Genomic DNA, 230686 nt, shown 5'->3' on the forward strand with positions numbered 1-230686 from the left:
TGAGGCAGGTTACCCACGCGTTACTCACCCGTCCGCCGCTCAGTCGCAACACTCTTCAATCCGAAGAAATCTTGAGTATTGTGCTTCGCTCGACTTGCATGTGTTAAGCACGCCGCCAGCGTTCATCCTGAGCCAGGATCAAACTCTCGTTAAAAGTGTTTGCATCCGTTCAAGAATCGCTACTAGCTAATTCTATCCCTCTTATTGAACAAGTTCAATAAGCATGTTTTACTGTTCTTACCACCAAGATAAATCTCAGTGATGGGTGCATCTTTATAAGATGCTGTTCTTAAAAATTTTCTCTATATAAGAAATTTTCAAGGGTTTGTTGTCTATTGTTTAATTATCAAGGTTCTTTTTGTTGTTCTGCTGTCGTTCTTTGTCGTCAGCGGCAACTTTTATAGATTACCATGTCTGCTGCTGTTTGTCAAGAACTTTTTTCATTTTCTTTTTCGTCATCGGTTCCGGTTTTTACCAATCCCTCAAGCGACAACCTGATTATGATACCATATCATACCAGTTTTTGTCAACATTTTTCGACACTTTTTTGTCAACTTTTTTGTCAACTTTTTTGTCAGCTTTTTTTGACAGTTTTTACAACCATCCGTCTACCGTACCGTCTTATCAGGCGATTGCTTCCGCATCCCTGATTCAGTCAGTCGCAGGTGTTTGTCAGCGACGAATGTTATAATACCATCCCCCGTCTTAATTGTCAATAATTTCTATATTTTTTATTTAATTCGTGCAATTTAGACAATTTATATCTTTAAACAACGACTAAAAGCGACACATTTGTTTTTTCTAATTGAGAAGTATGACGAGATACAGTATAATCAAACGGACAGTAGGTTTATAATACAAAATATGAGGTGACTAATATGCTGCATATAGCCATATGCGATGATGAACAAAAATTTACCGAGCAGTTGCACGAACTTCTGAAGCATTATGAACAAGAAGCCGGGGAACTGTTCAGGATAACAACATTCTGTGACGGCAGTGAACTGATTGACCACTATGACACTACAATTGACCTGATTTTTCTCGATATCAAAATGAATAAAATGAATGGTTTTAAGACAGCAGAACTGATCCGGCAGAAGGATTCCCAAGTCAGCATCATCTTTCTGACCACATTGACCCAGTACGGTCTTGAAGGTTATAAGTATCAGGCAACCAATTACATTATTAAACCTATGAAATACGCCCGTCTGAAGTCCGAGATGGACCGCTGGATCGAAACCCACCGGAAAAATGATGTTTCTTCTATAATAGTAACGAATGATACCGGAAAATATAAAATCCCGCTGAAGTCTCTTCGATATGTAGAAACATTTAACCGTAATCTGCTCCTGCACACGGAAGATGAAAATATTGTCTGCTATAAAAGTATGAAGGAAATGGAGCAGGAACTGTGTGATTACAGCTTTGCCCGCTGCCATACAAGTTATATTGTTAATTTATTCTATATAAAAGGCGTAAAAAAGCTGGAAGTGGAGCTGATTACAGGACAGAAGCTTCCGATCAGCCAGCCGAAGCGAAAAAGTTTTATGGATCAGCTGACGCAATACTGGGGGGATATGTTATGATACTTGCTTTAGATATCCTGGCCGAAATATTTACATGGCTTTATGGATTTGTCTTCTATTGGATCATTGGAACTTTTTTACCGACACGCAGGCATACAGTTATAAAAATTGCCGCCTTTTTTGTCTGCTCCTACATTGCTAAAACAGTTATCTACGCTAATGACCTTATAAACCTTTTCGGTGCTTTAATTGCTTTATTTCTTTATCTCCTGGTCTTTCACACAGGCAGCTTTGTGGAAAAGTTCTCCGTCCTGCTTGTATTTTATCCTGCGATGATCGCAGTCAACTACTTAACGCTTAATATGGGTACGCGGCTGTTTTTCGGAATCACAAATGCAAAGTCCGATACTGCATTTTCTCCGGAGGTGCTTTTAATCAGCACTCTTATCCATGTAGTAGAGGTACTTTTACGGTTGCTCTTCTGGACAGGGGCATGGATGATTACAAAGAAGTTACTAAGAGGTATTACTCTGGATCTGGGAACACGTATGTGGCTGTTTGTAGACATACTGCTTTCTGCCCCTTTTGTCGCTGTTTTTACAACTATTCTTTTTATGCCGGAACAGGTCATCAGCATTTATCCCATCTGTGGTGCCTCGATTTTCACCAGCTTCGGCTGTATTTACCTTACATCGTACATCTGCCGGACTATGAAATTGGAATTCCATGCACACGAACTGGAACTGAAACACTCTTATTATGAAGATAAACTCAAGGAAGAAGAACGTATCCGCCGGATTTACCACGACCTGAAAAACCATCTGCTGGTTCTGCAGTCAGCCTCGTCCTGTACTCCGGAAACACAGCAGTCTATTCAGGAACTCCGCTCCCAGATAGAGGGCTACGAAAATTACTATCACACCGGTAATCCTTATCTGGATATCCTGCTCCGTGACAAAGCAAGGTCAGCCCAGGAAAACCAGATTGATTTCAGTGCACTCGTACATTTCAAAGACGGAACCTTTATCGAACCGCTGGACATCAGCACCATTTTCGGAAACGCTCTGGACAACGCAATCGAGGCCAGTATCCTGCTTCCGCCTGAAAAACGTCTCATAACACTGAAAGCCGACCGCATCCGTGATATGCTTTCCATCCATGTGGAAAACAACATTACCGCGGATATGAAGATGCCCGAAAGGACAAGTAAAACTGACAGCCTCGTGCATGGCTTTGGTCTTACAAACATCAAAACCGCCGTGGAAAAGTACGAGGGACAGTGCATCACCCAGATCATGAACGAGACCTTCCACCTGAAAATTGTAATTCCGGTTTCATAAAATCAATCAAATACCGGCATCTAAGAGAGGATCCCAAAAGTCTAAAACCGACTTGCGGGGCCCTCTTCTCTTTCCATCATCTTAGTTTTTTCCTCCTGAATATTAGTTTTTTCATTCCCCATTGCCTTTTTCCCCTGCAGAAATATAATAAGCTCAAGTACAGAAAACATTCGCAGAAATGAGGGAGAAAAGTTATGAGTATTTTAAAAACAAAAAATCTGAAAAAGTATTATGGAACAGAACCAAATATCGTAAAGGCACTGGACGACGTCAGCATCTCTATTGAACAGGGAGAATTTACGGCCATTATCGGAACATCCGGAAGTGGGAAATCCACGTTGTTAAATATGTTGGGAGGGCTGGACCACCCGACCTCCGGCAGTGTTAAAGTAGACAATTTTGAGCTGGGCAAGTTAAACGATGAGGACCTGACTGTATTCCGCCGCCAGCGCATCGGCTTCATCTTCCAGAACTATAATCTTGTTCCCGTTTTAAATGTATATGAAAACATTATAATGCCAATCCAGCTGGACCAGAAGAAACCGGACAGAAAATTTATCCGGGAAATCGTCGAATTACTTGGCCTCGAAAAGAAACTCGATAACATGCCGAATAATCTTTCCGGCGGCCAGCAGCAGCGCGTGGCAATCGCAAGGGCCCTTGCAAGCAAACCAGCCATCATCCTTGCAGATGAACCTACCGGTAATCTGGACAGCAAGACGAGTGACGAGGTAATTGATCTCTTAAAGAGAACAAGCCGCACATTCGGACAGACCATTGTAATGATTACCCACAATCCTGAAATTGCAGCTTTGGCTGACCGGACCATCCGCATCGAAGATGGCAGAATCCACGAATAGGGCGGTGACAATATGAAAAATAGAAATTCTATCCTAAGCACGATTACGGCGCGCAGCTTTAAGGCAAACCGTACCAGAAACAGGGTTGCGGTTCTTGCAATCGCACTGACAACGCTGATGTTTACCTCACTTTTTGTATTATCACAGAGCATGACTAAAAATCTGATTGAAATGACATTCCGGCAATCTGGGTATGATGCACAGGTTTCATTTAAATCTGTTACAGAAGAACAGGCAGAAAAAATCAGTTCCCACCCCGATGTGGAAGAATTGGGAAATAGTATCGTTATGGGGCTCGCCGAAAACCAAAAACTTTCAGGCCGCCAGCTGGAAATACGCTGGGGCGATAACAGCTATGCTTCACACTCCTTTGCATTTCCGACGACCGGCACCATGCCCGGAGCCGCGGATGAAGTGGCTCTGGATACGCTTGTACTGGACCGGCTGGGCATCCCGCATACGCTGGGGGAAGCAGTGACTCTGGAATGGCGCAAAGATCCGGCTTCTGATGAAATAACCTCCTCCACCTTTACACTCTGTGGTTACTGGGATGGCAACCAGTCAGCCTATGCAAGCATGGCATGGGTCAGCCGCACCTTTGCCGATGAGATGACGGCCGGTCTGGATTCCTCCGGCGAGAGCCAGATTCTGGGACTTCATATGGCACAGGTTTCTCTGAAAAGCGACAGCCATATCGAAGAAACAATGGATGATATCCTTAAGGATTTAGACCTGTCCGGCCTTCGCTATTCAATGAATCTTGCATACTCTCCGGAAATGAACGCTTCAGCGGCTCAGGAAACCATACCAATGTACCTTGGAATGGTACTTGTTTTCATAGCAGGCTATCTAATTATTTATAACATTTTCCAGATTTCCGTGACCGCTGATATTCAGTTTTACGGACAGTTGAAAACACTTGGTACGACGACAAAACAGATTAAGAAGATCATATACGGACAGGCTGACAGACTGTGTCTGATCGGTATTCCGGCCGGGCTTGTGCTCGGATACCTGTTGGGCATGGTGCTTGTCCCCGTCATGCTCGGTATGATGGACGGACAGATTTCCGTCTCTGCCAATCCTTTGATTTTTATCGGCTCCACGCTCTTTGCATGGCTTACAGTGCTTATTTCCTGCCTGCGTCCGGCACGTCTTGCGGGGAAGGTTTCCCCGATTGAAGCTCTTCGTTACAATGACAGTGGTACCTCTTCCAAAAAGAAAACAAAAAAAAGCAGGAAGGGGGCCTCACTTCCCGGCATGGCCTTTGCCAATCTTGGAAGAAACAAAAAGCGCACCGTACTGGTCATAAGCTCTCTTTCTCTTGGCCTTGTACTGCTGAGCTGTTTTTATGCCAAAAATGCTTCCTTTGACATGGAAAAATATCTGTCCGGCCTGACGATTTCGGATTTTGAGCTGTCAGATTCCACACACGAAGACCGGACTGCCGGCTATAATCCCAACGGCACCACCCTGAATCAGGAGCTGTCGGCACGCGTAGAAGCACTGAATGGATTAGAAGGTATAGGGCACATGTATTCCAGCCAGCTGTCCTTAGAGATAGATCATCAGACCCTGCAAAATTTAAAAACCTATTATACAGAGGATGTCCTAAAAGAATGGGCCAGCTATGACAAACAGGGGGCCCAGGCCGCAGCACAGGCAATGGAGGATAAGAAGGCCGCGGCAGTGGTATATGGACTCGATGGGATTCCATTGGATACCATTGTACAGGAGCAGTATCTCCTGAAGGGTGATTTTGATGCCGAAAAATTCAGTACCGGGAAATATGTACTGGCACTTGCACCTGCTATAGAAAAAGATTCCATTGATCAGAATACTGTACTTCCGACCGCTTCTATCGGAAGTGAAGTCATAATCGGTGATAATACTTACACCGTTATGGCAAATGTTTTTCCTGTAAATTCCATTGCTAACGGTGCAGTGGAAGACACACAAAAGCGTCAGTTCCATATGAGTTTTATCATTCCGTCCGAACACTTCAAAGAACTCTGGCCCGATCACACACTTCGTAAACTATTCTTCAATGTGGATGATCAGGAAATTGCTGCCGCACAAAAAATGCTGGATGACTACACCCGGAATGTAGATACAACCCTTCCTGTCACATCCAGAAAAACAATGGAGGAACAGTATAAAGAAGAGACCCGTGCCTCCACCGTCATCGGCAATGCCATAAGTATCGTCATTGCACTGGTTGGAATCCTGAATTTTGTAAACAGCATGGTGACCGCGATCGTATCCAGAAAAAAAGAATTCGCAATGATCCAGAGTATCGGAATGACCAAAAGGCAGCTTTGCAGAATGCTCGTTTTTGAAGGGCTTTTCTATGCCGGATTTACCCTTCTTGTTTCCTACACCCTCAGTTCCCTGACCGTGGGAACCATAATCAGGGCTATGGCCGCAGACGGATACGCAACCTTCCGCTTCACACTGTTCCCACTCTTCGTCTGCACACCGGTTATCCTTGCCCTTGCAGTACTTATACCGTACGCCTGCTTTAAGAACCTTGAGAAGCAAAGCATTGTCGAACGGTTAAGAATGGAATAGCCTTTCCTTTACATTCTGCGTATTCTATGCTAAGGTATTATTCATAAAGGTGGCAGGACAATGGACATACATTTTATCAGAATACAGTTGGAATCAATCAGGAAAATTAAAGAATCAAAAAGCAGATGGCGAAAGTCATCTGCTTTTTTCACTTTATTCAGGTAAATTGCTACTCTGCTGCCGGATTATAGGATAAAGGGGGAAAATTATGAATACTTCTCATTTGAAAAACTTATTTTTAGTTCTGCTTGGCAATACAATCTACGCACTTGGCATTACTATGTTCATTCTGCCCGGCAAAATGATCACCGGAGGTACAACCGGACTCGCGCTTACCTTCAACCACTACTTTCAGGTTCCGATTTCTGTATTTGTATTCGGCTTTAACTTCATCATGTTTATTCTGGGTGCCGCCGTTCTCGGAAAACATTTTGCGCTGACCACATTAGTCAGTACATTTTACTATCCGGTTATCCTGGGTGTCTTCCAGAAGATTCCTGCCCTTGGGCAGGTCACTGACGACAGAATGCTCTCCACAATCTGCGGGGGAATCATGATCGGCTTTTCCATCGGACTTGTCATCCGTGCCGGGGCATCCACGGGAGGCATGGATATTCCGCCCCTTGTGCTGAATAAGAAACTGGGCCTTTCGGTTTCTGCAATGCTGTATGTATTCGACTGTTCCATCCTGATTCTGCAGATGACATTTTCTAACGCAGAACAGACTATTTATGGAATTGTACTCGTTATGATCTATTCTGTCATACTGGATAAATTCCTGATTATGGGTACTTCACAGACAGAGGTAAAGATTATCAGCACGCAGTATGATGCGATCAACCACTTGATCCAGAAACAGCTTGACCGGGGAACGACCTTTCTTCAGGCGGAAACAGGTTATTTAAATATAAACCAGCCGATTGTGCTCACTGTTATCTCTAACCGCGAGCTGGTCAAGCTGAATAAGCTGGTCATGGATCTTGACCCGAAGGCATTTATTATTATCAGTCATGTGAATGAGGTAAAAGGGCGAGGATTCTCCAGCCAGAAAATATATAAATGATAGCATGCTATATGTTTTAGAAAGAGCCGCCCGGCAGATATTATTGTTCTTAATACCTGCCGGGCGGCTCTTATGCATTGTTACTGCTTCACCCCTTCTGGCATGCACAGCAACAACATCTTCTTTACAATAGATTCATAGCATCGTTGATCGTCCTGACCCCGACTACTTTAATTCCTTTTATTTCCTTCACCATTTCCCTGCATACCTCCGGGATGATACAGGTCTCAAATCCCAGCTTCTTCGCCTCCCCGACTCTCTGTTCCGGCATGTTGACCGCCCGCACTTCACCGCTTAATCCAACTTCGCCGAACACGATCATCTTCTCATCAATCGGGCGGTTTTTATAGCTGGATACAAGCGCCATGACGATTCCAAGGTCAATCGCAGGTTCATTCATCTTAATCCCGCCTGCAATATTTACATATGCATCATAATTGGAAAGGGGCAGCCCGATACGTTTTTCCAGAACCGCCATGAGCAGATTCACCCTGTTATAATCTGTACCGGCCGCAGTCCGCCTCGGCAGTCCGAAGTTGCTCTGGCAGACCAGCGCCTGTATTTCTATCAGGATCGGCCTGGTTCCTTCCATCGAACACGCCACTACTGAGCCGGAGGCATTTTCAGGTTTGCCGCTCAGCATATACTCGGACGGGTTTTCCACCTCCACAAGGCCGTTCTGCCTCATCTCGAACACCCCGATTTCATTCGTAGAACCAAATCTGTTCTTCACGCCCCGCAGGATACGGTAGGAGGCATGTCTGTCCCCCTCGAAATAAAGCACCGTGTCTACCATGTGCTCCAGTACTCTCGGTCCTGCAACGGTCCCCTCCTTTGTAACGTGCCCGACGATGAAGATTGATATTCCGAGCCCTTTCGCAAGCTGCATAAAAACATTTGTAGACTCCCTGACCTGCGACACACTCCCCGGTGCGGATGCAACTTCCTCACTGTACATTGTCTGGATGGAATCAATGATGACCATCTCCGGACGCTGGTTCTCAATCACAGTCCGGATCGTCTCCAGATTCGTTTCACAGAGGAGCTTCAGATTCTCCTTAAATTCCCCCATCCGGTTTGCACGCAGTTTGATCTGCGCAAGAGATTCCTCTCCGGAGATATACAGTGTATGTTTCGTCTGCGACAGGTTCTGGCATACCTGCAGCAGAAGCGTCGACTTACCGATACCCGGATCACCGCCGACCAGTACAAGCGATCCCGGCACAATGCCTCCCCCCAGCACCCGGTCCAGTTCCCGGATTCCTGTCAAAACCCTTGTATGATCGTCCGCACTGACTTCTGAAAGAGAGACTACCTGGGTCTCTCTCGCTGTCTTCACCGTACTGCTCTTTGTAACACTAACCTTTTCTTCCACAAAAGAATTCCATTCTTTACATGCCGGACACTGCCCCAGCCATTTCGTTTCCTCATGACCACAGTTCTGGCAGAAAAATACGCTCTTCTTAGCCTTTGCCATGCTGCTCCTCTCCGTCAAAAAAGGGACAGATCTCCTGCCCCCTTTTATTCCTTATCCTTTTATCATCCTGTCATAAAGTCGTTACTGTTCACAGGCAAGCCTGTAAACAGTAACATAAAGTCCCACCACGCCTTAAAACCGGTGCTTCTTAGCACTTTACAACTTCTACAACAACACCGTCATCGGATGTAAATTCCACACTTACGCTTAACTTTCCGCTTAAGTTCGTCATCATCTTACCTGCGGACACTTCATCAATGAACACTTCATATTCACTCTCCGGCTCGAGCTCCAGTGTAAACTGTACATCTTCCGGTGCAGATACTTTAAATGCTACGGATGTATCTGCCGCGCTGAAGTTCTCTACTGTGCTTCCCGGTACGGATTCGTATACGAACATGCCATTCTTCTCCAGCTTCGTGATCTCCTTGAATGTCTTTACTTTATAAATATCGCCTTCAAATTCGAAATTATCCAGTTTTGTCTTCTTATCGAGTGTATAATCTCCAAAGCTGAGTGTTCCGTCCTCTTCTGCGCGTAATAATTCTTTTACTGTTGCCATCTTTCCTTGTCCTCCTAGGTATTTCAGATTGTTGGTTATCCTATTTGTATCCTGTCTGGTATCTATTATATAATAATTCGATTTTATTTTCTACTCATTTGTGGACTTTGGGTAAAATTTAATTTCTTTTTTAGATAATCCAACTTCGACATGGTCGCCTTCTTTAACTTCACCGTTTAGAATCGCCTCTGCCAGCTTATCCTCCAGTTCTGTCTGCATGGCCCTTTTGAGCGGCCGCGCGCCATATTTCGCATCGGTCCCTTTCTCGACAATATGCTTCTTCGCAGAATCACGCATAGTCAGGGTTATATTCATCTGGCCTTTGACACGCTTCGTAAATGCCCTGCACAGCAGTGTTACAATCTGCTTCATATGTGTGCTGTTCAGTGCATGGAATACGATGATTTCATCGATCCTGTTCAGGAATTCCGGCCGGAAGATTGTCTTAACTTCATCCATGACATTCTGCTTCATACGCTTGTAATCATCTGCCGGGTTCTCTTTTGTGGCAAAGCCGAGTTTCTTTGGCTCCACAATTGCCTTTGCACCCGCATTGGATGTCATAATAATGACCGTGTTGCAGAAATCTACCTTCCGTCCCTGTGAATCGGTAATGTGCCCGTCATCCAGTACCTGAAGGAGGATATTGAACACATCCGGATGTGCCTTCTCCACTTCGTCAAAAAGAATTACCGAATATGGATGCGTGCGCACCTGGTCACTCAGCTGTCCGCCTTCCTCATGTCCGACATATCCCGGAGGTGAACCGATCATCTTGGACACGGAATGCTTCTCCATATACTCGGACATGTCAACCCTTATCATGGACTCTTCATTGCCGAATAGTGCCTCGGCCAATGCCTTTGACAGCTCTGTCTTTCCGACACCTGTCGGTCCCAGGAATAAGAAGGAACCAATCGGGCGCTTTGGATCTTTCAGGCCCACGCGTCCCCTCTTGACAGCTCTGGCAACCGCGCTGACAGCTTCATCCTGCCCAATCACTCTTTTATGCAGGACCTGTTCCAGCTTCTTCAGACGGTCTGTATCACTCTCCGCCAGCTTCTGTACCGGCACCTTGGTCCATGCAGATACAACTTCTGCGATATCATCCTCTTTCACCTCCGGATGGTGTGCAGCCGTCTTCTTCTGGAAACGCTTTCTTAAACCTTCCAGCTTATCCTCCACGTCCTTCTGTTCTTTATGAAGTCTGGAGGCCTTGTCAAAATTACCTGCTTTTATACTATCTTCCTTCTGCTTAATCAGGCTTTTAAGTGTCTCTTCCAGAGTCTTCAAATTCTCCGGAACCTTATATCCGCGCATACTCACCTTGGAACACGCCTCATCCAGCACGTCGATTGCTTTATCCGGAAGATTCCTGTCTGTAATATAGCGCTCAGATAAATGAACAGACGCCTCCAGCGCTTCCTCTGTAATGACTACTTTATGATGTATCTCGTACTTATCCGACAGTCCTTTCAGAATCTCCAGACACTGTTCTTTAGACGGTTCCTCTACGGTAATGGGCTGGAAACGGCGCTCCAGCGCTGCATCTTTTTCAATGTACTTGCGATATTCAGCGATCGTAGTTGCTCCAATCAGCTGCATCTCCCCGCGGGCAAGTGCCGGCTTCAGAATACTGGATGCATCTATCGCACCTTCCGCCCCGCCTGCACCGATAATGGTATGCAGCTCATCAAGGAACAGGATAATATTGCCGCTTGATTTCACTTCCGAAATCAGGCCTTTCATTCTCTCTTCAAATTCACCGCGGTATTTTGATCCCGCGATCAGTCCGGGAAGGTCCAGAGTATAGATTCTCTTCCCTTTCATATTCTCTGGCACAACGCCTGTCGCAATCCTTGCCGCAAGCCCCTCAATGATAGCAGTCTTGCCGACACCCGGCTCCCCTACCAGACACGGGTTATTCTTTGTCCGCCTGCTTAACACCTGCATGAGGCGGTAAATCTCATCCTCTCTTCCAATCACCGGGTCCAGACGGCCTTCCTCCGCCTCCCCTGTCAGGTCCGTACAGAACTGCTCGACTGAACTGCTTTTCCCTCTGGAATCGTCCTGCATCTCTTCCTGATATTCCTTCGGGTCCATGCCGACGGCATTCAGCACATCCTGCAGAATCTTCTGGAGACTGATATTTAATGTAATCAGGACCCTCGTTGCCACGCAGTCCACATCATGGATCATAGCCAGCAGAAGGTGCTCCGTCCCCACACTCCTTGTGTGCAGGTGCTGTGCCTCCTTCGCACTGTTATCCAGCAGATATAGAAGCCTCGGGCTTTCCTTTGGATTCTCCTTTTCCAGTTCCTCCGAAGCCGGCACAATCAGTTCATCCATCAGACGGAGTATCTTCTCCTCATCCACATCATTCATTGCCAGTATCTGTCCGGCAACCCCTGTAAACTCTTTCCTTAACCCGAGAAGCAAATGTTCCGTCCCAATATACGGATGCTTCAGCTTCTTTGCCATCGTCCCCGCATACTTGATCGCGCGCTCGGCCTGTTTTGTATAATTATTCAGCATGTCTTCCTCCTGTCACTTTTCCTAATTCAGCGGTCTGCTTTCTTAATTTGTAACTGTTCAGGACCATGAACAGTTACCTTAATTTTCATATTCATCAAATATCTCATCCACCAGATTATGCACTTCTTCCCTGGAAATATTCTTGCAGCATCCTTTTGCAAGTAAAATGATAAGCTGCGTCTTCATCTCTTCCATCGCCTTTATCTTGTCGATATCGAGGGCGATCACTGCCCCGCGCCTCCTGTCCAGCTGGATAAATCCTTCCTGTTTTAAGACACTGTATGCCTTATTCACAGTATGCATGTTCACGCCTACCGTATCGGCCAGCTGCCTTACGGACGGCAGGGGGTCCCCCTCGTGAATAGTGGACGTCGCAATTCCTATAATAATCTGGTTGCGCAATTGAATATATATCGCTTCATCACTGTTAAAATCTATCTCAATCAGCATAACATCACCTGCCTTTTTGTTATACATATGTTAGCACACATGGACTTGTTTTAGCAAGCCCGGATTCTGCAGCGTAAATATTTCCAGACTGAGAAACGTTACTGGTCTGCCTGCTGCCTTTCAAGATCTTTTACGTAATTTTGTATTGGCAGGTTCTTCTCATAGACCCTGTATTGGTAATCCCAGTATTCTTCTTCTGTGCCAAACTGGTCTATAAGCGCCTGAACATCCTCTTTGTTGTCTGCCGAATCCATGAGGGTCTTTAATTCCTCCAGATAAGCCCGGATATCTTCATCCGTCACCCCATAGCCAGACTGAACCGCTTTTTGGTATAACACTTCTCGTTCAGCCATGTATTCTTCTGCCTCTGCTTCTGCCATCTCTTCATCCATTCCGCTTAGCATATAAAATTCCTTTGCCTGATTTATCTCTTCCTGAGCGGAAGTCTCCGTTTTTCTACTGGCATATTCATTCAGCCGGGCTCCCCATCTGGACATGAGAGACGCAGAAGAGTCGTCTGCGCGGGAGTAGAATGTAACCGTTCCAATTAGCAATACAGCCGCTAAAAATAATACTAATGCGCTTATTTTTCTTCTCTTCATAACCGTTCCTCCCCTATAGCAATTTTGCTGATTGTGGTTTTCGTTGTTTATGAATTACGTTTATTTAGAAATTATAATATCATATAACCATATAAACTTCTAGCTAACAGTCTTTATAATTACCCGCAGACGAAAGATGACAGGCACGGCACATGCAGGCACTTCCATTCTTGTATTTTGCCTGATTCTACATTAAAATAAAGAAGGAAAATCAATCCCAGATATTGCATCTGAACTTGATTTTCCCCAGTCTTATATACATGATATTTTATTGTGTGCACAGTCGCTGGCAGAAGAAGATTATGTCGCCATCGCCATGCTTATGCTTGAGAATTAATCCCGGATATCCGGCCTGATCCTACAGGGCCCTCAGTTTTTCCACAAATTCATTACTCAGGCAGATCTTAGCCACATAGAATACTTCCCCAGTCATATACACATCCCAGTTTTCATCGATCTCCACCTGCAGTTCACCACCTGGCATGTGCACGATTACCTTGTTCCCGGTCAGCCCCAGTTTGTAAGCAACTCCGGCTGCGGCGCATGCCCCTGTTCCTGTAGCCATCGTGTAGCCTGCCCCACGTTCAAAAGTTTCAATCGAGATGTTGTTATTATCAATCACTTTCATGATCTCTGTGTTGATGCGCTCCGGGAAATATCTTGCTACTTCTGAATAATTACCGATCTTGCATACAAGCGGTTTGGAAATCTCACGCATCGGAATAACGCAGTGCGGGTTTCCTACTGACACGCATGTTACAGGATACAGGGTCCTTCCGAATACCATATCCTCATTGATTACTTCTCTGCGCTCTCCCGTCACCGGAACCTCATCGCTCCAGAAAGACATCTTTCCCATTGATATACGAAGCCGGCTTCCGTCCTCATTGAGATATGTGATCTCAACCAGTCCGCCGTCCGTGACCAGCTTATAGTTTTTCTTCTGCACATATCCGGCATCCTTTAAATATTTTGCAAAAATGCGGACGCCGTTCCCACTCTTCTCAGCGATACTTCCGTCCGGGTTCCAGATTTTTAAAGACATATGCTTCTCACCGATAAAAGGGCCTTCCAGAATACCGTCAGATCCAAGTCCCATATTTCTGTTGCAAAGCATCTCAACATTCTCTTTATTCAATTTCAGTTCATTCTTATTCGGGTCAAATACCAGATAATCATTTCCAAGTCCATGATAACGTTCCAATGTAATTTTCATACTCACGCACCTCCTGTTTCTAACATTATATCAGGCATTTTCTTCATATAATACGGAGTAAATGCTTTTCATATTGCAAATAATGCTCTATAATAAAAAAAGGAATTTAGGACAGAAAGGAGCAATTATGCAGCAATATAATAAACGCGGGTACTTAAACAGCGATTTCCGTATCTTCCATATAAAAGATACTGTTTCCAGAGAGTTCGAATTTCATTACCACGATTTTCACAAAATCACGATTTTTATAAAAGGGAAGGTGCAGTATATTATAGAAGGAAAGTCCTATGCACTGGAGCCTTACGATATCGTCCTTGTGAACCGCAATGATATACACCGGGTACAGGCAGACAGTTCCCAGCCTTATGAACGGATCATCGTCTATATATCACCGGGGTTCATGGAGGACTACAAGACATCCGAGTATGATCTGAACTACTGCTTCGAAAAAGCAAGAAAAGAACACTCTAACGTGCTTCGCATCCATTCCCTCGAGAAAAGTTCTCTGTTCCGGGTGACGAACCGCCTTGAGCGTTCCTTTCTTGATGAGGAGTATGCCAGCAGTTTATACCGGCAGATCTTGTTCCTTGAGTTTATGATCCAGCTGAACCGTGCAGCAATCAAGAATCATGTGGAGTTCCTTGACACAGAACTGTATAACACGAAAATCGTTGACATTATGCAGTATATCAATACCCATCTCACGGAAAACCTCGATATCGACACTCTTGCAAAGACATTTTACATCAGCAGGTATTATATGATGCGCCTGTTTAAAGCAGAAACAGGTTACACAATCGGCAATTATATCACTTACCGGCGCCTCCTGCATGCAAGAGACCTGATTTTTGACGGTATGCCTATCACACAGGCATGCTTCGCCAGTGGGTTCCATGACTACTCCACATTTTCCCGCGCCTATAAATCGGAATTTTCCGAGGCTCCCCGGAACCTGCTCCGCCAATAATTTACCTGAAACCACTGCTTCGGTATGGATACAACAAACACAATGCCAAGAACAATCGCAAATGCCACCTTTATAGCGCCGATCCCGCGGCCGGCGGCCTCGGCCAGATTTCCCTGTACGACGTTGTATACGGTATAGTAGACCCCGGCTCCCGGTATCAGCGGGAATATCCCGGATACAAGGAATACGGTAATGGGGCACTTTTTCCACACGGCCAGTATCCGGGACATTAAAACGACCAGTACGGTCCCGAAAAACGTGGAAGTGGATACCGAAGCGCCGTTGATACAGATCAGATAACACAGCCAGCCTGCCATTCCGGTAAACCCACAGCAGATGTAGAATCTTTTCGGCACGTTAAATAGGACAGAGAATGCGATTGTCCCGAGAAAGGAACAAAACATATTAATAATAATATCCCCGATCAAATCCATCCACCTCCTGTAATCTTGTTATAGCACCCGAGCACAAATCCAACCCCGATGGCAATGTAAACAAATACCAGAAGCGCATCTACGATCCTTACAATCCCGGAAATAAAGTCACTGTTGGCAATATCACGAATCGAGTTTACAAATGCAACCCCGGGTACAAGCGGCAGAATGGACCCGATGATCAGCTTATCCATCCTGACAGGAAACGGCCACGGTATCGAAAGCGCCAGTAAAGCCATAACCGTTATGAATCCGCCTCCCACAATATTCGTAATAATCTTCGTCAGTCTGTGGTTCTCCGCAAAGATCACAAAGACATAGAGGAGGCACCCGATCAGCACTGCAATCATACTCTCCCAGAAATTCGCCTGCAAAAGGTAACAGAAACACCCGCTCCCGATTCCTGCGGCTAAAATACGGAACCGCCCCCGCTTCGGAGGCATCTTCTCTATCTCTTCCAGCCGCATGCGTGCTTCCTTCAATCCGATCTTCCCTGCCGAAATCTCTCTCGATAGGTCATTCACCTCAGTCACGATCCCCAGATGGAAGCCGGAAATCGGAATGTGCTTCACCTTCGCATAGATATCCTCTGTCTCATCCCGGGCCGTAATAAAGATCCCGTTGCTCATAACGAACGACTCCACGTCTCCGATCTTATACCGTCCGCATACATGGTCGATCGTCTCCTCCACCCGGAATATCTCGGCTCCGTTTTTCAGGAGCACCCTCCCCATATTCATGGCCAGATCCAAAACATCCCTCATGTCGACACTTTCATCCTGCGCCTTCTTATCCGTCGTGCAATCTATTCTGTCATCCATACAAAATCCCCCAAAACACCTGCATTTACACAGTTTTATTCACATTCTGCTTTCAAGTAATCTATTGTAGCACGCTTTTGTAAGAAAGTCATCGGCCATATGTTAAGTTATTTATTTAACAACAGTTCACAGACATTGTTTTCTCTCTACGGGTATCCGCGGTCATAAAAAGCGGCTGTAATCCGATGTACATATCAGATTACAGCCGCTTTTTCTTTATGCCTTAGCCTTTTTGTTCTGTCCTGTCAGTGTCTTGACTCCGTCTACTGCCAGCACTGCCGCCAGTACGATAAGCAGTACGCTGATAATCAGGCGGATATAGCACCATACGATCCCGTCTGCCCCTGCCATAATTCCGGCAAAGTTTGTTTTAATTGTCAGGCAGAGTGATGTCAGTGTCACAATCAGCATGAATGCCATCGGCAACAGGAACATCTTGTTGTTCTTTCCGACTTTTCCGAGCCATGTTGCAACAGCCAGCAGGCCGAGTGCAGCAAGAAGCTGGTTCGCAGCACCGAACAGCGGCCATACATTTGCATAGCCTGTCATACCGAGTGCTATACCGAGCACAACAGTTATGATAGTCGCTACATATGGATTTGTCAGGACTTTCTTATACCCGGTTGCTGTCTTCACATCCTCGCCCGGCTCCAGCCAGAATTCCTGGAACATATAGCGTGCGAGACGTGTCGCTGTATCCAGTGATGTCAGGCAGAATGCAGAAACTGCAAGCACCAGCATGGAGAAGATTACACTCTCGGCACCTTTCAGGAAAGGAATGGTAGATGTCATCTTTGAAATACCGGTTGCAAATACGTTTGTCGGAACAACAAGCTCTCCTGCAGAGTAGTTTTTCCATACGTATCCAACTGCACAAAGAGAAATAATTGCCAGAGCACATTCAATCAGCATACCGCCGTATGCGATTGGACGTGCATCTTTTTCACTGTTCAGCTGTTTTGCCGTCGTTCCGGAACCAACCAGTGAATGGAAACCAGAGATCGCCCCGCAGGCAATTGTAATAAACAATGCAGGGAACATATATCCCAGAGAGGTCCCTGTCGGCATCAGAGTATCCTTAAATCCTGTAAATGCAGGAATATCAAGGCCCGCATTTCCTGTGAGTCCGGCTCCGATTACACCAACGATAGCCACAGCCATCATAAAGTAAAGCAAAAAGGAACTCAGGTAATCACGCGGCTGGAGCAGAATCCATACAGGTGTTACAGATGCTATCAGGATGTAGATTCCAACAATAATCATCCATGTCTTATTGCTCAGGTACAGCGGATGCCAGTTCAGCCCGATTACCATGCAGGCAATAATTGCAATAACACCAACGATTGTAGATACACCAAGGGATGCATTCTTTCTATAAACCAGAAAACCAAAAACGATGGAAATCACAATAAATAAAATAGAAATCATGGCTGTTGACGCATTTGCGGAGGATGCTGCATAGTCTACTGCACCTGTCTCTGTAAATGTAGCCATAAATGTATTTGCAACAATAGATGCAAATGCTGCAACAACGAGGAGCAATGTCAGATATGAGAATATAATGAAAATCTTCTTGGACTTTGTTCCCATTGTGTCAGCGATAACCTCACCGATAGACTGTCCTTTATGGCGGATGGATGCAAATAATGCACCAAAGTCATGAACAGCACCGAAGAAAATACCTCCGATCAGGATCCATAATAATACCGGAACCCAGCCAAATACTGCTGCCTGGATCGGTCCGTTGATCGGGCCCGCACCTGCAATGGATGAGAAATGATGTCCCATCAGTACCGGTGCCTTTGCCGGGCAATAATCCATCCCGTCTTCGAGTTCGTGTGCCGGAGTTTTTCTGGACGGGTCTACTCCCCACTGTCCTGCCAGCCACTTGCCGTATGTAACATACGCAATGACAAGAATCAGGATTCCTACTAATAAAATTACTACTGCATTCATAGTTCACACTCCTTTTTTGTTGTTTAGTAGTAGCTTTTCTATATAAAAAGGTTCATAACCTTTTCATACCCTTACTTTTTCATATCCTTTGACCAGGTCCTTCGCTGCCCGGTTGCCTAACACTTTATGGTTCTCCCTGTCAAAGACAAGAAGCCTTGCCTCTGCATAGCCCCGGAATCCAAGCCGGTAGTTCTTGAAATATTTAAACTGCTTTACCTGCTTTTTAACTTCCCCCGGAATGCCATTCTCGCAGATGAATATTCCCGTTATATATGTATACATATGATGCTCAGCCGTACAGGCTTCTCCGCCCCTTACAATCTGAGGCTCTATGAAGGTAACGATATCCTCACGGAACCTTGCCAGATCCTCCGTTGTCAGCGCAGGCCTGCACGCAAAAAACGTATGCTCAAAGCAATTTGCCCGCCATAGTTCTGCCTTCTTTACGAGGACATACTTGGCACTGGTTACATTGAAAGCCGCATACGCATCAAATTTGTCCCCATTGACATCATACGGACGGGTTATATCAAAAGCTGACTGGTAAGACTGCAGAAGCTTCTCTAAAAATTCCTGTCCTGTCATATTCCTATTCTCCTTTAAGGCTCTATCACTTTACTACATGAATGTAATAAAACCGCTTTTTATAGTTTACACTATAAAAAACGGTTTTACAATGATAAATTTTATACTTTTTTAATAGTTGACATAGAAATTTTATTATTTAAAACTTAATCTCAATTCTGGTCCCTTTTCCCGGTTCACTGTCCACTGTCACTCTGGCGCCGTGAAGCAGGGCACCATGTTTCACAATGGAAAGCCCCAGGCCTGTTCCTCCGCGTTCTTTGGAATGGCTCTTATCCACCCTGTAAAACCGCTCAAATATACGTTCCTGATGTTCTTTCGGGATACCGATCCCGGTATCGGAAACGCTCACTTTCGGCCCCTCCAGTGTATTTCCCGCCCATACGCTCACCTGCCCGCCTGATACATTATATTTGACTGCATTTTCACAGACATTATAGATCATCTCATCAAGAATCTGGCGGATCCCGTGATAGGTTACGGATTCCCCCTCGATCATGATCTGTACATTTTTAGCCCCCGCCTGCGGAGACAGCCTGCTGACCACCTCCCTGCTCAGGGCATAGAGATCTACATCTTCTTTTTCTAACTCCACAGATTCTTCATCCAGTCTGGACAGCTTGATAATATCTTCCACCAGTGTGATCAGCCTTCTGGCCTCTTTATAGATACGTTCTGAAAAATTAGGGATATCCTGGGGTCTGACCATTCCGTTTTTCATGATTTCGGCATATCCGGATATAGAAGTCAGCGGGGTCTTCAGTTCATGGGACACATTCGCTGAAAACTCCTTCCGCATATTCGCTACTGCATCCTTTGCCTTGTTCTGCTCATCCATCGCCTGAAGGAGTGGGGACAGCTCCGGATAAATCTCATTATCCAGAGGATGTTCAAGGTCCAGTTCATTGATCGGCTTGATCAGCCTGGCCGTTTGCCATTTTGCCATCAGCCATGCAAGAAACAGCACACCTGCAGCAAGGATGCACATGACCGGAAGGACATTTAAGGCAGTGCTCACGAGATTATCCATCGTCTTCGATACACGCAGCACCGTCCCATCCTCCAGAAGAATCGCATAGTAATACATCTCTTTTCCGACAGTTCCGGACATTCTGATATCCTCACCTGCCCCCTGTTTCAGGGCTTGTAATACCTCGCTCCTTGACCCGTGATTATCGAGTGCCGCCTCATCACGGCGGGAATCATACAGCACGGTACCCGCCGTATCGATCCGGGTCACCCGTGTCCCGGTATCCACATCGTCCATCTGTTCCAAGTAGGCTGGACCTGATATATTGATAGCCGTCCTGATATAACGTGCCTCCTGCCTGACTTCGCTTTTCAGCAGTCCAAGGTTCTGGCTGTACACCACGATTGTCATGACGGCATAAGATATCAGCAGTGTAATCGTAAGTACAAGCACCATGCTTTTCTGGATTCTAGCTCTCATCTGCATCCCCCACCCGGTAGCCGACGCCTCTCACAGTCTCAATGATCTCTCCTTTATCCCCCAGTTTCTGCCGCAGTGTACGGACATGCACATCAACGGTCCTCGTTTCTCCGTCAAAATCATATCCCCATATATCCTCCAGAAGCTGGTCTCTGGTGAGGACAATATTCCGGTTCCTTACCAGTCTCTCAAGCAGTTCAAATTCTTTCAGTGTGAGTGTCACCGGTCTGCCGTCAACCGTCACTTCATGCTTTCTTACATTCACACTGACGCCTGATGCACTTAGTTCGTCCTTGTCCGGAACCCGGCCCGAACGCCGTAAAACAGCTTTCACTCTGGATACCAGCTCCATCATGCCAAACGGCTTTGTCACATAGTCGTCCGCACCGGAATCCAGCCCGATCACCTTATCATACTCTGCCCCTTTGGCCGTTACCATAATGACAGGAATATCTTTTGTTCTGGCAGAGTTTTTTAATTTTTTCAACAGCGCAAGCCCGTCTTCACCGGGGAGCATGATATCAAGCAAAATAAGCTCTGGCGTATCAAACGCCAGAGCCTCCATAAAAGCGCCTCCTTCGGCAAATCCCTGCGCTTTCAGCCCTGTAGTTTCCAGTGTATATATCACAAGCTCCCGGATGTTATCATCGTCTTCCACACAATATATCATCTTGTCACTCCTTCGCAACTGTCCGGTACAGAACTGTACATTTGATGCACGGCCCGTACAAAATGTGGAACAGTCATACTTCTTTTTTATCTCCCGGCCAGTGAGATGCCGTTTTTATGAACGCCCGTGATAGAGAATTCTACCCATTCTGCAATATTCGTTGCATGGTCGCCGATACGTTCCAGATATTTTGTTACCATGATCAGATCGAATATCCGCTTTCCATTCTCACCCTTTGCTGAGCGGATGTACTCCACGAGTTCATCACGGATCGTATTGAACAGATGATCCACATAATCATCCGCCTCCATGACATTCTTCGCCAGCTCCAGATCCTTTGTTACATAAGCAGTCACGCTTTCGCGTACCATCTTGCTGGCCGCGGCCGCCATCGTGCCGATTTCCTTAATGTCCGTGGCTGTATTATGTTTGGATGACAGCACAATCTCTGCTATATCGGCCGTCTGGTCGCCAATGCGCTCCATGTCCGTGATCATCTTCAGTGCGGCCGAAATCCTTCTCAGGTCTTTTGCCACCGGCTGCTGCTGGAGAAGCAGCTTCAGGCACAGCCTCTCGATGTCTTTCTCCATCTGGTCGATCTCTTCATCTGCATCCATAATCGCTTTTGCCTGCTCGAGATTGCCTTCCTGGAGCGCCTTTGTAGCATTTGAAATTGCAATCTCACACAGCTCCCCCATATGGGTAAGCTGCTCATCCAATAACTGTAACTGTTTGTCAAATCTATTCCGCATTTTAGCCAAACCTCCCTGTGATATAATCCTCTGTCCGTTTATCTGCCGGTATGGAGAATAATTTTTCTGTATCGTTGTATTCCACTACCTCACCGAGAAGGAAAAATGCCGTATTGTCTGAGACACGAACTGCCTGCTGCATGTTATGTGTCACCATGACAATAGTATAATCTTTTTTCAGCTCCATCGCAAGGTCTTCTATCTTCGACGTTGAGATCGGGTCCAGGGCGGACGTCGGCTCATCCATCAGCAGTACTTCCGGCTCTACCGCAAGCGCCCTTGCAATGCACAGGCGCTGCTGCTGTCCTCCTGACATTCCAAGAGCACTCTTTTTCAGCCTGTCTTTACATTCCTCCCAAATAGCCGCACTGCGCAGTGACCTCTCCACAATATCATCCAGTTTTGATTTCGAATGAATGCCGTGTGTCCGTGGTCCGAAGGCAATGTTGTCATAGATGCTCATCGGAAACGGATTTGGTTTCTGAAATACCATTCCCACACGTTTTCTGAGCAGGTTCACGTCCATTCCCCCGAAAATACTCTGGCCGTCCAGCATGATTTCTCCTTCAATGCGGCATCCCTGCACCAGATCATTCATGCGGTTGATGGACTTAAGCAGGGTAGACTTTCCACACCCGCTGGGACCGATAAATGCCGTGATCTTATTTGCTTCTATTTCCAGATTTACTTTTTTCAGGGCTTTAAAATCTTCGTAATATAAATCCAGATTTTTGATGCTTATTTTTCCCATCTTTCGATTCCTTTCTACGCTTTCGTTAATTTTCTTGCGATCACGCCGGACAATGCATTGATTCCCACTACCAGCACGAGCAGGATGACTGCTGTCGCATAGGCCTGATCCATATACAGGCCTTCATTTGACAAATTGTACATATGCAGGGCCAGGGTTCTTCCCGATCCCATCACACTGGTGGGAACTTTTGCTACTGTCCCGGCCGTATACATCAGGGCAGCCGTCTCACCGACAATCCTTCCGACAGAAAGAATAATCCCCGCCAGAATCCCCGGAACCGCTGAAGGGAGAACAATTCGAAAAACCGTCCTGAGTTTTCCCGCACCCAGACCGAAGCTGCCTTCCCGAAAAGTATCAGGTACGGCTTTCAGAGCTTCCTCAGTCGTTCTCATAATCAGCGGCAGAATCATGATCGAAAGCGTAAATGCGCCTGCCAGAAGGGAAAATCCCCACCCCAGAGTGTTTACAAAGAACAGCATTCCAAAAAGGCCATAAACGATGGAGGGAATTCCGGAAAGTGTTTCAGTCGTCAGACGGATCACGCCCATGAATTTATTTCCTCTTTTTGCATACTCTACAAGAAAAATAGCTGCAAAAATTCCAAATGGAACTGCGATCAAAAGTGACAGCAGAGTCATAGTCACCGTGTTGATCAGCGCAGGCATCAATGACGCATTCTCTGATGTATAAGTTAATGAAAACAGAGAAGGTTTGATATATGGTACTCCATGAACAAGTATATAAACGATTAAGAAAATCAAAACCGTAAACGTAAGGACTGCCCCCAGCATGACAAACAGCATCGTGATGAAAGAGCCGGGATGTTTCAAGTAATTTTTTAATTTCTGGCTGAATGTTGTTTGATTATTCACGTTCCGTCCTCCTGTTTAATAAGGCTACACTGAAGTTGATGATCAGAATAAATACAAACAGGACAACACCGGTCGCAATCAGCGCTTCTCTGTGCAGATCTGTCGCATATCCCATCTCCATAACGATGTTGGCAGTCAGTGTACGGATTCCTTTGAGAATTCCTGCCGGCATTCTTGCCTGATTTCCTGCTACCATGATAACTGCCATAGTCTCGCCGATCGCGCGCCCGATCCCAAGAACAATACCTGCAATGACGCCAGACTTTGCGGCCGGTATGATGACCCGGAAAATACTTCTCTCATGTGTTGCGCCAAGTGCCAGGGCCCCCTCATAATATTGTGGCGGAACTGAGCGGATAGCCGACTCCGTTACACCGATTATAGTAGGCAGAATCATCATTCCCAGAAGGATCGATGCGGTCAGCATACTGTTTCCGTCTCCGCTTGTCCTTGTGATTCCCAGCTGCTTTAATGTAATCCCCAGTTCTCTGACCCAGGGCACGAGCACTACTAACCCGAAGAATCCATATACAACAGAAGGGATACCTGCCAGAAGCTCCGTAGCTGCTTTCAATGGCTTGTATATCCTTTTTGGACAATACATTGCCATGAACACAGAGGTCAGGATTCCGATTGGCACACCGATGATGATTGCTCCCGCGGTCACATATATGCTGCCCACAATCATCGGGAGTACGCCGTATATGTCGTTATTCGGTCTCCACTTCTCACCCGAAATAAATTTCAAAAAACCTATCTCCTTCATCGCAGGGATACCATTTGCAAATAAAAATATGCAAATAAGAGCTACCGCCAGTACCGAAGCACAGGCGGCAATGAAGAACACTCCCTGCATGAATTTCTCACTCCATGCTTTTGATTTCATTTATTCGATTACCTCATCCCATGTAAGAGCTTCACCTGTATAGATGGATTTCACCTGCTCGCTGCTCAGATTATCTACAGAACTGTTCTTGTTCATGATTACGGCAATACCGTCTGTTGCAATAACAGTTGCCTGTAATCCTTCTGAAAGTTCTGTGTCTTTCAATTCTCTGGACGCCATACCGATGTCGTAGCTTCCGTCAACTGCAGATGTCATTCCTGTTGTAGAATCTGTTGTCTGGAGCTCAAGCTCAGCACCTGGATTCAGCTTGTTGTATGCCTCGATCAGTTTTTCCATTACCGGTGATACAGAGGATGAGCCGCCGATTACAGCTTTACCGGAAGGAGATGTTCCCTCAAACGGCTTCACATCATCAATTGCAATATAGTGGTTCTCTTCCACAACGGACTGCCCTTCTTCACTCATGATGAAGTTAATAAAATCTTTAGCTACCTCATTATCAAGACCTTCCTTTACCGCGATATTAAACGGTCTGGATACTTTGTATGTACCTGATTTAACATTTTCAGCCGTTGCCTCGGCGCCGTCAATCTTAACAGCTTTTACACTGTCATCGAGTGAACCCAGTGATACATAGCCGATTGCATACTCGTTATCTGCAACGGTTGTCAGCATAACAGAAGTGCTATTTGTAATCTGTGCTTCCTCTGTTGTCATATCAATCTTTTCGTCACCGTTCTTTTCCTCAATCCCGAAAAGCTCAATGAAAGCACCTCTCGTACCTGATCCGTCCTCACGGGATACGATTGTGATATCATTGGAGCTGTCCCATTCGGAACCGCTTTGCTCTGTCTTTGTATCTGCATTTGCATCTGAAGAAGCATCTGCCGATGTATCTTTGCTGCTGCCGCATCCAGTCACTGCGACTGCAAGCATGCTGACCATAGATAACGCTGCTATTAACTTTTTCATTTTCATAATTTACATTTCTCCTTTACCCTACATTGATACGCAGGTCAAATACCTGCCTGTTTTCTTTGAATATCTTCTTCACAGTTGTAATCATAAAGGGGGAATGTAAAATATAGAATTGGCGGAATGTTAAATTTGTGTTAAATACCGGAATATCTTTTTCGTTACCGTAAAAGCGGCATGCTTCCCGTCAGTTTGTTCACTTTCTTTTTGGCCCCGCAGATTGCCACACCGAAATATTTCAGCGTTTCTTCCGGTACCTGCCCGATTTTTTCGATAAATTCATCGTACACATTGCAGCTCTGTGCCACGTCAGAAAAATCTACAACGGTCAGTTCTTCGAATTCGGGTTCGAAGAGGCGTTCTCTGATCTTCCTGATTCCATCTGCCGTACTTTTCAGTATCGGAACCGGCAGCGCAATGATCCCCAAATGCTCGTGCCCCGTCTGGTCTTTCACATCCGGGCCGACATACTCCGGTATCATTTTCCCAAGGGTAATCCCCATAATTGCAGCCGTATTTGTGATAATCCCCAGCGGCAGTTCCTCATCAATCACCATGACACATTTTTTTCCTTCAAAATTCATAACTTATACCTCTCCTATTCTTTCATATTTGCCTTGACACTTTGCTTCCAAGACAACAAAAAATCGCGATCAAGCTTATTCGGCTTTCACGCGATTTATTTTATCATCCGTTATGAATGAAAATCTTGTATGATATCTTCAATTTTCTTAGACTGCAACAGTCAGGACTTCTTCTGCAATGTTACGTGAATGGTCAGAGATACGCTCCAGACAAACCAGAGCATCAAGATATACGATACCGGCATCTGTGTTGCACTGGTTGCTTGCCAGCCTCTTCATGTGTTCTGCACGAAGTCTGATTTCCAGATCATCTGCCTGGCTCTCCTTCTCAATAACTTTCATTGCCTTTTCTTTACTATTCTCTGCGAATGCTTCTATTGCATAGATGTAGCTGTCTGTACAGACATCGATCATTTCCCGCATCTCGGCAGTTCCCGTCTCTGAAAATTCCGCCTTTCTGATCTGGAGTGTCTCCGCAAACTCGGAAATATTTTCACAGTAATCACTGATACGCTCTATGTCCGAGATAATCTGCAGGAGGCTTGCCACATGCTGATGCTCCTTTTCGTTGATAGACAGTGAACTGATCTTGATCACATAATCTGTAATACCGCTGCACAGTCTGTCAACAGTGCTTTCTTCTTCTTTGATATCAAGAATCTCCTGATAGTCTTTCGTAAACATGACTCTCTTAGATTTATCAAGGGTAGCCCTTACGATATTACCCATGCGGACTACTTCACTGACCGTTGACTGCAGTGCGATACCAGGGGTTTCCAGCATTCTGTCGTCCAGAAGTACTTTGCTTTCATCCACTTCTCTTTCATCTTCCTTCTCCAGCTTCTTGGCCAGTTTGATGATCAGGTCAGATACCGGGAAGAGAAGAACTGTTGTTCCAATGTTGAAGATCGTATGCACCGTACTGATCTCTGTCTGTGTGATAACTCCGCCGCCCGCATTTGGATAGATGACCTTGAAAAATACGATTGCCACAATACTAAACAGGACGGTACCGATAATGTTAAATAAAAGGTGCATAACTGCAGCTGTCTTTGCAGTCTTCTTCGCCCCAATACTGGACATGATCGCGGTCACACAGGTACCGATATTCTGTCCCATAATGATGTACACTGCCGCATTGAACGGAACCAGTCCCGCCGCGGCAAGACTCTGCAGGATACCTACCGAGGCTGAAGAACTCTGGATAACCGCTGTAACCACGGCTCCGGCTATGATGCCAAGGAACGGATTATGTCCCAGGGTTACAAAAATATTGCGGAATCCTTCTGAATCCTGAAGCGGTGATACCGCTGATGACATAGTCGTGATACCTACAAACAAAAGACCGAACCCAATGATAATGCTGGAAACGTCTTTTGTAGAACGCCTTGTCCCTGTCAGCATGACAATCACACCGAGCATAATCGCGATCGGGGCAAGATTACCCGGGCTTAAGAACTTCGCCCACTCCACACTGGAAACGAGCCATCCGGTAACCGTTGTACCTATATTGGCCCCCATGATAACGCCCATCGCCTGAGTCAGGTTCATAATCCCCGCATTAACAAAACCAACCACCATGACCGTTGTCGCGGAAGAACTCTGGATAACTGCCGTAATAAAAGCACCGAGCAGAACACCAAAAAACTTATTCTTCGTCAGTGCCTCCAATAATGTCTTCATCTTGCTGCCGGCCGCATTCTCCAGCCCCTGGGCCATGATCTGCATGCCGTATATGAACATACCAAGACCCCCGACAAAAGGGATAATAATGCTTACGTAATTCATACGCCTCCTCCTATAATATACAGCTGATTCAGGTATCCCGAGGCTTCTTAGGTAATCTGCCGCCTCCCATACCTGCTGCCCGCTCTCACTCCATCAGGAAAGAGCTTACTCTCTGCTTTCAGGATAAAAATCCCGTACTATTACGATAACATTTACATTTACAAAAAACAACATAATTTTTGCTCATATTTTACTTATTCTATACACAGGAAACTGTTCAGAACAACGAAATTATCCACATCCCCTGTCCTGAACAGCCAAGTAATCCACTTTTCCTTTTTATTTTTTCATCCTGGGCTCAAAAATGAAAGATGCAAGATAACCAAATATCAGCGCTGCCGAAATCCCGACCGCACTCGCCGTAAATCCCCCCATAAAAATCCCCAGGAATCCGTTGGCGTCAACAGCTTCTTTTACGCCCTGCCATAACACATTTCCAAAACCGAGCAGAGGCACACTCGCCCCCGCACCAGCAAACTTTTGAAACGGCTCATAAATATTACAAAAACCCAGCACCGCGCCAGTACAGACAAGAAGAACCATAATCCTCCCCGGCATCAGCTTCGTACGGTCTAAGAGAATCTGCACGGCAGCACAGATAAGACCTCCTATCCAGAATGCATTCAAATAGTCCATAAAACCCTCCTTTGAGGACGTAATATTTCTCAGGTTTACTACGTCCCTAATTAACGTAAGTGGTGTACCTTTTTGACTTTAGTGGTGTACCTTTTTGCTGTTTATCAGCAGTGTTCTAACACGATTGCGTGTGCGATCCCCGGCACGCTTGCGCCTTCGTTGAAGCTTACGGTCGACATGAGTGCGCCTGTGGGCACGAATAAGATGCGTTTCCACTCGCCTTTTTTGATTTTGGGCAGGATATAGGCGGCCAGTGTGACGGCAGCGCATCCGCATCCGCTGCCCCCGGCGTGGGTGTCCTGCTCTTTCTGGTCGTATATGGTCATTCCGCAGTCTATATGTTTTGTTCTGATATCGTAGCCTTTTCCCTGCATCAGGTCAAAGAGGATGTCCTGCCCTACGTATCCGAGATCGCCGGTTACTATGCGGTTATAGTCCTCTGCCGTGCGGCCGAAGTCTTTGAAGTTCTGTATGATGGTGTCGGCTGCGGCGGGTGCCATGCATGCCCCCATATTCTGGGAATCTTTCAGCCCGTAATCCACTATTTTACCTACGGTCACGCCGCTGATCCTGATATGGCTTTTTTCTGTCCCTACAAGGAATGCCCCGCTACCTGTCACGGTCCAGTGTGCAGACAGCGGCCGCTGGTTCGCATATCCGAGTGGAAAGCGGAATTCTTTTTCAGCGCTGCCGAAATGGCTGGAGGTTACTGCCAGCATATAGTCCCCATAACCTGCCGCCACACTCATTGCGCTGAGTGCCAGTGCCTCCCCCGAAGTGGAGCACGCCCCATACAGGCCGAACATCGGAATCTGCAGAGCCTCCACCCCCATAGAAGTGGCGATTCCCTGGCGTAGCAGGTCACCCCCAAAAAGGTACCGGACCTTTTCCGGTGGTACGTGTGCCTTTCCAAGCGCCAGAACGCATGCTTCTTTCTGCATGTTACTCTCCGCCTCTTCCCAGGTCTTTGCCCCGAAAAGATCATCATGATTCGCCATATCGAATAGTTTCGCGAGCGGACCTTCTGATTCTTTGCTGCCTACTACAGAACCGCTGCTGATAAGATAGGGAGATTCTCCAAAACCGATACTCTGGCTGCCTATTACCTGATTCATATCTTTCCCTCATTTCATAATATTATTTCAGACTTTTAATGCTTAGTATATCTTGCTTTTTTAAAACTATTCATCTTGACATTTACTTAATTTCTGTTATACTGTACTTATCAAACAAGTACAGTATATATACAGTAAGTACACCCATAAAAATACAGGTAGCTTGTTATTGAATACAGGTGTTTCTGTGAACAGTAACGGGGGATTGATATGAAAATATTCGTAAGGCAAAAGGCGGTGATATTTTGGAAATTATATTAAGCAATAGCAGCAGCAAACCAATCTACGAACAGATCACCACGCAGATCAAAGGCATGATCATGAGCAATGAACTGAAGACCGGCGATGCGCTCCCTTCCATGCGAAGCCTCGCCAAAAGCCTTCATATCAGCGTAATCACGGCACAGCATGCCTATGAAGATTTGCAGCGCGACGGATTTATAGAAACTATCGCCGGCAAAGGCACATTTGTTGCGGCGCAGAACAAAGATTTTATACGGGAAGAAGAACTGCGCAATGCCGAGGAAAAGCTACAGGAAGCTGCTGATATTGCCCGGCGCAGCGGCATTTCCCTTTCAGAGCTCGTTCAAATTCTAACACTGCTTTACAAGGAGGTCTAACACATGGAAAACACACTAACCGTCAGCCATCTGACAAAGACTTATAAGGACTTCACGCTAGACGATGTTTCTTTTCAGGTCCCACGAGGCTCCATCTGCGGCCTGATCGGCGAAAACGGCGCCGGCAAGACAACCGCCATTTCTGCGATGCTGAATATCATCACACCGGACAGTGGAGACATCCGGATTCTGGACATGGATTACAGAGAAGACGAGAAAAAAATCAAGCAGCGTGTCGGCGTCGTTCTGGATGAACTGAACCAGATTCCCCACCTTTACTGCAAAGATATCGATACTATCATGAAAAAAATATACTCCAGCTGGGACAGCAGGCTTTTCTTCCAGTACCTAGAAAAATTCAAGCTGCCTCAGAAGAAAAAAGTGAAAGAGCTGTCAAAAGGAATGAATGTAAAACTGAATTTTGCGGTTGCTCTTTCCCACAATGCAGAATTCCTCATACTGGATGAGGCAACTTCAGGACTTGACCCGGTCATGCGGGATGATATACTGCAGCTTCTCCAGGAATTTGTCCTGGATGAAAACCACTCTGTCCTCCTATCCACCCACATTACAAGTGACCTTGATAAGATTGCGGATTATATCATTTTTATGCATGAAGGGAATATTCAGTTTATCAAATCTAAAGAGGATATAGAAAATAATTACGGAGTCCTCCAGTGCAGAAACGACTTCTTTGAAGCACTCTCACCGGATGACTACTGTGCATACATAAAAGAAGAATATTCTGTAAAAGTTCTGGTCCACCACAAACAGGAGCTGCTCAGGCATTTTCAGGATCTGGTCATCGAGCGGGCTTCTATCGAAGATATCATGTTATTTTATATAAAGGGGGTTATCATATGACAGGATTAATACACCGGGATTTATTAATATCCTTTAGAAGGCTGGGCAAGATGTCCTATATTATGGAAGCAGTATACTTTTTCTTCTTCCTCTTATTTTTCAAAAATGCATACGGTGCGCTCACATTCTTTTTGCTCCTCGCCCCGATCAATATGTCAGGTCTTCCTAATACGATGAAGGAGATTGATTCCAATTATAAAGGGATGAGGGCGGCAAGGCTTCTGCCGTATAGTAAAAAAGACCTTGTGAAAGGAAGATTCCTGTCCGCCTTATTTAACCAGTTATTTTATGTTGCGGAGATGGTTTTGTTCGCAGTATGCCATCACTTTATAAAAGGTGGGATTTCCTGGGTTACTTATCTTCTTTTCATAGCAGGTGGCTGGCTGGTCGGGATTTTCATGACTGCTGTTAACCTGCTCGTCAGTTTTACAACAGGATTCAACGCCAGTGCAATTATATATTTAATTACAGTCATAGCGGTGGGTGCGGGATATGTGCTTTTTCTATTTACCGGTGTTAAGACAGGGATTCTTGCACAGATTTCTTCATTAAATACAGCATGGATATTCATAATTGCCTGTTGCTTTGATATCCTGATCCTGCTTGCCAGTTATATAATTTCCATAAAATGCTTTGACAAAACCTTATAAAATACTTTTCTGTGGTATATTTTTTCTTCTTTTCCAGATACTATCCGTAATCACGAATTTAAAGGAGATTTTGTTATGGATAAGGTTGAAAAGATGAAACAGGAAAAGCAGTATGAACAGTATGTGAAGCAGAAGACCCCTGTCCATAATGTTTATGTGGATATGGCAAAAGCCTTTATTACCGGGGGAATCATCTGTACGATAGGTCAGTTTATCTATAATTACTGTGAACTGCAGAACCTGTCTAAAGATGAATGCAGCGGCTGGACTTCTATGCTCCTCGTCCTGCTTAGTGTTATTCTGACCGGTATTAATCTCTATCCGAAGATTGCAAAATGGGGTGGTGCAGGCGCGCTGGTTCCTATCACGGGATTCGCGAATTCGGTTGCCTCTCCTGCTATAGAGTATAAAAAAGAAGGACAGGTTTTCGGAATCGGATGCAAAATTTTTACAATCGCCGGACCTGTTATCCTGTATGGAATATTTACGAGCTGGATTCTGGGATTCGTTTACTGGATTTATAAACTGCTCTGATATTTGAAACAATTAATCCCTATGAAATCAAGAGAACAGCTGCACCGGAAAATATCTGGCTGCAGCTGTTCTTTTTTATCACCTGTTTCTCCACACAGAAAGCCATTTCCCGATATAGGGAATGTGGAACACGACTTTTCCGCATATGTCCCCGTATGATACAGTATCCTCGTCCCACTCTACATTCTCCGTCCCTTTTGTCCTGAATCCCGGACCATATTCATCATAATCCGGAACCACTTCGACGATGACATGTGTGACTGAAATGTCTTCGCTGTTATGAAATGTAATCATATCCTTCACTTTCAAATTCTCTGCTTTTGTTTTATATACAAACAAGAAGCTGCCCTTTGGTATCACATGCTCCATGCTGGTTGATTCCATATAATAGTAAGTGATCCCAACTTTGTCCAGATTCAGCAGAACTACGACAACAAGAACGAGAATCAGCAGAAATCCTGCCGAAAAACGTCTTACGGCCCTGAAACGGGGAACCGGCTTCCTCTTTTTCTCAGGCACTATAATGTAGTCATCCTGCGATTCTGTATGAAATAACTCTTCCGGCGATGGAATTTCTTCTGGCACCGGGTCCAACCGTTCCTCTTTCATTCTTTGATCTTACTGCCTTTCTTTCCGCCGGCTTTTCTGAGCTGCTTCTTAATCAGCTTTTCGATCTTCTTGACATGTTCGCCACTGTCCTGAACCTTCAGACCTTCCACTTCCTGAAGCATCTTATTCATCCTGCTTTCCAGACGTTTCATGATGCCTTCCTGTGCAGTGATCTGCTCATCCCGGCTTTTTAAACTTTCTTCCTGTACTTTCATCTGTGCTTCCCAGTTTCTGATCGTCTCTTCCTGATTTCTAATCTGCGCCTCACAGTTGCTGATCGTCTCTTCCTGATTTCTAATCTGAGCCTCACAGTTACTGATCGTTTCTTTCTGGACCCTGACCTGTTCCTCCCAATTATTGATTGTCTCTTCCTGATTCTTTATCTGAGCCTCACAATTGCTGATCGTCTCTTTCTGGGCTTTCACCTGCGCTTCCCAGTTTCTGATCGTTCCCTCCTGGGTCTTAATCTGCGCTTCTCTGCGCTTGATATTCTCCTCCTGCTGGCGGATCGTCTTTTCCTGAGCCTTAATCACCTCATCCTGCCCCTTACTCCGTTCCCAGAGGTTCTTATAGCAGTTCTCTGCCTTCACAATCTTCTGGTTCAGCTTTTCCTTCTCAATCCGTTCTTCCTCCGCTTCCTTCTGGAGCTCCTCAATCATACCCTGAAGCTCCTGAATGTAAGCATCCATCTGTTTTTTATTATATCCGCCAATGATACTGCTTTTTACCTCAAACTCACTTATCTCCTGCATAATAATCTCCTAATAATCACATTATCTTGTGTATTGAAATACCTATCTAAATTTTACCACACTTCCGTTAAAAAGTCATTTGTATTCTCAAATCAATTACACCGGATATCTCTTCTGAGATACGTTCAGTAACGACTAGGGAGCTGCGAAAACCCCGCAGCTCCCTAATCAATTCTTTCTCTTTATGCAAATTTAATCATCCTGCTTCCTATCTCTCTTCACGGAAGTAGTTTAATCCGCAGCTCTTTGGCTGTGCATGCTCTTTACTCTGTCTCATGCTCGTTACGACAAGCACGATAATCGTTGCCACATAGGGGGCCATATCGTATATCTGTGCAGGAAGCCCCGGTATCTTAATATACATGCGCATAATTGTAAGTCCGCCGAATATCAGCGCGACAAGTATGCCTCTTGCAGGACTCCATGTTGCGAAGATAACCAGCGCAACCGCCAGCCAGCCGTATCCGCTTACGCATCCGTGCACCCATACACCTTTTGTTGTTACCATACTCATGTACATACCGCCGATCCCGCAGATTCCACCGCCCACGATCGTTGCAATATATTTATATTTCGTGATATTAATTCCTGCCGCATCCGCGGTTGCCGGGTCCTCCCCAATCGCACGCAGATTCAGACCTACCCGCGATTTATTAAAGAACCATGCCATTACAACAGCAAGAATGATCGCGAAATATACGAGCCAGTTATACTGGAACAATAATTTCCCTAAAACCGGAATATCCGATAAAACCGGAATATGGAGCTTTGAAAATGCATCCTTTGTAACGCCGCTAACCGTTACATATCCGCCTGCCTTTTGACCGATATATTCTCCGAAGAAGTTTCCAAAACCTGTACCAAAAATGGTCAGTGTCAGTCCGGTTACGTTCTGATTCGCCCTCAGCGAAATTGTGAGGAAGCTGTAAATCAATGCACCGAACGAACCCGCTATAAAAGATACGAGAAGGGCGAGGACCGCAGACACTGCCCCGTTTGGCGTACCTCCGGATTTCGTAACTGCCTGTTCATAATAGTAGGAACCGGCAAGTCCGGTAATGGCGCCCATGAACATCATACCTTCCACACCAAGGTTTAAGTTACCGGATTTCTCTGTAAGGATCTCTCCGAGTGCCCCTAGAAGCAGCGGGGTCCCGGCCAGCACGGCGGCAATAAACAAACTATTTAATGTACTAAGCATGATGTTCCTCCTTTCCTCTGAAAATCAGCCTGTAGGTTATGAAGAACTCACATCCCAGCATGAAAAACAGTATGATACCAATCAGCAGGTCAGATGCAGATGCAGGTATCTTGAAGTTTGTCTGGATGGTATTGGAGCCTCTCTCAAGCATCGCTATAAACACAGATACGATCAGCATTCCGTATGGATTCATTTTTGCAAGCCATGCAACAGTGATGGCTGTAAATCCGACACCGCCTGCTGTTCCCTCTGTTATCGTATAATCGGCGCCGGCAAACTGCAGCATTCCCACCAGTCCACAGAGCGCACCGGACAGGAACATCGTCCGTTTGAACACTCTGCTGACATTGATGCCGGCATAACGCGCGGTATTGTTACTTTCACCTACAACAGCAATCTCATATCCCTGTTTCGTCTTATTAAAGTAAATCCATGACACAACAACAAGGATCAGTGCCAGAATCCAGCCCCAGTGAACCCCCAGCACCTTACTGAGCCTTGCCCCCGGCACCAGCATGGCAATTTTCGGGAAACTGCTTCCCGGCGCCTTCCACGGTCCGTTCATCAGATATTTGATGAATGCCAGCGCAATATAATTGAGCATCAGGGTAAACAGTGTCTCATTCGTCCCCCATTTTGCCTTGCAGACTGCCGGAAGAAGCCCGTACAGGCCGCCCGCCACCATACCTGCAAGCATCATAAGGATAACCAGCGGCAGCTTCGGGAAGATATGTGCAGTAAACAATCCGAACGCGCCTGCTGCCACCGCACCTACAAGAATCTGTCCTTCAGCACCGATATTCCAGAATTTCATCTTAAAGGCAAATGAAATTCCAATCGCAGTAATCAAAAGCGGGACCGCTAATTTTACAGTCTCATGTATAACCGTCCTGGACCCCCATGACCCGACAACCATCGCCTTATAAACAGCGAGCGGATTGTGTCCAAGGACGAATATCAGGAGTCCCCCGGTAATCAGGGAAAGTATGAACGCAGCCGCCCGGATCCCCCACGCCTTCTGTTGGGAAATCGCGTCTCTTTTTACCATACGGATCAGAGGCTCTTTGGCCTGCATTGAATGTCTGCTCATACGTTCACCTCCTCTTTCTCTTCTGTATCTTTCTCATCTACATGGATCATCATAAGGCCAATATCCTCTTTCGTTACCTCCCGCGGATCTACAATTCCGCTCACTTTTCCGCCGCACAATACCATGATGCGGTCCGAAAGTTCGATCAGCACATCAAGGTCCTCCCCGATGAAAATAACCGCAACTCCTTTTTTCTTCTGTTCATTCAGAAGCTCATAAATACGGTAGGAAGAATTGATATCCAGTCCGCGGACCGGATACGCTACAATCAGGACAGACGGGCTTAATGCAATCTCCCGCCCGAGCAGTACTTTCTGGACATTTCCGCCGGAGAGTCTTCCCACCGGTGTTTCTACACCCGGAGTCACAATCTCAAGCTCCTCGATCAGCTGTTCTGCAAGGGCTTTTGGCGTCTTCCTGTCTGTGAAAATCCCCTTTTTGTTCTTATAGCTGCGCAGCATGACATTATCCGTCATATCCATTCCGGCAACAAGCCCCATACCAAGCCTGTCCTCCGGCACAAACGCCATTGAAATTCCCTTTTTTACGATTTCATCCGGTCTGAGTCCTAAGATTCTCTCTTTGATGGGCTCACCATCATGTTCTCCGGTATACAGGACAGAACCTCCGATTGTCGGATACAGGCCGGCAATTGCCTCACAGAGCTCCTTCTGCCCGCTTCCCGCGATTCCTGCCACGCCTAAGATTTCCCCTCCATATGCCGAAAACGAAACATTATCCAGCGCCTTCACCCCGTCACCGTTCAGGCAGGTCAGTCCGATCACCTGCAGTCTCTCGACCTTATCTTCCATTTCAGGACGTTCTATCTCCAGACTAATCGGCCTGCCGACCATCATCTCAGTAAGCTGTGCCTGATTGGTCTTTTCCGTATCCACTGCACCTATGTATTCCCCTTTCCGCAGGATAGCCACACGGTCAGAGATCGCAAGCACCTCATATAGTTTATGTGTGATGATAATAATCGACTTTCCGTCTTTCTTCATATTACGAAGCACGGCAAACAGTTTTTCCGTCTCCTGTGGGGTCAGAACCGCCGTCGGCTCATCCAGAATCAGAATATCCGCCCCCCGGTAAAGCACTTTCAGAATTTCAACCGTCTGTTTTTCAGATACCGCCATATTATAAACTTTTTTTGCAGGATCAATCTCGAATCCATATCTGGATGCCAGGTCTTTAACCTTCTTATTAATCTCTTTCCGGTTCACCGTAGCCTTTCCGTCCAGCCCTAATACGATATTCTCTGCTGCCGTCAGTACATCCACAAGTTTAAAATGCTGATGGATCATACCGATCCCCAGATCGAACGCATCCCTCGGGGAACGGATCGTCACCGTCCTGCCATGCACTTCAATTTCCCCATGATCCGGGAAATAGATTCCGGAAAGCATATTCATCAATGTTGTCTTCCCGCTCCCGTTCTCTCCGAGAAGTGCAAGAATCTCTCCGTCCTTTAATTCCAGGTTAATGTCCTTGTTGGCAACAACCTTACCGAATGTTTTAGTGACATGCTGCATACGAACCGCATATCCTGTAGTCTCACCCAAATCTTCACCCTCCTTCTTATGTCTTCCCCCTATTCAGGTACCCCGTAATATATGCCTTGATTTGCAGTACAGGCTGCAGAATAAGGTATACCCTAAAGGGCATGCCGTAACTCATGCCCTGCGGGCAGTAAGGTACATATTACGTGATGCCCGAAAAGGTTTTAGCCTGCTGCGGGCCCTGTAACTTTAAAAACAGAGCCGTCATACAACGGCTCTGTCAATGAACTGAACTTCTCTCAGTCTGAAGCTTTACTTATTCAACCACATTGCATCCTTCGATAATGTAGCTCCAGGATGGTGCGGATGCTTCTTCCTGCTCAGGGTAATGATCGCCATCTGCAACTTCAATTGTCTCGCCGTCAGGGCTTGTACCCTTCAGCGGTCCTGCAAATACATAGAGTTCTCCTGATTTCAGTGCGTCTGAAGCCTTATCAATCGCTTCCTGGGTTCCTTCTGCTGCAATGTCGGTATTCAGAGGTGACAGATAAACTGCGCCGTCTGCAAGACCCTTGCACCAGTCTACTGGAATCTCTTTTCCGTCGATCAAATTCTGTACGGCTTCTGTTACATAGATGCCCCAGTCGATACGTGCAGAAATCAGGGAAGCCTTCGGAGCAGCTTCAATCATGTCATTGTTATATCCAACCTGGAAAGCGCCGTTCTCTTCTGCTGTTGTTGCCGGAGCTGTAGAGTCGGAATGCTGGGAAATCACATCACATCCGCGCTCGATCAGTGCCTTTGCAACCTGTGACTCAACAGTTGGGTCATTCCATGAGTTTGTATACATGATATCCATAGTTACGTCAGGATTCACACTCTTTGCGCCAAGATAAAATGCAGTGTATCCGCTGATAACCTCTGCAAACGGGAATGCAGCTACATATCCGAGCTTGTTGGATTCTGTCTTCATACCTGCTGCGATACCTGCGAGATAACGTGCTTCATAAATAGATGCGAAATAGTTATGCATGTTGTCAAGTCCGGAATCTTTTGCCTGATATCCTGTTGCGTGGCAGAACTGAATGTCTGGATACTCTGCCGCTACTTCTTTTACATAATCCTCAAATCCAAAACTGGTTGCAAAGATGATATTGCAGCCTGCATCTACGAGTTCCCTTAAAGCAGTATCACACTCTGCTCCCTCTGGAACATTGAACTTATTGACGATCTGGTCATCACTTAAGCCAATTGCTTCCTGCATTTCCTTTGTCCCAAGGTCATGGTTGTATGTATATCCCATGTCACTCGCGTCGGATACATGCACAAATCCGACTTTAATGTCTTCCTTGGCGATGCCCTTTGTGCTCTCTGTCTTTGTGTCGTCACTTGTGGACTTGTCCGCTTCCGCTGCCGGTTTGGAACCACATCCGGCCAACATACCGATGACCATTGTCGCGCACAGTATTGCGCTCAAAATCTTCTTTTTCATATCTTCTCCTCCTACAAAAAAACTGGCTACCCTTTTAAGAAACATATTCCTTCATTGGATAGCCGATTACTATATTTAAATATTACACTGACCGCAAAAATAAGTCAAGATATCTGTAGTATTTTTTCAGAATATTTAACACGTTGTGCTTGCAATTCTACCAATTTCCTGCCTGATATCGGTTCCTACCATCCCTTGAAAAAGAACAGCAGGGAACCGAGCCCTTTCCCCAACGCCATACTAACTACAAAAACAGATATATACCTTACAATTTTAAGCCTCCTGACAAAGATTGGAAAAACATTCAGTATTTCCGCCAGCGCCATTGACCAGCATCCTACAAATATTCCTGCAAGCAGGCCAAACACGGGAAGCAGCCATGCCCCGTTCGGGATATGGATCTGAAAAACAGAAATCAAATTCCCTGCGATTCCACCGATGGCCACACAGTCTTCATAGAGCAGGATATGTTCCGCCGTATGGGTCCTGTCTGCAAAATCCGCGACCACCCCCAGCTCGATAATAAATGAAAACAAGCCTCCCGCAACGACAAGTCCGCCGCTAAGTCCGATGACTGCTAATATGATTTGATTTACCCACATCAAGTTCCTGCTCCCTTCTGGATGCATCTTCAATCAGAGTTGTCTGAATATCATTCTCATAAAGACGCATCTGTACTTCCATCGGCGTCGGTTCAACCGTAAAACGCTTTTTCCCGAAATGGTTGAAAAAGACAAGTATGCCGACAGTAATTCCGATCGAATATGTGACTTCCATAATTGTAAAGCCATTCGACTTCGTCCCTGTCACAAATTCGTAAATTTGTTTAAACAGTTTGGCTGACGAAACGTCATTATTGAATGCCATAATTGAAAAAGCCGCGCCACAGAACGTAATCAGCACGACAATGCCTGTTTTTAAGACATGGTAAAACATGCCGGGAGTTTTCTGTTCTTCATAAGTGATAATAATATCCTGCTCACCCAGATTCTGAACCTCAAGTCCCGGATATTTTTCGTGTATACAGGCAATAATCTTTAATATAGAAATGACAAAACGCTGTTTTCCATTATCCGGGATCTTTAGAATTTTCAGAGTCTTCAGTTTTGGAATGATATCCTTGTTGCTGCATTCCAGAGCTACGATATCCCCGAGAGTGATATCCTTTTTCTGGACCTCCACATCCCGGTCGCCTTTCAAATAAACAGTATCATGATTAACAGCCATAGTATTCCACCTCAGGCCCTTTGATTAAAGTCCCCTCACTGCTCCTGACCTGTCCGCTGCCGCTGAAATAATAGTAAAAGATTCCAACCACAACCGCCGCAAGCACGATTCCGAATAAACAAATACGAATCTTCCTCCTGCCGTTCTCCATAAAAACCACCTGACCTTTCCTGAAATAAAAATCGCTTAATGCTAGTATCTTAAATTTCGGAAAAACTATACATCTGATTCTGAAAAGACGATGGTGTGCTTTTTCAGGAAAAAGGAAAAGGACCGTCAGACGGTCCCCAGTTTCCTCATATTTTCTATAATCCGCTTCTCCATACGCGAGACTTGTACCTGTGAAATTCCAAGTTTTTTTCCAACCTGTGTCTGCGTTTCATCTGCAAAATACCGCAGATAGATCAACTGCCGTTCCTCCTTATCCAGACTCTCCAGCAATTGTTTCAGAAGCATATGGTCCAAGATCTTGTCTTCTTTCCGGTCTTTTTCTTCCAGTTTGTCCACGAGCCGGATCTCATTGCCCTCCTTCTGGTGGATCGGCTTGTACAGTGATTCAACTTCACCTCCGGCCTCCATTGCCTGTACAATCTCCTCTTTATCAACCTCCATCGTCTCTGCCAATTCTTCCAGCGTAGGCTCCCTGTCCAGTTTAGCTATGAGTGCCTCTCTTGTCTGGAAGATCTTGTAAGACAGTTCTTTTAAAGAACGGCTTACTTTTATCATACCGTCATCCCGCAGGAAACGTTTGATTTCTCCTGAAATCATGGGGACCGCGTAAGTGGAAAATTTCACGTCATAGGACAGGTCGAATTTATCGATTGCTTTCAATAAGCCTATGCTTCCGATCTGGAACAGGTCTTCCGCATCCGTACCCCTGCCGTAGAATCTTTTCACAACACACCAGATAAGTCCCACATTTTCTTCTACTAACTGTTCTCTCGCTTTTTTATCCCCATCGTGTGATTGTCTGATTAAAGCGATTGTGTGGTCCATAGCTCCCTTCCTTTACCGATGGTTTTCTTCATCCGCACCGTTGTGCCTTCACCCGGGGCGGACTCGACTTCTACTGAATCCATAAAGGCTTCCATGAACGCAAATCCCATTCCGGAACGTTCCAGCTCTGGCTTGCTTGTATATAAGGGAGTCATTGCCTGTTCCACATCTTCGATGCCGACCCCGTTATCTTTTACTTCCACCGTAATCTGCTGTCCCTCAATCCGGCAGCGGATGGAAACCTTATGTATCTCATTTTCGTAGCCGTGGATGACTGCATTCGTCACTGCCTCTGATATCGCGGTCTTTACATCTGCCACTTCTTCAACTGTAGGATTTAACTGGGTTAAAAATGCCGCCACTGATACTCTCGCAAACCCCTCATTTGACGAATGGCTGTCAAAAATGATCTCCATTTCATTTGTGTTTTTCATGCCTCGTCCTCCTCATATATCTGCATTATTTTTGTCACCCCCGACATGGTCAGGATCTTCTTAATTCTTGCATTTGCATGAACCGCCCAGACTTCCCCGCCGATCAGGCGGATAATCTTATATCTTCCCATTATGACGCCGATTCCCGAACTGTCCATGAAATCTGTCATCCCAAAGTCAAAAATGACATATTTGATATGGTTTTTCTCAATTAATGTGTCTGCGTTTTTACGCATTTCCTCCGCATTATGATGGTCTACCTCTTTGGGCAGGTAGATCGTCAGGCAGTTCTCCTGCACCTGATACTTCATAGTACTCCTCCTCTATTTTAAATCATATCGTTCCGGTCTTCAAGGTGCTCCCCACCAGTTACTGTGCACGCCCTTCGGACGTGCACAGTAACGGCATCTGCTTATTTCAAGTCGCCTTCGGCGAGAAGCAGATGCCCTGAGGCCATCACTTTATTGGCCCGATACCGTGCAGCGGGGTGCACGGCACGGTGCGAACAGTAACCCTCACCAGTCCCGTTTCAGGTATCAGAAAAAGGATATGTAATATCCTACATATCCTTATCCTGTGTAAATCAGACTGAAAAAACTTATTGCCCTGCTTTTCCTGTCTCTTATGTATGTTCCATATCTGTGCTGTATCTTAATCTTTCACTAATTGGGGCCCTGCTTTAATAACCGTCTTCTGCACCGGTATCCTGTACCGGAGCATCGGTATCCCCCGAATCGGTATTGCCTGCATCCGTACTGCCGGTATCAGAATTCTGGCCATCTGCATTCTGGGTGTCCGCACCGCCATCGGTAGTACCGCCCTGGGAAATGCTGCTCAGACCGTTCTGGGCCTCCTGCGCATTATCTGTATCCGGAAAGAGCTCAATTACACGCTTCAGATACTTTACTGCGTTGTCATTATCTCCGTTCCTCATATATGCCAGACCGAGATTCAGAAGCGCGCCTCCGCTGTCATAGTTTTCATCCATACGGATTACCTTGCCAAGAGAGGCGATGGCCGTGTCATAGTTGGCTACTTCCAGAGATGCGGTTCCACCTGAATATAAAGACTCGCTTGCCCCCGGGAATACATCTGCGGACATCTCGTCATAAAGTGCCTTTCCGCCGTCTCCCAGAGAATCTCTGTTTACATTCAAAAGGGAGTCTGCCATCACATCATCGGTATAACTCTGGGATGTCCACTGGTTATACGCCGTCAGCAGATTTTCATAGCTGTCAGCAGTACTTGCCGCGCTTTGGGCATTATTCTCAGTATCCGTATCGTTCTTACGGTATTCATCCAGTGTCCTTGTCTGGGCGCTGATCTGTGCCTCAAGGGCATTGATCCGCTCACTGTATTCGACAATCTGCTGGTTCACCTTCTCATTCTTTGTCTGGTCGACCGCCGGAACAATCAGAAACCAGATGATCGCGGCCCCTATAAACGCCCCTACAACAATATTCATCACTGTAAACTTACTCGCGAGCGCTTTTGCCACCGAGTGCTTCGGCTGAATGATCGTCTCATTTCCAAGATTATACTCAACCGCTTCCTCTTTCTTCGGTTTATCATCCTTGATCTTCTGGCCCCTTAAGTTTGTCAGCTCATGCATGTACCGCAGCGTCATCTCATTGGTCGTATCAAGCTTTCTTGCTGTCCTTAAGGCCTGCCTCGCCTTCGCGTACTGCTCCGTGTGCAGATACAGAAGTGCCAGCAGCTGATAGGCTTTCAAAAATGACGGGTGGGCTGCAATCACCTTTTTCAGCTGTATGATTGCCAGATCTTCCCCGTTCTGCTCACAGTAAACCAGACACTGGTTGTATCTTCTGATCGCCTGATTCACCACATCCAACTCACTTGCTGATGCCTGCACCCTGCTGATAAAGTAACTTGCTATATTATCTCTCGGCTTTAAATTCTTGCTGATGATCCACTCTACCAGTCCTTCTGCCACTTCTCCCCGTCCGTAATAAACTAGCCCCAAAAGATTCCTGGCTGCAATATTCTCTCTATTATATTGTAAACTCCGCCGAAGGGAGGTAACCGCGCCGGACATATCCCGTATCTGTGCTTTCCTCAGCCCATCATTATACCAGTAGTTCGACTGGTACAAGATCTTCTTCGTATAGTCCATCTATGCTCACCATAATCTTTCCTGTATCTGTTCAGAAGCATGAACAGATACTCTTACTTTTACTTCGTCTGATCCATGACTTCCCGAAGCAGGTCCGTCATGTCTGATAAATCTTCCTGATAAACTGCATCTTCTATGTCTTCCACTTCCAGACTCGGCTTAAACTTCTTAAGTTCCTCTTCATAATCAAGCATCATGCGGCCTCCTTTTCTTAATCAGTTCATTTATCGTTACTGTTCACCGGAGTTACAGTACCCTTTCATCATTCCTGCCAGATAAAGAGAACCCAGACAGTATATTTTCCTGCCATGCTGATGTTCGAGTGCAAAGTCAATTGCCTCTTCCAAAGATTCTCTCACAAAAACAGGCTTATCTGTGTATGTTTCAAAAATATGCTGCAGCTCCTTAGTATGTGCTGCTCTTTTGTCTTCAATCCGGGTAATGATATAAAAATCCGTATCCACATTCCTGCACAGGCAGGCGATCATTTCTTCGTAGTCTTTATCATTTACCGCAGAAAAAAGGATGATATTCGCCTCTTTCTCCGGAAGACTGCGCAAAAAACCTTCCACTGCACTGACATTATGCGCCCCGTCCACGTATACATCCTTAAGGACTTCTTCCATGCGCCCTTCCCACTTGAGTTCATGCAGGGCCTCTCTCCAGAGATCAGGACGTCCTTCCTCTCCAAAGACAAACCTCATGATTTCCAAAGCCAGTACGGCATTGCCCGGCTGGTAAATCCCTATATTATTCAGACTCCATGTGGTATTTCCATAATACGCATTTACGCAGGAAAATGCAATATGTTTGTCCCTGATTCCGAGAATTTCGTACGCGTCTTTCCCTATTTTTTTACAGGGTGTCCCAAGTTCTGCGGCCCTCTGTTCGATCACACGGTTGCTCTCTTCCGTGGTATCTGCATAGAAAACAGGCACACCCGGCTTTATGATCCCTGCTTTTTCAAATGCAATAGCTGCAAGGGTGTCACCGAGGATCGCCGTATGGTCCAGACCGATTGACGTGATAGCCGTAACAAGTGGATGCTGAACTGAATTTGTCGCATCCAGACGTCCGCCAAGGCCTGTCTCCAGCACGGCATATTCTACACCGGCCGATGCAAACGCCGTCACCGCCATGCCGAACAGAAACTCAAAGAAGGTCGGATGGGGCAGTCCTTCCGCCTCCATCTCCTTCACTTTTCCCAATACAAATTCAAAGATATCCAGAAAAGCATCATCGCTGATCTGATCTCTGTTTATTACGATTCTTTCATTAATTTTTACAAGGTGCGGCGAGGTAAACAGCCCTGCCGTCTTCCCCTGTGCAAGCAGCATGGCATGGAGGTATGCACAGACTGAACCTTTCCCGTTCGTTCCGGCTGCATGCAGAACTTTGACGCGCTCCTGCGGCTCTCCGAGAAAAGAAAGAAACGCACGGGTATGCTCCGGTTTATTTTTTGTCGTAAACTTCGGTATATTCAGGATATATTCTGCTGCTTCCGTGTATGTCACTTTTCCTCACCTGCATTCTGCGTCGTAAACGCATTTGTTCCCTGTGCAGGTGCATCCGGATCAGCCGGCAGTTCCGTCAGCTTCCCTTCCTTATACTCATACTCTGCGGAAGTCCTGAAGATCGTGCTGCTGGAGCCCACCTGGTTCACCTGTATGATATCGCCGTCTGACAGGGTGGCGTCCTTCAGGTCAATTCTTGTATTATTGAGGAAACTGCTGCTCTGTTTCTCGCCATTGATATATACTTTACTCTGCTTCGTAAAGTTCTCTCCATATATACTGTAAGTTCCATCAAGCTGTGACACCAGTTCTGTAATGACCGCATCCTTTACCCCCATCGCCATATGGCCTTCCGTGATCGGCTGCCCGCTGTCCTTATAGACGTATTGCTTGCCATACAGGATGTCATACTGAAGAAGTTCGAGGTCGGACAGGTAATTCTTCGTCTGCCTTCTCTGTTGGTGATAATTGAACACCGTACCTGAATGAATATCAAGCCGCTCAAAAACGTCTGCCATTATCTGATATGCCGGGATGTTCCTGTCTTCTTTCTTCAGTCCGATGTTGTCCCAGATAACATAATTTGTATTATAGAGATATCTGCTCTTCAAGTCCTTCGCTTCCAGTCCCATCGTCGGCAGATGGTCACCGTAAAATACAATGACTGTCGGCTCTCCTCGTTCTTCGATTGCCTTCACAAGATTGCCGGCAAATTTATCCATCTCGTGGACTTCATTGACATAATATTCCCATGAATTGCGTTTTCCTTCATCCTCTACGCCGCTGACAACAATCTCCGGGTTCTCTATCATTTTCTCCGTCGGATAATCGCCGTGTCCCTGGACACTGATCGTAAATACAAAATCCTGCTGTTCTGTCGTATCCATAGATTCCAGAATATTAGGGATCAGGATATCATCCGTTGCCCAGCCCTTCGGCGTGGTCTGCAGGATATTCATAAACTCCTTGCTTGTATAATGGTCAAATCCCATATGGTTGAACACCTGTGCACGGCTGTAGAAGTTACCGCCATTGTTATGAAGTGCTTCTGCCCCATATCCCAGACTGCCAAGAGCCGTCGCCGCACTCTCCAATACTTTCGTCTTTGCATAAGTCTTATACGGATATTCTCCCGGTCCAAAGAAACGCATGCTCATACCGGTCAGTACTTCAAATTCGGTATTCGCTGTTCCTGCGCCGACTGATGGCACCTTGAAATAGCCGGCCGAATGCTCACTGTACATTTTCCTCAGATTCGGGATCGGGTCCTCGGAAAACTGAAGCCAGTCTACTTCTGTCGGGTCAAAATAAGATTCCAGCTGCACAAAGATGATATTAGGAAGTTCATCTTCGGACCTGCTAGTCTCACTTTTGGTGATATCCCCGTTATTACTGATTTTATCCATCGCAGCCTCACTGTATCCGGCCGGTTCTGATATCCCGGTGTTAAAAATACTCGCTGTGAAGCAGTACGGGAAACCATAGTCTTCATATGCAAATGCGATGTTCCCGAAGTAGTTTGATACCACTCTCTTGTCAATTGCTATATTTGTCAGGACCACGTAGGCCCCCAGCCAGAACACAACACCGATCAGAGCGATAATACGGTGCATCTTCCCTGTAAACTGACCGCCCCTGCGCCACATGGAGATTACCCACAGTACAACTGCCACAATACCCACAATCAGAAGGATCAGCTCAAATGTATTGAAATAATTCCCCGTCAGTGCCAGTGCATCCGACAATACTTTCAGGTCCTGGGCATTAAAAGGCGTAACCCTCTTTAACAGCAGGTATCCGTTACATGTCCCAAGGAACAGCCAGAATACACTTAACAGGATTCTGGCAAACACTCTCCGCCTGACCATATATACAATGGAAAATGTGGCAAATATCAGGAATGCATTAAACAGGAACACTTTTGGAGTCCCAACCATATAATCCCATGCCTCGAACAGAGAATGTCTGGATATGATTTCGATGATAAAGTTCAGCACACAGGCAAGCAGATAGTGGAAAACAAGTGAAAATCTGTCCATGAACCTATAGACCGGCTGCATCTTCTTCGCAAACCTGCTGTTGCGGCGCTGTTCCAGTATCCGCTCGCGCCGCTTTTTTCTCTCCTCCCAGTGTGCTTTTATATCTTCCTTTTTCAAGTTCTTGATCTTGTGAAAAAATCCTTTAATATCAGGTTTCTTAATTTGAATGTGTTTCATTTAAGACCTCTCTATGCTTTCTTTAAGCCAGCCATTCTCTCCTGAACCTGGGCAAGCATTTGTGTATACTTCTCCAGTTTTTCCTTTTCTTCCTGAACCTTTGCCTCAGGAGCCTTGCTGACAAACTTTTCATTCGCGAGCATTCCTTTTGCCCTCGCAATTTCTTTGGTCAATTTTTCTTCTTCTTTTTTCAGACGTTCCATCTCCTGCTCGAAATCAACCAGATCTTCCAGTGGAAGATATACTGAAGCATCCGGAACAACGATGGAAACCGCATCCTCTGCAATCCCCTGCTTTTCCTTACTGATAAATATCTCTGAGGCATTCATCAGAGGCCTTACAGAATCAGTCAGCGTTTCGAACCCGCTGCATAATTCACTGCTCCCTGTTACAATATAAACCTTCGTTTTACGTCCGTTTTCTACATTCATCTCTGCCCTGATGTTACGGATTCCACGGATGACTTCCTTCATATGGTCCACAATATTCTCGGCTGATTCAAAACAGAATTCCTCCTGATATACCGGCCAGCTTGAAATCATCAGTGATTCCTCCTCCGGAACAAGGGCGCTGTAGATTTCTTCCGTTACAAAAGGCATAAATGGATGCAGCATCTTCAGTGCCTGACCCAGAACCGTCTTCAGGGTCCAGAGTGCACAGTTTGCGGCCTGTGGGTTTTCCTCTTTGTGATAGATACGGAATTTAGCCATCTCAATATACCAGTCGCAAAATTCATCCCATATGAAATCATAGACCTTCTGTACTGCTATACCGAGCTCGAATTTATCCATGTTCTCTGTCACATCTTTTGCCAGAGTGTTCACTTTCGATAAAATCCATTTATCAGCTTCTGCAAGATCAGATAACTCCGGCCGTGTCAGCTGTTCATTTTCAATGTTCATCAGAATAAATCTGGATGCATTCCATACCTTGTTTGCAAAGTTTCTGCTCGCCTCCACTCTTTCATGGTAGAAACGCATATCATTACCAGGAGCATTCCCTGTAACAAGAGTAAGACGCAGAGCGTCGGACCCGTACTGGTCTATAACCTCCAGAGGATCGATCCCGTTTCCGAGAGATTTACTCATCTTGCGTCCCTGTGAATCTCTGATAAGGCCGTGAATCAGAACTGTGTGGAATGGAGATTTCCCTGTATGCTCATAGCCGGAGAATACCATGCGGATTACCCAGAAGAAGATGATGTCATACCCCGTTACGAGTACGTCTGTCGGGTAAAAATAATCCAGATCTTCTGTTTTCTCAGGCCATCCCAGTGTGGAGAACGGCCACAGTGCTGAACTAAACCATGTATCCAGTGTATCCTCATCCTGTGTAAAATGGGTACAGCCGCAATGCGGGCATTTTCCCGGAACTTCTTTTGCTACAACAAATTCACCGCACTCATCGCAGTAATATGCCGGGATTCTGTGTCCCCACCATATCTGCCTGGATATACACCAGTCTTTGATGTTCTCAAGCCAGTGCAGATAGATCTTATCGAATCTCTCCGGTACGAATTTCAGTTCGCCGGTCTTTAAAGCGTTGATTGCAGGTTTTGCCAGTTCTTCCATCTTCACGAACCACTGCTGCTTGATGAGCGGCTCGACCGTTGTCTTACAGCGGTCATGTGTTCCTACATTATGAGAATGCGGCTCAATCTTAACAAGATATCCCTGTTCTTCTAAGTCGGCAACAATTGCCTTTCTCGCCTCATAGCGTTCCATTCCCGCATATCTGCCGCCCTTTTCATTGATGGTGGCATCATCATTCATGATGTTGATTTCCGGCAGGTCATGGCGTTTTCCCACCTCGAAGTCATTCGGGTCATGTGCTGGTGTGATCTTTACCGCACCTGTTCCAAACTCCTTATCTACATAATAATCGGCTACAATAGGAATTTCTCTGTTTACCAGCGGAAGCAGTGCTTTCTTTCCTACAATGTCTTTATAACGTTCGTCATCCGGGTGAACCGCAATCGCCGTATCCCCCAGCATAGTCTCCGGCCGTGTCGTAGCGATCTCAAGGAAACGGTCTGTTCCTACGATCGGATACTTGATATGCCAGAAATGTCCGTCCTGCTCCTCATGCTCAACCTCTGCATCTGATAATGACGTCTTACATACCGGACACCAGTTGATAATTCTGGACCCTTTGTAGATATATCCCTTTTCATATAATTTAATGAATACTTCCTCAACAGCCTTGGAACACCCCTCGTCCATTGTGAAACGCTCTCTGTCCCAGTCACAGGAGATCCCCAGTTTCTTCAGCTGGTTCTCAATCGTTCCGGCATATTCTTCCTTCCACTGCCATGTTCTCTCCAGAAATCCTTCACGTCCTAATTCTTTTTTATCAATGCCTTCTTCTTTCAGCTGGTTCGTAACCTTGACTTCTGTGGAGATTGCAGCATGGTCCGTTCCCGGAATCCACAGTGCATTGTATCCTTCCATTCTTTTATAACGGATCAGGATATCCTGCAGTGTATTATCCAGCGCATGTCCCATATGCAGCTTGCCTGTAATATTCGGAGGAGGCATTACCGTTGTAAACGGCTTCCTGCTCCTGTCCACTTCTGCATGAAAATACTTGTTCTCACACCATTTGTCATACAATTTTTCTTCGATTTCTTTTGGATTATAAGTCTTAGCCAATTCCTTACTCATAGTGTCCTCCTTGCTCTCCCTCATAAGAATAATAAATTTTCCGTAACTACCCGGGGTCCGGCCAGTTATGTTTTCACTGTTTTTTCACACTTTTGAACATTTAAAAAGCCCTTTACAAATATGTAAAGGGCGTGTTCTACGCGGTACCACCTTAATTTTCATGCCTCATATGCTTCCTGCCTGTGGCATTTCTTAACAGTCCTTTAACGCGAACAACTCCGGGACATCCTATTACTCGCTTCAGATATCCGGTTCAGAAGCTACCTTCCATAATCCTTTCTTGAAACCACCTTACAGCCAATGGATGGTTCTCTCTGGCAAGAGTCATTATGTACTCCTCTTCATCAGCACCTTTATACATATGAATAAATTGTTAACTTTATATTAACTACAGAATATCATATCTTTGAAGTGGCGATTTGTCAAGGATGTTTAAAGAAACTTAAGATTTTTCAATAAAACGTGTGCAGTCAGGTGCAAAGCTATCTGTACAATTTTCCTGTTTGTATTTTCCCCTTATCCTAACCTATTTTCTAAAGTTTCAATCATCCTATTCGTTTCTTGTGTATTTTTTTAAATGATCTTATTTAAATTTTCATATTTATCAAGAATATCTAGAGCGTATTTGATAAATCATGTATACGGCTGATCGACTCAATTCGCGAGATATTTGAGCCAAATTTTTGAGGCGTAGTGGTTCTACGTTGATAAAATTTGGCTCAAATAGGTCGTGAAGTGGGGCGGTCAGACGTGTACAATGAATTATCAAACACGCTCTAGCATTAATGGTCTTGTATCCTTGGGGAACCTCCAAATATATTTCAAAAAATCCCACTCCATCTTTTCATAGCATCCGTCCGCCACATCTGGTCTTAATCTGCCCCGAAATTTCATCCAGCGTTTCAGCACTCTCCAAATACATATGTATCTATTATAATCCAAAAAAATCACAGTATCTGCTTTCGTCAGTCTAAGTTCAAAACTTGAAGCATAATTACCATCAACAATCCACCGCGCTTTTCTTAAAAGTTTTATCTGTTCATTTCTAAATGCATCCTCAGAAATACTTATCCAATCAGCCTGCCAATATATTCTGTCCAAATGAATAACTTCTATGCCGCTAATCTCACTAAGACGATTACTAAGCGTTGTCTTCCCGCTTCCGCACGAACCTACAATTACAATCTTTTCACCTAATTTCATTTTTAAAGCCTTTCTTTAATATCGGTGACAGCCTTCTGGTCTCATGCCATTTTTTTGATATTGGGAACTAATATCACTGTTGATATAATGACAAGTGTAATTCCACTACATATCCACGTCATCTCTATCGTGAAAATTGTTGCTAATTTTCCCATTAAAATCATGGAGACATAATTAAATAAACTTGCAACTAATGAATTAAACGATAAAATAGTAGCACGATTGGTACTCTCAATTCCTACATTTAAAACGGTTTCTTTAAGTGGATAAATTAAACCCAATAGAAATTCAAACAATAGTATACCTAGAAACAATAACCAAAATTTTTTTAAAAATGCTAATCCTATAATGCACAAGCCACAGGCAACAGAAACTGCAGAAAGTGTAAGAAATGATTTACGCAGCCATTTTTCCAATACAATATTTCCCACTAACATAGCTGCCCGCATAAAAACCCATGCCATACCTATTAAAGTATAGTTGACATATTCAAAATTGTACAAAACCGGCGACCAAAAAACAAATACTGGCGAAAATGCAAATGTCAAAACACTATTGAATAAAATAATGTTTCTGATACTTTTGTCCTTAATGCAATAATGAAAACTATCACTAACAATTTTTTTCATTCCATTAACATTATCCAAAATGCTATATTTCTGTTCTCTTTCAAAGCTCCCTTGTAACTTAGGCATAATAAAAACACTAAGGCCGACAAATATTAAAGATGCTATTAATGCAAACAGGAAAATTCCCTTCAAACAAAAATCTGCAATAATACCACCCATAAATCCAGCCACGATCATTATAATAGAAATGTATTTATTCTTTTTTATAAAAATATGTTCACTTTCTTTTTGAGACGTATTTTCTATAACCCAGGCATCTAATGTTCCTGATTCAAATGCACAGGCTATGCCTAGACAAATTTGAGCCACAACGAACAACGTAATTGTATTACAAAACAGAAAAATTATATTCGTGATACATAATAATATCCCCGTAAGAATTGATGTTTTTACATAGCCTAAATAATCAGCCAAAGCTCCAGTTGGTATTTCCATAAAGAACGCTGTAATAAGAGAAACAGCAACAACGGTATTCGTTTCCATTGTATCAAGATGATTACTGTATAAGAATAGTATAAAGGTTGCTCCAGTAATTCCAGCATAAAATTCAAACAGGCAATTCAAATACAAATAAATTTTTTTAACTCTATCTATTTTTTTTGCTTCTGTTCTTTCTATCATATGAATACCTTTCTTATCGTCAAAAAGCTAATATCAAATGTTATATTTTTTATACTAACATATTATTTACTGCTTTTAAATATTATTTAACGTAAAGTGTTACTGTTCACAGACAAGCCTGTAAACAGTAACGCGCCTGCTCATTTAAAGTCGCCTACGGCGAGGAGCAGGCTTATTGGCTACTTTACGTTCTTCCTCCCAGCCTATCAGCGTAGTGATAGACTGGGGAGTGAGCAGCAACCGTAAAATGCTTTTAGTAAAATTTTTTATCTAAGTATCTGGTGAAAACTGCTATTTTTCCCAATCTAATTATGCTAAAATGAAAGGAAAGAACATATGAAAAACGTATTAATTAAAAGGTTCAGGAAATTCAGCCGCAAGTATCGAATAAACAGGACATATAAAGATCAGCTCTTCCGGTTAATCTTTCATAATAAGGAAGACCTTCTTGCTTTATACAACGCGATAACTCTACCTGTTACACAAATCCAGATGAGTTGATCATAACTACAATCAGCGATGCAGTATACCTTGGTATGAAAAATGATCTGTCTTTTCTCATTGCCAATGTTTTAAACCTGTATGAACATCAAAGCACACTGAATCCAAATATGCCGCTTAGGGGACTGTTTTATTTTTCAGACGTCCTGAGGGCCTATGTGGATTCCAAACAGATTAACATTTATGGAAATAAATTAATTTCCCTGCCGACACCTGTCTATCTCATCTTTTATAACGGATTAGATTCAGCCCCCGATGAGATGGTATTACGGCTGTCTGACGCCTTCTACGATTTACCTGACGGCCAGATTCCTGCATTGGAGTGCCGGGCCAAAATGCTGAACGTTAATCTGGGACATAATAAAGAACTGATGGGACGCTGCCAGAAACTCAACGAGTATGCCAGCTTCATTGCACGCATCCGGGGATATCTGGATCGAAACTACAATCTAGAAGATGCCGTGAACAGAGCGGTCGATGAATGTATAGAAGAGGGGATACTGGCTGATATTCTCAGAAAGAACCGTAACGAGGTGATGGACATGATACTCTCTAATTTTAATGATAAGCTTCACTTTGAAGCACTGCGTAAAGAGGGATATGATGAGGGCTACGAAAGTGGTTTTGAAGATGGTTTTGAAGATGGAAATATCGCTCATTTAAAAATCCAAATACAGAAAAAGTTGAAAAAAGGCTGCTCAACCGCACAAATCGCAGATTTGCTGGAGGAGGATCCTGCTGTTATTGAGAGGTTAATCGAGGAACTGCAGTCAAATCAGGACTAGAGTCTATTTCATACTTGCCATTCTGTGCAGAAGTGTTATACTTTTCTCATGGGGTATTAGCGCAGTTGGGAGCGCGCAACATTCGCATTGTTGAGGCCACGGGTTCGAATCCCGTATACTCCATATCAAGGGGCATAACTTTTTATCTTTTAAATAAGAAGTTATGCCCCTTTTGTTTTACTTCATTTCTTTTAATTTTGAAATCATATCTACAATGGAATATCCATAATTATCCGCAGTGGCCCATCCATATCCCTCCGGGTTCTCCTGCTGTCCGAGCCATTCTACATAAGGTGCACATCCCTTTGTAACATATTCATAGCGGTCATCCACGCACTCCTGTGTCAGCGAGTCTACCGTCGCATATGCTTTCAGATGCTGGATCTGGGCCCGTATTCCTGTCTTTACGTCAGGGTATGAATTTCCCGCCACCCCGCCGCCTGTTGTGCCGAGTCCGGCGAAATTAAACTGTTCTATGGATGCATCCCCGCCATACTGGAGCCATCCGGTCTCTTTCATAGTCTGTACGAAAGCCACTTCTGGGCGTACGCCCTCTGCTACTGCCTCATCATAATACATCTGGCAGAAAGTCTCTATGCTGTCGGCCCCGCCTTTTCCCAGTGCACTCTCCGGGTACTTTTCACCGCTGGAGTTGAAGTAATCCACCATCTGTTCTACAGTGACAGAACTCTTACCCATAATCGGGTACTGGCCTTCTGCTATCACTTCTTCTGTCTCACCTGTATCTGATTTTTCGTTCTTTTCCCCAGATGCATCCTTGTCCGCCGTGCCTTCCGTTTTAGCCGCCTCATTTTCCTTCTCAGCATTTTTAAGTGCTTCGGCTTCCTTTGCCTGAACCGTTTCTGCCGCCTTGGCAGACTTTTTGTCAAACACACCTTTGTTCCCGGCGATCCCCACTACTGCCACAAGTACAACTGCAAGGAAAATCTCCAGCCATATTTTTAGCTTATCTTTATTAAAATCCTTAAATTCCATTCGCTCACCCTTGTCCTAAGATTAAGTTCCTATTACTTTACAATATATGCAAAAAAAATGCAAGTATGAGGAAATTTCGTGAGCATAAAAAATATATCACATTTCGGCCACGGCCATCTTTTCCATCTTCCAGTATTTTATTTCTGCTTTACCTTCCGACAGGCTGAAGCAGCTTCTTCCACCCTCCGGATAAAAGCGTGTTGTAAATACTTCTTCGCCTTTGTTCAGGTATATTTCTATACAGGAGGTATCCACAAGAACCCGGATATTCCGGCATTCCTTTATATTGACTGCACGGCCGCCCCTTCCGTATCCCAGATTTTTATCCTGCCGGAAGGAAATGCCAAACTGTCCGGTTTGACTGCTGTAAGTAAGGTCGATTGCGTCACTAATCGTTATAGTAATGTCTTTACTTAATACAGTTACTTCTATATCATATGTTTCCATTTCTTCGGATGACTCTGACATATCCAATATTCGTTCCTCCTGACGGAGTCTTTCTAATTCTTTTACCGGATACTGTAAAAGCCTTCTGTCTTTTTCCAATATTTCTCTCGGCACTGTCAGGGCATTCTGCCATCCCCATTCCACCGTCGGATTCGACTGTAACGGTTCATCCGGCATTCCGACCCAGCCGATCAGGATTCTCCTGCCGCTTTCATCCAGAAACGTCTGTGGGGCATAAAAATCAAACCCCCGGTCCCATTCCCTGAAATTCTTCAATTCATATGACTGATCAAACTCTCCTGTCAGCTCGTAGTACCCTGACTGATAGAGGTTCTGATAATCCACACCACTTTGTTCCACACCCTGGGGCGAGACGCTCAGGAATTTCCTGCCTCCGGCTGTGAATGCATCCGGACATTCCCACATATATCCAAAGGGGTCTTTTGATTTCAGGATGTTGACAAGTTCCCAGTCTCTCAGGCCGCTGCTTTTGTATACAAGCACTTCTCCCACATCACTCTGAGTCCTTGCACCGAGAAACATGTAATAGTTTTCGTCATCCTTACCTATACTCTTCCCGGTCACAACCTTTGGGTCCCGGATATGGCATGTGAGACCGGACGGGTAATCTGCATTCGTCATCAGGCATTCTTTTCTGCCAAACGTAATCCCGTCCTCACTGCTGACCAGTACCGTATTTCCCTGACGTCCGTCTGTGATATAATTATAGTCACCCTTCAGTTTTACATTTCCCGTATAATACAGGTTCATCTTCCCGTCTGCAATCAATGCTGATCCGGAATATACTCCATTGCTTTCGAAGTCCTCCTCCGGAGAGAGTGCAATTCCCTCATATTTCCAGTTCAGGAGATCCGGGCTCGTATAATGTCCCCAGTACTTCATTCCGCCGTTTGGGTCATCCGGTGCATATTGAAAAAACACATGATAGACACCCTTGAACTGGCACAGTCCGTTCGGGTCGTTAAGCCAGCCTGCTGGAGGCATCAGGTGGAATCCCAGCCTCCACTTATCATTCCCTTTTATACCTGCCATAAATACCATCCTCTATTCTAAATCCTCATTTTAAATACCGCCCGGCTACTCCTTATCTTTGTGTGATATGGACCTCCTGATAGCTTCCCTGGTTTGTGATAATAATCGGACTGACAGTTTTCAGTCCCGCATTCAGGATCTTTTCCATGTCAAATTCCGCAAGCAGTTCCCCTTTTTTCACCTGCTGGCCCGTTTCCACGTGTACTGTAAATGGTTCCCCATTTAATGTGACCGTATCGAGACCTACATGGATCAACAGTTCCATACCATCTGCCGTTTCAAGGCCGATAGCATGTTTTGTATCAAAAACCGTGGCTACTGTACAGTTAAACGGAGCATATACTTTCCCCTCCTCCGGCTTCACACCAACACCGTCACCCAGCACGCCTGATGCAAATGTCTCATCCGGAACTTCTGACAGTGGTATCACCTCACCCTGAATCGGGCAGGCAAACGTAAATTCTTCTGTATTATTGCCTGATTGAACTGTGACTGACTCCTCTGTCTGATCCTCTGTAACAGTTTCCTCTACAGATAGAGCCTTATCGGATTCCTTGTTTTCCGTCACAGCATCTGATTCATCCGTCTCTTCTTTAAATCCCAGAATTCCTGTCAACACAAAAGCCACACCGAATGCGATTGCCATCGCTATGATATAGTGAATTGGGCTGTGAAGATGCAGAAGAATTCCGAAAATACCTGTAACACCTGTTCCTGTTGCCCCGAGATTTACAATGGATGCATATAACGCACCGCATGCACCTCCGACTGATGCCGCAATAAATGGTCTGACAAGGCGTAAGTTTACACCGAAAATGGCAGGTTCTGTAATACCCATGCATGCACTTAATGCAGATGGCAGGGCAACAGATTTCATCTTCTTGTTTTTACTTTTCAATGCAACTGCGAGAGCCGCACCACCCTGTGCCACGTTAGCTGCAGAAGCGAGAGGAAGCCAGAATGTGAGTCCGTATTTGGCAAGCTGTCCGATGTCTATGACTGTGTACATATGGTGGATGCCGGATACAACCGTTGTCGCATAGGCACCTCCCATGATGAAACTTCCAATTCCAAATGGCAGTGTCAGCAGACTCTGAATCCCATTTAACAGGCCGTTCTCAAGGAAAACGAAAACTGGTCCGATCGCTGCAAGGGTAAGGTACCCTGTTACAAATACACTGACCAGAGGCGTAACAAACAGATCAAACATAGGTGGTACGATCTTGTGCAGCTTCTTTTCTATGATACTCAGGACAAATACAGCAATGATAACCGGGATGACATGACCCTGATAGCCGACCATATCAACCTTCCACAGTCCGAAGAATACTTCCTGCGTCTTCTGGACACCTTCCGTAGCAACGGTCCAAGCATTCTGCAGGTCCGGGTGTATCATAATCATACCGATGACCGCACCGAGAAACGGATTCGCACCGAACACTTTCGCCGCACTGAATGCAATCAAAATTGGCAGGAACACATAGGCTACATTGCTGAACAATACTGCAAACTGGTAAATAGAACCATTTGTATTAATATTCAGGAAGCCGTTATTCACCATGAAATTCAGCGCTTCCATAATTCCCATTAAAAATCCGCTTGCAACAATGGCCGGTATAATGGGAACAAAAATGTCCCCGATCGTCTTGATCACTCTCTGGAACGGGTTCGCTTTCTTCGCGGCCTCCCTCTTCACATCTTCTTTGCTCGCCTCGGATATACCGGCGATCTTAATGAACTCATCGTATACTTTGTTGACAGTCCCTGTACCAAGAATAATCTGCATCTGGCCGGATGCAAAGAATACTCCTTTCACTGCGTCAATATTCTCCACTGCCTTGCTGTTACACTTTTCGTTGTCAGCAATGACCAGTCTGAGCCTTGTGGCACAGTGAGCCGCTGAAATTAAATTCTCTTTCCCGCCTACATTCTCCAAAATCTGTCTGGCGATTGATTGGTAATCCATAACTTCCTCCTTTATGATAACGTTATCAGTTATTAATTCATTGATTTCACTATGTTTTTCACATTATATGCTTTTTCTGTGTGAAATCGTTTTCACTTTATATTTATATATTATCACTTTTTCTAGATTTGTAAATAGGAAGATAATACAAAATTGCCTTATATTTTTTGTATATAATCCACAAATCATTTGCCAGTTTACCAAATAGAAAACCGGGAATTCCGTAGAAGCATTACACTTCTATGAAATTCCCGGTCCCTGCCGTTATACATCTGCCTTTTTAAACACTCTCTGCCTTTATTACTTCATACCCCAGTTTCGTCTGCTTTGCCACATGATCCTGATTTTCTATCATCTCAAGCAGCATATTGGCAGCTTCTATGCCGCTTGTCTTGTAAAAAAGATGCGCTGTTGTCAGCTTCGGGGTCACTACTCTGGACATCCTGTTATGTCCGACCCCCGCAATGCTTATCTCATCCGGTACTTTTTTCCCCATGTCCCGCAGACAGGTCATAGCCCCCACAGCCAGCGTATCCGTCGCACAGAATACAGCATCCAGACGAGGCGCCCTCTTCAGCAGCTTTTTCATACAGTCATAACCCGCATCCATCGTAAATCCAGCCGTTACAATCATATTCTCTGCCGGCTCAATCCCCCTGTTTTGCAGGGCATCCCGATATCCCTGCGTCCGGCTCTTTCCGGCAGCTTCGTCACTTTGTGTGACGGCAATATGGGCCACATTTCGTTTCCCGCTGTCCAGTAGAAGCTCTGTCATCGCCTTTGCCGCCCCGTAATCATCATGGTAAACGCAGGCAAGGCCGTCAAACCGCTGGCTGATGACCACCACCGGAATCTGCATCTTCTTCAGCGCCTCCTGATGGGCTTTGTCATAAACAGATGCAGAAAACAGTATCCCATCCACCGGGTTATTCTGCAGCAGATTCAAATATTCAAGCTCCTTCTTCGGACTATTCTCGGTACTTGCAAGCAGCATCTGGTAGCCTGCCTTAGAAAGGACTGAACTGATCCCGTCCGCAACCCTCGCGATAGACTCAGAACTAATCTTAGGAAGAATCACACCAATAACCTTCGACTTTTTCGTCCTTAAAATCTGGGCCTGCTTGGACGGCTTATACCCCGTCTTATCAATTACAGCTTTAATCTTTTTTCTCTTTTCCTCACTGATATAACCGTCATTCAAATATCTGGATACCGCAGAAACCGATACCCCTGCCATCTTAGCAATCTCTGTAATAGTCATATCCCTGCCCTCTTCTCCTTCATTCTCCGAAAACACCACCACTATCAAATCCCGGTAACCGCCAGAAAAACGGACTGCCCCGCCAATTATAAATTATTGTAGCATCATCCCTATGCCGATTCAAGTACAGATCAACTTATCAGAGGTATTTCGTAGGATGAAAAAGGTTACTGGTTATTGTTCTCAGGCACGCCTCCTTACTTTACAAAATTTTGGTATAAAATTCATACAAATTTTATGGATTCAAATAGTACTCTATGATAGGGTATATGTACTTGAAAAGATCTGGTGTATTTCATACATTCTTAGAATCTAATCAAATCATTCCAACAATCCATGTTTCAACATCGGACAAACAACAATCATTTAAAAAATTCAAACAATAAAGGCTGGTGATGTCTATTGAAAGTATAAACTTGTCTTGGGAACACTCACTTCATTTTGAAATATCCAAAAACAGACAAGGAGAAAATTACATATGGGAAAAAATGATATTTATATGAAACGCTGGCTCTCCGATAAGCGCCGGTTTGCGGATTTGATCAACGGCTCCCTGTTTCAGGGGAAACAGGTATTTCTGCCGAATCACTTAACGGAAAGTAACCCGGAACAGACCCTCGTTTTACGGAATCCAAACGGTGAAAACCTCACGGTTCAAAGATACCGTGACATCATGATGGTGGCAGAAGACGGGACAAGGATCGTGGTACTGGCATGTGAAAACCAGGATGAAATCCACTATGCCATGCCTGTCCGGGGAATGCTGTATGATGCATTGAACTACACTGAACAGATCAGCCAGATCAGAAAAATCAGAAGAGAAAACAAGGAATTGGAAAATTCCTCTGAATTTTTGTCCGGCCTCAAGAAAAATGACCGGCTCACCCCCGTTATTACTGTTGTCTTTTACTATGGTGAAAAAGAATGGGACGGCGCACAGGACCTGCATGGACTTTTAGGGCTTAACGCAAAAGAATATGAACTGTTAAAAAAATATATTCCCAACTACCGGATAAATTTGTTTGATCCAAGGCGTATGAATAATAATTTATGTTTTCAGACAGATTTACAGTTGGTATTCGGCATGTTAGAATATAGAAAAAGTAAAGAATGTCTGCAGAAATATATGCAGACTAACAAGAATTATTTTGGCAATATGGACGAGGATTCATATAACGCAATAAGGGTGCTGCTCGGCTCAGGACAGCAGTTACCCGAAGCGAAACTAAAATCAGGAGGGATTGATATGTGCAAAGCATTAGATGATTTATATCAGGATGGAGTTGACGAGGGAATTAAGACCGGCATTAAGAGAGGAATACAGCAGGGCATAGAGCAAGGTATTAAAGCATTTATTCTGGATTACCGTGAGGAAGGCTATGACAAAGAAAAGATCCTTATGAAACTGCAAACCCGCTTTTCCCTTACCAGAGAACAATCAGAAGAATATTTTTCACGTTTTTAGTACATAAAACCGGGCATTGTGTACAGAAGAAAGAAGCGATATACGCTGTGAGGCAATCTTTTAAAAAGTATTTTCGTCGTGAGGACAGTAAAGGCACTCACTATGCGTGGGTGCCTTTTACATTTAATCTTTTTATAAAATGATGTTGGGGTCAAAAGGTCTTTTGACCCCTGATGCCTACGGATTTATTCGACAACGACCCCTTTTTGGAGCATGATATTCGCATAAAGTGCCTTCTCGCTTGTTGCAATAATTGCATATGCAGTCTTTGCCTCATCATAGAATGCAAATCTCTCGATGTTGCCGACAGCCTCAGCGCCTCTGTCATCGTGTTTTGCAATAATCTCCTTGTAAGTATCCCAGATCGGTGTCTCAACATCGTCTCCCGGCATAACTTCCATCAGGTTCACTGGTTTTTCTACATACGTATCCAGTGGGAAAACCTTAAGAATCGCATCCAGAATCTCCGGTACGCCGTGTCCGTCACAGCGGATCACGATTGCGTCTTTTCCCATAGACTCTGCCGGAAAATTACCGTCGGAGATAACAAGGCGGTCACTGTGTCCCATCTCGCATAAAACTTTTAATAATTCAGGTGATAAAATCTGTGGAATTCCTTTTAACATGTTTGTATCCTCCTTCTCGTTTTCAACACAAAGAGCGCCTATTTATCATAGGCACTCTCTGTTGTCTGACAGATATGAATGACAGTATCATTCTCTCAATATCAATTATCTGATAGATTTGTACATTGGTCCGTAAGCCTGGCAGGCTCTGAAATCCTGTCCCTCTTTATCCTGTCCGAATGCGCCCCATGATGCAGGTCTGAAGATCTTTTCTTCCGGTACATTGTGCATAGCTACCGGGATTCTTAAGATAGAGCATAGTGTAATCAGGTCAGCCCCGATGTGTCCGTAGCTGATTGCTCCGTGGTTAGCTCCCCAGTTGTTCATAACATCATAAGCAGATGCAAATGCGCCTTCTCCTGTTACTCTTGGTGCAAACCATGTACATGGCCATGTATAGTCAGTTCTCTTCCAAAGAACATCTGTAACTTCATCAGGAAGTTTCACGGTCCATCCTTCAGCGATCTGAAGCATTGGTCCTAAGTTCTTAACGAGGTTAAGACGGATCATTGTTACAGGCATCTCTGCTTCTGTTACGAATCTAGATGAATAGCCGCCGCCTCTGAAGTATCCGAAGTCAGCATAGTTCCATGTTGTAGCCTTCAGGATTGCATCCTGATCAGCTTCTGTCACTTCGTACCAAGGCTTCATGCATCCGTTTCCGTCTGCGTCTTTTGCCTGTCCGTTAGCGTCCAGACATGCTGCTCCAGAGTTGATCAGGTGGATAAATCCGCCTGCTTCTTTTGCGTGTCCTTCAAGCTCGTATCCGTCTGTTGCTCTTCTGACAGCATCCGGGCTCCAGTATGTACGTACGTCAGCGAATATCTGTGCTGAGTTTGTAAGGAGTTTGCTGAACATCATTCCGAGTCCATTCAGTACATCGTTCTCTGTAGCAAGAATATATGGCTCTCTTGCTCCATTCCAGTCAAAAGAGGTATTCAGCATAGCCTCTGCAAAGTCACAGTTCGGATAGAAGTCTGTCCACTGTCTCTGTCCCTGGAATCCAGCAGCCAGTGCATTGTGTCCAACCTTCTCTTCCTCTCCGTTTGCAGGAAGGTTCTCGTTTCCGTTCATCAGATCTTTGATGATGCACATCATCTTTACCACGAATTCCCAGTCAGCATCTTTTTCTTCACGTGTTCTCTGGATATCTTCCTGGTTCTTGTCGAATCCTTCAATACATTTCTCTTTTGTCCATGCAAGAGCTTTCTTAAATTCTTCCTCATCGTAGATGCCTTCTGTCATACGGCGGATGATTTCCACCTCATCAACAGACTCAACACGCATGCCAAGGTACTCTTCGATAAATGCAGGATCAATAATGGATCCGCCGATTCCCATACAGATAGAACCGATCTGCAGATAGGATTTACCTCTCATTGTTGCAGCTGCAACAGAAGCACGTCCAAATCTCAGTAACTTTTCTTTTACATCGCAAGGAATCTCTGTATCATCAGCTTCCTGGACATCATGTCCGTAGATACCAAATGCAGGAAGACCTTTCTGTGCATGTGTAGCAAGAACAGATGCAAGGTAAACGGCTCCCGGTCTCTCAGTTCCGTTGAATCCCCATACAGCCTTGATTGTCTGCGGGTCCATATCCATTGTCTCTGCTCCGTAGCACCAGCATGGTGTAACGGTTAAAGTGATGTCAACGCCTTCTTTTTTGAATTTATCAGCACATGCAGCTGCTTCTGCAACACGTCCGATTGTTGTATCAGCGATAACAACCTTAACCGGCTCACCATTTGAGTATCTTAAGTTTTCCTCAAACAGTTTTGCAGCAGATTTAGCCATGTTCATTGTCTGCTCTTCCAGAGATTCACGTACCTTAAGTACACCTCTGCGTCCGTCGATAGTAGGTCTGATTCCGATTACTGGATAGTCCCCGATGAGTCTTGATTTTGCCATAGTTTGTTTCCTCCTTATTCTTGATTAATGAGTTAATATCCATTCACATTCCAGGCTGGTCAGCTTAGAATGGTAATAAACTTTTCGTATGCCGCATTCCACTTTTCTTCGTTCTGCGGAATATATTCATATGTCGTTTCTGAATCTGCAATGATCCTTCTCGCTTCATTCACGTCTTTGATTTCCCCAAGTGACATGAACTGCACGGCTATGTTGCCCAATGCCGTCGCTTCCACAGGTCCCGCGATTACTTTGCGTCCGTTCGCTCCCGCTGTCATCTGGCAGAGAAGCTTACTCTGGATACCGCCGCCGATCATATGGATGGTCGGATAATGCTTTCCTGTACATGATTCAATCTGTTCCAGGGCATATCTGTACTTCAGTGCAAGGCTCTGGTTGATGCAGCATACGATCTCTCCGATCGTCTCCGGCACCCTCTGCCCTGTCCTTCTGCAGAACTCCCTGATACGTTCCGGTATATTGCCTGCCGGCACGAACTCCGGTGCATCCGGATCGATAAAGCTTAAGAACGGCTCTGCTTTCATAGCCATCTGCTCCAGCTCACCAAAGGAATATTCCTGTCCCTCACGGATCCATTGTCTCCGGCTCTCCTGTACAAGCCACAAACCAATAATATTCTTCAGAAGGGTCGTTGTATTTCCATAACCACCTTCGTTACTTACGTTGCATTCCAGTGACTTTTCACCAATAACCGGAGCCTTCAGCTCTGTTCCGAATAAGCTCCATGTTCCGCAGCTGATAAACATAAAATCTTCTTCCTGTGTCGGAACCGCCACAACGGCACTCTGTGTATCATGGCTGGCCACTGCAATAACCTTGGCCGGCTTTATTCCAAGTTCCTCACAGATATCATCGCTTAAGTTTCCTACCACCGTACCGCTCGGCACGATTTCAGGGAAGATCTCTTTTGGAATCTGAAGTGCATCCATTATTTTATCAGACCATACTTTGTTCCTTGCATCCATCAGCTGAGTCGTCGTAGACATAGTATATTCTGCCTTCTTCTCACCTGTCAGGAAATAGTTGAACAGATCCGGAGTCAGCAGAAGCTTGTCTGCACGTTCCAGAATCCACGGTCTCTTCTGCACAAGGGAATAAAGCTGGAATACCGTATTGAAGTTCTCGAACTGATTTCCTGTCATATCATACAGCTCATCTTTCGGAATTGCCTTGAATACCTCTTCCTGCATTCCGAGTGTTCTGTCATCCCTGTAATGCACGGCACTCTCAAGCAGTACCCCGTGTTCATCCAGAAGTCCGAAATCAACTCCCCATGTATCGATTCCGAGACTTTCAAAACCGCCTTTTTGCTTTGCCTTGATAATTCCCTGCTTAATCTCGAAAAATTGTCTCAGTGTGTCCCAGTACATAGTCTTGCCGATGATGACCGGATCATTGGAAAAGCGGTAAACTTCTTCCATATGTATCTTTCCGTCCTCCAGAGTTCCCAGAATCGCACGTCCGCTGGATGCCCCGAAGTCAAAAGCAAGTACCTGTTTCTTCTCACTACTCACACGTCTTCCTCCTTTCATAGCCACATTCATCTCGCCACTGATTTCATTTTATCATTGTCCCGGAAAATATACTTGTGCTATAATAGTAAAAAATATAACAATATTCACATAAAGGAGAATTATGCAATATATCAATTACCGCGAAAGCTGGCAGCGGGGAACTGTCGACTTTCCCTTTGAATACCACCATATCACCCCCACGCACCCACAATATATCATGGCACTGCACTGGCATGTGGAATTTGAAATCGTGCGGGTTCTCAAAGGAACCTTCCAACTATCCATAGATGAGCTGGAATACACCGTTGAGCAGGGTTCTGCCATCTTTATCCCTGCCGGTTCCGTGCACTCGGGACTTCCCCGTGACTGCACCTATGAATGTGTCGTCTTTGATATGAATATGCTTATGAACAAAAACGATTCCTGCTGCAAGCTCATACGTAAAATCATTGACCACGAAGTGGAGCCAGCCTTTGTCTATCCTGAATCTCATAACGATATCCACCAAACGGTCTGGTCACTGTTCGACGCGATTGCCTCTAAAAAGGATGGATACCAGCTTGTCGTCCTTGGAGCACTTTACCAGGTAATCGGCACTATTTTCGCGAAACAATACTACAACCCTGCACCAGCCCAGCCGCCGCGCAACCATAAACGTATCATACAACTAAAAACCGCACTTGAATTCATGGAATCTTCCTATAATAAGCAGATCACACTCGAAGAAATGGCAGGCAGTGTGGATATGTCCCCTAAATACTTCTGCCGTTTCTTCCATGAGATGACACACCGCACGCCGATAGACTACCTCAATTATTACCGCATAGAGCGGGCATGCTACCAGCTCATGACGACAGACCAGTCCATAACAGAGGTGGCATACAGTTCCGGATTCAATGATTTAAGCTACTTTATCAAAACTTTTAAAAAATACAAAGGCACGACTCCGAAACAATATTTGAAATGAAATTAAAAAATTCCGAATATCTTTTCCCGGAAGGCTCCGTATAATGTTTCGTAATCCGTATAGTTTATGTCGCTCTCCTTGAAACTTTTCCCCCAGACCCTGCGGATCCCTTCCGCGATCACTTTGGGGTCCTCACATTCCATCCCCAGAATGGTAGGAAAGACATAGTAGATCATAAAGAAATTCAGGTCCACCTGGGTGCGGGCCTCAACCTTTCCTTTCTTATTAGAAAGGTGCTCTTTTACTGCCTGCACCAGACATTCCCCGATCTCTTCCGCCGCCTTCTCTTTATCTTCGGCCTGCCCTACATACTCGGCCATTTCCCTGAAGAAGTGGCCGTTTTCCTCTTTAAACAGCTCCGTATTCTTCTCATAGCTCTTCTTTTTCAGATGGCCGATCATCTTTTCCTTATTGTTAAAAATCGTTTCTATACCCTGAAGCATATGATTCCTCCTGTGTCTTTCATTTTCATTCCGGTACTGGATTGCATGTACCTTATTGTCCTATATTATATCAGATCATATGTTAAAAAGGAACCGGGACACTCCCGGTTCCTTTTTTAATTATTTGTGATTATCCGTTCTGTTATGATTAGTCATACAGGTTTGGAGAGATCTGAGGATCATCCATGTTTGTAGAGTCATACCAGTAACCCTCTGTCTCGATATCTTCTACTTCTTCACCGTTGCAGATCTTTGTCAGTGTTTCGATAGATAATTTACCCTGCATCAGAGGAGACTGTGTAACCGCACCAAGTAATGTTCCGTCAGCAACAGCTGCTTTGATTGTTGAACCAGCATCGAATCCAGCTGCGATGATGTTCTTCTCCGGGTCAGATCCTAATACATTTAAGTTCTGATTAGCTGTTAAAACGCCTTCTGCAGAAACCTGGTTAGAACCGAAGATAGCGATTGTATCGTCTTTGTTCATGATGTTAGAAGCTTCTGTAGCACACAGTTCAACTGTTGTCTGAGCCGGTACTGCGATCTCAATGATGATGTCAGCTGACTTCTCGTCGTTGTTTTTCTCAACTTTACCTACATAGTAGTCATTACCTACAACTGCAACTTTCTTTCCGTCTGCTTCTGCAAGTTCGATAAATTTGTTAACAAATCCCATACCACGCTCTGTGATGTTAGCTGATGTAGCGTCCTGATTAACTTCACCAACTCTGACTGGTTTGTCAGCTTTTGCAATTTTATCTTTTACTGATTCATAGATTTTCTCTGCTGCGATAGAACCTGCCTGACCATTGTTTGTAACTACTGTAGCGTAAACAGAGCCTTCCGGAGCATCCGGCACGCCTGAATCGAAGCAAACTACAGGGATTTTCTTATCCAGAGCTGTCTGCAGAGCCTCAAGCACTGAGTTCTGGTCACAAGCTGCAAGGGCGATACCGTCTGGTGATTTACCGATTGCACTTGTTAACATCTGTACCTGATCAGCAATATCAGACTCATTATTCGGTCCTGTTGTGTCAGCTGTTACACCTAACTCTTCCTCTGCCTGCTCAATTCCTTTAACGGCTGCCTGCCAGTATGATGACTGGAAGCTCTTTACAACAACTTCGAAGTGATAACCATTCTCTCCGCCTTTGTCACCCTCAGCATCAGAACCTTCATCCGCAGTCTTTGTGTCTTCCTTTGGTGCTTCATCTTTCTTGCTGCCACATCCTGCGATCAATCCTGCTGCCATGCATCCGCAAAGTAACACTGCCAAAACTTTCTTTTTCATAATTTTTGTCCTCCTGACATAATTAGATTATTTATAGTAACAATCACTCCGATTGCTATCTATCATAGTTCGCACCGTGAAGGCCCGTTTCCTACATCCCCTGCACGGTTATTGCTTTCCTCTGGAACGATTAATTTTCGCTTTTTCTCTTAAGAATATCAACAAGTACAGCTGCAATCAATACAAGACCTGTAATGATCTGCTGCCAGTTCGCCGTCAGGCCTATAAACGGCAATCCTGTCTTTAACAGACAAATAACGAATACACCTGCCAGAGTTCCTGAGATACTTCCGAATCCACCTGACATGGACACACCACCGATAATAGCTCCGCCGATAGCCTCCAGCTCAAATCCGGCACCACTTCCCGGCTGAACTGTCGCAAATATGGCTGAATAGGAGATTGCTGCCAGACCTGCGAAAAATCCAGAAATCACATATGCAAGGATGTGATAGAACTTCACGTTAACACCGGATAACTTTGTCGCTTCCTTATTACTGCCAATTGCAAGTGTATATCGTCCAATCTTTGTATGGTTCAGTACAAATGACATGATAATTACAATGAGGATAATCCATAAAAAACCTATCGGAATATTAAGACCGTTCCTCTGTATCTTGAAAATATTTCTGAACCAGCCTCCCTCAGCAGCAGCTGCCGGCCAGGATATTCCGAAACCGCCTGAGATGATGGAACCAAGTCCTCTTGTAATCATTGAAGTACAAAGTGTTGCCAGAAATGGTGGTAAGTCCATCAAAGCAACAAGACATCCATTCACAACCCCCATTGCCATACCAAATACTATACTTGCGAGTATACCTGCCCATGTAGGCCATCCCTGAAATACGATAAGCCAGCCGCCAACTAATGAGTAACATACCAGACCTGTACCAATGGAAAGGTCAACACCTGCAGTCATCAGCGGGAATGCTACCCCGATCGCCATCAGTGAGATGTAATATGAATAATCCAGTATACTTACAAATGTTGTATACTTTCTAAAGTTCGGACTGAGTGCACAGAAGAAGATAAACAGTATGATTACGACCAGAATAACAATGACTTTCTGTCCGCCCATTCTATCAATTATCGACTTCTGGCCAGCTGTCTTCATTTTTTTGTTTGCCATCTTATTTTCCTCCCTACTCTATCTCTCGTGTAGCCAGATTCATGATGTTTTCCTGAGTTGCCTCGGAAATATCCAGCTCACCTGTCTTCTTGCCTTCACACATTACGATGATTCTGTCACTCATACGTAATATTTCCGTCATTTCAGAAGAAATCATTATAATGGCTTTTCCATCTGCCGCCAATTGATTCATCAATTTGTAAATCTCACTCTTAGCACCAACATCAATACCTCTGGTAGGCTCGTCAAATATCAAGATATCACAGTCTCTTGTCAGCCATTTAGCAATAACAACCTTCTGCTGGTTACCTCCTGACAGGTTCACTACAAGCTGGTCTACATCCGGAGTCTTGGTTGCCAGTGACTCTACATATTTCTGTGCAACCTCTTTCTCCTTTTTCTTATCAATGAATATACCACTCATGTACTCTTCCAGAGTTGCCATCGTCGTATTTTCTGCAACTGATTTCTGAACTACGATTCCGAATCTCTTTCTATCCTCTGACAAATAACCGATGCCGTTCTTTACTGCATCCTGAGGGTTATTGATTGTTACTTTCTTTCCGTTGATATAGATATCCCCGCTGTCAATCGGGTCTGCACCAAACAGTGCACGCGCCGTCTCTGTACGTCCGGCCCCCATCAGTCCTGAAAATCCGAGGATTTCTCCCTTGCGCAGTTCGAAGCTTACATCCTGTACCATCTTGCCAGCATTCAGCTTATCAACCTTCAATACAACCGGAGCATCCTTTGGCACCATACTTTCTGTCTTCGGATCCTCATAAATAACACGTCCAACCATCATGTTGATAATGTCATCCTTTGTACTGTCTTTTGTAATCAGAGTTCCAACATATGTACCATCTCTCATGACCGTAACACGATCCGTGATTACTTTTATCTCATCCATACGGTGTGAGATATAAACAATTCCCAGATTCTTCTCTCTCAGATCCCTGATAATCTTGAACAGTTCCTGAATCTCCGTCTCTGTCAGCGCTGCAGAAGGTTCATCAAAAATAATGACCTTCGCATCATGGGAAATCGCCTTTGCAATCTCACACATCTGCTGTTTACCTACTGTCAGGTTGCTCATCCTTTCCTTCGGATTAATATCAATGTTCATTCTGTCAAAAAGCTTCTGTGCTTCCTCGTTCATCTTTTTGTCATCAATGCGGATGCCTTTTTTAAATTCTCTCCCGATAAAGATATTCTGTGCAACAGTCAGATGTCCAAGCATATTCAATTCCTGATGCACGATAACAATACCAGCCTCCTGTGCTTCTCTTGTGTTTGAAAATTCTACTTCTTTGCCTTCATATGTAATTGTACCGGAATCCTTTGTATAGATACCAGTCAGCACCTTCATCAATGTAGACTTCCCGGCACCGTTCTCTCCCATCAGTGCAAGGACCTCACCTTTTCTGACTTCCAGATTTACGTGGTCCAGTGCATGTACACCAGGGAAAGATTTATCAATCTCTTTCATTGTTAATATAACTTCGCCCATTCTCTTACCCTTGCCTTTCTATTTCACTCTCAGATTTCCATGTATCATCGCCTCGATATATCCACATTAATTCTTTCTGCGTCTTGAAACAACATCGCTGAATACTGCAACAATAACAATAATACCTGTAATGATAAGCTGATAATCCTTTCTAAAGCCAAGAGCCAGAATACCTTCCTGAAGCAGGGCGATGATAAACACGCCGATCACAGTACCGCTGATAGAAGCAAGGCCGCCGGCCATAGACGTTCCGCCCATTACACATCCTGCAATTGCCTCGTTGTTATACTGATCTCCATATCCCGGCTGAACTGTCGTGAATGCAGCCACATAGAAAAGTGCACCCATTCCGACCAGAAGACCACAGATTATGTATGCTGACATTTCCCATTTCTTCACATTAACACCGGAAAGCCTTACTGCCTCTTTATTGCTTCCAAGTGATAAGATATATCGTCCCATTTTTGTCTTATTAAGGACGATTGCACAGACAATTGCTACTACGAGGAAAATAATCAAGCCTACCGGGATACTGCCCATTTTAACTAGATTCCTGTACCATCCGCCCTCTGCTGCCGATTGTGGCCAGCTTACAGACTGTGTCTTTGTAAATACAGATGCAAGACCTTTTGCAATATTCATACTCGCCATTGAAGTAATGAATGACGGCACCGACCAGTATGAAACCAGATAACCGTTAAACAGACCGAATGCAAGTCCTACCAGAATGCTGATTACCATCGCAGCCGCCATCGGCACACCATGTTGTACAAAGCTAAAACCTGATACAAGGGCGCAACAGAACATCACCGGTCCGATAGAGAAATCAATTCCGCCTGTTGCTATTACAAAAGTAACCCCCAATGATAAAAAACCCAGAAAATATGCATAATTAAGGGCGCTCATGATTCTGTCCATTCCTGTGAAAGCCCCCTGCGTCATCACGCAGAAGAACACATACATAAGAATCAGAACAAAGCATAACACGATTCTGTTAAACCCTACCTTTTTCACAAAAGGATTTTGTTTGATCTTTCCCACTTTTCTTCCTCCTACTTCTTCAGCCTAGCTGTTTTTCGTAATTATTCTTTTTTGTACCGGCTGTCACGGTTTCATCCCGTGCCTGCCCTGCCTTTTGCTGCTGCCAGTTTTCTTAACATACCAGTTCCTCCTCTCATATATTCCTGTTACATTTCAACCAGCTTTAGCTTACTTGTAAATACCGCTCATTTTCTGATATAAACACAAGAACCTCGCAAATTGTTCTTGCATTTATATCAGAAAATCATTATAATGTCGTTATTCAACGCGGTTCGCTTACAGCGAATCAGCTAAAGGAGGTTATTATGAAGCACTTACGCTCAATCGTTGCTGTTGTCCTTACTCTTATACTTTTCTCTTCGGTCCTTACCGGATGCAGTTCTTCTGGAAAGACTGTTGAATTTCCGTTTACCAGTATCACCTGGGATGATACCATTGATGATATGGTTGAACTTGAAGGAACCAGCGATAATACTTATGATTCCATATATGGCGGAACCACTTATGCTTATCCGAAAGAGTACCTTGACCTGAAAGGAACGGTAAAGTATATGTATGATGGCGATGAAAAACTCATGTGTGTAGCGTGGGTCTACAGTGCAGACCTGAGTGATGATCTGGAAGAAACCTACGACACCATTCACGAAAAACTCGAAAAAGCTCACGGTGAAAGCGGCTATAACACAGAAAATTCTACAAATCATGGTTCCGTCTGGTATCTGGATGAAGGAAACATCATCTTAAGCGCAGTAACTACAGATACTCAGAAAGCCCTTCAATATTCTTACCTTAACCCTGCTGTATCTACGAAAGAGGACGAAGAATAATGCTTTTCTGAACCCATAGTCTCAATTGCTATTAAAATACGAATTCATAAAATTCTTTAACATTCTGTGAATTTTTTAAGAACTTTTTAAGAACTTTATGTTGTTAGTATACTCTTTAGAACTATTTTTGAAAATTGAAAATCTTACTAAAAAAGGTTAAAAAATTACACCCGGTAATTTTTTAACCTTTTTTCATACTGTGTCATCCCAAAATCACACCTACTGCTGCCCTGTAAACGGATATAAAAGCCTCTGGTTTTCTTCCTCGTACATGTTATTCCTGTTGATCAGCTTGCAGCCGGAATCCAGATTTTTCTCGATGTTCTTGCCGTTCATTAAATCCACCGCCTGCTCAATCCCCAGATACCCCATGTTAAACGGTTTCTGAATAATAATCCCCTGAAAGACGCCCTCTTCCATGAGCTGGATTTCCTCTACTGAATTATCGAATCCTACTACTTTCACTTTTCCGGTCAGGCCTAAATCCTTGATCGCTCTGGCCGCACCGACCGCAGAATACTCATTTGTTCCGAGAATCATCCCCAGATCCGGGTAGTCTTCCAGCATCTCCAGTGTCAGGGAATATGCTTTATCATAAGATGACCCGCAGAATACGACGTCTTTCACCTGTGGTTCATATTTCCCCAGACCATCCCGCAGTCCGTTCTCCCTCTCGATGGCCGTGGAGGCACCCTTGACATGGGCAACGATACCGATCTGCGTATTCTCATCAATCAGCCCTCTCGCAAACTCTCCCAGCTGCTTTCCCGCCAGATAATTATCGGTTGCCACGACGCTCTGTGCAATATCCTTATCGATCACAGAGTCAATCAGAATCAGTTTAATTCCGTTATCAACCACCTTCTGCAGTGCTTCCGTCGTCTCCGAATAACTGCACGGTGCTACAAGCATCACATCCGGTTTCTTTTTGATAGCTTCTTCAATACGCTCGATCTGCCCGGCTATATCCACTTCCGACTTACCGCCAAGAACTTCCAGATTTGTATTGAATTCTTCAGCTCCCAGCTCTGCCCCGGCTATCAGCGATGTCCAGAAATCGTTTGTATCGTCTATCGTCTTTGGCACCATGATAATATTATAGATCTGCTTTTCCTGGTCTCTGGAAATAAACATGCTGTATGCGACCACCAGAATCGAAGCAAATATACAAAATAAAAAGATCCCTGTCAACACTTTTTTACTTGTCTGTCTCTTCATCATCCACTCTGCTGTTCAGCGGCACTGTGACAGTCGCCACTGTCCCTACCCCCTTTCTGCTGATATATGAAATCCCATACTCCGGCCCGTAATATAGCTGCAGCCGCTTCTGTACATTCGGTACCCCTACACCGTTTGACTTGTGCTCCTTCATTGTCTCATCAAAAATATGTTCCAGCACATCTTCATCCATTCCCACACCGTCATCTGCAATCGTGATATACGCCTTGTCACCGCGCTCGTACCCTCTGATATTCAGGTTTCCCTTTGTCTCTTTATACTTCAGGCCGTGGTAAATCGCATTCTCCACAAGCGGCTGCAGGGCAAACTTGATGATCATGATATGGTTAATCTCCGGTGATACTTCTATGGAATACTCCAGTTTATCTTTATACCTCATCTTCTGGATTGTCAGATAACTGCGTACATATTCAATCTCCTCCGCAACCGTGACCTGTTCCCTGTCATTGCTGATACTCTGCCTGAGAAGCTTTGCCAGAGCAGAAGTCATCAGGACAACTTCCTCGTTCTGTCCCGCCTCAGACATCCAGATAATAGAGTCCAGAGTATTATACAAAAAATGGGGGTTAATCTGCGCCTGAAGCGCCTTCATTTCATTCTTCCGCTTCTGTTTCTGTTCATATACATTCTGTTCCATAAGGGTATGGATACGCTCGGTCATGACATTAAAAGACTTGCTCAGGCTTCCGATCTCATTCTTGGCCGTAACTGCCACATTCGCCTTATCAAACTGGCCTTCCTCCACCATGCTCATGGAATCACGAAGCTGCCGGATCGGCCTTGTGATTTCTCTGGCAATAATGCTTGAAATCAGGATAACCCCCAGAAGCAGCACCGCCGCCACGAGCAGGTACATCATCTGCGCCTGTTTGTTATTCTTCAGAAGCTCAGAAGTGTTTGCCGCCCCCACTACGGTCCATCCGGTCTTATCCGATTTTGAAATGGTATAAATCTTGTCGCCTGTGTTAAAATAATTCTCTTTGCAGGCCATGATATCATCCACATTTTCCGTGATCAGCCCGCCGTACATCAGCTGCTGCTTAGGATGATAGATGATATTGCCATCCTCGTCCAGAATAAATATATATCCCTTATTACCTATATTGTTGTTATTGCAGAGCTCACTGATAGACGTATAATTCAGGTCGACAAAAAATACTCCCTCATTCTGGGCATTATTGTAATTAATCAGCGCCTTACTCAGTGTGATTACCCATTTATAGCTGCTTTTGATTGCATTCTGTACATGGGAAGAAGAGATTGCCGTCCCGTCCTTCGCCTCCAGTGCAGCCTTGTACCAGTCCTGATCCCTGACATTAATGTATTCCGTGAATTCATCCTCCCCGTCATTGAGGATGCTGCGCCCGTTATTTGCTACAACCGCAATATTATAGATGTCGCTGCGGCTGTCCATAATCGTCTTGAACTGAGAAAGAATCCGCTCCTTTTCCTCCTCTCTTTCCATATCCGTCTGCCCCTCATTGTACAGGTAATTGGAAACATCACTGCTTGTGGAGACAATAAACGAAATATTCTCCAGATACTTCACATAAGAATCAATGTCATAATTCACCTGTTTGATAATCTGGGACGTGTAGTTGATGGAGTTCTCATATATCGAATTCTTCGTATAGTTCAGGGCAATAAACAGGAAAATAAGTACGGCAATCACCATCAGCGCAGAAAATGAAACCATCATTGTGCTCTGTATACTTTTGAATCTGCCAAATAATGTTCTGGTTTCCCTTTCCTTTTTCATAGTCTAATTCTCCCTGGCATACTCTTTCGGAGTCTTCCCGGTCATTTTCTTAAATGCGATGCTGAAATAGTGAGGGTCACTGAACCCCACCTTTTCTGCAATCTCATAGTTCTTCAGGCTTGTCTGGCGGAGAAGCTGCTTTGCCCGCTCCATGCGTATATTTGTCAGTACCTCCGTAAACGTCTTGCCCGTTGTTTCCTTAAAAATACTGCTGAAACGGCTTGTGCTGATGTTCAAATACTCACAGATATGGTTCAGGCTCAGATCCGGATTGCTGTAATTTTCCTTCAGGTAATCTATCGCCATGACTGCCTGGCGTTCCCCACTGGACTGTCCTGCTGCCAGGGCGGCTTCCAGCCCCCTTGCGGCATAATCACGTATCAGGCCGACCGCCTTTTCAATACTGCGGGCGTCCGTAATATTCGAAATCTCAGAATCGTCCAGTTGGAAATTCTCCTCCGTCTCCAACACTGTCTCATAAATAATGCGCAGGACCTGGTGAAGATATGCCACGCACTTATTTCTGCGTACATAACCTGTTTTCATCCAGCTTTCAATATGATTGATCGTATCTGTCAGTGTTTTTTCGTCCTTACTGCGCAGTGCTGAGGCAATATCTTTAAAATCCTGCTCCAGCTCCATCGGATTGCCGGCCATGACCTCCTTCTCACAGTCGAAGATCACCCCGCCGCCTTTTGTATAGCGGTATTTCAGCATCTCGGCCGCCGAATCGTATGACTTATAAAGCTCATCCAGAGAATTCACATACTTCCCGATTCCCATCGAAATGCTCAGTTTCATCGTATCGTATACGGTCTCTTTAATCTCGCTGCATATCTTCACAGCCTCGGCTGCAAACTCCTTTGGTTTGTTTGTATGGAAAAGAAGGCAGACCCGGTTATCCGAATCCCTGTATGCCAGACCGGCCTTGTGGTTCCCGACAATCTCACTGGAGATATTCTCCACCACAAACGACATCAGTGCACTCTCCTTCTTCAACTCGTCATCGACCTCATACAGGTCTGAATAAACATCAATATCCACCGCCGCCACCCGGTAGGAATCCCCCTCCACCGAGATCCCGAATTCCTCCAGCTCCTTCAGGCTCGTCTCTACTTCCTGTGTCCCTTTTACAAGGCGTGACAGTGTTCTGGAAATAATCAGGGATTCGTTCTTTGTATAGCTGTGGTAAACTTTCGTTAGTTCATCCATCTTCTGTTCCTGCTGGCGCTCACTGTCCAGTTTCTCCTTAATCCTGACAAGAACCTCGGAGAGTTCCTTCGCAGTAACGGGCTTCAGAATATACTCGGCCACCTTGTACTGGATTGCCATTTTCGCATATTCAAAATCACTGTAACCACTGAAAATAATAATGGTTGTCTGGGGAAAGTTCTCATATACAAACTTACTTAACCCCATTCCGTCTATGTATGGCATACAGATATCCGTGAGCACTACATCCACCGGATTCTCCTTCATAAACTCTATTGCATCTTTTCCGTTCTCACAATCCTTCGCCAGTTCAAATCCAAGCTTATTCCATTCTATTTTGGCACTGATCGCTTCACGCACCAGAATTTCATCATCTACCAGTAATACCTTGTACACTGCTGTTTCCTCCCGTGTAAACAAATTAAACGACATACTAAGAATAGTATACATCACCCAAAGAGATTGTGGAAGATTTTTTTCAACCTTGAGGTCAGCCTTGAGGTCAGCCTTGAGGTTTCCGGCCCTGTATTTCAGGCATGAGATTCCATATAAACATCTGCAAAAAAGTACAGCCTCCCTCCAGATTGAGAAAGACTGCACATAGTGTTTTATTTATTAGTTTCCTGAATCACATTTTTGCCGAAAATAAGCATCAATACGATTGCCGCAACAAAGCTTACCACGCAGGCCATGATCGCCGCAACCGTCGTGGAATCAAATCCTACCGCCGGATTAATGGTCTGGAGCCAGCCAAACACGCCGTTCACTCCGTAAATATACTGTTTTACCCCTGCTGCACCGATAATCGCACCACCGAATCCGGATGCGATACAGGCCAGTAAAAAGGATTTCTTATACTGCAGGGTCACACCGTATACACACGGTTCCGTGATTCCAAACATGGAAGAAATCAGCGCAGGCCCACATATGGACTTCAGTTTCTTATTTCTTGTCTTCAGAAGAATGACTAATACGACCCCTGCCTGCCCGAATGCAGATGCGAGCCCTGCAATGGTAATCGGATCAAAACCAAGCGTAGCCAGATTGTTGATTGAAATGGCAACAAATCCCCAGTGTACCCCGAACATGACGCATACCTGAATCAGCGCACCATACAAAAATCCTGCGATGGTCGCATTTAAATTAAACAGCGCCGACATGCCCGCTCCCAGCAGACTGCTGATAAAGCTTACAACCGGTCCGATGATAAGCAGTCCCAGAATCACGCTGATTATAAGTGTCAGTGCCGGGACAAGGAAGGAACGAAGCAGGTCCCCGATCCTCTTTGCAAGGAACTTCTCCACTTTTGCCGCAAAATAGCAGATGATAATAACAGGAATAACAGAGCTTGCATAATTCATCAGAATCACGGGGATTCCGAGAAATGTCACATATACCGGTGACTCGAATATCGTTCCGCTAAATGCGGTGAATAACGGTTCCCCTGCCATAATCACAGCGATGGAGGGATATACAAGTGAAGCACCGATTGCCATGCCAATAAACGGGGTCCCGCCAAACTTCTTCATTGCCGTATACCCGAGGAATAATGGCAGGAAGTTAAAGAAGCTGTCTGCCACTATATTCAGAATCTGGTAAGTACCATCCCCGGCTGACAGAAGACCCGTTGCCGTCAGTAGCGCCAGAATTCCTTTAATCACACCGGTTGCCATAAGCATTCCCAGCACTGGGGTAAATACGCCGGAGATCGTGTCCAGAAGACGGCTGCTTACTTTTTTATCCTTCATCTCTTCTTTAAACTCTTTTGCATCTTTGAGTTCTGTATTTTCTCCGTCCAGACTGTACATTGCCGTCATCTCTTTATACACGTCACCAACATGCTGCCCGATGACCACCTGAAACTGACCTCCGCTTTTGATTACAGAGAGAACACCTTCGATCTCCTTGATTCCTGCCTCATCAGCCTTTGACTCCTCTTTCAGTTTAAAGCGCAGTCTTGTCGCACAGTGGTATGCACTGATAATATTCTCTCTTCCGCCTATTTTGGTGATGATCTCTCTGATCATTGCTTCATATTTCATTCTATTTATCCACCCTTTCATTAGAATTTTATGATTTTATCCTCATTCTTTTTAAAACTTATCTTCACAGATTTCCTGTTCTCATCCATCATCTGTACACTTCCGTCACGCAGCCCGTGAAGTTTAACCTCCACAACATGCCCGCCGGCCCATGTGAAATCTATCACACAGCCACACTTCAAATGAACCCCGGTTACCCTTCCCTCTTCCAGTTCTTCCGGCAGGGCCCCCAGGAGATATACCTCTTCCCGGAAATCCTGTACAAGCATTTCCATAATACCTGCAGCCCCGCCAAAGTTACCATCTATCTGGAACGGGGGATGGTTATCCAGCAGATTATCAAGAGTCGCATGGCTTAGCAGTTCCTTCAGGTTCTGCCATGCCTTTTTTCCTTTTCCCAGCCGTGCATAAAATAAAATAATCCATGCCTTGCTCCAGCCTGTGTGTCCGCCTCCTGATTCAAGTCGTCTCTCCAGCGTCCGCTCTGCCGCTTCCAGAAGTTCGGGCGCACCGCCTATCCTGATCTGGCTGCCCGGGTAAAGGGCGAACAACTGGGAAATGTGCCGGTGCCCCCTGTCTATTTCCTCATAATCACTGCGCCACTCCTGAATCTGGCCATGTTTCCCGATTTTTAAAGGCGGCAGTCCATTCAGATGCTTTTCGACATCTGCATACAGTTCGTCTTTCACTCCAAGGCCGGCTGAGATTTCCAGAAAACCACTGAACAGTTCCCGCAGTATCTCAATATCCATCGTCGGCCCCATACACAGGCAGCCGAATTCTCCTTTATCATTCAGATAGATATTTTCCGGAGAACTGGAAGGTCCGGTGATCCAAAAACCTTCTGCATCCTGAACCATATAATCCATAAAGAACAAAACACTGTCTCTCAAAATATTAAAATACTCCTGAATAAATGCTTCGTCCTTTGTATACTGGTAATGTTCGATCAGGTGCAGGCAGAGCCATGCCCCGCCCATCGGCCAGATCGTCGAGGTTGTATGGTTGTCCTGCGGTGCACAGTCCCCCCATATATCTGTATTGTGATGGCAGCAAAAGCCCCTCGCTTTATACATTCGTGTGGCAACGTCCTTCCCGTGTCCATGCATCTTCTTTAAATGCTCAATCAGCGGAAGGTGGAGGGCGGAAAGGCCTGTTTTTTCCGCCAGCCAGTAATTCATTTCTATGTTAATATTAATCGTATACTTTGACCCCCATGCGGGTTCGAATTCTTCATTCCAGATTCCCTGAAGATTTGACGGGAGGCTGTGTTCCCGGCTCGAACTAATCAGCAGGTATCTAGCATAATCATAGTAAATATTGATAAGTCCGATATCCGAACTGCCTTCCCTCATCCTTGCCAGACGCTCCGGTACTGTATATTGTTTCCCCCCGTCGTCTGATTTCAGGTACAGTCTGCCTGCATTAAAATATTTCTGGTAATCACAGACATGTTCCGCTTTCAGTTCTCTGACGCCCCGCGTACATGCACGCGCGAGAGCCTCTATGCACCACTTATGGGGATCGCCGCTACGGTATGTCGTCCTGCCGGTAATATAAAGTACAGCCTCTGCCGCACCTTCTACGATTATACGGCTGCCCATACTATACCGGGTTCCGCCCGATGCTTCTACCCGAACAGCCATTTCAAACCCGATTCCGTCCCGGTTTCCCTGCCAGCCATGAAGACAGATCGTCCGGTCATCCAGTGCACAGACACCGTCACAGTAAGAAGCGCCCCGGCCGCTCCGGTTGTCCTTCCTTGTCGCAGACACCTCGAAATTCAGCAGGTTCTTCCCGTCCGCTTTGATTCTGCAGACAATCACCTCTGCCGGATAAGATGCAAAATACTCCCTTACGTGTGTCCCGCCTTCCGTCCGGTAGGACATACCTCCCGTGGCCGTTTCCAGGTCCAGATATCTTTCATAGTCCGAGACTTCCTTCTCCTGTATCTTAACAACCGGAAAATGGTCTTTCGTATATTCCAGCTGATGCCCGTCCTGCATGTCCGCAAAATCAATCCAGACATCACCGAGCGTCTGATAATGGCGCATATGCGGATATGTTCCATACATGCTTCTGGCCGCAAGTTTTTCGGCTTCTCTGACATTCCCGTCATCCAAAAGTCTTCTGACCTTATCCAGATTCGCCCCTGCATCCGGATTTACCCTGTCCATAAATCCACCGGACCAGACAGAATCTTCATTCACCTGTATCCGTTCAGATGCAGTCCCGCCGAAAAACATGGCGCCCAGAAATCCATTTCCGACCGGAAGCGCCTCATTCCAGTTTTCAGCTTCCTTTTGAAACCACAATTTACTCATCCTCACCTCTCCTCTCTCCTTTTTATATTGGTATTATAGCAACAAAAAAAGAAACTCCTGAAAAGTTCGCATATTGGAAACTCCTTCAGTAATTTCTCTCTTGTATCATCTTTTTATTTCTGTTTCTTCTGTTGTATTTTCCTGCGGGAAACCATAGATCTGCTGGTATCTCAATGCAATCTGCTCTATAAGGAGCTGGTAAAGAATGGGGTGGTTCTGTACCTTGTCAGAATAATCCAGAATCAGGCAGTCATCCACCCGCGGATCATCCCGCATCTTCTCGTTGGATGTAACAAGTACTACCTTTGCCTTTGTTTTATCGAAGCAGGTCTTCTTCGGGCAGCCCTCCAGTCTGGAGTATACATTGATATATCTGCCGGAATTCGAGAAAATAACAAGAACTGTATCTTCTTCTGCATTTTCAATATACCGGGTCTGTTTCATATCGTCAATGGTCGTATAGACAAACTTTCTGTATAGCGACATCTTATACTGGAAGTTTAAAGCCGCTGTCTCCGAATAGACTTCTCCGAAAGCAGCAACCTTCTTATACTCATGGATATCCCTGACAAGGGCATCAATCTTGCGGAAATCGGCCCCTTCAAACAAATGCCGGATATCCCTCGCCAGAACATCCATATAGGTATTCACTCCGTTCTGGCAGATAAAATCCGTAATATTAATCGTACTTCCGTCCTTTGTATATATCTCCTTTTTCTTCTCGCCCATAGCGGCCCACTTAAAATCCGTATAGTCTTCAAAGCCAAGGCCCCTGACAAACTTTGAGATCGTGGATTTCGAAACATTGCACAGCTTCGCAATCTCCCCGATCGAATTTTCAACAATATGGTCCATATTCTCCATCATCACACTGGCAATATGGTATTCTGTGGTATCCGCATCTTCTCCGTTAATCAGAGTAGCCAGCCGCTGGTATAAAATATACATGGTCCAAACCTTCCTTCCCTCAGCCTCCTGTATAACCATAGTATTATATTGATATTCTCTATATTTTTCTATCATATTACAATTGGATATCAGAAGCAACAGAAATCAAAAATAAAAGCCAGCACGGTAATGAGTGCCGTGCTGGCTTTTATTTATATTCAGACTTATAAAGTTACAATTACTCCGTCTTCATCCCACAAGTCATGCCAGTCTTTCGCGCCTTCCCAGAGGAATACCTGACCCTTAACAAGTCTGTTGTTTCTCTCCAGTGTCGCGATCTTAGCCATTTCCTCGTCTGTCAGAGGATCTTCTGTCATGCATTTTAAGTTGCTCACATACTCTGCTTCATGAACTGAGAACGGAATCGGGATCTGGCCTCTCTGGTGTGCCCATTTCAGGGCGATTGTTGCCGGGTGCACTCCGTGTGCCTGTGCAATCTCTTTCATCTCTGGTGTCTGCAGGTCAGCAACATCTTCCGGACACATATCTCTTTCCGGTCTCTGAGGTGATCCAAGCGGCATGAATCCGATTGGCTGGATATTGTGTGCCACGAGATAATCGAATAATTCCTGCTGCTGGAAACATACATGAAGTTCCAACTCACATGCTACAGGCATGATCTTCATTTCCGGCAGAACAGCTTCCAGTTTCGGAATTGTCATGTTGGAAATACCGATGTGGCGGATCAGGCCTTTTTCTACCAGTTCTTCGCACTGTCTGTATGTACTCATGAATTCCTCTACACTAAATGGTTTGGAATCCGGGTTGCGGGAATCTACATCACATCCCGGTGCATGATAGTTCGGGAAAGGCCAGTGAATGAAGAACAGGTCGATGTATTCACACTGTAAATCTGCAATGCTCTTTCTGCAGGATTCTTCCACTCTGTCGTGCATATCATTCCATACTTTTGTCATGATATAGAGGTCCTTGCGTTCTACAACGCCTTCATCAAATGCAGCTTTGAAAACTTCCCCGATCTGGTCCTCGTTTCCATAGCATGCCGCACAGTCAAACATACGGTATCCACAGCGGATTGCGCCTGCCACTGCAGCTGATACCTGCTCTGCCGTGAATCTGTCTGATCCGAATGTTCCCATACCTACGCATGGTACTTCCTCTCCTGTGTAAAACTTTACTTTTGGCACATCTGCCGGGTTAATACATGTTCCCATAATCATATCTCCTTTTTTCTTTTATGTTAATTTTGTTATCACAACTTCAGGGAAGATTCTTTCCATATCTTCCTTTACGAAAAATCCGGTTTCCTCTCTTAACGCCGCTGCCGCCGATATCGCGCTTGCCTTGCGTAAGATGCCTTCAATCCCCATACCTTCACTCAGGCCAAGGGCAAAGCCTGCAATCATGGAGTCTCCGCAGCCCACGGTATTGACCGCATCAATCTTCGGCACTTTTGCCTGATAGATCCCCTCGTCACATACGACGAAGGAGCCGTCTCCTCCGAGGGAAACTGCAACAATCTCTACTCCCCGCCTGTGGATTTCTTTTGCCGCCTCTATCATTTCCATCATGTTGTCACAGGATTTCCCCGTCAGCATACGAATCTCATCGATATTCGGCTTAATCATGGTCGGGCAGGCTTCGATCCCCATCTCAAGCAGTTTCCCGCTCGTATCCAGAATCACCTTTTTCCCCGCATCCTTCACGATTTTTACAAGCCTCTGGTATGCTGTGCCGTCCAGGCCTTTCGGGACACTCCCGGACATGGATACAACATCGGCCTTCTGTACAAGCTCTTTAAATGTTTCCATGAATCCCTGAAAATCCTCTTCTGTCACCGTGAATCCCGGCTCCAGAAATTCAGTCTGTACCTTGTTTGCCTCGTCCCATATATTGATACAGGAACGGCTCTCTGCCTCCAGATGATAGAATGCACTTGTTACATGGAACGGTTTCAGAGAATCTTCTATATAATTACCTGCATGCCCTCCGACAAATCCGGTCGCCACTACTTCGGCTCCCGCTATTGCTGCCGGTTTCGACACATTCAGGCCCTTTCCGCCGGGTGTATAGGCACATTCCTTTACACGGTTGACTTCACCTATCCTAAATTCCTCAACCACATAGCGTTTGTCAATCGCTGCATTTAAGGTTACTGTCAGTATCATGCCCGAACCTCCTAATCTTCATTCATGAGCAGGACTTTCCCTTTTACAAGCCCCGGCGTCTTGAACATCTGGAACGCTTCCTGTGCCTGACTCATCGGCATTTTCTTAAAGATGAAGCCCGGATCGAATTTCAGCTGTCCTGTTGCAAAATAATGTGCCGTCAGTTCCCATTCTTTTCCTGGGAAAGGTGCGCTGTATGACATCCATGACCCGGTCAGTTTGAATTCTTTACGGTTCATGTTTTCCCACATTGCCGGTGTGAACGTAAGGTCTACATGAGGGGTGCCGATGAAGCATACATGGGCTTTATTTGCAGCCAGCTCAAATGCCATGTACATCGTAGGCGCCTGTCCCGCCGTCTCATATACATAAGCATAGCCCTTTCCGCCGGTAACCGCCATTGCCTCTTCCATATAATTTTCTTTTGTCGTATTGATCACTTCGTCTGCGCCAAGGCGTTTCGCGAGTTCCAGTCTTTCATCACTGATATCGAATACGACGACTTTTTTGGAGCCAAAGATTTTCGCCCACTGCATGGTGAACATCCCAATGGTTCCGCCGCCCAGAATCGCCACATACTGTCCGCCCTGATAGTCATTCTGGAGAAGGCCGTGCAGCGCGACTGTGGATGGCTCAAACATGGCACCCTGCTCATAGGAAACACTCTTGTCAAATACGACCGCATTCTGCTCCGGGAGCACGACGTAATCTGCATTACTTCCCTGCTGTCTGGAGCCGATGAAGCTGTAATGTTTGCAGAGGGAAAAGTTCCCGTTCTGGCAGTCATCACATTTCATACAGGGAAGAAGCGGCGCTCCGGATACTCTGTCTCCGACCTTAACCTTTGTCACGCCTTCTCCTACGGCAACCACATCGCCTGAAAACTCATGTCCCAGAACGATGGGATAGAAATGTACTCCATTGTGGAGAACTCTCGGGATATCGGAACCGCAGATTCCGGAAGCTTTTACTTTTACTTTCACTTCTCCCGGTCCTGCCTGCGGCTCCTCATACTCGAGATACTGCACATCCTCGTTTGCACATACAACTGCTGCTTTCATCTTACCTGCCTCCTGTTTTTTTCATTGTCTCTTTTAAATTATGATAAAGTTCCAGATAAATCTGATAATTCTCCCCGTAAGTCCCGGTATTCTCTTGATTTGGCTCATGCTTACGCTTTTCTTCCACTGTCAGCGCAACCGCCTCCTCAAAGCTTTCATACATCCCGACGCCTACACCGGCCAGTATTACTGCCCCTAGCGTCGTTGCCGTATCGGATGACGGTACGATAATCGGTTTCCCGGTAATATCGGATTTGATCTGTGTCCATAGAAGTGAGTTGGCCGAACCGCCCATTGCCCGCAGTACACTCACTTCTGCCCCGGCTTCTTTTGCCACATCCAGGTTGTGTTTCAGTGCGTATGCAACGCCTTCCATCGCAGACCGGATAAAGTGTGCCTTCGTCTTGCTGAAATCAAGTCCGTAAAAGACGCCTTTTGCATCCGGGTCCCATATAGGTGATCGCTCGCCGGACATATAAGGAAGGAATACTACGCCGTCACTGCCCGGGGCTACTTTTTCGGCCATCTCGTTAAATAAGGTCAGAGAGCTTTTTCCCTGTCTCTTCCCTTCTTCTCTTTCGTAATCACCAAACTGCTGCTCCAGCCACCTCATGACACCGCCGCCTCCGGTCGTGCCCCCCTGAAGGAGCCATTGTCCGGGAACGACATGGTAGCCGAGTATCAGCCTTTCATCCGCTATGTACTTGTCTGTGCAGATGCTCATCCCACCTGCCTGACCGCCCTGCTCCTGCGTCTCACCCGGATGGATCACGCCTGCTCCGAGCGTACCGCATGCCGCATCAAGTCCTCCTGCAACGACTGGTGTCCCTTCCGCGAGCCCGCTTTCCTCTGCTGCCTTTCCGGTCACGGTGCCGATCACCTCATGGCAGGGATGGATTTCCGGAAGAAGTTCTCTTGGGATTCCAAGCTTTTTGCACATCTCTTCATCCCATGTTCCGGTATGCATGTTAAAGCAGTGAAGTCCGTATCCCTGGGACATGTCCTGTGTCATCTCTCCGGTCAGCTTATAGGCAATGTAGCTGTTTGACTGGAGTATCTTATATGTATTCTGATACACCTCAGGCAGGTTCCTCTTGTACCAGATAATCTTTGCCGTCGTGTAGGATGGCTGGAGTGAATTCCCGGAAAGCCCGAATATCTCTTCTGAACCGATTGTTTCATTCAGCTCCTCACAGATATCTGCGGCCCTTGTATCCATCCAGATCGGTGTGTTCGTCAGCACATTGCCGTCTTTGTCAACCGCAATCGCCGACCAGCTCTGTCCGTCGATTCCTATACCAGCAATCTCCCCTGCTGAAATCTGACCCTTTTCCAGTACTTCCCTGACAGCAGAGCATACTGCCTGCCACCATTCCTCGGGATTCTGCTCTGCCCAGCCTGGTTTGGGGTAATACACCGGATAATCGCCATTTGCAGATGCGATCACATGCCCTTCCCTGTTAAAAACGGCGATCTTACATGCACTCGTCCCTATATCAATTCCTAATAAATATTGTTTCATTACTAACCTCCCACGCGGCTATTATACCGATTTTCCTTCCACAAAGCTTGTTTTCAGCTTCACAGCCTGATGCCCGTCAGTATCCCCAGATTCTTCCAGTCTCTTAAGCATCAGCGCCGCCACATGCCGGGCGATCTCTTCCGTAGGCTGCGTCACAATACTCAGTTTCGGGATACTTGCCTTTGCAAATTCCACGTTATCGAACCCGATGAAAGACAGCTCATCCGGTATGCGGATTCCCAATTCATTGATCTCAATGATGGCCCCCATCGTCATTTCGTAGTTCGATACAAAGATTGCCGTCATGTCCGAGTTTCTAGTGACCAGTTCTTTCATTGCCGACGCGCCGCCTTCGATGGTGTAATCCCCCCACGCCGCAAACCTCGCCTCCGGCTCTATCCCTGCTTCTTTCAATGCAAGGCAGTAGCCTCTGTACCTCTCCTGTGCTGTGTAGATATCCTTCGGGCCGGCAATCATACCGATCTTCCTGTGTCCGGCTTTCAAAAGCCTCCCGACCGCGTCACGCGCCGCCCCTTCATTGTCAACCAGTACACTGTCACAGTCGACTCCGTCCAGTTTTCTGTCGATCACGACCACCGGCTTACCGGCTTTCGTAAAACGGTTCAGATATTTCCCCTGACGCCCGGAGGGCATGATAATCAGTCCGTCCACTCTTCTGTGGAGCAGGAATTCTACCGCCTCTTCCTCGCGTCTCTCATCTGTACGGCAGTCGCAGATCATCGTCGCATATCCCTGGCTTCTGAGCTGGTCTTCTACTTCTGTGATGATCTCTGCACAGAAAATGTTGTTTAGCTCCGGAATGATAATTCCGATGATCTTTGTCTTGTTCGTCTTGAGCCCCCTGGCAACCTCATTTACCTCGAAGTGAAGTTCCTCTATGGCTTCCTCTATTTTGATGCGGTTCTTTTCTCTGACATTTCCCCCGTTTAAATAAGAAGAGATTGTTGCGAGTCCGAGTCCCGTCTTCTTTGCTATATCTTTGATTGTAGCTGCCATACCTATGCCTTGTGGTCGCATCCACACACTTTCATGCGTTCCATCACCAGTTTCTTTACAGCTTCCATCCCTACAGTGCCAAACTTCTTAGGATCGAAGGTGTCCGGCTTCTCTTCCAGAAGCTTCTTGCCTGCGTCTGTGTATGCAACGCGAAGTTCTGTAGCAAAATTCACCTTGCACATACCGCGCTGTACACATTCCCTGACATCCTCATCACTTAAACCTGATGCACCGTGGAGTACGAGTGGGACGGAAACAACTTTTTTGATTTCGGATACTCTCTCTTTATCAAGGACCGGTGTTCCCGCATAGAATCCATGAGCCGTGCCGATCGCGATTGCAAGAGAGGAAACCCCTGTGCGCTCTACAAATTCCTTTGCCTCTGCCGGATCTGTGTTGGTGTCTGCCTCTGCCTCGAGGTCATCCTCCTTGCCCCCGACCTTGCCAAGTTCTGCCTCTACCGGTATCCCACATGCCTTAGCTACATCCACAACCTTCCTGCTCACTGCAATGTTATCTTCGAAGCTTTCATGTGAACCATCGATCATGACAGATGTATATCCCGCCTTGATTGCCTGTACAGCCAGTTCAAAACTGCTGCCGTGGTCAAGATGAAGACATACCGGGACAGTAGCTTTCTCAGCTTCTGCTGCAACGATTCCGAAATAAGTCTCAAGTGTACCATACTTCACCGTAGACGGAGTTGTCTGAAGCATAACAGGTGCGCGCAGTTCTTCTGCTGCTGCGATCACGGCCTTCACCATCTCCATGTTCTCCACATTAAAAGCGCCTACTGCATAACCGCCCTTTTGTGCGTCCAATAACATTTGTTCTGATGTAACTAATGGCATATGTAATATCCTCCTTTTTGTCAAACCGAAACGTTTCGGTTTTTATGATTTTATAATAACTCTGCTCTCCGGAAAAGTCAATTGTTAGTTGAAGGGAATTTCATTTTTAGTAATATGTTCTATTTCTTCTTCTGTTTTTTTGTGCAATCCGTATAGAAATACCTGGCGCACCCTATGAAATAATAAAGCAGCTGACAGAGCTTCTGTTATGCTCTGCCGGCTGCTTTTTTCTTCATCCCCGGTATGTTAATCCAGATGGAAAACAGGCATCAGGTCTACAGAGACCGGACTGTTGTCTGGATTCGTTTCCATGATATCTGCCATGTAATCCCACCACTTGCGGCAGATTTCTGTATCCGCACTCTTGTCCCACTTTTCTGCATCCTCCAGTTCGATGTAGCCATAGAGTATATCCGTTTCCGTATCCAGGAAAATGGAATAATTAGATCCGCCGTACTCATGGATCATCTCCTTCATCTCCGGCCAGAGTGCATTGTGACGCTTCTCATATTCCTTCTCCATCCCCGGATATAATTTCATTTTAAAGCTTTTTCTTACCATGATCATTTTCTCCTTTCGGCCGCGGCCCCCTATAATTTTTTCTGATTTAAACATATCATCATCGCCCGCTTTTGTCCAGTTTACAGACTGGTCTGTGTTGAATAATTAATATGGCGGACCTTTAACGGCCCGCCATATTAATTATTATTTATGAGGAGTAAATTTTAGTATACGTCTTTCCATTCTCCAATGTTGTCTGGATCGAATTTGAATGGTGCGCCAAGAATAACTTCTGTTCCGCCGTCGTCAGCTTCTACTACTTCATAGTCTCCCATGTCTCCTGCTGTAAACTGGTCTCCTGCTGCGCCTGTGATTGTTCCGTCAACTAATGCGATTGATGTGTAAGCGCCAAGGCGTCCAACATCGATCGGATTCCACAGGTACATATACGGGCATGAATGTGCATCATCGTCGCCGATATATTCTGCCATCTCTGAAGGTAATCCAAGACCTGTCAGTTTTACAGAAGATTTCTCATCCTGAAGAACTTTTGCTGCTGCGTTAATACCAACTGTTGTAGGAGCACAGATCACTTTCAGGTCTGGGTATTTGGATAACAGAGCCTGTGTCTGGTCTGTAGATTTCTGTGGTTCGTCATCACCGTAAGCAACTTCTACGAGTTCCAGTTTGGAATATTTGTCGTCTTTCATGATCTCTTTCATAGAATCGATCCATGCATTCTGGTTTGCTGCCTGTGATGTAGCTGAAAGAATTGCCCACTGTCCTTCTCCGCCTGTGATGTCAAGAACTGCATCCATCAGAGCCTGGCCGATTTCAGTAACACCAGCCTGGTTTACAAATGTCTGACGGCTGTCAGCGTTTGCTTTTGAGTCGAGGCAGGATACTTTGATGCCTGCATCCATAGCTTCTTCCAGTGCTGCCTGAAGAGCATTCTCATCATTTGCTGCAATTGCGATAGAGTCAACACCCTGAGAGATCAGTGACTGAATAACAGATACCTGTGCATCAGCTGTTGCAGCTTCCGGATGCTTCACGATGCATTCTCCGCCTTCAGCTTCGATTACTTCCTGGAATCCTTCTGCTTCTTTCTCATTGTAAGGATTTCCTGCTGCCTTTGTTACGATAGCATAAGTCTTCTTTCCGGAATCGCCAGCGTCATCTTTCTGGGTATCCTCCGTCTTTGCATCTGCCTTGCTGTCTGAGCCCTCATCCTTTGAACCACAGCCAACGGCCAGAGTTCCCACCATAGCTACACATAACAGTACGCTTAAAACTTTTTTCTTCATGCTTACTTCCTCCCTTGGAATATTGTTTTATACAAAGCACGCTTCCCGGTGCCTGGTATCATAATAAAGTTGTATTATAGTTATTTTGCTGAAACCGTTTTTTTCTTCAGCTTTACTTCTCCGCCGATATTCGGCAGTAATACTGCCAGAATGAGCAGGGCACCTAATATAATCAGGATCAGCTGTGGATTCATGTTGATCTGTCCGAGACCGATTCTAAGGCAGATGATGATGAATGCTGATATAATGCCGCCCTGTAACTTTCCTTTTCCTCCGGCCGTTGAGATACCGCCGAATACTGCCATCGCAATCGCATCAAGCTCGAATCCGTTTCCGGTCGTCGTATTTGCACCGTAGAGAACAGATGTCAAAAACAGTGCTGCAAGCCCGGCCATGAATCCCATTGCCGTATAGATGATCAGCCTTATGTTCTGTACATGAATTCCTGAATAATAAGCAGCCAGTCTGTTTGAACCGATCGCGTATACACTTCTTCCAAATGTCGTCTTGCTTAAGACAAGTGTAAATATAACCGCAAATATCAGGACTACGAAAAGGATGTATGGAATCATACCCGCTTTTCCGGCGATCATGCGGAACCCGTCTGTGTTGCTTAAGGAAATAGATCCGCCGCTGCCGAGGGCGATCTCTGCGATTCCCCTGAATACAATCTGGGTTCCCAGTGTAACGATCATTGGAGGCAGTTCAGTAAATCTTGTCAGGATCATGCCGTTAATGAACCCGCATATTGTTCCTACCAGCAGCGCTGTCAGGACAACCACGATAAACGGCATATCTTTGTTGCAGACCATGCAGGTCATCGTCGCAGAAAGGCAGACGGTTGCACCTACGGAAATATCAATCTCACCGAGGATCAGGATATATGCCATCGGAAGCATCAGGAATACTTCGGTCAGATACTTCGGCATCTCTCTTAGTACATTGGCAAGCTGGTAACTCGGGGAAATGCTTGCGCAAAAAATGTTGATCAGGATAATTAACAGGACCAGCATGCCTTCCCAGCTTAAGACTGTTTTCTTCCATGATTTCTCAGGCACATTGGATATTGTTCTTCCGGATTTTCCAGCCATAATTACATCTCCCTTCCCTTCAGATTGTTTTTATCCATTACTCGCTGTGTAACGACGTTCAGGATAACAACGACTAAGATGATTACACCTTTTACAGTATTCTGGGCAATAGAGTCAATTCCTACAAGAGGAAGCGCTTTTGCGATAATTGCCAGGATCAGGGAACCTAAGAATGCCCCTACAACGCTTCCGCGCCCGCCTGTCATGCTGACGCCGCCGATTACGCAGGCAGCGATTACATCCATCTCTTTTCCATACAGCATATTTGGCTGTGCGGAGGAATAAACTGCTACTGCCAGCGCACCGCAGAGACCTGCAAGTGTTCCCATTACTGTATAGACCATCAGTTCCACATTGGAAGTATTGATACCTGAAATGGCAGCCGCCTCACGGTTACTTCCTACTGCATATACTTTTCTTCCTATTTTTGTCCATTTCATGACAATGAAGAAGATAACATAACACAGCAGCATAATCAATACTACATTGTTTATTCCCAGAACCTTGCCGAGGGCAAAATTCTTGAATTCTCCCAGATTCTCGGCACTTGCCCACTGGCTGTTCCCAATCAGGTAGGCGAGCCCCCGGTATATGTACATAAATCCCATCGTTGCGATGATCGGCAGTACTTTTCCTTTTGCTATAACAAGCCCCACAACCAGTCCGCACAGTGCTCCGAGCCCGATCGCAATCAGGAAGAGCAGGAATGCATTTTCCACGATGTTATATTTCAAAAGCATTCCGACCGTCATTCCTGAGAAAGCAAGTGTTGAAGCAATTGAAATGTCAATTCCGCCGAGCAGCAGTACACCGAGCATTCCAAGTGTCATAATCATGATGACTGCATTATTTTTAAGCATATCTGTAATCGACTTTAATGTCATGAATGAAGGACTCCTGAATGAAATGACCACGCAGAGGATAATCAAAACAATCAGCAGACTTGCTTCACGGGAGCCGGTAATTTTTTTCCAGATAGATTTATTGTCTTTCATCTTTCCCATTCCCTCCTCTATTTTGATTTTTCCATCGCAAGCTCAAGAATTCCTTCCTGAGTTGCTTCATTACGGTTCAGTTCACCAGTTACTTTTCCGCCGCACATCACTACGATTCTGTCACTCATTCCCAGGATTTCCGGCATCTCGGAGGATATCAGTATAATCGCATATCCCTGCTTCGCCAGATCTCCCATGATCTGATAGATCTCAGCCTTTGCGCCGACATCGACACCCTTCGTAGGTTCATCCATGATGACAACCTTCATTTCCTGGCCGAGTGCCTTGGCTACGACTACCTTCTGCTGGTTACCGCCTGAAAGGGAGGTTGCAGGATCAAAGATCGTAACCGCCTTTGTATCTACATCTTCCAGAAGTTTCTTTGCTATCTCGCGTTCTTTCTTCTCGTCATTAAATCCATGTTTTGCATGCTTGCCCATCGTCGGAAGCATTACGTTTCTTCCCAGTCCCCATGTCATGATCAGACCTTCCTTCTGGCGGTCCTCAGGGAGAAGGATAATTCCCTTTTTCATGGCATCTGACGGCTGTTTGATATGTGTTTCCTTTCCTTCCAGAAAGACTTTTCCATCATCCGGCCTTGTAATCCCACAGACACTTTCCACGACTTCGGTACGTCCCGCACCTACCAGTCCTGTCAGTCCCACAATCTCGCCTGCATGGACATTGAAGGATACGTTCTTGAAATAACCAAGTCTTGTAAGTCCTTCCACCCTCAGCACTTCCGGCCCGATCTGGACCTCCGGTTTCGGGAACAGGTCCTTGATCTCACGGCCAACCATTGCCTTGATCAGGTCTGCATTCGTGATTCCGTTTACATCGTATGTACCGATATATTGTGAATCCCTAAATACCGTAACTGTACTTGCCAGCCTGTACATATCCTCGAAACGGTGTGAAATGAAAATAACAGATACACCGTCTTCTTTCAGCTTATCAACAATTCTATAAAGCTCCTCTGACTCATTCTTTGTCAGCGCCGCAGTAGGTTCATCCAGAATGATGATTCTCGCATGTGTGGAGAGTGCCTTCGCAATCTCAACCATCTGCTGCTGTGCCACGCTTAAGGCTCCCATTTCATCCGTCGGCTTAAAATCCGCATTCAGCTGTTTCAGAAGGTTTGCCGCCTCCTCGTTCATGCGTTTCCACTGAATGATACCTTTCTTAATGATCTCATGGCCCATAAAGATATTCTCGGCCACCGTCAGGTCCGGATAAGATGTCGGATGCTGGTAAACCGCGGCAATCCCTGCCGCCTGTGCATCCCTTGGACCCTTGAAGTCTACCTTCTTGCCGTCCAGGAACATCTCGCCTTCTTCTGCTTTATGTACACCGGTTATTACTTTGATAAATGTGGACTTACCAGCTCCGTTTTCGCCCATCAGTGCATGGACTTCCCCTTTTTTAAGCTGGAAATGCACATTGTCCAATGCTTTTACACCAGGAAAAATCTTCGTAATACCTTTTAATTCCAAAACGTATTCAGACACCGTGTTTCCCTCCTTCGCTCATCAAACCAAGCTTACTAACATTGATGTTTCCTTGTTGAAATAAGTGTATCATCTGTAAAATTTTTCTAAAACAGCAAAATTTTTCGATTGTGGGTAATTTATTTTTGTCTTCCTGTCTCAGGTTTTTTTATGTGGATTTTGACGGATTAGTTTGTTAGAATGAAAACATACGGTATCATACCCATTTCACAAAGGAGGACTTTGTATAATGAAGCTACTGATCGTCGATGATGAGGAACTGACGCGGGAAGGCCTGATCGCTTCCCTTGACTGGGAATCCCTTGGGGTCGAACAGATTTTCCAGGCGGATGACGGCATCAACGCCCTGGCAATTGCCCGCCTGCAGAAACCGGACATCATACTGAGCGATGTGCGTATGCCGCGCATGGACGGCATTCAGATGGTAGAACGTCTCGAATCAATTCTGCCCGATACAAGCGTGATCTTCATGAGCGGTTACTCTGATAAGGAATATTTAAAAGCCGCTATTAAGCTGAAGGCTGTTAATTATGTTGAAAAGCCTCTAAATCCTCTGGAGATCAAAGAGGCTGTACTCGAAGCGGCCCAGAGGCATGAGAAGAACCTCCGCACACGTCAGAGTGAAAACCTGTATTCTCTGGAAAAGGCTTCCCAGCTCGCACTGCTTCTGACGAAGCCCTATAAAGAAAATGAGGAAGAGATCACAGACCTTGCCGATGAACTTTCCCTCAGGCTGATGCCCGGGAGCAGCTTCACTACATACATCGTAAAGTTAAAGACAAATGATCCCGACAGCACCCTGCTCCATGACATACGCAGTGATTTTACAGATTATCTGACCCATTACCATCTTCAGGTATTCTACATCCAGATTCATGCTGTTTACCACGTTTTCCATATAATGGGGAACAATCTGCCGTCCCCTGTTGCATTGTCGGCTGTGGAGAGTTACCTGAAGGACCAGTTCTCACAATTAGGAGACTTTTTCATCGGCCGCGGGGATACAGTCACAGGAATCAGTAAGACATACCATTCCTACACCAATGCGGTTGTTATGCTCCAAAGCAGTTTTTTCTTCTGTCCGGGCACACTCTTATCATCCGACAGCATGGAAAAATCTGCACCGGCCCCGTCGGCCTTCGAATTGACGGAAAGTGCCGTTCCATCTTTTAAGGAGGCGCTGCTGAATAAGGATCAGGATACCTGCACACAGCTGCTTAACAGCCTCTATGAGTGCTATTTTGAGAACCGGATTTTTCTGCCCAACCAGGTAAAGGATATTTATTATAAGTTGTTTATATGTATCAATGACAGCCGTCAGGTGTTGAAGCTCAACTATGATTTAGCGGACGGCAATACCGAGGAAAGCATTATAGAACATTTGGAAAAATGCTTCACGTATCAGGAACTCCACCAGATGCTTGTCTCTAAGACAGAATTATTTTTCCAGAATATTCATTCCTATGTACCGGAGGATTCCACGATCTTCATGATTAAGGACTATATTAGCAAGAATTATGCCAACGATGCGCTCTCTATCAAGGAAATCAGCGACCATGTATTTCTTTCCGCTTCCTATGTCTGTACCTATTTCAAGAGCCAGACCGGACAAACGCTGAACCAGTACCTGACAGAGTACCGGATGGAGAAGGCCATGCAGCTCCTCGCTGACGCCCGTTACCAGATCACGGATATTTCCTCGAAAGTAGGCTACAGCAATGGGAATTATTTCAGCAAGAGTTTCAAGAAATTTACGGGGCTTACCCCGTCAAAATACAGAGAGAAGATGTTAGGATGAGATTAATCGCCCGGAAAATGAGCAGCATATATAAAAGTCTGAAGCTCCAGACCAAGTTTACGATTACACACCTTGTGATCGCTACCATCCCTATGATTGTACTGGCAATATTTTTTTACACAAAACTGTATGATATGATCATAGCCGATACAATCCGCACAGAGCAGGATGCCGCCACGCAGACTGCCCCTATGATTGAAGAGAGTGTCACAGAGATTCTGAATGCACTGGATAAGATTAAAAATGAAGATTTTTACCATCAGGTCGTAAGCGCGCACCGTACGGAGAGCCTGAATGAACTTGCCTCCTCGGATGCAGCCGATGCCTTCCTGGATACACTCGATGAGACTATCGACCTGGACCTGATTACTGATGTGAAATTATATATCGATATACCAAGGACAGATCCCGTTTTCTCAAACTACCCGGTCTGTAAAACAGTCCTCCCCATTAATCAGGCATGGGGGACGTACTGGTACGGGATCTTCAACGGAAGTCCCTCGCTCCATGCACTGTTCTGCCCTTCCTTCTATCTTGGCTCTTACGAGATCAAGCATAACGGGGACATGGCATACATTGCAAAATCAACGATTATTTATGAGGGTGAAAGGACCCCCTGTTATCTTGCCATTTATTTTTCACAGAAGCACTTCGATACAATGCTTAAGGATAATCTTTCTTCCAGCAGCAATGTGGCATATATCATCAACGGGAGAGACAGCCTCGTTGCCACCTCGGATCAGGCGCTCTCCGGGACTTATCACTTCAGTTACGATGAGGTACAGGAACACTTTATGTCCTCTAACAACTTTATCCTGAAACGTGTTCTGGATGAAGACGTATACGCCGGTTTCTATAGTATACGGAATACGGACTGGTACATGGTTGTCGCCATGCCGTCCCAGCCCATGATGAAGAAAAGTATCAATATAATGGCAGGCTTTATCCTTGTTTATGTGGCATGTATCCTAATTGCTTTCCTGATTGCGACGCTGCTCTCCCATTCCATCACTAACCGGCTTTCTGTCGTAATCAACCAGATGTCTAAAGCCCGGATCGGACCGCCTGTGGCCCTGCCTGCCGCGGACACGCATGATGAGATCGGGGACCTGATATCTACCTATAATTACATGACACGGGTCATCAACCAGCTGATGGAGGATCAGGCAAAAGCGGCGGAGGATCTCCGTATCGCAGAATTCCACTCCCTGCAGTCACAGATCAATCCACACTTCCTGTACAACACAATGGATATGATCAACTGGCTCTCTCAACAGGGGCGGTCCGCTGATGTCACATCTGCAATACAAAAGCTGTCACGTTTCTATAAGCTGACACTGAGCCGCAAAAAGAGCCTGAGCACAATAAACGATGAGATTGAACATGTATCTATCTATGTACAACTACAAAATATGCGTTTTCATGATACGATTGACCTCCTGATCGATATACCGGATAATCTTCTGGATTATTCCATACCAAAACTGACCTTCCAGCCTGTTATAGAAAACTGTATTCTCCACGGGATACTGGAAAAAGAGTCGAAACAGGGGACCATCGTTCTGACAGGGTGGCTTGATGAGGATGATATCGTAATTCTGATATCCGACGACGGAATTGGCATGCCGGAAGAAAAGCTGGAGAATATTTTAACAGGAAACGGTTCATCCGGCGGCAAGGGCTCCAACATCGCCGTATATAACACGCACCGTCGCCTACAGTTAATGTACGGGCCGGAATATGGCCTGAAGTACTCCAGCACCTACGGTGCAGGCACTGATGTCGAGATCCGCATCCCGGCGCGCTATCCCGAAGATGGACTGATCGATGCTTCGCCGGACGGTACAGCCGAAGACCCCCTGAAGGAAAGCCACTTTATCCAGGCACTGACGCTGCTCACGAGGCCGGAAATCAATATTTATGAGATTGCAAAAGAATGCGGGTATGACAATCCGCAGCTGTTTTTTACGGAATTCAGAGAACGGTTCGGGTGCTCGCCTGAGGAATACCGCAGGCAGGTGCTGTAATATATTCTGAAAAACTGCCGCAGGAAGCTTAACGTATAACAGGCTTCCTGCGGCAGTTTTTCCTGTGACTTATTTATCTAGTACCACCGCTGGTATTTCCAGCAGCTCTGCAACTTTCTCATAGAGTGATCCATTATGCCCCACACTCATGGCAAAATGATGCGTAGGTGCCTCTGCAAACCACTCATCCATGAAAGAATCCGGATCTTTTTTGAACTTTACAGGCGTCTGGGTATTGCCGATCGTCATGATCGTACCGTCTGTCGACTCCGCTTCCGTGACGATGAATTTGAGTTTTCCGTCGATTGTCTGTGTACAGCCGAGGTTTGTAATATCCCCCGCTCTTACCTTTGCCTCTACAGATACCCCGGTCCCCTGTTTCCCATGATATAACCCCATGCCTCTCAGGATTGGCTTTCCTTTTGCAATCTCCAAATGAAACGGGCCGTCGTGTCCGAGGAGGATTGTGCCGTCCTCATAATCCACGGTCACAATTTCACAGAAACTGCCGCCCTTTCCAAGGATATCACAGATTTTCATGGCGAGACATGTCTTCAGGTCGCCTTCCCCGGCACATGGAATCCCTTCTGCGGTGAGAAGCGAATGACCAACTATAAAGCCGCCCTGCATGTCTTCATAATGATTGCCCGGAGCGCCGTGATAATAATATGTCAGTGCATCCAGATCAAACTCTTCCACCATTTTCTCCTGCGCAGCCGCTATCTTAGCAGACCAGTTCATCTGTTCTTCTGTCGGCTTCTGTGCCAGCGGGTCTGCCGCGGCATCCTCGCTGATGGTAAAGAACTCCTCAATCTCTTTTCTTTTTTCTTCCGTCTCTTCCTCTGTCACGCTCTGAAGCATCCTGTCCAGATCACACATCTCCAACACTTCAACATGTGCACCTGTCTGGGCCTGAAACATGGTAAAATCACTGTACATATCCAGCATGCCGCTGTATGTATTGCCAAGGAACCCAAATCTTGCCCCCTCCAGATTGCGTTTTACCTTCGCTGCAAGCACCCACTCCTCAATCTTCTTCCATGCACGCTTCGCCTCGGGACGACGGGCTGTTACTTCGTCCGTCATGGAAATAACCGGTGTGTAGTCCAGACCAAGCAGTCCGTTCACAACATGGTACTTGATTCCCGCACGGTTAAAAGCATTGGATACCTCCGGGACCGGACATGCACCACAGTGTGCAAGCCATTCCCCGGTCGTCGTTTTTTCATAATTTATTCTGGCCGCAGGCTGCAGGTTCAGTACGACAGCCGGTGCCTTACAGATCTGGTGGACCGGCAGGATCGATGCGCTTGTCACATAGGTTGCCGAATGGATAAAAATCAAATCAACATTTTTCTCATTAAAGTAGCAGCCAGCCTTCTGTCCCTCCTGCTCACAGTCAACAAGGCCATAATAGTATACTTCCGCCCCGAAATCTTCTATACTTCTTACAATAAATTCCCCATACTCAATCAGCCGTTCGCGCAAACCGGGAAATTGTCCCCAGTAATGCTTCAGCCCCATAGAGTAAATACCTATCCGTGGTTTCTTTACTTCTTTTCTTGTCATCATTATATCTCCTCCTGACCGTTCTTTTATTTTTGTTTACAAACACATTATAATCCTGTAAAATTGGAATTACATCCAAGCAAATTGCCCAAAAATAACAGAATGTTGTGGTGATACTATGAAGACAAAAACAGAACTTTTAGAGCGCGGTTCCCATACATGGAGTGAAGACTCCGTCCGGCTGATCCTAACTCCCGGTACAACCGCCAAAACAACGTATTTTTATACACAGGAGATTGGTTATTTCAAGACCTGCCACCCATACTTTTCAGAACGTCAGAATCTGGACTCGTTCCTTATCGTATATACCGTTTCCGGCAAAGGGTTTCTGGAATATGAAGGAAATACATACACGCTGAAAAAGGGGCAGTGCTTCTACATTAACTGCGAGGAGCACCACATGTACTGGACCGGTGAGGACGAGGACTGGGAGATCCTCTGGATTCATTTTAACGGAAACAGTGCTCTCGGGTATTATAAAGAATTTACAAGAAATGGGTTCAGGATACTGGACTTAAGGGATGACTCCCTTATAGACCGCACTCTCCGGCAAATGATCTCTCTGCACAAAAAGAAAAACCTGACTACGGAGATTGTAACTTCTAATTTAATCAACGGGATTCTTACGGAATTACTTGTTCTGACCGCAACCAACAATGCAGACACATTCCTCATCCCTGATTATATAAAAGAAATCGCAAGGGAGATTGATAAGAATTTCAAAACGGACCTGTCGCTGAAATATTTTGAGGAGATGACACACAGAAGCCGCTATCATATCCTGAAGGAATTTAAAAAATATATCGGAGTTACGATTAACGAATACCTGATTACTGCCAGAATCACCTATGCAAAAGAGCTTCTGAAATATTCAGAGCTTCCGGTCGGTGAAATCGCCTTTGAGTGCGGAATGAATAATGTGACGCATTTTATCAATCTTTTTAAGGCGAGGGAAGGACAGACGCCTCTCGTTTACCGGAAAGCCTGGAGAAGTTAAAACGCGGGTCCGTAAAATCTCAGACGGACCCGCATTTTTTGTATACAGGGAGGGAGCCCTGTTACAAACGTATTAAGTTTATTCTATATGTTGGCTTTTACCAGAGATCCTTATAAATCTGGACAATATCCGCTTTTCTCGGAACACGCGGATTCGTCGGCGTACATGCATCAGCCAGTGCTGCATCAGCCATACGGTCAATTGCGTTGAAATAATCTTCCTTCTCGATTTTCCCCATCTGTGAAATTGACAGCGGGATGTCCATCTCTTTGAGCATAAACTGTACCCAGTTGACAAGTGAACGGACAGTCATGATCTTATTGTAGCTGCTCAGTCCCAGCAGCTGTGCCACTGTTGAATACCGCTTTACAGCCGGCAGGTACTCTGTACGGCTCTTGCTGTGTTTGTTGATATCACTGTTAAACTCAATGATATGCGGCAGCAGCATTGCATTTGCACGTCCGTGGGGGATATGGAATGTTGCCCCGAGCTGGTGTGCCATGCTGTGGTTAATTCCCAATGATGCGGAATTGAACGCAAGACCTGCCAGACAGGAAGCGGAATGCATCTTCTGTCTCGCATGGGTATCGTTGCCGTCAAGATATGCACGAAGCAGGAAAACTCCGCATATCTCGATCGCCTTCTCTGCCAGTGCTGTAGAAAAGTCATTCCGGTTCGTACTTACGCACGCCTCCAGGGCATGTGTAAACACATCCATACCGGTATCCGCCGTAACTGACGGCGGCACACTTTTCACGAGTTCTGCATCCAGAATCGCTTCATCCGGAGTAAGCTCTCTGGATACAAGCGGATATTTCATCTGTTCGGCCGGGTCAGAGACAACTGCAAAAGAAGTAACCTCTGATCCGGTACCGCTTGTTGTCGGTATCGCAATGAGGCCAACCTCCCCGTAATTATCTACACGGAGTGCAAACTCACGGATTGATTTGGAGGAGTCAATAGAGGAACCGCCTCCAACAGCGATAATTGCCTCCGGCCTGTACTCCAGCATCTTCTTTACGCCTTCACTGATCTTGTCGATCGGTGCATCCGGCACTACCTCTTTGAAGATATCAAACTGGATATCTGCCTTCTTAAGAGGATCTAAGATCAGATTCAGACTACTGCTCTGTGCCATGAACGGGTCCGTAATAATCAGTACTTTTCTGTATGGAATCTCAGTCAGGCGATCCAGTGCCTGGTCGCCAAAGTATATTTTAGTCTTTATATCAAAACTCTTCATAGTGCCCTTCCTCTACTTCGGATAGATGCACTCTATCCCTAACTCTTTGAATGCCTGAAGCCATTTGGCCGCCGGCTTTTCATCAGTAACAACGGTGGTTACATCTTCCAGCATACCAACTGCTGTAAACGCCGTTTTGTCAAACTTACTTGAATCCACTGCAAGGATCTTCTCCTTGGCGGCATCCAGCATCGTTTTCTTATTATTCGCTAAAAGCTCATCAGAATCTGTAAGACCGGATGCAAGGTCGAAACCTTTGCAGGATATAACAGCTCTGTCAACATGATAGGAACGAAGCATTTTATCTGTCTGGGGACCTACGAGGGCAAAAGACCCCTCCCTGGAAACACCGCCTGTTGACAGCACACTCCAGTCCGGCACATCAAACAGTTCGATGATAATCTCTACTGAATTAGTTATCAGTGTCAAATTCCGTTTTCCTTTCAATGCCTTGGCAACATACACTGCTGTGGAGCTGGCATCCAGCATGATACTCTCCCCATCTTTTATCCTGGAGCTTATCAGCTCTGCTATACGCTGTTTGCCTATCACATTGTGATTCTTCCTGATGTTAAACGGTAAATCAATATTTACATTTTCATTGATGACGGCCCCGCCGTAACTCTTTATCGCATACCCGTCATTTACCAGTTTCTCCAGATCTCTTCGGATCGTCTCCTCAGAAACATCATAAATCTGGCTTAATTCACTTACCACTACACGCCGATCAGCCTGTAGTTTCTCTAATATTTCATTCCGTCTTTCTATTGCAAGCATAGCACTGCCTCCCGCCCAGACTTTCACCGTAAATTACAAAATTACTTCGCGAATCTTAGCATCCGGATGTGCAATTACAGAGGAGTCAAGATACATTCCTTCATCTGCAACTGCAGCCTTCGCCCTTTCTATAGCCGCTTCTACCGCTGCCACATCACCTGTCAGCATCAGGTATGATTTACCACACATACCTCTTGCAATACGGAGTTCGATCAGATCTACGATTGCAGTCTTGGCTGCTTCATCTGCCGCAACGATAATGGAAGTCGCATCATATGTCTCCATAATACCAAGTGCAGATACCTCTTCGATGTTCGTAGCTCCATAAATCGCCGGAAAAATAGATTTGTGCGGATTGCCGAGTACGAAACTGTTAATCAGGTGTTTTCCATGCAGTGTCTTCGATGTCTCAATGGCTGCATTCACGGCGCTTAAATCTCCTGAAATAATAACAATATATTTACCCGGACATACTGTCTGAGCCTCTATGATGCTTACTTCAGAAGTCTTTACCATAGCATCCGCTGCTACTACACCCGATGAAACAGTCTTATATTCTACCATTCCAATTGCCTTACTCATTGCCTGCACGTCCCTCCTGAGTTTCTATGATTATATATTTCTCATTCACATCGCTTACGATACCATCAATGCTCGCATGGATTCCCACGCTTAAGCCTTTGGCAGGTTCAGCGATCAAATGTCCTCTTGCCACCTTGTCGCCGCGTTTTACAACTGCAGATGCAGGTGCCCCGATATGCTGGCTCAGGAGTATTTTGACTTTTCTAACCGGAACCGCAAACTCGTCAAGAGGAGCCTCCCGGTCATACTTCGTCAGATCAAGCCTGGCCATCAGCCGTTCCATAGGAACTTTACGGTACTCTCTTTCCTCTCCCACCGGCTTTGGCACAACACCCTGCGGCGGTTTGATTCCATTGGCACGTAAACCTGCTTTGTATTCCGCCATTAATGATCTCGGTGACAATCCCTGCATGCAGGAATACATCTCGCACAGACCACAGGAAGAACAAAACATGGTATTGATAAATATGTTTGGTTCCTGTAAATCTTTACAGGTAGCCGCTCGCATAAATAAATGCGGCTCTATCGGATGTCCGAGACGATTTCTCGGGCACAGGTCCGTACACATCGTACATTGGCAGCAGCATGCTGCCGCACGCTTTAAGTCAATGGATGACTTCCGTCTCTTCTTCTGGATAATCAGGTGGTCCTCAGGCAGCACGAGGACGGCATTTGTCGTCTTCGTAACCGGCTGCGACCCGCTTCCGATGAATCCCATCATCGGGCCCCCGATAAAATAAACAGGGTCTTTTGTTGTCACACCTCCGGCGAGTCTTACAACTTCCTCGATTGTCGTTCCGATCGGAACACGCACCGTTACCGGATTCTCTACTTCCGCCACAACAGAAACAAGTTTATCAACAACCGGAGTCTCCTGATTCAGAGCCCTGTAAACATTATATACAGTCTCAACATTGAACACGGCCACTCCGCTTTCTATCGGAAGTCCTCCGGGCCTTACAACCTTGCCCGTCACTTCATAAATCAGTACGACTTCATCGCCGGCCGGATACACTTCATTGAGCAGTCCCAGTCTGACCTCCGGATAGTCTCCGATTACCTCATTCAGCGCTTCAATCGTCTTTTTATAAGCCTTTTTTATACCAATAACTACTTCTTTTGCACCTACAGCCTGCCCCATCATATGGAAGGTCTCAACGATTTCCTGTGCATATTTTTCAAGTAATTGTCTATGTAATCTTAAGAGTGGTTCACATTCTGCACAGTTCAGGATGATTGTCTCAGCACGTTCATCTAACTTTGCATAAGTAGGAAAGCCCGCACCACCTGCACCAACAATACCGTTCTGCTGCAATATGCTGCTTAATTCTTTCATTTCCATCATTTCACTACTCCAGTCCTGTTCCATCGTCAATAATTCCAACAATCGCTGCATCAACAGGTGCCTCCGGCATTCCGGAACCGATTCTCGCAGCACTTCCCTGTGCCACTAATACATAGTCACCTATACCAGCACCAATCTTATCAATCGCAATGAGTTGTTTTGCACCGGTCTGCATATGTTCCAAAACATCCACAATCATAAACTTATTGCCGACCAGATTTTCACATTTGCGTGTCGAGACAACACTTCCTTTAACTTTACCTATCAGCATAACATCCTCCTCATGCGACTTTACATTTCTTTTTTTATACACTGACACATTGGCAGGAAAAATGCCAATGTGTCAGTGTACTGCTTTTATTCCATTCTTATTTAATGATTCTGACTGTATCACCTGTCGCAATCTTAGCTGCATTCGCTTCATCAGTATCGATATGCATCTCGAGGGTAAAGCTGTCATCCACACGGATCTGCACATGATTGAAAACAGTTCCTCTTTCGTTATCTGCCTTTACAGACACAACGTCACCGTCATGTACTCCGGCAGCAGCCGCATCTTTGGGCGGCATATGGATATGCCTCTTGGCAATGATGCACCCTTCATCCAGATAGATTGCGCCTTTCGGCCCAACTACTGCAATTGCTGCTGAACCTGCAACATTACCGGATTCTCTGATCGGCGCCTTAACACCAAGGCGGATCGCATCAGTTGCTGAAACCTCTACCTGTGATTTGCTTCTTACAGGTCCTAAAATTCTGACATTCTCTATTGCTCTAAGCTTCAGGCCCACAATAGTAACCAGTTCGTTGGATGCGAACTGTCCGCCCATCAGCTCTTTTTTCTTTGTTAACTGATATCCCGGACCAAACAGAGCTTCTACATGCTCCTGTGTCAGATGGATATGTCTTGCAGACACACCAATCGGCACCATGTATCCGTTATCTTCAGAAGCCTTTTGTTTCTCGACAGCTTCCAGTACCATTTTGGTAATCAATGCTACATTACTATTGTCCATATCAATTCTCCTCACTTGCATGCATGAAACGAATTCCTTCTTTTAAGAGTCCTGCTTTTTCATGCATACTGTGGTATTTACAGGCCTTACAGCCTGCCAATGACAAACTGTAAGGCCCTGTAACTGCCAAAACGAATTATTTGATTGCTGGAAGAATCTTCTCTACATCTGTGTGCGGTCTTGGGATTACGTGTGTTGCTACTAATTCTCCGAGTCTGCCTGCTGCTTCTGCACCAGATTCAACTGCAGATTTAACTGCTCCAACGTCTCCGCGAACCATTACTGTTACAAGACCGGAACCGATCTTCTCTGTTCCAACTAAAACAACATTAGCTGCTTTGAGCATTGTATCTGCTGCTTCGATTGATGCTACTAAACCTCTTGTTTCAACCATTCCTAATGCTTCCTGTGACATTCTTTTTTCCTCCTTTAATTGAATCTTTTCTTCTACTTGTTCCGCCTGCTGCGCCGTCTGTTTCACTCTCTGGAGCGTTTTAGCCGGTGCCTTAGCTGTAGTCGTTTTTTTGGTGGATGCAGCTTTAGCAGTGCCGGTTGTCTTCTTTGCCGTACTTCTCGCAGTTCCGGCTGACTTAGCAGTGCTCTTTCGTGCTGCCCCTGCTGGTTTCTGGGAACCTTCAGCGTTTTCTGCGCCTGTCGGTTTATTCTCTTCTGCCATCTGACTGCCTCCTAACTTACCCTGTTCGCGCTGTTATTGATAAGCTTTAATATCTCCTCGTGAGGACTTGCAATCACTACATGCGCTACAGGCTTTTTAATTCCGTTTGCTGCGGCAGTTTCAATGGCCCCGGTTACAGCAGATACGTCTCCGCGGATGATGATTGTTACAAGTCTTCCACCTAACTTTTTCTCCCAGGTAACGAGCTGTACATCTGCTGTCTTGCACATAATGTCAATGGCAACAACTGCTCCCGTCACACTTGGAACTTCAAAAAATCCATACGCCTGTCCCATGAGACTGCTCCTTTACTTCTTCGATCCATTCCCGTTTGTTTCCGGAAATATGTGCTCTTCGCAGTTCCTATACTGTAGGAAGGATTTTCTCAACATCATTGTGCGGTCTTGGGATTACGTGTGTTGCTACTAATTCGCCAAGTCTTCCTGCTGCGTCAGCTCCTGTTTCAACTGCTGCCTTAACAGCTCCAACATCTCCGCGTACCATAACTGTTACAAGTCCTGATCCGATCTTCTCTGTTCCTACTAATGTTACCTCAGCTGCTTTTGTCATTGCGTCTGCTGCTTCGATTGCTGCTGTAAGTCCTCTTGTTTCTACCATTCCTAATGCCTGCTGTGCCATTTTATATTTCCTCCTAAACTTCTTCTATATAGATTTTATTGGGTTTCCCTTTATCTAAACCGCTTAGTTTCAGCATCTTCTCTGTATCCTCTGTCGGTCTTGCAATTTCATATTCGTTCACAACTCCAGCAAGCTGTTCTGCCCTTGCTCTCGCTGCTTCCAATGCGGCCTGCACATCGGATACACTTCCACGAAACTTAACCATGACAATCAGTGGAACAGGTAATTCATCCGCATTCGCCGGTTTATTCTTATCAAAGGTTTCGAGCGTTACATTGCCTGCCTTACAACCGGCATCTGCCGCCGCATAAGCTGTTGCCAGCCCGAATACCTCTAACATGCCTACTGCTTCTCCCATATTAATTCTCCTTCTTGGGACAATTGCTATTTATTCACAATAGCAATCTTCAGACCTTCCATCTTCAGGTTTGTCTGATGAGCTTCGTTAATCTGATCCAGTGGGAACTCATGTGTAATGAGGTCATCCATCGGAAGGCCGATTCCTTTTGCTCTCTTTAAGAAATCAAATGTTGTAGCGTAATCCCTTAAAGTATATACCCATGAACCAACCAGTGTGATTTCTTTAGAGCACAGGTCAAAGTGCGGGTTGATTGTTGCATCTCCCCCGTTGATGAAGAATCCTAATTCGCAAAGTCCGCCGCCGTTTCTGATGAACTTATAGATATTAGCATGTGCAGCCGGTGAACCTGTACACTGGAATGCAAAGTCTGCCGGATGTCCGTCAAATGCAGCCTTCACACCATCTGCCAGAGCTTCGATGCCCTTGAAATCCTTGAAGTTTACAGATCTCTCTGCGCCCATTCTCTTAGCAAAATCAAGTCTCTTCTGCTCGCCGTCAACTGCTACGATATTCTCGATCCCCATTGTACGCAGTACTGCGATACAGATCAGACCGATCGGTCCGCATCCCTGTACAACTACTCTGCTGTTAAATCTTAAGATTCCTGTTGTCTTTGCCCTCTCCACTGCGTGGATCAGAACTGCACAAGGCTCGATCAGGATTCTGGATTTCAGGTCAAGGTCGCTAACGTTGAATACGGTTGAGCCTTCACGGATCAGTATGTAATCTGAGAACCATCCGTTCAGATGAATGTCATCATCCGGAAGAAGTCCATATACATCAGCTCCGCCTACGTTCTGTTTGTTCAGGTCATACATTGTGATATCCGGATCATCTTTGAAGATCATACAGGTAACAACCTTATCTCCGACCTTCAGTTCTTTCCCGGCGCTGTCAGCCTTTACATTCTTACCCATCTTAACGATCTCTCCGGTTCCTTCGTGTCCAAGTACAACCGGAATCAGGCTGAACGGGTCTCTCTTGAATTCGTGGGCGTCAGTACCACATACGCCGCATCCTTCTACCTTAACAAGAATGTCTCCGTCACCGACTTCCGGGATCGGATATTCCTTGATGTCATAGTGCTCTAAAGCTGTCAGCATAGCTACGCGGGCAGTTTTTGGTATTGCACCTGCCGGTGCTGTTGTATTTGCAGCAGGAGCAGCTTTTTTGTCCAGCATACTTTCCAGTACCTGTTTTACAACTGCTTCTACATTTGCAGAATTCATTTCCATTTTATTTCCTCCTGTATTAGACAATCACCTTATTTTAACGTATGCACAGACTGTCTGTCATTACGCAGCGTCTTCTTTTTGTGAATGAACTTGCACTCGTAAGGCCTTCACCGGTTCTGCTGGCAATTGTGAATGTGCAGAAGCCTTCGCCCCCAAATCCGATTGCCGCATAGGACGGTCCGTTCTTTACAAGAATTGCTGTGTCAATCGCCTTTGCATACTTTGTGATGTTGTCAATGTTCTTTGAATGGATATGCGCAGAGTGTCTGTTGCCGTGCTCAAGCCATACAGACTGTTCAACAGCATCGTCAAAATCTTTCGCTCTCACAACACCCAGAATCGGCATCATCAGTTCTGTAGCAATCAGTGGGTGTTCCTTCGGACCTTCAAATGTAATACATCTGATGTTGTCCGGAACTGTTACACCGATCATACCAAGGAGTGTCTTTGCATCTCTTCCTACACATTTTCTGTTCAGTCTGCCGTCTTTCATAACAACTGCAGTGAGTGCATCCTGTTCTTCTTTGGAAGCCAGATAGCATCCCTGCTCAGATACCATGTAGTGCATCAGTTCATCTGCGATAGAATCTACAGCAACAATCTCCTTCTCAGCGATACATGGAAGGTTGTTATCAAATGTACAGCCATTCACGATGTCTTCTGCTGCCTTGCGGATATCTGCTGTCTCGTCTACAAGTGCCGGAGGATTTCCTGCCCCTGCGCCGATTCCTCTTTTACCTGATGAAAGAACCGCTGTTACAACTCCCGGTCCTCCTGTTGCAGCAATCAGGTGTATATCCTTGTGTTTCATCATGATATTGCTGGAATCCAGCGTCGGTTTCTGAACGGTGCAGGCGATGTTGTCAGGTCCGCCTGCTTCGATAGAAGCCTCGTTAATCATGTTGATTGCATAGATAGAAGTCTTGATTGCTCCCGGATGCGGATTAAATACGACTGTATTGCCTCCGGCTAACATACCGATTGTATTGCAAAGAACAGTCTCACTCGGGTTCGTACATGGTGTAATTGCTCCGATTACGCCAAACGGTCCCATTTCAATGAGAGTCAGTCCTCTGTCCCCTGACCATGCAGTTGTTGTGATATCTTCCGTTCCCGGTGTCTTCTCAGCAACTAACTGGTGCTTCAGGATTTTATGTCCGACATTTCCCATGCCAGTCTCCTCAACACCCATGCGTGCAAGAATCTCAGCATTCTCTACTGTCTTCTTCCTAATATTTGAAATTATCTTCTCTCTGCCGTCCATAGACATCTTGCCGACAATCTTCTGTGCTTTTTTAGCCGCTTCAATTGCCTCGTTCATGTCAGCAAATACGCCGTGGCTTCCTGTTACATCAGAAGCGATCTGCATCTTTGCCATAACTTCCTGAACAATGTCCTGGACCATCTGTTCATTTACAGACACGCTAATACCTCCTTATTTCTTCCTGCATTAGACTTCATACATCTGGCTGAAAACCTCTTTGCCATAAGCCGCAATTGCGGTATCCTGTTCGGCTGTACCGCCGCTCACGCCTAATGCTCCGATTATTTTCCCGCCCGCTTCCAACGGTTCTCCGCCTCCGAATATTACGATCTTACCTTCATTCGTAAACTGGATGCCGTATAAAGGCTGTCCCGGCTGGCTTAAGTGGCTAAGCTCTTCCGTCGACATCTTGAGGCTTGCTGAAGTAAATGTCTTATTAATTGCAATATCAAAACTTGCTATGTAGGCGTCATCCATGCACTGCACGGCAACAGGCCTTCCTGCCTGGTCGGAAACCGCGATTACCACGTTTACTCCCATACTGGCGGCTTTTTCTTTTACCTTTTCGATTAAGGTATTCGCTGCCTGTAATGTCATCTTATGCTTCTTGCATGTACAGACATGTCCGGCCGCATGGTGATGTGCGCCATTATCTTTCATCTGATCCAGTACCGCTTTCACGGCATTGGTAATATCCTGTTCATTCATAGCAGTCCCCTATTATTTCGATCAACGCCTGGTATTCGAAATTACAGTCCCAGCTGATCCATTACTTTCTTTGTGATAGATGCAACTAAGTCAGCATCTGCCGTAGCAGCTTCCGGTGCAGCAGCGCCGCATGATCCGCCGCAGCTGTGGCAGCTTGGCTTGCCTGCTTTTGCATTCGGGCATACATTTGCCGGGTGTTTTCCAGGAAGTCCCATCTGTCTTCTGATTTCGTATAACTTGTCCATCTGTTCTTTGTTGAATTCCTGTGGTTCGCCGAGCATCTTTGACTGATATAAGAGCTGTGCGTAGAACTCCAGGGATTCCATCTTATGATATGCACTCAGCAGAGAATCTGAATAAGCAAGTGCTCCGTGATTCTCAAGCAGAACTGCATCAAAATACTGTAAGTGCTCAGATACAGCGTCCGGGATCTCCATTGTAGAAGGTGTACCATATTTAGCGATCGGAACACATCCCAGAGCGATTACAGCCTCAGGCATAATCGGCTGTGTCAGAGGAATGCCACAGATAGCAAATGTTGTAGCATACAGCGGATGGGCATGTACTACTGAATTAACGTCTGGTCTCTCCTGATAAACACGCATGTGCATCTTGATCTCAGATGAAGGTCTGAACCCTTTGTTTGCCTGAAGTACATTCCCTTTTGCGTCTACTTTACAGATATATTCCGGAGTCATAAATCCTTTGCTGACACCTGTAGGTGTGCATAAGAACTCATTGTCATTCAGTTTTACAGAGAAGTTACCATCATTAGCAGCAACCATACCGCGGTTGTACACTCTCTTACCGATTTCACACATTTCTTTTTTGATTTCGTATTCGTTTTGCATCCTTTTTTCCTCCTTGGATTCTTAAAACAAAACTTTTTGTTTTATGTTGTTTCTAACTCGATATTACCACATAACCCCACAACAGTCAACTTATTTCTGTGTTGGATTTGTTGTTTTTACGCAGTTTCCCCATCCTCTTTACGTTTCCCACGGAAGTACGTCACCGTCCTCCTTCAAATACTCCAGAATCTCGGGGATTCCTTCGTAATTTTTAGAGTCTACATAGAAGATCTTCTTACATCCGGTCAGCCTTAACCAGCGCTCTGCACGTGCTACATCTGCCTTCTTATCGTGGATTTTTGTCACGATGCCGATCACCTCACGGTTACACATGGACGTACAGCAGGGCGGATATAGAGAGTACGGCTCAGTCGCGGATAATAACAATCCCACAACATCAGCCTCGTAAGAATACAGCGCAAGCGCATATCCGAGATGCTTTGTCTGGGCATATTCGCCGGGAGTATCTATAATAACATCGAAGTTATTTACATATTGGGTCTTGTGATACTGGATTTTTTCACCCTTTAATGCCTGGGTCAGTGTGGTTTTCCCACACTCACTTCTGCCCATCAGTACAATTTTTTTCATATATTTAAGTCCTTGTGATCTCACATACGGAGAATCCCATCTTATCCCTGACGTAATCCAGAACCGCACGGATAGATGCCTCCACCTCGGAAATCGTCCCTGTCACGATCAGTGTACCGCTGAAACGGTCCACAAAACCAAGCTCGATTCCCGCCGCCTTGGTCGCTATATCGGCTGCTATGATCGCAGTCTCGGCCGGGCTGATCGTCAGTACACCGATTGCAGACTTACTGTGCTCCACCCTTGGGTCGAGTCCCAGCTTCTCATATAATATGATATCCGGGCTTGCAATCAAATGGGCGATTGTAATCTCTTTACCGGGGACGAGTTCCTGTACAATTCGTTCCGGCATTTGTTCATGATTCATTTCCATTAACCTCCTATCTGACATTCCACTCCCGACGCCTTAACAGCAGCATCAAGCAGCATCTCCATCTTTTCGTTGGAGGGCGGTTCCACGTTTCCCATCAGATACCGTCTTCCAAGACCTTCATATTTATCCTGGCCAAGCCTGTGGTACGGCAGCAGATGCAGCCGCTTTACAGTTCCCAGAGCCTTTGTATACTCTGCAATATCTCTGATTTTCTCCACAGTATCATTGAACCCCGGTATAACCGGAACGCGGATACTGAGTTCTGTCATGCCGGATCTGGCAATACGCATCGCATTCTCCAGCATTAATTCATTTGAATGTCCGGTGAATTCCTTGTGTTTAGCCGGGTTCATATGTTTGATATCCAGAAGGTACTGGTCTAAATATGGAAGGATTCTTTCTATAATGGAGTAGTCCGCATACCCCATGCTCTCCAGCGCAGTGCTGATACCTGCCTCGTTCGCCGCTCTTAACAGGGCTTCGGCAAATTCCGGCTGGCACAGGCTTTCACCACCTGACAGGGTGAGTCCGCCTCCGGTCCTGCGGTAATACGTCCGGTCCCTCTCCACGGTCTCCATGACTTCGGCGACTGTAACATCTCTTCCTATCGTCTTTTTCTCTCCCTGCACAAGCATGGTCTCAATCTCAAACCTCTGAGATTCCGGATTACAGCACCAGCGGCACCTTAAGACGCAGCCTTTCAGGAAAACAATAGTACGGATTCCGTTGCCGTCGTGGATGGAGTATCTCTGTATGTCAAAGATACGGCCCTTTGTCTTTAAATAATCATCCATGCTGCTTTTCCCTTTCTGTTTCCTGTCAGAATCCCTGCTCTGTCCTGCGGATGATGTCATCCTGAAGTGACTTGGACAATGTTGTGAACAATGCGCTGTATCCGGCAACCCGCACAACAAGATGCTTATACTGCTCCGGATTCTTCTGTGCATCCAGAAGTGTCTCGCGGCTCACAACATTGAACTGCATATGGCTTCCCTTCTGATCAAAGTATGAGCGGACCAGTCCGACAAAGTTCTCAAGTCCCCTTCTTCCACTTAGTGCGGATGGATGGAACTTCTGGTTAAACAGCGTACCATTTGACGCTATATAATGATCGAGTCTGGAAACGGAATTAGCTGCCGCCGTCGGCCCGTTCACATCTTTCCCTGCCGAAGGTGATACACCATCAGCTACCGGGGTATGTGCCAGACGTCCGTCAGGTGTAGCCCCTGTCTGTGCTCCCAACGGAACATTGGCTGATACCGGGTACAGTCCCGCCTGGAACATACCGCCCCTTGGGTTCTTGTAATCCAGAAGTGGCTTCGTGTATGTATATGCAACATCCCTTGCAAACGCATCTACTTCCGGGATATCGTTTCCGAACTTTGGCACTTCCTCAATCAGCTTCAGGATTCTTTCTCCGTTCGCTTTCACTTCCGGCGCTTCGGATGCAGCAACAACAGTCTTAAGTATTGCGGCAATCTCACGCCCGCCTACTGCCTGTCCGGCTTCCTTCATACTTCCCGCGATCTCTGAAGTAATTCCTGCCACATCCTCACTGCTTAATCCTTTGCCATAATTCGTTGCAAGCGCTTCCTTCAGTTCCTTCATGCTGATCTTCTTCTCATCGTAAACAAGCTTCTTGACTGCATACAGCGAGTCTGCCATGTTTGCAACACCAAATCCCTGAGGACCGGTAAAGTTGTAAACAGCTCCGCCTTCCTGAACTGTCTTTCCCTTCTTCATACAGTCATCAACCATAGAAGAAAGGAATGGAAGAGGACATCTCTCGGCATGGGCAATATCAATCGCGTTGTCGGCATTTACAAGCAGCTTAATTGCGTAATCCATCTGAATCTTATATGCATGGTAGAATTCCTCAAAGGTCTTCATGTCTTCTACTTTGCCTGTCTTCGGCCCGATCTGCACACCCTTGTCCACTCCACTGCTGAATACAAGCTCAAGCGGACGACACATATTGAAGAACGCAGCATCATGCCAGCCCTCGGTCTTGCCTGACTTCTGCGGCTCTACACAACCGATGATATTATAGTCCCTGGCATCTTCAAGTGTCAGCCCCCTGCTTACCAGTGACGGAATAATAACTTCATCATTATAATATGCCGGAAGCCCGATACCCGTACGGGTCAGTTCCGCCGCTTTGATCAGAAATTCATGGGGCGTCCCGTTCCATACTCTGACGGATAATGACGGCTGTGGAAGAAATACATGCACGGAAGCTTGTATACTCATGAATGACAGATCATTCGTCACATCTACGCCTTCCTCATTCTGTCCTCCGGCGATCAGGTTCTGGAACAGACTGTAGCCTGCAAACCCTTCTGCTGAAACAGCATCACGGCATTTGTTCAGGTCATTTAACTTCACCCAGATGCAGTCCATCAGTTCCTGTGCAAATCCTCTTGTAATCCTGCCGCTGTCGATATCCTTCTTATAATAAGGATACATATACTGGTCAAATCTTCCCGGTGAAATGGAATGTCCGCTGGATTCGATCTGAAGCAGCTGCTGCACAAACCAGAATGACTGGCATGCCTCGTAAAATCCTGATGCACCCTTTTCAGGTACATTTGCACAATTCTGTGCGATCTGGAGCAGTTCTTTCCTGCGTGTCATATCAGAACACTTTTCTGCTTCTTCCAGTGCCAGCTTCGCATAACGTCTTGCATATGTAATCACTGCATCACAGCTGATCATCACGGCTTCCAGAAATCTCGACTTCTTCTGATAGTCTCCGTCCGCCAGACTGAGCTTCGCGAGTTCTGCCTGTGCCTTCTCTTTAATCCCCGAAAATCCGATCGAAAGAACTTCACCGTATTTTACCGTCACATGGCCTACACCATTGTAAAAATAATTGCCCGGCGTAAAGATATTATGTTCTATGGCTAACAGCGTCTCCGGCTCCATGTAAGATGTTGCCAGTTCACTCGTTGTCTTTCCTGCCCAATACGCATTCGCTTCCTTAAGTTCAGCTTTTGTCTTCTCAGCAATATAGAACGGGTCTGCTGACCTCGTCTCTACTGTGTCGAATTCTGCCTCCAGCCAGTCATAAGAAAATTCCGGATAAGTCTGGCATCCTCTCGGAGCAATCGTCGTACTACCTACGATCAACTCCAGATCACGAATGATGATCGGTATATTCTCCAGAATATGCTGAAATGCTTTTGCACGCCGGATGATCATAGGTTCCTGTTCCGTCTGTCTGTAAGACTCAGTAATCAATACAGCTCTCGCTGACTCAATCTCCGGCATCTTAGCATACAGATTCTCAACAAGCCTTGTAATACGCTCTGACTTTGGTATATCTGTACTGTCATAGGTATATAATCCCATTTGCCCTGTCACTCCTTTCTTCCATATAAACAGGATGTGCTTATATGTTCTATAGTCCTAAGGGAAAAGCCCCTGTTTCTGCCCGCAAAGTATACACCTGCATTGGCCGTAATGCTTCTCCACCCAGTTGTTACCATTATACTATTATAGCCTGTCTAAGTCAACAAAAAACAACACTTGCCGCATAATTTATATACGTGAACCCAACACTTCCCAACATACTATTTGTTGTTTTTATTTGTTTTGTATGAGATTCTGGCTCACTTTATATTGACAAAACAGCGCAAATCACGCATACTATATGTTAGAGGTTTTATGATATCTCATACAGAATAGATAAGACACAATTAACGTTGCTGCTGCAGACCACTGAATATATGGAACTGGCTGCATAAATATAGAAAGGCCTGAATCTTATGTCTTTGTTAGAATTTGACATACATACCCACACAATCGCCAGCGGACATGGATCTACTGCCACAATCACCGATATGGCAAAAGCCGCCGCTGCACATAATTTAAAAATGCTCGGAATCACAGATCACGGCCCCGCTACGCTCGGAGGCGGAAGGGTCTCTTATTTCAGGAGCCTTGCGCATGCACAGAAAAAGCGGCTCGGTATCGAAATGCTCTATGGTGCAGAGGTGAATATTCTGGATAATAAAGGGAAGCTGGATCTGAATGATACTATATTAGAAAAGCTGGATTATGCCATCGCAAGCATCCATAAACCAGTTAAAAAACCGGGAACTATAGAAGAAAATACAGCAGCCTATATCGCTGCGATGCAGAATCCCAACGTCCGGATCATCGGACACTGTGACGACGTGAAATATCCGGTCGACTATCTTGCGATTGTAAAAGCGGCGATGAAATATGACGTGCTTCTGGAGATTAATAACAGTTCCCTAAGTCCCGACGGCTATCGCGGCGACACCAGATTCAACGACCTGATGATCCTGAATCTGTGCAGACACTTTCATTATCCGGTCGTTCTGGCAAGCGACAGCCACGGAACCAGGCATGTAGGAGACTTCAGTTATGCCTTAGAGCTCGCAAAGCTTGCAGGAATGCCTGAGTCATTGATCATGAATTATTCCATGAAAGCATTCAAATGCTTTCTGGAACGTTAACAAAATCAGAATGGGTGCTCAAAGCGCAAACTTTATCCGGTACCGGACGAACCTTGCGTTCTGGGGCCCTACTTTTTTGCAAAAATTTGACGGTATAGCTTCAGCCTGATTCACGATCAGTTCATCCAGTGTCGTGCAGAATATCTGGCTGAGCGCATAAAAATTATCCAGTGACGGCAGTGTCCTCCCTGCAAACCAGCCATAAATAGACTGCGGTGAACCCAGTCTCAAAAGGCTGCAAAGATCTTTCACCGCAATATTTCTGGATCTGCAGATAAACCGCAGCCAGTTGCCGGTTCTTACCATGTTAATCCCGGGATATTCATTCCCCTTCATATACTCATCTTCCCTTCTTTTTCAGTGTTTTCCTCAAAAAATACTATTAAGAAATATCACCTTATCCTACTTGTTTTGATTTTCTTTTATAATAGCACATAATTTTATCATTAATCTACTGAATCATGTGTCAAGCAGTTTATAACTTAATATTATAATCCACCGCTCTCTCAGCTATCTTATTTACTTTTCCTGTTCAGCATAACCAACCCCTGTTAAGGCAAGCGCAAACAATCCGGCCGCAATACAGATCCCGTCATTTATCCCAATCAACGCAAGAATGATTGTGAAAAGCAGCATCGCAATTCCAAGTAACATTTTTTTCATGTCATTCCCCTTTCCATTTTGTTCAAGTATATCAGATATGACAATGTTTTTAAAGAAAACAAGAAATGCTTCAGCCCGTGTGGCTGAAGCATTTCTCGGATTAGGTATTATTTTTCTATTTTTTTGGAGGAAAAATTGAAAAATATATGTTATGTCTATTGGACAATTCATATCCAATATATATTCAAAAGGGCGGCTGACCCCTTTTGGCAGTATTTGCAGCATCTTATTGTGCTTATGCTCTCTTTGAAAGCACTTCTGTTTCATATTTCTCAATTTCTGAGAACCATCCTTCTGCATCTACACCACACTGAGCACAATATTCATTCCAGATATCCCCGATTGGAAGTGTCTTGCATTCTTCCATCATAACCATCTTCTTGCTAAACTGGTTTGTATCCTGCAGCTCTTTAAGCATTGCGCTCGGAGTACACAGAGCATTCAGGAGTGCCTTCTGGAAGCTTCTGAATCCCGTTACCCATGCAGATACACGGTTGATGGATGCATCAAAGTAATCCAGTGCAATATATGTACGATCAAGACCATCGCAGCGCACGATTTCCTGCGCAATTTCCTTTGTCTCATCATCGTAAAGAACTACATGGTCAGAATCCCAGCGGATCGGGCGTGTGACATGGAGTGCGATTTCCGGGAAGAATGTAAGCAGCGCCGGAATCTTATCGGAAACAACTTCTGTCGGGTGATAATGTCCGTTATCCATCAGAGGAAGGCATTTATCCATATTTGCAGCTGCATAGCTTAAAGCAAATTCAGCAGATCCAACTGTATAGGCTTCCACACCAATACCAAATACCTTGGACTCTACACAAGGTTTCACCATCTTCGGATCATATGGTTCAGAAAGAATCTCGTCAATAGACTCTTTATAACGAACCCTTGGTCCCATGCGGTCTGCCGGTACATCTTTATAACCGTCACCTGTCCAGATATTCATGACACAAGGAATCCCTGTCTGCTCTGCAAAATATGTTGAGATCCGGATACAGGCTTTTCCATGCTCGATCCAGAACTTTCTTGTCTCTTCATCCGGGCTTGACAGAGTCAGTCCGTCTTTCACTTTATCATGTGAGAAGAAGGTCGGGTTAAAGTCCAGTCCCATTCCTCTTTCCTTCGCAAAGTCAACCCATTTCTGGAAATGCTTTGGCTCCAGTTTATCACGGTCAACGAACTCACCATCTTCAAAAATCGCATAGCTTGCATGCACATTAATCTTCTTCATTCCCGGCATCAGGCTCATAGCCTTATCCATATCAGCAAGCAGCTCCTCTGGAGTTCTTGCCTTCCCGGGATAATTTCCGGTCGTCTGGATTCCTCCTGTCAGAGGACCGTCATGATCGAATCCCGTCACATCATCCCCCTGCCAGCAGTGCAGTGATACAGGCACATTCTTACATTTTTCAATCGCAGCGTCCGTATCCACCCCCAGCTTTGCATAAATCTCCCTTGCTGATTCATATCTTTCTCTTGTCGTCATCATAAATCCTCCTTATTTTTCAAAGGGGTCAGACCCCTTTGCGCTCCGTTTTCAGAATTGTTTTCCTTTTTCGTCGTAGTTCTTTATGTCAAATGACCTGCCCACACATACTCTTGCTTCCGGAAGGCTCGCAAATACGCCGTCATGCAACATTTGTACGATCATGTTCCCTATTGCTGTTGCTTCGGTAGGACCTGCGGAAACTTTCTTTTGTGTGTATTTTGCAGTTAATTCGTTCAAATATCCTGCGTTTGCACCGCCGCCTACAACGTAGATTGTATCGTATGTATTGCCTGTAATTGCTTCTATCTCTTTGACTGTGTCTCCGTAACACTTTCCAAGACTGTTGTAAATCACTGCAGCAATCTCGCCCACGGTCTTCGGGACCGGCTGGCCTGTCTTTTTGCAGAAGTCCTGTACGGCCTGAATCATGCTCTCCGGTGCAAGGAAGCAGTCGTCATTGCAATCTACGATAGAAGTAATTGTTTCCTTCGATGCTCTGTCACAGATCTCGGCAAAGGATAAGTCCTCTTCAAACTCTTTTTTCACGGACTGTATCATCCACAATCCCATGATGTTCTTCAGATAACGGAATCTGTGGTCGTAACCGCCCTCGTTTGTAAAGTTTGCCTTCATGCTCTCCTCTGAACAATCCGCTTCTTTTCTCTCGATCCCCATTAATGACCATGTGCCTGAACTGATATAGATGGCATTATCATCATTGGTCGGCACCGCCAGTACTGCGGAGCCTGTATCATGTGTTGCCGGCAGGACCACCTCACAGTCAAATCCAACTTCTTCCTGAATCTCTTTGGTAAAATTTCCTACAACTGTTCCCGGCATCGAAACAGGCTGGAACATCTTTCTATTGTAACCAAGCATTTCGATCAGTTCATAATCCCAGTCATTTGTCTTAGGATCAATCAACTGTCCTGTCGTCGCATTGGTATATTCCATCTTCTTAACACCAGTTAATAAGAAATGGAAGTAATCCGGTATCATCAACATTGATTCTGCCTGTTCAAGGTACTCAGGGTGTGTCTCTTTTATCGCCATTAGCTGGTAGATAGTGTTGAAAATCTGCTTCTGGATTCCGGTCCTTGCATACAGGGCTTTGGGTGATATCTTCTCATATACTTTTTCATCCATGCCGTTCGTGCGGCTGTCACGGTAGCCGACAGTATCTCCAAGAATCTGGTCGTCTTTGTCGAGCAGCACATAATCTACTCCCCATGTGTCAATCGCCATAGAGACCGGAATCTTTCCGATTTCTTTGCACTTCTTCAAACCGTTCTTTATCTCCCGGAACAGACGCTCAACATCCCAGCACAATGTACCGTCCTTATTATCCATTCCGTTCGCAAACCGGTACACTTCCTCAAGCTGCATGTTCCCGTCCTTCATGGAAGCGAGCATGTGGCGTCCGCTAGATGCCCCAATATCAACGGCTAAATAATATTTCTCCATTTTGTGCCTCCTTCATATCTTCTCGATTCTACACTTATTATAATTGGTAGAAGAGGACAAAAAAAGGACGCTATTTATTTAAAACAGCGTCCTTATTTGCAACTCACTTCTTCTATTTCCACTTCAGCAGCCGGTCCATAATCCGCCTCTGCTGCTCCGGTTCTTTCTCTGGTATACACAAATATATCCCCCGCGGGTCCATTGCGTCCATAAACGCTTCCAGCCCTTCCGGCTCCAGATCAACCACGATGCTTTTCCCCGCCTCCTGTATCTTCTTAATGAAATCAACCCACTGCATAATGGGCTTATCATCTCCCACTCCTTGCACCCACTGGACTGCCTGTATTTCTTCTATCTTCAGAAGCTCATCCACATGGTTTGCAACGCCCTTTCCATCAAGATGGAAGATATTATGGCGAAAATGTTTGACCTCTTTTTTAATATACGGCAGTGAAAACTGATTAAAAAAGTCCCTGGAAATCATGGCTCCCAGATCACAGCTGGGGATATGCATGGATTCATAGGAGGGAATGTTCATCCATGATACTGATAATTGGTTTTTAGTCTTCAGGAGTGAGTGGAATTCATCCATCATTGGAAAAAATGCCTGAAAACATTTCTCTGTCAGAGCAGTGACAAATTCTTCTTCATCGAACATATCCATACACAAATCTTCCGTTCCGCGCAGTGCATCGGCACAGTCGAGGCTCGGATGCATATCCGTATATCCCACCATAAACCGGTTGTCACAGCGTTCCAGAGCATACTTGGTCATCTCTATTATTTTCTGATAGTAGGAATTTCCTCTGCGAAAAGCGATCCGTTCAAGATCCTCCTCCTTTAATATCTGTGGTTTCCCCCACGATGTCACCTCCCCAAACTCTAATTCGCTGTCCGTTATAGCTGCCGCGAAAAAATTAGGGCCCAGATTCGGATAATACATGGGGAATGTTTCTCCCAGCCACGGATGACTGTCTAAAGCACTGATAAATCGATTCACCTGATATTCGGTATCAAACCATTTATCCCTTAGGTTCTTCCATCCCCCGCCTATGTCTGTTACATCATATTCCTCATTATGTGCGGAAAACCGTACCGGAACGCGATCGATAATTTCCCCGTCATACCACGCGTAAATGCGTTTCATACACTGCACAAAATCCGGCTTTGTTTCCAGATCCAGATCATAAAAATTCGTTACACTCATATCAGCGCTCCCTTCGCAATCAGGCTGTTTTTAATTTCGCCTTTTTCTCCCTTGACCTGATATCTACGGCCACGGCCACAATCAGTACAATTCCTTTCACAACCCTCTGCCAGTATTCATTAATATTCAGCATCATCATTCCATTGGCAAGGACTCCCATAAAAACAACCCCCACGATGACTTTGGACAGCCTGCCTTCTCCTCCGCTGACACTGACGCCGCCCAAAACAACGGCCGTGATAATATCCATTTCATAACCATCCCCGGCACTGGGCTGTCCGCTATTTACACGGGACATCAGTATCAGAGATGCCAGCGTTCCGAGCAGGCCAACCATAATATAGATTTTATAAATCTCCTTTTTTACGTTTACACCGGACAGCCGGGTTGTCTCTTCGTTGCCTCCAATACCATAAATCCTCCTGCCAAAAACAGTTTTATTCAGCATAATGTAACCGAAGATAAATACGATAACCATGATTATCATTGAAATCGGAATGATCCCGATGCTTCCCTGTCCGAGAATTTTAAACCCTTCCGGGATTCCATAAATCGGCATACCTCCGGAAATAAGGTAGGTTGCACCCCTCAGACTGATCATCATTCCCAACGTCGTTATAATTGGAGGGATTTTTAGGTATGTAATACATGTTGCATTTATGATTCCGATAACGGCGCCAATGAGAAAACCAACGAGGACCACCAGAAACGGATTGACCCCTTTGTTCATCAGCAGTGCACACGTCACTACCACTACACCAATCAAAGATCCGATTGACAGGTCGATGCCGCCTGTGAGGATGACACACGTCATTCCCAGCGCGCAGATTCCGACGATCGAAATCTGCCGCGCAATATTGGCCAGATTATTCGGGGTTAAAAATGTAGCGGTCGAGAAAGAAAAGAACAGCACCATAACGATCAGTGCAATAATAATCCCCATATTACTCCATTCAATCTTCTTTACTTTTGTATCTATCTTTTCTTTCATGCCAAGACCTCCTGTGCTTTTGAAGCTAATTCCAATATTTTTTCCTGATTAATTTCTGATTTCTCCAACTCGCCTGAAATTCTGCCTTCTGCCATGACTATAATGCGGTCCGACATTCCCATTAATTCCGGCAGTTCTGAAGATATGAGTATGACAGCCTTGCCCTGTCTTGCGAGTTCATCGATCAGTTCATAAATTTCCTGCTTTGCCCCTACGTCAATCCCGCGTGTAGGTTCGTCGAAAATTATGATATCACAATTCATCAGCAGCCATTTTCCAAGGATAACCTTCTGCTGGTTGCCCCCACTTAGGTTTTTCACAAACTGGTGCATGGAGGGCGTTTTTACCGTTAATTTTTCAATCTGCTCTCCGCAGATTTCCTCTTCCTTTTTTCTGTTGATAATCCCCAGTCCATTCGTAATCTTGGAGGCATAAACAAAACTTATATTGTCCTTCACTGACATGTTTAGAAACAGTCCCTGTTGTTTTCTGTCCTCAGGAATTAATGCGATTCCATGTTTAATGGCGTCTTCGGGTGACTGTATTTTTGTCTTCTCTCCCCGGATATAGATCTCTCCCTGCAGGATTCTGTCCGCACCATATACCGCACGTGCCGTCTCGGTACGTCCTGCTCCGACCAGTCCCGCGAATCCAAGACGTTCACCCCGGTATGCCTCAAAAGAAACACCTCTTAAAAGCTCTGTAGCAATGTTCTTCACTTCCAGTATTTTTTCTCCCCTTTGCGGGACAAACGCCGGGAATGTATCGTTTAATTCCCTGTTTACCATAAGCCGGATCAACTCTTCCTGCGTCGTATCTTCTATGTTCATTGTCCTGATATAATGTCCGTCCCTGAAAACAGAAACCTTATCGCACAATTCAAAAATTTCTTCCATTCGGTGGGATATATAAAGAATGGCCATTCCTTCTTTTTTCAGCGTCTTAACAATTTCAAATAAATATTCCAATTCATTGTTCGTAAGAGCTGCCGACGGCTCATCCATAATCATTACTTTTACATTCTGGGAAAGCGACTTTGCGATTTCCACGAGCTGCTGATATCCAACTGTAAGATCTTTTACAAGCATTTTAGGGTCTATACGCACACCCAGCCTGTCCAGCACCTCCGATGCATCCCTTTCCAGCGCCGCAAAATCAATCAGCCCCCTTTTCTTTTTATATCGGTTGTAATAAATATTTTCTGCAACCGACAGATGTTTCAGCAGGTTTAGTTCCTGATAGATTGCAGTTATTCCCAGGGCCATTGACTTCTGGGGCGAATTATCCTCTATCTTTTTTCCTTCAAAGACCACTTCCCCCTTTGTCGGCTGGATAGCTCCCGTAATCACTTTGATAAATGTTGACTTGCCCGCGCCGTTTTCACCGACTATGGCATGGACCTCTCCCCGGGAAAATCCCAGGGAGACATCATCGAGGGCTGCAACGCCGGGATAAAGCTTTGTAATATGTCTTAATTCCAGTATATTCTGCTCCATCTTTAACGACCTTTCACCTTATACTATTCGATATCGTAGTCACCGATATTATCCTTTGTTACCTGGCTCATATCATAGACGATCATTTCTGATTTCGGTCCATTTTCCAGTACATCTTTCACCAGATCCAATACGTCTGCCCCTTTTTCTGCGGGCTTGATATCAACGGTTCCCTTATACATCGTATCCTGTGAAACCAGCTTGAGTGCTTCCGGCAAAGCATCCAGCCCAATGATGCATGTGTTGTCCGGCGTATGCTCCTTGTGTGTCAGACATGATTCGTACACACCAAGTGCGGAAGAATCATTGATACAGATAAACATGGAAACTTTTGGATTTGTCGTCAGGGCCGTCTCTGAAAGATTATATCCGGTATCGGCATCTGCTGCATTCTGCTCATACACATAGTTGATCTTCTTATCGCCTGTGTAAGTATCCTCAAGGCCCTTTTTCAGCCCCTCGGCACGTTTGATTACGGAAGGGATCTGGTCATAGCGCACAACCACTACTTCAATCTCATCCGCATCATTGACGATCTCATCAATCGTACCATCACTCTCCTTTTCATTCAGCCACTTACCTGCCAGTTCTCCTCCGAGCCTTCCGTATTCTTCCTCATCAATACCGAAAAACGCATCCGATCCCTTCACCTCCTGATCCAGACTGATGACCGGTATCCCTGCATCCTGAGCCTTCTTAACTGCGTCTGCCGGTGCTTCCTGATCAACAGGACTAATGATAATGGCATCAACCCCCTGAGAAACAAAGTCTTCGATCTGACTGATATGTTTGGAGGCATCCGCAGCCGCATCTGCGACGACGAGATCAATCCCCTTCTCTTTTGCGGCTGCTTTCATTCCTTCTACAATGGATACAAAATAAGCATTTTCCATACTCTGGACCGTGTAACCTACTTTTATTGTCCCGCCGTCTTCTTCCTTTTTAGTCGAAGTGCCACCCTTATCCGGGGCATCATCCGAAGTTTTTACGAGTCCGCACCCTCCCATTGTGAGAACCATTGCAGCTGCAATCAATACGCTTAATACTTTCTTTTTCATATATTTTTCTCCTTCCAATTAAGATATCTTTATTATAAATTTAGTCTGTCCATTTGATAATCCAATATGATACTATAAACTTTAGATATAATCCGATTATGATAATAAGAAAATGGCTATACCATCCTCTGATATAGCCATTACATGATTTTGAATCAGCGATTGCCCATGCCTTTTATCATTTTCTTATACTGTGATACACTTACTCCAGTGAACTTTTTAAATGCCGCGCTGAAATATGCGGGATTATCATAACCCGTCATATAACCGATCTCCTGAATCTTATAATCAGGGTTCATAAGAAGAATCTGCGCCTCTTTCATCCTCCTTTTGATCAGGTAATCTGTAAAACTTTCCCCTGTCACTTCTGTAAACACGGTACTGAAATAATTCCGGCTCAGCCCGGCATAGGCCGCAGCATCTCCGATCCGTAGTCCGGGCTCCGAAAAATGTTCTTCTATATATTCGCAGGCTTTTACAATGCTCTGTTCTACACCGGCCGGATCATTTTCCTTCACATTTTCAGTGAGCCTTATTAACTCTGCTTCTAAAAGCTCCATTGCATCATCCAGTGTTTTCTGCTTGATAATCCGGTAATACAGCGCATCTAGTTCCTCCTCTTCTTCCTTAAACTGAGGCATCCTCCTGATCTCACCGAGAATCGAGCTCACAGAAAAGGAAAGCATCAAAATCGAATCACTGCCTGTATACCTCAGATTATTTTTCAGCCTCCCTACATATTCATGGAGCATATCCGTATAACCTGTCGTCACTAATTTTGCCAGATATTCCACCAGGCTTTTGTTCACAGTATGGTTCTGGTCAAAATATTTATCCAGATCCTTTTCCGAAAGATTCTTATCTTTCCCCTCACTGAACTGGTAACTGCATATTTGTCTGATCTTTTCGTATGACAGACTCAGGTAATAGAGCTCTGAGACGGCCGGTCCTGCTATAAACGTGACCGGCACACAGGCATCCACACCCTTCATCCTGTTTCGGCAGTCCTCCTCAAAACTGGATACTTCCTGCTCTGCCGTTTCTTCATCACACAGACAGCAGAACAAGTGATGTCCGAAACTGTGGATATATTTAAACCCTCTCTCCCTGCCGGCGTCCCCGAGTATCTTCCTATACTCGTCCTCTTTTTCAGAATGGTCAAACAGTGCCTCAACTACCAGCCATTTCTGCCCAGCCCCCCTAAGATAGGGTTCCTCCAGTTTACTGCAGACTGTTCTGGTGTATTTCTGGTTCAGGACATTCTGAAAAAATGTTTCCTCCAGAATCCCCTCGTCCTCCATTACCATTTCTTCCAGCCTGCTGCTCTTCTTCTGTATCTGCTCATTTCTCTTCTTTTCTTCCTTCTGGTACACAATCTGGCGCATTGTCTCGCGCATCTGCTTAAGGTCAATTGGTTTCAAAAGATAGTCATCCACCCCGAGCCGCAGTGCCTTCTGGGCAAACTGGAAATCATCATAGGCACTCATAATCACGACACGGGTATCCGGGCACAGAGTGCGTATCTGCTCCGTCAGCTTAAGTCCGTCCATATTGGACATCTTAATATCTGTCAGAAGGACATCAGCCTGCTTCTCTACAACTGCCTTTAGCGCTTTATCTCCGTCATCCACTCCCGCGGCCACCTCAATGTCCAGTTCCTCCCACGGGAATGCACAGCACATGCCCTGAAGCTGGATCTCATCATCATCTGCAATCACCAATTTATACATGCATACACTCCTCTCTTATCTCAATGGACACCTTCGTTCCCACTCCATCTGTGCTGTCAACCTTCATGATACAGCCTTCTCCGAAAAACAGCTTCAGCCGTTCGTTTACATTTGTCAGTCCATAACTGTCAGACTCCTCCACAATACCTTCCGACAGCATTCTCTGGATTTTCCCCAGCTGCTTGGGAGGCATTCCCAATCCGGTATCCTCTACACACAGGATCACCCTTCCATTTTTTTTCGTGCCTTTTATTTCGATGCTCCCTCCCTTATCTTTTCCTTTAATTCCATGATAAATGGAATTTTCAACCAGAGGCTGGAGAATCAATTTGGGAACTATGTACGACTCTACTTCTTCATCTACAGAGATTGAGAATGACAATTTTTTCTTATATCTCATCAGTTGTATTGTCAGGTAACTCTCTACATTGGATATCTCATTTTTAATTGCCACCCGCTCACTGCCCTTATTTAGTCCGGTCTTAAAAAAACGTGTCAGTGCATCCAGCATATTTTCTGCATCCTCCTGATTTTTCATCCGGATCAGCCACATCAGTGAATCGAGTGTGTTATATAAAAAATGCGGATTTATCTGTGCCTGGAGCAGCAGCAGTTCGTAATGCCTCTGTCGTTCATGCTCCGTCCGGATACGATCCATCAAATTGCGGATTTCCACGACCATCTCATTGAACTGTGCCCCCAGCTCCCCAATTTCATCTTCTGCTTCACAGGTCACCGTAGTTTCAAAATCCCCTTCCTGTACTCTCTCTACATTTTCCTTTAATGACAAGATAGGCCTGGTAATACTTCCGGCAACCTTATACGATACATACACACTTCCCACGATCAAAAGTGCAGTCACAAAAAGTGAAATGGTCACCACGACAATCAGGAGACGGTAATAATTAACCTGTGGGAGAAAATAAACCAGAATCCAGTCATTCACATCCATCTGCTGGTATGCCGTCATATATCCTGACACAGCGCCAAAGCTCTTTTGGGGGAAGTCTTTTTTCCAATATGTCAGAAGCTTCGTGGTCTTAAGAACCTCCGGCCTTAGTTGTTCTACTTCTTCCTGTTCTGCCAGTCCGTCTTTCTGAATCAACGTTAACCTGTCGTTATCATATAATTCTACTTTCTCATCTACAATCCTGAATTTTGTATCCGGATAAAACAGATATAATTCACCGCCGTCTTCCACATAATGACTATTCCTGAGAATATCAGATACCCCGATCTCTACCATGACACAGCCCAGAATACGCCCGGTCCGTGCCTCTGAAACAGGAATCCCGAGGGAAATAAATTCCGTTTCAGCAGTCTCAGCAAAATATGACTCACTGTGCAGCTCAAACCAGTGAGATTCTTTCTGCTCTTTTACAAGCGTATACCAGTCTTCCTGTGTATACTCCTTTTCCTTTAGAGAGTACGGGCTATTTTTATATAAACCGCCATTTTCTCCAATTATATATACTTTTACGGAACCATCAAAATACCCGGATGTCCCCAGCAGCAAACTGTTCAGTTTTATTTCACTGGCATGCTGCTCCTGTTCAGTTTGAAACTTATTTGCCAATATCTGGTTCACGGCTTCATCGTCTGCAACCGTCTGCCCGATCTGATACGCCTGTTGGAGAATCTTATCTATCTGGTCCGCCTGATTGCCAAGTGTCGAACATATTTCATCTTTCCTCTTCTCCTGTACATTCACCAGAATATAAAACAGCATAACAACACAAAAAAGGATAACAGGGATCAAGGAAAACAACGCAAAGTTTTTCAGCAGTTTATCACGAATTGATTTCTTCTTCATAGATCAGTACCCCTGCATTTCATCCAGATTTTCTTTTGTAAATATACTTCCATGTAAAATATTCTCATAACTGATCTCTGTTCCCTGCATGTCTTTTTGGATCAGTTCAGACAGTATTTTCCCCATATAGGGAACAGCTTCTATGGTTCCCAAATACCCGCCTGCCTGTATCGCAGTCTTTATGTCCTTGATTCCATTTATGGATACCACCGGAATCTGCCCTCGCAGCCCCAGTTCTTCCAGAGCGCTGACAGCCCCGATGCCATCCTCATCCGTGTCTGCAAATATAGCATCTATAGACCCCGGGCTGTTCAGAAGATAATTCATCACATTATTGCGCGCAATTCCTCTGTCCCCGTTCCCCTCAATACTGCCTTTGATTTCAAGATTTTCGTATTCCCTCAGCTGATTTCTAAAACCCGTACTGTGTTCTCTGCTGATCGAGGAACCGCTTTCCCCTCTCAATTCAAGAATCTGCCCTTCCCTGCCGGCAAAATACTGATTCAGCAGATTTGCGCAAACCTCTCCTTCCCAATGCTGGTCAGTTCTTATTTCTGCCAGAATCGGAATTTCATTCGATCCTGCAATGCTGCGGTCCAGTAAAATTATCCTCGTATCTGTTTCTGAAACTTTCCGCAGTTCTTCTTCCAGACCAATTGTTTTTACGGGCATTACAACGAGATATTCAGGACTGTACTCCATCAACTCCCGAATATCTGTCTGCTGTTTCTCCATATCTGAATCCGCATCTCTCCACTCTACTGTAAAATGAGCAAGATCAAGATTCTCGAGAACATCCTTCCATATGGCCGTTGTCCTTGGGTTCTTTATGTTACAGAAAGAAACCGTGATCTGCACATTTTCATGATCTTCCGCCTTTGTTTTTTCATATTTTCCCAGAACTCCACACACAGTCATACCTGCTAAGATAATTCCGATGATCGCTAACCCCCACTTTTTCATAACAGCCTCCTTATCTGAAATAATTATAGCATACAGGTTTCGTATTGTATTACTTTTTCTTTGTGTGATTTCGCCATTTTGTTGAATGTACATTCTTATTTAGATAATAAAAAAACTGCCTGCATGCTATTGCACATAGGCAGCCCTTAAAAACCCGCTGTTATTTCACATTTACTATCTTCCAAACACATGCCTCAAAAACTGAACCGAATTTTTCGCGTCTTCATCCAGTTTTTCCAGACTTGTGTCTGACAGCATTTCGCGCCATATTTTTATATCACTTCCAACGCATCCGCCGGTAAGGACAAACGGTTCCATCACGACATTTCCCTGATAGCCTGCCCTGTCGAGCGCCTTGCCGATCTCGGCCCACGGGATGTTCCCTTTGCCGGGGACTCTTCTGTTATTCTCACCTACATGGAAATGTCCCAGCTTATCTCCGGCAGTCAGTATCGCATCCGGCATGCTGTCTTCTTCTATGTTCATATGGAAAGTGTCCAGCATCACTTTCACGGCAGGCGTGCCCACCTCTTCAATGAACTGTACCGCTTCTTTCGCTGTGTTGAGCAGGTAGCCTTCAAACCGGTTCAATACTTCCAGACAGTAATCTACGCCACAGTCTTCTGCGATTCTGGAAACTGTGCGCACATTCTTCACGCTCCGCTCCCAGTCCCCTTTTTTATCGATAGGCCTGGAATAGTCAACCGGCCAGTAGGAATATATCCCGCCACCCAGCGTATGGATATCCAGATATTCCAGCTTTCCCAGTATGTCCGTATAGAATTCTATGGCATGTCTTACGACCGCCTCATCGGCAGACGCGAGATTTTCATTTGCCGCCGGGCCATATCCTGCCGTCAGGACCATATCATATTCCTTCGCAGTCTCTTTGAATCTGTCCAGACCGGCCTTGCTGATATCTTTCAATGCAGCACAGGAAATCTCCAGTATATCAAAACCGAGCTCTTTTGCCTTCTTAATGTAGCTTGCCTGGTCTGCATCCCATTCCTTCTCCCAATATGCAAAATAAATCCCATACTTCATAGATGTTATCTCCTTTTCTATTTTCCTGATCTGAGCAGTCCGGCCAGCAGCTCGTTTTCGTAAAAATATGTTTCCGTAACTCCGCATTCCCCCACATACCGCGGGTCTTCCACACCTTTTTTCTGGTCTGCATGATAATCCGACCCTCCTGACAGAATCCGTACCCTGCTGCCATAAGTCTCTCGTATATAAGTCTCTATTTCCGTTTTATTCATAGTACCTTCATAGCTCGTCTTATCATACGTGTAGCATGCCTCGATCCCGTCCAGCCCTGCTTTTACGAGATCGTCTATGTACCGTTTGCGTTCTGTCACCTTTCCATCTTTCATGACACGGCTGCTGATCAGGAACGGATGGGCCAGAATGGCGATGCCGCCGGTACGGTGGACCATTTCAATGACAGTCTTCGGATCCGGTTTCTTCCGTTTTACCTGATAGCGCTTTGTATTCTTTACAAGCAGTTTTGCCTCACTCCAGTCCTTTGTATATCCCTTTTTCGCCATCAATTCGAAAATCATCTTTTTCAGGACATGATCCTCCTCCACCGGATGGCCGCCGTTATACAGTACTTCTTCCCAACTGACAGCTATTTTATCTTCATTCAGGCGTCTGACCAGTTCTTTATATCCTTCTGTTCTCGATATAGCAACATCATATTCGAGTTCCTTAAACCATTTATCCTGCCAGTCACAGCCCAGACAGACGATATGTACATCATCCACATCCGTATCACAGGAAATTTCTGTTCCGAGCAAAAGTGTAACACCGTGGGAAGACGCATATTCACTCAGGCTCCCCCTGTTCCCGGCTGCATCTATGTCTGTATCATCCGGAACAATATCGTGGTCTGTCAGCGCCAGTATTTTTACACCGTTTTCTTTTGCCCGCATGATTACTTCCCTTGGCGTGTCCGCCCCGTCTGAACGCGTCGAATGTGTGTGCAGATCACATGTATAATTTGCGTGAGTCATCTTTTTCCCTGCCTCTGTCATTTTTCTCTGTATTCTTTTGGACTCATCCCGTACTTTTCCTTAAACTTCCGGTAAAAATAACTGGTATTGTCATAACCGACGGATTCGATGATATCCAGTATCGGCAAAGTACTGCTGTTCAAAAGGTAAAGCGCCTGATTCATCCGTTTTGCCTGAAGCAGTTCTTTGTATGTCTTTCCTGTCCGTTTCTTGATCTCCCTGCTCAGCCAGTATACGTCATAGCCCAGCATCTCCGCCAGCTCTGAAAGGCTGCCGTTTTTATAATGCTCCTCCACATAACTGAGCACCACACCGGTCAATTCCTTATCGAAGCGGCTGCTGCCAGTCTCCATTTTATCCATGTGGTTTAACAGCATCAGCAGCAGGAGCCCCATCGTGATCTGATTGCAGCTGCGCTTATTCGAAAGGTCATAAAAGATCGTCCATACCATATTTTCCACAAGGTTCTGAATAGGGAGTATGTCAGCCACATGGAAGTAAAGGTATGACGTCATCTCGTTTTTCCCACATAAAGTCCCGACCAGAAATTCCTTCAGCATGTTTTCTTCCTCCCCCATCATGGAGAAGGCCATGTTGAAGAACTCCGGCAGGATAATAAAGTTTACGGCAATATCTTCCTCTCTGGCGGGAAGGATCTCCTGCACGGCATTCTGATTCAGAAAGAGCAGGTCCCCTTCTTCCAGAACCACCTCGTCCCCATCCACAATATGCGTCGTAGAGCCCTGACACATATAGATTACTTCTACATAGTTATGCCGGTGCTTCGGAAACCGGACAAAACGGGTATGCGGCCTGACCTGGATCAGCTTTCCCTTTTTTAAAAGCTTCTCACAATCCACAATCAGTTCTTTCTTCTCTGTATAAAGATGTGGATCGATCCCGTCCTTCCCATCCAGTATCTTTTGTTCTTCCTCCGTGATTACTGACAGTTCTTTGATCAATTCCGGATGCATCTACTCACCTATTTCTGTTCTGCGATTTCTTTTGCAAGTTCCATATATTCCGCAGCACTTCTGCTGCTCTTCTTATATGCCATGATCGGCACATTATTGTCCTGGGACCATTCAATCCCACTGTCTACACGGATATATGTATCAAAAACTTTCACATTTTCCAGCTCTTTTAAGCTATCCAGTGTCTGCTTAAAATAATTTTTCCTTGTATCCACCTTCGTGATCACAATCCCGCCCAGTTTTAATTCAGGAGCAATCTGTTTTACCTCTTCCAGAAATTCAAACATATTCCCGAGCCCGAAAAGTCCCCACGGAGTCGATTCTACCGGAATCACCACCTCATCCGACGCACACAGGATGTTCATGACCCATCCCCCCAGCGTCGGCGGGGCATCAATCAGAATATAGTCATATGTTCCCGCCTCTTTAACCGTTGCAAGGCATTTTCTCAGTATGTATTCCCTCTGCCACTTTGTAAATAATTCATATTCAATGGAGCTCATCAGCGTCGATGACGGGATCAGGTCCAGCCCTTCATATGGTGAATGCACAATATAATCCGTAAGGTCAGCCTGCTTCCTGATTCCTTCGTAAAGATTCTTTTCCCCCTGTGCAAACGCCAGCACCTGGTCCTCGTCAAATAGCGAGAGGGAAAGATTCAGCTGCATGTCCCCGTCAATCAAAAGCACTTTATATCCAAGCCGGGTCAGTCCATAGCCCACATTCGAACATGTCGTGGACTTCCCACTTCCTCCTTTGTTATTCGCAAAACATATCACTCTCGTCTTATCCATCTCGTACCTCCGCGGGAACTTCAAAGGGGTCTGACCCCTTTGCTCTCCATTTTCAGAATATTCTTAAGTTATATCCGCCTAACTTTAATCAGGCTTGTCCGTTTCCCATTATATCATGGTTGATCATCCTGTAAAACTCTCTCTTCATCTCTTCATACCCGTCATGCTTTCTGGCCATCAGCCACATGGCTTTTGTAATGGTTGCCTCAAGGGTCATGTCGTATGTCTCCAGCAGGTCGAAATCCTGTTTCACTTTTTTCCCAACTTCGTATACCATCATGTTACTGCCTTCTTTTACGACCTGTGTTGCAACAATTGCCAGTTTGCCGCGGGACTCCCAGTCTTTCATGACTTCGTAGAATTTTGTCACAAGATATTCGGGGATACCGCCTACTCCGAAGCTCTCGATTACGATACACTGGTATTTATCGAATACATACTCCAGAATATCAGGATTCTGTCCCGGGATTAGTTTCAGCACGTAGATGCTGTTATTCATCTCATGGAAAAACTGTACACCGCCTTTATAATCCTCCGGCGGAATGTAACGGATCACCCTCTGGTCCTGAATGACCGCCGGATATGGAAAGTTTATGCTGGAAAACGCGTTGTAACTTTTTGCACGCTCTTTTTTGGCTCTTGTTCCGACTATCACTTTACCGTCAAATACGATATTGACGTCCCGGGATCCGTCATCCGCTGCATAGATGAAGCTGTCCAGCAGGTTCATCCTTGCATCCGTGTTCTCGACATCGATCGGTTTCTGCGCCCCGGTTATGACGATAGGTTTTCTGGAGTTCTGGATCATATAGGACAGCGCCGCGGCTGTATAGGCAAGTGTATCTGTACCGTGGCACACCACAAACCCGTCATACTTCTCATAATTCTCCTCAATCGCCCTGCTCACCATGCTCCAGTGCTCAGGAGTCACATTCGTACTGTCCACATTGCATACCTGGACCGTGTGTACCTCACAAAATTCCTCTACATCCGGAATATACCCCACTAATTCCTCAGATGTGATAGCCGGACTCAGCCCTCCGTCCGTATGTTTACAGGCAATCGTCCCGCCTGTCCCCAACATCAAAATACATTTCTTCATTTTATCTGCCCCCAGATCATTTTTATTTTAAAAAACACTGATTTGATTTCTTCTACCATTCCAGAGAAGCCGGTTCACTGCCGAAGTTTTTCTCGACAAGTGCACAGTATTCTTCGAAAACCGGTATCCCTTTGAAATCCTCTTTCAGGGCATCCCGGATCCCCTTATAATACCATCCCATTGCAGCCTTGCTGTTCATGCGGAACCTCTTCCACAAATCTTCTCCCGCTGCCGGATAATCCCTGTCAATGTCGCGCATATTCGACAGCTTATCAGCCAGCCCGATCATCTTTATTTCCATCGGCGCATCTTTCAGGTGGCGGATCGTAGTCCCTTTCCGTTCCTCCCACGTTTTGGACTTGTCCTCACTTTCCTGCCGGACCATCGCAGCCACCCGTTCCCCAAATTCTGCCTGTAAAATCTCTTCCGTTACTCCCTTACAGTCCTCGATCGTATCATGAAGGACCGCGGCACAGATGATATCTTCATCCTGTGTCATAGTTGCCACAATATCTGCCACTTCAATCGGATGCACAATATACGGCCGCTTCGTCCCTTTCCGAAACTGCCCCTCATGTGCTCTTGCTGCAAATTCAATGGCTTCATCAATCATTCTCCTGCTCCTCCTCAATGCCTTCCCGCAATCTCGCCTTTTCCCTGTTATGGAATAAAGAATAGATGCACGGTACCACAAACAGTGTTAACACAGTTCCATATATGAGACCGCCGATTGTTACGATCGCCATCGGCTGAACCATATCCGCCCCTGAACCAAACCCGAGTGCCATTGTCGACAGCCCAAGGATCGTCGTCAGGGCCGTCATGATAATCGGGCGCAGCCTTGTCCTTCCGGCCTCCACTAGAGCTTCCTTCTGCTCCATTCCCGATGCAGTCAGCTGGTTCGTATAATCAATGAACACAATACCATTATTTACAATAATTCCGGATAACATTACAAAACCGATCATGGCAATCACGCTGACCGGACTTCCTGTCATCCACAATCCGAACAGACCTCCCGTAAATGCAAGAGGTACAGTAAACATGACAATAAACGGAGATCTTAAAGACTGGAACTGGGCAACCATGATCAGATACATAAACACAACCGCAAGCCCGAGCATCTTAAACAGCTCTGTCATTGTCTCATTAATTGTCTCGTCCTCTCCCTTCATCTCTATCGTATAACCGTCCGGCAGCTTATAATTCTTCAAGGCCTTTTCCACACGCCCGCTCACCAGACCGATGTTGTCATCTTCTTCAATCTCCGCCGTCACATTCATATACCGGCTCTGTGCATCCCTCGAGATCGACTGCAGCCCGTAGCCTGTCTCGAACGAAGCGATATCCTTCAGGGCAATCTGTTCTTTTGAACCATCCTGCTTCGTCACATCCAGTTTCAGGTCCCGGACAGACTCTCTTGTCAGGTCCTGATTCTTCTGCTCTGCCACAATAATACCGATGGATGACGTATCCAGGTCCAGACTGGTAGAAGAAGCCGGGTCTTTCAGCTTCTTTGCCAGTTCCTGATACACCTGGGCGACAGTTAAATTATGGGAAATCGCTTTCTTCTTATCTACAACGACCCTGAGTTCCTCCGTCGTCTCATCCAAACCGTCCGAGACATTCTTTGTTCCCTTCACATTTTGCACGATTTCAGCAATTTCTTTTGCCATCCTCTGCAGCTGATCCAGATCACGGCCCTTTATCTGGACAGAAATTCCGGAAGAACCAAGCGCACTCATATCCATGTCGGACATGCTGATCGAGAGTTCGACACCTTCCTCTTTTGCAATCTTCTCTATTGATTTCTGCAGTTTTTCATCAGACATTGTCCGCTTTTCGGCCAGCAGGGCATAGAATTCCACCTGATTCGTGACAGTGTTCCCGCCGCCCATCATTCCGCCACTCATAGCCATGCCGCCTACATCACCAATATCTTTCAGTTTCATTAATTGATTAGTAAACTGATCGGCTGCCTTCGCCGTATCTTCCAGAGAAGTTCCCTCCGGTGTCGTGATCGACATACTAATCTGTGTGCTCTGCATATCCGGCATAAAAGCAGTTCCCCTGGATATTGCCAGAACCCCGCTCAGGACAAACAGCGCCAGTGCCCCGGCCAGGACAAGAGGCCTGAAACGCAGTGCCTTCCGCAGAAGTTTTTCATAACCATTCTTCAAATGATGGAAAAATCCGGATTCCTTCTGCTCTGTTCTCTTTAGCAGTCCGGCCGACATCATCGGCACAAGCGTCAGTGCAACGACCAGACTTGCTAGCAGCGAATATGCGATGGTCAGTCCCATATCAACAAAAAGCTGTCTTGCAATACCCTCCGTAAATACAATCGGAAGGAATACACACACCGTCGTCAGCGTAGATGCCATGATCGCACCTGCTACCTGCTGTGCACCCTTGATTGCGGCTTCCTTTGCTGTGGCATGTTCTTCATTTCTCATCCGGTAAATGTTCTCAATGACAACAATCGAGTTGTCCACCAGCATCCCTACGCCGAGGGCAAGTCCTGAAAGTGAAATCACATTCATCGTAACCCCGCTGAAATACATCAGGACAATGGCCGCCAGTATACTGATCGGGATGGAGCAGGCAATTACAAAAGTCGGCCTGATATCCTTTAGAAACAGCAGCAGGATCAGAATCGCCAGAATTGCACCGAATACCAGATTCTGGAGAACGGACCCGATTACCATGTCAATATACACGCCCTGGTTCATCAGGACTACCACTTTTATATCCTTGTTTTCCTTCTGGATCTGTTCAAACCTGTCCAGAATGCGGTCTGTCACATCCCCCGTAGAATAGCCGGTCTGCTTCTGCACCTGGAGCAGGATCCCGTTCTCTTTATTTAACTTGGCATATGTGTCCGCCGCATTATCCGTCTGTTCCACATCGGCAATATCTGAAAGCTTGATGGGGGTAATGCCTTCCATATCAACCAGAACCAGATTCTTCAGGTCCTCTATTGAATCAAATTTATCTCCGACGCGGATTAAATAATCGATCCCGTCTTCCTTTACATACCCTGCCGGCATGTTAAAGTTCTGCGCTGTCAGTACCGTCTGTATCATCTCCGCAGTCAGCATGGATTTGACATCCGCACTTGCTTTCGCCTGCTCTTTAGCAGATTTCAGTTCTTCTTCCCTGCTCTTTAATTCAGCCTCACCGACAGCGAGCTGTGCAGAAGCCTCACTCATCTGAAGTGCACCTTCGAGCTGTGCACTGCTAAGCTGTGCCCTCGCCTGGGCCAGTGTAAGGGTTCCTGCATTTAACTGGTCCTGCACCTGGGTCAGCATCTCCTTTGCCTGTGCAAGTTCCGCCTGCTTATCCGCTATCGTCTGTCTGCCTTCCGCAACCTGGGCCAGTCCCTGGTCGATAACTGCCATTGACTGGTCGTATTGCTCCAGAAGGGCCAGTTTCCCGGCCAGAGCCGCCCTCGCAATCTGAAGTTCTGAAGTTTCTCCGTTTTCCGCGATTGCCTGAAGTACCTGCTGATATTCTGCTTCGATCTGCTCTCTGCCTGCATTTAGTTCTTCCAGCTCCTGCTTCTGTTCAAGCAATGCCTGTTCGCTGGCATCAACCTGTGCCTGAAACTGTTCCAGTGCCACCTCCGCCAGTTCAAGTTCACTCATCTTCGTGCTGACTTCCAGTTTTCCCTGTGCCAGTTCGGATTCACTCACAGCTAGCTGTTCCTCTGCCTGCGCCATCTGTCCGGCAGCCTGGTTCTTCCCGTCTTCAAGCTGCGCTTTTCCGCTTTCCATCTGCGCTTTTGCCTGATTCAGAGCGTCGGATGCCTCATTAAACTTCTTGTCCAGCTGCCCCTGAATGGAGCTGTCTACATTACTTACTTTATTTTCCTTTACCGTAACACGGATTGTCTGTTCCACATCTCCGAATGTACTGACTGACGCAACCCCTTCCAGACTCTCAATCTCCGGAAGGACTTCTTCCTCTATAATCCTTGTCGTCTCTGACGGTTCAGCCCCGTCCACACTGATGGCCGGTATCATGACAGGCATCATGGCAGGGTTCAGTTTCATAATAATAGGGTTCCCTACTGTATCCGGCCAGTAGCCGCTTATCTGGTCCAGACTTTCCCTCATCTCGATCGTGGCCGAGTCCATATTGGCTGTCTGTTCAAACTCCAAAATGACTGTGGATGCATTTTCCCTTGATGATGAACTTACATTCTTGATGTTGCTGATCGTAGCCATCGCCTGTTCCACCGGCTTTGTAACCGCAGTCTCCACCTCCTCGGGACTGGCTCCCGGATATGTAGTCATGACAATGGCATAAGGGAGATTCATGTCCGGCAGAAGATCCACCGTCATTTTATCGAAAGACACAAATCCCAGAATCAGAATCAATACAACAGTAACAACCACTGTATACGGTCTCTTCACACTGAACTTAGATAACATTGGTACTACCTCTTTTTCTCGTAATCACATCGGGAAAAACCCGATTTATAAAGAAATCATAACACACGGCAGGACGAATCACAACAACATTTCTCTTTCCCATCGTGCTTTCAAACAGACCCGAAACCAGGAAAACTTTAGGGAAATTAGCTATACAAAATTTCACGGATAAGATATAATAGCAAAAGAATCCCATGAATCACAAGGAGACATTTATGAAAAACAAATCCGTACTGGTAACAGGGGCCTCCCGGGGAATCGGAAAGGCCTGCGCCCTTGTATTTGCGCGGCATGGTTATCAGGTATTTATAAATTGTAAAAGTTCCCTCGGGGAACTTCATCTGGTCCGTGATGAAATCCTTTCACATGGTGGTATGTGCCAGTGTGTGCCGGGTGATATCAGCCGGTCATCCGAGGTAGCGTGCATCTTCCAACAGATCAGCAATACCTGCGGCGGACTCGATGTTCTGGTCAATAATGCGGGCGTGGCTTATATTGGCCTGCTGACCGATATGACAGACACTGACTGGGAGACGGTTCTGGGAACGAATCTTTCCTCTGTATTCTACTGCTCCCGTGCAGCAGTCCCTTATATGGTATCAAAAAAATCCGGCCGGATTATCAATATTTCTTCCATGTGGGGAACCTCCGGCGCATCCTGTGAGGCCGCGTATTCGGCTGCAAAATCCGGCGTAAACGGGCTGACAAGAGCACTGGCAAAAGAGCTGGCGCCAAGCAATATCCAGGTGAATGCCATTGCCTGTGGGGTCATTGACACTGCCATGAATGCACAGCTGTCAGAAGAAGACCGCCTGCTGCTTATGGATGAGGTGCCTGCGGGACGGTTCGGCACCCCGGAAGAAGTCGCAGAACTGGTGATCGATCTGGCAGAACACCATAATTACATGACCGGACAGGTGATCGGACTGGACGGAGGGTTTATTTAACACGTTAGAATTATAAAAAGGAGTTTCTTTATGCTGAAAGTAAAAGATATCGAAAGAATACCTGTGGACTGTACCATGACAGAGTTTGTCGGTACTACAGTACTTGATACGATCGGACTTGTCATACCGGGAGTTACGCCTGCCCTGCAAGAGCAGATGAATCTCTCAACGTCTTACCCGAGTCTCGGGCTGATCAGCTCCCGTACGGGCGCTGCCGGGCAGATCAACGCTGTAGACGAAGCAGTAAAATCCACCAATACCGAGGTCGTATCCATCGAACTCCCGAGAGATACGAAAGGATGGGGCGGCCACGGCAACTTTATCATCATCGGCGGTGAAAATGTCTCCGATGTCCGCAGGGCCGTGGAGATTGCACTCGAATATACCGGGAAATATGCAGGAGAACTCTATATAAGCGAGGCCGGGCATCTGGAATTTACATTCTCTGCAAATGCCGGCCAGGCGCTGAATATGGCATTCAATGCGCCGGTCGGCAAGGCTTTTGGTTTCTTCTGCGGATCTCCGGCTGCTATCGGGCTTGTAATGGCTGACCTTGCAGTGAAATCCTCCCCTGTGGAGATTATCAAGTATATGACTCCCGACAAGGGCACCAGTCATTCCAACGAGGTCATCGTCGCAGTCACAGGAGATGCGAGCGCAGTGAAAAATGCAGTCCTCACCGCACGTGAGACGGGGCTTAAACTGCTCATATCATTGGGAAGTTATCCAGAAACACCTTCCGTCCCTTATCTGCGGTAGTTATTTCATTTTCCTCAATTCTCTCACCGCAAATATAACAGCAAGCGATGCTGCCGCTGCATCTGCAATCGGTCCCGCATACATAACACCGTCGATCCCCATGAAGAGAGGGAATATTAAGATCAGCGGAAGCAGGAAGAGTACCTGCCTTGTCAGGGACATCACGATTCCCAGTCTGGCCTTCCCGATGGAAGTAAAGAATCCGGATGACATCGGCTGGATTCCGTTTGCAAACGTCATAAACATAAATATTTTCAGGTAACGGTCCGCAAAGTGGAAGTACGCTTCACTTCCGGTTCCGAATATGCTGACAATCTGTCTCGGGAAAATCTGAAAGCACAGGAAGAACAAGGTTGCGATTGCAGTACACAAAACAGCGGCCCTCTTGTAAGTTCCCCGCACCCGTTTATAATTTTTTGCCCCATAGTTAAATCCCCAGATTGGCTGGCATCCCTGTGATATACCGATACAGATTGCCATAAATACACTGTTGACCTTGGAAATTACCCCCACACAGGCGAGCGGGATATCGCTCCCATAGGCAGATGAGGCGCCATAGTGGCGGAGCGTATTATTCATCGCAATCTGGACAACCGCCATTGCGATCTGGTTAAAACAGGAGGCCATTCCCAGTGCGGCAATCGCTTTCAGATATTCTCCTTTCGGCCTGAATGACGAGGCTTTCAGTTCCATATTCCTGAACTTTGCAAAGTATAAAATGACAAGCAGCCCAGAAACAATCTGCCCGATAATCGTAGCGGCTGCCGCCCCCTTGATTCCCCAGTGGAATACGAAAATAAACACCGGGTCGAGTATGGTATTCAGGATCGCCCCGGTCAGCATACATACCATAGAATATGTAGGACTTCTGTCGGCCCTGATAATATGGTTGCCCCCGGTTGTCAGTACAAAAAACGGCAGTCCCAGTGCCGTAATGCCCGTGTAATCCAACGCATAGGGCAGGACATCCTTTGTGGCGCCGAAGACGTGAAGGAGCGGCTCCAAAAATAGCAGTATGACCACACCTATCACAGTTCCCGAAATAACCAGCATCGAAAGCCCTGTTCCGGCAATCTCGCTGGCCCGCTTTTCTTTTCCGGCCCCCATCTCCAGATTATAGTTGGATGCACTTCCGATTCCAAGGAGGAGTGCCGTCGCCGTTGCTATAATGGAAACCGGAAATGCAATATTGGTTGCCGCATTTCCCAGCATACCAACGCCCTGTCCGATAAATATCTGATCTACAATATTATATAATGCACTCACCAGCATACTGATCACTGCCGGCACTGCAAACTTGGCAATCAGCCCTCCGAGAGGCGCTGATGCCAGTGGATTTTGTTTTTCACTCATTTAATCACTCTCAAATCTTTCCATAAATTTCTTTTGTAACGTATGCCTTCACGGAAATCCCCTCAGGCACATATTCTTCTTCCAGCAGCTGTCCATTCTTACGAATAAGCTGAATCTTACCTGCATCTGTAAACGGATACAGCCTTTCTATATAGATCTGCTCCTTCCGTATAATCTCCAGCAGCACTTCCTTAAGCTTTTCAAGCCCCTGTCCCGTCTTCGCCGAAGTCAGGATCGAATAGTCCGCCTGAAAATCCCGGAAATTACCTGTCCCTTCAAGCTTATCCTGCTTATTAAACAGCGTGACAACTGGTTTTCCTTCCACACCGAGCTGCCTGAGTGTCTCATAGACCACATACATCTGATTATCCATCTGGGGATTGGATGCGTCTACCACATGAATGATGATATCTGCATACTTTGCTTCCTCGAGCGTACTCTTAAAAGCCTCAATCAAATGATGCGGGAGTTTATTAATAAACCCGACCGTGTCCGTCAGAAGAATCTCCTGCTTCTTGTCCAGTTCCAGCACTCTTGTCGTGGTATCCAGCGTAGAAAAGAGCATTGCATCTGCCAGGATCCCGGCATCAGTCAATGCATTTTCAATACTGCTCTTTCCGGCAGATGTATAGCCGACAAGCGCCGCCACTTTCATGTGGGAATCCTTCCTCTGTGTACGGATCAGTTCCCTGTGCTGCTCGACTTCTTCCAGTTCCCTTTTCAGCTTGCCGATTCTCCCCCTGATCAGGCGCCGGTCCATCTCCAGCTTCTTCTCCCCGGGTCCCCTCGTGCCGATCCCTCCGCCCAGACGCGACAGCGAATCCCGGAGCCCCACAAGGCGGGCCGCCCGGTACTTCAACTGGGCCAGTTCCACCTGAATCTTTCCTTCGCTGCTGGTCGCCCTGGCCGCAAAAATATCCAGAATCAAAAGCGTTCTGTCGATCACCTTGCATTCCAGCTCCCGCTCCAGATTATGAAGCTGCACAGAGCTCAGCTCATCGTCACAGACAATCCCCGTCGCCTCCGTCTCCCAGAGCAGCTCCTTCAGTTCCAGAATCTTGCCTTTTCCCACATAAGTAGTCGGATGGACTGCCTCCCTCTTCTGGATCAGCCGTCCCGCCACAGACGCATTCGCGGTCTTCACAAGTTCCGCCAGCTCATCCAGCGATTCCTCCGTCTTCTCATACTCATTCACCTGAATACCAACAAGAACCATACGTTCTTCCTGTTCCTGCATTTCATATACCGGCATATATTAACCTTTTCAAAGGGGTCTGACCCCTTTGCCCTTCATTTTCAGAATATTCTCAAGATTTGAATATTTTTTTATCCAGATCTGCTATGGTTATTTCCTTCAAACGCGCCAGACACCGCTGGTTCAAGTCTTCATAGACTTCTTCCATGAGTCCTCCCATTCCTGAAGCTATCAGACATTTCATCTCGGAGCTGCCGCTTTTCCAGCCTGATGATACGAAGGTAAAGTCCAGCGCATCTGCAATCATATATAGCGTCACGTCTTTGCTGTCCATTACAAAATGATAGCCGCCCTCGATCCCCTCTTTTGTCTCTACCAGCTCTGCCTTTTTTAGTTTTGCCATAACCTTGCGTATTCTTGCAGGGTTCGTGCAGATATTTTCTGCCAGTCCCTCACTGGAATATACACATCCTTTGTGATTTAAAAATACAAGGGCATGCACTGCAACCGAAAATTCACTTGTCATCTTCTCCCACTCCTAATCATACTGTATTCTAACCGTTAACTTTTTGGTAACAGTTTTCCTTTTATATTATAATTCATTTTTTAAAAAATACCACCCTAATTTTTATTTTCACAGGCAAACCTGTAAACAGTAACGTCTATTTTAACCGGATAATAAATACCGGCAGCGGGGGGTCATTCTTCCGGTTAAAATACTGGTTAACAATGACCAGCCAGCGTTTCGGGTCCAGAGACTCTAAATAGGAAAGTAAAGCATCCCGCTCTTCATACCCTGTATCCTTCCCACTGTAAATACACAGGCTCATGATCCCATCTTTCTTCAGAAGCTTAAGCCCTTCCCCGACCGCACGGATACTCGTGTCAGGCTTTGTCGCGACTGCATGGTCCGCCCCCGGCAGATAGCCAAAATTAAAAACGATGGCAGATACGCTTTCTTTCACGTATTCTCCCATCTTTTCATGCCCGTCATGTATCAGGCAGAATCTGTTTTCATAACCGCATTTCTCCAGCCGTTCTTTTGTGCCAAGAATCGCCTCTTCCTGTATATCAAATGCATATACCATGCCGTCTTCCCCACAGAGCCTGCAGAGGAACTCTGTATCATTGCCGTTCCCCGCAGTGGCATCCACACAAATATCCCCCGGTTCTATATACTGCTCCAGAAACCGGTGGCAGTAATCTGTAATCCTATAACTATATTTCATATGAAACTCCCAGAATGCAACTATCTTGTTCTTAAAAATTCTGCTTCCTTCTGCATATCCTTGTCATCCGGATACGCAGCCAGATATTCCTCTGCCTTCGCCCCCGCAGTCTCCCAATCCTGCTGCCTTTCATAGCAGACAATCTCGTTATACTTCATTTCCCGGACAACCTCGGTATAATCAGGGGCATCCTCATCTTTCTTCCCGCCCGTTTCCCCGGAAAGCGCTATTCCTTTCTGAAATGCATCCAGCGCCCCTTCCACATCGTTAAGCTGCATGGAACATACGCCGATAAAGTTATAGAGTGTCGGGGTTTCATCCCCTTCATTGTCCAGAACATTCTGAAACGCTTCTTTCGCCGCCTCATAATCCTGCTGCTCATAATAGGCCATGCCAAGCCCCCTGTATGCTTCCGCGGCATCCTCCTTCTCCTCTAAAGACTTCTGGAAAGAAGATACGGCTTCCTCATACTGCTGCTCCTCCATCTGCTGCGTCCCCTGCTCTATATAATTTAACTTGTCCTTGCAGCCGGTCAGCATAAAAGCAGCAAGAATCATACAAACAATCCCTTTTTTCATATAGCTCTCCTCTTATTCCGGGTACTTCAGTACCCAGAAAGAATTCAATATATTAATCAGCATCACTGCCATATCGGCAATAATCGCATTCTGCATGGTTACATATCCGAAAACCGCTAACAGCAGCAGAACTACCTTCATCCCGATTGCAAATATCAGGTTCAGCTTCACGGCACGGATGGTTCCTTTCGATATCTTAATGGCATTCACGATCTTCGAGGGTTCATCCTCCATCAGTATCACATCCGCCGCTTCCAGGGCAGCGTCCGCTCCCAGACCGCCCATTGCGATGCCGATATCAGCAAGCGCCAGTACCGGGGCATCGTTGATGCCATCCCCTACAAACGCAAGCTTCTCCTCTTCCATCTGGCTTTCCATGAACTCTCTGACCTGATCCACCTTTTCTTCCGGCATCAGATTCGCATAGACATAATCTATCCCGAGCTGCTTCGCCACATCATCTGCAACCCGCTCATTGTCCCCTGTCAGCATGACAGCCTCAAGCTGGTGCTTCTGCAGCCAGTGGATCGTCCACTTCACATCGTCCCTTAGGACATCCGCTATCAGGATATATCCCTCATACTGGTCATCCACAGCTACATGCACGGCAGTCCCAATCGCCTGCACCGGCTGATAGAATAATCCCTGCCGGTTCATGAACTTCGAATTGCCGATGCAGACCTGTCTCCCGTCAATATAGGCCCTGACACCGAAACCAGAATACTCCTTAATCGTTTCCACTCTCCTGCCGTCGATCTCTTTTCCATAGGCTTCCCTAAGCGAAACTGCGATCGGATGGTTTGAATATGCTTCCCCATATGCTGTAAGCTCGAGAAGTTCATCCGCATCCATATGCTTCGGGCATATCTCTTTTACATGGAAAACACCTTCGGTCAGTGTTCCGGTTTTATCAAATACGAAAGTCTCTGTCTTTGAGAGTGCTTCCAGAAAATTACTCCCCTTAATCAGCACCCCCTGTCTGGATGCCGCCCCGATCCCTCCTAAAAACGCAAGCGGAACAGAGACAAGCAGTCCGCACGGACAGGCTGCCACAAGAAAAATCAGACCGCGGTATACCCACGTCTCCGCATCTCCTGATATCATCATCGGAGGAAGGATCATGACAAGAATCCCGAGCAAGGTAACTGCCGGTGTATAAAACCTCGTAAACCGGTCCGCAAAGTTCTCGCTTTTCGCTTTATTATTATTCGCGTTCTCCACCAGATTAATAATTCTGGATGCGGTGGAATCCGCATAAACCTTTGATACACGTGCCTCAAGCACACCGCTGATATTAATGCTCCCGCTGTAAAGCCTGTCTCCGATCTTTACTTCACATGGCTCTGATTCACCTGTCAGCGCCTTAGTATCCACCATGCTTGTTCCCATCGTAACAACCGCATCCACCGGTATCCTCTCCCCGGGCCTGATCACAATAATGTGACGCGGCTTAAGTTCCCTTGGATGTACCTTTTCTTCACGGCCATGTGTCTTGCGGTTTGCATACTCAGGACGGATATCCATAAATCTGGCAATCGACTTCTTCGTCCTTGTCAGAGAAATCACTTCCACCATCTTTCCAAACTGGAAAAAAAGCATCGCCCCTACAGCTTCCGTATATTTTCCAATAATAAATGCCCCGATCGTCGCCAGCAGCATCAATAGGTTCTCATCAAAAATATGCAGTTTTTTGAAGTTCTTTGCCATATCCTGAAAAATCCCAACCGTCACCACCAGATACGGCAGTAAATACAATATCAGCTCTGTCTTCCCAAAAAGATCCCAGTGTCTGACTGCCAATAATGCACTGATGTATAAAACCAGACCGATCCCGATTTCAATGCATTTCTTTTTTACTTCTTTTGCCATTGCGGCCCCCTCTTTTTCTTACATGCTGTCTTATACGGGGCATGCTGTCAGGTTATATCCCCGTGCTTACTCTCTGATATGTTCCATTCCCTGATTCATAATTGTCTTTATATGCCCGTCGGCAAGCGAATAGAACACAGTCTTTCCTTCCCTCCGGTTCGAAACCAGCTTCATCTGCTTAAGTACACGAAGCTGGTGTGAGATCGCAGACTGTGTCATATTAAGCGTCTGTGCCAGATCACATACACACATCTCTGACTGGAACAGTACGTACAGGATTCTGATTCTGGTAGAATCTCCAAACACCTTAAAAAAATCTGCCAGATCCTGAAGTTCTTCCGCCTCCGGCATGTGTGCCTGAACCTTCTCCACCACATCCTCATGTACATGAACAAAATCACAATGTTCTACTTCTATTTTTTCCATATATGGAATCTCCCTTCAAGTTCAGAATTTATTATACGTGAAATCCACCATCAGGTCAAGCGCTGCACCCTGCCGCAGGCGACTTTAAATGGGCAGCAATACCCCATTAAATGAATAAAAATATACAGACCTTCCCGAATATAGCAATGACTCCCGGCCGAAGAAATAACCCCTTCTGCCGGAAGCCCTGTGCACCCGTATATTTCGTTTTTTGCAATTTACTTTTTATAAAGTACCCGGATCGAATTCAGGATGCAGATCATAGCCACCCCTGTATCCGCAAATACGGCCATCCACATGTTCGCCATGCCCGCAAGTCCCAGAATCATGACAAGTGCCTTGACTATGAGGGCAAAGGCTACATTCTGCTTTGCAATCACACCGGTTGTCCTTGCAATCTTCAGCGACTGCGGAATCGCTTCCATAGAAGAGGTCATGAATACTACATCTGCCGCCTCAATCGCCGCATCCGCGCCGCTGCCCATTGCCGCACCCACATCCGCCCCCGCAAGTACCGGGGCATCATTAATGCCGTCGCCGACAAACATCACACTTCCATGTTCTGAGCGGATCTTCTGCAATTCTTCCACCTTATTCTGTGGCAGGAGTTTTGCATGCACTTCATCAATCCCAGTCTCTTTTCCGACACTTTCCGCGCTTTTCTGTGCATCGCCCGTCAGCATAGCCGTCAGGATGCCAAGCCTTTTCAGTGACGCAACCGCCTGTTTTGCATCCGCCTTGATTGTATCGGCAATCACAATTCTTCCTGCATACCTGCCATTTAACGCCAGCAGAACTTCTGTGCCATATGTGGTATCCTCACACTCTGCCAGATCAATCTGGTAGTTTTCAAGCAGTTTTTTATTTCCGCACAATACCGTACCCTCTGGTAATTCCGCCTTGATTCCTTTTCCAGAAATCTCTTTCACTGCCGCCGGCCTCTTCAGTTCAATCCCTTTTTCCCCGGCCGCAGTCACAATGCTGTTTCCGATTGGATGGGTAGAAGTCAGTTCACAGCTGCCAGCCAGCTTAAGCAGTTCTTCCCTGTCTACGCCTGCCGCCGGAACGATGTCCTGCACAACAAAGTTTCCCTCGGTAATCGTTCCCGTCTTATCCATGACAATCGCTTTCACACCCTGAAGCGCTTCGATAGCCACGCCTCCCTTGAATAAGATCCCTTTCTTCGATCCGGCTCCGATTCCCGAGAAAAATGCCAGCGGTACACTTAACACAAGTGCGCATGGGCAGCTGATTACAAGGAACGTAATCGCTGTGTATACCCAGTAATTCCAGTTTCCGGTTACGATGGACGGAATGATGGCCGTTGCAGCAGCAAGTGCTACTACAAACGGTGTATACACTCTCGAAAATCTTGTAATAAAACGGTCAATCTTAGGCTTGTTTGCCGCCGCATTTTCTACAGAATCCAGAATTCTGGTAACCATAGAATCTTCCAGTGCCTTATCCGCACGGATTTTCAGCAGGCCCGATGTATTCACACAGCCTGATGTCACACTGTCTCCCACTTTTGCAGCAACGGGTACGGGCTCACCTGTTACCGGTGAAGTATCAATCCGGCTCTCTCCTTCCACGATCGTACCATCCAGCGGAATCCGGTCTCCGGGCCTGACCAAAAGAACATCTCCGATGACAGCCTCCTGCGCAGGAATCACGTCAACATCGTCACCGTTCATCCTGTTTACCACTTCCGGGCGCATATCCACAGCATCCATAATCTGGCTGCGGCTCCTTGCCACCGCAATCTCCTCGAAAAGCTCTCCTACGCGGTAAAACATCATAACACCCACTGCTTCCGCATAATCCCCGATCACCAACGCTCCCAGCGTGGCGATACTCATCAGGAAATTCTCGTCAAACACATGCCCTTTGCCGAGATTCTTAGCAGCTGTAAATAAAACCGCCCTTCCCAGAATGAGATATCCAAGGATGAACAATGCAAAAGAAAGATAGCCATTTACCGGTTCTGTCAGTTTTCCGGCAATCAGGAAAACCGCCCCAAGACCGATCTCCACAAAATCCTTCCTGTTTTCACTGAATTTTCCTGCTTTTCTCTCTTCTTTAGCCACAGGTTTTCTTTCCCTTTTAGATACCGTAACTTCCCCTTCTATTGAAGAACAGATTTCCTGGAAAACAGGGAGCAGTTCTTCCTCCGTATTCGTCACTACCTGAAGCTGTTTTGTTGCATAAGTAATGTTTGCAAAATCAACCTGGGGAAGCTCCTGAATCTTTCTCTCCATCTTTGCCGCACAGTTCGCACAGCTCAGGTTTTCCAAAATGTATACCTGCTTCTTGACGTTGTCAAATGCATGATTTACCTGGCGCCGTTCCACGGCCTCATGCACATGCCCGTCATGTTCCCCATGATCGTGCCCGCAGTGGCATTCTTCCCCATGTTCATGGTGATGACCGTGGACATGCGCTTCCTCATGATGGTGCTCATGCCCGCACCCACATTCCTCCCCATGTTCATGGTGGTAGCTGTGTTCATGTTGATGGCCGTGTTCATGTTCTTCCCCGTGATGGTGCTCATGTCCGCACCCACATTCAGGATGCGCATGATAAACCTTTCTATTAACTGCCTGTTGTGCCATATCTATCCCTCCATCATAAGCAACATATGAATAACTGTTCATATGTTCATATAATCACATTGAAGCCGATTTGTCAATAGAATTTCATGAAAAAAGATATATTTTATAAAGAAAAAACCGGAACCGCAGAACATGGAAATCTTCTCCCAGTCCTGCCTGTTCCGGCCCTTAATTTCGCTTACTTTTCGTCTACAAAATGCACACTGTTCTGTGCCCGCTTATTTCCTATTACATTCTCCGCTATCTCTTCCAGCTTATCTTTACCGCTTGTGTTATCACCGGCATTCAGAAGACATGCCTGAATGGCATCATTCAATGACAGCATCTTATCGTCCAGTTCGGCGACCATCTGCGCACATTCCCTGAGTTCGCGGCTGATATAATCCGGAGCATTTCCCTCAAACTTATAGTAAATCTTATGCTCCAGGCTTGCCCAGAAATCCATTGCAATTGTCCTGATCTGAATCTCTACCTTCGTATCCACGACACTGTCGGAAAGAAAAATCGGTACTGACACGAGCATATGATAGCTCTTGTAGCCGCTTTCTTTTGGATTCTTAATATAGTCTTTGATAGAAAGCACCTTCAGGTCACTCTGGTTCCCGATCATCTCCGCCAGACGGTAAATATCTGAAGTAAACGAACAGATCAGCCTGACTCCCGCAATATCATTTATGTACTTTACCATATTCTCTATCGAAGTCTCATAGCCGTATCTCTTCAGCTTCTTGACTATGCTCTCCGGAGTCTTGATCCTCGTCTTGATGTGTTCAATGGGATTATACTGGTGAACATGCTGAAATTCATCATTCAGAATCTCCAGCTTTGTCCCTACTTCTTTTAATGCAGCATTGTATAGAAAAATAACCGTCTTCCAGCTATCTACGTCTTCATAATTCTTGATAGCGTCATGCATCTGTTGCTCTCCTCTCACGTCGGAAATCCCCCTTTCCCAGCCTTTTTCAGTATATCATAAATCGTGCTTTATGTCAGCCAGTTCATTCTTTTTTAAGAATTCAAAGGCAAGGAATAAACTGGAAAAGATAATGTACCATAAGCAAAAGAAAGCATACGTAACTCTTCTTGCACCCATATTCCCCTACAATTCCAGTTTCATATCCCCGAACTTGATCCACTTTCGTTTTCTCATAAACTCGGATATTCCCAGTGTCACAAATGCCGGCAATAATATCTGGATCACCAGTATCTTTATTAATACGATCAGCTGGGCCTCATTCTGTGTCATAACCTGCCATGTCATAATCTGTCCTACCAGCCCGGCCGTCCCCATACCTGACCCTGTCGCGTTGCTGGTCATATGCAGCACCATCGTACCGACCGGGCCCAGTATCGCACTGGACAGTATCGCCGGCAGCCATATAATCGGTTTTCTGACAATATTCGGGACCTGCAGCATGGAGGTTCCGATTCCCTGCGCCAGAAAACCGCCGATTTTATTTTCCCGGAAGCTGGCCACTGCAAATCCGACCATGTTGCAGCAGCATCCGATCGTTGCCGCGCCTGCCGCAAGACCGGACAAATTCAGAATAATCCCGAGCGCGGCTGAACTGATCGGCAGTGTCAGAATCATTCCCATCAGCACCGATACAATAATTCCCATCAGGAAGGGCTGCTGTTCTGTTCCCCAGTTAATCAGAGAACCCAGCCAGTTCATAAACCTTGAAATCGGAGGTCCCAACAGCAGTCCCACAGCAGAGCCTGTCCCGATTGACACAAGCGGTGTGAGGATAATATCCAGCTTTGTCTTCCCTGAAATCAGGATTCCGCATTCTATCGCTATGTATGCGGCCACAAAAGCCCCCAGCGGCTCTCCGGGGCCCGCAAATACCATTGTACCGTCCTGAATCACCTGCCCCGCCAGAAGCTTACTCGCAAAGGCACCTGTCATTCCCGCCGTGGCCGCAGACACAATCACGAGATGGCTGGCATCCAGCTTCCTTGCCACGCCGACACCTATCCCGGCACCAGTCATAGCCGCCGCAACTTTCCCCACGGCAAAAATCATATTTCCTGTCGACCCGCCCATAAAGGTACCAATCTGCTGTATAATCGTCCCTATGATTAAAGTAGCAAACAGCCCCTGGGCCATTCCGCCCAGACCGTCTATAAAGATCCTGTCCAGTAACTTTTTCATCCCTTCGTTCCTCCTGCACTTACATCTGTCTTGTCACTCCCCGCCATTTTATCATAAACCGTTTGAAAAGTCACTTTTTTTCACACTTAAAAAACCTTAAAAAAGCTTCATGTAAAAGGCTGTGCAGTCCTCCCTTAAGGATACTGCACAGCCCTTTATTTAATCTGTTTCTTTCATTCTCTCCACTAATGTTTCTTTTTGAAGCATCTTCACGCCATATTGCGTCATAATCAGCTGCATAGCCGCCAGCAGTACGATGTACAGAAGGACCGGTATCCACGGGAAAGTATAACTTACCCCCAGTCCCAGCTGTATACATGCACGCACCAGGCCGTATCCGAGACCCCCGCCGAACACAAGCGTACATATGGCGGAAACACCGACATAACTCAAGGTCTCCCTGCTTAACATAGTCCTTATCTGCTCCTTCGTCATTCCGACTGCCTGCAGGATTCCCAGTTCTTTTTTACGGGTAAACAGATTGGTCATGATCGTATTCATCAGGTTGATCACACCAAATGCCACGAGGAATACAGCCAGCACATAGAGAATCATTTTCATGGCGAAACTCTCATTCTCCAGATACTCCCGTGTTTCGGTTTTGGATGACAGATACATATTTTCTTCTGCCCCAAACAGTTTGTCAAGCTCTCTGCCCACCGCTTTTTCCGCCTCCGGTTCCACAGCGATTTCATAGCCGTAGGTTGTATTCATCATAGTCCACTGGTCCAGCATTTTAGCGGGCATAAGCAGGGTGCTTCCCATGACAGACAACGGAAGTCTTACATCGCGTCCCTCCTCAACATTCTTCTTGTTCCAGGAAATCATTTTAATCGTCGCCAGTACCGGCACATTCTCTTCTATCCTCTCGCCTGTCTGATTATAGTAAACTACAGAAATCGTATCCCCTCTTTTAATAGGATGTTCTTTAAAGTTACTATTGCTCTCGGTTTCTACAACCATTCCCGGTCCGTGCAGAAGTTCGTCATATGTTTCCGGCCCGTCATAGTCCATCTCTTTGAGTAATGCAAAATCTGCTTCTGTAAAACCATTGACACCTTCCTGCTGTTCTTCCCCGAACATATTTGCGGCTATCGTGAGATATTTCCACGGTTTCGCAGATATCACGCCGTCTATGCTCTCCAGTTCCGCCTTAAGGCCCTCCCCCATCACATCTTCTGCCTGAAGCTGTGCATAGGCTTTCACGCGCCCTTCAAGACTTGTATCATTGTTATCATAACCAGATTCCGCAGTCAGCTGTAGCTGATATTCTCCTTCCGGGAAAAAGTTATCCGCAGAAGCTCCGGGGTCATAAGATACGATGAAAGTGGCAATCGTCCCTAAAAGTACTCCTGCAAGTACAAGTGAACTCATCGTCAGGATACTTTTCTTCCTGTTCCTTTTTAAGTTAATCCCTGCCAGGCTGTTAGGTGTCAGCCGGCGTTTCAGTACCGTGGATTCCTTCATTTTTTCTGTATAACCGGTATATCCAAGCGCCTCAATCGGTGATGTTGCCGCCGCAATTTTAGCCGGTTTCCTGACAGAAATGCCAACGGAAACCATTCCCAGAAGCAGGCAGACAAGTGCTGCCCCTAAAAATGTGAACGTATCCCAGCCTTTCGGGACAAGGGCATATCCCATCACACCTCCAAGCAGAATACCAAAAGGCATCCCCTTCAGCGCCAGAATCATTCCTTCTCTCGATACGAGCGTACGCACCTGCTGCCTCGTCATACCGAGTGTACGCATCTGTCCGTATTCCCGGACTTTACCTGCCACTGCGATGTAGAAAATATTATGGATGACAAGGCCTGCCGCTGCCAGTATCAGCAGTGCCACCAGAACAAGAGTAATGATGCTGCCTGTTGTAAGCCTCGAAACACCTGCCTGACCGAAGTAACCGTCATTTACCTTAATCTGGTCTTCCGGTATTCCTGCTGCCTTCCCGATCTCCAGAGCGCTCTGTCTGGCTGTATTCAGATCCATATCCATAGCGCCCTTCATATTAACGGACGCACTTACTGTCGGAACGCTTTCCCCTTTGAGCATCATGGCACAGGGAAGTGATACATAAATCTTGTGACTATTTTTCGCTTTTGACGGCGTATCTACAATGGCCGTGACCCGGTATTTCCTGACTTTTTTGTTTCCGAGGTCGAGTAATACAGTATCCCCCGGCTGAACGGATAGTCCAAGCTGCTCAATATAATCTGCCGGCAGCATGATATCATGGTCCTCTTCCGGGAGTTCTCCTGTGTATTCGATCTGGTCCCGCTCCATAAAAGTCTCATCCTGATACATCACAAGAAGACGGTTATTCCCTACCTTTCCGCTGCCTGCCTTGCTGTCTGCCGCCGCCCATTTCACCCTGCCATCCGTATTGAGCTGTTCTGCCTGCTCAGGTGTAATGTCCATATAAGACACCTGGGCCGTATCTTCCAGAAGTCTTAATTTCTCTTTAGAACTCCCGAACACATATAGTATAAATGTCAGCACCAATGCCACGGACAGGGCAATCGTCAGACATGTAAAGAGATTCCTTGTACGGCTGTTTTCCATGCTTTTGTTCGCAAGCCGGCGGATCACAGTCTTATTTACATTCCGGTCCATTTTCATTACTGCCACCTGCTTTCTCTGATCTTCCCGTCCTCGATGCGTATCAGCGTATCTGCCATCTGGGCGATTTCTTCATTGTGCGTAATCATGACAATTGTCTGTCCAAACCGCGCGCCTGTCGTCTTCAGAAGGCCTAGCACATCCTGGCTTGTACGGCTGTCCAGATTCCCCGTCGGTTCATCGGCCAGAAGGATCGCCGGCTTTGCCGCAAGGGCCCTTGCGATCGCAATACGCTGCTGTTCTCCACCGGACATCTGGTTCGGCATGTTTTTCAGACGTTTTTCCATCCCGATCATCCTGACGATTTCCATCACATAGTCCCGGTCCACCTGATTACCGTCCAGTTCGATCGGAAGCACAATATTCTCATATGCATTGAGCACCGGTACAAGATTGTAGGCTTGAAACACGAATCCAATCTGCCTGCGCCTGAAAATCGTAAGTTCATCGTCATTCATCTCTGACAGTTCCCTTCCCGCTACCATGACACTGCCTTCTGTCGGATTATCCAGACCGCCCAGCATATGGAGAAGTGTCGATTTACCGCTTCCGCTTGTTCCCACGACCGCCGCGAAACTCCCCTGTTCCACTTCTAAATCCACTCCGTCCAATGCCTTAACAATAGATGGTTCGCTGCCATAATATTTTTTCAATCCTTTTGTTTTTAAAATACTCATCGTTCTCTCCTTATCCCTGCTTCATTGTCTTGTTGTTTTCTATAATCCAATCCTATCATCACAATGTTACAGGACCCTCTCATAAAAAGAGAAAAAGGTATCAGTTTTGTAACATTTCATTTTGCAAAAGTGTGAAAAAAATAGCCTCCCGGGATGGGAAACTATTTTAGCCGCCTTTTTAAGGCCTCTCATTTGAAAGAAAAAGGGAAAATGTGCTGCCTTCGCCTTTCCTCGACTCTACCATGATATATCCAGACTGCTTCATCAAAATCTCCCTTGTCAGGTACAGGCCGATTCCGACGCCCTCTTCCTTACGAACGGCCTCTTCCCTGTAAAACCGTTTAAAGATATCGTTGATATGTTCCGGATCTATGCCGGTTCCGGTATCACGGATTCTGATCCGCGTGTACATCTGCCGGTGATCTACATCAAGAATTATCTTTCCTCCATCAGGCGTATATTTCACTGCATTGTCCAATACATTGAATATCGCTTCTTCCGTCCATTTCGGATCATAAAAAAGTCTCAGAGCTTCAGGACAGTGCACTTCCAGTCCAATCCTTTTCTTTTCGGCTTTGGGGAGTACAGACGATACGGCTCCGGATATGGTCTGGAACAGAGGCGTATTTTCTTTTTTCAATGTAATCAGGTTACTCTCCAGCCGTGACATTTTCACGAGTGAACGTACCAGAAAGTCCAGCTTATTTACCTGATTTTCCATCACCGACAAGAGTCTTCTGTCCTCTTCCCCCAGATCCGGGCTCATGCTGACCGTATCGCTGTACATCATAATATTCGCAATGGGAGTCTTCAGCTGATGAGAAATGTCTGACACCATTCCCTGTATCTCCTGTTTCTGGCGGAGATTCTGTTCGCCGGACAATCTGGTGACCTCCCCCAGCTTCTCCACCTTCATCGCAAGCTTGGATGAAAGCGTTTCAAGGTCCGTATTTCTGGATGGTTCTTTCCCGGAGATCATATCGTCCAGCGTATCACCGATATACCCCGTCAGCTTCCGGTACTTTCTCCTGAATACCAGAAAGCTTATTACCACTGCCGCCGACATGCCTGCTGCCAGAATCACCACTGCCGCTCCCAGACTAATCGTCATCTTTTATTTTCCTCCATCCACTGGTATCCCATGCCGTAAACAGTCTTGATATAGGAATTGTTATCATCCTCGATCTTGCCCCTGAGACGGCTGATATTGATGGTAAGTGTGTGTTCATCCACAAAGTTTCCGTCCTGATCCCACAGTTTGTCAAGAAGAACCTGTCTTGTCAGGACCTGCCCCGGATTCCTTATGAATACCTGAAGCAGCTTAAATTCTGTCGGAGTAAGGGTCAGTACTTCCCCGTTCTTTGACACGGTCCGGTTCTCAAGATCCACCTCAAGACTGCCGCACCTGTGTACCTGTTCCTCCTTTGCCGGCTCACAGCGCCTCAGGATTGCCTGAATCCTCTGGAGCACAATCCGTATGTTAAAAGGTTTCGTAATATAATCGTCAGCACCGGCCTCAAAGCCGCGTATCATATCCTCATCCATATCGTGGGCCGTTAAAAATACAATAGGCGCGCTACTCCCACTGCGTATCTCTTCTGAAAAATGAAACCCGTCACCATCCGGCAGGTTTACATCCAGCAAAAACATCTGAAACTCCTGCTCTTTCATATATGCCCGGGCCTGTCTTAAGTTATATGCCGGGACCGGATGAAGCCCGGCCCTCTGGAGATTAAAACACAGGCCGTCATTGAGCATTTCATCGTCTTCTATAATCAATATATTTTCCATCACATTTCATTATACTGATACACCGCATAATTAAGTAACAGGCAGATAATCGTCAGCCGATGTACCGGGCGGATATACGCCCTGTTTCCTCTCTTCTGCCCGTACATATTTTAGCATGGGGCATTCGTGTTTGTCAAAGAATCCTGAGGGGGCTGTAACATGGAGAAAGGGGCTGGAATCACTTCCAGCCCCGGGAGGGAAAATTATGAAATTTATGCTATCTATTCAAAAATCAAAAGGTTGTTTTCCTTTGATGTATATAACTATACAAAGGAAATGTGACATGACTGTGAGCATCAGATTAACTATTTATGATTCTTTTTAAAGATAATCTTAAGAGTATAAAATATATCTGTACTCCATAAACAGAATATGAATCATGGGGCTTTTAATCTTCCGCAATCCTCAGTCTTTCTACGACTGTGTTCTTTACAGCTCCCTTATAGCTTAGTATCGGAACGATGACAGATATCAGCAGCAGTACCGGTGTGCATAGCAGAACCGGCAGGATCCTGAAGTGCCATGTGAATATTGCCATCTGCCCGGCTACGGCATTTACGATCACATAACCGACAGCCATTCCCACAGTACAGGTCACCAGCAGGGTGAGCACTGCATATAGCAGCCCCTCAAACTGCAGCATCTTTTTCTGCTGCTGCCCTGTCATACCGATGGCTTCGAGCGTAGCCAGCTCTTTCTTCCGTGAAAGAATCGAGGTGATTGTTACATTTACAAAGTTCAGTATTCCGATCAGTGCAAGGATAAAGCTTAAGAATCCTCCGGCCAGTGCATACACGTTTTTCAGATTATCAAACATTGCCACGTAATCTGCCTTCGTTTTCCCGTCCAGATCCGTATTAACCTTTTCACAGTAGTTCTTCATCCATGAAGTAATCTCTGCCCCTTTTCCCTCCTCTGCATCAAAAATCGTTTTCATCGGCTGCGTCTCCCCATACCGGGCCATGAACTCGGTATCCGGCATGATGTAAGCGACTGGCATAGCAGAATGGTACCACTGTGACTGCAGGGCATATGGAAGTTCTCCTACGGCCATTACCTCATAAGCTTTACTTTCTCCGCTGCTGGATTCCAGCATAACTGTATCTCCTATATTCAAATACGGGTGCTCAAAACTGGTGTGGTCACCCCATTCAAATGAATTGACAATCACATAATTCCCAGTCTTAAATTTTTCCCAGTCCAGCTTTCCATCTGCCAGATTTATCTTGTCTGCTGCTTCCTTATTTACGCCATATATATCGATGTTACTGGCCTTTGACTCCCTCATCTGCCGGATTTCGCCGGCGACATCCTGATTGGAAAAGAATTTTTTGTACTCCTGCATATAGGTCTCCATATTATTCCATTCAGTATCCAAAAAAGAATGATATTCAGTATGGATATATATGTTTCCGATGTCCTTCACACCATCCTGCTTCACAAGTTCCTGCTGAAATTCCTTTGTAACGCCTGCCGTATTTGTATATTGGCTTCCAAAATTTGTCATGGACGCATCTGTAACCATATAATTTGAAACCATATAAGTAGACAGGTATTTATCCATGTCAAACCCCTTCACCATCGTGTAAACGCTGTTCAGGAGTATCAGGCTCAGGGACAGGGATAAAACGACAAGAACCAGTTTTTTAGGATTCCGTTTAACATTGGCCATCGCCATATGGAATGGGGATGCTTTTTTTGTCCGCTTCTTTTTTCCCTTTTTTTGTTTTTCTGTATATTTCACAGCCTCCACCGGTGATACCTTTGCTGCGATCCGGCATGGTTTGATACAGCTGATATAAACAGTTACGATTGTAAAAACAGCGGCCCCTATAAATATGAGCGGATTTGCAGAATAGATCTGTACATCATTTGTTAAAAGGCTGAGTACCGATGGAGCCAGCAGCCTGCCCGTCAGAAAACCAAGCAGCAGCCCGGTGGGAATTCCTAATAAGCACAGCATCCATGCCTGTCTTCGCACGAGTTTTTTCAGTTGTTTTCCCGTCGTACCAATGGTTTTTAGCAGGCCGTAAAAACGGATGTCACTAAAAATATTCAAGTAGAAGATGTTATAAATGATCAGATAGCCTGACAGCATGATCAACACCATAACTACTACAAGCATCATCACTGTTGTTGGATCGACCGAGGAGAATCCATATGCCCAGTTCACACCATAGTCTACTTTTGTCGTATCGAATCCGCATCGCTCGCAGAGCTGAAGCATCTGTTTTTCGATATCCCAGGAACTGCTGAAGTTAAAATTGGGATTCATGTAACCACTGTAATCCCCGCTATTTTCCGCTTCATAAAAGGGGGTCGTTTCCAGCGGGGCCGTCTTATCGCTGTATTGACGGGATACCAGTATTTCCTGTGCACGAAGTGCTTTATCTCCCTCCCAGTATCCGCACAGACGGAAGGTCTGTTCCACTACTTCATCGTGGACCCTGATCTGAAGTTCTACCTTTTCCCCCAATTTATGCGGGATCTCCAGTGCGTCCAATACAATGGTGCTCATCGCAATATCATCTATTTTCTCCGGCATCTTTCCTGTTGTCGGGTAAGAAAAACTGTTTTTTGCATCCTGATCTTCGAAATACCGGACCTCCCCCTGTATTTTATTTAGTTCTGGATTTTCAGTAAAACCTACTACGATGTTGTAGGATAAATCTCTGATTTTGCCATCTTCCTTTAGTGTTTCGTATTCTTCCCATGTAAAATTTTTGAACCCTGCATGGCTCCTTCCCCCGACCTGGCGCAGACTGGATTCTGTACTGCTTTGCATGATACTGCCCCCAATGGAAAAGATCGTCGTAAAAAGGACGGCAGTCAGGGCAATTGCCAGCACACTGATGATATTTTTCTTTTTCCGGGCCCCCAGTGTCCGGGCTGAAAGCTTTCTAATGATCTTTTTATTTTTCACTCTAGCCACGGTATCCACCACCCTTGCCTTCTGTTTTCCCTGACGGCCGAGATGTTGTGCGCCTGCCTGTCTGCGGAATGCGGTCATCCGGTATGTCGCTGAACTGTCCTGCTTTTCTGACCTTTCCGTCTTCTATGCGGATAATCCTGTCAGCCATCTGTGCGATTTCCTCATTATGGGTAATCATGACGATTGTCTGTCCGAACTGGTCGCTGGTCACTTTCATCAGGCTCAGTACATCCTGGCTCGTATTGGAATCCAGATTTCCTGTCGGTTCATCCGCGAGTACGATAGCCGGCTTTGCGGCCAGTGCCCGTGCAATCGCCACTCTCTGCTGCTGGCCCCCTGAGAGCTGTCCCGGCAGGCTGTCCAATTTCTGTTCCAGACCGAGTACCTGTACGATCTCACGGATGTATTTTCTATCCACCTTATTTCCATCCAGTTCTATAGGGAGTGTGATGTTTTCTTCCACATTTAGTACTGGTACCAGATTGTAGTTCTGAAAGATAAATCCAATCTTTCGTCTCCGGAAAATGCACAACGCATCATCCTTCAGTGAAAAGATGTCTTTGTCATCCACATATACTTTTCCCGATGTAGGCCTGTCCAGACCTCCCATCATGTGGAGCAGGGTTGATTTTCCGCTTCCGGAAGTTCCGACAACTGCGGCAAATTCTCCTTCCATGACAGACAGGCTGACGCCATCTAATGCTTTTACTGTATTTTCACCTGATCCATAATATTTCTTGAGTTCCTCTGTTCTCAATATTCCGTTCATATTCTGCCTCCTTTTTATTCATGTAATTTTAGAAATCGCTAAAATAGAGTTTCGCTTGCGAAACTCGCGCCTGCGGCGGTCGCATCGCGACATCTACCTTATACGCCGCAGTGCGCATCCCCCGGAGGGTTTATTATTTCATAGGACGTACTTTCCTATGAAATAATAAAAAGCCTATTCACTTCTATGAATAGACTTTAACATATGAATCTTTCCAGACTCTTTCCGAAATCTAACAGTTCTGAAAGTTTTCACGCGGCAGATATACGGCAAAAGACGCACCTGTCTGGTTCGTCGTGCTTACTTTGATATAACCGTGTTCCTTTTTCAGAATCTCCCGCGCCAGATACAGGCCGAGCCCCACGCCTTCCTTCTCCTGAAACTGACTTCCACGGTAAAACCGCTGAAAGATTTTAGGGATCTCTTCCTCCGTAATTCCCGGTCCCTCATCCTGTATGCAGATACTGACAAACATGGGATATTCTCTGATGGCTACGGTCACACAGCTTTTCTCTTCTGTGTATTTCAGCGCATTATCCAGAATGTTATAGACGGCCTCTGATGTCCATTTTCTGTCGAAACAGGCCTGACATTCATCGGTCCATCCCTTCTTTACAATCTGGATTCCCCGTTTCACCTGTTTCTCCTTCCCGCGCAGGACCAGTTCTTCCAGCATCGGCTTAAGCGGCTGCTTCTGAGGGGATACCTGTATAATATTCGTCTCAAGACGTGACATCTTGACAAGGGACTGAATCAGGGATTCCAACAGGTCTGTCTGGGCCATCAGTCTTTTTGCCAGTTCCTTGTCTTCTCCTTCCAGTTTTTCCTCAATAATTTCCCCGTAGAGCCGGATGTTAGAAATCGGTGTCTTCACCTGATGTGAAATATCTGAAACCAGTTCCTTGACAGCCTTTTTTTCCTTCTCCACATTCTGCCTGCTGAGTGCAGATGCACCGAGAAACCGCTTCCACTTTACCTCCAGCTTGGACAGTTCGCTCTCGTCATAGTCAGACTCCTGAAAGTTTCCCGAAGTGGCCTCATCCAGCATCATATTCAGCGTTTCATAAGTATTTTTCCTAAACCGCAGCCCCATCTATATTCCCGCCTCTCTATTTCCAGACATACCCTACTCCATATACGTTCAAAATATGTTCCGGGTTTGCAGGTTCCTTTTCCAGCTTTGCTCGAAGCCTGCTGACTGCAACCGGAAGTGCATTTTCATCCACATATTCCATTCCGTCTGTCCATACCTTATCTATCATAACATCCCGGGGTATGGTATTTCCCCGGTTCTCCAAAAGGACCTGCAGAAGCTTCTGCTCCGTCCTGCTTAATACAAGACTCTGTCCGTCTCTCTTATAAACCATTTTTACCGTATCCAGCAAGAGATGCCCATCCTCATACCGCCCTCTGCCATGATCAGAAAAAGACAGCCGCAGAAGATTCTCGATCCTCGCTCTCAAAACTGCAAGGCTGAACGGCTTGGTCACATAATCGTTCGCCCCCAGTTCAAACCCCATCACCTCATTCACCTCCAGGTCATTCGCCGTCAGCATCAGCACCGGCCGTGAGCACGACTGGCGGTATTCCTTCAGGAAATCATATCCATTCCCGTCGGGGAGGTTAATATCTAAAATAACAAGCCCAAACTCATTCCCCTGTACAGCAGAACGCGCTTCATGCAGCGTGTAACACTGGGTGAAACGGTATGAAGTTTTTCCAAGACCCAAAACAATTCCCTCATTTAATGCTGAATCATCCTCAACGATCAAGATATCCGTCATATTATGCTCCTTTTATCTGAAAATTCTGAATGCGGACCGCAAAAGGGTCTGACCCCTTTTCATCTTATCAAAAAAGGCCGTACATTTCAATGCACAGCCTTTTTCTTAATGTTCTCTACTCTTCCTCTACAAATACGTCTTTTCCAAGTCCGCAGATCGGGCATACCCAGTCATCCGGTATATCTTCAAATGCGGTTCCCGGCTCGATTCCCCCGTCCGGATCACCCTCCTCCGGGTCATATACATATCCGCATGGTTCACATACATATCTTTTCATTTCAAACTCCTCCTATTTCTTTCATGTTATCTTGTAAATGCACAGTCCTGTACTGAACAGTTACATTAGCTTTCCCTATTCACACCTCTGTCATGCATAAATTTCCAAATTCAGAGGTATATTTAAGGTTCCTTTTAAATTGCCCATTCGTATTTTCCGCCGTCTCCTACCTGATAGAAGTCGGCATAATTGATTTTAAATATATCTTTTCCGGTACCTCGTATATCTATGTGGTTCTTGATCAGGTACTGCCATGTCCCGGCATGTGAGATATCTCCCTGAAGCAGGATTCCCTCTACTTTTCCGTCTCTTAGGATGACGCGCTTATAATGCTCTTTATCTTCTCTTACCTGTATTTCATCACCTTCTTCCTCGCAGATTCTTCCTACGCATAAGCTTAAAAGTCCGAAGAAATTGATCGTGTTCTTGATGGCAAAGCGGTCTGCATACTCTGTTTTTAGACCGCACATATTCTTTCCCGCCACTCTTCCCTGATCGGCTGCATTCGGCCAGATTCCTGACAGGCCTGTGATGTCGCCTGCCGCATAGATGTCAGGCTGGTTTGTCTGCAAATAGGAATCCACGCATACTCCGCGTTCACACATGATGCCGCTGCCTTCGAGATACCCGGTTGATGCACGGACACCGGCTGCGACAACGATCATATCGCATGCTGCTTTTTCACCGTTGTCCAGAACGACTTCATGAATCCTGCCGTCCTCACCACACTGTGCTTCACTGGCCCGCCTTCCAAGGAGGAAACGGACACCGGCCTTTTCAAAGAGTTCCTGATAGCTCTGGGCGCCGTGGGCATCGAGCTGTACCGGCAGAATCTGGGGGGCCATTTCTACAATGGTAACTCTCCTCCCCCTCTCAAGCAGTCCGTAGGCCGCATCCAGCCCAACGAGTCCGGAACCGATGATTAGCACATTTTCTGCCTCTTCTGCTTCCTTTACAATATCCTGGGCATCGGAAAGATTCCGCAGCCCATACACATTGGAAGCCTTTCTTAAATCTCCCACAGGGGGAATACAGCTGTCCGCGCCATTCGCAATCAAAAGCCTGTCATACCCCACTTTTTCTCCTGTGTCCAGATGAATTTCCTTCTCACCGGGACAGACTTCTACGACCCGGACCCCCTTTTCCCAGTCAACACGATACTTTTCAAAGAAATCATCTTCCGTAAAATTCAGGCTCTTTTCATCGCGCTCCCCTCCGATAAACTTATGCAGCATACAGCGGGAATGAATCTGTGTATCCGCGGAAATCAGCAGTATCCCGGCGTTTTCGTCCAGCCCCCTGATTGTCTTCGCGGCTTCTGTACCGGCAACACCGGCACCTATAATCACATGCTTCATACTTTTACACCTCCTCTACATAAATCGCTTTTTTCGGACAGGAGGCTACACAGGATGGTTCTCCTCCCGCGTTTACGCAGAAATCACACTTGATCACTTTACTTTTCGTCACCTGATCCGGCTTTAAAACGCCGAACGGGCAGTTCATCACACACATAAAGCAGGACCCGCACCGGGTTTCATCATAAAACACGTGTCCGCTTTCCGCATCCTTGCGAAGCGCCCCGCTCATGCATGATTTCACACATTCCGGGTCAGCACAGTGCCGGCAGAACAAGGGTTTGTAGTGTCCCTCTGCATCCTTTAGGATAAAATTACGGGACTCATTTTTAGGGTCTGTCAAATCCAGATCATATATCGTCCCCGGCGTTTCCCTGTGCGCCTGCATACAGGCGGCGGAACAGTTCTTACAGCCGTCGCATTTCTCATAATCGATCATGATACGTTTCATTTTTACCGCCCCTTTCTAAATCTGAAGTCCCCGGCGTTTTTCCAGAATAATCTCTTCCAGAATCTTCGCAGATTCCTTTGCATCCGGGTTAATAATCACCTGTCCCCCGGTCAGCTCTTTCATATCCTCTGTCAGCACTTTTACAGCCACCTTACTTCCAGTCATGAATGGCGGCAGCCCAAGGTGCAGTGGAAGCCCGAGTGATAGTCCGTAGCACCCATCAGCCAGCGCCTGCTCTTCCAGCCATTGTGCCGCAGAAAGTACAAGCGGCAGCTGCGGAAGGTCCACGCCTAGTTCTTCTGCCAGTTCAGTTGCTACGATCTCAAGGCGGCCGATTGCAAGACATGGTCCAAAGTTCAATACAGGCGGGATGCCAAGGCTCTCACAGACAGCCCTCAGCTTAGGCCCTGCATATTTTGCCGCTTCTGGTGTCATAAGTCCGCAGTTCTCAATTCCCCCTGAAGAACATCCGGCCGTCAGGACAATGATATCCTTCGCAATCAGCTCCTTCACGAGGTCTACCGTCAGTACATCGTGCCCGCCTGCAGTCAGGTTAGAACACCCAACCACGCCGGCAACACCCTTTATATCCCCTGATACAATCAGGTCGATCAACGGTTTCCAGCTTCCGCCAAGGAATTTCTTAAGGGAGATTTCACTGACACCTGTCAGCGTGTTATCATAACCGTGCTCTTTCATCAGGTTCATCGGTACGCTGCCTCTGCGTGCACTGTAAGCCGCAACCACCTCATCAATAATCTCCTCTGTCACAGCGGGACGGTTCTCAAAATCAAATTCCTTCAGCTCTGCATTTGCCTTTTTCGCCACATTGTCAATACATATCTGCTTAATCTTTAATTCATCGCAGATTGGTTCGATCCCCGGCAGTGTACAGTTAAATTCCGAAATAACAGCATCAATCCCACCCGTTGCCAGTATCGCTTCACTTGTATAGTTATTGCCTGCATGACCATCAAAGATATCCTCATAATGGGCGCCGCGCAGCTGCAGATCCTGTCCTACACAGGTACACCCGACCAGCTTGAAGCCTTTCGCCCCGGCCTTTTCTGCCTTCTTTACAACATCCTCATCCGTCAGACGGTCCTGCAGGAAGGTGAACATCGAATGCTGGTGTCCCGTAATCATAATATTAATATAATCCGGATCAATGACCCGCAGTCCAACCGGTGCAAAACGGATCTCCGGCTCCCCAAGCACTACGTCGTTGAGAAGATTCGTCAGTACCAGCCCGTAAATTCCTGTGGAAATCCCCAGTTTTAAACAGTCCAGCAGCATATTGACCGGATCTGAGTTCAAATTTGTAGAACATTTTACAACTCCGTGGAACACTTCCGACTTCGCACCACCCGGGAGAATTCCGAGTTCTTTCCATTTCTTATAACGCGGAGCATATGCCATTTTTTCCGTGAGCTGCATCTTCTCATATTCAGGGAGGTAAAGGTCTTTCAGCACTGCGTCTGCAACCGCCTCGGCCCTCCTGTGGATGTCCTCTTCCTCAATGCCAAAAATCGCGGCCAGCCTGTTCAGGGTATCCGGTCCTTTGATTTCACCTTTTGACTTTGCAACGTTCTTAACATTCAGTGCCGTATTTTCAACGACATGTATGTAACACCCTGAACCGGAAGCGACAGCCCGCAGAAAGTTTCTGGCTACGATTGTGTCAGCATCTGCCCCGCAGATTCCTCTCGGGGCCTCCGGTGTGATGCGGCACGGCCCGTTAGCACAGAGCCTGCAGCAGACTCCCTGAAGCCCAAATGCACATTTCGTGCTCTGTCCTTCCACACGATGGTGGGACGTCTCCATCGGCAGTCCGGCAATAAAGCCTTCTAATGGCTTATCAGCGCTCTTACATGTAGTGCATCCATAACATTGATTCATAGTTGTACCTCCTCAATACTTGATAATTTTAGTCCACTTTGTTTTATAAAATTTTCCCTCCGAAAAAGAGGGATTATTTCCTTAAATCATCTCTGCAGTTTAAAAAAGGTCTGACAGTTTCCGTGCCCTTAATTCCTTCATCAATACGCCCTGTATCTTTGCGAGCTCCGTATGTACCCTGCACCTGCTGCCACCGGAATTCCTGCTGCAGCTTTCTCTGAGGCATGGCATGATCAAAGGCTCCTCATCGACTGCTGTCACCACATCATACAGATTCAGTTCCTCAAGCGGCTGATTCAGCCGGCACCCGCCCGAAGCACCCCGCCCAACCTCAATCAGGCCGGCTCTCCTAAGCTTCTTCAATATCTTATAAGCAAACGCCTCCGGAATCTCTTCCGCCTGACATATCTCTTTTACCGTATGCTTTTCCCCGTCTCTTATGGAACGAAGCATACGGATCGCATAATCATTCTCTCTTGTTAAAAGCATGAAAGCACCTCTCATCTTTTGTTAAAATTTTAGCATACTGGACTTTTTTTGTCAACTTTAAATATGAACATTTACAAGCTTTTCGAAGAATGATATACTGGTAACTATCCAATCCAAGAAAGAGGTCGAATTATGTTCCGTTTATGGGGTAAAGAATTTAAAGACAACAGAATGCTGCGTGATACGGTCATCTGTGATGACACGGACGACACACGCACACATAAAGTATTTCATGCACTCGATGCAATCTGCTATGAATTTGATCTGAGCAAACCAATCTGGCTCGATAAGACAATAAAGGACTTCAAGAAACATGCCAAAGCAAGATTTTACCAGGATAATTTTGTAGATTCCATCGATTTCGATTACCTTGAAATCCAGATTATAGAAGAAGAGTAAGGGAACAAAACCGCCCTTACTCTTCGTTTCTATTACTCGTTATGTATGGCTGCAAGCGGGCTCAGTCTCATCGCCCTCAGCGCCGGGAAATACCCGGCTGCCATTCCCACAAACACCGCGAATGCCATCGAGGCAAGCACAAGCCACGGCGGGATATAGGAAATATTTCCGTCAATTCCCATCGCATTGCCGCTCTGCGTCAGGAAGTTGATAATGAAGGACAGCAGGAAGCTTAGGATATTCCCCACTACACCTCCTATAAACCCGATAAATGCCGCCTCCATAAGAAACATCTGTTTAATATTCTTCAGACCGCATCCCAATACTTTTATAACACCGATCTCCTTTGTACGTTCATATATCGACATCATCATTGTATTTGCAATACCGATTGCAGCTACGAATAGAGATACCGCCCCGATTCCCCCGAGAACAGCCTGAATCATTGCAAACTGCTTTTTCATGCTCTCCATATATTCTGCATTCGTTGTAACCTGATATCCCATATTTCTGATCGTAGCGGACAGTTCATCCACATCGTCCAGATTTTCCGCCTGCACGCTTGCAGAACTGTATACAAACTGTTTATACGGCTTGCCTGACTTCGTGCTGGGCTGTCCGGGAATTACTCTGCCGCGGAACTCTTTCTTCAGCAGTTCCTCTAATTTATCTATGTCACAGTAAACATAGTAAAAATTAGCATTATAAGTATCGATATCCCCTTCCACTACTCCGCTGGACTGGACAACATATTTTTTCGGCGGTTTAACCGGTGTCTGATTCGCTCCTCCTTCACCGCCCCCTGCCGACATCCCGGCACCCTGATTCTGTGTTTGAAAATAGCCATCCTGGTCCAGAATCAGAAACATCTGGTCATGTGCCAGATCCACATCCGGTATTTCCCCGGTTTCCCAGTATCCCTTACCGGTTGTCTTCTCATAGAAACTGGTAAGAACGCCATTTCCAAAAACAAGTTCCAGATTGGCACTGTCAGGGTCTGGAAGCCTTCCTCCGGCAGCCAGTTTTATATTCTGCTCCTTAAGTGCTTCCGGCGTCATCCCACGCAGCTGCAGATATCCCATGTACTTGCCTTTTAATGCAATCGCGCTGACATCCAGAATTGGATTTGCACTCTTTACATGCTCCAGCTGCTTTAGCTGGTTAATGACATCATCCGTAATATACTTACTTGGCTCCTGCTGGTCGGAATCACCGGAAGACATATAATACATGGAACCTTCTGTCTGCTTTCCCGTGACTGTCAGGTTCGTAATTCCGCCGGACTGCTCGACTTCACGGTACATGGACTCCTGCATTCCAAGCCCCAGAGAAATCATGACCACAATGGATGCTGTTCCGATAACGACTCCCAGGATGGTGAGAAAAGTTCTAAGCTTTCTTCGCTTGAGGTTGCCACTACTCATCCTCAGTAAATCGATCCACCTCATCCAACAAGTCCTCCTCTTCTACAGACTCCTTCTTTTTCTTTCTTCTCTTGAGTACGATAATCAAGATGACAATCGCTGCCACAACTACAACGGCTCCTATTACAACCGGTAAAACCGGAAATCCTTTTTCAGCCGGCATATCAACCATCTGCGACATATCCATCGGTGCCTGCTCCGGTGTGATCGTCAGTGAAAATTCCTTCTCTACGGTTGATGCTTTTCCAGATTCATCTTCGTATGAGACAATCATCTTACACTTCTGGTCCGGCGCCATCTCCTGTGTAGCTGTAACGATTCCGTCGATAGAACCTGTCGCACCTGAATCCACATTTCCGACAAAGACATCTTTACCTTCGATTCCATCCCCCTGGAATTTTGCTTTTACATTGTATAATTTAATACGGCCTGTATTATAAAGGCTGCATGTAATATTAGCCTCCTCGCCTACCGCTACTGCCTCAGGTGCAATCTCGAGTTCGCTGAATTCAAATCTTGCCGCCTGTTTCACAGGAATCGCCAGACTTGAAGAACTCTCATATTGTGTAGCATTGCTGTCTTCATATTTCATCGTCATTGCAATACTGTATGGCTTCTGAACCAAATCTGCCCTTGCATTCAATGCAATGGAGATATCCTGTGTCCCGCCTGCCGGGATGTAGTCCAGATAAATAGAGCTGGATCCTGATGACGGCAGGAATGCCGGTGCCTCCGCTGCTGCTTCGGTCCCTGATGACGGTGCCTGCAGATCAAACAGCATGTTGGAAACCGCCGTTTTTGTAGAAGTATTCTTCAAATGGATAATCAGCTTAAAGTCGCTGCCTGCATTCACTGCCCCCGGATCTGTATTGAACCCGGTGACAATGACCCTCGGTACGGCATCCTTACCGGATTCTGAACCGCCCCCGCCGCCTGAAACGACAGGGTCACTGTTTGAAAAACCGGCTTCTCCGCCTTCCGGTTCCCCGTTTTCTTCCGGCTTTGGCTCCTCAGGTTTTTCTTCCGGTTTATCCGCCGCAACGGCTTTTACAAATACATACCGGTCTAACTGAAACTGTTTGCCTTCACCGTCCTCATATGTAATCTTAAAAGGAAGTTTATAATACTTACTTTCCACCTCCGGACGAACTGCCAAACCTTCCCATTTAACCATTACTTCATTGCCTGCCGTAATAGTCTCTACCGTACGTTCATAATTCATATCTTCTACGACAAACGGCCATGTATTAGCATCCTCTATGACAGGAGCAATCCTGACTTTTACCGCATCTGCTATCCCCTGATTTTTCAGGCTAATCTCAAGGTCTTTTGTTTCATCCGCTTTAAACTCCGGGGTCTTCTGTTCATCTCCTACAGAAATCACTATTTTGGGCGCATCTGTAGCCGTATCCTCCGCACGTACCCCCGCCGGCAGTATCATCGCTGCTGTCAAAGCAAGGCTCATCGCGATCCCCGCAATTTTTTTAAATGGTCTCATGTTCCTTTTCCTCCCTCTTTTCATGGTTATCTTCTATTTTTACGATTTTCCCGTCTATAATATGGAATATACGGTCTGCATATGTAGCCAGATGATTATCATGGGTAACCATGACAAGTGTCTTCTTCTGCTCACGCACGACTTTCTGCATCAGTTCCATTACTTCTTCTGACGTATGTGAATCCAGATTCCCGGTCGGCTCATCTGCAAATATAATCTTAGGATCTACGACAAGTGCCCTTGCCACGCCAACTCTCTGCTGCTGCCCTCCGGACATCTGGTTCGGCAGATGCTTCTTATGCTTTTTCAGGCTGACCAGGTCAAGCATCCGGTTGGCCTTTTTCAGGCGGCTGCTCTTTGCTTCTCCCCGGAAACTTAACGGAAGCGCCACATTCTCCAGTGCATTCATCGTTCCAATCAGGTTAAACGACTGAAAGATAAATCCGATATTCTCTCTCCTGAACCTGACCAGTCCGTCTTCGTTTAAATGCTCCATGTGCTCATTGTTTATAATTACTTCACCTCTTGTCGGCTTCTCCAGACCCGCGAGCATATTTAGAAGTGTCGATTTTCCCGAACCGGATGTTCCGACAATTGCACAGAATTCTCCTTCATTTATCTCAAAGTCGACTCCATTGAGCGCCCGCACCACCGAATCGCCAACCTTGTACAGCTTATACAAGTTCTTTACCTCAATGACCTTATTCACGGTGTCCCTCCTTCATATTGTGCCGTATACCCTATGCCCTGCAGACATGCATGCAGGGCATGTCTGACAGCACGCCCCGCATATATGCCCAATTAACATCAACAGGCTAATAAGTATACTCTATTTTAACATCATACTTATGTAATTAGAATATTTAACTGTGTAATTTATTAAGATTTCCTTAATTTTTACAACAATCTTTATACTGCTGAAATTATCTGTCAGTCAGGCATAATATTTTATAATATTCCGTAAGTTTTTTCTCTTTCAGTAGTTTACTTAATGAAGGAGCTAATCTCCTCACCTTTTTTAGCTCCTTTCCCACCATAAAAAATAAGCCTGGAACCATACCTGTTTCCGGGCTTAATTTCTGTCTATATTGTGATTAAAGCTTTCTTACAGGAATATCCTGTCAGTTTTTCACTTTTTTTATCCGGCTGGGAAAATCCTGTATATAACTCAAATTTACTGCCATACAGTGCTCTATTTCCATTTTCATCCACACTGGTGAATGCTTTTCTGTCAACTCTGACACGGATTGTTTTCTTTTCCCCTGCATCCAGATGAATTCTCGAAAATGCTGCCAGCGAAGCAGACGGGGGAACAAACTCTGTGTATGTATCTTTCACGTAAACCTGCAGCACTTCGTCTGTCGGCACGTCACCTTTATTCTCAACTTCCGCCAATATTTCTGCTCCGTCAAAAACACCTTCCGCAGATTTTTTTACTTCCACAGCCACACTTTTAACTGCACATTTTCCGTAAGTCAGTCCATAGCCAAATGGGTATAATACATCTCCTTTATAATATCTGTAAGTCCTGCCCGCCATAGAATAATCTTCAAAATCCGGGAGATCTTCTATATCATTGTAAAAAGTTACCGGCAATTTGCCGGAAGGAGATACTTTGCCAAACAGGATATCCGCAACTGCTTTTCCTCCTCTTGCGCCCGGATACCACACTTGGAGAATTGCATCCGCATTCTTGTCTGCTGTTCTTAAATCCATTGCACTTCCCGTCATATTAAGCACGACAACAGGTTTCCCGCATTTTAACACTTCATCCATAAGTTTTCTCTGGGACGGCGGAAAACTTAAATCTCGCTTATCCCCTGACGCATCCGAATTTCCGGTATCTCCTTCTTCCCCTTCCAGAGTCTCATCTAAGCCGACAACAAGAATCACTACGTCTGCATAACCAGCTACTGTCAATGCTTCCGCAAGCCGGTCAGGCTGCTTTGGATCTGCAAGGTGCTCGACTGTATCTTTCCACAAATGACATCCTTCTGAATATAAAATGCGCACATCCTCACCTGCCGCCTGCCGAATCCCTTCAAGGACAGTGATATACTCAGAAGATGTTCCATGATAGTTTCCAATCAAGGCTTTTCTGCTGTCTGCATTTGGCCCGATCACGCCAATCGTATGAATATCCGTCATTTTTAATGGCAAAATACCGTTGTTCTTCAGTAATACCATACTTTTCTGCGCCGCTGTTACAGAGAGCCGTATATGTTTGTCACACTCTACTTCCAGATAAGAGATATCATCCATTTCTGTCTTGTCAAACATGCCTAATAAAAAACGGGTTGTAAACAATCTCACACAAGACTCTGTAATGTACTTTTCATCTATAATCCCTTCCTGATATGCATTTAATATCTTCTGGTAGGTACATCCACAATTCAGGTCGCATCCTGCCTCAAGCGCCATTTTAACTGACAGTTCCGGGCGTTCTGTCACCTTATGGTTCTCATGGAAATCGCGGATTGCCCAACAGTCAGAAACATAATGCCCTTGAAATCCCCATTTTCCCCTGAGGTAGTGTTTCATTAATGTTTCACTTGCACAGCACGGTTCTCCGTTTGTACGGTTATATGCGCCCATCACTGCTTCCACATCAGCTTCCTTTACACAAGCTTCAAAGGCCGGAAGATATGTCTCCTCCATATCCTTTTTGGAAGCAACAGCATTAAAAAAATGTCTCTTTTCTTCCGGGCCGGAATGAACTGCAAAATGTTTTGCACACGCTGCTGTTTTTAAATATTCACCATTCCCCTGCAGGCCCTTAATAAAACGGACTGCGAGGCGGGATGTAAGGTATGGGTCCTCCCCGTATGTCTCATGTCCCCTTCCCCACCTGGGGTCACGGAATATATTCACATTTGGCGCCCAAAATGTAAGCCCTTTATAGATATCTCTGTTACCCTGCTTTAAATTTTCATTATATTTTGCACGACCCTCAACAGCAACTGCATCTCCGATTTCTTCCATCATATTGGTATCAAACGCTGCCGCCAGAGCGATCGCCTGCGGAAAAACAGTGGCAGTTCCCGCCCTTGCAACTCCGTGCAGTGCTTCATTCCACCAGTTATATGCCGGTATATTCAGGCGTGGGACTGCATCAGCGTCAAATTTTAACTGAGAAGCCCTTTCCTCTACCGTCATCTGGGCAACTAACTCTTGCGCCCTCTTTCTTGCTTCATTTCTATTCATATACAGCCTCCGTTTATTCAGACAAATTTTGGTAAAAAAAATCTATCACTTGATCATAGTATTTACTTCCTGAAAAAAATCCGTGCCCCTGCCCCGGGACAATGACTAGTTTTGCCTCATTCCCTGCATTTCTCAATCTGCCCGCATATTCTATAGATTGATTACATGAAACAACCTCATCACACGCTCCGTGGAACAAAAGCATTGGAGGCAGACCTTGTTTATGCGCATAGCTGACCGGGCTCATCTCTTTTAGAATCTTTGTTACCTCTTCTTCCTCCAATTTGGGGGACGGCAGTACATTCACAACAAATCCAGGCTCATGGTTCATATCTTCCACTAATGTCTTTAAATTTGACGGGCAGTAAAAAGAAACAACACACTGTACCGGCTGCATTTCGCATCCACTGTAATCACTCCCAACCATACACGCAATGTGCGCCCCTGCCGATTCACCCCAAAGCCCGATTTTTTCCGGGTTGATATGATATTTTTCTGCATGTTCCCTCAGGTACCGGACTGCCATCCTGCAGTCTTCCAAACATGCCGGCAGAACAGCATGTCTGGTAAGGCGGTATTCCAGACATGCAATGAAAAACCCCGCCTCCGCCAATTTTGCAAGTGTTTCCTCCGGCCGGTAGGATGCTGTAAGAAATTCATCATCCCATGCTCCGCCATGTATCCAAATGATCACTGGCATGTCTGTACAGCCTTCCTTATAAAAACACTCCATATACTGCCTCGGGTGCTCGTCTGCATAATATACACCAGACATATAATTTAAGCCGCGCTTGTAGAAATTAACCCGTGTAATATGACACAAATATTCATATGGATTTTTTTTCGTTTCTGTCATCTTTATCATACTCTCTTTAAATAATCGATGTAATTCTTTTGTATTTCTGTTTCTGGTTTCTTTTTTTCTTTTGGCATATCATAAAAATGCATGATATTTGAAGCGGCCTGATCAAACGGATGCCATGTTTCCATCGGCACCCCTGTACTGTCCTCTCCATTTGGATCTCCGGTCTTAATAAAGTTCACCCAATAGTTACACATCTGTCTTGCGAGATCATAGTGTTTTCCAACAAACGGTCTCCAGCATTTTGCCAGTGTCTCAAAAAAGAACCATAAATCAGATGAGTGAAACGCCCCGGGATCATCTTCCCCCGGTATTTCAGCCCCAAATTCATAGACATATTTGGGATATGTATACCCTTCGTCATGCTCTATGGAACAGAACATTCTGGAACCTGTTTCTATAGAATTCACCGTCCCTCTCAAAAATTCATGATTCGTCCATCCTAAAAGAACCGGAACATCGAGGAAACTATGTTTTCGGATATTGTGGCGCCATGTATCCTTTTGAAACTTCCCGTCTGTCACAGTCACCCAGAATTTTCCATATTGATCATTTTTATCTCTTATATACTCTGCCGGAAGTTTTCTTGCTTCGTCCACGGAAGAAACTCCGAGAAATTCTAAAAACCTGATGCTGTTTTCTTCTGCTTCTTCCAGAGTAACCGAGAACTCGTCGTGAAACGGATCTCCGAATATCCCGCTGGAAACAATTGCCCCTTTGATGCAGTCTTTATTTTCCTGACAGTTCAACTGGGTGAGGACACTTCCTCCGCCCGCAGACTGTCCCCCGATTGTTATACAGTCCGGGTCTCCCCCAAAAGCCTGGATATTTTCCTTTGTCCATTTTAGGGCGGCCTGCTGGTCCAGATTTCCTATATTTAATTCTCCGGCCACATTTTCTCCCATCATATCAGGGTGTGCAAAAAATCCGAATACATTTAAACGGTATTGAATGGTAACTACAACAATGCCCCTGCGCGCCAGGCGCTCTCCGTCAAATTCCATCTCTGCGCTGTTCCCCCACTGGAGCGCTCCCCCGTGTATCCAGAAAAACACTGGAAGTTTATCTTCCCGGGAAGAAGCCGGAGTCCACACATTTAAATATAAACAATCTTCGCTCATGGGAATTTCACTATCTACATTCCATTCTCTCGTATAGATATTTTCCTTATTTAAGCCGGGGATACTCTGCATTGGTATTGGTGAAAATTCAAGACACTCTTTGATACCATCCCAGTTCTTACAAGGTTTGGGCGCCCGCCACCGATTTTCCCCGACTGGGGGACAGGCATATGGAATGCCTTTAAAAGATATAATTCTGGGATCTGCTGCCGCAGATCCCCTGACATAACCGTTTTTAATTTTTGTGATTTTAATCATTGTCCTTGTTCTCCAGATCGACTGTAAATACGGTGATGGAATGTCTGTCCAAATGTATTTTTCCAGCCTTCAATATATCCTTTACCTCTTTTGCAATAACATTTTCCGGTTCTTTTGACGTATTGGATGCATTGAAATCCGGGTGATAAATCTGATAACATAAGGCCTGATCCCACACGGCATTACTGCCTGGCACGGATAATTCCACCTCATAATCTTTGTCTAAATTTTTATTAATGAGAGATACCGCCATTTTCGTACCATCCTCATTCATTGCCGCCACGCAGTCGATATAGCTGGTCTTTACCATACGTTTTTCACTCTTCGCGTCAAGTGAGAATTTCGCTTCAGCCATCCGGTTCGAATAATCAATTACTTCTGGAAGTTCAAACTGCTCACTTTCCATACGGGTTTCTACATAACAGTCACATGCCGCGAATACTTTTGATAACAGCTCAAACACAGAATACTGTGCTCGTCTCAAAACATGGTCCTTCTTAACGGAAATGGCTCCGCACACATTTACGAACGGTGAGTAACTTGCAATTTCTACAATATCACTGCTTCTGATAAATGAATGCAAAATCCCTGCCGTCAAAATCGCATTTTTAAGGGTAAATCTGGTATCATCCGCGTCTTTCTCGAAATCCCACGCATAGGTATTCCATTCATCCCAGGCAACCTTAATGTTCGTCAATGCATCATTTGTGCCTGATACAATAGATGCCCGGGCAACCTCTGTGAGCTTTGTAATATAATCTGGAATATACATACACTGATTATAATCTTCATCTGTAAAAATGCCGTAACCAATCGAATAATGATGGATCGCCACATGGTCGATGAGCGGTTTTAAAACACGTGCAACTTCATAATTCCAGTCACTCCCCAGATCATACCCACAGGCAACTAATTTGATAGAAGGATCTGCCCATTTCATTGCTTTCGCAAAATTCAGCGCCTTCTTTGCATAATCCTGTGCATTCATTGAACCGAACTGCCAGTCTCCATACAGCTCATTTCCTAATCCCCAGTATTTTACATGGAACGGCTTCTCGTACCCAAGACTTTTTCTCATATTTGCATACTTCGTATCCCCCGTACCATTACAAAATTCCACCCAGTTCATCGCTTCTTCGGCAGTTCCGCTTCCCATATTCACACATAAATATGGTTCGGCTCCTGTTTTTTCACAGAGTTTGATAAACTCTACTGTCCCCATCCGGTTATCATCTTCTGCAACCCACGCATAATCGAATTTCTTCGGTCTTTGTTCTTTTTTGCCGATTCCATCTTCCCAATGATAATTGGAAACAAAATTTCCTCCCGGATATCTCAGCATCGGAACATGCACATCCCTCAGCGCCTGAATCACATCCTTTCGGAATCCATCCTCATCTGCCATCGGGCTGTCCGGGTCATACACACTCCCGTAAATAACATCTGCTGCATGCTCCATAAAATGCCCGAAGATATGTTTGCTAATCTTATTTCTTGTGTGGTCCGCATATATTGTCAATTTCGCATTCTTTGTCATACTACTTATCCTTTCACTGCTCCTGCAACGAGGCTTTTTTGTACCTGTTCACTCAATAATAAATACATAATAACTGTAGGAATCGTCGCTATCATCAAGCCTGCTCCGATTTCACCCCACTTTGTTGTATACGCTCCTACCATTGACATGATACCTACTGTAAGAGTCTTGAACTCTGCCTTATTGATAAACGTAACTGCAAACATCAATTCATTCCATGAAGAAATAAATGTGAAAATACTTACTGTCGCAACTGCCGGTCTGATTAATGGAAAAACAATCAGCATAAACATCCTGTAAATTCCGCATCCGTCAATTGCAGCGGCTTCTTCCATCTCCTTTGGCAATGATTCCATAAAACTTGTAAACAGATAAATCGCCATCGGCAGACCAAACGCGATATACGGGATAATAAGTGAAGCATAGGAATTTAATAAATGGGTTTTACTCAAAATAATAAACAATGGCAGCAATGCCGCATGAATCGGTACCATCATTCCCATCAATATAATCTTTAATGTTGTCTCTCTCCCTTTCCATATCATTCGTGAAATCGCATATGCCGACATCGCTGATACAATAAGAGTAACGGCAATCGTAATCCCCGTAACAAGCACACTGTTTAAAAAATACTTTATAACATTTGCCTTAAAAAAAGCCGTAACATAATTTCCAAATCGCCAGTGCTTTGGAAGTCCCGCTATATTCCCTCCAAAAATCTCACTATTGTCTTTTAACGAAAACTCAAACAGCCAAAAAAGCGGATATACCTGAATAAATGCGAAAATAATCAGAAAAACATGTGTAACACAACTTTTCGCCCTGCCTGTAATTTTTTTATTCATTAATACTTCTCCTTATCTCTGAAAAATAGACGAAGCACAAACGTAAGAATCATACACTCAATAATTACAAAGATAGCGATTGCACTTCCATAACCATATCTAAATGAATCAAAAATCGTTTTGTACATATAAATCGTCGGTACCTCTGTTGAAAAGAACGGGCCGCCGCCTGTCAAAACGTAGATAAGGTCGAATATTTTCAAAGCTCCAATCAAAGAAAAGGTAACACAAACTTGTAAAATCGGCTTCAACAATGGTATTGTAATCTTCCATGCAATCTGGACTTTGTTCGCCCCGTCAATCCTTGCAGCTTCATTGATATCGGGGGAAATAGATTTAATTCCCGCATACATAATCAGCATATGGTATCCGATATACTGCCAGAGGTTTGGAATAAATGCCGCTGCCAGTGCGGTACTTTCCTGCCCCAGCCAATCCTGCCCCGGTATCCCCAGCAGGGAGAGGAAGGCGTTTAACAGGCCATAGTCCCCATTGAATATTTTCTGCCACAGTTGTCCAATTACAACACTGGAAATAATAACAGGTATAAAAAAGGTTGTGCGGTATATCTTTTCTCCCCTGCGTACATTTGCCACAATAATTGCCAGAATCAGAGAAACCGGCAGCTGGATGAGCAGGGAACATGCGGCGTAGAGTAATGAGTTCTTAACGGAATTTAAAAATCTTTCATCTGCAATCAAATCTATGTAGTTCTGAAAGCCTATAAACGTCCCCTTTCCGATACCGTCCCAATCCAAAAGGCTATAATAAGCTGACATACAAATCGGGACAACAACAAAGACAGCCATCAAAAACATGGTAGGAAACAGGAACAACGCGATTGCCTTTTTATTTGATAATATTTTTTGCATTTCAATGCTCTCCTTACAGCAAAGGGGCTACAATGAAATGCAGCCCCTTTTTATGAACCTTAATCTTTAATAAAAATCTGAAGGGCTCAATTTTGACATGCTCTCGCAGAATTGCTCTGGAGTAATCTGTAATCCGATCAGCTGAGCCAATAAATCTTTATAAGTTTCAGAATCTTCTGATGAAAGAATATTATCCCACCATGAAATATAAGATGTTCCTGTTTCCATCAAGCCTGCAGACTCGGTATCCAGTGGTGTAAGCCCTGAAGTATCCACACCTGTTGTATCCCAGCATGGGAGTCCTGCTCCCTGCTGATACCCAACCTGACCGATCTTCTTGCTCAAATATTCAAGGTATTCCACTGCTTCCTTCGGATGTTCACAATTCGCATTGATATAATATCCGTCTGAGCTGCCGCCGGAGAATTCTGTGATACTGCCTGCACCATCTTTAATTACCGGGAATGCAATACAAGACACCTTACCATTTGTCGGTGAATCCTCTGCCTGAATGGATGGATGTACCCAGTTTGCCTGATAAAGCATTGCTGCCTGTCCTGCTGCAAAACCTTCCACCATTTCATCGTAGCTCATGCTCATCATGTTTTTGTTAAAAGCGCCTGCATTCACCAGTTCCTGAAGCTTTTCTGCCGCTTCTATAAACGGTTTGGAATTAAATTTTGACGGATCGCCAAATGCTTCTTCCAGTCCTGCATTCCCTGCAGTTCTTGCGGAAATAATATCATACATATACATACCCGGCCATCTGTCTTTTTCTCCCAGAATCATCGGGGTATATCCGGCTGCATTCAGTTTATCAATTGCATCCAGCAGTTCCTCCCATGTTGTAGGGATCTTCGCACCTGCATCTTCAAACATTTCTGTATTGCAGTACAGGTTTGCGAGAAACGTTACTGTAGGAAGTGTATATAACTTGTCGTCAAACGTACATCCGTCCAGCATACCCGGCAGGACACTATTTAAGGTGTCTTCACTCACATAATCATCGATAGGAAGAAGATATGACGCATCAATATAAGGCTTCACAAAGCTTCCCCCGCTGAACATATATGAGATATCCGGTGCCTCTCCAGCTGCAAATGCAGTTTTAATCTTCGTTTTATACTGTTCTCCCGTAACACCATCCTGTTCAATCGTTATGTTTGGATGCAGCTCATGATATTCTTCTACAGAATCTTCGATAATCTTCTTTACCGGATCTGTGTCTGCCACCGACTGATGCCAGATTGTCAGTGTGATCTGTCCATCTGAATCCTTTGCCGAACCTGATTCATCCTTTGATGAACCGCAGGCTGCAAGCGAAACTGTCATGGAAGCTGCAAGAAGCATTGCTCCCACCTTTCTCATTACCTTTTTCATTTCATTACCTCCTTATGAACGATAGCTTGTTCTTGTATAATTAATTATAATGAAAAAGAACAAGCAAATACATTCATAAACCTTTCAGGAATGTTTCATTTTCTTGTTCTTTTTCATCTCAATATTTCATTATTTTGATTTTGTTTCAATCAATTTTCTATATTCTGTTATCGAATACCCCATCATTTTCTTGAACCAGATACTCAGGTAATGGGCATCCTGTATTCCGATCTGCCTGCCAATATTATAATCTTTTAAATTCGTTGTATGGATGAGCTCGAGCATCTTCAAAAGCCTCATGTCAGACTGTATTTCTACATACTTTTTTCCTGTAAAACTTTTCAACATCTTGCTCAAATGGCTGTTGCTGACAGAAAACTCTGTACTCAAATAATTTAAACTCAATTCTTCCCTGTCAATCTGACTGAGCATAAACAGCAATATTTTCTGTATTGTCATTCCATTGCTGTCTCCACGTTCGATTTTTTTTCTGACAGCTATTTCTACCGCAATATTCCCCAGACAGTACTTCAGATGCTCTGCCGTATAACACCAGGACAACTCTTTATCAAACACAAGGCCACACTGATTGATTTCCAAATCAATACAAAGTTTCTGGCAGCTCATATGTATCTTTCTGCGCAGTTCATAAAGATCTTCTTCATCCGGAATACAGTCTTTCACGATTTCCTGTACTTTTTCCATGCTGCCATTTTGGACTGCTTCTTTTAATTCTTCCCATCCGGGCAGCGCTTTCGCGCCTTCAATTTTCTCTTCCTGCCGTTTCTCCCGTATAAAGGCAAGTGCATCCAGATATGCCGCGCGGAGCATCCCCCACCCTTCAAACGGTTCTGATACTCCGGCTAACAGATGGCATCCCAATTTTGTCCGGATCAGTAATTTTAAAATATCTATACATTCCACAAAAGGAATTTCTGCATTATCAGAAATAATCACAATCCGGTTCCACAGATCTTTTAATACAACAACCCCCTCATCGCTTTCAAAAAATGCACTCGCTTCATCCAGCACCTGGGCAATCAAAGCCACTTCATAAAAACCTTCCTGAACGACCAGAACCGCAATTCTGACTTTATCACAACCTGTTCTGTCAATGGTTACTCCATACTCCAGAAGTTTGGCTTCTACATCTTCTCCTATATCGTCTTCTGCTAAAATCTTGTTAATATAAATATCCCGAAAGGCCGTTTTATGTTTTTCTATTTCATCCCGGAACTGGTTATGCTTTTCCTTTTGCTCGCGAAGCTTTCTAATTTCTTCTGTGGCACGCTCAAGGGCAGAGTTCAGTTCATCTGCCTGCACCGGCTTTAAAAGATAGTCAAAAATTCCCACTTTGATACTTCTTCTGGCGTATTCAAAATCATCATAGCCCGTTACGAGTATAATCTTAACTTCCGGCAGGATCTGCACACACTTTTCACTGAATGAAAGTCCGTCTTCCTCCGGCATACAAATATCACTGATAACGATATCCGGTCTGACGTTTTGAATATCCGCAAATGCATCGGCTCCGTTTGAATATTCTCCTATGATTTCCAGATTTAACCTGTCTGTGTTCATTTTCATGCGGATTAGCTTTCTAATCAGCATTTCATCATCAATAAGAATTACCTTCAGTTTTTCCATAATTCATATTCCCCCAAAACATCGCTTTCCAGATAAATATGTATCTCTGACATATCGCTATTTAATATCTCATATGAAAACGCATCTTCATACAAAAGGCTCAGTCTCTGGATGGTTCCCCTTAAGCCCAGACTGCGCTTCTCGCTGTATGTTTTGCAGGAAGATATCTCATCCATAACCTCTTTTGGGATTCCTTTCCCATTATCTCTCACGCAGATATGTATCTTATCTTGAATTTTCTCAACACAAACCTGAATGTACCCATATTGTTTCCGCTGCCGGATTCCATGCTGAAACGAATTTTCTACCAGCGGCTGAATCGTCAATTTTGGAATATTGTACTTAGCGCATGCTTCATCCAGACGGACATCAAATTTGAAGGTTTCCCCAAACCTTATTTTAAGGATATCCGCATAATCCCTGGCAATCTGTATTTCCTCACTGATTGAAAGAAATTCCCGGCCGCCACTGACTGATTTTCTATAAAAATCACCAAGTGCCTCGACAAGTTTTGCGCTGTCCCGCATGTTTTCCGTAAGAATAAGAGCCTCTAATGTTTCCAGCGTATTATAAAGAAAATGTGGCTTCATTAATTCCTGCATTTCATTCATTTCTACAATCCGAATGCGCTTCTGCCTTAAAACAGCTTCTTGGATCAATCGCTTGATCTCATCGACCATCTTATTGTACCCGTCAAACAATACGCGGAATTCGCTTAAATATGTCCGTTCACTGATTTTGGTAAGTTCTCCGTGTTCCACGTTTTTCATTCTGTCCAGCAGGGCTTGTACCGGTCTTGTCAGAATATTTGCAATTGTGACCGAAATTCCTATAATCAAAATTCCAAGTGCAATGATGAGGATGATATTAAACTGTAAGATTTTTTGAAAACTATCCGTTTTTATTACGGGAGAATACCTGATGATTTTCCAGCCCTTCTCATAATTAATAATTCCTGATAAAAAAAATGGCTTTTTATCAATATTTTCCAGACGCAGAAGTTCACCATCCGAAGTTTCCAGTTCACTGGCAGTCTGCAGAATACTGTCAGCCGGGCTAAGGTCTCCTTCTTTGAAAATTACATCGTTGTTTTCATTTAAAATGATAATCCCATCCTTCTCAGAAATAACACTCTCTGAAATAAGTGATTTTATTTTTTGATTATCAATCTGTACCCCTATCACACCACGGCTTTCAAAAGTATTCAGGTCATTAAATGGCCTTACCAGCACGGAATAATTCTGCCCCTCTCTCTTTTCTGTGAGCAGTTGGACCTTGCCATATTTATCTTTTAGCCAGTCATACTCTGTTGTATTTTCCGAATAAGAATCAGCATGCTCGCCGACAGTCAGTTTCTGTCCATTACGGTCAATCAGCCAGGCAGTATCGATACTTTCCGAGAACTGCATAACCGAATAAATTCGGCTGATCAGAACTTGCTGTTTATTAAAATCTGATACGATATTTCCACTTTTCATCTGGTCCTGAACTACACTGTCCGCCAGGATCAATTTAGAATAATTATCGGCATTCTCAAATACAGTAATCAAAGATGTATCAATTGAATGGAGTGTGGCAATGTTCTCCTGTCCGACAGTTTCAATCTCATACTGTTGATAGTGCCGGATATAAATCATTAAATACACAAATATGCTGAAAAAAATAATGATACTCAGTAAAAATGAAATTTTAAGGCTTAGTTTCAAATTAAGCATAATCTTCAAATCTTCCCCATTTTTCGTGATGGACAATTGCATGCTTTATTCCTTGGTAATAACGCACTTTATGCTGTATATGCAATAGTTGTTCCTGCATTTCGCCGATTCTGTCTGTTAATTCTTTTTCACTATTCAGAATAAGATCAAGAATTTCCTCAATATTGCCTTCAAGATCATTCTCATACTTGTAAAATTTACATATCTCCCCGAGGGACATTCCGCAGTCTTTAAAGCATTTTATACTTCTAAGCTGCTGTAAATGAACCTCATTGTAAATCCTCAATCCATTCTTATCTCTTTCTACACCTTTAAGCAGGCCTAATTTCTCATAATATCTAAGTGTCGACGCAGGAAATTGTGTAATTTCCGATATAACCCTGATACTGTATTGCTTCATATTCTCCTCCTAAACTATAATTTTGAGCAGAAAAAGCATAACATTTCAAAATGCTGTTGACTTAAAGTCTACTTCAAATGATACGATTTGTAAAGAAAATAAATATTCAAAAAGGAGAAATCAAAATATGAAGTATCGAAACTTAGGTAAATGTGGTTTAAAAGTAAGTGAAATCGCTCTTGGAAGCTGGATGACAAATCTGGCCCATCCATCTGCTGTAGAAACAGCCAGAGAAACAATAAAGCTCGCCTTTGACTCCGGTGTGAATTTCTTCGACTGCGCAGATGCATACAGCAGCGGGGAAGCCGAGCGTTTTCTGGGGCAGGTATTAAAGGATTATCCGCGCCACGAACTTGTTATCTCCAGCAAAGTGTATTTTCCCACCGGAGCCGGCATCAACGACCGGGGATTGTCCAGAAAACATATTTTAGAAAATTGCTCTGCTACCCTAAAAAATATGCAGTTGGATTATCTTGATCTATATTATTGCCACCGCTATGACACCGGGACTCCTATGGAAGAAACACTGCGGGCAATGAGCGACCTTGTTTCTCAGGGTAAAATTTTATACTATGGTGTGAGTGAGGAATGGGGGAGTGACAGAATCGAGGAAGCCCAGAGGATTATTGAACGTTACAATCTGTATCCCCTTACAGTGATACAGCCCCAATATAATATGCTGGACCGCTATATTGAGCATTCCCTGCTTGATACCTGTCGAAAATATGGTATCGGAATCACATCTTTTTCACCACTTTCACAGGGCATCCTTACCGGAAAATACAAACGCGGCCAGGCATATCCCGCCGGTTCCAGAGCTGTCCACCAGGCGGATTACCAGGTTGAAAACCTTCTGACAGACCATACCTTTGAAATTGTAGAAAAACTGACGGCCATTTCCGATGAACTGAATATTCCTTTGGCAGTTTTGGCAATGGCATGGATTTTACAGAAAAAAGAAATCAGCTGCATCATCACGGGGGCAAGTTCACCGCAGCAGTTGCAAAACAACTTGTCTGCAAGCGATTATGCGATTCCGCAGCCTATTCTCGAGAAAATTGAAGAAATTTTAGACTTTAAAAAATATGAACGGCATGTGGGATAAATCACACAGGGGATGCAGCACGAAGTAATTAGTGCCGCATCCCCTTCTTTTTAATCAATCTGCCAATCTACCGGCTCCACATTGTTCTCCTCCAGAAAACGGTTCGTCTGGCTAAACGGTTTGCTCCCGAAGAATCCCCTGTATGCAGACAACGGGCTTGGATGGGGGGCCTGAAGAATCAGGTGCTTTGGATTATTCAGCATCACTTTTTTCCGTTGCGCCGGGCTTCCCCAGAGAATAAACACGATAGGCCGGTCCTGCGCGTTAAGTACTTTAATCGCTGCATCCGTAAATTCCTCCCAGCCGATTCCCCTGTGGGAGTTAGCCTGATGTGCCCGAACCGTGAGAACGGTATTAAGCATCAGCACACCCTGTTCGGCCCATTTTGTCAGACAGCCGTGATTGGGGATCTCGCAGCCGAGGTCATCATGAAGTTCCTGATAAATGTTCACCAGTGACGGCGGAACCTCCACACCTTTTTTTACAGAGAAGCACAGCCCGTGTGCCTGACCGTTATTATGGTACGGGTCCTGCCCCAGAATCACAACTTTTACATCCTTAAGTGGTGTAAGATGAAACGCATTGAATATATCATTTGCGGGCGGAAATATCAGACGGGTATGGTATTCCTGATTCACCGTCTGGAATAAGTTCTTGTAATAATCCTTTTTAAATTCATCTTTTAGTGCTTCATACCAATCGCCATTTATCCCAGCCATGTTCATTTACTCCTATCTTTTATGTTTAATTAATCGAAGGCTCTCTACAGCCTTACTGAAATGCCTTCCTTCTGGAGGTATTCCTTCACTTCCCTGATTTCCAGTTCTTTATAATGGAACAGTGAAGCTGCCAGTGCGGCATCTGCCTTGCCTTCTGTCAGCGCTTCTTTAAAATGTTCCAGTCTGCCGGCGCCGCCTGATGCTATGACCGGGATCGAAACATTTTCCGCAATCGTACGTGTCAGTTCCAGATCATAGCCTGCCTTTGTGCCGTCACAGTCCATGCTCGTCAGCAGAATCTCTCCCGCTCCGAGGCTTTCGACCTTTCTGGCCCATTCGACTGCATCTATACCGACATCGATCCGGCCGCCGTTCTTATAGATATTCCATCCACTGCCATCCTCCCGCTTCTTCGCGTCGATTGCCACGACTACACACTGGCTGCCGAACTTTTCCGCTGCGTCATGGATCAGTTCCGGAGTATTGATTGCAGAAGAATTGATGGAAATCTTATCCGCTCCTTCACGAAGCAGCGCCCTGAAATCTTCTACTGTACGGATTCCGCCTCCTACTGTAAACGGAATAAATACACACTCCGCCACCTTCCTGACCATATCCACAACCGTCTCCCTTGCATCGGAGGACGCCGTAATATCAAGAAATACCAGTTCATCCGCCCCGGCCTTGTCATAGGCCTTTGCAATCTCAACCGGATCCCCCGCATCCTTTAAATCCACGAAATTAACGCCCTTCACAACCCTGCCTGCATTCACATCCAGACATGGAATGATTCTCTTTGTAAACATCGCCCTTCCTCCTAAAGTTCCACAAAATTCTTCAGTATTTTTAAGCCTACGTCACTGCTCTTTTCCGGATGGAACTGGCAGGCAAACACATTTCCCGATTCAACGGAAGCGTGGATATGGGTGCTGTATTCCGTGGAAGCCTTCACGATGTTCTCATCCTCCGCCTTCAGATAATAGGAATGCACGAAGTAAACATAGGACTGCTCCGGCACTCCCCGAAACAGTCTGCCATCCCCACTAAGTTCCAGTGAGTTCCATCCCATATGCGGAATCTTCAGCCCTTCCTGATCCGGAATACGCAGAATCTCTCCTTTCAGAACTCCAAGTCCCTTTACGCCGGGAGATTCATCGCTCTGCTCGAATAAAAGCTGGAGTCCAAGGCAGATTCCAAGAAACGGAATCTCCCTGGCCACAACTTCATGAATCACTTTATCAAGGCCTCTCTCTCTCAGATTCGCCATAGCATCACCAAAAGCCCCTACTCCCGGCAGGATTACTTTATCTGCCTTGAGAATCGTATCCCGGTCTTTCGTTATCACAACTTCCTGTCCGAGCAGCAGGAGTGCTTTTTCCACACTCTTTATATTGCCCGCGTCATAATCAATTACTGCTATCATAAGTTTTCATCCTTTCCCCTTTTATCCGTGTCCGTATTGCCGGTCCCGATTACAGGCACCGGGGCTGTGTCAACCGTATCCAGATCGTGGAATAAGGCATACAATATACCGACTGTTGCCAGTTGGCACGTTGTATGCCTTAATAGTAGCATTTTAACGCATTTCCTTACGTTTTTCAAGATTTTTTACTTACCGGTTCCATTTTCCCGGAATCCAGTTCAAACCAGAATTCTACCCCGTTCTCGAAATTTCTGACACCATAATCCTGATGAAAAGACTCCATAATCGCCTTAACTATTGAGAGCCCGATTCCATTCCCGCCATACTCCCGGGTATGGGCCTTATCCACTTTGTAGAACTTATCCCAGAGCTTCCCTAGATCTTCCTCCGGTATTGGCTTGCCGCTGTTAAATACAGAGACTCTTACAGTCTCTTCCTTTGATGTTACCCGGATTTCAATCCGCTTTTCGTTCTCAACATGGTGGATCGCATTCGTAATATAATTACGCACTACCTGTTCTGTCTTAAATTCATCCGCCCATACACAAACCGATTCGTCTGCAATGAAATCGACCGTCGCCTCTGCCTGCTGTATTAAAATCTCGCAGCTTGCGAGTACCCCCCGTATCAGCCCTGCAATGTCAAACCGTTCGAATTCCACGTCATCATCCCCGAATTCGAGCTGGTTCAGAATCAGCAGGTTCTTGACCATCTGATTCATCTTCGCTGCTTCATCCATGATGACATCACAGTAAAAGTCACGGCTCTCCGGATCGTCATTCACGCCTTCCTTCAGCCCTTCCGCATACCCCTGAATCAGCGCAATCGGTGTTTTCAGTTCATGAGAAACATTCCCGAGGAATTCCGTACGCATATTTTCCAGTTTTTCTTTCCGTTCAATATCCTTCTGAAGCCGGTTATTCGCGCTTTTCAGCTCGGATATCGTCTTTTCCAGCCTTTGGGACATCACGTTGAAGTTCCTGCCCAGGACTCCGATCTCATTATCACCGCCGCTTGTATATTTGGCATCAAAGTCCAGATTTGCCATACGCTGTGACAAGATGGCAAGTTCCTTGATCGGTTCGCTTATCTTTCTTGAGAAAAAACATACCAGAATCCCACCAAGCAGGATAGCGATTGCCCCCATATAAACAAGGAACTTATTCGCCAGATCGGCGCTCTCCCGGATGCTTTCCAGAGGACTCCGCATGACAAATATAGAATCGTCAGACATATTCCCCCACATCTCAAGATATTCCGTACCATTCACGAAATCTTTTGTCTTATAGATTTTATAATTATCCGTACTTTTCAGTGTCTTGCCATTATCCTGGTTTTTATCAAAAATATACGCCAGCAGTTTCACATAGAGCGGGCTGCTCCCGTCCCTTACTGTGGAAAACACGATGGACCCGTCAGTCTGCACGACTATAACAGAGATGTTACTCTTCTCTGTCTGCCTCCCAAGCTTCTCCGTCACCGAATCATCTCTGATCTCGTTCTGCTTGATTGCTTTATCGATAGAGCTGTACATATTCGTCAGGTCCGCCTGCTTATGGACGATGTAGTATTCCTCCAGAAACCCGGAGTTCACGACAAACATCAGCACAAGTATAAACACAATCAAACCGACAAAGACAACCATCATCTGCCGTCTTATGGAATGTTTCATGCTTCCACCTCGAATTTATATCCCATCCCCCAGATGGTCTTAATGTATTCCCCTTTATCGCCGAGCTTGCTCCTTAACTTCTTGACATGGGTATCAATGGTACGGGCATCCCCGAAATAATCATAATTCCATACATTATTCAGAATCTTCTCCCGGGAAAGTGCAATGCCCTGATTCTCAACAAAATATGTGAGCAGCTCAAATTCTTTGTAGCTTAAGTCAATAGCCTTATCGTCTATTTTAACGATGTGTGCAGCTTTATCTATCATAATACCGCCTGCATCTATCACATCTGAGGCTTCAATCCCTTTCGTCCGCCTGAGAATGGCCTCCACTCTCGCCACAAGGATCTTCGGACTAAACGGTTTTGAAATGTACTCATCGACTCCAAGATCGAATCCCTGGAGTTCATCCCGTTCTTCGGAACGTGCGGTCAGCATAATAACAGGCACCTTAGAGTGCTCCCTGATCTCCCTTAAAACCTGCCATCCGTCCATCTTTGGCATCATAACATCCAGTATAATCAGGGCAATTTCCTTATCCTCATAAAAAATATCCATAGCCTCCATGCCGTCTCCGGCCTCCAGCACAATATATCCTTCCCTTGTCAGGAAATCCTTCACAAGCTTACGCATCCTGCTTTCATCATCTACAACTAAAACTTTGACTTTCTCCATCCTGATCGTCTCCTATCCGCATGATTACTCTGTTTATTACTTTTTGTATCATAACAGGTAAATATGGCAAAACTGTGAAAATACGCGCCCTGCGGGCATAAACAGTAACTTTTATTCCACACTTTTCAAAGATTCAACCATATTGATCCTCTTCAGTTTAAAATACATCACCGCATTAACAAAAAGCGAGAATCCGATTGTAATCAAAAAACTATAAACAAAACTGCTCGGATCAATCTCCCGGCCGAACATCACCGAATCAATCTCAACCGTTACGATGACAAATTGATGCAGCAATTTTCCAAGGAACATTCCGAAAAGGGCACCAATCACAGTCAGGATGATATTCTCCCTGTACACATAAGCCGATACTTCATTATCATAAAATCCCAGTACTTTTAATGTGGCCAGTTCTCTCTGCCGTTCCGTAATGTTGATATTATTCAGATTATAGAGTACGACAAAGGCAAGCATTCCTGCTGAAATCACGAGTACAATCAGAACGATATCCAGACTGCTAAGCATGCTGTCCAACTGGTCCTGAAGTGTATTTGTATAGCTGACACTCAAAGCCCCTTTCGTCTCCAGAATAGATTCTCCAACCTTTTCTATCTGGCCCTCTTTTCCGGCCTTCATTTTATAGTAGATCGAATTATAGTCCGGGGCCTTCCCGTAAAGTTCCTCATATAATCCGGGTGTCATATAGAGATAATGCCCCATGTAGTTCTCACATATATTTTCTATTCTGACCTCAATCTCACCCTTATCATCATCTTTAATCCTGATAGTATCACCGGCTTTTACGTCCAGTGTTTTTGCCATCTTTTCATTCAGGATGGCGCCCTTGTCATCCAGTTTATAATGTTCACCCGTAATCCGGTTCTTAAACACGACAAAATCTGAAAATCCCTCCACATTGCGCGGTACATTCAGATATACATCCTTCGTTACCTTGCCGTGGCTGACCTCTATCTGCTGGAGAAGGTTCTCCGCCGTGCTTTCCACCCGTGAGTCGGATGTCAATATGTCGAAGGATTCCTCTTTCTGCTCATTGGATGCATCCTCATCAAGAATGATGTTTCCGTCATAGAGCTGAATATCATTATACTGGAATACCGCAATATCAAAGATTGAGTCTTTCAGTCCAAATCCGACCAAAAGCAGTGCCATACAGCCGCCGATTCCAAAAACGGTCATGAAAAACCTCTTTTTATAACGGATCAGGTTTCTTACGGTTGCCTTCCAGATAAAACTCAGATGCTTCCATATAAATGGAATCCTTTCCATAAATACACGTTTTCCCTGCTTCGGTGCCGGCGGGCGCATCAGTTCTGCCGCCTGTTCCCTCATCTCATTAAAACAGGAGAAAATCGTTGCAAGCAGCGTACACGCCAGCGCGGCTGCCGATGCAGTCAGACCGTAGAACATATTATACGGGATCTCGACGTTCGGCATATGCTGGTACATTATCCCGTATGCAGTAATAATAATATAAGGAAGTATTTTCTCACCAATCAGAATTCCCAAAATACTTCCACTGACGGTTGCCAGGCAGGCATAGCCGAGATATTTCCCGGCAATCGAATGCCGCTCATATCCCAGTGCTTTCAGCGTACCAATCAGAGTCCTTTGTTCCTCCACCATACGTGTCATGGTTGTCAGGCTGATCAGTGCAGCCACGAGGAAGAACAATACCGGGAATACCTGGCCGATCGCCTTCATACGGTCTGCATTTTCCCCATACCCTGTGTATTCTGTCAGGGTGCTCCTGTCATAGATGTACCATTTTGCATGGTCAATCTTTCTGATGTCATCTTCTGCATCCTGAATCTTCTTCTCGCCATCCGCAATCTTCGTGTCCGCTTCTTTTTTCGCGTCGTCATACTCTTTCTGTGCGTCATTTAATTCCTGCTCTTTTGAGGAAATCTCACTCTCTGCATCAGCAAGATCATTACGTCCCTGTTCAACCTGAGCCCATCCGTCATTGATCTGCTGCTGTCCGTCATTGAGCTGGGCGGCTGCCTCCTCAATCTGGGCGCGGGCAGCCTCGATCTGCTGGTCACCTTCGGCTATTGACGCCTCCATCACCTGAAGCGTCCCAAGCGTCTGCGGGTCTGTCATCCCGCTTGAAACAAGTGCGGCGTACTGTTCCTTCGCCTGGTTCAGCTCTTCAATCTTTTCATTCAACGTATCAGTCTGTGCATTTAAATCTGCATAGCCCTGATCTACCTCTGCCTGCTTCTCATTCAGCTGGTTACTGGAATCTTCCAGTTTTGCATAACCGTCTGCAATCTCGGTCCTTGCATCATTCAGCTTGTTTCTGCCGTCGTCCAGCTTTGCTTTTGCATCATTTAGCTTCTCATTTGCTTCCTGTCTGGCATCGTCTAATTCTTTCTTGGCATCGTCCAGCTTTTCATTGGCTTCATCTACAATTTCCTTGTACCTGGCATTTTCCCTCGTCTTACGGATCTTCTCGACTTCATCCATCACAGCCTCAACTCTGTCATCATATTCATCCGTAAATGCAGTCAGCTCTTTCGCCCCGTCGACTGCTGCATACAGCTCCGTATACACATCCATATCAAAACTGCTTTCAGGGACACAAACGAATCCACTGACGGAACCTGTCCCGATCGTACTGCTGCCTCTGTGGAAAGAAATGTAGCACGGACTGCTCACACTCCCCACAATTGTAAAAGTGTCATTCTTCAGCGTATCCTTAATGTCATCGTCATTACCGGATGTAAATGTAATCTTGTCGCCGATCTTATACTCACTGGAAGATAAGAAATCCACATCCACAGCGCACTCGCCACTTTTCTGCGGAAGCCGCCCCTCTTCCACAGTTACTTCATTCATGGAAGGAAGAAGCGATGTAATATGTACTACCTTTTTGCTGTCATATACACTGCACAACGCGTCCGTTGAATAACCGGCCTCAGCCTTCTGGATACCGTCGACCTCCTGAAGCGCTTTCAGATCGTCTTTTGTCAGGCCCAGTGTGCTGACTACCTTAATATCCATCAGATTCTTCTCATCAAAGTAAGCGTCGCCCGAGAGACGCATATCCGGCTCCGCAGAGCGGATTCCGGAGAAGAATGCAACCCCGATTGCAACAATAAAAAATATAGAAAGAAAACGCCCGAGGCTGCGGCGTATTTCCATATAAAAATCTTTTCTCAGTGCCTTCTTACTCATATCTTAGCCCTACCATTCAATTTCGTCTATTGATCTCGGATTCTCGTTCACTTCCATGCTTGAAACTTTTCCGTTCTTGATCCTGATCAGTCTGTCTGCCATTGGTGCAAGTGCTGAATTATGAGTGATAACGATCACTGTCATGCCGCGCTCCCGGCACATGTCCTGAAGCAGTTTTAAGATAGATTTCCCTGTATTATAATCCAGCGCCCCTGTCGGCTCATCACAGAGCAGAAGCTTCGGGTTCTTTGCCAGTGCCCGGGCGATGGATACCCGCTGCTGCTCCCCGCCTGAGAGCTGTGCAGGAAAGTTATCCAGGCGGTCCCCAAGTCCTACTTCCTCCAGAACCACTCTTGCATCCAGTGGGTTTTTACAAATCTGCAGGGCAAGCTCAACATTCTCCAGTGCCGTCAGATTCGGCACCAGATTATAAAACTGGAACACGAAACCAATATCATTCCTGCGGTATCCCGTAAGCTGTCTCGAATTAAAACCTGTGATATCCTCCCCGTCGACAGTAATCCTGCCGTCCGTGGCCGTATCCATTCCGCCCAAAATATTCAGTACCGTCGTCTTTCCGGCACCACTGGGACCTACGATTATGACAAATTCCCCCTTGTTGATTGCAAAGTTAATGCCATCTACTGCGCGGATTTCCACTTCCCCCATTTTGTATACTTTCGTTATTTCTTCAAGTTTTACGAAATCATTCATAATGCTTCTCCTCGTCTGTCTGATATTCCCCCGTTAAATATTGATATTATAACATGAACCGCTGCAAAAGAGAGTGTGAATTCGTTATTATTTAATAAAAAATTTAAGCAAAAAAATCAACCGTTCAGCTATTTAAACGGTTGATTCTAAATTCTTTTATTTTCAATTAGCAGCCGGTCCCCAGATCAGGCAGAATATCCTCCGTCTCTGATTTAATTCCCTGTAAGCTGCCCGTTAGCCTTTACAGCCTTACGAAACAGCAGAAGTCCCACCAAAAACATGACAGATAACGCACTCACCCCGATATTCACATTGCCGGTAAGCTGGCTCAATACAGATACAAATGCAGTTCCGAATATAGAAGCCCCTTTCCCGCAGATATCATAGATACCGAAATACTCTCCTGACTTTTCCGCCGGAATGATCTTGGCAAAATAGGAACGCGACAGGGCCTGAATCGTCCCCTGAAACATACCCACAAGCACTGCCAGTATCCAGAAATCAAGCTGCGTATCCAGCCAGTATGCATAAATAGCGATGCCCAGATATGCCGCAATACAGATTGTGATAATCGTTGTGGATGATATCTTCTTGGACAGCCTGCTGAAAATAAGTACACAGGGGAAAGCAACGATCTGCGTTAAAAGCAGTGCAAGCAGCAGCCCCGTGCTATCCAGCCCCAGTGCCTGACCATAGGCCGTAGCCATATCAATTACCGTATAAACGCCGTCAATATAGAAAAAGAATGCAATCAGGAAAATAAGAATATGCTTTTCTTTCGCGATATCTTTAAATGTATGCCCCAGACGGCTGAAGCTGTTCTTCACAATATGTTCTGTTGTCTCCACAAAATACTTCTGCTTATAAGCCCCAAGCAGTGGAAAGGCTGACAGCAGCCACCATACCGCCGTAATCAGGAAGGCAATGGCCATCGACGTCTGCATCCCAAGCCCGAGCTTTCCTGCGCCAAGTACCACCCCGAGGCTCGCCACAAACGGAATACAGCTCCCGATATATCCCCATGCAAACCCTTGTGAGGATACTATGTCCATCCTCTCCGGCTCGGTCACGTCTGTAAGCATGGCATCATAAAAAATGAGGCTGGAGGAATATCCTGTCTTAGCCAGAATAAAAATACCGAGAAACCAGATCCAGGAGGATATAAACCCCATAACAACACATCCTATGACACCCACACCCAGACAGACAGAAAAAATAACCTTCTTGTAATTCTTCGTATCCGCAACAGCTCCCAGTGTAGGACCCAAAATTGCAACAAGCAGGGTGCAGATCGATGTTGCATATCCCCAGTATGCCAGATAATTGACTGATGATATCCCCGCCTGATCGGCAAGGTGGTTAAAATAAATTGGGAAAATCGTTGCTACCAGCATAACGAATGCTGAATTCCCCACATCATACAGTACCCACTTCTTCTCCAAAGCCGTCATTTTAAATTTCATAGCCTTCCCCCTCACATCATTTGAGTCTTCCTGAAAAACAAATGCTTCCGGTCATCCCCGCCTATAGCGGCAGTGATTCCCAGTTGTCTCCGGCACCGAATGTCTCATGGAACCGTCCCGGCAGTTCTGCCTTTTGAAACAGTGTCTTCTGATATTGAATGATCAGTCCTGCGGCCAGAGGCACCGCTCCTGCATAGAGCTTCTTCAGAAGCAGGCAGTACTCTGCACATGCCGGATTCGGCTCCTCACTCATGACCATGCCATGCTTGGAATCATAACATCTGGCCGCCTTCATCGCCGTAAAAAGTACCTTTCTCCGTCCTTTGGTCGGTGCCATCAGAAGCTTATGAAACGTAATCATGGAGCTCAATGCCTTCTTCACCGTCTCTGCCTCCAGTCCGTCAAAAAACGGAGCGATAACCTTCGCATTCTCCATATCCGGATGTATATGCTTCGTCCCAAGATATGTGAGAGGATTGATATGGTCCTCTGTCAGCAGATAACGGTCGAACTCCATCTCCAGTTCAAAATGACTGATTCCGCTGACCTGAATCATCTTTTCAATGTACTTGTGGCACTCACTGTCCAGTGCAAAATGACAGATAAAACCATACATATAAGCTCTTGCCGCCGCAGGATTCTCAGACTTTTCGATCACATCCACTGCATTTTTGAAAAACTCATCGGCCATCTTATCATGGAGTGCATACCCCTGCGCACTCACCGGATTCTCAGAAAGCGCCTTATAATAGAACAGAATATCCGGCCCGTGCAGCCCTATATCAAACAGTGCCCTGTTGTTCTCAACCGATGTCTCAAGCGGTCTCGGAAGGGCGCTGATTACATCTTTTCCGAATTTGTAATGTGCATACGTTGTTGGCATAGTAAAAGACCTCTTTTCCTCTTATTATTATCATTGTAAGCACTTAATGCCCTTATTCGCGACATCTTCATGCTATGTAAAAAATATCCGGCATGTGAGCAGTATCCACAGCTTTCTATTCTCAGTTGTCCCCCTCTTGACAGAACTTCATTCCAAAAACTTCATACTGTCTACATCATTATACCTTATATAAGGATAATAGTTCAACAAATATAACGCAAAGTAAATCCTTTTACATACTATCACACATTTCTGTTCATGAAACCACTATTTTATGTAAAATTCAGGTAAACTGTAACGCTCTAAAAATTGTCACATTAAGGAAAGAAATGTAATTTTCCCTGAATGCCTTGACTTTACGGGACCTTTTCTATAGAATGGATATGCAGAAACATCTAAGGGCTTGTACTGGTTTCGACAGGGATCTTGAAGATGGAGAAGCTATCCGCAGGCTGATGCGTCAAATCGCAAAATTAAAATTAAACGCTAACGATAATTTCGAATTAGCTGCAGCCTAAATGCTGCATGTCAGCCCCGGGGTACCCGCACCCCGGGAATCTGGCACCGACTATGCGGGAAACGATATTGGCAAAGCTTTGAGCCAGTAGGCGTATCATGAAGCTACTGAAACCGTAAGGATGTTAGTTTTCGTACGGCAGAGGGAATGACAAAGAACTGACTATGATAGTAGAAGTACATGGGATAGGTTTTTGGACGCGGGTTCGATTCCCGCCAGGTCCACTATTGCGGGGAACGGCGAATATTCGCCTGTTCCCCATTTTTAAAGGCTTTCATATTTTTTCTACTACATTATAAAATCACAATTCTCTATTCCTCACTTCAACAACCACTAATGTAGTTGCTAACTGATCTATGTATTCTGAAACTGCTGCTTGATTACGTATATCCAGATTAGCGTTCCATTCATCAAAAAGTATTAATTTCACTTGACTTTGAATATTATTCTTAATAAGATCTTCTATGTTCGCTCTAAATCTCTGACCAGTAGAATATTCTTTCACATCGTTCTTCTCAAAGTAAAGTCGCGTATGATTTGGAAAAAGATATGCATCGTTACCGAAATATTCTTTTATTAGCATTAGTAATGTAGTTTTACCACTTCCATTTTTTCCTTTTATAACCAAGCGTCCGGGTACACCATTATTTACACGTTCTGCTAAAAAGTTCATACATTCTTCCAAATTACAAAATATATTTTCTCTTCCACAAATAAAAAAAGAAATATTATTCCATTGTATTGTTCCATAATATTTTTCAGGATGTTCTACTTTTTTCAAAGCATCATTAATATTATTTATCTTTTCCTTAATCCCAACAAGTTCTGTAAGATATTCAATCACAATGCTTAAATATTGTATATTACTAACCTGTCTTGGCAATGTTACAAGTATGGCCGTTAACATACCTACACTATTCAAATTATTCAAAATCATTTTTACAGTTACAATAATTATAGGTATAATGCTTCCAGCCATAATGAGAAAAGATAAAAAGTTATTAAGTATATTATAATTCACTTCTGCTTGTTCAGCATCTTTCGTTTTTGCTTTAAATGACTGCATCCATTGAGACCAGTTATAACGATTGCCAATTAAAAGCGTATCCCATCCATCAAACATTGCTTCCTGCACACTGCTCTGAGTAACTTGTGCAACATCACTTTTTCTTGCAATAATTTTTTTTGTTGAAAACAGGCCAGCCGCAATAACACATGCGGAACAAATATATGCCACAATAAATCTGATATTTAAAGAAAATCCTATTACTAAGATATTAAACAGAACATTTAGAACTGTTGCAGAAAAATCTCCCACAAAAGCATATGTTTCTTCAATGACCTGCCATGTTTGGTTATGAAAAAAAGATTGCCTCCTTTTACAAAATTCATGATTTGTTTTTAAATAAGGATAATTATACAAATTTTCTTCATATAAAGAAACATAGCATTTAAAGGATGCATATTTTGCCTTTACCATACATTTTTGCTTAAATATTCTTGGAACAAAAACAATCACAAGAGATATTACAAACTCCCAAAACCATATTAAACTATGTTCATCTGTAATTCCTGTTCCTAGTTTAATCATACAAAAAGTAGAAAAAGCAACTATTATCTGTTCGAATACCACAAAAAGCAAAAATGTACCACTATATTTATTTAAAAAGTACCTCATTTCTACTACATAATTCCTTCATATAATTTTTTATTACGGGGAACCGCGAATATTCGCCTGTTCCCCATTTTTAGGTTTTCTTAAAGTAAACTACAAAAATTAATCATCAAATAGAAAATGGCTTTTTAAATTTGTATGTTTCTTAAACCATTTTTTTACTCTTTTCCATTGGTCTCTAAATCCAATACCTAATATTCCATCTACAATAAAAACAAATAGAAAATAGGATATTAATAGTAATATCCACAATATAACGTTTAACAAAATATGGCAGGACCCCTCTTCATCTTTTTCCATAGACATCTCCTTTTTGTTTTTAACAGATTTTTGCCTCCACCCTGGTCAATCCCGCAGTATGCATGATATATCCGCCTTCATCTGTTCGATATCTTCCGCCTCCAGCACCAGATTGATAGCCTTTACATTATCCTGCACCTGAACGGTTTTCCGGGCGCCGCACAGTACGTGGACCCCATCAAGCATCTCTGATGTAAGCGCGATTGTCAGATTTCCCGGGGTACAGTTATATTTCTCACAATAGGGTTTCCAACCTTCCAGCATGTTCAGCACTTTTAACCTGTTCCCAGGTTCCCACCATATATTGTAATTCCGGACATCTCCGGGTGAGAGCTCTGTATCCATTGTTACTTTTCCGGTCAGAAGCCCCTGTTCCAGAGGGGAATATGCCTGAATGGACACGCCATACTTCCTGCAGACCGGATCCAGTTCCGCTTCCACCCTTCTTGTCAGAATGCTGTATTTTTCCTGTATTACATCCAGCTGCCCGAAACTGCAATATTCTTCAATGTCCTGTGCGGTCACATTAGAGGCGCCGATTGCCCTGATTTTCCCCTGCTTTTTCAAAGTCATCAGGGCGTCCATCGTTTCTTCCAACGGGTAGAGTGCGCGGTCAGGTGACTGCCAGTGGGTATAACAGATATCGATATAGTCTGTTTTCAGGCTGGTCAGACTTCTGTCCACATCTTCCATGATACTTTTTTTAGACAGGTCGCGGTAGACCTTTGTGCCGTCCACCTCTTTATGGAAGCATGGTGTCTCATGATCCCATTCGAGTGCACACTTCGTAGAAAGTATCACCTTGTCCCGTCTGCCTTCCAATGCCCTGCCAACTACCTTCTCACTGTAACCAAGGCCGTAGACCGGAGCCGTGTCTATCCAGCGTATGCCTCTGTCTATGGCCTCCTGTATGGTATATATGGACTCCTGTTCTTCATTGTCCCCCCACCAGGAGCCGCCTCCGATTGCCCATGTCCCGAGGCCTAAAAACGGCACTTTGATTCCACTTTTTCCGATTTCTAACTCTTTCATTATCGCACCTCCTGTATTGTTATCCTGCTTGTCTTCCCTTATCTGAGGCCACTGCTTCAACAAGGTGAATCTATACCTTCTGCATACGTTTCTATTTACTATCTTTACAGTTTTATTCACACATGTCAATAATTACTCTCATAAAATGTAAAAACCAGAGTTTTCATATCTAATTGTTTAGACATGAAAACTCCGGCTTCTCCCAAATTCGTTTCTGTTTACTTTAGATATGCATCCAGCACCCCTTCCGATACTACTTCCGCGATCTCCCCATAAACCGGCTGCGACGCATCGATCATCTCTTTGCGAACACTTTCATCCAGCGTTATAATCTTCGTCCCACTCTCTTCGATTACCTTAATCTTCTCCGCAATCCGTTCATCTGAAGCATTCCGGGAATATTCCTGTGCACGTCTCTGTGCTTCGGTCAGGATATCCTTGTCTTCTTTGGAAAGTTCTGCATAGAATTCCTCACTGACGATCAGGGAAATCAGGTGCGGCAGATGGTTCGTCTCGACCACATAGTCCTGCTGTTCATAGAGCCTGTTGGACACGATGACTTCATACGGGTTCTCCTGTGCATCGATGGTATGCTGCTGAAGCCCGATATACACCTCACTGTAACTCATCGGTGCCGGATTAGCATGCAAAGACTTCCAGAAGTCGATGTGGTAGCTGTTCTCCATCGTCCGGATCTTCTGGCCTTTAAAATCCGCAAAATTCTCCACTGCCTTATTGGTAGACATGACCCGGAAGCCCTGGTCGGAATATCCAAGCAGTTCATATCCGGCTTCCCGGTAGGACTTACGCATCAGCTCCATAAACGATTCCTCATCCACTGTTTCGCGTACCTCCTGAAGTGTTTCAAATGCACAGGGAATATCGAAGACTGCCGTGTCCGGAATAAAGTTCACCTGAGGGGCGGTATTCTGGACGACAAACGGGATATCCCCGTCATAGCAGCTTTCCAGCAGTTCTCTGTCGCCTCCGAGAACACTGTTCGGGTAGACCTGGATCTTAATTCTGCCGCCGCTTAACCGGCCTGCTTCCTCCGCGAACTTCTCTGCATATATCTGGGTGACCGTATCCTCGGGGCTTCCGGTCGCAAGAGGATAAGCAAACCGTTGTTCTGTATTTTTGTTCTCTGAACATCCTGTCAATACCGCCGCAAAAAGCACACCTGTCAGGAGCACACCTGCCGCACGGGAGAATGCCGGAAGACATTTCCATCGTTTCATACTCTTTTTACTACTCCCTTCCCGCTACAAAAGCGCCAGACTCACTGCCGGGACAAACGTGATCACAAGCAGTGCAGCCAGAAAATATACGATCATCGGCATTGCCTTTTTTGCAATCTCCATAATCGGCAGTTCTGTGAGAGAACCTGCCACAAACAGATTGACCCCGATCGGCGGCGTCACAAATCCGATTGCAAGATTTACAACCATAATCACGCCAAAATGCACAGGGTTTACGCCGATCTCTGTCACAATCGGAAGCAGGATCGGCGTCAGGATCAGGATTGCCGGAGTCGTATCCATCACCATTCCCACAAGAAGCAGAAATACATTAATTACAAGCAGAAGCAGGACCGGACTCGTAAAGTGTTCCAGTATCCACGCACTGACTGCCTGAGGCACCTGCATCAGCGTCAGTACCCGTGAAAATGCCACGGAAGCCGCCAGGATAAAGAGAATCGGCGTATATGTCCGGATTGCCTCGACCATGATCGCCCATATGTCTTTCACTGTAATGGACCTGTACACGATCATGCTGACTGCCAGTGCATAAAAGACAGAAATCACCGCAGCTTCTGTCGGGGATGCAACTCCGCTGTAAATGCAGCCAAGAATAATCACCGGGCTGAGCAGTGCAAAAAAACTGTCCTTCAAAACATGCAGCAGGCCTTTTTCATGGAGTACCCCCACCATTTTCTGCTTCTTCTCCTGATTCTCCCCATTCTTTTTACAGTAATAGACAGCATAAAACATCAAAAGCGCACTGATAAGCAGTCCCGGTATGATACCTGCCAGAAACAGGTCGCTGACAGAGGCGCCCGAAGCCATTCCATACATGATAAACGGGATGCTCGGCGGTATGATGACGCCAAGTCCCCCCGCAACCGCCACGACCGCCGTAGAAAACGTCTTGTCATAGCCCATTTCGGTGAGAATCGGTATGGTCATGCTCCCGACCGCTGCAACCGTAGCCGGGGCAGAACCGGAGATGGCCCCGTAAAAGAGACAGGTTACAATCACGGCACAGGGCATCCCCGCCGTGCGTTTTCCCATGAAAAATGCAAACACGTCGAAAAGTTTTCTGGATATCCCTCCGCGCGCCATGATAATACCGGACAGAACGAACATCGGAACCGCCAGAAGCGGAAAACTGTCCAGACCACCAAGCATGGACCGGATTACATAGGTGCCACCTGCCGTAAAAGAGGCGTCAAAAGCCCCGGGCAGGACCGATACGATTCCAAGTGAGATAGACACCGGAATTGCGATTACAAGACATATAACAAAAATGATAAATACAACAACTGCCGGCATCTTATGCTCCTTTCTCCTTCATTCCCAGTACGACTTTCCATTCTACAATCAACCGCTGGAGCACCCTGAAAGCTGTCAGCAGAAAACCTGCAAGTGGCGCCGCCTGTACATAATACATGGGCAGTCCTAAAGCAGGGCTTGTCTGTCCGCTTGCGACGGCTGACATCAGATACTGCCATGCAAAAGGGATGAGATATAGGAACAATACCAATTCCAGCGTATGGTTTACGACTTTAAACAGCGCCTTCCCCCTTTTCGGAAAAAGCGCTACAAACTGCTCTATTTTGATAGAAATACATTTTTTCGTACAATAGCTGACACTTAAGAACCCTGCCCAGATAAAAATATACCTGGTCAGCTCCTCAGACCATGACAGAGAGGCCCCCAGCACATAGCGCGAGAACACCTGAATCCCCATAATGACTGTCATAGCCGCAAGGAACAGCACCATCAGTGTTTCTTCTAAATTTTCATTCAGCCAGTGTAAAATCTTTTTCATTTAATCTCTCCAGCTCTTATGCAGCAGACCTAAAACGGTTCTCAGTTCTTCTACTTCCATCTGTCCCGGCGCAGATGCTTTCCCGGCCGCCCCGAACGTCAGGGCAGAACCGAACACTTCCCCGCACAGGCGGCTGATAACACCAGTACCTGCCATAGACATGGTGATGATCGGGCGGTCTGCATGATCGGAAGCCATTTCCTCCGTTGCCGCAAGGAGTGTCAGCACATCCTTTTTATTCTGCGGCATGACTGCGATCTTCGGAATATCCGCCCCCAGCTCCTGCATTTTTAACAGACGGGAAACAATCTCCTTCTGGTCTGGTGTTTTGTGGAAATCGTGGTTGGATGCGATAACCTTTACCCCGCATTCATGGGCCGTTTCCACAACACTTTTCACTGCTTCATCCCCCGTAAACGCTTCCACATCTACCAGATCGACATAGCCCGATTTCGCGGCATCCTGGTTCAGTTTTACATAAACATCTGTTTCAATTGCCTTTTCCCCTCCCTCTTTGGAAGTACGGAACGTAAACAGAAGCGGGATCTCCCCCAGTGCCTCACGAAGCTGCTTCATGGTGCCTTCTGTCTTCTCTGCATCAAAGATATCCTCGTACCAGTCTACGCGCCACTCTACGACGTCAGCACCAAGCTCTTTAATCTCACGGGCCGCCTTTAAGATGTCTTCTCTTGTCACACCGACGATCGGAACACATATTTTCGGGATTCCTGTACCTATCTCTACATTTCTTACTTTTACTGGATTCATAATCATTCTCCTTTTATCTGCACTCTAAGTTATCCACAACTTACTCACTAATTTTCAACTTTATCTACAAGTTTACCATAACGCATGTTGACAAACAACGCCAGAATTACTCCAATTACTGTAATGATGATGTTCATTGTAATGACTGCCTGCGGACCGCTGGATGCACTTACCTTTCCGGCCGCGGAAAGAATCGTATAGTTGGAAAGGCTGGATGCGATCATGATGATACTTGTAATCGTACCTTTGATCTTCGGGAACAGATCGTTAACTGTCGCCGTAGCCAGCTGGAGCACCCCTCCTGCCGCTGAGTATCCTATCACGAAGGAACCGATCTGGCAGATCATCGGAGTTCTTACAATATATACGATGATCAGCATCATTGTGGCAATTGCCGGATAAATTACAAGGAAACGAACTTGTTTAAATTTTGTTACCAGTACGGAAGTAAGCAGTATTGCTACAATTGTTCCTGCGGAATACCATGTCTGCATAATGCTGGCATCTTTCATGCCTGCGATCTCTGTCCCGAACTTCTGCGCACAATTCAGCCAGAGCTGGAATGTTGCAGTACAGGTAAATCCAATTGCAATCAGGGCCACACTCTCCAGGGCGAACTTTGCATGCTTCAGATTCTGTATAAAAGATTCGTTCTTTCCGTCAGCTGCTTTTTCCTGTGCCGGCATCGGTATCTTAAAGGTTAACACACCGATCACCAGAATTACAGCCGCCGCTGCGATTAAAATCGTGTTGTATGACATATTTGCCGCTGCCACAAATCCGAGCATGAACGGCAGTAAGAGCTGTGAAATGGAGATAAAGAACTTAGTCAGCATGGTTGCCAGTCCTGAACGAGGTTCCAGAATCTCTACACAGGCCGGGATCACACCCGTATCCAGAAATGAATTCGCGGCTCCTCCGAGAATCGCTGCCGCGTATGCGACCTGCATGTTTGGTGAATATGCAACTCCGAAGAAGAAGACCGCATAGGAGAATATCCCGATCAGGGAACTGACACGGCGTCCCATTTTATCGGAGATCGGTCCGGAAAACGGCAGCGTGATCAAACGACCGAGTCCCAATGCCGCAGCCACAAGTGTGACCGCGTCGTCCGCTGTTCCCCACTGTGCGGCCAGTGCCTCTTTCATGACTTGCTGTCCTAAGATGGAACATCCGATTCCGTGGATGAAATAGTTTAAATATAGTATAAATGCACTCGGGTATAACTTTCTGCCTGTTTTGCTTACAGCTGTACTCATTGTTTTTCCTCTCTTTCCTTTCAGCGAATGGTTATCGTATTACTTACTCGTATTTAATATCCAGTATTTCTTTCATATATTCTATCGGCATCGGCTGGCCTGTCCAGAGTTCAAAGGCCGCAGACCCCTGAAACAGCATCATGCCGAGTCCGTTCATCGTCTTGCATCCGACTTCTTTTGCAATCTTAAGAAGCGCTGTCTCTCTTGGGAAATAAACGACATCTGTCACGATCAGGTCCGGCCTTAAGAATGATTTGTCCGGAATATAAGTCTTCCCTTCCAACGGTTTCATCCCCATACCGGTTGCATTTGCAAAAAGATAACTGTTGGCAATCTCTTTCTTTAACAGTTCCAAATCCGCCAGATCATAGAGCGCTGCCCTGCATTCAGTGTTCTCGTTGATCTTGCGCACAGTCTCCTCGGCATTTCCCCAGAATTTATCTTTTACATTAAAGATGGACATTTCTTTTACACCGTCCAGGGCAGCCTGGATTTCAATCGCTGTTGCGGCACCGCCAGCCCCTACAATCGTCATCTTCTTTCCTATGACATCTATATGGTTATCTTTCAGTGCTTCCATATAACCGATTCCGTCTGTGATATGCCCTGTCAGCACACCGTCCTCATTGACAATCGTGTTGACCGCCCCGCACATTTCTGCCGCAGGTGATAACTTATCCAGATACTTATGTACCACTGTTTTATTCGGCATGGATACATTGGAACCTTTCATCTTTAACGCACGAAGACCCTTGACAGCATCCTCCAGTGAATCATTGTCTACCTCGAATGCGAGGTATGCATAATCCAGCCCCAGTTTTGCAAACGCTTCATTCTGCATAGCGGGTGAACTTGAATGACGGATTGGATACGCCATTAAACCTATTAATTCAGTATGTCCTGTAATTCTTTCTGCCATTTTCTTAATCTCCTTATTCTTATCTCATTTTTCTTTTACTTCTGCCTCAACTTTGTTTGTTAATTATTAAACAACCTCTTTAATCACATTATAGTTCATCACAACCGATAGTTCTAATACAACTTTCTTACTTTTTTGATAGATTTAAGCTATCATTTATGATAAAATATATACAAAAAGGAGGCCTGCTCATGACACTCAATCAACTACTTTATTTTCAGAAGGTTGCCCAATGCCAGCACTTCCGCCAGGCAGCCGCGGACCTGAATATCTCCCAGCCGAGCCTGAGCCGCTCAATGGCCGTTCTGGAAGAAGAACTGGATATTATATTATTTGAAAGGTCCGGGAGGAATGTCCGGCTGACTAAATACGGGAAGATTTTTCTGGAACATGTGGACCGGATCCTGCATGAGACAGACCTTGCAGCCGAAAGAATGCGCCAGCTCTCAGGGAACGAGGGGCATGTGGATATCGCCTATGTGTTCCCCCTTGCAGGACGCTATATCCCGCATATGGTGCGGAAGTTTTTGCAGAAAGAAAAGAACAGCAGTGTGACTTTCAGTTTTCACCAGAGTCACACCGGGGATATGATCAACGGACTGAAGGCCGACCGGTATGATGTCATCTTTGGCTCCTATGTGGAAAATGAGCCGGATATTCAGTTCGTTCCTATCATTAACCAGAAGATGGTCGTCATCATGCCGCCTGGCCACCCTCTTCTGGAACAAGGTTCCGTCAGCCTGAAGGATCTGGAGCGTTACCCGATCATCGGATACGACCGCACTTCCGGCCTTGGCAAGTTTACGAACCGCATATACCAGACCCATGACCTTTCCCTGAATATCATCTGTGAATCTCCCGATGAGAACGCAATCTCCGCTCTTGTCGCGGAAGACTTCGGAATCGCACTCGTAGCCGATGTGGATTTGATACGAGAAAGAAACGTATGCGTACTGCCGCTCTCCGGGGCAGGTTTCACACACACTGTTTATATGGCATACAAGAAGGAACACTACCTGATCTCGGCTGTCAAGAATTTTATCCAGTTTATACGCAAAGAAGGCACCCACTTATAACGGTGCCTTTTTTCTTTACAAACCTCTTAGATATTATTAAGGATTTCTTAAGTAGACCTGCGGCTTTACTGATGGTAAAATTTTCTTAGACACAATTAGGGCAGAATTCACCGCCGGATCAGAGGAGTTTTTACATGAGTACTTTTGTTTTAAAAATGATCGCTCTTTGCTTTATGGTCATCGACCATATCGGATATTATTTTGAGGGGACGCCTATGCTGCTTCGCATGCTTGGCAGAATATCTTACCCCTTGTTTTTATTCTGTATGGTCTGGGGCTATCATTATACGAGGAGCCGGACAAAATACCTGATCCGCCTGTATCTTATGAGTGTATTCATGACCTTGTTCGGATACGCCATAGACGCTCATTTCGCCACTACAGCAGGTTATGGAAATCATAATATTTTTCTTTCCATGTTCCTTGTCGGCGTCTGTATCAGCACGATCGAATTATTTAAAAAAGCTCCCGGCAAAGGGTTTCTGGCCGTGGGAATCATGTTCGCAGTACAGGTCCTATATTACAGCCTGCCGAACTTTTTACCTTTCCTGCGCGATATGAGCGGGGACACGATTACCGGGATCATACCAAATCTGGCGTTAAACGAGTACGGGTTTGAATTTGTCGTACTCGGAGTGCTGATGTACTACCTGAAAGAAAAGAGGGAGCTGTTCTGTGCCATGTACACCCTATTCTGCCTGTACCAGTTCAGCGCAGAAATGCTGGCGGGCGGGATGGCCATTCAGTGTTTCATGATACTGGCCCTGCCGTTTATGCTGCGTTTCAACCAGCAGAAGGGCCCCAGCATGAAGTATTTTTTCTATATTTTTTATCCGGCTCACACGTTCCTTTTGTTCTATCTGGCTAATTTTGTTTTCTAAACGAACTGCCGGCGTTTTACGAAGTCTGCAAACCGGCGGACCACAGGGGCCTGGTATTTTTCTTTTGCCTGTGCCATGTAAATATACCGGACCTGCTGCGGAGAACGGATGTCGAGAACATCCACGTTCAGCTGTTTCAGGACCGGAATATCCGGCATGATGGCAATGCCGAAATTCTGGGCTACCAGCCCGGCCATAGACCCGTCTTCCTCTATCTCATATGCAATCTTTGGTATCAGGTGTGCATTTTCAAACAGTTTGTCTACCACAGGGCGGAGACCGCTGTTCTCCGTGAAATAAATCTGCGGATAGGCGGCCGCCTGCTCAAGGTCTACGGCCTTTTGTTCCGACAACGGATGTCCTTTCGGTACGACTGCCACAAGCCGCTGTGTCCCGACCGGCGTGAACTGGATCGATGGCTCCTTATCCAGCATAGAGCAGAATGCAATATCATACTTTTCTTCTTTCAGTCCCTGGATAATCTCGTAGGTATTTCCTACTGTAAAGTGAAATGTAACTTTCATCTCCTCAAAAGTCCTTATAAAATCCCCCGCAAGCTGGGGGACAAATTCACTTCCCAGAGTATAAATATAGGCCAGCTCTATCCTGCCCTCATTCTGTCCGGTCATGGAACGCGTTTTCTTGATTCCCATATCCAAAATCTGAAGAGACTCTTCCACATACTTCAGAAAAAACCTCCCATATTTCGTCAGGACCACATTCCTCCCCTGTTTTTCAAACAGCTTCGTCCCCAGCTCCTTCTCGAGAGAATTCATCGCATGGCTCAGGCTTGGCTGGGTAATCCCCAGTTCCTCCGCAGCCTTCGTATAATGCTCCATCCGGGCAAGTGCCGTAAAATAATGCAGCTGGTTCAGATTCATAACAATCTCCTCCTCTTATGTCCTTTTATACAAAATATCACAATTCATAGTTTTTATCTATAGTTTCCACTAAAAACATGCATTTGTTTAATGAGTTATTTTTCCCTATAATACGAATCACAAACAGATTGTTAATGATATATCAAACAACCTCTCTTTTACTATTATATCTGGATTACAGGAGGTCCTATTTTATGAAGAGCAGTTACAGACATATTTTTGAACCTCTCACCGTACGTCGCATGACTATGAAGAACCGTATTATGATGACACCGATGGGGACTAATTATGGTGAGCAGAGCGGAGAGATGAGTTTTCTCCATATTAATTATTATGAACAGAGGGCAAAGGGCGGAACCGGCCTTATTATGGTAGAGAACGCCAGTGTTGATTCACCGGAAGGTTCCAACGGAACAACCCAGCTTCGGATCGACCATGACAACTATATCCCAAGACTGTTTAAACTGACGGAGACGGTACATAAGCACGGCGCATGTATCGGCATCCAGATCAACCATGCGGGGGCTTCCGCACAGTCTGCCCGTACAAATATGCAGCCGGTGTCCTCTTCCGATGTTCCGTCCAAGGCAGGCGGGGAGATTCCGCGACCGCTCACAGAGGAAGAGATTTTAAGGATTGTGAAAAAATACGGAGAGGCGGCAAAACGCGCACAGATCGCCGGTTTTGATACGGTCGAAATACATGCGGGACATTCTTATCTGATCAGCCAGTTCTTATCACCACTGTATAACCACCGGACAGATAAATTCGGCGGTTCTGCTGAAAACCGCGCCAGATTCGCACGTATGGTTATGGAAGAAGTCCGTGCGCAGGTCGGACCGTTCTTCCCGATCTTCCTCCGCATCAGCGCAGATGAATTTCTGGAAGGCGGCAATACACTGGAAGACACGCTCGATTATCTCCAGTATTTTCAGGAGGAAGCAGATGTGATTGATGTTTCCTGCGGATTGAACGCATCCATCCAGTATCAGATTGATGCCAATTTCCTGCCTGACGGATGGCGTTCCTATATGGCGAAGGCCGTGAAGGAAAAATACGGCAAGCTGTGTGTTACTATGGGAAATATCCGTGACCCGAAGGTGGCAGAAGATATCCTCGCAAGGGGCGACGCCGATATCCTCGGTATGGGGCGCGGCCTGATTGCCGATCCGGAATGGGTCAATAAAGTAGAATTCGGCGACATCTGTGATATCCGTAAATGTATTTCCTGCAACATCGGCTGTGCAGGCAACCGTATCGGCATTAACCGTCCGATCCGCTGTACTGTCAACCCTGCAGTACCTGACGGGGAAATCTATAAAAAACAGCACGTCAGCAGGCCATGCAATGTGGTTGTAATCGGCGGGGGAACTGCCGGGATGGAAGCAGCATGCACCGCGGCGGAAGTCGGGTGCACCACCTTCCTGATCGAGAAAAAACCTTACCTCGGGGGACTGGCTGCGGAAATCTCAAAGATTCCTGACAAGAAGCGGCTGGCCGATTTCCCGAATTACCTGATCCACCGCGCATCCAAACTGAAAAACCTGTTTGTATTTACAGGCACGGAAGCGTCTGTGGACTTTATCCGCAACTTAAAGCCCAGCATCATTGTAAATGCAACCGGCTCCACCCCCCTGCTCCCGCCGATCCCGGGGCTGATGGAGCATATCGACAAGGAAGGGGGGAAAGTTTCCTCTATCCTGAATATGATCCGCCATATCGGCGAATATCCGGAGGATCTTACCGGAAAAAAAGTAGTTGTGATCGGCGGCGGTGCCGTCGGACTGGATGTGGTAGAATACTTTGCCCCCAAAGGCGCCGAAGTCAGCATCGTGGAAATGATGCCGGTGATTGGCAACGGAATCGACCCGGTCTCCAAAACAGGCACTTTTGCGCTGATGGAACAGCACCATGTCCGTCAGATGCCAAACACGGCGCTCAAAGAAGTGCGGGCTGATTCCTTCCTCGTGGAAACAAAAGACGGCCTTGAAGAACTGCCGTTTGATTATGGATTTGTCTGTCTGGGAATGAAAGCAAGCCAGCCGATCCTCCAGAATATCAGGGATGCTTTCGATGATGAGAATGAAATCGAGATTGTCAACATCGGGGACAGTGTCCGTGCCAGAAGAATTATCGAAGGAACAGAAGAAGGGCGGAATATTCTCAATACACTTGAAAAACGGGGATATCTCTAGAAAAAATGACGAAAAGAGCAATACCGCAGCCGTCAGGCATGGTATTGCTCTTTTTGATTTTTAAAACAACCTGTTGCTTTATATTAAATGCGTACTCTCCAGTTTTTCCGTAAATGCTTCATTCAGGCGGATCACCGGTTTTCTCAGTACCAGTCCCAGTATCAGGGATAAGATCAGGAAGATCCCCAGCGCCCCCAGTTCTTTGATGTAAGTCATACCGTACATCCCGCCGATGCATTCCCGCATAGCCGCCATGCTGTGTGTAAACGGAAGCAGCGGATAGACTTTCCGGAAGAATGCCGGTGCCACCTCGATCGGGAAAGTCCCCCCTGAGCCCGCCACCTGCATGACGAGAAGCACGACGCAGATCGCTTTCCCGATGTCTCCGAAAGAAACCGTCAGTGTATAGATGATATTTACATATACGATACTGGTCACCCATCCCGCCAGCAGAAATAAAAACGGATGCCGGCACTGAATTTCCAGATAAAACAGGTCTCCCAGACAGATCAGCCCGCTCTGCATAAGGCCGATGATCAGAAACAGGATGTAGCGTCCCAGATACATCTGATGGTCCTTTACTTTATTCATTCCCCTCAGTGATTCCTGAGATACCGTCACCTTCAGCATCGCGACAAGCACGATCCCTCCCACCCAGATAGCAAGTGTGGAATAAAACGGCGCCATAGAAGAGCCGTAATTCTCAATTGGGTACAATTTCTCTGTCGCCAGATTCACCGGGGCAGAAAGGAAAGCACTGATGCTGTCTTTATCGCCGCCGATGATATTCTCAAGTGTTCCGAAATCGCCGCTGTCCCGGACTTTTTTCAGCTGGTCCACAGTTGCTGACAGTCTGGACGATACCTGGTCAAGCAGCTCACCTGACGTATCCAGCGTCTTTTTTATCTGCGACAGATCGGAGGATGCCGGGCCTGACAGGCTGTAGACACCCGCGGCACTGTCATCCAGTTGTTTCAGAAGTCCGGATATACTGCTTTTTGTATCCCCCAGTGAGCCAAACAGTCCATCCAGACTACTCTTTACATTCTGCTCATAATCTGCTTTTACCTCCGCAAGACTCTGGGCATTCTGCTGCAGCAGCTGGTTCAGTTCTTCCTGGGAACCTGCTGCGTTTTCCCCGTGGTTCCTTATGGAAGCGGCGGTACCTAAGAGCCGGTCACGCAGGGTCTCCTGCACAGAAATAGACTCGTTCATGCGTCCCGTGATCTTGCCCGTCAGCGGTGCCAGTTCCGGGTGTTCGTCCCCCAGTGCCAAAAACGTATCACTCAGCGCCTGATAGGCATCTATCATCGTCCCTACTTTTCCCGCCAGCGTATCCAGTGTATCTGCCGCCGCAGATGTATCCGATGACAATGCGGACAGGGCATCCCGTATGGCAGACTCAATCTGCTCATAATAACTTCCGCTGTCCGCCAGTGCCCGATTAATGCCGTCCGTCGCTCCTGAGACCGCCCCCCGCATATCTGAAAAAGCCGTCTCTGTCTGTTCCAGCGTTTCGAGGCTTTTGTCGGAATGATCCCCTGACTGCTTTAAGAATGCAGCCGTTGTTTCCAGCATCTGCTGTGTCGAGTCTGTCATTGCCGCAAATGCCTGTATCGTCCCTGAAGCTGCAGCCAGATCGGAGGACATCTTTTCCAGATTGGAAATCAAGGCCGCCACTATGGAATCTGTCCCCTTTGCATCGGCAGTATCTGCCACAGTCTGCATGGCCGAAAGCGCGGTATCCGAAATCGTTTCTATGAATACTTCCTTCACCTGTGTCTGGACTGCACTTGCCCCTTTATCCGTGACCTTCGGTGCAATCGCATTTTCCTTGGCATTGGAATAATAAATAATCTCCGGATTCGTGACATCACTGGAAAAAAGGCTCATCAGATTTTTGCTGAAATCCTCCGGTATGACAATGGCCGCATAGTATTTACCGGATTTCACGCCGTCAAGGGCCTTATCCCGGTTCGTAAAGGTCCAGTCCAGCTGTTCGTTTTCCCGAAGCGCCGAAAGTACATTATCCCCCAGATTCAGCCTGACCGGAAGCAATTCGCCCTCATAGCCTTTGTCGGCACTCGCGACAGCCACCTTCAGATCCTTAGTATTCTCATAAGGGTCCCAGCTTGCCGCAATGTTAAACCACGCATACAGGGCCGGGACAACCGTGATTCCCAGAATCACGATCCATGCGATGACGTTCTTATGAAAACGCTGTACATCATGTTTAAAAATATTCAGTATGTTTTTCACTCGTCATCCCTCCCTTTCATTGCATTTAGCAGTTCCTCTCTTGAAAGAGCCCCCAGTTCAGTCTCCCTCTTTAAGCGTTCATGGATATATTCCAGAATGATCAGATATACGGCAATCACGATAATGGAGGCAATCCACAGCACAAGAAATACAATCTTGGATTCAATGCTGAACATCAGGATCAGGAAAATCACCGGCAGAATGATCATAGCTGCAAAGCCGATGCGTATCTGCTTCTGATATCCCGCCTCGAAAGCTGCCGCCTTCGCAACCAGTTCTTCCCGCAGTGTTTCCTCTCCCATCAGCGCCTTAATGACAAGGGAAACCTGCGTCTTTTCCTGATTAACCGCCTCTGTCTCGCAAATCATCAGGTCCGTCTCGGCAAGTTTCTTGTCGAACAGATAGTTTAGATTCATCAGCAATTTCCTGAATCCAAGTCCTATCAAAAAGGCAATCGGCAGATAAAGCGCGAGGCACAGCAGATTTTTCATATACTCATACCCGTACATCCCTGCAACCGCTTCCCTCATGGCATTGATTCCATAGGTAAACGGAAGAAGCGGATGAAGCCGTTGAAAAAATGCCGGTGTCATCTCAATCGGATACGTTCCCGCTGAACCGGGAATCTGTAAAATGACAAGCACGACGCACAGTGCCTTGCCGATATGTTTAAATGCAATTGACAATGCATAGATCAGGTTTACATAGACAAAGGAGCAGAAGACTCCTGCTGCCACAAATGCCGCCGGGTGAAGGCACTGCACCTTTAGAAGCCATAAATCCCCCAGACATACGATCAGCCCCTGAATCAGCCCAAGCACCATGAACAGCATCCATCGTCCAAAATAGGCGCTGGCCGGTGAAAATTTAGGAACCATCTCATCCCGGTCCACTTCCAGCTTCAGAATCGCAATCAGAACGATTCCCCCTACCCAGAGCGCCAGATTCGTATAAAACGGCGTCATGGATGATCCGTAATTTTTCACACTGTAAAGCGTTTCACTCCGGATCGTAACAGGGGATGCCATAAATCCTGCAATAGAATCGGCGTCCAATCCTTCCAGTGATAAAAACTTCTGGTAAGCGTCCGAACCCTGAAGCACCTTAAGGTCGGTCGAAATCCGGGCAATCTGCCCGTCCAGAGAAGAGACTGCCTCCCCGGTCCGGCTCAGAGCTTCCAGACTGTCATCCAGGCTTTCGTCCAGCTGGTTTAAAATCTCCTTCAACTGATCCGCAGAATAAGGGATGCCGGACAAGGTGGCAGACAAGCCCCCGCTCACTGTTGAGAATGAATCCAGTGACTGGTTAAGCTGCGGCAAAAGCGTCTGGTCAAAGGTCTCACGGTAGTCCTGCATGGATTGGCGGCTTCCGGATACAAGTGATTCCAACGTTTTCTTTGTATTTTCAGCGGTATCAAGCGCTTCGGCAATATTCGCATTCCCCTCCTTCAGGGAGGTCAGAAGATTCTGGTACTCCATGTTCCTGTCCTGAAGTCCGGATATAGCCTGACTGACCGTACCTGCTGCCTCATCCGCGACGCCACCGGGAAGCTTTTCCTGAAGACTGTCGTTGAGCTGTAAAAGCTCCTCTAAAAGTTTTCCATTAATCTCTGACAGGTTTTCTACAGAATCTATCCCGCTGCCAATCACACCGTTAATAGTATCTGCCTGTGTTTTCAGAGAACTCAGTTTATCGGAGGCAGACCCGTAAATGCGGTTCAGACGGTCCTCCCCATCGGACAGGCTCTGGGAAAATACAAGTGAAAAATCTCCCACTGAATTACGGCTGTTCTCCAATACCGACGCCGCATCTTCAAATGCCCGGGAACCGGAATCTGCCGCCGACTTTACTTCATCTAACGTGGCAAGTGTATCCTGTATCAGAGAATTGCTGCTCCCTGCCGTATCCTGAAAATTTTTCAGCACCGTCTGGTACTGTCCCAGATTATCCTGAACGTCAGACAGCATAGCCATGACGTCTGTATCCATACGATTCATATCACCCGAAATCTTTGTCACGGATGACCGGATCAGCTTCGATATCGTCTCAGCTGCTACGGAAGAAAATGTGCCATTAATCTCCTGCTGCACAGTACCGGCCCCGGTATCTGTAATCTTCGGGGCAATCGCATTCTTCTTTTCATTAATATAATAGGAAAGTTCCGGTTTCTTAGGCTTACCGGATATGATACTTAAAAGCGAACTGCTGAAATCTTCAGGTATCACAATTGCCGCATAGTATTTCCCGGACCTGACCCCCTTAACTGCCTTCTCTTCATCGACAAATGTCCAGCCCAGCTGGTCATTCTTCTTCAGGTTATCCACGATGCTTTCTCCTGCATTCAGGGTCAGCACCTCATTTTTTGATCCTTTATCATTATTCGCAACTGCCACCCTGATCCCCTGGGTATTGCTGTACGGGTCCATATTGGCTGCAATATTGAACCATGCATACAAGGATGGAAGGACGCAAACGCCCGCCATTACAATCATAGCAACTTTGTTGCGGAAAAGCCGCTGTATATCTCTTTTAAAAATCTGGAATGATTTCTTCATGCCGGTAAACCTCCTGTCTTTAACCGGTACAATGCCGTACACAACTGTATATGCCACTGTCGCGACTGCCGTGTGACAATGTATCAGGTAAAGTATACCAGAAGCAGGACAGAAAATCTATTGTTAAAATGACGAATGGTCATAATTTTATACATGAACTTATTATGCATAAAAAAAGCAGTACAGGCCCCCTCGGGATATCCTGTACTACTTTCAGTTCCTTACGCGGCCCGGTCCCGGTCCGCCGTCTATCCTATATTCCGCACTTTAAAGTCTCTCAACGCCTCGCGTTTCTGGTCCTTTTTCGCAATATCGGCCCGCTTATCATAAAGCTTCTTCCCCTTTGCCAGCCCAAGCTCAACCTTGACAAGGCTGCCGCTGAAATAAACACGCAGCGGCACGAGTGTATTTCCTTTTTCCTTCATCTTGCCGAATATCTTATTGATCTCATTCTTATGAAGAAGAAGTTTCCTCACACGCAACGGGTCTTTATTGAAAATATTTCCTTTTTCGTACGGGCTGATATGCATTCCATAAATGAACATTTCTCCGTTTTCAATACGGATGAACGCCTCCTTGATACTGCACTGCCCCATACGCAGCGACTTAACCTCTGTCCCGTGCAGGACGATCCCTGCCTCATATTTCTCCAGTATAAAATAATCATGGTATGCTTTTTTGTTATTGGCAATCAGCTTGCCTTCTGTCTTAGCCATAGCACTTCCCCCGCGTCTTTTTTAATAATTAGCCGTCATATTCCTGATCATCCCCGCAGAACTCAAAATCAATGGTCCTCTGCAGCCGGTCTGCACCCAGCACACGCACCATAACTTTCTGTCCCAGTTTGTATACATTTCTTGTGTGTTCTCCGATCAGCTCATACTGATCTTCCCTGTAATCGTAATGGTCATCACGCATATTGGTGACATGTACAAGACCCTCGATTGTATTTTCCAGCTCCACATATGCACCCCATTTGGTAATGCCTGAGATAACTCCCTCGAACACGTCTCCAATCCGGTCCTGCATATATTCTACTTTCTTCAGTTTGACTGTCTCGCGTTCTGCTTCCTCTGCTTTTCGCTCCCTGTCACTGGCCTGAGCTGCGACACCCGGAAGGATACTCTCATAGTGGCCGATCCTGTCCTCATTCATCCTGCCCCTTAGATTCTCTTTGATAATCCTGTGAATCTGCAGGTCCGGATATCTCCGGATCGGTGACGTGAAATGTGTGTAATACTTTGCGGCCAGCCCGAAATGCCCTGTATTCTCAGGTGTATACTTTGCCTGCTTCATGGAGCGAAGTGCAAGGCGGCTGATCAGCGCTTCCTGCGGTGTTCCTTCGACTTTTCCGAGCAGCTTCTGTACTTCCTTTGGCTTTACCTCGCTGTTGCCCACATGGATGTGGTAGCCGAAATTATTGATAAACAGACTCAGCTTCTTAATCTTCTCCTCGTCCGGCTGTTCATGTGTACGGTAAAGGAACGGCAGTTCCCTCCAATAGTACTCCTCGGCCACGGTCTCATTAGCCATCAGCATAAAGTCCTCAATCATTTTAGTCGCGGCGTTTCTGTCATAAGGCTTAATATCTATCGGTCTGCCGTTTTCATCCAGCACCATCTTTGTCTCTGGGAAATCGAAATCAATGGACCCTCTTTTCCTTCGCTTTTCCCTCAGGATTCCTGAAAGTTCCGCCATTTTCATAAACATCGGGACTAATGTACTGTATTTTTCGCTTTCCGTCTGCGGAAGCTTATCGTCTGCCTGTTCTTTTAGTATCTCTGCCACGCTTGTATAGCTCATGCGCTCATCCACTTTGATCACAGTCTCAGCAATCACGTGGTCAATGACTTCGCCCTTCTGGTTAATCGTCATGATACAGCTCAGTGCCAGCCTGTCCTCACCTGCATTCAGGGAGCAGATCCCGTTAGATAACACATGCGGCAGCATGGGGATCACCCGGTCTGCAAGATAAACACTTGTCCCTCTTTTCAATGCCTCACGGTCCAGGGCGCTCTTCTCCTGAACATAATTCGTCACATCGGCAATGTGGACGCCCAGCTTGTAGCTGCCGTCTTCCAAGGTCAGGGAAACTGCATCATCCAGATCCTTCGCGTCTTCTCCGTCAATGGTTACCATCTGCCAGTCACGCAGGTCCATTCTTCCTGCCATGTCCGCTTCCGATACCTCTTTGCCCACGCGCTCAGCCTGATTCATCACTCTTTCGGGGAACTCCACCGGGAGGTCATATCCTTTCACTATGGACATAATATCGGTTCCCGGATCGTTGATGTGTCCGATAATCTCGATGACCTTCCCTTCCGGCTTCATATCCTGACCGCCGTAGGACATCAGTTCCACCACGACCTTATGACCCGTCATGGCTCCCTTTTCCTTACCCTCCGGAATATAAATATCCTTCAGCACACGCTGGTTATCAGGCCTTACAAAGCCAAAATTCTTACACTTTTCATAAAGGCCCACAATCTTCGTTGTTCCGTGTGAAAGAATGCGGACAATCTTGCCTTCCTTCCTTTTTCCGTCCGGAGATTTCGTAATAATGAATTCGACCTCATCCCCCTGGAACGCGCCTCCTATATTATCTTCCGAAATAAAGACATCCTCGTCCTCACCTTCCTGAAGTACGAAACCAAAACCTCTGGCATTCGCCTGAAACGTTCCTGTCAGGCGCTTCGCCTGTCCTTTTGCATACTTTCCCTTTTTAGAAACATAGATCTTCCCCTCTGCATCTAAAGCATCCAGAACTTCCTTCAGTTCCCCTCTCTGCTCCTTCGGAATCTGAAGCACGATCGCTATCTCTTTTATCTTCATCGGTATATAAAAATCATCACAAATGAAATCGTACAGTACTTTTTTTCTCTTTTCAAATGTCTGGTCCAAATTCTCACCTTCTTTCTTAATGATATGTTTTATAAGATTCCCAAAGTCGTCTAATTAAATGCGGCATGCATTGTATGACCCTTTGATCCTGGCATCATCATATTATATAATAAAGAAAAAACACTCTATATTTTATAGAGTGTTCATCATCTTATCCTCTTAGTTAAATACACCCAGGTTCAAAACCAGTGCCAGAACCATAAATAAAATGGCAAGGAACTTCGTGGACTTTACAAGAGCGCCTTCCATAGAACGTCCTTTATTCTGTCCCCAGTAGGAATCCGCTGCACCACTGATCGTTCCCAAACCTGCCGACTTACCTTCCTGCAGAAGAATAATTGCTGACAGTGCAATACAATCTATAACAAATATAATCGTCAAAATAATCTTTAAAATATCCATCAATCTCCACCTCCTGTGAATAAACCACGATTATCTTACCACAGATGGGAAGTATTTGCAATAACTTTTCCAAGTTTTAGATATCCCTGTGCCACTTTTCTAATACCGCTTCCACTTGTGCAATCAATTGTTCTTTATTTGGCATATACAACACATACTTAGAAGCAAAAATCTGATTGGATAAGCCACCAAGAGCATACTGCACATCAAAATTTCCCTTATCAGTGCAGAGGATAATGCCAATAGGCAGATTGTCATCTGCGTCATTGACCTCGTTTGCGTAGTAATTCAAGTACATATTGAGCTGTCCGACAGCTTCTGGCATAAGCTTTGTGGTTTTCAGTTCAATCAGAACATAAGAACGCAAAATTTTATTGTAAAACACCATATCTACATAATAATGGTGGTTTGCAAATGTAACTCTCTGTTGCGTGCCTACAAACATAAATCCTCGTCCAAGTTCAAGCAAAAATTTTTCAATTTGCTGTACCAATGCATGTTCTAAATCGCTCTCTAAAAAAGAGGTATCTTCCGGTAACCCCAGAAATTCAAATACATATGGGTCACGGATAATATCCGAAGGGTTGGTGATTTCATTGCCTTTTAATGCTAAATCCAGTACCCGTTCTTTATTAGCTTCTCCGTTTGAAAGTAATAATCTTTCGAACAGGGAACTAGCAATTTGTCGTTTTAATTCACGGACAGACCACCCCGCATTTATTGCCTCTTTTTCATAAAAACTGCGTTTATCTTTATCGGAAATAGATAACAACTCGCAATAATGCGACCAACTCAATTTGCCAGACAGTGTCTGGCATTTTTCATAGTTCAAATAGAATTGCCTCATATTCTGCAAATTTGAACGTGAAAATCCTTTGCCTAATTCTTGTGTTAGTACCTTAGACATTTGCTTAAGAGTCTGCTCACCATAAGCAGCTCTTATGTTATTATCCTGCTCATACCGAACAATGATTTCACCCATTTTCCAATAAGAACTTAACAATTCGTTATTAACATTAACAGCTACATTCTGTCGAGCATTATCCAGAATAGTTTTGATTTCCTGCACAACAGGAGATAATTCAATTGCTGCAACTAATTTATGTTCTTCCATATTTTGCTCCTCTGTATATAGCAATTCACATGTTGTTTTTTCTATCTATATTATATTCTTTTTTACCAATTCATCAATTACAATCGTTATTTTCTTTGCACGCTCAGATAAATGCGGTTTCGGCAGTTTCCTGACTTTATCTTTTCCTCTACTTCCGCCTTGGTGAGTGTCGTACCCTTATGTTCTTTTTGCCCGCCTGCCTTGCGGCCGGTCTTTTCCCGCCCATTATAAGTATTGACTGGCTTGCCGCCTTTCTTGTCACTGGAAGGCGGATTTGAGGTGTTGGAACTGTCATGATTGATGATACTTTTAAGACGGGCATTATCCTCACGCAGCAACTTTTTTCATTTTCTGCACTTATAATACAGTGTTGCTTAACGCGGAAAGTTTATTTTTGTTCAGCCTATGGCTGAACTGTTACCATACTTTCACGATACTCTTAATTATAATTTATCCAGTGTCGCAAATATATCCTGAAATAAATTATCTCCATATTTTTCATATAACTTTACTGCCAGATCATAACAGTAATTATCATCCCGTTCAAGAATCACTACAATATTCATTACAATTTTATCAGGCACTAGTGTATATACAACCCTGATGCCTATTCCCCGGTATTTGATCTTAAAAAAGCCGGTCAGGTTATTTCCTCTTTTGTTTCTCAATGGCTTTCCATATCCATTCGGACTGGGCAGCGGTGCTTTCGATACTTTTAAAATTCCTGCGAGGACTTGTTTCCTGATACCGCGGTCCAGCTTTTCATATTCTTTTTTCGCTTCATCAGTAATCCGTATCTTCCAAGCCATTATTCAATCTCAACACTTTCCGAAATCGCGGTTAATTCTTCCATTGAAAATCCTTCTTTTTCTACCAGTGACTCAAAATCTGTGGTATGGCTGTCCTGCCTGTTTTCTGCCAGTCTGAGAAGCTTAATGTTCTCGGCCATTTCTAACAGTCTCTCAAATTTTGCAAGTCGTGTCTGTAAGTTTTTATACTGTGCAACAGAAATTACTACTGCAGTCGGCTGATTATTCTTCAAAACGATGTATTCACTATTATTTTCAGCGACATCACTAAATATCTTACCGGCTTTTCCCTGACTAAAGTCCGAAACAGGCACAAGTTTCTCTGCAAAATCTAATAATGTTGGGCTCATATTGTTATCTCCTTTTTTTCTTATTATATAACGCAGTACTATTTAAATCAATATTTTAATTATTATTTTAACTAATATTTACTATAATATTTTGCATATTCAATTCAGGCTAATACCGGGATATTTTTCTGGGGATTCGTTAAAAACAAAAAAATGCTGAGAAACCCTGAAGATTTCCCAGCATTTTGACCTTCCTGCCACATTAGAAGCTTATTTTACAACCGCCCTGATAATCTTGTTTTTTAACAGGCAGAATATAAATATCACAGCACAGATCACGGTTACTATGATGCTTGGCATACGTACCGCGTCGTTCGTTCCGGATGTCAGTATATATCCGATGGACCAGCTTAATATCTGCACGTCTCCCACTGCCAGAATCATAATAGCCAGTGACACAATTCCAAAGGATGCGCTTGTCAGCAGCAGAACCAGCCAGATGAAGTTCAGTCCGTTATTGTGAATCAGTTCGTTCGCTTTTTTCCCTGTTACTTTACTCATTGTCATCCTCCTTTTTCTTGTTGCAGCACCACGCCCTGAACGGCAGGCACATAAAGAGCGCGATCATTCCAGCGGCCAGTATGGCATCTCCCAGAATCCAGAACCACATCCAGTTTGAGAATCCGCCTTCGTATGTATACATATTCGGTGCCTCGCTGTTTGCATATACATACAGGATATTCTTTGCTGATTCTCTCATTTTTGTTACACCATAACCGCTCTTCAATGTGGCAGACGTAAAGCCGCAGTCACCGCTGGCTTTTGTCAGCATCATGTCATTTCCAGCCCGGAGTGCATAGTCAGGGAGCATGTAATAGGAACCTCCCGGTCCTACACCATCTGTGATCACCTTCCCCTTCATCCCCCACTCATCACGTGGAAGTACGGTACATAATGCATAAGTTGCACCACTCCATGAGGTTCCGATTCGTCCCAGTTCCGTCATAAGTCCGGTACATTCCCCTTGTTTCACTGCGAGTTCAAAAGGTCTTGCATACACCTCGCGAAGTGCCTGTTCATTGCACCAGTTTGCGACACCATCCCGGTTAGTATCCTGTGTATTCAGCAGGTAATGTTTCGCATATACATATACGCCCTGCCCCTGAAGCCCTGACACTTCTGCTGCCGCAAACATACCGGCATGGGTCGGGTCTTCTGAAAAGTATTCAAAGTTTCTTCCACCGAATGGAGAACGGTGTGTATTCATCGCAGGGGCATACAAACCGGCAATTCCCCAGTTGATTGCTTCCTGCCCATAGATGCTGCCCATTTTTTCAACGAGCTCCACATTCCATGTCATGCCCATCAGGACTTCTGATACATATGTGTTCATTTTCAGTCCAAGATCATTAAAGCTGAATCCATTTAATCCCTGGGGGCCATCGATGTCGACCGTCTCTGGTTTTTCTATGGAGTCTATCTGCGGGGTGGACCACCCGGAATTTCCGCACAGTACTGTCAGCTCATCTAACGTAAGCTGGTCCATAAGGTCTTCCCACTTCTCATCGTCATAGTCCAGACCGATCATGTCATTGATCGTCAATCCGTTGTCTGCCCCAAGTACAGGCATTTCCACGGAATCATCATCCATATCCATAACTGAAGATCCGGGGCCGTTAGCCTCTAATCTTGCCTTGACTTCCTCAGGAACAGAAGTCGGGTTCAGACGTCTTTCCACCTTCGGAAATGTTCCGGCAAAATCTGCACGGCTTAAATAGGTCATGTTTGTCTCCAGTGTTGCTGCGTCCTGAAATTCATCCTGCACTACAGCCGCCGTTTCATCTGTAGATCTCTTGCCGTCGTTTTCCTCGTTGTAAATAATCTGTCCGGCCAGATCATAAGTAAAGCTCTGTCCTTCCTTTACTGTATGTGCATCTGTACGCAGTGTAAATGTATAAGTACCTTCATCCATCACATAACATCCATTTCCTTTTTCATCAAAGGATGCCATATCATCGAATACCATTGTCAGTTCCAGTGTCTGGGACTCACCCGGCTGAAGTTCATCTGTCTTGGCAAACGCTCCCAGATTTACTGCCGATTTCTCAATTCCACCCTTTGTATACGGTGCGCTGTAGTATAATTGGACGACATCTTTGCCGGCCGTATCCCCTGTATTGGTTACTTCCACCTTGCAGGTAATATTGCCCCCCTGCCCGTCAACCTGTGAATCCATAAGTTTCCAGTCGAAGGTAGTATAGCTTAGTCCATATCCGAACGGATACTGTACGATGCTGTCATAGTTTTTATAATCATAGGTTGTATCCCCGACTGTAACCACAGTGCCGTCCGCTGCTGCCGTCTCATACCAGCGGTAGCCTGTATAAATATTTTCCTCGAAATAGAAATATTTATTGGACATATTTGTATCATAGTCCGTGTAAGTGCAGTCTCCCATATTATAATAGGAAGGAGCACTCTTTAAATCGTATGCATAGGTATCAACCAGATGGCCGCTCGGATTCACGGTTCCCATCAGAACATCGGCAACACCTCTCAGGCCGGTTGCCCCCGGTCCCGCGATCTGAAGTGCCGCGTCAATCCCTTCGTCTTCGAGAAAACCAAGTTCCATTGCATGAGAGGAATTAATCAATACGATTACATTTTCGAAGTTTCCTTTCACCAGATCCAGCAATTCCTGCTCACAGCTCTGGATCTCCAGATAGTGTTTCCCTTCGTCACCGCCCACATCTGTATACTCACTCATATCCAGCGGGCAGTCCTGTCCTTCTCCGCCTACACGTGAAAGAACTACTACCGCGGTATTGCTGAATTCCTTTGCTGTATCAATATGTCCGGACACATCCGTACACTTGCTGTCATAAACAGAAAAATCTGCGCCGTCCGGATTAAAGACATCCCACTCCGCGCTTTCCGTGTATTTCCCGGAATAATAATCCCAAAGGTCCTCATTAATCGTAAGCCCTTCATTTTCAAAGGATTCCTTCAAGGTCTCATTCTCCGCACTTCCGCTTGTGGTCCCGCTTCCGGCACCGCCATATACAATATCGACGCTTCGGTACCCGAATACATTGATTTTGTCGGTATCCATCGGAAGTGCATTGTCCGTATTCTTCAGGAGCGTCACCCCTTCCGATGCTGCTTCCTTCGTAATATCACGTGCCTCATTAAAGGTGGCCGTCTTTTCTTCTTCTGATGCCTCTGAACTGTTTCCCCCGGTCACCTGCTTATTCAGGTTCCAGTAATATGTGATCGTATCTGCATACCGTGACAGACCGATATTTGCGACGATCATGATAATCATCAGCAGCGACACTGCAATGGAGCCGATGACTCCGAATTTCTTTTTAACAGGATGCATCCATTTTTTCATTGTGTTTCCTCCTCATCCATTTTTTCATTTGCTTTTCCACCCGTTTTTCTCCTTTCTTTACTTGATGAGGAGAGTATATTAAATGTAAAACACATACGCAATATTTCTGACACCAACGGATTTTAGCTGGTACAAAAACAAATTCAGCCGGTACAACTGGTACACATAACGGTATGATTTGCACTTGACAATGACAAATTTTTTTCATAGAAAAGCAGCATAATCTTCCTTAGAAAATTATGCTGCCTTCATTCTTCATCAGTTCCATATAATAATCCTTCACTTCTGCTGCCTTCCGCCTGCTCATCGGAAGGCTCATCCCATTATCCAGAACCACATCATTCTCTTTAAATACCTGGATGTGTTTATAGTTCACAAGATATCCCTTATGGATACGGATAAAACCATAATCCTTAAATTCTTCCTCCAGCTCCTGCATCTGCTTTCTGACTGCAAGAGGCTTCTCCCGGCCCGCTATATAGAACTGCTGGTATTTCCTGGCCCCCTCAATGAACAAAATATCTTCTATATTGACCGTCTCGGTCTGGTCCTTCAGCTGGAGTACAACCCGGCTCTCCTTTCCGTCTTCCCTCTGATCCAGATACCCGCCGAGGACCTGCGGGATATCTTCCAGAAAATGATTCTTACGGATAAACCCGTATGGGTTAACCCGGAGGGAATCAAACACCTTGTCCTCCCTGCTGGAAACATAGATGATATCGACCTTATTCCTTTGTCCACGCAGCTTCTTTCCAAATGCAATTCCATCCACAACAGGCATATCAATATCCAGAAGAAGCAGATCGAAGGAAACCTCCCTCATCTTCTTTTCCAGACTTTCCGCGTTTATAAAGGTACGGACCTCCCCTTGCACTTTTTTCTCCTGCAGTACCTTCCCAATAGCCTCTTTGATCACATCCAGGGCAAATGTCTCGTCATCACAGACGGCAATTCTCAGTTTTTCCACTCTTACTCTCCCTTTTGCCTTATGGCCGCTTCTTTTTCCATCTGCAGCATCACATCTGCGGTAAATACGGAATCCGTTACCTTGTATTTTACATGACCATGATACTTCTGTGCAATCATATCTACTACTTTTGTACCGTAACCATGCACTTTTTTATTTCGTTTCGTACTCTCCAGCTTCAGCCGCTCTTTTACGGACATACTGTCGTCCACGGGATTTTTTACGGTAATAAACAGATAAGCTCCCTTTGCCTCCATTTCCAGAGTGATAACCGGCCGGTCGAATTTCCCGGCATCACATGCCTCAATCGCATTGTTCAGGAGATTAAACAAAAGACTACATAACTCTGCGTCTTTAAACGGAAGTCTCTCTGGAATGATAATTCTGGTTTTCAGCGTAATTCCATGCGATCTGGCAGAAGACGCCTCATAATTAGCAATGGTATTCACTACTGTATTGCCACAGTTTACATACTGGTACAATTCTGCATTCTGGGAAAAACTGTTGTTTAAAAAGTCTTCCAGCTTGTCATACTCTTTCTTCTCAAGTAGTGCCTTCAGGTACATATCATGGTTCTTAATCTCATGGCGGATTGTGCTCATTTCCTCATATATATTTTTGGTGGCCTCATACATCTCATGATCGACCTCCGCCTTTCTCTGCATCGCCACCAATTCCATATTCTGCACATATTCTCTGGAGATCATATAGAACATATAATACCCCAGAAGTTCCAGAAGCCAGAAACTAAGGCTGATAATCACATTGTATGCCACGGTCCCTTTCAACAGTGTTTCAGCCAGCAGGGCATACGCAATCTGTGAGATGCCTGCAAGGGCGGAGATTGCCACCATCAGGATCACTCCTGATTTAGGTGTATAAGAGAAAGACTCCGTTGAAAATCTTTTTAAAAACCATGCCATGAAGAAAAACAGCAGGATACTTAAAATAGCCGTTATCCCCAGATATCCGTATGATGAATATCCAAGGCCGTTAAAAAAATCCCCCCAGGGTTCCGAGATAACTACATTGAGAAATGCCGCCGAATAGTATACGCTGCACATCACGATTCTGGTGGATAGCCGGTACTTACTCCGGAACACGGCATAACACACCAGAAAAACGAGTAAAGAGAGCCAGTCTTTACTCGTTGAACCGATCAGCATATAGATGACGCTGTTCAGGAGAAACATCACGACAGCACATACTGCAGTCTCCGCTGCCTTTTTTAAGGTTCCTTTTATAGAAAGTTTTATATCATTCAGCATCAGGATGGCAGCCGCCATGTAGGCAAGCTGGGTTACTATGTAGGATTTTCCGTAGACCTGTTCAATAAAATAAATCTGAAAATATTCTGACATAAACTGGGTGTCCTTTACGGTGATTTTGTTATATCATATACCCTGAATACACCGTCGGTCAATATTTCATCTTATGATTAAAGCCTACAGCCCCAACATTTTTTTGATGCCGCCTTCATTCAGCATCTGAACCGTCTCGAATTTCCCGTCCCGGAATACCGCCCAGTTATTAAAGATTCCGGGTACATTTTTTGCCTTATCCAGACTGTCCACTGCAATCAGATTTAACGGTACATTGTGTCTTTCACATGTATCTTTTACCTGTAAAACACTGTTTTTGATAAACGGGCACTGCATGCCGTAATAGATCGTCAGCTCTTTCTCTTCCGTCTCCATTTTCTTTGCACGCTCAGATAAATGCGGTTTCGTCCCGTCAAACGACAGTGCCAGTAACTCATAGTCACCTGCAGCAGTATCCACTGTTTCAAATCCAAATTTCGCCATAAATTTCTTATCTGTCAGATAAGGCTTTTTCTTTTTGGAGCTGAGTACACAGACCCCCGATTTCCCCTGTGCCTTTGCGTCACTGATACAATATTCCAACAGTGATTTGGCATACCCGTTCCCTTTGTATGACCCAGATACCCAAAGGCAGTAAATATACAAATAATTAGCTCCATACACCGGGACCCATGCCGTCTCAAGCGGTGCATATTCAATAAATACTTTTCCCTTTGTATCGAGCTTGCGGAAAACATGTCCCTCTGCAAGCCGCTCCTGCAGCCATTGCTTTTTAGCCGCTACGCCACCCTGATGCTTTTTATCCGCTATTGCACAGCACAGGTGCTCATTCTCAAGATTATCCGCGGTTATATTTACGAATTGTTCGTCCATACCAGTCTCCCTTTGTCTACTTAATTTGATTTGCTGTTATTTTACAACTTCAGTATAATCCATATATGTTGACATCTTATGTCATGGTTTATTTTTTTCGAATATCTTTTTTGCTTCATTTGAGATGACCTCACGCAGATATGCGGGCTCTACTACATCCACCTGTGCCCCGAAGGAAAGCAGATAGCCTGTAAGCCAGTCATCCTCAGGCATTTCTGCTGCGGCAATAAGAGTCCCGTCTTCCTGTTCCTCTATTTCTCCGGGATCAAACTCATCATATACCCGGTATGCCATGTTCTTTGGGAAACGCAGTATGATCTTGTTGTAACTAAAATTCTGTGCATCCTCACAATCCGGAAAAGGGACAGGAATGAACCGCCGTCCTGTCGGTTCCAGTTCAATCATACGGTTCAGCTTAAAGATTCGAAAGTCTTCCTTCTCTGTACAATATGCCTTTACATACCATTCTTTTGCTTTATATAGAAGCTTAAGAGGATTGATTTCTCTTTTTGATCTCATACCGGAGGCCCCTGCATAGACGATGGATACTGTCTCATGATTTACAACGGCATCCTTCAGCTTTTCAAATCTGGCGTTATCCTTCGTTTTTCTTCCCCAGCGTGAAAAATCTACTTCAAACCAATTATCAGACTGAATTTGAAAAAGCGCGGACAGCTTAGTCATCATTTCCTTTTCATAGACATGGTCCAGAACGGACAAGCTTTGTAATGAGGATAATAACTCCTGCTTTTCCTGATCCGATAACAAAGCATGATCAAGTACATAATTATCCAATAAGTAAATTCCGCCGTTCCTTCCTGTCTCGGCATAAACAGGAATCCCCGCATTGCTCAGGGCATCGATATCCCTGTAAATCGTCCTGACCGACACTTCAAACTCCCTTGCCAGCTCCGGCGCTGCTGCATGTCCTTTGCTAAGTAAATAGTATACGATCTTAAACAGCCTGCTTTCATTCATAACATCAATCACCTCCATTTTCGGGTACCCCCTCCAATTTTCAAATGCGGGGAAAAAACCGCAAGAATACTGTATTTTACCATAAGGCTGTAAAATACTGAACTTTTTATAACATTTAATTACATTATAGCAGATAAACCATGACATCGTATGTCAAGTTAATTACATCTTCCGCCAGTTAAGCCCCATCCCGCGAATTGATACGCTGCCCCCGTTTAGAGTCTCCCCAGTGGGCATTCTATCCCCTCGGCCGGATGCAGCAGCTGAAAAACCGGGACGCCAGCCCCACGCCGGGGGCACCTGTGCTGTTTTAAAAGCCCTAAAGTTTACGTTAGAGCTCCTTAAGACAAAAACAGAAAAAATGACGGGCAGAATTTGACGTTTCACGGGAAATTCTGAAGCGACTTAAAACCCGAAATTATCAAATTTTGGGGTGCATGTCGCTGGACCGCCATTTTCTCTGTTTTTGTCTTTAGGAGCTCTTACGTAAATGATGTGGACTTTAAAACAGCACAGGTGCTCCCGGCGTGGGGCTGGCTTCCCGGTTTTTCAGCGTCCCCTTTCCCAGCCAAGACTAAAGCTTGCCAACTAACTCCAAATTTATTTTCCTAATTCTTCTTCGATCCTCAATAACTGGTTGTATTTAGCAACACGCTCTGTCCTGCAGGGCGCCCCGGTCTTAATCTGCCCGGTATTAAATGCGACCGCTATATCTGCTATTGTTGTGTCTTCTGTCTCCCCTGAGCGATGGGATATGATCGCCTTGTATCCGGCTTTCTGTGCCATTTCGATCGCTTCAATTGCCTCCGTGAGTGTTCCAATCTGGTTTACTTTCACCAGAATTGCATTGGCAACACTCTGTTCAATCCCTTTTTTCAGCCTCTCCACATTTGTGACAAACAGGTCATCCCCGACCAGCTGTATCTCATTCCCCAGCCTCGTAGTAAGGAGTTCCCAGCCGTCCCAGTCTTCCTCATCAAGAGGGTCTTCAATCGAACGGATCGGGAATTCCAGTGATAAGTCTTCATAATACTCGATCAGTTCCTCTGCGGAACGGATAATTTTCTGTCCCTGCATCTTACTCTCACCGGGGAATTCGTATTTTTTATAGTCCTTGTTATACAGCTCGGATGCCGCAACGTCGAGGGCAATCGCAATATCTTCCCCCATTTTGTAACCAGCCTTTGTTACAGCCTCACTGATAAACCGAAGGGCTTCTTTTGCATCCGGCAGGTCCGGTGCAAAACCTCCTTCATCGCCTACTGCCGTGCTCAGTCCGTTTTCTTTCAGCAGGTTCTTCAATGAATGGTAAATCTCCGCACACATGCGGAGTCCTTCCTTAAAGCAGCATGCTCCGACAGGCATGATCATAAACTCCTGAATATCCAGTGTATTATCCGCATGTGCCCCACCGTTTAAGATATTCATCATCGGCACCGGGAGCTTGTGTGCATTAACACCGCCGAGATAACGGTACAGCGGTACTTTCAATGCATTTGCCGCTGCTCTTGCCGCCGCCAGGGACACACCGAGGAGCGCATTCGCACCAAGGTTCTTTTTATTCTTGCTTCCATCCGCTTTGATCAGAACCTTGTCGAGAGCCGTCTGGTTAAACACGTTCATCCCGATAACCGCCCTGGCGAGCTGGTCATTCACATGTTCTACAGCACGCTGCACGCCTTTCCCGCCATAGCGGTCTTCATTGTCACGAAGCTCCACAGCCTCATACATTCCTGTCGATGCCCCGGACGGGACTGCGGCGCGTCCCACAGTGTCCTCACCGACCAACACTTCTACTTCTATCGTAGGATTCCCTCTGGAATCAATAATTTCTCTTGCGTAAACATCCCGAATCGCTAAATACTGATACATAGATTTATTTCCTCCTGCTTCCTCATAATCCAGTGTTAGTATTTCCAATTATCTTTTCTTAATGCGTTGACTTTTGATATTCACGGCGTTACAATGCGGTTAGGTTTACAGGGGATGCAATGGCTCCCCGAAATAATGTATATAGTGGGGATTATACAAATGAACGGAAAAGTGAAACATTTTCTATTATTAACAGGCAGTACACTGATCATGTCTGTCGGAACCTATTTTTTTAAGTTTACAAACAATTTTACGTTCGGAGGCATAACAGGTCTCGCTGTCCTGGTTGCCAAGACCGGATTCATGTCTGCCAGTGACTTTACATTTGTCATGAATATGATATTGTTGGTCATTGGCTTTCTTGTGTTAGGAAAGAAATTTGCCGCAAAAACGGCATACTGCAGTATTCTTCTCTCCGTCACACTATCTGTTCTCGAACGTGTCTATCCGATGTCACATCCATTGACCGACCAGCCCATGCTGGAGCTGTGTTTTGCAATCGCACTTCCTTCTCTGGGATCTGCAATTTTATTTAATATTGGTTCTTCCAGCGGAGGTACCGATATCATTGCCATGATCCTGAAAAAGTATTCCAGCTTTGATATCGGCCGCGCACTTCTCGTAACTGATATCCTGATTACTGTGGCGGGCTGCTTTATGTTTGACATTAAAACAGGGCTGTATTCCTTCCTCGGCCTTGCAATTCGCTCGTTCATGATCGATAACTTTATTGAAAGCTTTAACCTTTCTAAATATTTTAATGTAGTCTGCGATACGCCTGAGCCAATCTGTGACTTCATCGTCCATACACTTGGCCGCAGTGCCACCGTATGCCTGGCACAGGGTGCATTT

General features: G+C 45.5%; 204 protein-coding genes, 1 tRNA gene, 1 rRNA gene, 1 other RNA gene and 1 other annotated feature (1 of these 208 cut by a window edge). Of the genes, 28 read left to right on the forward strand and 179 right to left on the reverse strand.

Features of this window, described 5'->3' with window-relative positions; genetic code table 11:
• A 16S ribosomal RNA gene (locus tag A8806_RS10335) occupies positions 1–154 on the reverse strand; the annotation flags it as partial.
• Positions 155–878: 724 nt separating this feature from the next.
• Between A8806_RS10335 and A8806_RS10340 the strand changes: the two genes are divergently transcribed.
• From A8806_RS10340 to A8806_RS10360, 5 genes are all read left to right on the forward strand, one after another.
• Entirely contained in the window at positions 879–1589 is a 711-nt protein-coding gene (locus A8806_RS10340) for a LytR/AlgR family response regulator transcription factor (protein ID WP_109731129.1), read from the forward strand.
• The gene (locus A8806_RS10345; protein ID WP_109731130.1) at positions 1586–2869 is read left to right on the forward strand and encodes an ATP-binding protein; all 1284 of its coding nucleotides are present in this window, start codon (positions 1586–1588) and stop codon (positions 2867–2869) included. The genes A8806_RS10340 and A8806_RS10345 overlap by 4 nt, the downstream gene beginning before the upstream one ends.
• Before the next feature lie 194 nt (positions 2870–3063).
• Positions 3064–3729: an ABC transporter ATP-binding protein gene (locus tag A8806_RS10350; RefSeq protein WP_109731131.1), complete on the forward strand. Its 666-nt coding sequence runs from the start codon at positions 3064–3066 to the stop codon at positions 3727–3729.
• A gap of 12 nt (positions 3730–3741) precedes the next feature.
• Positions 3742–6300, forward strand: a complete 2559-nt coding sequence (locus A8806_RS10355; RefSeq protein ID WP_109731132.1) for an ABC transporter permease — start codon at positions 3742–3744, stop codon at positions 6298–6300.
• A gap of 208 nt (positions 6301–6508) precedes the next feature.
• The gene (locus A8806_RS10360) at positions 6509–7363 is read left to right on the forward strand and encodes a YitT family protein (protein ID WP_109731133.1); all 855 of its coding nucleotides are present in this window, start codon (positions 6509–6511) and stop codon (positions 7361–7363) included.
• Between the two features lie 124 nt (positions 7364–7487).
• On the opposite strand, the gene radA is transcribed toward A8806_RS10360, so the two are convergent.
• The 6 genes from radA to dapF form a co-directional block, all read right to left on the reverse strand.
• The gene (gene radA, locus A8806_RS10365) at positions 7488–8840 is read right to left on the reverse strand and encodes a DNA repair protein RadA (protein ID WP_109731134.1); all 1353 of its coding nucleotides are present in this window, start codon (positions 8838–8840) and stop codon (positions 7488–7490) included.
• A gap of 148 nt (positions 8841–8988) precedes the next feature.
• A complete protein-coding gene (locus A8806_RS10370) occupies positions 8989–9402 on the reverse strand; it encodes an endosialidase (RefSeq protein WP_109731135.1) in 414 nt (137 codons plus the stop codon).
• A gap of 90 nt (positions 9403–9492) precedes the next feature.
• Positions 9493–11937: an ATP-dependent Clp protease ATP-binding subunit gene (locus A8806_RS10375; protein ID WP_109731136.1), complete on the reverse strand. Its 2445-nt coding sequence runs from the start codon at positions 11935–11937 to the stop codon at positions 9493–9495.
• Between the two features lie 78 nt (positions 11938–12015).
• On the reverse strand, positions 12016–12387 hold the full coding sequence (locus tag A8806_RS10380; RefSeq protein ID WP_109731137.1) for a GntR family transcriptional regulator: 372 nt from the start codon (positions 12385–12387) through the stop codon (positions 12016–12018).
• Positions 12388–12485: 98 nt separating this feature from the next.
• On the reverse strand, positions 12486–12989 hold the full coding sequence (locus A8806_RS10385) for a hypothetical protein (RefSeq protein ID WP_109731138.1): 504 nt from the start codon (positions 12987–12989) through the stop codon (positions 12486–12488).
• A gap of 358 nt (positions 12990–13347) precedes the next feature.
• Positions 13348–14205 (reverse strand): diaminopimelate epimerase, encoded by an 858-nt coding sequence (gene dapF, locus A8806_RS10390; protein ID WP_109731139.1) that lies wholly within the window; start codon positions 14203–14205, stop codon positions 13348–13350.
• 127 nt (positions 14206–14332) lie between these two features.
• Between dapF and A8806_RS10395 the strand changes: the two genes are divergently transcribed.
• Positions 14333–15172, forward strand: a complete 840-nt coding sequence (locus A8806_RS10395) for a helix-turn-helix domain-containing protein (RefSeq protein WP_109731395.1) — start codon at positions 14333–14335, stop codon at positions 15170–15172.
• On the opposite strand, the gene A8806_RS10400 is transcribed toward A8806_RS10395, so the two are convergent.
• From A8806_RS10400 to A8806_RS10470, 15 genes are all read right to left on the reverse strand, one after another.
• Positions 15124–15606, reverse strand: a complete 483-nt coding sequence (locus A8806_RS10400; RefSeq protein ID WP_330405328.1) for a threonine/serine exporter family protein — start codon at positions 15604–15606, stop codon at positions 15124–15126. The two genes, A8806_RS10395 and A8806_RS10400, sit on opposite strands and share 49 nt — an antisense overlap.
• The gene (locus tag A8806_RS10405; protein ID WP_109731140.1) at positions 15597–16427 is read right to left on the reverse strand and encodes a threonine/serine exporter family protein; all 831 of its coding nucleotides are present in this window, start codon (positions 16425–16427) and stop codon (positions 15597–15599) included. Before A8806_RS10405 ends, A8806_RS10400 begins: the two co-directional genes overlap by 10 nt.
• Before the next feature lie 216 nt (positions 16428–16643).
• Positions 16644–18383, reverse strand: a complete 1740-nt coding sequence (locus tag A8806_RS10410; protein WP_109731141.1) for a carbon starvation CstA family protein — start codon at positions 18381–18383, stop codon at positions 16644–16646.
• A gap of 63 nt (positions 18384–18446) precedes the next feature.
• Complete coding sequence (locus A8806_RS10415; protein WP_109731142.1) at positions 18447–18968, reverse strand: DUF8052 family protein; 522 nt, start codon at positions 18966–18968, stop codon at positions 18447–18449.
• Between the two features lie 139 nt (positions 18969–19107).
• On the reverse strand, positions 19108–20418 hold the full coding sequence (locus A8806_RS10420; protein ID WP_109731143.1) for a sensor histidine kinase: 1311 nt from the start codon (positions 20416–20418) through the stop codon (positions 19108–19110).
• Complete coding sequence (locus A8806_RS10425) at positions 20408–21088, reverse strand: response regulator transcription factor (RefSeq protein ID WP_109731144.1); 681 nt, start codon at positions 21086–21088, stop codon at positions 20408–20410. Before A8806_RS10425 ends, A8806_RS10420 begins: the two co-directional genes overlap by 11 nt.
• A gap of 86 nt (positions 21089–21174) precedes the next feature.
• Positions 21175–21840 (reverse strand): phosphate signaling complex protein PhoU, encoded by a 666-nt coding sequence (phoU, locus tag A8806_RS10430; protein WP_109731145.1) that lies wholly within the window; start codon positions 21838–21840, stop codon positions 21175–21177.
• Position 21841: 1 nt separating this feature from the next.
• Entirely contained in the window at positions 21842–22591 is a 750-nt protein-coding gene (gene pstB, locus A8806_RS10435; RefSeq protein WP_109731146.1) for a phosphate ABC transporter ATP-binding protein PstB, read from the reverse strand.
• A 14-nt stretch (positions 22592–22605) separates the two neighbouring features.
• Positions 22606–23466: a phosphate ABC transporter permease PstA gene (gene pstA / locus A8806_RS10440; RefSeq protein WP_109731147.1), complete on the reverse strand. Its 861-nt coding sequence runs from the start codon at positions 23464–23466 to the stop codon at positions 22606–22608.
• Entirely contained in the window at positions 23459–24352 is an 894-nt protein-coding gene (gene pstC / locus A8806_RS10445; RefSeq protein ID WP_109731148.1) for a phosphate ABC transporter permease subunit PstC, read from the reverse strand. The genes pstA and pstC overlap by 8 nt, the downstream gene beginning before the upstream one ends.
• Positions 24353–25291 carry a substrate-binding domain-containing protein gene (locus tag A8806_RS10450; protein ID WP_109731149.1) on the reverse strand — a complete coding sequence of 313 codons (939 nt, stop codon included), beginning with the start codon at positions 25289–25291 and terminating at the stop codon, positions 24353–24355.
• Between the two features lie 158 nt (positions 25292–25449).
• Positions 25450–25872, reverse strand: a complete 423-nt coding sequence (locus A8806_RS10455) for a DUF2000 domain-containing protein (protein WP_109731150.1) — start codon at positions 25870–25872, stop codon at positions 25450–25452.
• A gap of 147 nt (positions 25873–26019) precedes the next feature.
• Positions 26020–27660 carry a Na/Pi cotransporter family protein gene (locus A8806_RS10460; RefSeq protein ID WP_109731151.1) on the reverse strand — a complete coding sequence of 547 codons (1641 nt, stop codon included), beginning with the start codon at positions 27658–27660 and terminating at the stop codon, positions 26020–26022.
• 279 nt (positions 27661–27939) lie between these two features.
• A complete protein-coding gene (locus A8806_RS10465; RefSeq protein ID WP_109731152.1) occupies positions 27940–28296 on the reverse strand; it encodes a SpoVA/SpoVAEb family sporulation membrane protein in 357 nt (118 codons plus the stop codon).
• Between the two features lie 104 nt (positions 28297–28400).
• Positions 28401–29411, reverse strand: coding sequence for a stage V sporulation protein AD (locus tag A8806_RS10470; protein WP_109731153.1), 1011 nt, complete (start codon positions 29409–29411; stop codon positions 28401–28403).
• Positions 29412–29656: 245 nt separating this feature from the next.
• On the opposite strand from A8806_RS10470, the gene A8806_RS10475 reads away from it, so the two are divergent.
• From A8806_RS10475 to A8806_RS10490, 4 genes are all read left to right on the forward strand, one after another.
• Positions 29657–30031 (forward strand): GntR family transcriptional regulator, encoded by a 375-nt coding sequence (locus A8806_RS10475; protein ID WP_109731154.1) that lies wholly within the window; start codon positions 29657–29659, stop codon positions 30029–30031.
• 3 nt (positions 30032–30034) lie between these two features.
• Positions 30035–30895, forward strand: a complete 861-nt coding sequence (locus A8806_RS10480; protein WP_109731155.1) for an ABC transporter ATP-binding protein — start codon at positions 30035–30037, stop codon at positions 30893–30895.
• Positions 30892–31545: an ABC-2 transporter permease gene (locus A8806_RS10485; protein WP_109731156.1), complete on the forward strand. Its 654-nt coding sequence runs from the start codon at positions 30892–30894 to the stop codon at positions 31543–31545. Before A8806_RS10480 ends, A8806_RS10485 begins: the two co-directional genes overlap by 4 nt.
• Before the next feature lie 75 nt (positions 31546–31620).
• Positions 31621–32079 (forward strand): SpoVA/SpoVAEb family sporulation membrane protein, encoded by a 459-nt coding sequence (locus A8806_RS10490; protein ID WP_109731157.1) that lies wholly within the window; start codon positions 31621–31623, stop codon positions 32077–32079.
• Positions 32080–32157: 78 nt separating this feature from the next.
• Here the strand turns inward: A8806_RS10490 and A8806_RS10495 are convergent, their stop codons facing one another.
• The 19 genes from A8806_RS10495 to A8806_RS10575 all read right to left on the reverse strand — a co-directional run bounded on the left by A8806_RS10495 (position 32158) and on the right by A8806_RS10575 (position 52362).
• Entirely contained in the window at positions 32158–32688 is a 531-nt protein-coding gene (locus A8806_RS10495; protein ID WP_109731158.1) for a signal peptidase I, read from the reverse strand.
• On the reverse strand, positions 32685–33440 hold the full coding sequence (locus A8806_RS10500) for a coiled-coil domain-containing protein (protein ID WP_109731159.1): 756 nt from the start codon (positions 33438–33440) through the stop codon (positions 32685–32687). The genes A8806_RS10495 and A8806_RS10500 overlap by 4 nt, the downstream gene beginning before the upstream one ends.
• Before the next feature lie 208 nt (positions 33441–33648).
• On the reverse strand, positions 33649–34641 hold the full coding sequence (locus A8806_RS10505) for an ABC transporter permease (RefSeq protein ID WP_109731160.1): 993 nt from the start codon (positions 34639–34641) through the stop codon (positions 33649–33651).
• Positions 34634–35731 (reverse strand): ABC transporter permease, encoded by a 1098-nt coding sequence (locus A8806_RS10510; protein ID WP_109731161.1) that lies wholly within the window; start codon positions 35729–35731, stop codon positions 34634–34636. The genes A8806_RS10505 and A8806_RS10510 overlap by 8 nt, the downstream gene beginning before the upstream one ends.
• Positions 35728–37266, reverse strand: coding sequence for an ABC transporter ATP-binding protein (locus A8806_RS10515; protein ID WP_181368679.1), 1539 nt, complete (start codon positions 37264–37266; stop codon positions 35728–35730). Before A8806_RS10515 ends, A8806_RS10510 begins: the two co-directional genes overlap by 4 nt.
• Positions 37267–37549: 283 nt before the next feature.
• Complete coding sequence (locus A8806_RS10520) at positions 37550–38725, reverse strand: BMP family ABC transporter substrate-binding protein (protein ID WP_109731163.1); 1176 nt, start codon at positions 38723–38725, stop codon at positions 37550–37552.
• 185 nt (positions 38726–38910) lie between these two features.
• The gene (locus A8806_RS10525) at positions 38911–39327 is read right to left on the reverse strand and encodes a stage V sporulation protein AB (RefSeq protein WP_109731164.1); all 417 of its coding nucleotides are present in this window, start codon (positions 39325–39327) and stop codon (positions 38911–38913) included.
• Positions 39287–39952, reverse strand: coding sequence for a stage V sporulation protein AA (locus A8806_RS10530; RefSeq protein WP_109731165.1), 666 nt, complete (start codon positions 39950–39952; stop codon positions 39287–39289). Before A8806_RS10530 ends, A8806_RS10525 begins: the two co-directional genes overlap by 41 nt.
• Complete coding sequence (locus tag A8806_RS26160; protein WP_181368658.1) at positions 39942–40103, reverse strand: hypothetical protein; 162 nt, start codon at positions 40101–40103, stop codon at positions 39942–39944. The genes A8806_RS10530 and A8806_RS26160 overlap by 11 nt, the downstream gene beginning before the upstream one ends.
• 125 nt (positions 40104–40228) lie before the next feature.
• A complete protein-coding gene (gene sigF, locus A8806_RS10535) occupies positions 40229–40948 on the reverse strand; it encodes an RNA polymerase sporulation sigma factor SigF (RefSeq protein WP_109731166.1) in 720 nt (239 codons plus the stop codon).
• Positions 40927–41382, reverse strand: a complete 456-nt coding sequence (gene spoIIAB, locus A8806_RS10540; protein ID WP_109731167.1) for an anti-sigma F factor — start codon at positions 41380–41382, stop codon at positions 40927–40929. The genes sigF and spoIIAB overlap by 22 nt, the downstream gene beginning before the upstream one ends.
• Positions 41379–41693 carry an STAS domain-containing protein gene (locus A8806_RS10545; RefSeq protein ID WP_109731168.1) on the reverse strand — a complete coding sequence of 105 codons (315 nt, stop codon included), beginning with the start codon at positions 41691–41693 and terminating at the stop codon, positions 41379–41381. Before A8806_RS10545 ends, spoIIAB begins: the two co-directional genes overlap by 4 nt.
• 368 nt (positions 41694–42061) lie before the next feature.
• Positions 42062–43516, reverse strand: a complete 1455-nt coding sequence (locus tag A8806_RS10550) for a tetratricopeptide repeat protein (protein ID WP_109731169.1) — start codon at positions 43514–43516, stop codon at positions 42062–42064.
• 59 nt (positions 43517–43575) lie between these two features.
• Positions 43576–43713 (reverse strand): hypothetical protein, encoded by a 138-nt coding sequence (locus tag A8806_RS26165; protein ID WP_181368680.1) that lies wholly within the window; start codon positions 43711–43713, stop codon positions 43576–43578.
• Positions 43714–43746: 33 nt separating this feature from the next.
• A complete protein-coding gene (locus tag A8806_RS10555; protein WP_109731170.1) occupies positions 43747–45030 on the reverse strand; it encodes a bifunctional folylpolyglutamate synthase/dihydrofolate synthase in 1284 nt (427 codons plus the stop codon).
• Positions 45027–47246, reverse strand: coding sequence for an LTA synthase family protein (locus A8806_RS10560; RefSeq protein WP_109731171.1), 2220 nt, complete (start codon positions 47244–47246; stop codon positions 45027–45029). Before A8806_RS10560 ends, A8806_RS10555 begins: the two co-directional genes overlap by 4 nt.
• Positions 47247–47257: 11 nt before the next feature.
• Positions 47258–49909, reverse strand: a complete 2652-nt coding sequence (locus A8806_RS10565; RefSeq protein ID WP_109731172.1) for a valine--tRNA ligase — start codon at positions 49907–49909, stop codon at positions 47258–47260.
• A 122-nt stretch (positions 49910–50031) separates the two neighbouring features.
• Positions 50032–50266, reverse strand: a binding site (T-box leader).
• Positions 50267–50674: 408 nt separating this feature from the next.
• On the reverse strand, positions 50675–51112 hold the full coding sequence (locus tag A8806_RS10570; RefSeq protein WP_109731173.1) for a P-loop NTPase family protein: 438 nt from the start codon (positions 51110–51112) through the stop codon (positions 50675–50677).
• 41 nt (positions 51113–51153) lie between these two features.
• On the reverse strand, positions 51154–52362 hold the full coding sequence (locus A8806_RS10575; RefSeq protein ID WP_109731174.1) for an MFS transporter: 1209 nt from the start codon (positions 52360–52362) through the stop codon (positions 51154–51156).
• A 536-nt stretch (positions 52363–52898) separates the two neighbouring features.
• On the opposite strand from A8806_RS10575, the gene A8806_RS26170 reads away from it, so the two are divergent.
• Positions 52899–53648, forward strand: coding sequence for a hypothetical protein (locus A8806_RS26170; protein ID WP_181368659.1), 750 nt, complete (start codon positions 52899–52901; stop codon positions 53646–53648).
• Between the two features lie 50 nt (positions 53649–53698).
• A tRNA-Ala gene (locus tag A8806_RS10585) sits at positions 53699–53771 on the forward strand.
• Positions 53772–53825: 54 nt separating this feature from the next.
• On the opposite strand, the gene A8806_RS10590 is transcribed toward A8806_RS10585, so the two are convergent.
• The 4 genes from A8806_RS10590 to A8806_RS10605 form a co-directional block, all read right to left on the reverse strand.
• The gene (locus A8806_RS10590; RefSeq protein ID WP_109731175.1) at positions 53826–54644 is read right to left on the reverse strand and encodes a glucosaminidase domain-containing protein; all 819 of its coding nucleotides are present in this window, start codon (positions 54642–54644) and stop codon (positions 53826–53828) included.
• A gap of 96 nt (positions 54645–54740) precedes the next feature.
• The gene (locus A8806_RS10595) at positions 54741–56144 is read right to left on the reverse strand and encodes a glycoside hydrolase family 32 protein (RefSeq protein WP_109731176.1); all 1404 of its coding nucleotides are present in this window, start codon (positions 56142–56144) and stop codon (positions 54741–54743) included.
• A 52-nt stretch (positions 56145–56196) separates the two neighbouring features.
• Positions 56197–58110, reverse strand: coding sequence for a PTS sucrose transporter subunit IIABC (locus A8806_RS10600; RefSeq protein WP_109731177.1), 1914 nt, complete (start codon positions 58108–58110; stop codon positions 56197–56199).
• A gap of 280 nt (positions 58111–58390) precedes the next feature.
• Positions 58391–59371 carry a LacI family DNA-binding transcriptional regulator gene (locus tag A8806_RS10605; protein WP_109731178.1) on the reverse strand — a complete coding sequence of 327 codons (981 nt, stop codon included), beginning with the start codon at positions 59369–59371 and terminating at the stop codon, positions 58391–58393.
• A 478-nt stretch (positions 59372–59849) separates the two neighbouring features.
• Between A8806_RS10605 and A8806_RS10610 the strand changes: the two genes are divergently transcribed.
• Positions 59850–60836 (forward strand): Rpn family recombination-promoting nuclease/putative transposase, encoded by a 987-nt coding sequence (locus tag A8806_RS10610; protein WP_109731179.1) that lies wholly within the window; start codon positions 59850–59852, stop codon positions 60834–60836.
• Positions 60837–61021: 185 nt separating this feature from the next.
• Here the strand turns inward: A8806_RS10610 and A8806_RS10615 are convergent, their stop codons facing one another.
• From A8806_RS10615 to A8806_RS10625, 3 genes are all read right to left on the reverse strand, one after another.
• Positions 61022–61462, reverse strand: coding sequence for an RbsD/FucU family protein (locus A8806_RS10615; protein ID WP_109731180.1), 441 nt, complete (start codon positions 61460–61462; stop codon positions 61022–61024).
• 105 nt (positions 61463–61567) lie between these two features.
• Positions 61568–63373, reverse strand: coding sequence for an L-fucose isomerase (locus A8806_RS10620; protein ID WP_109731181.1), 1806 nt, complete (start codon positions 63371–63373; stop codon positions 61568–61570).
• A gap of 59 nt (positions 63374–63432) precedes the next feature.
• The gene (locus tag A8806_RS10625) at positions 63433–64908 is read right to left on the reverse strand and encodes a rhamnulokinase (protein WP_109731182.1); all 1476 of its coding nucleotides are present in this window, start codon (positions 64906–64908) and stop codon (positions 63433–63435) included.
• 121 nt (positions 64909–65029) lie between these two features.
• On the opposite strand from A8806_RS10625, the gene A8806_RS10630 reads away from it, so the two are divergent.
• On the forward strand, positions 65030–65875 hold the full coding sequence (locus tag A8806_RS10630; RefSeq protein ID WP_109731183.1) for an AraC family transcriptional regulator: 846 nt from the start codon (positions 65030–65032) through the stop codon (positions 65873–65875).
• 2 nt (positions 65876–65877) lie between these two features.
• On the opposite strand, the gene A8806_RS10635 is transcribed toward A8806_RS10630, so the two are convergent.
• The 5 genes from A8806_RS10635 to A8806_RS10655 all read right to left on the reverse strand — a co-directional run bounded on the left by A8806_RS10635 (position 65878) and on the right by A8806_RS10655 (position 71289).
• Positions 65878–66318, reverse strand: a complete 441-nt coding sequence (locus A8806_RS10635; RefSeq protein ID WP_109731184.1) for a hypothetical protein — start codon at positions 66316–66318, stop codon at positions 65878–65880.
• 148 nt (positions 66319–66466) lie between these two features.
• Complete coding sequence (locus tag A8806_RS10640; protein WP_109731185.1) at positions 66467–67609, reverse strand: substrate-binding domain-containing protein; 1143 nt, start codon at positions 67607–67609, stop codon at positions 66467–66469.
• Between the two features lie 130 nt (positions 67610–67739).
• On the reverse strand, positions 67740–68738 hold the full coding sequence (locus A8806_RS10645; protein ID WP_109731186.1) for an ABC transporter permease: 999 nt from the start codon (positions 68736–68738) through the stop codon (positions 67740–67742).
• Between the two features lie 13 nt (positions 68739–68751).
• Positions 68752–70248: a sugar ABC transporter ATP-binding protein gene (locus tag A8806_RS10650; protein ID WP_109731187.1), complete on the reverse strand. Its 1497-nt coding sequence runs from the start codon at positions 70246–70248 to the stop codon at positions 68752–68754.
• Positions 70249–70314: 66 nt separating this feature from the next.
• The gene (locus A8806_RS10655; RefSeq protein ID WP_109731188.1) at positions 70315–71289 is read right to left on the reverse strand and encodes an ABC transporter permease; all 975 of its coding nucleotides are present in this window, start codon (positions 71287–71289) and stop codon (positions 70315–70317) included.
• 305 nt (positions 71290–71594) lie between these two features.
• Between A8806_RS10655 and A8806_RS10660 the strand changes: the two genes are divergently transcribed.
• The gene (locus A8806_RS10660) at positions 71595–72116 is read left to right on the forward strand and encodes a hypothetical protein (RefSeq protein WP_109731189.1); all 522 of its coding nucleotides are present in this window, start codon (positions 71595–71597) and stop codon (positions 72114–72116) included.
• A 219-nt stretch (positions 72117–72335) separates the two neighbouring features.
• Here the strand turns inward: A8806_RS10660 and A8806_RS10665 are convergent, their stop codons facing one another.
• From A8806_RS10665 to A8806_RS10745, 17 genes are all read right to left on the reverse strand, one after another.
• Complete coding sequence (locus A8806_RS10665; RefSeq protein WP_109731190.1) at positions 72336–73337, reverse strand: substrate-binding domain-containing protein; 1002 nt, start codon at positions 73335–73337, stop codon at positions 72336–72338.
• On the reverse strand, positions 73315–75114 hold the full coding sequence (locus A8806_RS10670; protein ID WP_109731191.1) for a cache domain-containing sensor histidine kinase: 1800 nt from the start codon (positions 75112–75114) through the stop codon (positions 73315–73317). The genes A8806_RS10665 and A8806_RS10670 overlap by 23 nt, the downstream gene beginning before the upstream one ends.
• Before the next feature lie 3 nt (positions 75115–75117).
• Positions 75118–76722 carry a helix-turn-helix domain-containing protein gene (locus tag A8806_RS10675; RefSeq protein WP_181368661.1) on the reverse strand — a complete coding sequence of 535 codons (1605 nt, stop codon included), beginning with the start codon at positions 76720–76722 and terminating at the stop codon, positions 75118–75120.
• 212 nt (positions 76723–76934) lie between these two features.
• Positions 76935–78368, reverse strand: a complete 1434-nt coding sequence (locus A8806_RS10680; protein ID WP_109731192.1) for a PTS transporter subunit EIIC — start codon at positions 78366–78368, stop codon at positions 76935–76937.
• A gap of 20 nt (positions 78369–78388) precedes the next feature.
• Positions 78389–80692 (reverse strand): glycoside hydrolase family 95 protein, encoded by a 2304-nt coding sequence (locus A8806_RS10685; RefSeq protein WP_109731193.1) that lies wholly within the window; start codon positions 80690–80692, stop codon positions 78389–78391.
• Positions 80693–80797: 105 nt separating this feature from the next.
• On the reverse strand, positions 80798–81640 hold the full coding sequence (locus A8806_RS10690; RefSeq protein WP_109731194.1) for a MurR/RpiR family transcriptional regulator: 843 nt from the start codon (positions 81638–81640) through the stop codon (positions 80798–80800).
• Between the two features lie 164 nt (positions 81641–81804).
• Positions 81805–82815: an aldo/keto reductase gene (locus A8806_RS10695; protein WP_109731195.1), complete on the reverse strand. Its 1011-nt coding sequence runs from the start codon at positions 82813–82815 to the stop codon at positions 81805–81807.
• 21 nt (positions 82816–82836) lie between these two features.
• Positions 82837–83769, reverse strand: a complete 933-nt coding sequence (gene pfkB, locus A8806_RS10700; protein ID WP_109731196.1) for a 1-phosphofructokinase — start codon at positions 83767–83769, stop codon at positions 82837–82839.
• A gap of 11 nt (positions 83770–83780) precedes the next feature.
• A complete protein-coding gene (locus tag A8806_RS10705) occupies positions 83781–84830 on the reverse strand; it encodes a galactitol-1-phosphate 5-dehydrogenase (RefSeq protein WP_109731197.1) in 1050 nt (349 codons plus the stop codon).
• Position 84831: 1 nt separating this feature from the next.
• Positions 84832–86352 (reverse strand): xylulokinase, encoded by a 1521-nt coding sequence (gene xylB, locus A8806_RS10710; RefSeq protein ID WP_109731198.1) that lies wholly within the window; start codon positions 86350–86352, stop codon positions 84832–84834.
• A gap of 21 nt (positions 86353–86373) precedes the next feature.
• Positions 86374–87369: a LacI family DNA-binding transcriptional regulator gene (locus tag A8806_RS10715; RefSeq protein ID WP_109731199.1), complete on the reverse strand. Its 996-nt coding sequence runs from the start codon at positions 87367–87369 to the stop codon at positions 86374–86376.
• Positions 87370–87371: 2 nt separating this feature from the next.
• Positions 87372–88220: a class II fructose-bisphosphate aldolase gene (locus A8806_RS10720; protein ID WP_109731200.1), complete on the reverse strand. Its 849-nt coding sequence runs from the start codon at positions 88218–88220 to the stop codon at positions 87372–87374.
• A 246-nt stretch (positions 88221–88466) separates the two neighbouring features.
• Complete coding sequence (gene rhaM / locus A8806_RS10725) at positions 88467–88781, reverse strand: L-rhamnose mutarotase (protein WP_109731398.1); 315 nt, start codon at positions 88779–88781, stop codon at positions 88467–88469.
• 164 nt (positions 88782–88945) lie between these two features.
• Positions 88946–90028, reverse strand: a complete 1083-nt coding sequence (locus A8806_RS10730) for a rhamnose ABC transporter substrate-binding protein (RefSeq protein ID WP_109731201.1) — start codon at positions 90026–90028, stop codon at positions 88946–88948.
• A gap of 80 nt (positions 90029–90108) precedes the next feature.
• Positions 90109–91119: an ABC transporter permease gene (locus A8806_RS10735; RefSeq protein WP_109731202.1), complete on the reverse strand. Its 1011-nt coding sequence runs from the start codon at positions 91117–91119 to the stop codon at positions 90109–90111.
• 2 nt (positions 91120–91121) lie between these two features.
• Entirely contained in the window at positions 91122–92114 is a 993-nt protein-coding gene (locus A8806_RS10740) for an ABC transporter permease (RefSeq protein ID WP_109731399.1), read from the reverse strand.
• Positions 92115–92131: 17 nt separating this feature from the next.
• Positions 92132–93622, reverse strand: coding sequence for a sugar ABC transporter ATP-binding protein (locus A8806_RS10745; RefSeq protein WP_109731203.1), 1491 nt, complete (start codon positions 93620–93622; stop codon positions 92132–92134).
• Between the two features lie 229 nt (positions 93623–93851).
• Here A8806_RS10745 and A8806_RS10750 point away from each other — a divergent pair, with 229 nt between their 5' ends.
• Both A8806_RS10750 and A8806_RS10755 read left to right on the forward strand, forming a co-directional pair.
• A complete protein-coding gene (locus tag A8806_RS10750; protein ID WP_109731204.1) occupies positions 93852–95420 on the forward strand; it encodes a response regulator transcription factor in 1569 nt (522 codons plus the stop codon).
• On the forward strand, positions 95417–97447 hold the full coding sequence (locus A8806_RS10755; RefSeq protein WP_109731205.1) for a histidine kinase: 2031 nt from the start codon (positions 95417–95419) through the stop codon (positions 97445–97447). The genes A8806_RS10750 and A8806_RS10755 overlap by 4 nt, the downstream gene beginning before the upstream one ends.
• A gap of 69 nt (positions 97448–97516) precedes the next feature.
• On the opposite strand, the gene A8806_RS10760 is transcribed toward A8806_RS10755, so the two are convergent.
• Positions 97517–99019, reverse strand: coding sequence for an L-fucose/L-arabinose isomerase family protein (locus tag A8806_RS10760; protein ID WP_181368662.1), 1503 nt, complete (start codon positions 99017–99019; stop codon positions 97517–97519).
• Between the two features lie 115 nt (positions 99020–99134).
• Between A8806_RS10760 and A8806_RS10765 the strand changes: the two genes are divergently transcribed.
• Positions 99135–100013 carry an AraC family transcriptional regulator gene (locus A8806_RS10765; protein ID WP_109731206.1) on the forward strand — a complete coding sequence of 293 codons (879 nt, stop codon included), beginning with the start codon at positions 99135–99137 and terminating at the stop codon, positions 100011–100013.
• Positions 100014–100110: 97 nt separating this feature from the next.
• Here the strand turns inward: A8806_RS10765 and A8806_RS10770 are convergent, their stop codons facing one another.
• The 18 genes from A8806_RS10770 to A8806_RS10855 all read right to left on the reverse strand — a co-directional run bounded on the left by A8806_RS10770 (position 100111) and on the right by A8806_RS10855 (position 115025).
• Positions 100111–101256 (reverse strand): 1-propanol dehydrogenase PduQ, encoded by a 1146-nt coding sequence (locus tag A8806_RS10770; protein WP_109731207.1) that lies wholly within the window; start codon positions 101254–101256, stop codon positions 100111–100113.
• A gap of 12 nt (positions 101257–101268) precedes the next feature.
• Positions 101269–102033, reverse strand: a complete 765-nt coding sequence (locus A8806_RS10775) for a DeoR/GlpR family DNA-binding transcription regulator (protein WP_109731208.1) — start codon at positions 102031–102033, stop codon at positions 101269–101271.
• A 33-nt stretch (positions 102034–102066) separates the two neighbouring features.
• A complete protein-coding gene (locus A8806_RS10780) occupies positions 102067–102615 on the reverse strand; it encodes a BMC domain-containing protein (protein ID WP_109731209.1) in 549 nt (182 codons plus the stop codon).
• On the reverse strand, positions 102608–103957 hold the full coding sequence (locus A8806_RS10785; RefSeq protein WP_109731401.1) for an SLBB domain-containing protein: 1350 nt from the start codon (positions 103955–103957) through the stop codon (positions 102608–102610). Before A8806_RS10785 ends, A8806_RS10780 begins: the two co-directional genes overlap by 8 nt.
• A 7-nt stretch (positions 103958–103964) precedes the next feature.
• Complete coding sequence (locus A8806_RS10790) at positions 103965–104231, reverse strand: EutN/CcmL family microcompartment protein (RefSeq protein ID WP_109731210.1); 267 nt, start codon at positions 104229–104231, stop codon at positions 103965–103967.
• Between the two features lie 97 nt (positions 104232–104328).
• Positions 104329–104976 (reverse strand): phosphate propanoyltransferase, encoded by a 648-nt coding sequence (locus A8806_RS10795; RefSeq protein ID WP_109731211.1) that lies wholly within the window; start codon positions 104974–104976, stop codon positions 104329–104331.
• Between the two features lie 136 nt (positions 104977–105112).
• Entirely contained in the window at positions 105113–105391 is a 279-nt protein-coding gene (locus A8806_RS10800; RefSeq protein ID WP_044954962.1) for a BMC domain-containing protein, read from the reverse strand.
• 272 nt (positions 105392–105663) lie between these two features.
• Positions 105664–105948, reverse strand: coding sequence for a BMC domain-containing protein (locus tag A8806_RS10805; protein WP_109731212.1), 285 nt, complete (start codon positions 105946–105948; stop codon positions 105664–105666).
• 67 nt (positions 105949–106015) lie between these two features.
• Entirely contained in the window at positions 106016–106291 is a 276-nt protein-coding gene (locus A8806_RS10810) for a BMC domain-containing protein (RefSeq protein WP_024853108.1), read from the reverse strand.
• Positions 106292–106304: 13 nt separating this feature from the next.
• Complete coding sequence (locus tag A8806_RS10815) at positions 106305–106649, reverse strand: BMC domain-containing protein (RefSeq protein WP_109731213.1); 345 nt, start codon at positions 106647–106649, stop codon at positions 106305–106307.
• Positions 106650–106675: 26 nt separating this feature from the next.
• Positions 106676–107887, reverse strand: a complete 1212-nt coding sequence (locus A8806_RS10820) for a zinc-dependent alcohol dehydrogenase (protein ID WP_109731214.1) — start codon at positions 107885–107887, stop codon at positions 106676–106678.
• Positions 107888–107921: 34 nt separating this feature from the next.
• The gene (locus tag A8806_RS10825; RefSeq protein WP_109731215.1) at positions 107922–109310 is read right to left on the reverse strand and encodes an aldehyde dehydrogenase family protein; all 1389 of its coding nucleotides are present in this window, start codon (positions 109308–109310) and stop codon (positions 107922–107924) included.
• A gap of 27 nt (positions 109311–109337) precedes the next feature.
• Positions 109338–109859, reverse strand: coding sequence for a GlcG/HbpS family heme-binding protein (locus A8806_RS10830; protein ID WP_109731216.1), 522 nt, complete (start codon positions 109857–109859; stop codon positions 109338–109340).
• A gap of 41 nt (positions 109860–109900) precedes the next feature.
• Positions 109901–110710, reverse strand: coding sequence for a class II aldolase/adducin family protein (locus tag A8806_RS10835; RefSeq protein ID WP_109731217.1), 810 nt, complete (start codon positions 110708–110710; stop codon positions 109901–109903).
• A 138-nt stretch (positions 110711–110848) separates the two neighbouring features.
• Positions 110849–111301 carry a EutP/PduV family microcompartment system protein gene (locus A8806_RS10840; protein ID WP_109731218.1) on the reverse strand — a complete coding sequence of 151 codons (453 nt, stop codon included), beginning with the start codon at positions 111299–111301 and terminating at the stop codon, positions 110849–110851.
• Between the two features lie 4 nt (positions 111302–111305).
• Positions 111306–111674 carry a BMC domain-containing protein gene (locus A8806_RS10845; RefSeq protein WP_109731219.1) on the reverse strand — a complete coding sequence of 123 codons (369 nt, stop codon included), beginning with the start codon at positions 111672–111674 and terminating at the stop codon, positions 111306–111308.
• Positions 111674–112468, reverse strand: coding sequence for a glycyl-radical enzyme activating protein (locus A8806_RS10850; RefSeq protein WP_109731220.1), 795 nt, complete (start codon positions 112466–112468; stop codon positions 111674–111676). The genes A8806_RS10845 and A8806_RS10850 overlap by 1 nt, the downstream gene beginning before the upstream one ends.
• Before the next feature lie 25 nt (positions 112469–112493).
• Positions 112494–115025: a glycyl radical protein gene (locus A8806_RS10855; protein WP_109731221.1), complete on the reverse strand. Its 2532-nt coding sequence runs from the start codon at positions 115023–115025 to the stop codon at positions 112494–112496.
• Positions 115026–115441: 416 nt separating this feature from the next.
• Here A8806_RS10855 and A8806_RS10860 point away from each other — a divergent pair, with 416 nt between their 5' ends.
• Positions 115442–116158, forward strand: coding sequence for a phosphatase (locus tag A8806_RS10860; protein ID WP_109731222.1), 717 nt, complete (start codon positions 115442–115444; stop codon positions 116156–116158).
• Between the two features lie 18 nt (positions 116159–116176).
• Here A8806_RS10860 and A8806_RS10865 read toward each other — a convergent pair whose 3' ends face one another.
• The 18 genes from A8806_RS10865 to A8806_RS10950 all read right to left on the reverse strand — a co-directional run bounded on the left by A8806_RS10865 (position 116177) and on the right by A8806_RS10950 (position 138362).
• A complete protein-coding gene (locus tag A8806_RS10865; RefSeq protein ID WP_109731223.1) occupies positions 116177–116494 on the reverse strand; it encodes a helix-turn-helix domain-containing protein in 318 nt (105 codons plus the stop codon).
• 183 nt (positions 116495–116677) lie between these two features.
• Positions 116678–116821 carry a hypothetical protein gene (locus tag A8806_RS26175; RefSeq protein WP_181368664.1) on the reverse strand — a complete coding sequence of 48 codons (144 nt, stop codon included), beginning with the start codon at positions 116819–116821 and terminating at the stop codon, positions 116678–116680.
• A 235-nt stretch (positions 116822–117056) separates the two neighbouring features.
• On the reverse strand, positions 117057–118316 hold the full coding sequence (locus A8806_RS10875) for an L-rhamnose isomerase (protein ID WP_109731225.1): 1260 nt from the start codon (positions 118314–118316) through the stop codon (positions 117057–117059).
• Between the two features lie 51 nt (positions 118317–118367).
• Positions 118368–119783 (reverse strand): rhamnulokinase, encoded by a 1416-nt coding sequence (gene rhaB / locus A8806_RS10880; protein WP_109731226.1) that lies wholly within the window; start codon positions 119781–119783, stop codon positions 118368–118370.
• Positions 119784–119895: 112 nt separating this feature from the next.
• Entirely contained in the window at positions 119896–120990 is a 1095-nt protein-coding gene (locus tag A8806_RS10885; protein ID WP_181368665.1) for a uroporphyrinogen decarboxylase/cobalamine-independent methonine synthase family protein, read from the reverse strand.
• Positions 120991–121009: 19 nt separating this feature from the next.
• Positions 121010–121981 carry an ABC transporter permease gene (locus tag A8806_RS10890; RefSeq protein WP_109731227.1) on the reverse strand — a complete coding sequence of 324 codons (972 nt, stop codon included), beginning with the start codon at positions 121979–121981 and terminating at the stop codon, positions 121010–121012.
• Positions 121978–123477: a sugar ABC transporter ATP-binding protein gene (locus A8806_RS10895; protein ID WP_109731228.1), complete on the reverse strand. Its 1500-nt coding sequence runs from the start codon at positions 123475–123477 to the stop codon at positions 121978–121980. Before A8806_RS10895 ends, A8806_RS10890 begins: the two co-directional genes overlap by 4 nt.
• A 23-nt stretch (positions 123478–123500) precedes the next feature.
• Positions 123501–124535 (reverse strand): sugar ABC transporter substrate-binding protein, encoded by a 1035-nt coding sequence (locus A8806_RS10900; RefSeq protein ID WP_109731229.1) that lies wholly within the window; start codon positions 124533–124535, stop codon positions 123501–123503.
• A gap of 155 nt (positions 124536–124690) precedes the next feature.
• Positions 124691–126265 carry a response regulator gene (locus tag A8806_RS10905; RefSeq protein ID WP_109731230.1) on the reverse strand — a complete coding sequence of 525 codons (1575 nt, stop codon included), beginning with the start codon at positions 126263–126265 and terminating at the stop codon, positions 124691–124693.
• A complete protein-coding gene (locus A8806_RS10910; RefSeq protein ID WP_109731231.1) occupies positions 126258–128078 on the reverse strand; it encodes a cache domain-containing sensor histidine kinase in 1821 nt (606 codons plus the stop codon). Before A8806_RS10910 ends, A8806_RS10905 begins: the two co-directional genes overlap by 8 nt.
• 3 nt (positions 128079–128081) lie before the next feature.
• Positions 128082–129041, reverse strand: a complete 960-nt coding sequence (locus A8806_RS10915) for a substrate-binding domain-containing protein (protein WP_181368666.1) — start codon at positions 129039–129041, stop codon at positions 128082–128084.
• Positions 129042–129215: 174 nt separating this feature from the next.
• Positions 129216–130085, reverse strand: a complete 870-nt coding sequence (locus tag A8806_RS10920; RefSeq protein ID WP_109731233.1) for a D-psicose 3-epimerase — start codon at positions 130083–130085, stop codon at positions 129216–129218.
• Between the two features lie 17 nt (positions 130086–130102).
• The gene (locus A8806_RS10925; protein WP_109731402.1) at positions 130103–131056 is read right to left on the reverse strand and encodes a PHP domain-containing protein; all 954 of its coding nucleotides are present in this window, start codon (positions 131054–131056) and stop codon (positions 130103–130105) included.
• Between the two features lie 17 nt (positions 131057–131073).
• Positions 131074–132030: an AraC family transcriptional regulator gene (locus A8806_RS10930; RefSeq protein WP_109731234.1), complete on the reverse strand. Its 957-nt coding sequence runs from the start codon at positions 132028–132030 to the stop codon at positions 131074–131076.
• An 8-nt stretch (positions 132031–132038) separates the two neighbouring features.
• Positions 132039–132824, reverse strand: a complete 786-nt coding sequence (locus A8806_RS10935; protein WP_109731235.1) for a ParA family protein — start codon at positions 132822–132824, stop codon at positions 132039–132041.
• Positions 132825–132912: 88 nt separating this feature from the next.
• Positions 132913–133926, reverse strand: a complete 1014-nt coding sequence (locus A8806_RS10940; RefSeq protein ID WP_109731236.1) for an asparaginase — start codon at positions 133924–133926, stop codon at positions 132913–132915.
• 52 nt (positions 133927–133978) lie between these two features.
• A complete protein-coding gene (locus tag A8806_RS10945; RefSeq protein WP_109731237.1) occupies positions 133979–134539 on the reverse strand; it encodes an HD domain-containing protein in 561 nt (186 codons plus the stop codon).
• A complete protein-coding gene (locus tag A8806_RS10950; protein WP_109731238.1) occupies positions 134532–138362 on the reverse strand; it encodes an efflux RND transporter permease subunit in 3831 nt (1276 codons plus the stop codon). The genes A8806_RS10945 and A8806_RS10950 overlap by 8 nt, the downstream gene beginning before the upstream one ends.
• 215 nt (positions 138363–138577) lie before the next feature.
• On the opposite strand from A8806_RS10950, the gene ymfI reads away from it, so the two are divergent.
• The gene (gene ymfI, locus A8806_RS10955) at positions 138578–139309 is read left to right on the forward strand and encodes an elongation factor P 5-aminopentanone reductase (protein WP_109731239.1); all 732 of its coding nucleotides are present in this window, start codon (positions 138578–138580) and stop codon (positions 139307–139309) included.
• Between the two features lie 30 nt (positions 139310–139339).
• Positions 139340–140068, forward strand: a complete 729-nt coding sequence (pduB, locus tag A8806_RS10960) for a microcompartment protein PduB (RefSeq protein WP_109731240.1) — start codon at positions 139340–139342, stop codon at positions 140066–140068.
• On the opposite strand, the gene A8806_RS10965 is transcribed toward pduB, so the two are convergent.
• The 23 genes from A8806_RS10965 to A8806_RS11075 form a co-directional block, all read right to left on the reverse strand.
• A complete protein-coding gene (locus tag A8806_RS10965) occupies positions 140069–141421 on the reverse strand; it encodes an MATE family efflux transporter (protein ID WP_109731241.1) in 1353 nt (450 codons plus the stop codon).
• Between the two features lie 10 nt (positions 141422–141431).
• Positions 141432–142673, reverse strand: a complete 1242-nt coding sequence (gene hflX, locus A8806_RS10970; RefSeq protein ID WP_109731242.1) for a GTPase HflX — start codon at positions 142671–142673, stop codon at positions 141432–141434.
• Positions 142674–142728: 55 nt separating this feature from the next.
• A complete protein-coding gene (locus A8806_RS10975; RefSeq protein WP_109731243.1) occupies positions 142729–143142 on the reverse strand; it encodes an RrF2 family transcriptional regulator in 414 nt (137 codons plus the stop codon).
• 136 nt (positions 143143–143278) lie between these two features.
• Positions 143279–143845 (reverse strand): tRNA 5-(aminomethyl)-2-thiouridylate-methyltransferase MnmM, encoded by a 567-nt coding sequence (gene mnmM, locus A8806_RS10980; RefSeq protein ID WP_109731244.1) that lies wholly within the window; start codon positions 143843–143845, stop codon positions 143279–143281.
• A gap of 20 nt (positions 143846–143865) precedes the next feature.
• Entirely contained in the window at positions 143866–144423 is a 558-nt protein-coding gene (locus tag A8806_RS10985; RefSeq protein ID WP_109731245.1) for a tetratricopeptide repeat protein, read from the reverse strand.
• 12 nt (positions 144424–144435) lie between these two features.
• Positions 144436–146292, reverse strand: coding sequence for a heavy metal translocating P-type ATPase (locus tag A8806_RS10990; RefSeq protein ID WP_109731246.1), 1857 nt, complete (start codon positions 146290–146292; stop codon positions 144436–144438).
• 66 nt (positions 146293–146358) lie between these two features.
• Positions 146359–146718 (reverse strand): ArsR/SmtB family transcription factor, encoded by a 360-nt coding sequence (locus A8806_RS10995; protein ID WP_109731247.1) that lies wholly within the window; start codon positions 146716–146718, stop codon positions 146359–146361.
• 218 nt (positions 146719–146936) lie between these two features.
• The gene (locus A8806_RS11000; protein WP_109731248.1) at positions 146937–149330 is read right to left on the reverse strand and encodes a heavy metal translocating P-type ATPase; all 2394 of its coding nucleotides are present in this window, start codon (positions 149328–149330) and stop codon (positions 146937–146939) included.
• Positions 149331–149508: 178 nt separating this feature from the next.
• Positions 149509–150246, reverse strand: a complete 738-nt coding sequence (locus A8806_RS11005; RefSeq protein WP_109731249.1) for a GTP pyrophosphokinase — start codon at positions 150244–150246, stop codon at positions 149509–149511.
• Between the two features lie 183 nt (positions 150247–150429).
• Positions 150430–151485 carry a PTS sugar transporter subunit IIC gene (locus tag A8806_RS11010; RefSeq protein WP_109731250.1) on the reverse strand — a complete coding sequence of 352 codons (1056 nt, stop codon included), beginning with the start codon at positions 151483–151485 and terminating at the stop codon, positions 150430–150432.
• Positions 151486–151644: 159 nt separating this feature from the next.
• Complete coding sequence (locus tag A8806_RS11015) at positions 151645–154101, reverse strand: ABC transporter permease (RefSeq protein ID WP_109731251.1); 2457 nt, start codon at positions 154099–154101, stop codon at positions 151645–151647.
• Positions 154101–154778, reverse strand: coding sequence for an ABC transporter ATP-binding protein (locus A8806_RS11020; protein WP_109731252.1), 678 nt, complete (start codon positions 154776–154778; stop codon positions 154101–154103). The genes A8806_RS11015 and A8806_RS11020 overlap by 1 nt, the downstream gene beginning before the upstream one ends.
• 178 nt (positions 154779–154956) lie before the next feature.
• Entirely contained in the window at positions 154957–155889 is a 933-nt protein-coding gene (locus tag A8806_RS11025; RefSeq protein WP_242996045.1) for a sensor histidine kinase, read from the reverse strand.
• Complete coding sequence (locus tag A8806_RS11030; protein ID WP_109731253.1) at positions 155886–156569, reverse strand: response regulator transcription factor; 684 nt, start codon at positions 156567–156569, stop codon at positions 155886–155888. Before A8806_RS11030 ends, A8806_RS11025 begins: the two co-directional genes overlap by 4 nt.
• A gap of 388 nt (positions 156570–156957) precedes the next feature.
• Positions 156958–159501, reverse strand: a complete 2544-nt coding sequence (locus A8806_RS11035; protein WP_181368667.1) for an ABC transporter permease — start codon at positions 159499–159501, stop codon at positions 156958–156960.
• Positions 159494–160270: an ABC transporter ATP-binding protein gene (locus A8806_RS11040; RefSeq protein WP_109731255.1), complete on the reverse strand. Its 777-nt coding sequence runs from the start codon at positions 160268–160270 to the stop codon at positions 159494–159496. The genes A8806_RS11035 and A8806_RS11040 overlap by 8 nt, the downstream gene beginning before the upstream one ends.
• Before the next feature lie 232 nt (positions 160271–160502).
• On the reverse strand, positions 160503–161363 hold the full coding sequence (locus tag A8806_RS11045; protein WP_109731256.1) for a sensor histidine kinase: 861 nt from the start codon (positions 161361–161363) through the stop codon (positions 160503–160505).
• A gap of 16 nt (positions 161364–161379) precedes the next feature.
• Positions 161380–162054 carry a response regulator transcription factor gene (locus tag A8806_RS11050; RefSeq protein ID WP_109731257.1) on the reverse strand — a complete coding sequence of 225 codons (675 nt, stop codon included), beginning with the start codon at positions 162052–162054 and terminating at the stop codon, positions 161380–161382.
• Positions 162055–162169: 115 nt separating this feature from the next.
• Positions 162170–162331: a rubredoxin gene (gene rd / locus A8806_RS11055; protein ID WP_109731258.1), complete on the reverse strand. Its 162-nt coding sequence runs from the start codon at positions 162329–162331 to the stop codon at positions 162170–162172.
• Positions 162332–162465: 134 nt separating this feature from the next.
• The gene (locus tag A8806_RS11060; protein ID WP_109731259.1) at positions 162466–163689 is read right to left on the reverse strand and encodes an NAD(P)/FAD-dependent oxidoreductase; all 1224 of its coding nucleotides are present in this window, start codon (positions 163687–163689) and stop codon (positions 162466–162468) included.
• A gap of 4 nt (positions 163690–163693) precedes the next feature.
• Positions 163694–164140, reverse strand: coding sequence for a 4Fe-4S dicluster domain-containing protein (locus tag A8806_RS11065; protein WP_109731260.1), 447 nt, complete (start codon positions 164138–164140; stop codon positions 163694–163696).
• Between the two features lie 15 nt (positions 164141–164155).
• Positions 164156–166039, reverse strand: coding sequence for an anaerobic carbon-monoxide dehydrogenase catalytic subunit (gene cooS / locus A8806_RS11070; RefSeq protein ID WP_109731261.1), 1884 nt, complete (start codon positions 166037–166039; stop codon positions 164156–164158).
• 99 nt (positions 166040–166138) lie between these two features.
• A complete protein-coding gene (locus A8806_RS11075; RefSeq protein WP_109731262.1) occupies positions 166139–166528 on the reverse strand; it encodes an RrF2 family transcriptional regulator in 390 nt (129 codons plus the stop codon).
• A 132-nt stretch (positions 166529–166660) separates the two neighbouring features.
• Here A8806_RS11075 and A8806_RS11080 point away from each other — a divergent pair, with 132 nt between their 5' ends.
• Positions 166661–166927 carry a hypothetical protein gene (locus tag A8806_RS11080; RefSeq protein ID WP_109731263.1) on the forward strand — a complete coding sequence of 89 codons (267 nt, stop codon included), beginning with the start codon at positions 166661–166663 and terminating at the stop codon, positions 166925–166927.
• 32 nt (positions 166928–166959) lie between these two features.
• Here A8806_RS11080 and A8806_RS11085 read toward each other — a convergent pair whose 3' ends face one another.
• The 13 genes from A8806_RS11085 to A8806_RS11145 all read right to left on the reverse strand — a co-directional run bounded on the left by A8806_RS11085 (position 166960) and on the right by A8806_RS11145 (position 183690).
• On the reverse strand, positions 166960–168375 hold the full coding sequence (locus A8806_RS11085) for an ABC transporter permease (protein ID WP_109731264.1): 1416 nt from the start codon (positions 168373–168375) through the stop codon (positions 166960–166962).
• Entirely contained in the window at positions 168344–169849 is a 1506-nt protein-coding gene (locus tag A8806_RS11090; RefSeq protein ID WP_109731265.1) for a COG1361 S-layer family protein, read from the reverse strand. The genes A8806_RS11085 and A8806_RS11090 overlap by 32 nt, the downstream gene beginning before the upstream one ends.
• The gene (locus A8806_RS11095; protein WP_109731266.1) at positions 169836–170558 is read right to left on the reverse strand and encodes an ABC transporter ATP-binding protein; all 723 of its coding nucleotides are present in this window, start codon (positions 170556–170558) and stop codon (positions 169836–169838) included. The genes A8806_RS11090 and A8806_RS11095 overlap by 14 nt, the downstream gene beginning before the upstream one ends.
• 374 nt (positions 170559–170932) lie before the next feature.
• Complete coding sequence (locus tag A8806_RS11100) at positions 170933–173053, reverse strand: glycoside hydrolase family 3 C-terminal domain-containing protein (RefSeq protein ID WP_109731267.1); 2121 nt, start codon at positions 173051–173053, stop codon at positions 170933–170935.
• 13 nt (positions 173054–173066) lie between these two features.
• Positions 173067–173909, reverse strand: coding sequence for an alpha/beta hydrolase (locus A8806_RS11105; protein ID WP_181368668.1), 843 nt, complete (start codon positions 173907–173909; stop codon positions 173067–173069).
• A gap of 5 nt (positions 173910–173914) precedes the next feature.
• Positions 173915–175294: a carboxylesterase/lipase family protein gene (locus A8806_RS11110; protein WP_109731269.1), complete on the reverse strand. Its 1380-nt coding sequence runs from the start codon at positions 175292–175294 to the stop codon at positions 173915–173917.
• Positions 175287–176831: an alpha-L-arabinofuranosidase C-terminal domain-containing protein gene (locus A8806_RS11115; RefSeq protein ID WP_109731270.1), complete on the reverse strand. Its 1545-nt coding sequence runs from the start codon at positions 176829–176831 to the stop codon at positions 175287–175289. The genes A8806_RS11110 and A8806_RS11115 overlap by 8 nt, the downstream gene beginning before the upstream one ends.
• Positions 176832–176836: 5 nt before the next feature.
• Entirely contained in the window at positions 176837–177676 is an 840-nt protein-coding gene (locus A8806_RS11120; RefSeq protein ID WP_109731271.1) for a carbohydrate ABC transporter permease, read from the reverse strand.
• Positions 177676–178548 carry a carbohydrate ABC transporter permease gene (locus A8806_RS11125; protein WP_109731272.1) on the reverse strand — a complete coding sequence of 291 codons (873 nt, stop codon included), beginning with the start codon at positions 178546–178548 and terminating at the stop codon, positions 177676–177678. The genes A8806_RS11120 and A8806_RS11125 overlap by 1 nt, the downstream gene beginning before the upstream one ends.
• Before the next feature lie 66 nt (positions 178549–178614).
• Positions 178615–179928 carry an extracellular solute-binding protein gene (locus A8806_RS11130; RefSeq protein ID WP_109731273.1) on the reverse strand — a complete coding sequence of 438 codons (1314 nt, stop codon included), beginning with the start codon at positions 179926–179928 and terminating at the stop codon, positions 178615–178617.
• A 129-nt stretch (positions 179929–180057) separates the two neighbouring features.
• Positions 180058–181575 (reverse strand): response regulator transcription factor, encoded by a 1518-nt coding sequence (locus A8806_RS11135; protein WP_109731274.1) that lies wholly within the window; start codon positions 181573–181575, stop codon positions 180058–180060.
• Positions 181563–183290: a sensor histidine kinase gene (locus A8806_RS11140; RefSeq protein WP_181368669.1), complete on the reverse strand. Its 1728-nt coding sequence runs from the start codon at positions 183288–183290 to the stop codon at positions 181563–181565. The genes A8806_RS11135 and A8806_RS11140 overlap by 13 nt, the downstream gene beginning before the upstream one ends.
• Positions 183283–183690, reverse strand: coding sequence for a MerR family transcriptional regulator (locus A8806_RS11145; RefSeq protein WP_109731276.1), 408 nt, complete (start codon positions 183688–183690; stop codon positions 183283–183285). The genes A8806_RS11140 and A8806_RS11145 overlap by 8 nt, the downstream gene beginning before the upstream one ends.
• A gap of 127 nt (positions 183691–183817) precedes the next feature.
• Between A8806_RS11145 and A8806_RS11150 the strand changes: the two genes are divergently transcribed.
• Positions 183818–184795: an aldo/keto reductase family protein gene (locus A8806_RS11150; RefSeq protein ID WP_109731277.1), complete on the forward strand. Its 978-nt coding sequence runs from the start codon at positions 183818–183820 to the stop codon at positions 184793–184795.
• 50 nt (positions 184796–184845) lie between these two features.
• On the opposite strand, the gene A8806_RS11155 is transcribed toward A8806_RS11150, so the two are convergent.
• The 10 genes from A8806_RS11155 to A8806_RS11195 form a co-directional block, all read right to left on the reverse strand.
• Positions 184846–185514 carry a uracil-DNA glycosylase gene (locus A8806_RS11155; RefSeq protein ID WP_109731278.1) on the reverse strand — a complete coding sequence of 223 codons (669 nt, stop codon included), beginning with the start codon at positions 185512–185514 and terminating at the stop codon, positions 184846–184848.
• A gap of 44 nt (positions 185515–185558) precedes the next feature.
• Complete coding sequence (hisF, locus tag A8806_RS11160) at positions 185559–186320, reverse strand: imidazole glycerol phosphate synthase subunit HisF (protein ID WP_109731279.1); 762 nt, start codon at positions 186318–186320, stop codon at positions 185559–185561.
• Between the two features lie 11 nt (positions 186321–186331).
• Entirely contained in the window at positions 186332–186937 is a 606-nt protein-coding gene (hisH, locus tag A8806_RS11165) for an imidazole glycerol phosphate synthase subunit HisH (protein ID WP_109731280.1), read from the reverse strand.
• A complete protein-coding gene (locus A8806_RS26180; protein WP_181368670.1) occupies positions 186934–187089 on the reverse strand; it encodes a hypothetical protein in 156 nt (51 codons plus the stop codon). The genes hisH and A8806_RS26180 overlap by 4 nt, the downstream gene beginning before the upstream one ends.
• 23 nt (positions 187090–187112) lie before the next feature.
• Entirely contained in the window at positions 187113–188609 is a 1497-nt protein-coding gene (locus A8806_RS11170) for a sensor histidine kinase (protein ID WP_109731281.1), read from the reverse strand.
• Entirely contained in the window at positions 188606–189286 is a 681-nt protein-coding gene (locus A8806_RS11175; RefSeq protein ID WP_109731282.1) for a response regulator transcription factor, read from the reverse strand. The genes A8806_RS11170 and A8806_RS11175 overlap by 4 nt, the downstream gene beginning before the upstream one ends.
• A 111-nt stretch (positions 189287–189397) precedes the next feature.
• A complete protein-coding gene (locus A8806_RS11180; protein WP_109731283.1) occupies positions 189398–192484 on the reverse strand; it encodes an ABC transporter permease in 3087 nt (1028 codons plus the stop codon).
• A gap of 9 nt (positions 192485–192493) precedes the next feature.
• Complete coding sequence (locus A8806_RS11185; RefSeq protein ID WP_109731284.1) at positions 192494–193198, reverse strand: ABC transporter ATP-binding protein; 705 nt, start codon at positions 193196–193198, stop codon at positions 192494–192496.
• A 212-nt stretch (positions 193199–193410) separates the two neighbouring features.
• On the reverse strand, positions 193411–194661 hold the full coding sequence (locus tag A8806_RS11190; protein ID WP_109731285.1) for an MFS transporter: 1251 nt from the start codon (positions 194659–194661) through the stop codon (positions 193411–193413).
• 61 nt (positions 194662–194722) lie between these two features.
• Entirely contained in the window at positions 194723–195544 is an 822-nt protein-coding gene (locus A8806_RS11195) for a zinc dependent phospholipase C family protein (RefSeq protein WP_109731286.1), read from the reverse strand.
• Between the two features lie 399 nt (positions 195545–195943).
• On the opposite strand from A8806_RS11195, the gene ssrA reads away from it, so the two are divergent.
• Positions 195944–196288, forward strand: a transfer-messenger RNA (tmRNA) gene (ssrA, locus tag A8806_RS11200).
• Positions 196289–196362: 74 nt separating this feature from the next.
• Here ssrA and A8806_RS11205 read toward each other — a convergent pair.
• The 9 genes from A8806_RS11205 to A8806_RS11245 all read right to left on the reverse strand — a co-directional run bounded on the left by A8806_RS11205 (position 196363) and on the right by A8806_RS11245 (position 205065).
• The gene (locus A8806_RS11205) at positions 196363–197739 is read right to left on the reverse strand and encodes an ATP-binding cassette domain-containing protein (protein WP_109731287.1); all 1377 of its coding nucleotides are present in this window, start codon (positions 197737–197739) and stop codon (positions 196363–196365) included.
• A gap of 99 nt (positions 197740–197838) precedes the next feature.
• A complete protein-coding gene (locus A8806_RS11210; RefSeq protein ID WP_109731288.1) occupies positions 197839–198036 on the reverse strand; it encodes a hypothetical protein in 198 nt (65 codons plus the stop codon).
• A 45-nt stretch (positions 198037–198081) separates the two neighbouring features.
• On the reverse strand, positions 198082–199068 hold the full coding sequence (locus A8806_RS11215) for an aldo/keto reductase (protein ID WP_109731289.1): 987 nt from the start codon (positions 199066–199068) through the stop codon (positions 198082–198084).
• Positions 199069–199286: 218 nt separating this feature from the next.
• Positions 199287–200306 (reverse strand): TRAP transporter substrate-binding protein, encoded by a 1020-nt coding sequence (locus A8806_RS11220; RefSeq protein ID WP_109731290.1) that lies wholly within the window; start codon positions 200304–200306, stop codon positions 199287–199289.
• 24 nt (positions 200307–200330) lie between these two features.
• The gene (locus A8806_RS11225; protein ID WP_109731291.1) at positions 200331–201620 is read right to left on the reverse strand and encodes a TRAP transporter large permease; all 1290 of its coding nucleotides are present in this window, start codon (positions 201618–201620) and stop codon (positions 200331–200333) included.
• A 1-nt stretch (position 201621) separates the two neighbouring features.
• Positions 201622–202119: a TRAP transporter small permease gene (locus A8806_RS11230; protein ID WP_109731292.1), complete on the reverse strand. Its 498-nt coding sequence runs from the start codon at positions 202117–202119 to the stop codon at positions 201622–201624.
• The gene (gene aroD, locus A8806_RS11235; protein ID WP_109731293.1) at positions 202120–202887 is read right to left on the reverse strand and encodes a type I 3-dehydroquinate dehydratase; all 768 of its coding nucleotides are present in this window, start codon (positions 202885–202887) and stop codon (positions 202120–202122) included.
• A gap of 47 nt (positions 202888–202934) precedes the next feature.
• Complete coding sequence (locus tag A8806_RS11240; RefSeq protein WP_109731294.1) at positions 202935–204146, reverse strand: MFS transporter; 1212 nt, start codon at positions 204144–204146, stop codon at positions 202935–202937.
• 43 nt (positions 204147–204189) lie between these two features.
• Positions 204190–205065 (reverse strand): shikimate dehydrogenase, encoded by an 876-nt coding sequence (locus A8806_RS11245; protein WP_109731295.1) that lies wholly within the window; start codon positions 205063–205065, stop codon positions 204190–204192.
• A gap of 191 nt (positions 205066–205256) precedes the next feature.
• Between A8806_RS11245 and A8806_RS11250 the strand changes: the two genes are divergently transcribed.
• Together A8806_RS11250 and A8806_RS11255 are read left to right on the forward strand one after the other, a co-directional pair.
• Positions 205257–206141 (forward strand): LysR family transcriptional regulator, encoded by an 885-nt coding sequence (locus A8806_RS11250; protein WP_109731296.1) that lies wholly within the window; start codon positions 205257–205259, stop codon positions 206139–206141.
• 134 nt (positions 206142–206275) lie between these two features.
• Entirely contained in the window at positions 206276–207022 is a 747-nt protein-coding gene (locus A8806_RS11255) for a TraX family protein (RefSeq protein WP_109731297.1), read from the forward strand.
• Here the strand turns inward: A8806_RS11255 and A8806_RS11260 are convergent.
• Positions 207019–207903, reverse strand: a complete 885-nt coding sequence (locus A8806_RS11260; protein ID WP_109731298.1) for a LysR family transcriptional regulator — start codon at positions 207901–207903, stop codon at positions 207019–207021. The genes A8806_RS11255 and A8806_RS11260 overlap by 4 nt on opposite strands.
• 194 nt (positions 207904–208097) lie before the next feature.
• Between A8806_RS11260 and A8806_RS11265 the strand changes: the two genes are divergently transcribed.
• Positions 208098–210098 carry an oxidoreductase gene (locus A8806_RS11265; RefSeq protein ID WP_109731299.1) on the forward strand — a complete coding sequence of 667 codons (2001 nt, stop codon included), beginning with the start codon at positions 208098–208100 and terminating at the stop codon, positions 210096–210098.
• A 78-nt stretch (positions 210099–210176) separates the two neighbouring features.
• On the opposite strand, the gene A8806_RS11270 is transcribed toward A8806_RS11265, so the two are convergent.
• The 16 genes from A8806_RS11270 to eno all read right to left on the reverse strand — a co-directional run bounded on the left by A8806_RS11270 (position 210177) and on the right by eno (position 229834).
• Positions 210177–212357 (reverse strand): YhgE/Pip domain-containing protein, encoded by a 2181-nt coding sequence (locus A8806_RS11270; protein WP_109731300.1) that lies wholly within the window; start codon positions 212355–212357, stop codon positions 210177–210179.
• Positions 212354–214912: a YhgE/Pip domain-containing protein gene (locus tag A8806_RS11275; protein WP_109731301.1), complete on the reverse strand. Its 2559-nt coding sequence runs from the start codon at positions 214910–214912 to the stop codon at positions 212354–212356. The genes A8806_RS11270 and A8806_RS11275 overlap by 4 nt, the downstream gene beginning before the upstream one ends.
• 248 nt (positions 214913–215160) lie before the next feature.
• Positions 215161–215628, reverse strand: a complete 468-nt coding sequence (gene smpB / locus A8806_RS11280; protein WP_109731302.1) for an SsrA-binding protein SmpB — start codon at positions 215626–215628, stop codon at positions 215161–215163.
• A 28-nt stretch (positions 215629–215656) separates the two neighbouring features.
• The gene (gene rnr / locus A8806_RS11285) at positions 215657–217813 is read right to left on the reverse strand and encodes a ribonuclease R (RefSeq protein ID WP_109731303.1); all 2157 of its coding nucleotides are present in this window, start codon (positions 217811–217813) and stop codon (positions 215657–215659) included.
• Between the two features lie 159 nt (positions 217814–217972).
• Positions 217973–218215, reverse strand: coding sequence for a preprotein translocase subunit SecG (gene secG / locus A8806_RS11290; protein ID WP_009003784.1), 243 nt, complete (start codon positions 218213–218215; stop codon positions 217973–217975).
• Between the two features lie 76 nt (positions 218216–218291).
• On the reverse strand, positions 218292–219329 hold the full coding sequence (locus tag A8806_RS11295) for a PDDEXK nuclease domain-containing protein (RefSeq protein ID WP_109731304.1): 1038 nt from the start codon (positions 219327–219329) through the stop codon (positions 218292–218294).
• Positions 219330–219415: 86 nt separating this feature from the next.
• Positions 219416–219667: a DUF6444 domain-containing protein gene (locus A8806_RS11300; protein WP_181368671.1), complete on the reverse strand. Its 252-nt coding sequence runs from the start codon at positions 219665–219667 to the stop codon at positions 219416–219418.
• A gap of 105 nt (positions 219668–219772) precedes the next feature.
• A complete protein-coding gene (locus tag A8806_RS11305; RefSeq protein WP_109731305.1) occupies positions 219773–220138 on the reverse strand; it encodes a type II toxin-antitoxin system RelE family toxin in 366 nt (121 codons plus the stop codon).
• Entirely contained in the window at positions 220138–220488 is a 351-nt protein-coding gene (locus tag A8806_RS11310) for a type II toxin-antitoxin system Phd/YefM family antitoxin (protein ID WP_109731306.1), read from the reverse strand. The genes A8806_RS11305 and A8806_RS11310 overlap by 1 nt, the downstream gene beginning before the upstream one ends.
• A 210-nt stretch (positions 220489–220698) precedes the next feature.
• On the reverse strand, positions 220699–220989 hold the full coding sequence (locus A8806_RS11315; protein WP_109731307.1) for a hypothetical protein: 291 nt from the start codon (positions 220987–220989) through the stop codon (positions 220699–220701).
• The gene (locus A8806_RS11320) at positions 220982–223822 is read right to left on the reverse strand and encodes a glycoside hydrolase family 3 C-terminal domain-containing protein (RefSeq protein ID WP_109731308.1); all 2841 of its coding nucleotides are present in this window, start codon (positions 223820–223822) and stop codon (positions 220982–220984) included. Before A8806_RS11320 ends, A8806_RS11315 begins: the two co-directional genes overlap by 8 nt.
• Positions 223823–224051: 229 nt before the next feature.
• The gene (locus tag A8806_RS11325) at positions 224052–224789 is read right to left on the reverse strand and encodes a LytR/AlgR family response regulator transcription factor (RefSeq protein WP_109731309.1); all 738 of its coding nucleotides are present in this window, start codon (positions 224787–224789) and stop codon (positions 224052–224054) included.
• 2 nt (positions 224790–224791) lie between these two features.
• On the reverse strand, positions 224792–226150 hold the full coding sequence (locus A8806_RS11330; RefSeq protein ID WP_109731310.1) for a sensor histidine kinase: 1359 nt from the start codon (positions 226148–226150) through the stop codon (positions 224792–224794).
• Between the two features lie 84 nt (positions 226151–226234).
• Positions 226235–226984 carry an N-acetyltransferase gene (locus A8806_RS11335; RefSeq protein WP_109731311.1) on the reverse strand — a complete coding sequence of 250 codons (750 nt, stop codon included), beginning with the start codon at positions 226982–226984 and terminating at the stop codon, positions 226235–226237.
• Positions 226985–227065: 81 nt separating this feature from the next.
• Complete coding sequence (locus tag A8806_RS11340; RefSeq protein WP_330405331.1) at positions 227066–227980, reverse strand: helix-turn-helix transcriptional regulator; 915 nt, start codon at positions 227978–227980, stop codon at positions 227066–227068.
• A gap of 582 nt (positions 227981–228562) precedes the next feature.
• On the reverse strand, positions 228563–229834 hold the full coding sequence (gene eno / locus A8806_RS11345; protein WP_109731312.1) for a phosphopyruvate hydratase: 1272 nt from the start codon (positions 229832–229834) through the stop codon (positions 228563–228565).
• A gap of 159 nt (positions 229835–229993) precedes the next feature.
• Here eno and A8806_RS11350 point away from each other — a divergent pair, with 159 nt between their 5' ends.
• On the forward strand, positions 229994–230686 hold the 5' portion of the coding sequence (locus tag A8806_RS11350) for a YitT family protein (protein WP_109731313.1). The gene runs 150 nt beyond the window's last position; only the first 693 of its 843 coding nucleotides appear in the window; it begins with the start codon at positions 229994–229996; its stop codon lies off the right edge, out of view.

This window comes from Faecalicatena orotica (assembly GCF_003149245.1).
GTDB classification, from domain to species: domain Bacteria; phylum Bacillota; class Clostridia; order Lachnospirales; family Lachnospiraceae; genus Faecalicatena_A; species Faecalicatena_A orotica.

What these genes read in the sequence shown, in the direction of transcription:
- A8806_RS10925 (WP_109731402.1), bottom strand. Translation starts at nt 131,056, where the DNA reads ATGACTCACGCAAATTATACATGTGATCTGCACACACATTCGACGCGT.
- A8806_RS10395 (WP_109731395.1), top strand. Translation starts at nt 14,333, where the DNA reads ATGCAGCAATATAATAAACGCGGGTACTTAAACAGCGATTTCCGTATC.
- A8806_RS10340 (WP_109731129.1), top strand. Translation starts at nt 879, where the DNA reads ATGCTGCATATAGCCATATGCGATGATGAACAAAAATTTACCGAGCAG.
- A8806_RS10500 (WP_109731159.1), bottom strand. Translation starts at nt 33,440, where the DNA reads ATGCAGGAGATAAGTGAGTTTGAGGTAAAAAGCAGTATCATTGGCGGA.
- A8806_RS10865 (WP_109731223.1), bottom strand. Translation starts at nt 116,494, where the DNA reads ATGAAGGGGAATGAATATCCCGGGATTAACATGGTAAGAACCGGCAAC.
- A8806_RS10890 (WP_109731227.1), bottom strand. Translation starts at nt 121,981, where the DNA reads ATGAAAGAAAAGATAGATACAAAAGTAAAGAAGATTGAATGGAGTAAT.
- A8806_RS10995 (WP_109731247.1), bottom strand. Translation starts at nt 146,718, where the DNA reads ATGGAAAAAATAGAAGTAGAACATTGTGATTTTGTTCATGTACATGAG.
- A8806_RS11340 (WP_330405331.1), bottom strand. Translation starts at nt 227,980, where the DNA reads ATGGAGGTGATTGATGTTATGAATGAAAGCAGGCTGTTTAAGATCGTA.
- A8806_RS26160 (WP_181368658.1), bottom strand. Translation starts at nt 40,103, where the DNA reads ATGGAGAACGGCAGGAGGAAGATTCGTATTTGTTTATTCGGAATCGTG.
- A8806_RS10640 (WP_109731185.1), bottom strand. Translation starts at nt 67,609, where the DNA reads ATGAAAAAGAAAGTTTTGGCAGTGTTACTTTGCGGATGCATGGCAGCA.
- A8806_RS10385 (WP_109731138.1), bottom strand. Translation starts at nt 12,989, where the DNA reads ATGAAGAGAAGAAAAATAAGCGCATTAGTATTATTTTTAGCGGCTGTA.
- A8806_RS10910 (WP_109731231.1), bottom strand. Translation starts at nt 128,078, where the DNA reads ATGAAGAAGAAATCAATTCGTGATAAACTGCTGAAAAACTTTGCGTTG.
- A8806_RS26180 (WP_181368670.1), bottom strand. Translation starts at nt 187,089, where the DNA reads ATGCTACTATTAAGGCATACAACGTGCCAACTGGCAACAGTCGGTATA.
- A8806_RS10525 (WP_109731164.1), bottom strand. Translation starts at nt 39,327, where the DNA reads ATGTGGGTAAATCAAATCATATTAGCAGTCATCGGACTTAGCGGCGGA.
- A8806_RS10975 (WP_109731243.1), bottom strand. Translation starts at nt 143,142, where the DNA reads ATGACAAGTGAATTTTCGGTTGCAGTGCATGCCCTTGTATTTTTAAAT.
- A8806_RS10345 (WP_109731130.1), top strand. Translation starts at nt 1,586, where the DNA reads ATGATACTTGCTTTAGATATCCTGGCCGAAATATTTACATGGCTTTAT.
- A8806_RS10505 (WP_109731160.1), bottom strand. Translation starts at nt 34,641, where the DNA reads ATGCTTAGTACATTAAATAGTTTGTTTATTGCCGCCGTGCTGGCCGGG.
- pduB (WP_109731240.1), top strand. Translation starts at nt 139,340, where the DNA reads ATGCTGAAAGTAAAAGATATCGAAAGAATACCTGTGGACTGTACCATG.
- A8806_RS10850 (WP_109731220.1), bottom strand. Translation starts at nt 112,468, where the DNA reads ATGGATGATTATTTAAAGACAAAGGGCCGTATCTTTGACATACAGAGA.
- A8806_RS10610 (WP_109731179.1), top strand. Translation starts at nt 59,850, where the DNA reads ATGGGAAAAAATGATATTTATATGAAACGCTGGCTCTCCGATAAGCGC.
- A8806_RS10875 (WP_109731225.1), bottom strand. Translation starts at nt 118,316, where the DNA reads ATGACGACAAGAGAAAGATATGAATCAGCAAGGGAGATTTATGCAAAG.
- A8806_RS10820 (WP_109731214.1), bottom strand. Translation starts at nt 107,887, where the DNA reads ATGGAAATGAATTCTGCAAATGTAGAAGCAGTTGTAAAACAGGTACTG.
- A8806_RS11075 (WP_109731262.1), bottom strand. Translation starts at nt 166,528, where the DNA reads ATGCTTTTAACAAGAGAGAATGATTATGCGATCCGTATGCTTCGTTCC.
- A8806_RS10380 (WP_109731137.1), bottom strand. Translation starts at nt 12,387, where the DNA reads ATGCTGATTGAGATAGATTTTAACAGTGATGAAGCGATATATATTCAA.
- A8806_RS10545 (WP_109731168.1), bottom strand. Translation starts at nt 41,693, where the DNA reads ATGAAGTATCAGGTGCAGGAGAACTGCCTGACGATCTACCTGCCCAAA.
- A8806_RS10885 (WP_181368665.1), bottom strand. Translation starts at nt 120,990, where the DNA reads ATGAGTGTAACGAATTTTTATGATCTGGATCTGGAAACAAAGCCGGAT.
- A8806_RS11110 (WP_109731269.1), bottom strand. Translation starts at nt 175,294, where the DNA reads ATGATTAAAATCACAAAAATTAAAAACGGTTATGTCAGGGGATCTGCG.
- A8806_RS10840 (WP_109731218.1), bottom strand. Translation starts at nt 111,301, where the DNA reads ATGAAAAAAATTGTACTGATGGGCAGAAGTGAGTGTGGGAAAACCACA.
- A8806_RS11225 (WP_109731291.1), bottom strand. Translation starts at nt 201,620, where the DNA reads ATGCCGGCAGTTGTTGTATTTATCATTTTTGTTATATGTCTTGTAATC.
- A8806_RS10780 (WP_109731209.1), bottom strand. Translation starts at nt 102,615, where the DNA reads ATGAGTAAGGCAATTGGAATGGTAGAATATAAGACTGTTTCATCGGGT.
- A8806_RS10425 (WP_109731144.1), bottom strand. Translation starts at nt 21,088, where the DNA reads ATGATATATTGTGTGGAAGACGATGATAACATCCGGGAGCTTGTGATA.
- A8806_RS11120 (WP_109731271.1), bottom strand. Translation starts at nt 177,676, where the DNA reads ATGAATAAAAAAATTACAGGCAGGGCGAAAAGTTGTGTTACACATGTT.
- A8806_RS10570 (WP_109731173.1), bottom strand. Translation starts at nt 51,112, where the DNA reads ATGAAATTAGGTGAAAAGATTGTAATTGTAGGTTCGTGCGGAAGCGGG.
- A8806_RS11015 (WP_109731251.1), bottom strand. Translation starts at nt 154,101, where the DNA reads ATGAAAATGGACCGGAATGTAAATAAGACTGTGATCCGCCGGCTTGCG.
- A8806_RS11210 (WP_109731288.1), bottom strand. Translation starts at nt 198,036, where the DNA reads ATGGAAAAAGATGAAGAGGGGTCCTGCCATATTTTGTTAAACGTTATA.
- A8806_RS26170 (WP_181368659.1), top strand. Translation starts at nt 52,899, where the DNA reads ATGAAAAATGATCTGTCTTTTCTCATTGCCAATGTTTTAAACCTGTAT.
- A8806_RS10990 (WP_109731246.1), bottom strand. Translation starts at nt 146,292, where the DNA reads ATGGCAAAAGAAGTAAAAAAGAAATGCATTGAAATCGGGATCGGTCTG.
- hflX (WP_109731242.1), bottom strand. Translation starts at nt 142,673, where the DNA reads ATGCCGGTATATGAAATGCAGGAACAGGAAGAACGTATGGTTCTTGTT.
- A8806_RS10900 (WP_109731229.1), bottom strand. Translation starts at nt 124,535, where the DNA reads ATGAAAAAGAAAGTATTAAGCGTATTGATTGCAGCTGCAATGGTTCTC.
- A8806_RS10720 (WP_109731200.1), bottom strand. Translation starts at nt 88,220, where the DNA reads ATGCCATTAGTTACATCAGAACAAATGTTATTGGACGCACAAAAGGGC.
- A8806_RS11010 (WP_109731250.1), bottom strand. Translation starts at nt 151,485, where the DNA reads ATGAAAAAGTTACTGGACAGGATCTTTATAGACGGTCTGGGCGGAATG.
- pstB (WP_109731146.1), bottom strand. Translation starts at nt 22,591, where the DNA reads ATGGGAAAAATAAGCATCAAAAATCTGGATTTATATTACGAAGATTTT.
- smpB (WP_109731302.1), bottom strand. Translation starts at nt 215,628, where the DNA reads ATGGCTAAGACAGAAGGCAAGCTGATTGCCAATAACAAAAAAGCATAC.
- A8806_RS10575 (WP_109731174.1), bottom strand. Translation starts at nt 52,362, where the DNA reads ATGATAGAAAGAACAGAAGCAAAAAAAATAGATAGAGTTAAAAAAATT.
- xylB (WP_109731198.1), bottom strand. Translation starts at nt 86,352, where the DNA reads ATGAAACAATATTTATTAGGAATTGATATAGGGACGAGTGCATGTAAG.
- A8806_RS10935 (WP_109731235.1), bottom strand. Translation starts at nt 132,824, where the DNA reads ATGGATAAGACGAGAGTGATATGTTTTGCGAATAACAAAGGAGGAAGT.
- A8806_RS10860 (WP_109731222.1), top strand. Translation starts at nt 115,442, where the DNA reads ATGTCTTTGTTAGAATTTGACATACATACCCACACAATCGCCAGCGGA.
- A8806_RS10355 (WP_109731132.1), top strand. Translation starts at nt 3,742, where the DNA reads ATGAAAAATAGAAATTCTATCCTAAGCACGATTACGGCGCGCAGCTTT.
- A8806_RS11260 (WP_109731298.1), bottom strand. Translation starts at nt 207,903, where the DNA reads ATGAATCTGAACCAGCTGCATTATTTTACGGCACTTGCCCGGATGGAG.
- A8806_RS11100 (WP_109731267.1), bottom strand. Translation starts at nt 173,053, where the DNA reads ATGAATAGAAATGAAGCAAGAAAGAGGGCGCAAGAGTTAGTTGCCCAG.
- spoIIAB (WP_109731167.1), bottom strand. Translation starts at nt 41,382, where the DNA reads ATGAAAAACACAAATGAAATGGAGATCATTTTTGACAGCCATTCGTCA.
- A8806_RS11205 (WP_109731287.1), bottom strand. Translation starts at nt 197,739, where the DNA reads ATGAGGTACTTTTTAAATAAATATAGTGGTACATTTTTGCTTTTTGTG.
- A8806_RS11000 (WP_109731248.1), bottom strand. Translation starts at nt 149,330, where the DNA reads ATGGCACAACAGGCAGTTAATAGAAAGGTTTATCATGCGCATCCTGAA.
- A8806_RS10360 (WP_109731133.1), top strand. Translation starts at nt 6,509, where the DNA reads ATGAATACTTCTCATTTGAAAAACTTATTTTTAGTTCTGCTTGGCAAT.
- A8806_RS11115 (WP_109731270.1), bottom strand. Translation starts at nt 176,831, where the DNA reads ATGACAAAGAATGCGAAATTGACAATATATGCGGACCACACAAGAAAT.
- A8806_RS10755 (WP_109731205.1), top strand. Translation starts at nt 95,417, where the DNA reads ATGAGATTAATCGCCCGGAAAATGAGCAGCATATATAAAAGTCTGAAG.
- A8806_RS10485 (WP_109731156.1), top strand. Translation starts at nt 30,892, where the DNA reads ATGACAGGATTAATACACCGGGATTTATTAATATCCTTTAGAAGGCTG.
- sigF (WP_109731166.1), bottom strand. Translation starts at nt 40,948, where the DNA reads ATGGACCACACAATCGCTTTAATCAGACAATCACACGATGGGGATAAA.
- A8806_RS10370 (WP_109731135.1), bottom strand. Translation starts at nt 9,402, where the DNA reads ATGGCAACAGTAAAAGAATTATTACGCGCAGAAGAGGACGGAACACTC.
- A8806_RS11005 (WP_109731249.1), bottom strand. Translation starts at nt 150,246, where the DNA reads ATGCATGACGCTATCAAGAATTATGAAGACGTAGATAGCTGGAAGACG.
- A8806_RS10615 (WP_109731180.1), bottom strand. Translation starts at nt 61,462, where the DNA reads ATGTTAAAAGGAATTCCACAGATTTTATCACCTGAATTATTAAAAGTT.
- dapF (WP_109731139.1), bottom strand. Translation starts at nt 14,205, where the DNA reads ATGAAAATTACATTGGAACGTTATCATGGACTTGGAAATGATTATCTG.
- A8806_RS10835 (WP_109731217.1), bottom strand. Translation starts at nt 110,710, where the DNA reads ATGCAAAACGAATACGAAATCAAAAAAGAAATGTGTGAAATCGGTAAG.
- rhaM (WP_109731398.1), bottom strand. Translation starts at nt 88,781, where the DNA reads ATGGTAAGAAAAAGCTTTAAAATGAAATTATATCCGGGGATGGAGAAG.
- rd (WP_109731258.1), bottom strand. Translation starts at nt 162,331, where the DNA reads ATGAAAAGATATGTATGTGAACCATGCGGATATGTATATGACCCGGAG.
- A8806_RS10665 (WP_109731190.1), bottom strand. Translation starts at nt 73,337, where the DNA reads ATGATGAAGAGACAGACAAGTAAAAAAGTGTTGACAGGGATCTTTTTA.
- A8806_RS10530 (WP_109731165.1), bottom strand. Translation starts at nt 39,952, where the DNA reads ATGGCTGTTAATCATGATACTGTTTATTTGAAAGGCGACCGGGATGTG.
- A8806_RS11155 (WP_109731278.1), bottom strand. Translation starts at nt 185,514, where the DNA reads ATGGCTGGGATAAATGGCGATTGGTATGAAGCACTAAAAGATGAATTT.
- A8806_RS11030 (WP_109731253.1), bottom strand. Translation starts at nt 156,569, where the DNA reads ATGGAAAATATATTGATTATAGAAGACGATGAAATGCTCAATGACGGC.
- ymfI (WP_109731239.1), top strand. Translation starts at nt 138,578, where the DNA reads ATGAAAAACAAATCCGTACTGGTAACAGGGGCCTCCCGGGGAATCGGA.
- A8806_RS10895 (WP_109731228.1), bottom strand. Translation starts at nt 123,477, where the DNA reads ATGGAGCAGAATATACTGGAATTAAGACATATTACAAAGCTTTATCCC.
- A8806_RS11020 (WP_109731252.1), bottom strand. Translation starts at nt 154,778, where the DNA reads ATGAGTATTTTAAAAACAAAAGGATTGAAAAAATATTATGGCAGCGAA.
- cooS (WP_109731261.1), bottom strand. Translation starts at nt 166,039, where the DNA reads ATGAATCAATGTTATGGATGCACTACATGTAAGAGCGCTGATAAGCCA.
- A8806_RS11080 (WP_109731263.1), top strand. Translation starts at nt 166,661, where the DNA reads ATGTTCCGTTTATGGGGTAAAGAATTTAAAGACAACAGAATGCTGCGT.
- A8806_RS10685 (WP_109731193.1), bottom strand. Translation starts at nt 80,692, where the DNA reads ATGAGTAAATTGTGGTTTCAAAAGGAAGCTGAAAACTGGAATGAGGCG.
- A8806_RS11330 (WP_109731310.1), bottom strand. Translation starts at nt 226,150, where the DNA reads ATGTCAGAATATTTTCAGATTTATTTTATTGAACAGGTCTACGGAAAA.
- A8806_RS11220 (WP_109731290.1), bottom strand. Translation starts at nt 200,306, where the DNA reads ATGAAACGATGGAAATGTCTTCCGGCATTCTCCCGTGCGGCAGGTGTG.
- A8806_RS10495 (WP_109731158.1), bottom strand. Translation starts at nt 32,688, where the DNA reads ATGAAAGAGGAACGGTTGGACCCGGTGCCAGAAGAAATTCCATCGCCG.
- A8806_RS11170 (WP_109731281.1), bottom strand. Translation starts at nt 188,609, where the DNA reads ATGAAACATTCCATAAGACGGCAGATGATGGTTGTCTTTGTCGGTTTG.
- A8806_RS10830 (WP_109731216.1), bottom strand. Translation starts at nt 109,859, where the DNA reads ATGAATGAACAGGATATTACCAATGCCGTGAAAGCGGTACTGGATCAG.
- A8806_RS10690 (WP_109731194.1), bottom strand. Translation starts at nt 81,640, where the DNA reads ATGTATATTTTATACCAGCGGCTGGCTACTCTGATTAACGGAGAAGAT.
- A8806_RS10735 (WP_109731202.1), bottom strand. Translation starts at nt 91,119, where the DNA reads ATGGCTGGAAAATCCGGAAGAACAATATCCAATGTGCCTGAGAAATCA.
- A8806_RS10795 (WP_109731211.1), bottom strand. Translation starts at nt 104,976, where the DNA reads ATGGACAATAGTAATGTAGCATTGATTACCAAAATGGTACTGGAAGCT.
- A8806_RS11255 (WP_109731297.1), top strand. Translation starts at nt 206,276, where the DNA reads ATGAGTACTTTTGTTTTAAAAATGATCGCTCTTTGCTTTATGGTCATC.
- A8806_RS10670 (WP_109731191.1), bottom strand. Translation starts at nt 75,114, where the DNA reads ATGAAAAAGGAAAGGGAAACCAGAACATTATTTGGCAGATTCAAAAGT.
- A8806_RS10715 (WP_109731199.1), bottom strand. Translation starts at nt 87,369, where the DNA reads ATGGCAGCTACAATCAAAGATATAGCAAAGAAGACGGGACTCGGACTC.
- A8806_RS11320 (WP_109731308.1), bottom strand. Translation starts at nt 223,822, where the DNA reads ATGAAAAAATGGATGCATCCTGTTAAAAAGAAATTCGGAGTCATCGGC.
- eno (WP_109731312.1), bottom strand. Translation starts at nt 229,834, where the DNA reads ATGTATCAGTATTTAGCGATTCGGGATGTTTACGCAAGAGAAATTATT.
- A8806_RS11090 (WP_109731265.1), bottom strand. Translation starts at nt 169,849, where the DNA reads ATGAGACCATTTAAAAAAATTGCGGGGATCGCGATGAGCCTTGCTTTG.
- A8806_RS10650 (WP_109731187.1), bottom strand. Translation starts at nt 70,248, where the DNA reads ATGGGCGAAGTTATATTAACAATGAAAGAGATTGATAAATCTTTCCCT.
- A8806_RS10590 (WP_109731175.1), bottom strand. Translation starts at nt 54,644, where the DNA reads ATGGAATTTAAGGATTTTAATAAAGATAAGCTAAAAATATGGCTGGAG.
- A8806_RS10605 (WP_109731178.1), bottom strand. Translation starts at nt 59,371, where the DNA reads ATGACTATTACAGAGATTGCTAAGATGGCAGGGGTATCGGTTTCTGCG.
- hisH (WP_109731280.1), bottom strand. Translation starts at nt 186,937, where the DNA reads ATGATAGCAGTAATTGATTATGACGCGGGCAATATAAAGAGTGTGGAA.
- A8806_RS11065 (WP_109731260.1), bottom strand. Translation starts at nt 164,140, where the DNA reads ATGAAACGTATCATGATCGATTATGAGAAATGCGACGGCTGTAAGAAC.
- A8806_RS11085 (WP_109731264.1), bottom strand. Translation starts at nt 168,375, where the DNA reads ATGAGGTGGATCGATTTACTGAGGATGAGTAGTGGCAACCTCAAGCGA.
- A8806_RS10515 (WP_181368679.1), bottom strand. Translation starts at nt 37,266, where the DNA reads ATGCAGCATGTCACTAAAACATTCGGTAAGGTTGTTGCCAACAAGGAC.
- A8806_RS11250 (WP_109731296.1), top strand. Translation starts at nt 205,257, where the DNA reads ATGACACTCAATCAACTACTTTATTTTCAGAAGGTTGCCCAATGCCAG.
- A8806_RS10455 (WP_109731150.1), bottom strand. Translation starts at nt 25,872, where the DNA reads ATGAATTTTGAAGGAAAAAAATGTGTCATGGTGATTGATGAGGAACTG.
- A8806_RS11145 (WP_109731276.1), bottom strand. Translation starts at nt 183,690, where the DNA reads ATGAAGCAATACAGTATCAGGGTTATATCGGAAATTACACAATTTCCT.
- A8806_RS10740 (WP_109731399.1), bottom strand. Translation starts at nt 92,114, where the DNA reads ATGAAAGACAATAAATCTATCTGGAAAAAAATTACCGGCTCCCGTGAA.
- A8806_RS11025 (WP_242996045.1), bottom strand. Translation starts at nt 155,889, where the DNA reads ATGACGATTAGTCTGGGAGCGGCAGTGGTGATTCTGGCAGCAGGCATG.
- A8806_RS11310 (WP_109731306.1), bottom strand. Translation starts at nt 220,488, where the DNA reads ATGAGCCCAACATTATTAGATTTTGCAGAGAAACTTGTGCCTGTTTCG.
- A8806_RS10855 (WP_109731221.1), bottom strand. Translation starts at nt 115,025, where the DNA reads ATGGGATTATATACCTATGACAGTACAGATATACCAAAGTCAGAGCGT.
- A8806_RS10480 (WP_109731155.1), top strand. Translation starts at nt 30,035, where the DNA reads ATGGAAAACACACTAACCGTCAGCCATCTGACAAAGACTTATAAGGAC.
- mnmM (WP_109731244.1), bottom strand. Translation starts at nt 143,845, where the DNA reads ATGAAATATAGTTATAGGATTACAGATTACTGCCACCGGTTTCTGGAG.
- A8806_RS11190 (WP_109731285.1), bottom strand. Translation starts at nt 194,661, where the DNA reads ATGAAATTTAAAATGACGGCTTTGGAGAAGAAGTGGGTACTGTATGAT.
- A8806_RS10750 (WP_109731204.1), top strand. Translation starts at nt 93,852, where the DNA reads ATGAAGCTACTGATCGTCGATGATGAGGAACTGACGCGGGAAGGCCTG.
- A8806_RS11195 (WP_109731286.1), bottom strand. Translation starts at nt 195,544, where the DNA reads ATGCCAACAACGTATGCACATTACAAATTCGGAAAAGATGTAATCAGC.
- A8806_RS11175 (WP_109731282.1), bottom strand. Translation starts at nt 189,286, where the DNA reads ATGGAGAAAGTCAAAGTTTTAGTTGTAGATGATGAAAGCAGGATGCGT.
- A8806_RS10800 (WP_044954962.1), bottom strand. Translation starts at nt 105,391, where the DNA reads ATGTCACAGGAAGCATTAGGAATGGTTGAAACAAGAGGTTTAGTAGCA.
- secG (WP_009003784.1), bottom strand. Translation starts at nt 218,215, where the DNA reads ATGGATATTTTAAAGATTATTTTGACGATTATATTTGTTATAGATTGT.
- A8806_RS10760 (WP_181368662.1), bottom strand. Translation starts at nt 99,019, where the DNA reads ATGATGACAAGAAAAGAAGTAAAGAAACCACGGATAGGTATTTACTCT.
- A8806_RS11040 (WP_109731255.1), bottom strand. Translation starts at nt 160,270, where the DNA reads ATGAACGGAATATTGAGAACAGAGGAACTCAAGAAATATTATGGATCA.
- A8806_RS11240 (WP_109731294.1), bottom strand. Translation starts at nt 204,146, where the DNA reads ATGAGTACAGCTGTAAGCAAAACAGGCAGAAAGTTATACCCGAGTGCA.
- A8806_RS10775 (WP_109731208.1), bottom strand. Translation starts at nt 102,033, where the DNA reads ATGCTTGCAATAGAAAGACGGAATGAAATATTAGAGAAACTACAGGCT.
- pstC (WP_109731148.1), bottom strand. Translation starts at nt 24,352, where the DNA reads ATGAAATCAAAAGCATGGAGTGAGAAATTCATGCAGGGAGTGTTCTTC.
- A8806_RS11245 (WP_109731295.1), bottom strand. Translation starts at nt 205,065, where the DNA reads ATGGCAGAAAGAATTACAGGACATACTGAATTAATAGGTTTAATGGCG.
- A8806_RS11230 (WP_109731292.1), bottom strand. Translation starts at nt 202,119, where the DNA reads ATGAAAAAGATTTTACACTGGCTGAATGAAAATTTAGAAGAAACACTG.
- A8806_RS10470 (WP_109731153.1), bottom strand. Translation starts at nt 29,411, where the DNA reads ATGAATCAGGTAATAGGCAGCCAGAGTATCGGTTTTGGAGAATCTCCC.
- A8806_RS10400 (WP_330405328.1), bottom strand. Translation starts at nt 15,606, where the DNA reads ATGGATTTGATCGGGGATATTATTATTAATATGTTTTGTTCCTTTCTC.
- A8806_RS11275 (WP_109731301.1), bottom strand. Translation starts at nt 214,912, where the DNA reads ATGAAGAAATCATTCCAGATTTTTAAAAGAGATATACAGCGGCTTTTC.
- A8806_RS10465 (WP_109731152.1), bottom strand. Translation starts at nt 28,296, where the DNA reads ATGGACTATTTGAATGCATTCTGGATAGGAGGTCTTATCTGTGCTGCC.
- A8806_RS10660 (WP_109731189.1), top strand. Translation starts at nt 71,595, where the DNA reads ATGAAGCACTTACGCTCAATCGTTGCTGTTGTCCTTACTCTTATACTT.
- hisF (WP_109731279.1), bottom strand. Translation starts at nt 186,320, where the DNA reads ATGTTTACAAAGAGAATCATTCCATGTCTGGATGTGAATGCAGGCAGG.
- A8806_RS11050 (WP_109731257.1), bottom strand. Translation starts at nt 162,054, where the DNA reads ATGACGGATATCTTGATCGTTGAGGATGATTCAGCATTAAATGAGGGA.
- A8806_RS10930 (WP_109731234.1), bottom strand. Translation starts at nt 132,030, where the DNA reads ATGCATCCGGAATTGATCAAAGAACTGTCAGTAATCACGGAGGAAGAA.
- A8806_RS11295 (WP_109731304.1), bottom strand. Translation starts at nt 219,329, where the DNA reads ATGGAAGAACATAAATTAGTTGCAGCAATTGAATTATCTCCTGTTGTG.
- A8806_RS10410 (WP_109731141.1), bottom strand. Translation starts at nt 18,383, where the DNA reads ATGAATGCAGTAGTAATTTTATTAGTAGGAATCCTGATTCTTGTCATT.
- A8806_RS10415 (WP_109731142.1), bottom strand. Translation starts at nt 18,968, where the DNA reads ATGACAGGACAGGAATTTTTAGAGAAGCTTCTGCAGTCTTACCAGTCA.
- A8806_RS10375 (WP_109731136.1), bottom strand. Translation starts at nt 11,937, where the DNA reads ATGCTGAATAATTATACAAAACAGGCCGAGCGCGCGATCAAGTATGCG.
- A8806_RS10520 (WP_109731163.1), bottom strand. Translation starts at nt 38,725, where the DNA reads ATGAAAAAGAAGATTTTGAGCGCAATACTGTGCGCGACAATGGTCATC.
- A8806_RS10770 (WP_109731207.1), bottom strand. Translation starts at nt 101,256, where the DNA reads ATGAAGAGTTTTGATATAAAGACTAAAATATACTTTGGCGACCAGGCA.
- A8806_RS10805 (WP_109731212.1), bottom strand. Translation starts at nt 105,948, where the DNA reads ATGGGACAGGCGTATGGATTTTTTGAAGTTCCAAGTGTGACGGGAGCA.
- A8806_RS10785 (WP_109731401.1), bottom strand. Translation starts at nt 103,957, where the DNA reads ATGGAAATGAAAGAATTAAGCAGCATATTGCAGCAGAACGGTATTGTT.
- A8806_RS10630 (WP_109731183.1), top strand. Translation starts at nt 65,030, where the DNA reads ATGCAATATATCAATTACCGCGAAAGCTGGCAGCGGGGAACTGTCGAC.
- A8806_RS10460 (WP_109731151.1), bottom strand. Translation starts at nt 27,660, where the DNA reads ATGAATTACGTAAGCATTATTATCCCTTTTGTCGGGGGTCTTGGTATG.
- A8806_RS10730 (WP_109731201.1), bottom strand. Translation starts at nt 90,028, where the DNA reads ATGAAGAAAAAAGTTTTAAGCGTACTGTTATGTGTAGCTATGGTGGGA.
- A8806_RS10945 (WP_109731237.1), bottom strand. Translation starts at nt 134,539, where the DNA reads ATGATTGATGAAGCCATTGAATTTGCAGCAAGAGCACATGAGGGGCAG.
- A8806_RS10705 (WP_109731197.1), bottom strand. Translation starts at nt 84,830, where the DNA reads ATGAAAGCAGCAGTTGTATGTGCAAACGAGGATGTGCAGTATCTCGAG.
- A8806_RS11305 (WP_109731305.1), bottom strand. Translation starts at nt 220,138, where the DNA reads ATGGCTTGGAAGATACGGATTACTGATGAAGCGAAAAAAGAATATGAA.
- A8806_RS11105 (WP_181368668.1), bottom strand. Translation starts at nt 173,909, where the DNA reads ATGACAGAAACGAAAAAAAATCCATATGAATATTTGTGTCATATTACA.
- A8806_RS10620 (WP_109731181.1), bottom strand. Translation starts at nt 63,373, where the DNA reads ATGGCAAAATCAAGACTCATCGGGGACTATCCAGTAATCGGAATCAGA.
- A8806_RS11215 (WP_109731289.1), bottom strand. Translation starts at nt 199,068, where the DNA reads ATGAAAGAGTTAGAAATCGGAAAAAGTGGAATCAAAGTGCCGTTTTTA.
- A8806_RS10565 (WP_109731172.1), bottom strand. Translation starts at nt 49,909, where the DNA reads ATGAGTAAGGAATTGGCTAAGACTTATAATCCAAAAGAAATCGAAGAA.
- A8806_RS10695 (WP_109731195.1), bottom strand. Translation starts at nt 82,815, where the DNA reads ATGGGAACATGTATTAACCCGGCAGATGTGCCAAAAGTAAAGTTTTAC.
- A8806_RS10765 (WP_109731206.1), top strand. Translation starts at nt 99,135, where the DNA reads ATGAAGACAAAAACAGAACTTTTAGAGCGCGGTTCCCATACATGGAGT.
- A8806_RS10560 (WP_109731171.1), bottom strand. Translation starts at nt 47,246, where the DNA reads ATGAAACACATTCAAATTAAGAAACCTGATATTAAAGGATTTTTTCAC.
- A8806_RS11130 (WP_109731273.1), bottom strand. Translation starts at nt 179,928, where the DNA reads ATGAAAAAGGTAATGAGAAAGGTGGGAGCAATGCTTCTTGCAGCTTCC.
- A8806_RS10490 (WP_109731157.1), top strand. Translation starts at nt 31,621, where the DNA reads ATGGATAAGGTTGAAAAGATGAAACAGGAAAAGCAGTATGAACAGTAT.
- phoU (WP_109731145.1), bottom strand. Translation starts at nt 21,840, where the DNA reads ATGCGGAATAGATTTGACAAACAGTTACAGTTATTGGATGAGCAGCTT.
- A8806_RS10550 (WP_109731169.1), bottom strand. Translation starts at nt 43,516, where the DNA reads ATGGACTATACGAAGAAGATCTTGTACCAGTCGAACTACTGGTATAAT.
- pfkB (WP_109731196.1), bottom strand. Translation starts at nt 83,769, where the DNA reads ATGATACTGACAGTAACCTTAAATGCAGCGATTGACAAACGCTATGTG.
- A8806_RS11265 (WP_109731299.1), top strand. Translation starts at nt 208,098, where the DNA reads ATGAAGAGCAGTTACAGACATATTTTTGAACCTCTCACCGTACGTCGC.
- A8806_RS10645 (WP_109731186.1), bottom strand. Translation starts at nt 68,738, where the DNA reads ATGGCAAACAAAAAAATGAAGACAGCTGGCCAGAAGTCGATAATTGAT.
- A8806_RS10815 (WP_109731213.1), bottom strand. Translation starts at nt 106,649, where the DNA reads ATGGGAGAAGCAGTAGGCATGTTAGAGGTATTCGGGCTGGCAACAGCT.
- A8806_RS10965 (WP_109731241.1), bottom strand. Translation starts at nt 141,421, where the DNA reads ATGAGTGAAAAACAAAATCCACTGGCATCAGCGCCTCTCGGAGGGCTG.
- A8806_RS11180 (WP_109731283.1), bottom strand. Translation starts at nt 192,484, where the DNA reads ATGAGTAAGAAGGCACTGAGAAAAGATTTTTATATGGAAATACGCCGC.
- A8806_RS11060 (WP_109731259.1), bottom strand. Translation starts at nt 163,689, where the DNA reads ATGAAGCATGTGATTATAGGTGCCGGTGTTGCCGGTACAGAAGCCGCG.
- A8806_RS10985 (WP_109731245.1), bottom strand. Translation starts at nt 144,423, where the DNA reads ATGAAAAAAGGGATTGTTTGTATGATTCTTGCTGCTTTTATGCTGACC.
- A8806_RS11315 (WP_109731307.1), bottom strand. Translation starts at nt 220,989, where the DNA reads ATGAGTAAAGTAACAGGGAAAAAAGCGAACGAACTGATTCACAATAAC.
- A8806_RS11135 (WP_109731274.1), bottom strand. Translation starts at nt 181,575, where the DNA reads ATGGAAAAACTGAAGGTAATTCTTATTGATGATGAAATGCTGATTAGA.
- A8806_RS26175 (WP_181368664.1), bottom strand. Translation starts at nt 116,821, where the DNA reads ATGAAAAAAATGTTACTTGGAATTGCGATGCTGCTTTTCACAATCATT.
- A8806_RS10510 (WP_109731161.1), bottom strand. Translation starts at nt 35,731, where the DNA reads ATGAGCAGACATTCAATGCAGGCCAAAGAGCCTCTGATCCGTATGGTA.
- A8806_RS10810 (WP_024853108.1), bottom strand. Translation starts at nt 106,291, where the DNA reads ATGGCACAGCAGGCATTAGGAATGGTAGAAACAAGAGGACTTACAGCA.
- aroD (WP_109731293.1), bottom strand. Translation starts at nt 202,887, where the DNA reads ATGAATCCAGTAAAAGTAAGAAATGTAGAGATAGGTACAGGAATCCCG.
- A8806_RS10635 (WP_109731184.1), bottom strand. Translation starts at nt 66,318, where the DNA reads ATGCTTCAGGGTATAGAAACGATTTTTAACAATAAGGAAAAGATGATC.
- A8806_RS10905 (WP_109731230.1), bottom strand. Translation starts at nt 126,265, where the DNA reads ATGTATAAATTGGTGATTGCAGATGATGATGAGATCCAGCTTCAGGGC.
- A8806_RS10595 (WP_109731176.1), bottom strand. Translation starts at nt 56,144, where the DNA reads ATGGCAGGTATAAAAGGGAATGATAAGTGGAGGCTGGGATTCCACCTG.
- A8806_RS10405 (WP_109731140.1), bottom strand. Translation starts at nt 16,427, where the DNA reads ATGGATGACAGAATAGATTGCACGACGGATAAGAAGGCGCAGGATGAA.
- A8806_RS10845 (WP_109731219.1), bottom strand. Translation starts at nt 111,674, where the DNA reads ATGGAAATGAATCATGAACAAATGCCGGAACGAATTGTACAGGAACTC.
- radA (WP_109731134.1), bottom strand. Translation starts at nt 8,840, where the DNA reads ATGGCAAAGGCTAAGAAGAGCGTATTTTTCTGCCAGAACTGTGGTCAT.
- A8806_RS11150 (WP_109731277.1), top strand. Translation starts at nt 183,818, where the DNA reads ATGAAGTATCGAAACTTAGGTAAATGTGGTTTAAAAGTAAGTGAAATC.
- A8806_RS11045 (WP_109731256.1), bottom strand. Translation starts at nt 161,363, where the DNA reads ATGGGGCTGCGGTTTAGGAAAAATACTTATGAAACGCTGAATATGATG.
- A8806_RS11185 (WP_109731284.1), bottom strand. Translation starts at nt 193,198, where the DNA reads ATGAATGATTTCGTAAAACTTGAAGAAATAACGAAAGTATACAAAATG.
- A8806_RS11140 (WP_181368669.1), bottom strand. Translation starts at nt 183,290, where the DNA reads ATGCTTAATTTGAAACTAAGCCTTAAAATTTCATTTTTACTGAGTATC.
- A8806_RS10790 (WP_109731210.1), bottom strand. Translation starts at nt 104,231, where the DNA reads ATGCTGATAGGTAAAGTTAAAGGAAGTGTTGTCTCGACACGCAAATGT.
- rhaB (WP_109731226.1), bottom strand. Translation starts at nt 119,783, where the DNA reads ATGGAGAAATATTATTTAGCCGTTGATATTGGGGCATCTAGCGGACGC.
- A8806_RS10680 (WP_109731192.1), bottom strand. Translation starts at nt 78,368, where the DNA reads ATGAAATATGAAGCAATGATCAGAGAGATCATCACCAAAATAGGCGGA.
- A8806_RS10450 (WP_109731149.1), bottom strand. Translation starts at nt 25,291, where the DNA reads ATGAAAATGAAAAAGTTAATAGCAGCGTTATCTATGGTCAGCATGCTT.
- A8806_RS26165 (WP_181368680.1), bottom strand. Translation starts at nt 43,713, where the DNA reads ATGATGCTTGATTATGAAGAGGAACTTAAGAAGTTTAAGCCGAGTCTG.
- A8806_RS10600 (WP_109731177.1), bottom strand. Translation starts at nt 58,110, where the DNA reads ATGGATTACCAATCAATCGCCAGACAGATTTTGGAGAATGTAGGCGGG.
- A8806_RS10950 (WP_109731238.1), bottom strand. Translation starts at nt 138,362, where the DNA reads ATGTTATCTAAGTTCAGTGTGAAGAGACCGTATACAGTGGTTGTTACT.
- A8806_RS11125 (WP_109731272.1), bottom strand. Translation starts at nt 178,548, where the DNA reads ATGCAAAAAATATTATCAAATAAAAAGGCAATCGCGTTGTTCCTGTTT.
- A8806_RS11335 (WP_109731311.1), bottom strand. Translation starts at nt 226,984, where the DNA reads ATGGACGAACAATTCGTAAATATAACCGCGGATAATCTTGAGAATGAG.
- A8806_RS10350 (WP_109731131.1), top strand. Translation starts at nt 3,064, where the DNA reads ATGAGTATTTTAAAAACAAAAAATCTGAAAAAGTATTATGGAACAGAA.
- A8806_RS10420 (WP_109731143.1), bottom strand. Translation starts at nt 20,418, where the DNA reads ATGAGAGCTAGAATCCAGAAAAGCATGGTGCTTGTACTTACGATTACA.
- A8806_RS10920 (WP_109731233.1), bottom strand. Translation starts at nt 130,085, where the DNA reads ATGAAGTATGGGATTTATTTTGCATATTGGGAGAAGGAATGGGATGCA.
- A8806_RS10940 (WP_109731236.1), bottom strand. Translation starts at nt 133,926, where the DNA reads ATGAAGAAATGTATTTTGATGTTGGGGACAGGCGGGACGATTGCCTGT.
- A8806_RS10915 (WP_181368666.1), bottom strand. Translation starts at nt 129,041, where the DNA reads ATGAAAAAGTGGGGGTTAGCGATCATCGGAATTATCTTAGCAGGTATG.